Consider the following 230,048-nt stretch of genomic DNA (forward strand, 5'->3'; position numbering starts at 1 on the left):
GAACGCGGGCGCGTGGTCGTCGACCGCGGCGCCGCAGCCCGGGGCGACGATCTCGCGCAGGGCCGAGGAGGCCGAGACCACCACCGGCGTCCCCGAGGCCAGCGCTTCCAGCGCGGCCAGCCCGAAGGTCTCGTGCGGGCCCGGCGCCAGCGACACGTCCGCGCTGGCCAGCAGCCGCGCGAGCTCCGTCCGCCCGGACAGGAAGCCCAGGAAGGTCACCGGCAGCCCGCGGGCCCGGCGTTCCAGCGCGCGCCGCCGCGGTCCGTCGCCGGCGATCACCAGCCGGACCCGCAGGCCCGAATCGGCCAGCTCGGCGACGGTGTCGACGCTGCGCTCCACGTGCTTCTCCGGCGACAGCCGTCCACAGTGGACCAGCAACGCCTCGTCCCGGCCGGCCAGGGAGAGCCGCCAGCCCTCGTCCCGCCTCGACGGTGCGAACGTGGCCAGGTCGACCCCCAGCGGGACGCGCCGGACGTTCGGCACCGCGATCCGGTCGAACTCCGCGCGGGCGAACGCCGTGGTGCAGACCACCGTGTCGTAGCCGGCCGCCATCCGGCGGTTGGCGGCGTCCGCGACCGCGCGCGCGATCGGCCCGGGCAGCAGGAACTGCTCCAGCAGCCGGTCGAGCCGTTCGTGCGAGATGACCGTGCTGGGCACGCCGTGGCGGCGGGCCCAGACCCCCATCCCCCGCAGCGTCAACCGGTCCGAGACCTCCAGCCGGTCCGGCCGCAGCCGGCGCAGCACGGCCCGGACCCGGTGCGGGTCCACCGCCCGGTAGCCACCGGTGCCGGGGATCCGCGGCGCGGGCAGCGAGTACCGGGAAACCCCGGTGGGCAGCCGCTCGACCGAGTACCGCGGGCCCGGCACGACCAGCGTGACCCGGTGCCCGCCGGCCACGTAGCCCGCGCCGAGGTGGTGCAGCGCGGTGCGCAGGCCGCCGGAGCGCGGTCCGTAGAAGTTCGCGAGCTGGACGATGTGCACGCCGCTCAGGCCGCGCGCGCGACTCGGCCCCGCACCTGTTCGTAGTGCCCGACGAGCTCGTGGCAGACCGCGGGCCAGGTGCGGCCCAGCACCACCTTCCGCGCCTTCTCCCCCAGCCGCACCCGCAGCGCCGGGTCACGCAGGGCGTTGACCTTCTCCACCAGCGCGGGCCCGAATTCGGCCCGATCGGCGGGCAGCAGGTAACCCGTGCGGCCGGGCAGCACCAGATCCTTCGGGCCGCCCGCGGCGGGCGCGAGCACCGGCCGCCCGGACGCCATCGCCTCCTGCACCGCCTGGCAGAACGTCTCGTGCGGTCCAGTGTGGACGAACACGTCGAGGCTGGCGTACGCGGCCGAAAGCTCTTCGCCGTACTTCGCGCCGAGGAACGCCGCACGAGGCAAGCGCTCACGCAGCGCAGGCAGCTCCGGACCGTCACCGACCACGACCAGCCGCACCCCCGGCACGTCGGCCAGCGCGATCAGCCGGTCGACCTCCTTCTCCGGCGCGAGCCGCCCGACGAAGCCGACCAGCAGCTCGCCGTTCGGGGCCAGCTCGGCGCGGAGCACGGGGTCGGCGTGCGCGGGCGAGAACCGCTCGATGTCCACGCCGCGGGCCCACTGGTGCACCCGGGGCACGCCGTGCCGCCGCAGTTGCTCGGCGGCGTCGGAGGAGGGCGCGAGCGTCCGGTCGGCCCGCGAGTGCACGCGGCGGACCCAGCGCCAGGCCGCGCGGGCGCCGATGCCGAAGCCGTACGCGGCGGCGAACCCGGCGATGTCGGTCTGGTAGACGGCGACGGTCGGCACCCTCAGCCGTCTCGCCGCGGCCAGCCCGCGGGCACCGACCACGAACGGCGACGCCAGGTGCACCACGTCCGGCCCGAAGCCGGCCAGCGCGGTCAGCACCGTGCGCGTCGGCAGCCCGATCGGCAGCGAGTGCACGCCGGGCACGTCGAAGGCGGGGATGCGGACGACCGGGGCGCCGCGGTAGGACTCCGGGCCCGGCCCGGGCGCCACCACGAGCACTTCGTGGGCACGGTCGGCCAGGTGCTCGACCACCCGCAGCACGGAGTTCGTCACGCCGTTCACCTGGGGCAGGAAACTTTCGGTGACTATGGCGACTCGCACCCGGCCACTGTCGCACCGGCGCGCGCGGGCCGGGCCAATCCCGCGTGACGCGCGAGCCAACGGTGTCCGAACACTGGCGGCACCGCCGCGCCGTCGGCAGATCGGACACCACATGTCATCTCAAGGTCGTGCTCCGTAAACCAGCGCCGCCCAGACTAAGCAGGCATGACCCTCTTGTCCTCCAGGCCGTCGCAGCCCGTGGAGCCGGGGCTGCTCTCGAGGGCGCTCGAGGTGGCCGGCCGGCTGGCCAACGACGCCACCGACGTGATCACCGCGACCGCCGGCCGAGGCGCCCGGCCTTCGACCCTGGACTCCCCCTTCGACTGGGTCACCGACACCGACCGCATCCTCGAACGCCACACCCGCCGGGTGCTGACCGCCGAGTTCCCCGGGATCCCGGTGGTCGGCCACGAGTTCGGCGCCGACCACGGCGCGGACGTGGCCGAGTACCGCTGGGTCGTCGACTCCGTGGACGGCACCGCCAACTACGTGGCCGGGGTGCCGTGGTGCGCCTACAGCCTGGCCCTGGTCGACGCGTCCGGACCGGTGGTCGGCGTGGTCGCCGACCCGTACCGCGCGCAGATCTACGCCGCCGCCCGCGGCCGGGGCGCCCGCGCGAACGGCAAGCCGATCCACCTGGCCGAACGCTGCGTGACCGCGGGCGCGATCGTCTGCACCGAGCTGGCCCGCAAGGGCCCCTGGCCGGGCATGGGCGGCTTCATCGAACGCGCGGCGGCCGCGCACGCCGGGGTGCGGGTGCTGGGCTCGGCGGCGCTGTCGATCGCGCAGGTGGCGCTGGGCCACGCGGCCGCGGCGGTGCTGCACAGCTACCACGAGTGGGACGTCGCGGGCTCGGTCGCGCTGGCCATCGAAGCGGGCGCCGTGGTGCTGGACCGGCACGGCGAGGACACGGCGCTGCCGACCGACGGCCTGCTGGTGGCCGCCCCGGGCGTCGCCGACGAGGTCCTCGGCTGGTGGCAGGAGACCGCGACGGTGGCCTGAGGCGGCCGGGGCCGGGCGGCGGCGCTCCCGGGCCCCGGCCGGGTTCGGTCGGGTTCGATCGACCGGCCGCGGTGCGGGCCCGGGTCAGGAAAGCGGCAGTGCGGCCGGCTCCGGGGCCGGGCGGGCGGCCCGGTCGCGCTTGATCAGCCGGCGCAGCCACCACAGCAGCGGCCCGGCGATCAGCCAGGTGAACAGGACGGTCGTGCCCAGCGGCAGCAGGGTCAGCGTGGCCGAGCGGCCGGCCACCCGGGCCAGGTCCGGGTCGGTCGCGTCGTACTCGATCAGCACGAGCTGGCCCGCGGACAGGCCGGACGGGTAGAGCACGCCGTTGGGCGGGCTGTGCACGATGCCGTCGGGGGTGCCGTACTGGATGATCGTGCGGTCGAAGGCGACCGACTCGACCGTGGCGTTGGCCGTGCCGAGGTGGGCTTCGATCGAGTCGTCGTTGCGGATCGCCGCGAACAGCAGGCTCACGCACATCACCGTGAGCAACGACGCGACCGCGAGAACGGCGGGCCACCCGATGCGCCTCGCCCGCACGCTTCTAGCCGTCACGGCGGTGAGTTTAGCCCCCAGGGGTGGCCGCACCGGGGTTCACCGGCGCGGCCACCCGCGGGTCAGGGCCGGCCGGCCGCGGCCAGCGACTGGTGGTTGGCCTGGATCTGGTCGTAGGCCTTCGGCTTGACCTGCGCGATCTTGCTCGCGAAGGACTTCGGCGCGGTCCCGTTCGGCCCGGTCGCCGGCTTGCCCTTGGTGAACAGCCAGGTCTGGAAGAACTCCCGCAGCGGCTGGCCCGAGACCTGCTCGGCCACGGCCTCGAACTCCGGGATCACGCCGCTCTTCCCGCCCTTGAGCACCTGCCAGCGCTTCAGCGTCGCGAAGAACGCGTCGTCACCGACAGTGGTGCGCAGGGCCTGCAGCGCCATCGCGCCCCGGTCGTAGACCGCCGCGTCGAACTGGTTCGCCTCGCCCGGGTCGCCCGGCAGGACCTGCCAGAACGGGGCGTCGGCCGGGTGGGTGTCGTACGCGTACTGCGCCAGCTCGGCCGTGGTGCCCTCGCCCTCGTGCTCGGCCCAGAGGTACTCGGCGTAGGAGGCGAAGCCCTCGTTCAGCCAGATGTCGCTCCACTTGCCGAGCGAGACGTTGTCGCCGAACCACTGGTGGGCGTTCTCGTGCGCGATCAGCGTGGTGTTGGCGCCCGCCAGGAAGTTCTTCAGGCCGTAGGTGGGCCGCGTCTGGTTCTCCAGCGAGAAGCTGATCCCGCTGGTCACCACGCCGCCCTCGGCCTCGAACGGGAACGGGCCGAACTGCGTGGCCAGGAACGCGTCGACCTCCGGCGTCCGCTCGACGCTGGCCTTGGCGGCGTACAGCGAGTCGCCGAGGTCCGAGCCGTAGGCGGTGATGAACGGCTTGCCCTCCGGCGTGGTCGACTGGTTCACCTCGTACGGGCCGATCACCAGCGAGGTCAGGTAGGTGGCCTGCGGTTTCGTGCTGCGCCAGTTCCAGCGCGTCCAGCCGGCGCGGCTCTGCGACTTGCGCACCAGGTTGCCGTTCGACACCACGGCGTTGCCGTCCGGTGCCTCGACCGACACGTCGTAGGTCGCCTTGTCGGTGGGGTGGTCGTTGGACGGGAACCACCAGGCGGCGCTCTGCGGCTCGTCGACCCCGAGCGCGCCGAAGGAACCCTTCTTCCACGCGTTGAGCGTGCCGATCTTCGCCGTGGACGGCGTGTCGGAGTAGGCCACGACCACGGTGGTGGTCTGCCCCTTGGCCAGCGGCACCGCCGGGGTGACGACCAGTTCGCCGTCGCCGCCGGAGTTGGTGAACTGCGCGGGCCGGTTGCCGACCAGCACGCTGGAGGCCTTGAGCGCGAAGTCCAGGTCGAACCGCGAGAGGTCCTGGGTGGCGGTGAGCAGCAGCGTGGTCGTGCCGGACAGCACGTCGGTGGCCGGCTGGTAGCTGAGCCGGATGTCGTAGTGCAGCACGTCGGTCCCGCCGTTGCCGGCGTTCGGGTAGTACGGGTCGCCGACGCCGGGGGCGCCCGGCGCGGGAGCCGCGCCCGCGACGTTGGCCAGCAGCACCGACGCCATTCCGGCGGCGAGCACACCGAGGCCGGCGCGAATTCTGACACGCATGTGATTCCTCCCAAAGGTGATCAGCGCGCTCGAACGTAGCCAGCTCGCGAAGCCCGAGATACAGCCGAAGGAAGGTTTCTTACCCGCTGGGAACCGCTCGGGGCCGGGGAATTTCCGGACGGACCGGGGAGTTGCCCGGCGGATTCCCACCGGGTGAGCCGGACGACCGGGCGGCCGGGCGACCACTGAAGCAACCGGCCGGCCCGGTCCACCCGCCGCGCCGCGGTCAGGCGGTCAGGCGGTCAGGCGGTCAGGCGGTCGGGCGGTCAGGCCGAACGCACCGCCGCCGCCACCGCCGCGCGGAGGCGGCCGTGCAGTTCGCGGTGCCGGGTCCGGTCGACGCGGACCTCGACCACCCGCAGCCCCGGCGCCGGCTTCAGCGCGGCGCGGAACTCGGTCATCGTCTCGGCGATGACGTGCGGCACGCGGTAGCCCGCGCACAACGCGCCCAGGTCGGCGCCGTGCGGGGTGCCGAACACCCGCTCGAAGCTCGCGCTGTACTCGGGCGCGCCCTGCTCCAGCAGCGAGAAGATGCCGCCGCCGTCGTCGTTGAGCACCACGAAGGTCAGGTCCGGGCGTTGCTCGGCCGGCCCGGTGAGCAGGCCGTTCGAGTCGTGCAGGAAGGTCAGGTCGCCCACCAGCGCGTACGACGGCGCGCGGTGCACCATGGCCGCGCCGATGGCCGTGGACACGGTGCCGTCGATGCCCGCGACCCCGCGGTTGCGGTGCACCAGCACGTCCGGGCGCAGCCGTCCGGCCAGCGCGACGTCCCGCGTCGGGTTGGACGAGCCGACCACCAGCAGCGCGCCGTCGGGCAGCGAGTCCACCAGCTCGGTCGCCACCCGCAGTCCGCTGGGCCACGGCTCGGCCGCCAGCGCCTCGGTGACGGCGCCGGCCGCGGCCGCGTCGGCGCGCTGCCAGCTCGCCAGCCACTCCGGGTCGGCCGGTTTCGTCGGCTCGGCGAACCACTGGCCGACCTGCCGCACGTTGTGCGCGGGCGCGGGCCAGTCGGAGTCCGGGCGGACCAGCAGCACCTCGACCGCCGGATCGGACAGCACCCGCTGGACCTGCCGGAACACCGTCGGACGGCCGAGGCAGAGCACCTGCTCCGGCCGGTGCTTGGCGATGAACTCCTCGACCCCCAGCAGCCACGCGCCGGCCGGGATCGCGGTCGAGCCGGACAGGCCGAGGCCGCCGGTCTCCGACACCACGGGCCAGCCGTGCTGCTCGGCCCACTCGCTGGCCGCCTGCACGCCGGTGTCGCAGGCGATCACCAGCCCGTGCCGCGCCGAGGGCACCACGGACGAGGGCAGGGCGCCGAAGTCGGGCAGCTCGGTCCAGCGCTCGCCGCCGGGGCGGCCTTCGAGTGACTCGTACCACTCCTGGTCGTCGAGGTCGGGCACCAGCGGGTCGCGGAACGGGATGTTCAGGTGCACCGGCCCGCAGCGCCACTCGCCGTACGCGGCGTTCCAGGCCCGGCAGATCTGGCTGCGCCAGTACGAGTTCTGGCCGGCCCGGCGCTCGGCCACGGCCAGCTCGTCGAAGTAACGCACGGCGTTGCCGTAGAGCTGGTACTGGTCGATCACCTGGCTCGCGCCGGCCGCGCGCAGTTCCGGCGGCCGGTCGGCGGTCAGCACGACCAGCGGCACACCGGCGCGGTCGGCCTCCAGCACGGCGGGGTGGAAGTTCGCCGCCGCGGTGCCGGAGGTGCACACCACGGCCGCGGGCCGCCCGGTGCGCGCGGCGATGCCGAGGGCGAGGAAGGCGGCGCCGCGCTCGTCGATGCGGACGTGCAGCCGCAGCCGCCCGGCCGCGGCCGCGTCGTACAGCGCGATCGACAGCGGCGCGTTGCGCGAGCCGGGGCAGAGGACCACGTGGGAGACGGTGTTGCGGACGAGCTCGTCCACGATCACCCGGGCCTGCGCGGTGGACGGGTTCACCGGCACGCCCCGGAGGCGTCCAGCCCCGCCGACGTACTTACTTCCGCGGAGGCGGCGTCCAGCCCCGTCGACGTATTTACTTCCGCGGAGGCGGCGTCCAGCACAGCAGAAGTGTCCACAGGTCCTATTCTCCCAAACGTGGATGACGCCCGAGTTTCCGAGCTGTTCGATCCGGCCGCGTGGACCGAGGTCGACGGTTTCGACTTCACCGACATCACCTACCACCGCTCCACTGAAAGCCGCTCCGGCAAACGGGTGGTCCGGGTCGCGTTCGACCGCCCCGAGGTCCGCAACGCCTTCCGGCCGCACACCGTCGACGAGCTCTACCGCGCCCTGGACCACGCGCGGATGAGCCCGGACGTCGGCTGTGTCCTGCTCACCGGGAACGGACCCTCGCCCAAGGACGGCGGGTGGGCCTTCTGCTCCGGTGGTGACCAGCGTATTCGCGGAAGGTCCGGGTATCAGTACGCGAGCGGGGAGACCTCCGACACGGTCGACCCGGCGCGGGCCGGGCGGCTGCACATCCTCGAGGTGCAGCGGCTGATCCGGTTCATGCCGAAGCCGGTCGTCGCCGTGGTGCCGGGCTGGGCCGCGGGCGGCGGGCACTCGCTGCACGTGGTGTGCGATCTCACCCTGGCCTCGGCCGAGCACGCGCGGTTCAAGCAGACCGACGCCGACGTCGGCTCGTTCGACGGCGGGTTCGGCTCGGCCTACCTCGCGCGCCAGGTCGGGCAGAAGTTCGCCCGCGAGATCTTCTTCCTGGGCCGCGAGTACAGCGCCGAGCAGATGCAGGCGATGGGCGCGGTGAACGCCGTGGTGCCGCACGCCGGGCTGGAGGCCGAGGCGCTGGAGTGGGGCTGGGCGATCCTCGGCAAGTCGCCGACCGCGCAGCGAATGCTGAAGTACGCCTTCAACGCGATCGACGACGGACTGGTCGGCCAGCAGCTCTTCGCCGGGGAGACCACTCGGCTGGCCTACATGCAGGATGAGGCGGTGGAGGGCCGCGACGCGTTCCTGCAGAAGCGCGAACCGGACTGGTCCGGCTACCCGTACTACTACTGACCCCTCGGTGAGGGGTCAGCCGGCTGGAGGTTTCGCTCGTGCGCGTGGTGTGGCTCGACGGGAGCGCGGACGCGGTCGCCGCCCTGGACGCGGCGGTGGCCGAGGCGCTGGACGGTGGCGAGGCGGTGCTGCCGCTGAACGCCGCCGACCCGTCGGCGTCCGCGCTGCTCGCCGGTATGGCCCCCGAAACGCCGGTGGAACCGGGGACGGCGGTGGTGATCGCCACCTCCGGCTCCACCGGGGCGCCGAAGGGCGTGCTGCTCTCGCCGTCCGCGCTGACCGCCTCGGCCCGGGCCACGCACGACCGGCTCGGCGGGCCCGGCCGCTGGCTGCTCGCCACGCCCGCGCACTACATCGGCGGGCTGCAGGTGCTCGTCCGCGCCCGGCTGGCCGGCCGGCGGGCCGCGTACCTCGTCGGCGAGGGCTTCCGTCCGGACGATTTCGCCGCGTCCGCCGCGCCGGTGCTCGCTTCCTCGGGACCGGCCTACACGGCGCTGGTCCCGACCCAGCTCGTCCGCTTGCTCGACGACGGCGGCGCGGGCCTCGAAGCGGCGCGAGCCTTCGACGCGATCATCCTGGGCGCGGCGGCGACGTCGCCGAAGCTGCGTACGCGAGCGGCTGAGGCGGGCGTCTCGATCGTGCCCGCGTACGGCATGAGCGAGACCGCCAGCGGCTGCGTGTACGACGGCGTCCCCCTGGACGGCGTCCGGGTGGAGCTCGACCCCGAGGACCGCGTCCGCATCTCGGGTGCCGTGCTGGCCCACGGCTACCGGCTCGCCCCCGGGCTGACCGCCGAATCGTTCGGCGACGGCTGGTTCCGCACCTCCGACCGCGGCCGGATCCACCCCGACGGCCGGGTCGAGGTGCTGGGCCGCGCGGACGACGTGATCAACACCGGCGGCGTGAAGGTTTCCGCCGCCGCCGTGGAGCGGGTGCTCGGCGGCCAGGCCGGGGTCCGGGACGCCTGCGTGGTCGGCCTCCCGGACCCGGAGTGGGGTGAGGCGGTGGTCGCGCTGGTCGTCGCCGACGGCGTGGCCGACGGCCCCGGCCTGCGCGCCGCCGTCCGCGCGGAACTGGGCCCGGCGGCCACGCCGAAGCGCCTGGAGTTCACCGCGGAGCTGCCCTTGCGCGGCCCCGGCAAGGTCGACCGCGGCGCGGTCAAGGCCCTCCTCACGTCCTGATCCGGCCCGGGGGTCGTTGACAGGGCGCCGGTGCTCGCGTTTGGCTGGCCGGCATGACGAGATGGACGAAAGCGGTGGTCGCCACCGTCGGGGTGGTGCTGGGCCTGGTGGTCGCCGCGGGAGCCGCTTCGGCCGACGACGACCCGTCGAGCGGAACCCTCACCTGGCAGTTCGGCGCGGGTTATTGACCGGTGGATGATCGTCGTGGAGTTGAATGACGTCCATGGCGACGATGAGTGAATGGATCGAAGGCGCCCGCCCGCGGACGCTGCCCAACGCGATCGCCCCCGTGGTCGCCGGGGTGGGGGCCGCGATCGCCCTGGACGCGTTCTCGTGGTGGCGTTCGCTGCTCGCGCTGCTGGTGGCGCTGTCGCTGATCATCGGGGTGAACTTCTCCAACGACTACTCCGACGGCGTCCGGGGCACCGACGAGCACCGCGTCGGACCGCTGCGGCTGGTCGGCTCCGGCACCGCCGACCCGAAGGCCGTGCTCCGCGCCGCGCTGGGCTGTCTCGGCCTGGCCGGGGGGCTGGGCCTGGTGCTGGTGGCGCTCACCGGCCACTGGTGGCTGCTCGTCGTGGGCGCGCTCTGCATCCTCGGCGCCTGGTTCTACACCGGCGGCAAGAAGCCCTACGGCTACTACGGCCTCGGTGAGCTCGCCGTCTTCGTCTTCTTCGGCCTGGCGGCGGTGCTCGGCACCACGTACGTGCAGGCGGGCCGCGTCAGCTGGGCCGCGCTGGGCTGCGCCGTCGCCGTCGGCTGCTTCTCCATGGGCGTGCTCACGGCCAACAACCTGCGCGACATCCCGACCGACCTCGAGTCGGGCAAGCGCACCCTCGCCACCCGTCTCGGCGACCGGGGCACGCGTCGGATGTACCTGACGCTGATCACCGTGCCGTACGTGATCACCGTGCTGCTCGGCCTCGGGCACCCGCTGACGCTGATCGCGCTGGTCACCGCGCCGATGCTGCTCAAGTCGGTCAAGGCGGTCGGCGGCGGGCAGCACGGCCGGGCCCTCATCCCGGCCCTGCGCGACACCGGGCTGGCCATGCTGGCCTGGTCGGTGCTGACCGCCGTCGCGCTGAGCGTCTGAGCCCGGCCCGGGCCCGCACCAGCCGGGCCGGGCCTAGCCGGTGAACTTGCCGCTGCGCAGGAACTCGTCGAACTTCGCCCGGTACGGCGCGATGTCCAGGTCCTGCTCGGCCAGCCACTCGTCGGAGTAGTACGTGTTGGCGTAGCGCTCGCCGCCGTCGCACAGCAGCGTGACGACCGAGCCGGCCTGCCCGTCGGCGATCATCCGGGAGATGAGCAGGAAGGCGCCGTAGAGGTTGGTGCCGGTCGAGCCGCCCGCCCAGTGCCCGGTGTGCTCGCGCAGCAGCCGGATCGCGGCGAGTGAGCCCGCGTCGGGGACCTGGAACATCTCGTCGATCACCCCGGGCACGAACGAGGGCTCCACCCGCGGCCGCCCGATGCCTTCGATCCGCGAGGGCAGACCCGTCGCGTGGTCCAGCGCCCCGGTTTCCCAGGCCCCGAAGAACGACGAATTCTCCGGGTCCACCACGCCGATCTTGGTGGTGTGCCGCTTGTAGCGGACGTACCGGCCGAAGGTCGCGCTCGTGCCGCCCGTGCCCGCGCCGACGACGATCCAGCTCGGCACCGGGTGCCGCTCGGCCCGCATCTGCGCGTACACCGACTCGGCGATGTTGTTGTTGCCGCGCCAGTCCGTCGCGCGCTCGGCGTAGCTGAACTGGTCGAGGTAGTGCCCGCCGCACTCCGCGGCCAGGCGCTCGGCCTCGGGGTACATGTCCGGCGCTCGGTCGACGTAGTGGCACTCACCGCCGTAGAACTCGATGAGCGCGATCTTCTCCTTGCTCGTCCGCCGCGGCACCACGGTCACGAACCGCAGGCCCAGCATCCGGGCGAAGTAGGCCTCCGAGACGGCGGTGGAGCCGCTGGAGGCCTCGATCAGCACGGTGTTCTGGCCGATCTGGCCGTTGACCAGCCCGTACAGCAGCAACGACCGCGCCAGCCGGTGCTTGAGCGAGCCGGTGGGGTGGACCGACTCGTCCTTGAGGTAGAGGTCGACCCCCCACTCCGGCGGCAGCGGGAAGACGTGCAGGTGCGTGTCGGCGCTGCGGTTCGCGTCGGCCTCGATGATCCGGACGGCCTCACGCACCCAGGCCCGGCTGTGCAGCTTGCTCACGCGCCCACCTCGCCGGAGGCCGGACGCGCGCGGTCGAGGGAGCGGCTCGCGAACCCGTTCATGCGGCGCGGTGCCCGGGCTCGCCGTCCGCGGGAACGTCGCCGCGCAACTGCGCGCGCAGGGCGGCGCGGGCACGGGCGCGGGACTCGTTGCGCTTGGCCAGCCCGGCGGTCACGCGCGCGTTGAGCGAGCGGAAGACCAGCAGTCCCACCGGCAGGCCCACGACGAGCCCGATCAGCAGCGAGACCAGCAGCGGCACCCCGATCAGCGACAGCACCCAGGCGACCACCGCCACCAGCGCGAAGCGCGCGAGGAGGTAGATCGTCAGGTCACGAGGCAGATGATCAGCACGTTCCTGCGTTTCGCTCACATCGAAGCAGGCTACGCCCCCGGCGCGGTCTCCTCGTCCAGGCCCGCGTTGTTCGGCCGGCTCTCGAACCGGGTCGAGAGCACCACGGTGGTGTTGGTGCGCCCGACTCCGGGGATGCGGCGCAGCCGGCCGAGCGTGTGCTCCAGCTCGTCCACCGTCGGCACCCGCACCTTGACCACGAACGCCTCGTCGCCGGCCACCGCGTAGCAGCTCTCCACCTCGGCCAGCTCCCCGAGCGCGGCGGCGACGTCCTGGTCGGTGGCGGTGTCGGTGGGGTGGATGCCCACCAGCGCGGTGACGCCGAGGCCGACCGTGCTCGGGTCGACCGTGGCGTGGTAGCCGGTGATCACCCCCGCCGCTTCGAGCTTGCCCACGCGTTCGTGCACCGACGAGGCGGACAACCCCACGGACCGGCCCAGGTCGGCGTAGGTGGCCCGGCCGTTGACCCGCAACGCCGCGATGATCTTTCGGTCCAGCTGATCCACCGGCCCATTATGCTGCGCCGCCCGCCCGGGCCCCCGCCGCGGTAAAGCCCGGGGTGTCTCGTGCGTCACAGACGCGGCTCCACGCCCCCTGCGCACCGAGGCACCTTTGGTCCGTCTTTACCTTTTCGCGCGGACTGCGAACCGAAAAACCGCAGGTCGAAGGCATGAGGAGAGCTTCGGAGTTCGCTGAATCAAACCCGAGGTTATGTCCCTTTTGCACTTTAAGGGCTCTTTACTCAGGGACAACCGTTCGAGTACCCGACGGGTGAAGTGCCACGATTGCCGTGTTGACTTACCCGGCGCGGCGGGCGAAGAGCCCGATGCCTCCGGTATAGCAGGCAGGTCGTTAAGGAGGCGGAAAATGACCGCGACCATGGGCGGAAGGCTGCTCACCCCCGGTGAGGTGGCCGCTCTGTTCCGAGTGGACCCGAAGACGGTCACCCGGTGGGCCACGGCGGGACGGATCGGCTCGATCCGCACCCCGGGTGGGCACCGCCGGTTCCGCGAGTCCGAGGTGAACGAGCTGCTGGCCGAGCTCACCACCGACGCGAGCGAACCGGCCCGCAAGATCTGAACGACCACGGCGGAAGGGTCGTGAGTGGTAGACGGTGCCCCCGGGCACCGGCTACCGGTCACGACCCTTCGTCGCTTCCGGCCGCACCGTCACACCCGGGCTTCACCCCGGTTTTCGAAATTGGGGTTAACCTGGGGCCCGGTACGGCCTTGCGACGGAAGGACCCGGGCATGATTCCTCTGCTCGCAGCGGTGGGCGCGATCACCATCGCCGTTCTGTTGTGGCGGGTCTTGGGGGCGCAACGCATCGGCGTGCCCCAGCGCCGTCCCACCCTGGCCCCGGACGACGACCCGGACTTCCTGCGCCGACTCGGCGAACAGCAGCGCAAACGCCCCACCGACGAAGACGAGGTCTGAGTTCCCGGGGTCTAACCCCGATCCTCCGGCCACCACAGCCGAAGGCGGCCCCGGCCGGCCCGGTGGCCGACCGGGGTCATCGCCGGTCGGCGACCCGTCCCGGCTCAGCGGTACTGCTGCCCGCCGAACCCGTCCGCCACCGTCGCCGCCAGCTCCAGCAACGACAGCCGCGTTCCGCCGCCCAGGCGTTCCAGCTCGATCTCCGCGCCCTCTTCCAGGTGCGGGTCGAACGGCACCCGGCACACCGCCCGGACCTTCGCCCCGAAGTGGGCCGAAAGCTTGTCCAGGTCGACCGAGCTGCCCTTCGGGCGCACCGAGTTGATCACGACCACCGAGCGCTTCACCAGCTCGCCGTAGCCGTGGGCCTCGAGCCAGTCGAGGGTGGCCGAGGCGCTGCGGGCGCCGTCCACCGAGCCGGACGAGACGACCACCAGGGCGTCCGCGGCGTCCAGGACGCCCTTCATCGCCGAGTGCATCAGGCCGGTGCCGCAGTCGGTGAGCACGATGTTGTAGAAGTGCTCCAGCAGGTTGACCGTGCGCCGGTAGTCGTCCTCCGAGAAGGCTTCCGAGACGGCCGGGTCCTGCTCGCTGGCCAGGATCTCCAACCGGCTCGAACCCTGTGAGGTGTACGAGCGCACGTCGCTGTAACGCGTGATCTTCCCGGCGTCGCGCAGGAGGTGGCGCACCGTCGCGGTGGTCTCGATGGCGATCTTCTGCGACAGCGTGCCGCGGTCCGGGTTCGCGTCCACCGCCACCACGCGGTCGCCCCGCAGGGAGGCGAAGGTCGAGCCCAGCGTGGTCGTGGTCGTGGTCTTGCCGACCCCGCCCTTGAGGCTCAGCATCGCGATCTTGTAGCACCCGCGCAGCGGCTGGTTGACCCGGGCGATCAGCTCGCGGCGACGCCGGTCGGCCGGGCTCTCCCCCGGGTTCACCAGCTTGCCGGTGCCCAGGTAGACCGCTTTGCGCCAGCCCGACTGCGGCGGCCGCTTCACCTGCTTCACCAGGTGCGCGGTGGACAGGTCGTCCGGCCCGTTCCCGCCCGGGCGACCCGGCTGCGGCAATCCGGGACCCGGCTGCGCCCCCGCGGGGGGAGCCCCGGGAACGGCACCCGCCGCGGGGGCGGGCGGCCCCTGCGGACACCCCGCGTACGGCGCCTGAGGCTGCTGAGGCTGCAACGGCGGCAGGTTCTGGTCGTACGGCCCGGGCCGGTACCCCGGCTGCGCCGCGGGCTGCTGCGGCGTCGCGTGCGGCCCCGAGTTCGGGTTCGGCGAGGCGACCACCTGCGTGGGCTGCACGTCGAACGCCCCCGAGCCCGGGTGCGGCGCCGAATCCGTGCGGTCCTCCGAGAAGATCTCGGCCGCGGGTTCGTGGACCTGCTCGGCCTGCTCGGACTGCCCGGACTGCCCGGGGGCAGCCTCTTCACTGGGTCCGGTCACCGGTGAAAACCTCCCGCGTACGCCGACTAAGACTGCCCCCAGTGTCGACGTTAGTCGCCGCTACCGCAGCGAAACGCGCGGACCCCCGCTCAATTGACCCCGGCGTAGGAGTGCAGTCCGGCGGTGACCAGGTTCACGAAGAACAGGTTGAAGATCGTCACGGCGAAGCCGAGCACGTTGATCACCGCCGCGCGCCGGCCGCGCCAGCCCGCCGTGGCCCGTGAGTGCAGGTAGGCGGCGTAGACGACCCAGGCGATGAAGGCGACCGTCTCCTTGGGGTCCCAGCCCCAGAACCGGCCCCAGGCCGCCTCCGCCCACACCGCGCCGCACAGCACGCCGAAGGTGAACACGGGGAAGGCGATGATCGTGGCGCGGTAGGCGATCCGGTCGAGCACGTCGGCGGCCGGCAGCTTCGGGCCGAACTTCGGGAACCGCCGCGGGTTGTCGTCGTGGGCCGTGCGGAACAGGTAGAGCACGCTGGCCACACCCGGCACCAGGAACACCCCGGAGCCGATGATCGCGGCCGAGACGTGGATGTAGAGCCAGTACGACTGCAACGCGGGCACCACCGGCGCCGCCACCGTGTAGAGCAGCGTGCCGTTGACGAACATCAGGATCACGACGGGCAGCAGCAGGAACCCGGTGAGGTGGCGGACCGGGAACTTCCGGATCACCACCAGCCAGGCGACCACGGTCACGAAGGTGACCGTCATGCCGTACTCGTACATGTTGCCCCACGGCGCGCGGTGCACGGCCAACCCGCGCAGCACGATGGCCGTGAGCTGGAGCAGGGCGCCCAGCACCAGCAGCGACGCGCCCATGCGGCCGATCCGCTCGGCGCGGCCGATCTCGCGCGGGGCCTCCGGCGCGGCCGGCTCGTCGGCGTCCTCGATCACCGGGGCACCCGCGCCGACCAGCGAACGCTGCGCGCTGCGCTCGGCGGCCCGGCGGCCCTTGGCCCCGAAGGCCTGTTCGAACAGCGAGAAGCACAGCGCGAGCACGTAGATCGCCACCGTGGTGGTGTACAACCAGTCGCTGTACTGCGACAGAGTCTCGTTGACCTGCATGCCTCAGCTGCCCTTCCTGCCCGTGACCAGCCGTTCGCTGATCCGCTGGAACTCCTCGCCGTACCCGGCCTGGTCGGTGCGGGCCAGCCCGGCGACCTCGATGACCGTACCCGGCTCACCCGCCCCGCCCGGCCGCACCCGGACCCACACCCGGCGCCGCTTGACCAGCAGCGATCCGCCCAGCCCGGCGAACATGACGATGGCGAAGGCGAGCACGTAGACCTGCGTCGGGTCGTGCGAGACCTGGAGGTTGACCCAGGTCCCCACGCCGTCGAAGCGCACGCGGGTGCCGTCGTCGAGCTTGATCTCCTGGCCCACGGCCAGGTTCTGCCGCGCGACCCGCTTGAGCCGTCCGTCGGCCACCCGCGAGGAGTCCACTTCGAACACCGACTGGCCGCGGCCCGCGTCGAGGCCGAGGTCGCCGCGCAGCACGTCGACGGCGACCATCGGGTGGTTCAGCTGCGGCGCGGTGGAGGTGAGCACCCCGCCGTGGATGAACGAGGTCGGCGCCAGCACCCCGGTCACCGCGAGCTGGCGGGTGCGGCGCTGGGCCTCGTCGGTGATGCCCGGCTGGTCGAACTTCGTCGCGCCCTGGGACAGCATGGTGCTCGACTCGGTCGGCCGCCACTGGGTGTCCTGCGTGCGGGTCCGGCCGTCCGGGAAGGTGATGGTGAACTTCGGCGAATACCCGTTGCCCAGCAGGTAGACGCGGTCGCCGACGATCCGCAGCGGGTCGTTGACCTGCAGGTCGTACGGCCGCCAGGTGTTGCTCCGCAGATCGTCGCCCGCCTGGTACTGCACGTTCGAGTGGTAGTAGTCGGCCTCGCCGCTCGGGGTGTAGCGCGCGGTGAAGTCGTTCACCTTGACGCAGAACGGGTCGAGGTCGGTGCCGTCGATGCGCAGCCCGGCTTCGAACGAGTCGTAGTTGTAGATGCCGGAGTTGCAGAACTGGCTGCCGTCGGCCTGGACGATGACCTGGCCCTCGTAGCTGTAGAGCTTGCCGAGCGCGAAGAAGATGATCAGCCCGAGCATCCCGAAGTGGAACAGCAGGTTTCCGGTTTCCCGCAGGTAGCCGCGCTCGGCCGAGACGCTGAACCCGCCGTCCGGCTCTGCGCGCTCGACCCGGCGCCAGCCGGAGAGCTGCTTGCGGACGTCCTCGCGGACGGCCTCGGGCTTGCGGGCGGTGCGCGCGATGCGGTGGTGCGGCATGCGCGCGAGGTTCTTCGGGGTCAGCACCGGCCGGGCGCGCATCTGCCGGAGGTAGTCGAAGCTGCGCGGGGTGAGGCAGCCGATCAGCGAGATCATCAGCAGGAGGTAGATCGCCGAGAACCAGACGCTGGAGTAGACGTCGAAGAACTCCAGCTTGTCCAGCAGCGAGCCCCACCAGCCGTGGGCCGAGATGTAGTCCTCGACCTTGCCGACGTTGAGCCGCCGTTGCGGCAGCAGCGCGCCGGGCAGCGCGGCCAGCGCGAGCAGGAACAGCAGCACCAGCGCCGTGCGCATGGAGGTCAGGCCGCGCCAGGTGTTGCGCAGGAAGGCGAGCACCTGTTTCCCGGCCGAGGGCCGGTACGGGCGCTGGGGGCCGGCGGGTGGGGCTTCGACGGGGGGCACGGTGGTCACAGTGGCAGCTCGAGGTCGGAGGCGAAGGAGTTGCGGAGCCAGCCCATGACCTCGCCCCAGGCCCCGGTGATCAGGAGCAGGCCGACGACCATGAGCAGGGCCCCGCCGACCAGCTGCACCCGGCGGCCGTTGCGGCGGAGCCAGTCGGTGGCGCGCACGGCCCAGCGGGCGCCGAGCGCGATCAGCAGGAACGGCAGGCCGAGCCCGACGCAGTAGACGAGCACCAGCAGGTACCCGCGGACCGCCGCGCCGCCGGTCGCGCTGGCCAGGCTGGTCACGGCCGAGAGGGTCGGGCCGATGCACGGCGTCCAGCCGAGTCCGAACACCGCGCCCAGCACCGGCGCGCCCCAGAGCCCGCCACCCGGCACGCGGTGCGAGCGGACCTCCCGCTGCAGCCCGGGGATCCAGCCGAGGAAGACCAGCGCCATCGCGATGGTCAGCACTCCGCCGAGGCGCTGGAGCAGGTCCTGGTTGATGAGCAGGGTGTCGGCGAGCCAGACCAGCGTACCCAGCGTCGCGACGAAGACCACGGTGAACCCGAGCACGAACAGGCCCGCCGCGCCGAGCACGGCGTAACGGCCCTTCTTGCGTTCCTCGTCGGCGCGCACGGCGGGGGCGTCGGCACCGACCAGCGCCGCCAGGTACGCCAGGTACCCGGGCACGAGCGGCACCACGCAGGGCGAGGCGAACGAGATCGCGCCCGCCACCAGCGCCACCCCCGCGGCGAGCAGCAGCGGTCCGGAGATCGCCAGCTCGGACACGGAGTTCACGGTGTTGAGAGTAGGCAGTGAGCTTCCCGTGAGCTGGGCGGGGCCGGTTCACAGGACGTTGGCCACCCCCGGACGGGACCTAAGTCCCGGCGGCGGTGAACTGCGCTTTCCGGATCCCGCGGTTACTTCTCGGCCAGCAGCCGCCGCACCGTGGGCATCAGGTCGGCGGCCAGCACGGTGCGCAGGAACACCGCGGCGACGCGGTGGCGCCGGTCCAGCACGATCGTCGACGGGATGAGGTTGCGCGGGTACCCGGCCAGCTGGAGCAGCACCCGCCCGGACGGGTCCCAGATGGACGGGTAGGTGATCTGCCGGTCCCGCACGAAGTCCTGGGCGGCCTGGCGCGAAGGGTCGCGCACGTCGAGGCCGATCAGGTTCGCGCCCAGCGGCTGCATCTGCTTGCTGGCGGTCTCCAGCTCGGGCGCCTCGGAGCGGCACGGGCCGCACCACTGGCCCCACAGGTTGATCACCACGGGCCGGCCCGGGAAGTCGTCGAGCGAGAGCTGCTTGCCCTCGTTCATCAGGTCGTCGCCGGCCAGGGTCGGCGCCTGCTGCCGCTGGGCGTCGGGGTAGGTGATGTCGATCTGACCGCCCGGCGAGACGAAGCTGAACGTCCCGCCGGTGACCACCGCGTCCTTGCCCGTCGAGCAGCCCGCCAGCAGCAGCGCGGAGGCCAGCAGCAGGGCGGGCGCCCGCCTTCTCATGCCCCCGTCACCTTCGGGTCGGTGGCGCCGGCCGGCTCGCTGTAGACGATCTCCACCAGCTCCTCCCCGTCGAAGACCAGGCTGGTCAGCGAGGCCAGCGAGCACTGGCGCTGCCGCGGGTCGTGCCACAGGCGCTTGCCTTCGAGGAACCGCCGCAACGTCCAGATCGGCAGCTGGTGCGAAACGCACAGCGCCTCGCGGCCCTCCGCCGCGTCGCGCGCGCGGTGGACCGCGCCGAGCATCCGGTGCGCGATCTCGGCGTACGGCTCGCCCCAGGACGGCCGGAACGGGTTGATCAGGTGCGGCCAGGCCGTCGGCTGCCGCAGCGCCCCGTCGCCGACGGCCACGCGCTGGCCCTCGAAGACGTTGCCCGCCTCGATCAGCTCGTGGTCGGTGGCGATGTCGAGCCGGTGCGCGGCGGCGATCGGCGCGGCGGTCTCCTGCGCGCGCTGCAGCGGCGACGCGACGACGTAGGCCAGGTCGTGGCCGGCCACGGCCTCTGCGACGGTCAGCGCTTGGCGCTGCCCGCGCTCGGAAAGCCGGAAGTTCGGCAGCCGGCCGTAGAGGATCTTGTCCGGGTTGTGCACTTCGCCGTGCCGCAGCACGTGGACGACCGTGGTCACGGCTGCACCGCCTCGGCCGCCGCGCGGGCCGCGGCCGGGAGCGCCGCTTCGATGACGCCGAACGCTTCGTCGTCCATCGCCGCGTTCACGAACCACGCCTCGTACGCGCTGGGCGGGGCGTACACGCCTCCGTCGAGCAGCGCGTGGAAGAAGCCGGGGAAGCGCCAGGTCTCGGTGGCCTGCGCGCCCGGGTAGTCGCGCACCGGCGCGTCGGCGAAGAACACGCTGACCAGGTTGCCGGCGTACTGCACAACGTGCTTGACGCCCGCTTCGGTCAGCGCCGAGTCGAAGAGCCCACCGAGCCGCTTCGCGTTGCCGTCGAGCTTCGCGTACACGGCTTCGTCCGCCAGGCGCAGCGTGGTGAGCCCGGCCGCCACGGCCACGGGGTTCCCGGACAGCGTCCCGGCCTGGTAGACGGGGCCGATGGGGGCGAGCTTGGCCATCACGTCGGCGCGGCCGCCGAACGCCGCGGCGGGCAGCCCGCCGGACATCACCTTGCCGAAGGTGTACAGGTCGCCGGCCACTCCTTCGAGGCCGTACCAGCCCGCGCGCGAGACGCGGAAGCCGGTCATCACCTCGTCCATGATCAGCAGGGCGCCGTGCTCGCGGGTGATTTCGCGCAGTCCGGCGTTGAACCCGGCGTCCGGGGCGATCGCGCCCATGTTGCCCGCGGCGGCCTCGGTGATCACCGCGGCGATCTGCCCCTCGTTCTCCACAAAGGACTTCCGGACCGCTTCGAGGTCGTTGTACGGCAGCACCAGCGTGTCCGCGGCCTGCGCCCCGGTGACCCCGGGCGAGGTCGGCAGCCCGAGCGTGGCGACGCCGGAGCCGGCCTCGGCCAGCAGCGCGTCGACGTGACCGTGGTAACAGCCGGCGAACTTCACGATCTTCGGGCGCCCGGTGAACCCGCGCGCGAGCCGGATGGCGCTCATCGTCGCCTCGGTGCCGGAGTTCACCAGCCGCACCTGCTCGACCGGCTCGACCCGGCCGATGATCTCCTCGGCCAGCTCGACCTCGCCGATGGTCGGCGTGCCGAAGGAGAGCCCGTCGGCGGCGGCCGCGCGCGCGGCCTCGACCACCTGCGGGTGGGCGTGCCCGAGGATCATCGGGCCCCAGGAGGAGACGAGGTCGACGTAGCGGTTGCCGTCGGCATCCCACAGGTGGGGGCCGTCGCCGCGGACCATGAAGCGCGGGGTCCCGCCGACCGAGTTGAAGGCCCGCACCGGCGAGTTCACCCCGCCCGGGACGGCCGCCTTGGCGCGTTCGAACCAAACCTTGGACTGCTCGGTGCCAGTGCTCACCGCCCCAGTCTCGCAAATCCGGTGCTCATGACCGGGCGGGGGCCGGGGTGGCCCCCTAGGATGGCCGCATCGTGCAGCGGCACCGAGGAGGAGAAGTGACCGCGCCCACCCAACGGCGTAACCCCTGGCTCGTCCTGCTGGTGTTCCTCGGGATGGTCGCCGTGGTCGCCCTGGTCGCCGCGCTGGCCGCGACCTCGGCCACCGAGGTCTACGGCCGGCTGGCCCAGCCGTCCTGGGCCGCTCCCCCGAGCCTGTTCGGTCCGGTGTGGACGGTGCTGTACCTGGTGATCGCGATCGCCGGCTGGGTGTACTGGCGCACCGACGGCGAGACGCAGGGCTTCGCCGCCTACGGCATCGGCCTGCTGCTCAACCTGCTCTGGACCCCGCTGTTCTTCGCCGGCGGCTCCAGCCGCCTGGCCCTGGTCGACCTGATCCTGCTGGACTTCACCGTGGTGATGACCATCGGCCTGTTCTACCGCCGCTCGAAGCTGGGCGCGCTGCTGCTGGTGCCGTACTTCTTCTGGCTCTGCTACGCCACCGCGCTCAACGTCGCGATCGTGGCGCTGAACGACGTCCGCTAGCGCGCGGGCTGCTGCACGATCGTCTGGGCGGTCACCGTGCCGTCGGCGCCCGCGCGGCCCTGCACGGTCACCGTCGCGCCCGGTTCGAGGTCGCCCAGCCGGCCCGGCCGGGTCAGGCCGACCGTGGTGGAGTCCGAAGTGGACACCTTGACGTCGTTTCCCTGCGCGGTTTTCAGCGTCACGGTGGTGCCGTCGACCTTCTCCACGGTGCCGACCGTGCCGCGGCCGGCCGCGCCCCGCCCGCCGCCCGCCCCGGTGCCGGTCCCAGCGCCTGGCCCGGAGTCGGCGCCCGAGCCGCCACCGAAGCCGCGCGCGCCGCCGGCCGCGGCCCGAGCGGCCCCGCCGCCGGAGGACGAGCCGAACGCCGCGTGCGTCCAGGCGCCGCCGGCGAAGGACAGCGCGACCACCAGCACCCCGGCCAGGATCAGCGTGAGCCGGCCGAACGGCTTGGCGATCCGCTTCATCTCCTGGTCCAGGTCACCGTCGACGGCCGGGGTCGCCACGATCTCTTCGGGCGTGAGCTCCGCCGTGGACCCGGCGGCGTCGGGGGGTGGCGGTGCGGGCTGGGTGGCCGAAGACATGCTGGAGGCTCCTATTCGTGCCGGAGGGCGTCGATGGGGCGCAGGCGCGAGGCCCGGTTCGCCGGGAAACTGCCGAAGAAGAGGCCGATCAGCGCCGACACGGCGAAGGCGAGCACGATCGACGAGGGCACCACCACGGGGCTGATCCCCGCGAAGCTGAACTGGCTGCCGACCACGCCGATCACCACCCCCAGCAGCCCGCCGAACAGGCTCAGCATGGTCGCCTCGGCGAGGAACTGGCCCAGGATGGCCGAGCGCGGCGCCCCGATCGCCTTGCGGATGCCGATCTCACGGATCCGCTCGGTCACCGTGACCAGCATGATGTTGGTGACGCCGATGCCGCCGACCAGCAGTGAGATCGCGGCGACCGCGCCGAGCAGCACGGTGAACGTCTCGGTGGCCGAGGTCCGGGTCGCGAGCAACTGCTCGGAGTTCTGGATCTGGTAGTCCGGCTCGGCGCCGGGCCGGACGCCGTGGCGCGCGTCGAGGATCGCGGTGATCTCGGCCTGCGCCAGCGAGACCGAGTCGGCCGAGCCGGCCTGCACCACGATCTGGCTCAGGCTGCCGTAGCCCGCCAGCGAGTTCTGCACCGCGCTGATCGGCGCGACGGCCACGTCGTCGGCGTTCTGCAGCCCGGTACTGCCCTTGGCCTGCAGCACCCCGACCACGGTGAACTGGATGCTGCCCAGCAGCACGTTCTTCCCGACCGGCTCGGCCGAACCGAAGATCGACTGCGCGGCGCTCGGCCCGAGCACCACCACCTTGCGGGCCTGGGTGACGTCGTCGGAGGTGAACAGCGCCCCGTCGGCCACGGCCCGGTTCGTGGTGGTGAAGTAGGCCGGCTCGGTGCCGGTGACGCTGGAGAGGTCGTAGGAGGTCTGCCCGTAGGTCGCGGTCGCCGTGGTGGTCACGACCGGCGAAGCGGCCTTCACGTCGGGCGCACCCACCGGGTCGACGAGCGCGTGAGCGTCCTGCACGGTGAGCAGCCGGGCCTCGCTGCCCTGACCGCCCCCACGGACGGGTGACACGTTGACCACGTCGGTGCCGAGGCCCTGGATGCTGGCCGCGATCGCCGCCGAAGCCCCGTTGCCCACAGCCACCAGCAGGATCACCGAAGCGACGCCGATCGTGAGGCCGAGGGTGGTCAGCGTGGAGCGCAGTTTGTTGGCGGTCAGGCCGCGCACGGCGAACCGCAGCACCTCGAACGCGTTCACGCGAGCGCCCCGGCGCTGCGGCGGACCTCGTCCGAGACGATCAGCCCGTCGCTGACCCGCACCACGCGGTGGGCGTGCGCGGCGACCTCGTCCTCGTGGGTGATCACCACGATGGTGCGGCCCTGGGCGTTGATCCGGTCGAACACCCCGAGCACGTCCTCGGTGCTGGCCCGGTCGAGGTTGCCGGTGGGCTCGTCGGCGAGCAGCAGCGCGGGCCCGGTGACCAGCGCCCGCGCCACGGCGACCCGCTGCTGCTGGCCACCGGACAACTCGTTCGGCCGGTGCTTCGCGCGATCGGAGAGCCCCACCAGCTCCAGCGCGGCGAGCGCCCGGCGGCGGCGTGGTCCGCGCGGAAGTCCACTGTAGATCAGAGGTAGTTCTACATTGGACAATGCACTGGTCCGCGGCACCAGGTTGAACGACTGGAAGATGAAACCGATCTTTCGGTTGCGCAGCAAGGCGAGCTGGCGTTCGTTGAGGTCGGCGACGCTGAACCCGTCGAGCCGGTAGCCACCCGAGCTGGGCGTGTCGAGACAGCCGAGCACGTTCAGCAGGGTGGACTTGCCGGAGCCGGACGCGCCCATGATGGCCACGTACTCCCCCGGCTGGACCAGCAGGTCGACCCCGCGCAGCGCGGGCACCGCCGTCTCACCGGAACCGTAGGTCTTGCGCAGCCCGGAAACCGCGATCACGGGCCTCATCCGCGTCCCCGAGCCCCACCGGTTCCGCCGAACCCGCCGGTGCCACCGAAGCCCCCGGGGCCGCCGAAGCCCCCGGGGCCGCCCCGCTGGCCGGTCGTTCCGGTGGTGGCGGTGGGTGAAGCGGCGGTCAGCACCACGCTGTCCCCCTCTTCGAGCCCGGACTTGATCTCCACAGTGGACTCGCCACGCACGCCGATCTGCACCTGGCGTTGCGCGTCCTGCCCGTTCCGCAGCACCGTGACGACGCTGCCGGAGCCGGTCGTGGTCACGGCGGCGGCGGGCACGCTGAGCACGTCGTCGGCCTCGGCGACGGTGACCACCACACTGGCCGACTGGCCGGGCCGCAGTCCGTCCGGCGGGCTGGCCAGCGAGAGCCGCGCGCCGTAGGAAACCACGCTGCCGCTGGTGGTCGGGGTGAGGTCGACCGAGGTCACGGTGGCCTGCACCGGCTGGTCCGGCGTCGCGTTCAGGGTCACGGTGGCCTTCTGGCCGGCCTTGACCTTGCTGACGTCGATCTCGGCGACCGAGGTGTCGACCACCAGGTTGCTCATGTCCGTGATGTCGATGAAACCGGTGCTCGACGACGAAGAAGAGGTGGTCGAGCCGGACTGCTTGTCACCGCCGGAGCCGGTCTGGGTCCCGGAGGACTGCCCGCTGCCCGAGGAGCCGCTGCCCGCCGGCTGGCCGACGACGCCGTTGACCGCGGTGACGGTGCCGGCGCCGGGCGCGGTCAGCACGGTGGCGTCGACCGCGGCCTGCGCGGTGTCCACGTCGAGCTGGGCCTGGTCCACCTTGGCCTGCAGTGCGGCCACGGTGTTCTGGCTGCCCTGGCTGCCCTGACTGGATTGGCTGGATTGGCTCTGGCCCGGGCCGCCGGAGGTGGACGTGGTCGCCGGGGCGTCTTCGCCGGTGGTGAGGCTGTCCTCGGCCACGACGAGGTTGGCCTTCGCGACCTGGAGCTGCTTGTCCGCCTGGGTGGCGTCGAGGGTGGCGAGCCGCTGGCCGGCGCTCACCACTTCGCCGACCTTCACGTCGATCGCGGTGACCTTGCCGGAGGTGGCGAAGTTCGCCGCGCCGGTGTAGTCACTGGCCACCGTGCCGGCGGCCGAAACGGTCTGCGTGACGTTCGCCCGCCGCACCGGGGTGGTCCGGCTCTGCGCCTGCGCGGTGGCGCCCGTGGGCGTGAACGCCTGGTAGATCCCGAAAGCGGCGCCGCCGAGCAGGACCACCAGCACACCGTTGATCACCCAGGTCCGGGTACTCGTCATGCCGGGAAACACTGGTGCCGCTGCTTAGCAGCCAGCTGTTGGTGACCTGTGGGCGAGCTGTGTATCGGCCGCTTCGAGTTGCGGGATCAGGCTTTCTTCCGGCGGCGGCGGGCACGCAGCGCGAGCAGGAGCTGACGAACCGCGTCCACCACCAGCACGGCGGACACCGTGCCGACCCCGAGCGCGGCCGCGAGCTGCCCGCCGAACACCCGTTGCGAGGCCAGCCGGACGCTGTCCCCGGCCGTGGTGACGACCGTGATCACGCCCGCCTGCCACAGCGCGAACGCCGCCCACAGCAGCAGCGCGGCCACCACCACTTCGCCGAGCGCGACGAACGCGCGCCACGGCTGGTTGAGCCACGCGGGCGCTTCCGGCTCCTCGGGCGGCCAGAGCTCTCGGCCGGTCGGCTGGGGTAGGTCGATCACGCGTCCAAGCCTCTCACGACTCGCCGGTGTCCACCCCGGTTGGCGCGGTTGTCAACCCTCACGAGTCCTTCTCCGGCCGGTTGAGCGCGGCCAGTTCGGCCAGCGCGGCCCGCAGGGCCTCGACGTCACGGGCCCAGGCCAGCACCACCGTGCCGTCGTCGAGCTTCACGGGCAGCTCGTCGTACTTGCGCGGCACCGTCCAGCCGCCGCCGAGCACCCGCGCGCCGACCGGCGGGCCGACGTCGGTCACCTCGGCGATGCGGGCCGCCTCCAGCTGTTCGCGACCCTGGCGCAAGCCCGCGGTGGTCACCTCCAGCGAAAGGAACCGCCGCCGCGCGTACACCCACGGCAGGGTCAGCGCGACCAGCGCGATCCCGACCAGGATCCACGCCACGGTGTGCACCGGCCCACCCGTGGCCAGTTCGGCCACCGCGCCCAGGACCGCGAACAGCGGCCCCCAGACCAGCGCGAGCCAGCCGACGCCCACCTCCGCGTAGAGAGTCCGGCTCACGCCCCCACCTCCGCTCACGGGAGCTTCTTGCCGACCTTCGGGAAGTACTCGGCCACGCTCGGCAGGTACATCAGCACCAGCGCGATCAGCAGCACGAACGCTGCGATGAGGGTGAAGAAGTTGTAGAAGATGACGATCTGGAACAGCACGCAGACGATGGCCAGCCCGGTCAGCACCGACCGCGCCGACCGCGTGCCCTCCCGCGCCTTCCACGCGAACAGCCCCAGCAGCACCGCGAACACCACCGCACCGATCAGCAGCAGCCACACCAGCGTGGTGGTCCCCGACGCGATCTGCTCCGGCGCCACCTTCGCTCCGGTGCCCTGCTGGTTCTGCTTGATCAGCTCGGTGATCAGCTGGTCCTTGATCAGCAGGGTGTACGCCTGCCCGACGATGACCACGACCCCGGCCGCGATCCACAGCCAGAACGACACCTTGACCGGTTTGGGCGGATCGACCACGGGCGCGCTCTGCCCGGGCAGGATCGGATCGGGTGACCGCCCCTTGACCCGAAGCCGGTCGGAGGTGAGTCCGGGGGTCTCGGCCGCCCGACCGGACCCAGCAGCGGCGGCACTGGGCTCGGCCACACCTCGGGTCTCGCCCGCCGTGCTGGACTCGGCCACACCGCCGGGCCTGGCCACACTGTCGAGTTCGGCCACACCGCCGGGCTCGGCCACCGCGCGGGTCTCGCCCGCCGCGCTGGACTCGGCCACACCGCTGGGCCCGGCCACCCTGTCGAGTTCGGCCACACCGGCGGGCTCGGCCTCCTGACCGCGCTTGGCCGCGCTACCGGCCCCGACCACACCGGCGGACTCGGCTTCGCTGCCCGGTTCGGCGGCGCCACCGGGCGCGCCACCGGCCACGGCCCGGCCCGGTTCGGGCCCGTCGCCGGGCTGGGCCGGTGCGGGGTTCGGGTCGGGGTGCGACCCGGGAAGCCCGTCGGGCCTGGCGGTGTCTTCGTCCTTCTTGGCCACCCGGGAACTCTAGCCCAGCCTGCGACGCAGGTCAGCCGCGTGGTCCGGCTGGACCCGGGGGCTCAGTCGAGCCAGGCGGCGGCCTCGGCGGCCCAGTAGGTGAGGATCAGGTCGGCGCCCGCGCGGCGGATGGAGGTGAGCACCTCGAGCACCGTGCGCTCGCGCTCCAGCCAGCCGTTCGCGGCAGCCGCCTCGACCATCGCGTACTCGCCCGAGATGTTGTACGCCGCCACGGGAACCGGCGAGATGTCGGCCGCCGCCTTGATCACGTCCAAATAGGACAGAGCCGGCTTGACCATGACCATGTCCGCACCCTCGGCCAGGTCCAGCTCGATCTCCCGCAGGGCTTCGCGCGCGTTGCCGAGGTCCTGCTGGTAGGTCTTGCGGTCGCCCTTGAGCTGGGAGTCCACGGCCTCGCGGAACGGCCCGTAGAACGCGCTCGCGTACTTCGCCGAGTACGCGAGGATCGCGGCGTCGGTGTGGCCCACTTCGTCGAGCGCGCGGCGGATGACTCCGACCTGCCCGTCCATCATCCCGCTGGGCCCGAGCACGTGCGCGCCCGCTTCGTACTGCGCGACGGCCATCTCCGCGTACAACCGCAGCGTGGCGTCGTTGTCCACGGCGCCGTCCGCGTCGAGCACACCGCAGTGGCCGTGGTCGGTGAACTCGTCGAGGCAGGTGTCGGCCATCAGCACGGTGGAGTCGCCGAGTTCGGCGCGCAGATCGCGCAGGGCGACGTTGAGGATGCCGTTCTCGTCCACCGCGCCGCTGCCCTCGGGGTCGCGCTCGGCGGGGATGCCGAACAGCATGAGCCCGCCCACCCCGGCGTTGACGGCGTCGACCGCCGCCTTGCGCAGGGTGTCGCGCGTGTGCTGCACCACGCCGGGCATGCTCGCGATCGCGCGCGGCTCGTCGAGGCCCTCGACCACGAACATGGGGAGGATGAGCTGACGCGGGCGAAGCGTCGTTTCACCGACCAGCCTGCGCATGGCCGGCGTGGTACGGAGCCTGCGGGGTCGATGCTCGGGGAACACGCGCTCCACGGTACTCCGGCTGCTCCACGCCGGTTTCCCGTGGCCCCGACCCGTCCCCGCTCGTCGCCCGCGTGCTCGCGACGGCCCACCCGGGCACGAAACGGCGGTGGTCCCGCAACGCGCCGGAGGCCCCTTCCCGCAACGGGGAAGGGGCCTCCGGCCGGTACTGCGAAGAGCGTCAGCTGCGGCGGGCTCGCTTGGCCTTGCGCGGCGGGGGCAGGGCGCCCTCCGCGCGGAGCCGGGCGGCGTGCTCGGCCAGCGCGTCGACCAGGTGGGGGACGTCGGCCCGCTCGGGCTGGACGTCGACCCGCAGCCCGAACTCCACGGCGGTCTCCGCGGTCTTCGGGCCGATGCACGCGACCAGCGTGCGGGTGTGCGGCTTGCCGGCGATGCCGACGAGGTTGCGCACGGTCGAGGACGAGGTGAAGCAGACCGCGTCGAAACCGCCGGTCTTGATCATCTCGCGGGTGTCGGCCGGCGGCGGGGCGGCCCGGACGGTCCGGTACGCCGTCACGTCGTCGATCTCCCAGCCGCGGTCGCGCAGACCGGCCGACAGGGTTTCGGTGGCGATGTCGGCGCGCGGCAGCAGCACGCGGTCCACCGGGTCGAGCACGTCGTCGTACGGCGGGAACTCGGCCAGCAGGCCCTCGCTCGACTGCTCGCCCTCGGGCACCAGCTCGGGGATGATGCCGAACGAGCGCACCTTCTCCGCCGTCGACTGGCCGACGCAGGCGATCTTCACGCCCGAGAAGGCCCGCGCGTCGAGGCCGAACTCCTCGAACTTCTCCCACACCGCGCGCACCGCGTTGGTGGAGGTGAACACGATCCACTGGTAACGGCCGTCCACCAGTCCCTTCACCGAGCGCTCCATCTGCGCCGGGCTGCGGGGCGGCTCGACCGAGATGGTCGGCACCTCGTGCGAGGTCGCGCCGTGGCCGCGCAGGCGCTCGGCCATCTCGCCGGCCTGCTCCTTGGTGCGCGGCACCAGGACCTTCCAGCCGTACAGCGCGCGCGACTCCCACCAGGAGAGCTTCGACCGCTGGCCGGCGGCCTGGCCGACGGTCACGATCAGCGGGCCGACCAGCTCACCGGCGTCGTTCGCGAGCGAGCTCAGCGTGGTGTCGAGCGTGCGCTGGGTGTTGATGGTGCCGTTCGCGGTGACGGCGACCGGGGTGCTGGAGGCCAGCCCCTTCTCGGTCAGCCGGCTGGCGGCCTCGGCCAGGTGCTGCGAGGTCGCGTGCAGCACCAGCGGGCCGGGGACCACGGCGAGCGCGCCCCAGTCCACCTCGCCGCGGACGTCGACCTCGGTGTGCGTGCCGCCGAGGGCGACCCCCGCGTACGCCGGTACCGCGGCGCCGGGCGAAACGCCCGGGACGACGTCGAACACGGCGGAGGTGCGGGCCACGGCCTGCACCTCGGCCACGACGGCGGCGCTGGTCAGCGGGTCGCCGGCGACCAGGCGCAGCGCGAGCCGGCCGGCCTTGGCCTCGGCGGTCAGGTCCTTGGCGACGTCGGCGGCCTCGCCGACGGCGGGCCGCACCTCGGCGCCCGGGGCGGTGAGCGCGAGCACGCCGGCCGGTACGTCGGGGTCGGTCACCACGACCTCGGCCTTGGCGAGCAGCTCCTGGGCCCGGACGGTGAGCAGTCCGGCGTCACCGGGGCCCGAGCCCACGAAGGCGACACGCCCGGTGGTCTTGCGAGCGGGGGTCATCTCTGGCGTTTCTCCTCTTGCCGAAAAGGCCGGAAGCAAGCCGGCCGGAAGCAGTGACGGACCGACGTCGACTGCTTGCTTCCGGCCGGTTTGGGGTCTACCGGCACTGCGGGCGGCCGGGTGCGTCGTCGGCCGCGGGTGGGTGGTGCTGGTCGTGCGGGGTCAGTGACGCGGCGGGCGTCACTGGGCGGGACCGGACAAGGCGCCGGCCCCCAGGTCGAGCAGCTCGGCGGCCAGCGTCCGGCCCAGTTGCTCGGCTTCACCGCGGTCGGCCAGTGCGATGGCGCGCACCATGTCGACCGCTCCGTTCTCGCCCTCGGCGGCCGCGGTGCCGCGCAGCGAGATGCGTTCCACGACCGCGCCCTCGGAGTCGAGGTCCTCGACGATCTCGGCCAGCGCACCCACCGGTGAGCTGCACCCCGCCTCGAGCGCGGCCAGCATGGCCCGTTCGGCCGTCACCGCGGCCCGCGTGCCTTCGTCGTCCAGAGTGGACGCGAGCAGGTGCTCCACGTCCACGTCGGCGGTCCGGCACTCCACCGCCAGCGCCCCCTGCGCGGGGGCGGGCAGCATCTGGATCGGGTCGAGGGTCTCGGTGATCGCCCCGGCCTGGCCGATCCGGTCCAGTCCGGCACGCGCCAGCACCACGGCGTCGAGCTCTCCGTCGGTCACCTTGCGCATGCGGGTGTCGATATTGCCTCGGATCGGCACGATTTCCAAACCGAGGCCCAGTGCGCGCAGCTGAGCGGTGCGTCGCAGCGAGCCCGTGCCCACCCTCGCGCCCGGCGGCAGCTCGCCCAGGGTGAGGCCGTCACGCGCGATCAATGCGTCGCGCGGGTCGGCGCGCAGCGGGATGGCGGCGACCACCAGGCCGGCCTCCGGCGTCGTCGGCAGATCCTTCAGCGAGTGCACGACGACGTCGATTTCCCGGCGGTGCAGGGCTTCCCGCAGCGAGGAGGTGAACACGCCCACGCCGATCTGCGGGATCGGCTTGTCCGAGCGGTCCCCCGGGGTGCTGATCGGAACGACCTCGACCTCGGCCCCGGTCGCGCGGATGGCGTCGGCGACGGTCCCGGTCTGCGCGAGGGCCAGCCTGCTGCCCCGCGTGCCGATGCGGATGACTCTGCTCACGTACTACTTCTTTTCGTTCTCGGGCGTCGCGGTGGGACTCGCCACGGCCGCGGGGGCCTGGGGGTCGAGGCAGAACAGCTCACGCAGCGCGTTGGCGTAGTCGGTGTCGGCCGTCTCGGCGGCCAGCTGCTTGACCCGCACGGTCGGTGCGTGCAGCAGCTTGTCGACCACACGGCGGACCGTGCGGCCGAGTTCTTCGCGGACCCCGGGGTCGAGCTCGGGCAGCCGGTGGTCCAGGCGGAGCAGCTCCGCGTCCACCACCTCGGCCGCGCGGCGGCGCAGCGCGGTGACGGTGGGGGTGACCTCGGCCCGGCGCTGGCCGGCGAGGTAGTCGCGCACCTCGTCCAGCACGACGCCGTCGGCCTTGGCCTTCTGCCGCTCCGAGGTCGGGGCGCCGGCTTCGCGCATGCGGCGCTGGACCGTCTCCAGGTCGACGACGGTGACGTCGGCCAGGTGCGCGACCTCGGGGTCGACGTCCTTCGGCAGGCCCAGGTCGCACACGACCAGCGGTCGGCCCGCGCGGCCGGGCACGTGCCCGGGGGCCAAGACGGCGGCCTGCGCACCGGTGCAGCACACCACGACGTCGGCCTCGGCCACCGCCGCGGAGAGCTCCGCCAGCGGCACCCACCCGGCGGGCACGCCCTGCTCGGTGACGTTCGACGCCAGCCGCGCGGCCTTCGACCCGGTGCGGTTGGCCACGGTGATCCGGCCGATGCCCGCCTTGCGCAGGTGCGAAGCGGTGAGCGCGCCCATCGAGCCCGCGCCCACGATCAGCGCGTGCTTCCCGGCCAGCCCGCCCGCCGCGGCCAGCGCCTCGGACACGACGGAGGCGCCCAGCTTGTCCAGGCCGGTCTCCGAGTGCACCCGCTTGCCCACGCGCAGGGTGGTCTGGATCAGCTCGTGCAGCGTGCGGCCGACGGTGCCGGCCTCACGCGCGGTGGCGTAGGCCGCGCGGACCTGGCCGAGGATCTGCGTCTCGCCGACCACCATCGAGTCCAGGCCCGAGGTGACGGAGAACAGGTGCTCCACCGCCGCGCCCGCGTAGTGCACGTACAGGCTGTCGTACAGCTCCGCCGGCTCCATGCCGGCCTGGCGGGCCAGCACGCCGGAAACGTCGTTGACGCCACCGTGGAAGGTCTCGACCACCGCGTAGACCTCGATGCGGTTGCACGTCGACACCAGCAGGGCTTCGCTGACGTGCTCGGCCTGCTGCAGTTCGTGCAGCAGCTTCACCACCTCGCCGGCGGGCACGGCGGCCCGCTCGAGCGTGCTCAGCTCCGCGCTGCGATGGGAGAGCCCGACCGCCAACACGCTCATATCAGCGCACCACCATTCCGTGGCCGCCGCCGGCGGCCTCGCGTCCGTTACCCGTGCCGTTCCCTGTGCCGTTTCCATTGTCGACCGGCCGCCCGGGGCCGGGTAACCCGGCTTTTCCCTGGTTTTCGCGTGCGGCCTCGGCGTCGTCGGCGCGGCGGGCCACGTGGAAGGAGAGGATCTGCAGCTCGACCGCCAGGTCGACCTTGCGGACCTCGATGTGCGCCGGCACCTGCAGCACCACCGGCGCGAAGTTGAGGATGCACTGGACCCCGCCCGCGACCAGCCGGTCGCACACCGACTGCGCGGCGGTCGGCGGGGTGGCGATGATGCCGATCGAGATCTGGCGCTCGGCGCACACCCGGGGGATGTCCTCGAGGTGCGAGACCGGGAGGCCCCCCACGGGCACCCCGACCAGGTCCGGGTCCAGGTCGAACAGCGCCTCGACCGGGAAGCCCCGGCCGGGGAAGCCGCCGTAGTTGGCCAGCGCGTGGCCCAGGTTGCCGATACCGACCACGGCGACCTTGTGCTGCCGGGTCAGGCCGAGGATGCGCTCGATCTGGCTGACCAGCACCCGCACCTCGTAGCCGACGCCGCGGGTGCCGTAGGAGCCCAGGTAGGAGAGGTCTTTGCGCAGTTTCGCGGAATTGACCCCGGCGGCCGCGGAAAGCGTTTCGCTGGCGACGGTGGTCAGGCCCTGCTCGGCCATCCCGGACAGCACCCGCAGGTAGACCGCGAGCCGGGCCACCGCGGCTTCGGGGATCGACTTCACCCGGACCACGGTGTCCTCGCCGCCCACGGCGGGTACGGCGGGCATCTCGGCGGTGGGAGCGTTGTCGGCGTCGGGGGTGCGGCCGGGGCCGGCGGCGGGACGGCGGGCACCGGTGCGGCCGTTCCCGGAGCGAGGGCCGGAGCCGTTGCCCGCGACGCGGGGACCGTCGGGGGTCCTGCCGTTCCCAGGACCACCGCCGTTCCCAGGACCACCGCCGTTCCCAGGACCACCGCCGTTCCCAGCAGCGCTGCCGTTCCCGGCGGCGTGGCCGGTCGGGGTGGCGTGGCCGGTCGGGGTGGCGGCCGGATCGGCACCGTCGCGCCTACCCCGCTCTGTCACCACGCTGGCCACTCCTCGTCGGCTGCTCTGCTCGTCGGCTGCTCGGCCTGGCACCGCGGGCACAGGCCTGCGGCCCGCAGTGATCAAACCCTTGACCCCACGGCTCGAGTCCGGTTCGATGTTCCGGTCTACGCGGGGACGACCTCCCCACGGTAGTCCACTTGTGAACGCACGCACAAAGTCACTGGTCACCGACATGACGAGGGGCACATTCCCCGCGACGGGCGGTCGCCGGGCACCCGTGGACCGATCGGGCCGGGCCGGGGCGGTCAGTCAGTGGGCGTCGAGCGAGACCGAGTGCCAGCCGGACGCGCCGTCCGGCACCGGGTCGGCGATCCGGTCGGTCTGCGTGTACCCCGACTGGTCGGTCGCGCGGACGGTCACCGAGTGCGTGCCCGCGGGCACGTCCACCTCGGCCCACCACATCCGCCAGGTGTCCTTGTTCACCTCGGCCGACAGCACCGCCGGGCGCCACGGGCCCTGGTCGACGCGGACCTCGACGTCGGCGATGCCGATGTGCTGCGCCCACGCCGTGCCCGCGACCCGGACCTTGCCCGCGGACACCGAGGCGAAGCCGCTGGGGGTGTCGATCCGCGACTCCGTCTTGATCGGCGCCTGCTCGGCCCAACCGCGCTTCAGCCAGTACGACTGGCGCGCGTCCCACTTCGCGAACTCCAGGTCGGTGACCCACTTCGTCGCCGACACGTAGCCGTACAGACCGGGGATCACCACCCGGGCCGGGAAGCCGTGCTCGACCGGCAGCGGCTCCCCGTTCATGCCGATGGCCAGCATGGCGCCGCGCTTCGGGTCGAGGGCCACGCTCGCCGGGGTGCTGCAGGTGAAACCGTCCGCGCTGGTCGCGTACATCTGCTCCGCGCCCGGGCGCACCCCGGCCCGGTCGAGCAGGTCGACCAGGTCGACGCCGATGAACCGGGCCGTCGAGATCAGGTCGCCGCCCACCTCGTTGGACACGCAGGTCAGGGTGATCTCGCGCTCCACCAGCGGGCGGTTGCGGATGTCGGCGTAGGTGAAGGTGACCTCCTCGTCGACCAGCCCGTGGATCTTCAGGCTCCAATCCTCGGTGCGCACCTGCGGCACCACGAACGCCGTGTCGATCCGGTAGAAGTCCGCGTTCGGCGTGATGAACGGCGGTGAGCCGAGCTTCCGGAAGTCCGCGTCCGCCGGCAGCGGCGGAAGCTTGCGGGCCGGGACCAGCGGGCCGACCGCGGCGCGCGAGGCTTCGGCGTCACCGGCGCCGGAGATCACCTGCCCGGCCACGGCCGCGAACCCCGCACCGGCCGCGACGCCGGCCCCGCGGACCAGCACCTGGCGTCGAGTCGGGCCCCGGGGCGGGCGGGTCTCGCCGACCACCGGCGGCAGCGCGTACCGGTGCAGCCAGCCGAACACCGTGATCGACGCCACCAGCGCCGCGACCGGGGCCAGCAGCGCGAGCTGCCCGACGTCCGTGCGCTCGTAGACCGCGGCGACCCCGGCGACGCCGAGCAGCCCCACCAGCACCTGCCCGGCGAGCGGCTTGCGCCGCGACAGCCGGCCCGCCAGCACCGCGAACAGCACCAGCACCACGGCCAGGCCGATCTTCAGCACGGTCTTGTCCGCCGTGCCCAGCGTCTGCTCCGCCCACACCACCACCGGGTGCGGGCTGTGCGCGATGACGAAGTCCGCGACCGCCACGAACGGCGAAGCGTTGTAGCCGACGAAGCCGGCGATCAGATGGCCCACGCCCAACGCCGTGACCAGGGCGGTCAGCCCGATCACCGTGGCCACCGGCAGGCTCAGCCGCCGGGGCCGCGGGGGCTGCACCGGGGCCGGGGTTTCCTTCAACGCGCTCACCCCACCATTTTCGGCGGGTCGCGGCACCCGTGTGGCCCAGAACTCTTACGGCTTGGTTACCGGCGCGGTCCCGCGAGGGCCCGGCGGAACCGGTCCTCCTCGACCCGCCAGTAGCCGTGCTCGGCCCCGTCGATGAGGATCACCGGCACCTGGTCGCCGTATTCGGCGCGCCACTCCGGATCGCTGTCGACGTCCGCGACCGCCCACTCCACGCCCAGCTCGCCGCAGATCCGCGCGACGTCCGCCTCGGCCACCTCGCACAGGTGGCAGCCGGCCCGGGTCATCACGGTCACCTGGTGCATCACCGGAGTCTAGGCCCCGCGCGGTCCGCCGGATTCAGCGCAGCTTGAGCCGCCGCAGCTTCCCGGTGGCCGAGTGCGGCAGCGCCTCGGCGAACTCCACCGCATGCGGCACCTTGTACCCGGCCAGGTGCGCCGAGCACTGGTCCACCACCTGCTGCTCGGACAGCGAAGCCCCCGGCGCCGGCACGACCACGGCCTTCACCGCCTCACCGCTGCGCTCGTCCACCACCCCGACCACGGCGACCTCGGCCACCTCCGGCAGCAGGGAGACGACCTCCTCGACCTCGTGCGGGAAGACGTTGAAGCCGTTGACGATGATCAGGTCGTTGGCCCGGTCGACCAGGTGCAGGTCGCCGTCGGAGTCGAGGTAGCCGACGTCACCGGTGCGGAACCAGCCCGCTTCGTCCGGGCCGTGGTGGCCGTCGGGCCAGTAACCGGAGAACAGGTTCGCGCCGCGGATGGAGACCAGACCGGTCTCACCGGCCACCTCGAACACGTCGGCGGCGTCCTCGGGGTCGAGCGGGACGTCGGCGGGCGTGCCGTCGCTGTCGACCAGCCGCAGCTCGACGCCGGGCAGCGGACGGCCGACCGAACCGGGCTTCGGGTAGCCGGTGACCAGTGTCGAGGTGACCACGGGCGCGCACTCGGTGAGGCCGTAGCCCTCGAAGACGTCGAGCCCGGTCGCCTCGCGGATCGCGGTCAGCACCCGCGGGTGCAGGGGCGCGGCGCCGGAGCTCATCCGCCGCACGGTGGCGAGCCCGCGCTTGAGCTCGTCCGGGCCCAGCGCGGCGAATTCGGTGTAGATGGTGGGCACGCCGGCGATGGCGCTCACGCGGTGCCCGGCGCAGTCGTCCAGCGTGCGCTGCGGCTCGAAGCGCTCGGACAGCACCAGGGTGGCGCCGGCCGACGTGGCCTGCAGCAGGCCGGGGCCGAGGCCGTAGACGTGGAAGAGCGGGATGGTGACCAGCACCCGGTCGCCGTGCACGGGCACGCCTTCCACCGCCGAGAGCTGCTCCAGGTTGGCCAGCAGCGCGCGGTGCGAAAGCATCACGCCCCGCGGCGGCCCGGTGGTCCCGGAGGTGTAGGAGATGACGGCGACTTCCTCGCCCGTCCGCTCCGGACCGACGGGGCCGTCCCCGGTGCCACCGCGCGGAGTGAGACCGGTCACGCCTTCGGGCAGTTCGTCGTCGTTGTCGCGCCGCACGACGAACCGCGCGCCGCAGTGCTCCAGCAACTGCCGCAACTCGGGTTCCGGGGCCTGCGGGGAGACCGGCACGGCGATCGCGCCCGCCCTCAGCACGGCGTACAGGGCGACCGCGAAATCCGCCGACGTCGGCAGCCGCACCGAGACCCGGTCACCCGGCTCGGCCCCGGCCTCGGCCAGCCGACGGGCCAGTGCGTGGGCCGCCTGGTCGAGCTGCTGCCAGGTGAGCGTGGCGCCCGTCCCCGTCTCGATGACCGCGGTCTCGCCGGCCCACCGCTCAGCCGCCCGCGTGAGCAGCTGCGCGACCCCGTTCTGGTTGGTCACCCGTGGACCCCTCTCGTCCCGTTGCGCTTTCGTCATCTTGTCACCCGTAATGGGGACCCGGCGCGATCGTCGCACCTCCGGCGACGGCGAACCCCTACCTACTTCGCGGTAACTACACGTATGCTGCAGGGCGTCGCCGGGTGGCGTTGATCACGGCCGGGTGACGCGAGAGAGGGAGTCGTCGTGACGAACTTGCTGGTCCACGGGGTCGTGGCACACGCGAGGCGGCACGCTCCGGCTCGTTCGGGGCCGGGGGGCGCTGCTCACCCGGCCGGTCCGCCGAAGGCCGCCGGAACCGCCGGAGGTGCTGCCCGATGACGTTGCCCACCACCGCTGCGCGCGGGCCCGTGACCGCCTTCACCGAACGCGTGTTCGGCCGCCCACCCGCCGTCCCGCTGACCCGCCCGGCCGAAGGGCCGGACCCGGCCGAAGTGGCCAAGGCCGAAGCCTGGGAGCTCGTGCGGTCCGCGCAGGAGGGCGACACCTCGGCGTTCGGCCAGTTGTACGACCGGTACGTCGACGTCGTGTACCGCTACGCCCTGTTCCGCCTCGGCGACCGCGACCTGGCCGAAGACGTGACCAGCGAGACCTTCCTGCGGGCGCTGCGGCGGATCACCTCGGTCAGCTACCAGGGCCGGGACGTGGGGGCCTGGTTCGTCACGATCGCCCGCAACCTGATCCTCGACCACGTGAAGTCCAGCCGGTTCCGGCTCGAGGTGGTGACCGGCGAGGTGACCGAGCCAGGCGGAACGGCGGGCGCGACCGTCGGCCCGGCGGTCCAGGCCGGTCCGGAACAGCAGGCCATCGCCGGCGCCACGCGCACCGAGTTGCTGCGCTGCGTCGCCGAGCTGGGCGAAGACCAGCGCGAGTGCATCGTGCTGCGGTTCCTCCAGGGGCTGTCGGTCGCGGAGACGGCCAAGGTGATGCGCCGCAACGAAGGCGCGATCAAGGCCCTGCAGCACCGCGCGGTCCGCCGTCTGGCCCAGCTCCTGCCCTCCGGTCTGCGCTGACTTCTTTCACACCCTGATGCGGTGCGTAACTTCCGGCCGTTCTTAATCGTTTCTCCACGCAGACCGGCGTCAGGGCCGGCCGGCGTGGGAGACGGAGCAGCACCGTGGGCGTGCCCGGGCGGTTTTCGCGGGAACGGAACGAGGTCGAGCGGTTCGACCGCGCGCTCGAACCCTTCCCGGTGGCCCGCGACGGCGAGTTCGCGGACGAGCTGACCGTGGTCGCCGTGCTGCGCGAACTGGGCCGGGCCGGCGCACCCGACCCGGCCACCCGCGAGCGCATCCACGCGGAGATCGCAGGACGGCTCGGGCAGCCCGTCGTCCGGCGCCGGTGGCGGCCCCGGGCGCCCGACCTCGTGGCCGCGGGCATCGCGCTGGTGCTGGGCCTGGCCGGGCTGACGCTGCTGCTGTCGAAGAACGCCGTGCCGGGCAGCGCGCTCTACGAGGTCAAGCGGGCCGGTGAGGCGACCTCGCTCGTCCTCACCTTCGGCGAAGAGGCCCAGGGCCGGAAGCACCTGGAGTTCGCGGCCGGGCGGGTGGCCGAGCTGGGCCGGATGACCGACGCCTCCCCCGCCGCGTACCGCACGGCGCTCGACGACTTCGGCGCCGACGTCCGCGCCGGTGCCACCCAGCTCACCGCGACCGCCACCGGCGGCGGCGACCACGGGCAGCTCGCGGGGCTGAAGGCGTGGGCGCACGACCAGTCCGGCCGGCTGGCCGCCGAGCAGGCGCGGGTCCCGCTGGACCTGACCGCCGTGCGCGGGCTGCTCACCCGGGTCCAGGAGCGCACGACGGCACTCGGTTCACGGCTCGACTGCTACGAGATCACCACGGGCCGCTCCGACGAGCTGGGCCTGCTCCCGGCCCGGGGCGAGTGCCGCCGGCAGCCCTCGTCCGCCGCCAGCACCCCGGGGCCGGCCCCCTCCCCGGTGGCGCCCCCGGCCACGGAGACCGCGCCGCCGGCCACGGGCCCGTCTTCGCCGAGCGACCCGGACCTGGCCGTCCCGACCGCCCCGACGCCGAAGCCCACCGGCGGCACCGCGCCACCGCAGGTGTTCGCCCCGCCGATCCCGACCCCGATCACACCGACCTCACCGAGACTGCCAACGCCGACGTCATCGCCCCCGCCGCTGCTGTCGTTGCCGCCGCTGCTGCCGGGCCTGCCGCCGATCGTGATCGGCTGAGCCCCCGCTCGGTCAACCCCTGACCGAGGGCCTCGCCACACCTCGACCGGGTGAGTCCCCCGGTCGCTACCCTGTGCACAGGACCCGGCCACTTCCGGCCGCCGGGGCGTGCGGGCGAACGTGGAGGCGGTGTGCGTGTCAGCTTGGCGTGGCAAGGACAAGAGTCAGGAGCTCGAACGGCTCGCCACGCTGGCGGGCGAGGCTTCGGCCGAGGCCGCCACCACCACGGCGAACTCCCGCCCGGTGGTGCCGCCCGCCCCGCCGGACCTCACCGCGGCCGCCTTCTTCGACGTGGACAACACGATGATGATGGGCGCCTCGATCTTCTACTTCGCGCGCGGACTGGCCGCCCGCAAGTTCTTCACCTCCTCCGATCTGGCCGGCTTCGTCTGGCAGCAGGTGAAGTTCCGCCTCGGCGGGCGGGAGAACAAGGAGGACATCAAGTCCCACCGCGAGCGGGCACTGTCCTTTGTGGCCGGCCGCACGGTGGAGGAGCTGACCGCCATCAGCGAGGAGATCTACGACGAGCTGATGGCGGACAAGATTTGGTCCGGCACCCGCGCGCTGGCCCAGATGCACATCGACGCCGGCCAGCGCGTCTGGCTGGTCACCGCCACCCCGATCGAACTGGCGGCGATCATCTCCCGCCGCCTGGGCCTGACCGGGGCGCTGGGCACCGTCGCCGAGTCCAAGGACGGCGTGTACACCGGCCGCCTGGTCGGCGATCTGCTGCACGGCCGGGCGAAGGCCCACGCCGTCCGCGCGCTCGCCTCGCGCGAGGGCCTGAACCTCAGGCGCTGCTCGGCGTACTCGGACTCGCAGAACGACGTCCCGATGCTGTCGGTCGTCGGTACGGCCGTGGCGGTCAACCCGGACAGCGGACTCCGCGACGTCGCCCGCGCCCGTGGCTGGGAGATCCGCGACTTCCGCACCGGTCGCAAGGCCGCGAAGATCGGCGTCCCGTCGGTGCTGGGCGCCGGGGCGCTGGCGGGCGCGGTGGCGGCGGGGATGGCCTACCGGCGGCGCTGAGCGCCGCCGGCGCGGTCGATCGGCGAGCTCGGCCGCTCAGCCCCGGAAAACGCTCTTGCGCTGCGAAAGCCGCCGGTACAACGTCTGCTGGATCGACTCCCGCACCTGGTCGGTGACCGTGAAGACCAGCATCGGGTCGTCCACCGCGTCCGGCCCGTACTCGTCGGTGGGGATGGGCTCGCCGAACTCCATGGCCCACTTCGTCGGCAGCGGGACGGCGCCGAGCGGGCCCAGCAGGGGGAAGAACGGGGTCACCGGGAAGTACGGCAGCCCGAGCAGCCGGGCGAGGAGGCGGAGGTCGCCCAGCTTCGGGTAGGTCTCCTCCGCGCCCACCACCGACACCGGGATGATCGGCACGCCGGTGCGCATCGCGGCGGAGACGAAGCCGCCACGGCCGAAGCGCTGCAGCTTGTAGCGGGCGGAGAACGGCTTTCCGACGCCCTTGAACCCCTCCGGCCACACCCCCACCAGCTCGCCGCCGGTCAACAGGCGCTCGGCGTCGGCGTTGCAGGCCAGGGTCTGGCCCGCCTTGCGCGCGAAGGAACCCACCAGCGGCAGCTTGAACACCAGATCGGCGCCCAGCCCGCGCAGGTGGCGGCCACCGGTTTCGGCGTGCACGGCGACAGCGGTCATCAGCGCGTCGAGGGGCAAGGTGCCGGAGTGGTTCGACACCAGCAGCGCGCCGCCGGTCTTCGGCAGGTTCTCCACGCCGAACGTGTCGACCCGGAACCACTTCTCGTACAGCGCTCGCAGCGGCGGCAGCACCAGGGTGTCGGTCAGCTCGGCGTCGAAACCGAACTCGTCCACGCGGTAGTCGCCGGTCAGCCGGTGGCGCAGGAACCGCAACGCGCTCAGCACCGCTTCCGGCAGCGGCTCCTCCGGCGCGGCCACCGACGCAGAGGCCGCCGGGAACGCCACCACGGGGGCTTCGGCGCGGCGCTCCGGAGCCGGAACCGCTGCTGCTGCTGGACGCTCCTCGACCGGTTTCTCCCGGCCCGGAGCGTGCAGGGGGATCACCTGGGCCTCGGCACCGTTCACGGGGTGCGCCTCACTTTCCGCTCTCGCGCGGCTCATCGGCCCGCCTGCCCGGTCGCCGCGGCCACGAGCACCTTGCCGGCCAGACCGGCGAGCCGTCCGCCGTCGAGCACCGGGCGCAGGCCCCGGCCCGCGACGTAGTCGTCGAACGCTTCGCGGCTGGTCCAGCGCGGCGTGTAGCCGAACTCCTTCTTGAGCTTCGTGATGTCCACGACCCGGCCGAAGTTCAGCAGCCGGACCTGGTCGGCCGAGAAGTCGACCACCCGCGCCCCGCGCAGCACCTTGCCCACCGACGGCACCACGGCGCTCGGCATGGGCAGCCCGATCCGGCCCGCCCGGCGGATCGCCTGCGACAGCGTGAGCACCCCGTCCGAGGCCACGTTGAACACGCCGGGGTGGTCCTCCAGGGTCGAGAGCTCCAGCACCGACAACGCGTCCGAAGCGTGCGCCAGTTGCAGCCGCGCGTCGTAGCCGAAGACGGTGGGGATCACCGGCAGCGCGAAGTAGCGCGAGAGCACGGTGTCCACCTCGGGCCCGATGATGTTCGCGAACCGGCAGAGCGTGATCGTGATGTCGGGACGGCGCCGGGCCAGGCCGCGCACGTAGCCCTCCATCTCCACGGCGTCCTTCGCGTACCCGCTGGACGACGCCGGGATCAGCTCCGAGTCCTCGGTGAACACCGCCTGCGAACGCGCCCCGGCGCCGTAGACCGCGGCCGTGGACTTGACCACCAGCTTGCGCACCAGCGGCGAGCGCTGGCACGCGGCCAGCAGCCGCATGGTGCCGATGACGTTGACTTCCTTGACCGCCGCGCGACGGCTCGGCCCGGCCGGGTGCGCGGTGCACGAGGTGTGCACCACGGTGTCCACCTCGGCGCTGCTGATCACCTTGGCGATCAACGGGTTCCGGATGTCGGTGCGGACGAACTCGGCGCGCCCCATGCGCTGCAGCACCGCTTTGGCCGGCGGGGCGGTGTCCACGCCGATCACCCGCTCGAACTCGGGGTTGTTGCCGAGCCGGGCGAGCAGCTTTCCGCCCAGCTCGCCGGCGACCCCGGTGACCAGCACGATGTTCGACGGCATGAGACTCCCTGGAGGGGCGGCTGGGTGGTGGGAGCGGGACGCGTGAACCCGCACTCACTGGAGGCACCGCGCGGACGCACCGACCATGCTACCGGCCCCGAGGGGCACCCTGACCAGGTCTTACCTGCTGTTAACGCCGAACGCCCGGAATGGGGCGAACGCCTCACTCGGACGGAGGAAAGACGCGGTGAAAAACGGACGCGGCCCGTCCAGGGACTGGACGGGCCACGTCGGTTCAGGAGAGCGCGAGGCTCACTTGCCGGCCTTGCGACGCTGCACTCGCGTGCGGCGAAGCAGCTTGCGGTGCTTCTTCTTGGACATGCGCTTGCGGCGCTTCTTGATCACAGAGCCCATGGGCGCTCCTTAGGTCGTCGTCGGTCACGCTGCCCGGCGCAGCGTCCAACGGGTGGAGCGCACAGGCACGAGCGGTCTTCCAGGTTACCCGCGTGCTGACGCGGGTCGGTCGGCGGGCATGGCTAGCCCCGGCCCGGCGACCGATCAGCCCACGTCGAAATAGGCACCCTGCAGGTACTCGTGCACTGCCTTCTCGGGCACCCGGAACGACTTCCCGACGCGCACGGCGGGCAGCTCACCCGAGTGCACCAACCGGTAGACGGTCATCTTCGAGACCCGCATCAGCGTGGCCACCTCGGCGACGGTCAAAAACTGGACCTGCCCGACTGCGGGCAAATCCTCCTTCTTGTTCGGCGACATGTTTACCGCGTCCTTTGACACGTGTCGCGCCACGAGGCTTCCCCACCTGTGGTATCGACACGCACGTGCTCTTCATGAGAGTAGCGGGACAGGTGGGACCAGTGCGACGCGTGTCACCGGGATGGGCTCTCACCAGGCCCGTTAAGCCCACTCCGGGTGGGCTTAACGGGTCGTTTGCCCGATAAGGGCTTTTCGGCGAAACGGGCCGGGGATCGGGCCCGCCGCGGGGTCAGTGCTCGTCGTGCGCCCGGCCCAGCTCCTGGGACCGGTCCCGGGCCGCCTCGATCGCGTCGAGCAGGGCGGCGCGGACACCGTGCTTCTCCAGCTCGCGGATGGCGTTGATGGTCGTGCCGGCCGGCGAGGTGACGGCCTCGCGCAGCAGCGCCGGGTGCTCGTCGGACTCGGCCAGCATCTTGGCCGCCCCGACGGCCGACTGGATGATCAGCCGGCCCGCCAGCACCCGCGGCAGGCCGAGCAGGATGCCGGCGTCGATCATGGCCTCGACCAGGAAGAAGAAATACGCCGGACCGGAGCCGGACAGCGCCGTGACGGCGTCCTGCTGGCCTTCGGGCACCTCGACGACCTCGCCGACGTGGGCGAGCAGCTCCTCGACCGCGGCCAGGTGCCGGCCCGTGGCGTGCCGCCCGGCCGAGATCGCGCTCATGGCCTCGCCGACCAGCATCGGCGTGTTCGGCATGACCCGGACCACCGGCACGCCCTCGGCCAGGCGCCGCTCGTACAGCGAGGTCGGCAGTCCCGCGCACAGCGAGACCACCAGGGAAGACGATCCGAGCAGCGGCGCCAGCACGTCCAGCACCGGGTCGATGTCCTGCGGTTTGACCGCGACCACCAGCACGTCGGCCCGCTCGGCGGCCTCGGCGACGGTGACCGACCGCATTCCCGGGTACCGCTGCGTGAGCTCCTCGGCCCGCGCCGGGTAACGCTCCGTGAAGAGCAGGTCCCCGGGCGCGTGGCCCCCGTTCAGCAGCCCCGACAGCAGGGCCTCCCCGATCTTTCCGGCTCCCAGCACCGCGATCACAGTCATGGCGCCAGCGTGCCAAACCGCGGTCAGGGCCCCGGGGCCGGGGCGAGGGCGAGCTGACGGGTCTGGGTCACCAGCCGGCCCTGCGCGTCGACGACCGTGGCGTCGGAGTCGAACCAGGCCTCGTGCACCGAGCGGGACTCGACCAGCACCCGCAGCCAGCCCGGCGCCGGGCGCGTGCGCACCAGCGCGGTGAGCTGCACCGTCGGCGCCCAGCCCAGCCGGCCGAGGTTCGCCACCACCGGCGGGTTGATGTCACCGGCCAGCAGGGCGAAGTAGACGTCGGTCACCCCCTCGCGCGGCCGGGCCCACAGGCGCATCCGCGGCGGGTCGCCGGCGCGCCCGGCCAGGTAGCCCGCCGTCGCCGGGTCGATCCGGACCTCGCAGACCTTGGACAGGTGGAACCGGCCCTCCGAGGTCTCCGCGGTCAGCGGCAACGCACCGGCGGGCGGTTCGGCGGGCAGCGGCGGCAGGTCGGACCACTCCGCGCGCCGCATGGGCAGCCGCCCGGTGGTCACGCGCGCCTCCACGCAACTGCGGCCCCGCTGCTCCAGGCGGACCGCGACCACCGTCGCGCGGCGGCCGACCTTGCGGACCTCGGTGCGCAGCAGCACCGGCCCCAGCGCGGGCGCGTGCAGGAACTCGACGCTCACCGCCAGGGGCTCCGCGGTGGCCTCGTCCCGCTCGTGCAGAACGGCCGCGGCGGTCTTGGCCAGCAGCCCGACGAGGAAGCCGCCGTGGGGGTGGCCCGCGATCGACCAGTCCGCGCGCAGCGTCGCGGTGAAGGTGCCGTCACCGAGTGAGCGGACCGCCGTGGCGGCCTCGAACGCGGTCGTGGTGTCTTCGGCCCCGCTCACGGACGGCCGGCCACTGCGGGCCCGTTCGCGGGGCCCGGCCCGCCGGTTCCGGCAATGACGAAGTTCAACGATCGCAACGAGTTCACGGTCGGCACTTTACGTGTCCGCCGCCTGGTCGAGCATGCTCTCGGCGAGTTGTCCGCCCGGACAGCCGATCAAGGGGGGACGGCCCGGTCACTGCCCGAGGTGCAGACGGGCAAACAGCAGGGCCTCGGCGAGCGAGCGGGCCCGTTCGGCCTCCGCGGTGACGTGCCGGGTGTTGACCTCGAGCACGACCTGCCCGGTGAAACCGGTGCTGACCAGCCGTTCCACCAGTTCCGCGCAGGGCTGGCCGCCGCGGCCGGGGATCAGGTGCTCGTCCTTGGGCAGGCCGGTGCCGTCGGCGAGGTGGACGTGGCTGAGCCCCGCGCCCATCCGTTCGGCCAGCGCCAGCGCGTCCATGCCCGCGGCGGCGGTGTGGGAGAGGTCGAGGGTGTAGTGCCGGAAGCCGACGTCGGTCGGGTCGATCGAGGACCGGAAGGCCGAGACCCGCGCGCTCTTCGGACCCACGGGCGGGCGCACCTTGAACATGTTCTCCACGGCGATCTCGACCCCGCTGGTGTCCTCCAGCTCGCCCACCAGGTCGCCGAACGCGTCACCGTAGCGCCGCTGCCACCGGTACGGCGGGTGCACCACCACCGTGCGCGCCCCGAGCTCCACGGCGGCCTCCACCGACCTCCGCAGCCGCACCGCCGGGTCCGGCGACCACACCCGCTGGGTGATCAGCAGCGACGGGGAGTGCACGGAGAGCACGGGCATCCCGGTCCGGCGCGACCACCGCCGCACCTCGGGGACGTCCTGGCTGACCGGGTCGGCCCACACCATCACCTCGACGCCGTCGTACCCGAGTTCGGCGGCGAGCTCGAAGCCCGCCCCGGCTCGCAACGGCCACACCGAAGCGGTGCTCAACCCCACCGGCACGGGCTCCTCGGCTGCGCTCACACCGCCCATCCTGCCGTGCCCGCCGGGGCGGTGTCCTCCCGGCGGGCCCGTTCCCGTCCGGCGGGGCGGCCGGTCAGTGGGCGACGAGCAGCAGCGCCGCCGGGGACACCGTCACCACCAGTCCGACCAGCACCGCCAGCACCGTGGTCTGCAGGTCCTCGGCGCGGCGGATCTTCCGCACCACCCAGACCAGCACCACGATCACCAGCAGGGCGCCCACGAGGGCGGCCGGGGCGAGGTTGCTCCACAGCCAGTTGAAGCCGAGCCAGACCCCGGCGCCGCCGACCACGCCCAGCGCGAGCTGGCCGGCGAGGGTGAGCCACTGCTTGCCCGCCGAACCGGCCGGGACCGGCTCCTCCGCGGGCGCTTCGGCGGCGGCTTCCTCGTCTTCGTAGTCGTCCTCGTACTCGGCGGCCTGCTCGTAGCCGTAGTCGTCCCGTTCGAAGTCCGGGCCGTCGGCGTAGCCGGGCCGCTCGAACTCGCGCTCGTACTCGGACAGGTCGTCGTCGGCCGGGTGGTCGTCCTTGTGGCCGGGCGCGAACGGCATCGGCGGCGGATAACCCGAGGTCGGCGGGCCGGCGTCGTAGTCTCCGGCCGGCGCGTAGCCGTTGTCCTCGGCCGGGTAGCCGTCGTCGGCGTAATCGTCGTCGACGTAGTCCTCGTCGGCGTAGTCGTCATCGGCGTAACCGTCGCGCGGGCCGCCTTCGCCGGGGACCGCCGGCATGACGCCGATCTCGGTGTCCTCGAGCTGCTCGGCCTCACGGCGCTTGCGCCAGCCGGCCAGTCCGGCGGGCGGCGGCGCCGCGGGCCCACCCTGGGGCGCGGCGGCGGGCGGCTCGGACTCGAGCCGGTTGGCCACCGCGTCGAACTGCTCGGTGTGCGGCTCCTGCTTCGGCGCCGGACGGCGGGCCGGAGCCCGGCGCGGACGCTGCGGCGCGCCGGCCGGGAAGGCCCCGCTGGCCATCGTGCCGGGCACCGGGGGCAGATCGGGGATCTCGGCGTCGGGAGTGCCGTCGAGCCCGTCGAGCCGGGAGGCCAGCGAGCCGTTCGGCGGTGCGGACGGCGGCGGGCCGGGACGGCGGCGAATCGGCTGGACCTGCTCACGGGTCTCGTCGGCGACCAGCGGCGGCGGGGCCTGCGGCGGCGCGGCGGGCGGCGGCCCCGGCGGCGGCTGACGCGGGCCCCGGCCACGCGGCGGCACCGGCAGCGGCGCGGACTCCTGCGGGGGCCGGGCGAACTGCCCCGACTCCTGCGGCGGCGCGGGCGGGCGCACGAACTGGCCCGACTCCTGCGGGGGCCGGGCGAACTGGCCGGATTCCTGCGGCGGCGCGGGCGGGCGGGCGAACTGGCCCGACTCCGGTGACGGAGCGGGCGGACGCACGAACTGACCCGACTCCTGCGGCGGCGCCGGCGGGCGCACGAACGCGGAGTCCGGCTGGCCGTTCCCCGGACGGCCGGGCGGGGGCGCCGAAGGCCGCACCGGCGGCCCCGGCTCCGGCGGGACGGCGCGCGAAGAGGGCGGCGGGCCCTCCGGTCGGCGACGGCTGCCGGGAGCCCGCGAGGGCGGGGGCGGAGTGCCCCCGTCCGAGGCCACCCGGTCGATGATCGCCTGGGGCGCGGTGTCGCTGACGCCCGGGGCGCGCCGGGAGCCGGCCGGGGGGGCCGTCTCGGGAACTTCTTCGTCGTCCGCGGCCCGGCGCCTGCGCCGTCGCCCGCCGTCGACCTGCTGCCCGTGCTGGGCGAGCAGTTCGGCCACGGTCTTCTGGGGCTGGTCGCCGCCGGTCTGGTCCGTCATACCGTGCTGTCCAAAGCGCGCTCCGGGTTGCCTGCGACACGTGCCTGCGACCGGACGCAGACGGCGCCGCGCGCGCTGACCACCGTGCTGTGCATGTCCGTCACCTCTTCACCGTGCCTGTTGTCCGTCAACGAAGTCCAGTCCACTGCTGTCACCGGTCCTCCCCGTTCGCCGAAACACCGGTGAGGGCGGTCCCAGTGTCGTCCGCACCGGTGGAATGGTCCAGCCGCCGCAGGATGACACCCTCTCGCAGCGCCCACGGGCAGATCTCGAGTTCCTGCAGCGACAGGGCCCGCATGGCGGCCTGCGCCACCAGCGCCCCGGCCACGAGCTGGTGCGACCGGCTCGCGCTCACCCCCTCGAGGTGCGCCAGCTCGGCCGAGGGCATCCGGGAGATGAAGGCGATGAGCTGGCGCAACGCGGTGTCGGTGAGGGTACGGCGGACCCGGGGCCCGGCCGCCGAGGGGGCGGCGCCGGTGAGCCGGGCCAGCGATCGGAAGGTCTTGGAGGTGGCCACCACCCGGTCGGGTTCACCCCACTTGGTGACCTTCCGGGCCAGCGCGGACAGTTGCTCCTCCAGCCACGCCGAGGTCGCCACCACTTCGGACCGGGTGGGTGGGTCGTGCTGGAAGCGCGTGCGCGTGGTCCGCCCGGCGCCGAGCGGCAGCGATTCGGCCAGCACCGGCTCCTCGTCGCGCCCCATCGCGACCTCCAGCGAGCCGCCGCCGATGTCGAGCACCAGCAGCTGACCGGCCGACCACCCGAACCACCGCCGCACGGCGAGGAAGGTCAGCCGCGCCTCGTCCACCCCGGAGAGCACTTTGAGCTCGACCCCGGTCTCGTCGGCCACGCGGGTCAGCACCTTGGCCGAGTTCTTGGCCTCGCGCACGGCCGAGGTGGCGAAGGCCATGACCTCCTCGCACCCCAGCCGCAGCGCCGCCCCCTTGGCCGATTCGACGGCCCGGACCAGCTCGTCGGAGCCGGTCCGGCCGAGCTCCCCGGACCGGGTGATCTGCTCGGCCAGCCGCAGCACGGTCTTCTCCGAGTGCATGGGGGTCGGGTGGGCGCCCCGATGGGCGTCGACCACCAGCAAGTGGACGGTGTTGGAACCGACGTCGAGTACCCCTAGGCGCACGAGGAACCAGCGTACCGGTCCCACAGCCAGGTCTCAGAACTGTAACCAACACCACTCGGTCCGGGATCGACTCAGCGTGCCCGGACTGACGCGGTGCGTGAAACAGCTCCGCGCCCGGCGCGTCCGGTCGTGGGTGTCCGAGCCGGTGCCGGCCGCGGTGGACACCCGCGAACCACCGCTCAGGTCTCGAACTTGTACCCCAGCCCCCGCACCGTGACCAGGTGCCGGGGCGAACCCGGGTCCGGCTCGATCTTCGAGCGCAGCCGCTTCACGTGCACGTCCAGCGTCTTCGTGTCGCCGACGTAGTCCGCGCCCCAGACCCGGTCGATGAGCTGGCCGCGGGTGAGCACCCGGCCGACGTTGCGCAGCAGGTACTCCAGCAGGTCGAACTCCTTGAGCGGCAACGAGACCTCGTCACCGTCCACGGTGACCACGTGGCGTTCCACGTCCATCCGGACCGGGCCGGCCGAGAGGACCAGGGGGGCCAGCTCGCCGTCGGCGCCGGGCTCGCCGCCGCGGCGGAGGACGGCGCGGACGCGGGCGATCAGCTCGCGGGCCGAGTACGGCTTGGTCACGTAGTCGTCGGCGCCGAGCTCCAGGCCCACGACCTTGTCGATTTCGCTGTCGCGGGCGGTCACCATGATCACCGGGACCGCGGAGCGCTGGCGCAGCTGCTTGCAGACGTCGGTGCCGCTCATCCCGGGCAGCATCAGGTCGAGCAGGACGATGTCGGCACCGTTGCGGTCGAACTCCTCCAGCGCCTGCTGGCCGGTACCGGCGACGGCGGCGGTGAATCCCTCCTTGCGGAGCAAGAAGGCGAGCGGGTCGGCGAAGGACTCTTCGTCCTCGACAATGAGAACCCTCGTCACAGGTTTCCTCCTGGGTTTGGGCCGGAGACTTCCTGCCCGGTGGCCACGAGCCGGGGTGTCCGCTCGGGGTTCTTGTCCGGCCGCGCGGGCGCGGCCGGCGGGATCGGCTTGCCCGTGGCGCTGCGCTGCGGCTCGCCTTCGGGCTCCGGGCCCACGTGCGCGGGGATGCGCAGGGTGAACGTCGAACCGGTGCCCTGACGGCTCCACAGCCCGACCGAGCCGCCGTGGTTGGCCGCCACGTGCTTCACGATGGCCAGGCCCAGTCCGGTGCCGCCGGTGGCGCGGGAGCGTGCCTTGTCCGCGCGGTAGAACCGCTCGAACACGCGCTGCTGCTCGTCCTCGGCGATGCCGATACCGCGGTCGGTCACGGCGATCTCGACCATCCCGTCGGCCAGCCGCCGGGAGATGGACACCGGGCTGCCCGCCGGCGAGTACGCGACCGCGTTCTCCAGCAGGTTCGACAACGCGGTGACCAGCAGCGTGCGGTCGCCCTCGAAGAGCAGGCCGCTGCTCGGGTCGGTGGTGATGGTGATCTCCGCCGATTCGGCCGACAGCGTGGTCCGGCCCAGGGCCTCCCGGACCACCGCGTCGACTTCGACGACGTTGAGGTCCGGGAGCCGCTCCGCGCCCTGGAGCCGCGAGAGGGCGATCAGCTCGGTGACGAGCTGGCCGAGCCGGGTCGACTCGCGCAGGATCTTGCTGCCGAAGCGGCGCACCTCCTCGACGTCCTCGGCGGCGTCGAGCACGGCCTCGGTCAGCAGCGCGATCGCGCCGACCGGGGTCTTGAGCTCGTGGCTGACGTTGGCGACGAAGTCCCGCCGCACCGCCTCCAGCCGGATCGCCTCGGAGTGGTCCACGGCCTCGACCACGGTGAACCCGTCGCCCAGCGGCCGGACCTCGCCGAGCACGGCCTCCGGCTGGCGGCGGCCGCGGTTCTCCAGCGGCGAGAGGTCGACCTCCATCGGCTCGTCGGTCTCGACCACCTGCTCGGCGGCCTTGCGGGCCCGCGGATCGGCCTGGTTGACGCGCACCAGGCCCAGCTCGTAGGCGCGGGGGTTGTGCAGCACCATGTCGCCGAAGCGGTTCAGCACGAGGATGCCGCTGTTCGACGAACGGATGAGGCGCTCGAGCAGTTCGGCGACGGTCGGCCCGGTCGGCCGAGCCGCCTCCCGGCGGGCGCGAACCCGGGCCACCAGGAATCCGGCGACCGCGCCGACGACGAGTGCGCCGACGACCAGCAACAGGGCAACAGGCGTGGTCACGGGGGAATCGTAAGCATCCCGGTAGCCTTCCGGCCTAGTCCCGGAAGCCCCGTCGTGAGGCTCGTGACACCTGTGGGCGACATGTTCGCCCTGGGGTCAGGCCCTGTTCACCCGATCGAGACATTGGCCGCCGATTCCCCCGCGCCCGCGCCGCCGGGCTCAGCCGACCGTCAGCTCGGCCAGGTCCTGCTCGGTCAGCCGCAGCGCACCGGCCGCGACGTTCTGCTCGAGGTGCCCGACGTCACCCGTGCCCGGGATGGCGAGCACGTGCTCGCCCTGCGCGAGGGTCCACGCGAGCCGGATCTGCGCCGAGGTCGCGCCGTGGCGCTCGGCGACCTTGGCCACCTGCTCCTCGACCCCGTTCTGCCCGCTGGCCACGGCGAAGAACGGCACGAAGGCCACGCCGTGGGCCCCGCAGAGCCGCACCAGCTCGTCGTCCTCGCGGCGCGCGGTGAGGCCGTACTGGTTCTGCACGCAGACCACCGGCGCGATGGCCTGGGCTTCGGCCAGGTGCTCGGGGCCGACGTTGGATATGCCCAGCTCGCGGATCAACCCGGCGTCGCGCAGTTCGGACAGCGCGCCGAAGTGCTCGGAGATCGGGCCGGTGCCGCGCTCCAGCCCGCCGCCGATCCGGAGGTTGACCACGTCGATGTGGTCGCGGCCGAGCTGGCGCAGGTTTTCCTCGACCTGCCCGCGCAACTGGTCGGGCCGGGCGTGGACCCACTCGCCGGACGGGTCGCGGCCCGGGCCGACCTTCGTGGTCAGCACGAGATCGTCGCCGTACGGGGCGAGGGCGCTGTTGATCAGCTCGTTCGCCGAACGCAGCGGGCTGAAGTAGAACGCGGCGGTGTCGATGTGGTTCACCCCGAGCTCCACGGCCCGGCGGAGCACGGCGATGGAAGCGGCGCGGTCCCGGGAGACGGCGCCGCCGGGGTCGGCGGCCGGCAGGCGCATCGCGCCGAAGCCGATCCGGTTCACGGTCAGGGAGCCGAGCGGCCAGGTGCCAGCCGCGGCGGCGGGAAGTGCGGTCGGTGTCATGCCTCCAGCGTTGCCTCGGACCTTCGCCGCCGCCCGTTTTGGCAGGAAGCTGCCACCCCTCGGTGGGACCCCGGCCACCCGATGGCGGAGACTGGCGGACGTGACCAAGGTCGATGACGTGGTGACGGTGCGCGGGGAGCGCGAGCTGCTCGCGCGCGTCCAGCACCTGTTCGCCGCAGCCAAGGAAGTTTCGTGCGCCGCGAACGATCTGAGCACCTGGGCGGCCACCCACCCGACCCCGCTGCGGACCGACCACACCCCCGGCCGCAAGGCGCGCAAGATCTACCTGCCCCGGGTGCTGCTCGACCCCGCGAGCGCGGCGCACCTGCGTGAGATCACCCGCCTCGGCGCGCAGGTGCGCATCGCCGAGCAGGAGATCAACGAGACCATCCTGCTCGACCAGCGCGTCGCCATCCTCGCCGCGGAGACGACCCCGGACGGGCGCAGCTACACCGTGCTGAGCCGCCCCGACCTGGTCAACGGCATCAGCTCGCTGTTCGAAGTGGCCTGGCGCGCCGCCACGGACGTCGCCGTCTACGACCTGCGCTACGCCGAGCTGCGGCAGCTCACCCCGCAACTGCTGGACCTGCTCGCCTCGGGCTGCACGGACGAGTCAGCGGCCCGGACGATGAACGTCGGGCTGCGCACCTACCGCCGACGCGTGGCCGAGCTGATGGCCGCCCTCGGCGCGACCTCGCGCTTCCAGGCCGGCGCCCGGGCCCGGGAGGCCGGTCTCCTCTGACCGTCCCGCCGACCCGGCCGGCTGCTCCGGTCCGCGTGGGCTGGTGCGAGTGGGCCGGTGCGAGTGGGGTCGGTGCGCGGGAAGGGCCCAGGTGCCGGAGCGATTCGAACGGAATGGTCCACTGGGATGAATCGCCTGGCCCACCGGATCGAACCACCCGGACCGGCTCGACCCGATCCGGCCGGGCCCGTCCGACCCGACCTCGAAGATCCGGAGCCGCACCCGCGATGACCCAGCCCCCCGGCGGCCGCTGCCTCCGCCCGCACCCGAGCACCCGCTTGGCCAGAACCACCGTGGCCAAGACCGCCGTGGTCAGGACCACCGCAGTCAGGACCACCGCAGTCAGAACCGCCGTGGCTCGGTCGGCGGCAATCGTGGCCGTCGCGGTGCCGGGACTGGTGGGTTGCGGCGGCCCCTCGGACCCGCCGCCCAGTGCTCCGGTCACCCCGGCGAGCCCGGCCCAGCCGAACCTCGCATTCGTCGACACCCAGGCGACCACCGAGGCCGCGGCCGGGGTCAAGAAGGCGGTCGAGACGGTCTTCAGCTACGACTCCGCCCAGGCCGCCGCCGTCGCCGAGAACGAGCAGCAGTACCTCACCGGCGCGGCGCGAGGCGAATTCGACCAGACCTTCGCCCAGGTCAAGACCAGCCCGGTGCGGACGAAGACCCAGGTGCTCGACTCCGGCGTACTCGAGCTGTCCGGCGCCGGCGCGAAGGTGCTGGTCGTGGCCGGGCAGCAGAGCACCGGGCCGGGCGGGCAGCAGAACTCCGCCACCGCGATCATGCTGCTCACCGCGACCCGCGCGAACGGGAACTGGCTGCTGTCCCAGATCCAGGTCTCGCCCCGGGCGGACGCCGAGCCGTCCGGGGCCCCGGCGAGCCCCTCGGCGACGGCGCGCGACACGGCGCTCGCGGCGGCGCGTCGAGCCGCCGCCGTCCTGCTCACGGTCGACGCCGCGAAAGCCGATTCCGTGTTCGACGCCTACGAGTCCGTGGCCACCGACCCGCTGCTCTCCCAGTTCCGCGAGACTCGCGCGCACACCGTCGACGGGATGAAGCAGAGCGGGGCGAAGGCTTCGCTCGACCCGGAGTCCGTCGCCGCCGTCACCTCGCTGAGTGCCGACGGCACCCGGGCGGAGGTGCTGCTCGGCGGGCTCGTCAACACCCAGCAGCAGGGCGGTGAGGAGCAGCGTCAGATCCCCGCGCGGCTGACCGTGGTCCGCCAGGGCACCGCCTGGAAGGTCTCCGGCCTCGACACCGTGACGCCCGGCTCGTAGCCGCTCGAACCGGAAAGAGGGGCCGTCCGGCCGATTCCGGCGGGAAGACCCCTCTCGAGGAGCGTGAAACGGCTCAGCGGCCCTGATTGGCGACCGCCGCGGCGGCCTCCTCGGCCGCTTCCGGGTCCAGGTAGAGCCCGCCCGGCTTGACCGGCTTCAGCTCGTCGGTCAGGTCGTAGCGCAGCGGGATGCCGGTCGGGATGTTCAGCGCCGCGATGTCGGCGTCGGAGATGCCGTCGAGGTGCTTGACCAGCGCGCGCAGCGAGTTGCCGTGCGCGGCGACCAGCACGTTCTTCCCGGCGCGCAGGTCCGGCACGATCGCCGACTCCCAGTACGGCAGCAGGCGGGCGACGACGTCCTTCAGGCACTCGGTCAGCGGGGCCGTGTCGCCGAGGTCGGCGTACCGCGGGTCGCCGGCCTGGCTGAATTCGTCGGCCGGGTCGATCGCCGGCGGCGGGGTGTCGTACGAGCGGCGCCAGAGCATGAACTGCTCCTCGCCGAACTCGTCCAGCGTCTGCTTCTTGTTCTTGCCCTGCAGGGCGCCGTAGTGGCGCTCGTTGAGCCGCCAGTCCCGCTTCACCGGGATCCAGTGGCGGTCGGCGGCGTCCAGCGCGATGTTCGAGGTGCTGATCGCGCGGCGCAGCAGCGAGGTGTGGACGACGTCCGGCAGCAACCCCGCCTCGGCGAGCAGCTGCCCGCCCTGGCGGGCTTCGCGTTCGCCCGTCTCCGAAAGCGGCACGTCCACCCAGCCGGTGAACAGGTTTTCCGCGTTCCACGTGCTCTGCCCGTGACGCAGCAGCACCAACGTCCCAAGTTCGGCCATGGGCACAGCCTGCCAGAACGGGCTGGAGACCGGGTTGGCGCGTCCGGTTGAGCGGCGCCCTACCCAGAGTATGTTACCCGAGAGTAACACTGTCACCCGTTGAGAACACTGCTCGTCAACTAGGGCGCGATCGGGTGCAACGCGCTGCACTCCGTTATCCCGCTGAGCAAAAATCACTCGAACGGACTAACCAGTAGTCTTGTGATTACAGGTGGACATCTGACAGGTTTGACGGGTCCCGCCCAGCCGGATCCACGCACTCCCCGGCTGACGGCGGGCCACGACCGCGGCTCGTCTCCCCCCCCTGCCGAGCCGCGGCCCGCCGGCCCCGTTGGCATCCCCCTCGTCACCGGGTCCATCGGCGGGAACTTCAGCGGAGCGGCTCGAGATCGCGACTCCCCCCTCCCTCGAGCCGCTCCGCCTTTCCCGGCCGGGCCCACCGGCCGGCGCCGCCCGGCTATTCGGCCGGCTTCGGCGCCCCACCGCCCAGCCGCGTTCGCCGCCGCTTCCGCAGCCAGCCGGTGAGCAGCCCGAGCGGCAACCCGATCAGCACGACGAACGGCAGCACCGCGCCGAGCCCGGTCAGCAGCCCGCCGGAGAACACCCCGAACGCGTCCCAGCCGCCGGCCAGCCCACCGAGGAACCCGCCGTTGCCGTCTCCGGCCGCGGTGGCAACGGTGTCGGCCTTCACCGACAGCACGACCGTCGCCATCGCGACGCTGCCGTCCAGGGCCTTCTTCTGCTGCTCGAGTGAGTCCAGCGTCGCCTCGCGCTCGGTCAGCTCACTCTCCAAGGAGGCGATCTCCGAGATCGAGGCCGCCTTCGCCAGCAACGCCCGGATCCGTTCGACGCTCGCGCGCTGCGTCGCCAGCCGGGCGTCGGTGTCCACGACCTGCGAAGTGACGTCCTGGGCGCTCAGCTCGCGCCGGGTGACGTCCCCCAGGGCGGCGAGCTGGTCGAGCACCCCGTCGAGCTTCTCGGCCGGTACCGCGAGGCTCAGCGTCGCCGAAGCGTCGACCGTGCTTTCCTGCCCCGTGTAACCACCGGCGCCGGCCGCGATCGCGCGCGCTCGCCCGACGACGTCGTCGAGCTTCGGGGTCTTCACGTCCAGCCGCGCGCTGCGGGCGAGCTTGCGATCGGTGGTCCCGGGCCGGGCCACCGATGGACCGGCGGCGCCCTTCGCGGTTCCAGGAGCGACCACACCTCGGCTCGGCGCGGCCCCGCCCGGATCGGCCGCCACCCCGCCACCGGCGCTCGACGGGGAGTCCCCGTCCGAACCGCACCCCGCGAGCACCAGCACCAGCCCGGTGCCGGCCACCGCCAGCGAACGTCTCCATCGGCTGCGCACCCGTCTCTCCCTCCCGTCGGCGGGAAGGGGACGGCGACGCGGTTCAGCGCCGTTGCACGCCGGTGGTCACGACTCGGTCAAGCCCGGTTCGTGCGGGGTGGCGGGCTCCACCAGGTGCTTGAACGCCTGCAGGTTCGCCAGCGACTCGCCGCGCGAGACCCGCCAGTCCCACTCGCGCTTGATCGAGGTGGCGAAGCCGATCTCCAGGATCGTGTTGAAGTCGCCGTCGGCGGCCTCCAGCACCTGGCCGAGGATCTTGTCCAGCTCGACCTCGGTCACCCCCTCCTGGCCGAATCGCCCGACCAGGTAGATGTCGCCCATGGAGTCCACTGTGTAGTGCACGCCGTACAGCCTCGCGTTGCGCTGCAACAGGAACCGGTAGACCGCCTCGTGCTCCTCGTCCGGACGGCGGCAGACGAACGCCTCCACGGAGAAGGCGTGGTCGCCCTCGACCAGCCAGCAGTTGGTCTGCAGCTTCTTGGTCCCGGGCAGGGTGACGAAGTACTTGCCCTCGCCGCGCCGGTCGTACTGCAGACCAGCGTCGTCCAAAGTGGACTTGATCGTGGCGTCCAGGCTCACACCGCCACCTCCGCGCGCAGTTCGAGGGCGCTGCGGAACGCCCTGGTGGCTTGAGCATAGATGTCCAGCAGCGAATCCGTGGTCCGGCTCCAGGAGAACCGCCGCGCGTGCTCGACCGCGTTCGCCGCCAGCTCCCGGCGCCGGTCCGGACGCAGTGCGAGCGCGGCCAGCGCGTCCGCCCACTCGACCGCGCCGTGCGAGGGCACCAGCAGCCCGGAGACCCCGTGCACCACGGCCACCGGCAGCCCGCCGACCTCGGCCGCCACCACCGGTGTCCCGCAGGCCTGCGCCTCCAGCGCGACCAGCCCGAACGACTCGTTGTAACTCGGCACCGCGACCAGGTCGGCCGCGCGGTAGACCTCCGCCAGCGCCGGCCCCGGCTGCGGTGGCAGGAACCGCACCTGGTCCTGAATGCCGAGCGAGACGGCCAGCTCACGCAGGGCCCGCGGCTGCTCCAGCCCGGTGCCCGAGGGCCCGCCGACCACCAGCACCACCAGCCGCGGGGCCAGTTCGGGCCGTTGGCGCAGCAGCTCGGCCGCCGCGTGCAGCAGCACGTCCGGCGCCTTCAGCGGCTGGATCCGGCCGGCGAACGCCAGCACCACGGCGTCCTGGGGCAGGCCGAGCGCCGTCCGCGCGAGCGACTGCGAGCCCGGGGTGAACCGTTCGAGGTCGACCCCCGGCGGCACGGCGTGCACCGCCTGCGGTGCGGCCCCGTACAGCTCGACCAGCTCACGCGCCTCCACCGGGGTGTTCGCCACCAAGCAGTCCGCCTCGGCGACCACCTGCTCCTCGCCCATCACGCGGGTCCGCGGCTCCGGCTTGTCCCCGCCGGCCAGCGCGGCGTTCTTGACCTTGGCCAGCGTGTGCGCGGTGTGCACCAGCGGCACCCCCCAGCGGTCGCGCGCGAGCCAGCCGACCTGGCCCGAGAGCCAGTAGTGCGAGTGGATCAGGTCGTAGTAACCCGGCTCGTGGAACGCCTCGGCGCGCAGCACCCCGGAGGTGAACGCGCACAACTGCGCCGGCAGCTCTTCGCGGCTCAGCGGCTCGAACGGACCGGCCTGCACGTGCCGCACGGTGACCCCCGGCGCCAGCTCGGCCAGCGGTGGCTGGTCGGAGGAGGTGGCCCGGGTGAACACCTCGACCTCGACGCCGCGGCGGGCCATCGCCTGGGCGGTCTGGCTGACGTACACGTTCATCCCGCCGGCGTCGCCCGTCCCGGGCTGTTCCAACGGCGAGGTGTGCACCGACAGCACCGCGATCCGGCGCGGCGCACCCCGATGTCCCTGCAGGGAGCTGGTCACCTGGTCACTACTTCCTGTACGGCTGGCTACTGGCCTGTTTCGCCGGCGAACTGCCGCAGCGCGGAGTTGAACTCCCCCGCGTCCTCCACGAACGGCAGATGCCCGGCGTCAACGAACCAACGCTGAACCGCCCCCGGAATCTTCCCGGCCGCGTAGTCCGCCGCCGAAGGGTCCACCACGCCATCGGCCGTTCCGTGCAGCACCAGGGCCGGTTTGTCCACCGCTTGGAGTACCGCGGCGCTGTCCACGTCCCGCTTGAACAGGGCGGCGCGCACGGCGGGCGGCACGGCCAGCGCGGCGCCGAGCAAGGCTTGGGCGTAGGTGCCGGGCACCTGGCCGGCGGCCAGGCCGCGGGTGAACCCGACCAGCGCGGGCACGGCCACCGCGGGGTCGTCCGACAGCGCGGCGGGCAGGGCCGCCCGCATCACGGGGCCGATCCGCCCGCCCGGCCGGCCGCGGCCGATCTCCGTGATCGCGCCGGTCAGCACGATCCCGCTCAGCCGGGCGGAACCGTGCACCCGCAGGTAGTCGGTGAGCACCAGTCCGCCGTAGGACCAGCCGACCAGGATCGCACCGGGACCGGCGAAGTCGAGCACGGCGGCCACGTCGTCGGCCCACTGGCGCGGGTCGTCGTAGCCCGCGGACGGCACGTCGGACGCGCCATGGCCTCGCAGGTCCATCGCGACCAGGCGGAACCGCTCGGTCAGCGCCGGGTCCGCGAACTGCGCGGCCCAGGACCGGGACGACTGCGCCCAGCCGTGCACGAAGACCAGCGGGCGCGAGTTCTGGGCACCTTCGACGCGCAGCGCGATGCGCACCCCGCTGGTGCCGACGACTTCGGTGTTCACGCCTTACTTGTTAGCAGACAAACCCTTCCAGGTGGGCCAGTCGTAGAACCAGTCTTTGACGTCGGAGCTGGTCGGGCTCGGCAGCCGCGAGCCGGTGACCTCCACCGGGTCGCCGACCAGGGCCGAGTCGTAGAAGTCCTTGGCGTCCGCGTCGAGCAGGTTGACGCAGCCGTGGGAGTTGTTGGTCTTGCCGATGGCCGCGGCGTTGTCCTGGTTCTCGTGGATGTACTCGCCGTGGTTGGAGATCCGGCAGGCCCACTTCTTGTTGACGTTGGTGTAGCCGTAGCGCGCGTTGTCGAACCGCGCGGTCGGCTCCTTCGACATCACGATGAAGGTGCCGTTCGGGGTGTTGCGGTCCACGTCGCTGTCCAGGCCGTTGCTGCACGGGTAGCTCTTGTGCTCGGAGCCGCCGCGGTAGACCTTCATCACGTGGTCCGGGGTGTTGACCTTGACCACCTGGTTGCGGCCGATCTTGAACTTCGTGGTGACGTCGGACCGGCCGTAGGCCCCGTTGCCGAGGTCGACGCCGTAGAGGTTGGCCTCGACGCTGACCGTGGTGTTCTCCGGCCAGTACTCCTTGGGCCGCCAGTCGACCTGCGAGGCCGAGATCCAGCCCCAGGAGCCCTCGACGTCGGAGTCCGTGGTCACCTTCAGCGCCTTTTCGACGGCCGCCCGGTCCTTCGGCGGCCCGTCCGGGAACTTCACGCTGATCGGCATCGCGACGCCGACGTGCGCGTTGTCCGCCGGGTTCAGCGTGGCGCGCAGCTTCTTGGCCGGCGCGATGGTCTGGAACGAGCCCTTGAGCTCGGCCGGGCGGTTGTCGGTGCCGGTCGCCTTGGCCGCGTAGGTGTAGGTCTTGCCGTACCCGAGCTGCTCGGAGCTGGTCCAGCTGAGCCCGTCCGCGGCCAGGTCGCCCTTGACGGCCTCGCCCTCGGGGTTGGTCACCGCCACCTCGGTGAGCTTGCCTTCGGTCACCTTGACCACCACCGGCTCGCGCACGTTCGCGTCCTTGGCGTCGACGGCCGGGGTGGCGGTGATCTTCGCCACCGGCGCGACCGGCTCGCCCCCGTCCTCACCGCTGCCGCCCTGGGGCAGCGCGGTGCCGTCGTTGCTGCCCGAGCACGCCGCGACCAAGGCCGCCGCCCCCGCCGCGAGCGCCGCCTTGAACACCGAGCGCCGTTCGATCACCGTGAAACCTCCCGTTACCCCCGCCCCGGCCGATGCTTCCACGCTGATCAGCGCCGGGGAGCGATTCGACGTTACTCGCAGGCGGGAACTTCACCCGCTTTGGCCTTGTCGACAAGACGCTTTGGCGTCTGGCCGGGTTGTCGTTCAGGTCGCATTTGACTGTCCTCGAGCAGCAACCGGGTCAAAGCGAGCAGCCGATCAACAGCGGTTCGGGGTGCAACGTGACGCCGAAGCGCGCCTCGACGCCGTCTCGGACTTCGCCGGCCAGGGCGAGCAGATCGGCTGTCGTGGCGCCGCCGCGGTTCGTGAGGGCGAGCGTGTGCTTGGTCGACAGCGAAACGCGCCCGCCCGGTCCGGGGTGGCCCTTCCCGAAGCCCGCGCGCTCGATCAACCAGGCGGCGGACAGCTTGGCGCCCCCTTCGGCCGGGTACTGCGGAATCGCGACGTCCGCACCCACCGCTTCGCCGATGCGCGCCAGCACCGCCTCGACGTCCGCGGACGCCACGATCGGATTGGTGAAGAACGAGCCCGCGCTCCAGGTGTCGTGGTCGGCCGGGTCGAGCACCATGCCCTTGCCCCGGCGCAAGCCGAGGACGGTCTCCCGCGCGGTTGCGGCGGGGACCTTCGCCCCGATCTCGACCCCCAGGGTGCGGGCCAGCTCGGCGTAGCGGACGGGCGCGGAGCGGCCCTCGGGGTCGACCCGGAACCGGACGCTCAGCACCACGCCGGCGTCGGTGCCCTTCAGCACGCTGGTGCGGTAGGCGAAGCCCAGCTCGCCGGCTTCGACCGTGCGGACCTCGCGCGCGGCGCGGTCGTAGAGCTCCAGCGAGACGAGGGATTCGGCCACCTCGCAGCCGTACGCACCGACGTTCTGGATCGGGGTCGCGCCGACCGAGCCGGGGATGCCGGACAGGCATTCGAGCCCGCCGAGACCCGCGCCGACCAGCCCGGCCACGAACTCGTCCCAGCCCTGCCCGGCCGCCACCTCGACCACGTCGCCGTCACGGGTCCAGCCGGTGTTCGCGACCTGCACGAGCGTGCCCGCGAAACCCTCGTCGGCCACGACCAGGTTCGAGCCGCCGCCGAGCAGCAGCACCGGCTCTCCGGCGGCATCGGCCGCCCGGACGGCGGCGACGAGGTCTTCGCCGGTTTCGGCCCGCACGAACCGGCGGGCGGGGCCGCCGAGCCGCAGCGTCGTGTACTCGGCGAGGCGGGGCGGAGCGGCGGGGGCGGCGGTGTTCACGCTGGCCAAGGGTACTTGTGCGGGGCTCGGCCGGTTCCGGCCGTCCGGAACGCGCACGGGCTGTCGGGGGTGGCCGGTACTGTCCGACCCATGGGATCCCGGATCGAGCACCGTGCTGAGTTCTCCGCCGGACTCGCGGCCGTCGTGGCCGCGGTGTCGGGCGAGAAGGCCCTGCTCGCGCGCCTCCAGGAGCTCGGCGGGGACGACGCCGAGCTCCTCTCGTACACCGCCGAGGGCGACGTCGTGCGGTTCGAACTGCGGCAGGGCATCAAGGCGGCCAAGCTGCCGCAGGCCGTGCGCACCCTGCACAAGGGCGACCTGATCGTCCGGCGCGGGGAGAACTGGCGGCGCTCCGGCGACGGTTACATCGGCGGCATCGAGGTGAACGTCAGCGGGGTGCCCGGCGAGATCGCCGCACGGACCTCGCTGTCGACCTCGGGCGAGCGGGTGACCCAGCGCACCGACGGTGAGGTGACGGTCCGCATCCCGCTGTTCGGCGGCAAGATCGAGAGCGCGGTGGCGGACCAGGTGACCACCCTGCTGCGGCGCGAGGCCGAGTTCACCGCCCGCTGGCTGGCCGAGCACGCGTGAACCGTGAGGTCCCCCCGGCCTCGGCAACCGGCGGTTCGGTGGGCCGGACCGTCCGAGACACCGAGCCGAAGCCGGTGGGCCCCTCGAACCGAAGCCCCAAGCCGAACCCAGCGGGCGACCCCACCTCGGGCACCCAACCCCAGCCGATCGATGACCCGCGCCGAGGCACCAAGCCCGCTCCCGCAGTCCACCCCGCTCGCGGCACCACACCGAACCCGGCAGGCACCCCCACCCGCAACACCAAGCCCAGCCCGGCCGATGACCCACGCCGAAGCACCAAACCCGACCCCGCAAGCCATCCCGCTCGCGGCACCACACCCCACCCGGCACGCACCACCACCACCCGCAACACCAGAACCAGCCCGGCAAGCGCCCCCACCCGCAACACCAAGCCCAGCCCGATCGATGACCCCCGCCGAAGCACCAAACCCGACCCCACAAGCCACCCCGCTCGCGGCACCACACCGAACCCGGCAGGCACCCCCACCCGCAACACCAGAACCAGCCCGGTGGGCGCCCCCACCCGCGGCACCACCAACCCGAACCGGCTGCGGCGGGTCGACCGCTGGCTGGCCCGGGACCCGGCCGTCGGCCGGCTCCTGCGCCGGACGGTGGACCCGCTGGTGGTCGACCTCGGTTACGGTGCCTCGCCGGTCACCACCGTCGAGCTGGCCCGGTGGCTGACCCGGGTGCGGTCCGGCGTCCGGGTGCTCGGGCTGGAGCTGGACCCGGAACGCGTCGCCCGCGCCCGCCCCGCCGCTGACCCGCCCCGACTGGACTTCCGCCGCGGCGGCTTCGAACTGGCCGGCACGCGCCCGGTGCTGGTGCGCGCGTTCAACGTGCTGCGCCAGTACGACGAGGCCGAGGTGGCCGGCGCGTGGGCGCTGATGCTGGCCGGCATGCCCGCGGACGGGATGCTCGTGGAAGGCACCTGCGACGAGATCGGCCGGCTGTCCACGTGGGTGACGGTCACCGCGGCCGGCCCGGTGTCACTGACCCTCTCGGTGCGCCTGGCCGAACTGGACCGGCCGTCCACTGTGGCCGAAAGGTTGCCCAAGATCCTGATCCACCGCAACATTCCCGGCGAACGCATCCACGAACTCTTGTCCACTATGGATTCCTGCTGGGCTGCGGCCGCGCCGCAGCGCTCGTTCGGCGCCCGCGCGCGCTGGACCGAGACGGTCCAGCGGCTCGCCGCCCGAGGCTGGCCCCTGCTCGGCCGCCCGGGGGCCGGGGAGCTGACCGTACCGTGGGCCGCCGTCGCCCCGCGGTGACCACCAGGACGGCACCGAAATCGCCCTGAGCCGGCCCCGACCTCGGAGTGACCCGACGTCACCGACCACGGCGGAAGACCGGCATCCGGGTAGGAAACCCACGTGTTCACCGGCCGAACGCCGTTCCGTCACCCCCCGTCGACCTGTGGTGATCACGATGAGCGGGTGGAACTGCTGGAGCACGTCACCGAGCTGCTGCGCGGCGCGCTCGGCTCGCCGTGGCTGTGGGTGATCGTGTTCGCCGTGGCCGGGTTGGACGCGCTGCTGCCGTTCATGCCGAGCGAGACCACGGTGGTGCTCGTCGCCGTGCTGCTCGGGCCGGATCCGCGGTGGCTGGCCACGCTGGCCGCCGTCGCGACGGCCGGGGCGTGGGCCGGGGATTGCCTGGCCTATTCGGTCGGGCGGGCGGCGGGGCCGCGGGCCCTGGCCCGGCTGCAGCGGGGACCGTCCGGGCGGCAGCGCTACGAGTGGGCCCGCGCACAGGTGCGGCGGCAGGCGCCGTTGCTGATCGTCGCCGCGCGGTACCTGCCCGGTGGGCGCGTGGCCAGCGCGCTGGCCTGCGGCAGCCTCGGCTACCCGCCGCACCGGTTCGTGCCGCTGGACGCCGCGGGCGCCGCGCTCTGGGCCTGCTACAGCGTGCTGATCGGGCTGGCCGGCGGCGCTGCCTTCGCGGACGAGCCGGTCAAGGGCCTGCTGCTGTCGTTCGCGCTGGGGCTGCTGCTGGTCACCCTGATCGAGTCGGGACGGCGGCTCCGGCTGCACGCGCTACGTTCGGCCCATGGACCCACGGAGCCCGCGGCGGACGCTCGACCGGCTGGAGACCATCGACATCCACGGCGACCGGCTGAAGGCGGCGGCGCTGGCGGCGGGACCGGCGGCCCCGGTCCGGAACTGTCCGAACCGGACGGTCCACGAGCTGGTGACCCATCTGGCCCGGGTGCTCTCCTCCGGCATCGCTGCGAGCACCGGCCGGGTGGCTGAGCAGTCGCCCCCCGCGGACTGGACGGATCTGCTCGGTTACTGGGACGGCCAGCGGCTCGCCGCGCGCGAGGCCCTCCGGCGTCCGGCCGAAAGCCCGGTCCGCTCGCCGTTCCCCCGCGGCGGTGCCACGCTCACCACGGGTGAGCTGGTCCGGCGGCTGGCGCACGAACTGGCGATCCGCCGGCTGGACGTGGAGAGCGCCCTGCCCGAGCCGCCACCGACGCGCTACACCACTGCGTTCGCCCTCGACGGGGTGGACGAGTTCCTCACCTTCGTGCTGCCCCGGCGCGAACCGTTGCCCGGCCGCGAAAGGATCGTCCGCGTCGAGACCGAGGGACGCTCTTGGACGGTCGCGCTCCCCGAAGGCGAGCCGACCGGCGATGCCCGCCCGGACGTCACGCTCAGCGGCCCGGCCGACGACGTCTACCGAGCCCTCTGGGGCCGCCCGCACCACGCCCGCACCACCGGCGAAGGCACCCTTCTGGAGCCCCTCGCGTCGCCCTGACCAGCACCGGCGAGAATGGGCGGCGTGCCTGATCCCCAGCGTTACGTCCTGACCTTCGGCTGCCCCGACCGCACCGGCATCATCGCCCGCATTTCGGGGTTCCTGGCCGAGCACGGCGGGATGATCGTCGAAGCGGCCTACCACACCGATCCGGACACGGGCTGGTTCTTCACCCGTCAGGTGGTCCGCGCCGACTCCCTGCCGTTCGACGCGGCGGGGCTGCGGGAGCGGTTCGAGACGGTGGCCTCGGAGCTGTCGGCCGAGTCCAGCTGGGCCGTGCGGGACACCGGAGGGAGGCCGCGCGCGGTCGTGCTGGTTTCGAAGGCCGGGCACTGCCTGTACGACCTGCTGGGCCGCGTCGCCTCCGGTGAGCTGGACGTCGACATCGCTGCGGTGATCGGCAACCACACGTCACTCGCGGACATCACCCGCGCGCACGGCATCCCGTTCCACCACGTGCCGTTCCCCTCCGGGGACCCCGAAGGCAAGGCGCAAGCGTTTGCGCAGGTACGGGAGCTGGTCGAGGCGCACGATCCACAGGCCGTGGTGCTGGCCCGGTTCATGCAGGTGCTGCCGGCCGCACTGTGCACGGCGTGGGCCGGGCGGGCGATCAACATCCACCACAGCTTCCTGCCCTCGTTCGCCGGCGCGAAGCCGTACCACCAGGCCCACACCCGGGGCGTCAAACTGGTCGGCGCCACCTGCCACTACGTGACGGCCGACCTCGACGCCGGGCCGATCATCGAGCAGGACGTGATTCGGGTCGACCACGGCGACTCGGTGGCGGACATGGTGCGCAAGGGCCGGGACATCGAAAAGGTGACCCTGGCCCGCGGCCTCCGCTGGCATCTCGAAGGCCGCGTCCTGGTCCACGGCAACCGCACGGTGGTGTTCTAAAACGGGGGTGTTCGCGACCGGCGGCGTTCTGAAACGGCGGCGTTCTGATGGTGGGCGGTTCTGAAACGGCGGTGCTTCACAGCGCTGAAGTTCTGAAGCAGTGCCGTTTCAGAACGGCGCCGCAGGGCTGGTGAGTGGCGAGACCGAACGGCACCGCCACTCACCAGCGAGTCAGGCGCTGATGGTGGCGACGTCGATCACGAAGCGGTAGCGGACATCGCTGCCCTCGACTCGGGCGTACGCGTCGTTGACCTGGTCGGCGTCGATCTTCTCGATCTCGGCGCCGAGGCCGTGCTCGGCGCAGAAGTCCAGCATCTTCTGCGTCTCGTCGATGCCGCCGATCATCGAACCGGCCAGCACCTTGTTGCCGGCGAGCAGCGAGAAGGCGTTGTACTCGAGGGCCTGCGGCGGGGCACCGACGTTCACCATCGCGCCGCCGACGCGCAGCATGCCGAGGTAGGCGTCGATCGGGAGCTTGGCCGAGACGGTGTTGAGGATGATGTCGAAGCGGCCCTTGAGGACCTCGAAGGTCGACTCGTCACCGGTCGCGAAGTAATCTTTCGCGCCGAGTTTGAGCCCGTCCTCCTGCTTCTTCAGGCTCTGGCTGAGCACCGTGACCTCGGCCCCCATGGCCGCGGCGATCTTGACCGCCATGTGCCCGAGCCCGCCGAGACCGACCACGGCCACCTTCTTGCCCGGACCGGCGCCCCAGTGGTGCAGCGGCGAGTAGGTGGTGATGCCCGCGCACAGCAGCGGGGCGGCGACGTCCAGCTCGATCCCCTCCGGGATCCGGCAGACGAACGCGTCCTTCACCACGATCTGCTGGCTGTAGCCCCCGTAGGTCTTCTCACCGTCGAAGCCGGTGCTGTTGTAGGTCTGGACGTTGCCCTTCACGCAGAACTGCTCGGTGCCGTCCTGGCAGTAGTCGCACTCGCCGCACGAGTCGACCATGCAGCCGACGCCGACCCGGTCGCCGACCTGGTACTTCGTCACGCCGGAGCCGACCGCGGCGACCACGCCGGCGATCTCGTGCCCGGGGACCATCGGGAAGGTGCCCGGGCCCCACTCCGACTTGGCCTGGTGGAGGTCGCTGTGGCAGATGCCCGCGAACGCGATGTCGATCAGCACGTCGTCCGGGCGCAGGTCCCGGCGCTCGATCGTCGTCGGCTCGAGCGGGGCGCCCGGGCTCGGAGCGGCGATGGCGGGCGTGGTCGTGGTCATGAAACCCTCCAGACGATCTCGGGCCGCCGCCCGAGGTTCAGATGTAAGACTGCTCTCACATGACTATAGTAAGAGCTCCCTTACATATGCGCGAGGGTGATTGGATGTGATCCACCACATGGGCGGCAAGTACCACCACGGCGACCTGCGCGACGAACTCGTCCGGGTGTCGGTGGAGCTGATCGCGGAGCTGGGCATGGACGGCTTCTCGGTGTCCCAGGTGGCGAAACGCGCGAACGTCTCGCCCGCCGCGCCGTACCGGCACTTCCCGGACCGGGCCGCTCTGCTGGCCGCGGTCGCGTGCACCACGGCCTGCGGGCTGCGCGAGCAGGCGGAGGCGGCCGTCGCCGAGGCCGGTCCCGACCCGGTGGCCCAGCTGGCCGCCGCGTCCGGCGCGTACACGGCTTTCCTGATCAACCGCCGCATCGGCTTCCAGGCGGTCTTCGCCGAAGGTCTGGAAGACCCGAAGTACACCGAGCTGCACGAGCACCGGCGCGCGCTGATCGACACGTACCTGCGGCTGTGCCTGGCCGTCTGCCCGTACCCGCCGGCCGCGCTGGAGCTGATGGAACAGCTCAACGCCCAGGCCCACGGCTACGGCGAGTTCTTCCTCAACGGCGTCTACCGCCGGATGAACTACACCGCCGCCCAGGTCACCGCGAAATCCACCACCTCGGCCCGCATCGTGATCGACGCCCACGTCGACGGGCAAGGACCGGCCCAGCCGTGAACCCCCGGCCCGCCCCCGCGCGGTCCTGAACCCCCGGCGACACCCCGAGCCCACCCACCGCCGATCACACGGCGGCGAGCCCGCCCGGGGGGCGCTTCGGCCGAGCCTTCAGAGGCGGACCAGCATCTTGCCGGTGTTGGCCCCGCCCAGCAGGCCGAGGAACGCCTCGGGCGCGTTGCGGATGCCGTCGACGAACGTCTCCGAGTACTTGATCTCGCCCGAAGCCACCAGCGGCGCCACCTCGGCGACGAACTGCTCGCGCAGACCCCAGTGGTCGATCACCAGCAGGCCGCGGATGGTCAGCCGCTTGGCGATGATCTGCGGCAGGTTGCGCGGCGCCGGAGTCGGCTCGGTGGCGTTGTAGACCGAGATCATCCCGCAGACCGCGATGCGCCCGTGCACGTTCATCGAAGCGATGGCGGCCTCGAGGTGTTCGCCGCCGACGTTGTCGAAGTAGACGTCGAGGCCCTCGGGCGCGGCCTCGGCCAGCTGCTTGGCGACGGGGCCGTCCTTGTAGTTGAACGCGGCGTCGAAGCCCAGCTCTTCGGTGAGGTACCGGACCTTCTCGGCCGAACCGGCGCTGCCGATCACCCGCTTGGCGCCCTTCAGCTTGGCCAGCTGCCCGACCAGGGAGCCGACCGCACCCGCGGCGCCGGAGACGAACACCGTGTCGCCCGCCTTGAACTCCGCGCTCTCCAGCAGGCCCGCGTACGCGGTGAGGCCCGGCATGCCGAGCACGCCGAGGTAGGTCGAAAGCGGCGCCGCCGAGGCGTCCACCTTCACGCTCCGAGCCGCGTCGAGCACGGCGTGGGTGCGCCAGCCCGCCTGGTGCAGCACGTGGTCACCGGGTTCGAAGCCGTCCACAGTGGACTCGACCACCTCGCCGAGCGCACCGCCGGACATGACCTCGCCCACCGCGAACGGCGGCGCGTACGACTTCACGTCGTTCATCCGGCCGCGCATGGCCGGGTCGACGCTCATGAACAGGTTGCGCACCAGGATCTGCCCCTCGCCGGGCGCGGGGATCTCGGTGTCGAGGATCTCGAAGTTGTCCTGCGTCGGGACGCCGTGCGGACGGGAGGCGAGCCGGATCTCCGTGGCCTGGGTCGGTGCGTTCACCGCTGAACTCCGTTTCGTGGGACTGAGTTTCGTGGACTGAGTCGACCGGGGCGAGCGCCCCGTATATCCCGGCCCAACGAGGCAACCGGGGCGATCATTCCGATTCAGCGGGCACCTGTGGTGCGGGCTACACGATCTCCTCGAGCTTGCCGAGCACACCGTCGTAGATCTTCTTCAGCCCGCCCGGCGCGAAGGTCTTCTCGAAGAAGCCACCGATGCCGCCGGCGCCGTCCCAGCTCGTCTCGATGCGCACCAGCGAGTGCTCGCCCGCGGAGGTGACCGTCCAGGTGGTGACCATGCTGGAGTTCGCGTCCGTCTCGACCAGGGTGCCCGGGGACGGCTGGCTCACGGTCGCGGCCACGTCCCGCACCCGCTTGGCGGTCGCCTGCAGCTTCCAGCTCGCCTCGGTACCGGCGCCGTGGCCGCCCGCGGTCACCTCGTAGTCGCGGTAGTGCTCGGTGAGCAGCTTCGGCCGGGTCTCGGCGTAGTCGGCGACCAGTTCGCGAACCCTGTCCACCGGCGCGTCGATCGTGCGCTCCGCGGTGGCCGTGACCTTTCCCATCTCGCTCCTCAGCTCGGCTCGTTTTCCGCCGTCGCTACCTTCGCACACACAGCGAACGGGCCGCCCGGGAGAACCCCGGGCGGCCCGTTCGAGCTGCGATCGCGCCTCAGGCGAGGCCCTGCTGCTTCAGCCAGTCCTTCGCCACGTCCGCAGCCACTTCACCGTCGGAATCCACGCGCTTGTTCAGCTCGCGCATGCCTTCGGTGGTCAGCTTCGCGCTGACGGCGTTGACCGCCGCCGCGAAGTCGGGCCCACGCTCGTCGAGCACCTTCTTGTTCACCGCGGGCACCACGTTCTCGGTGGGCACGATGGTGAGATCGTCCTTCAGGGCCACGTACTGCGGGTCGCCGACCAGCGGGCTGACCGAGTCGACCGGGATCACCGTGACCGCGCCGGAGTTGAGCTGCTGCACGCGCGGCCCGGCCTCCTGCACGGTCTGGAACGTGGCGTTGGTCAGCTTGTACACCTGGGTGAAGCCCTGGAAGCACGGCAGCCGCTTCTCGCACTCCGGCGGACCAGCCATGACGACCTTGTCGAGCTTCTTCAGGTCGCTGATGCCGGTCAGACCCTTGGACTTGGCCAGGTCGGCCTTCACGATGTAGGTGTTCTTGTCCTCGGCGGCCGCGTAGTTCAGCAGCGAGATGCCGGACGGCTGGAACAGCTTGGCCAGCTGCTCGTGCTCGCCCGCGGCGTCCTTCACCGCGTCCTGGCCGAAGCCGGTGGTGATGCCCGCGCCCTGGTACTCCGGCAGGAACTGCAGCTCGCCGGACTTCAGCGAGGGGTAGATCAGCTCCCGCGAGCCCAGGTTCAGCTTGCGGGTGACCGGGTAGCCCTTGGCCTCCAGCGCGCTCGCGTAGATCTCGGCCAGGATCTGGCTGTCGGTGAAGTTGAACGAGGCGACGACGATCGGCGCGCCGCCCTTGCTCGGGGCGGCGGGCTGGTCGGAGCCCCCGCTGCCACCACCGCAGGCGGTCAGGCCGAAGGCGGCGACCGCCACCAGTGCCGCCGCTCGGATGTTCCGGGTCCAGCCCACGTCCCACACTCCTCTTTCCACGAACAGTGGAGTGGACCTTAACCGTGAGCCACGACAGAAACCACGGATGGGGATTCAAGCGCCACCGAATCTCAACAATCGGAATCCGGCTCCCCGAACGGGGTAAGGTCGGGCGGTGCATGCACCCTCGGTGACCCCGCTGCTCGCCGAGAGCAGCCGGCCGATCTTCGAATGGCGGTGGGTGGAGCGCAACTCCGACGCCATCGTCCAGCGGCTCGGCGAGCACATCGCCCTGACCGCGACCGCGCTCGGCGTCGGGCTGGTCCTCTCGCTGGCCCTGTCCACGCTGTGCCTGCGCTACCGCTGGTTCTACCCCCTGGTGCTGGGCGCGGCCGGGGCGCTGTACGTGATCCCGAGCCTCGGGGCGTTCGCGCTGCTGGTGCCGTTCTTCGGGCTTTCGTTCACCACGGCGGTGATCCCGCTGGCCACGTACACGCTGCTGATCCTGATCCGCAACATCGTCACCGGAGTCCAGCAGGTGCCCACCGAAGTCCGTGAGGCGGCGATCGGCCTGGGCTTCACCCGGCAGCGGCTGCTCTGGCAGGTCGAGCTGCCGCTGGCGCTGCCGGTGGTGATCGCGGGCCTGCGGGTGGCCGCGGTGACCACGATCGGCCTGGTCACGGTCACCTCGCTGCTCGGCATGGGCGGCCTCGGCTACTTCATCCGCGCCGGCATCCAGACCACCACCCCGAACCCGAGCCCGATCATCGTCGGCATCGTGCTGTCGGTGGTGCTCGCGGTGGCCGTCGACCTGCTGCTCTGGCTGGGTGAGCGGGCGCTCGCCCCGTGGGCGCGGAAGGTGCGGGCCCGATGAACGTCTTCACGCAGCTGGGCCAGTGGCTGTCCGATCCGCAGCGGTGGAGCTGGACCGACCCGGCGGGCATCCCCCACCGGACGGTCGAGCACCTCTGGTTCTCCGTGCTGTCCCTGCTGATCGCGGCCGTGCTGACCATCCCGGTGGCGGTGTGGCTCGCGCACCACCGCCGCGGCGCGTTCCTGGCCGGCAGCGCCGTGAACATCGGGCGCGCGATCCCGAGCTTCGGGCTGATCATCCTGTTCTGGTTCCTGGCCAGCCGGTGGGGCGCCGACACGAACTTCTGGCCGCTGCTGCTGGCGCTGGTCGGACTGGCCCTGCCCCCGCTGTTCACCAACACCTACGCCGGTGTCGTCCAGCTCGAGCCGGAAATCGTGGACGCGGCGCGCGGCACCGGTTACCGCGAGTGGCAGATCATGCTGAAGCTGGAGCTGCCCCTGGCCTCGCCGGTGATCGTGGCCGGCGCGCGCGTGGCGTTCCTGCAGCTCGTGGCCACCGTCGCGATCGGCGCCATCGTCAACGACGGCGGCGGCCTCGGCCGGTACATCGTGGACGGTTTCGCCGAAGGCGCGCAGGGCTACGGCGAGATCTTCGGCGGCGGCATCGCGGTGATCATCCTGGCGCTGGTGTGCGAAGGCGTCTTCTCGCTGCTGACCAAGTGGGCCACGCCGAAGGGCCTGGCCCTGCAGAACGCCCGCCGCGACTCCTGAGGTCCGGGCGGGGCTTCAGCCGATCTCGCCCGGGTCGTCGAAGCCGGCCTCCCGGCACGCGGCCACCAGCCGGTCGACGTCCGGGCCCAGCGGCCGGTCCACCAGCACCGGCGGGACGGTCGCGGCGATCCAGCGGTACGCCCCGGCCAGTCCGGGCGCGCCGTCACCGTCGGCCAGGTGCCGGGCCTGCGCCCCGGCGATCAGCTCGCACGCGGTGATGGCGAACAGGTGCCCGATCGCCGTCTCCAGCTCGGCCCCGGCCGCCCAGGCGAAGGCCTGCACGTCCTCCTGGCCCGCCGACGTGTCGAGCGAGCCGACCGTGGCGGGCGCGGCCAGGCGGCGCAGCGAATGCAGCTCCCCCACCGCGCGCTTGTGCAGCGGCGTCAGCCCGGCCTGCGGCCCCGGGTCCACCGCCAGCTGGGCCGGCAGCCCGCTGAACTGCGGGTCCAGCAGCCGGTGCGTCCGCTGCACCGCGATCTCGCCGACGTGCACGAGCGCGGCCTTCACCGCGTCCATCCGCAGCCCGAGGTCGGCCGCGTGGTAGCCGGTGGTCGGCACGAAGGCACCGTCCACGAACGACGGTGAGTCACCCGGGGTCGCCCACGATTCGCCGAGGGTGGCCTTCAATTCGGCGTTCACCTGGTCCAGGAAACCGATCACCCGTGGGCCCACGCGCACGGACACCGGCGCCTGCACCAGTCCCGGCCGCACGGCCGCGCCCCGGGTCAGCCGCTGCACGTCCGTGAGCACCGCCGTGGTGTGCGGGTTCGGCACCCGGTAGCCGTACACCTCGCGTGGCGCGCCCAGCACGTCCACGGCGATCGCCGCGCACAGCGTCTGGAGGTCGACCATCCGGTGCACGGACCCGCTGGTCGTCCAGGCGTACGCCTCGGCCAGCGGTGAGCCCTGGATCAGGCTCGCGCCTTCCTTCGGGCCCAGCTCGAACGGCTCCACCCCCCGACGGCGCAGCGCCTCGGCCGCGGGTACCACGGCGCCGTCCTCCAGCACCGAACCGAGGCCGAGGAAGGTCTGGAAGGCGTGCGCCAGCGGGATGATCTCGCCGGCACTGCCCAGCCCGCCCTTCGGCACGGCCGGGGTGAAGCCGTCGTTGAGCCGGTCGGCCAGGAAGGAGACCAGCTCGGCGCTCACCGCCGGCTCCGGGCGCAGGAAGCTGTGCAGACGCGTGAGCAGCAACGCGCGCGTCAGCTCCGGCGAAAGCCACGGCGGCCCGCCGACCGCCCGGCCCACCAGCAGGTTCCGCTGGTGCTCGGCCTGCTGCGCGGCAGACAGCCGCACGCCCGCCAGCCGGCCCATGCCGGTGTTCACGCCGTAGACCGGGCCCTCGGCGGCGTCCAGCGCGGCCAGCATCGCCGCCCGGTTCGCGCGAACCGACGCCAGCAGCCCCGGGTCCAGCTCGATCCACCCGGGTTCCCCGCGGACCACGTCCCCGGGCTCGCGGACGATCACCGGTACGGCAGCATCGTGCCGGCGTCGGCCGCCTCGGCCCGCCGCAGGATCATGTGGGCCACCGCGACGTCCGTTGTGGACAGTCCACGGTGCCAGAACAGGATCCGCTCGTCGTCGGACTCCCGGCCGGGCTTGGTGCCCGCCACGATGTCGCCGATCTCCGCGTGCACTCCATCCTCGGTCAGCAGGCCCGCGTTCAACTGCGGGCGCAGCGCGCCGAACCGGGGGTTGCCGGACTGCGATTCACGCCAGTTGTCGACCACGAGCTTGTCGACGGCGTCGAGCAGGTCCAGCTCCAGCGCGCTGATCGTGCCGTACGGGACCAGGAAGCAGCCCGGTCGAAGGAACTCCTTGCGCACCAACGCTTCCGGTTCGGTCAGCCGGGATGCCTCCACCAGCACATCGGCCCCGTCGAGGGTCGAGGCAGCGTCGTCGCAGACGCGGATTTCCTTGCCCAGCTCCTCCGAGAGCCGGCGGCCGAAGTCCGCACGGGACTCGGGCCGTCTGCTGGTCACGCGGATCTCGTCGAAGTCGAAGATCGAATCCAGCAGCACGACGTTCCACCAGGCCGTGCCCCGCGCGCCGACGTGGCCGAGCACCTTCGAACCGGGCCGCGCCAGGTGCTTCGCGCCCACGGCGGTCATCGCGCCGGTGCGGGCCTCGGTGATCATGGTGCCGTCGACGATCGCGCGCGGCATGCCCGTCTCCGGGTCGAACAGCAGGATCAGCGCCATCTCGCTGGGCAGCCCGCGCTCGAAGTTGCCGACGAAGTCGCCGACCACCTTCACCCCGCTGACCTGCTTCGCCGACAGGTGGCCGCGCAGGATGTTGAAGTGCCCCTTGCCGCCGTTGTCCGGCACGAGGTGCGTGCGCGGCTCGAAGACGACAGCACCGCGCCCGTGGTCGGCCAGCACGTCCTCGACCGCGCCGACGATGTCCGCGTGGGTGACGCCGAGCGCGTCGATGTCCGCGCCGGTCAGGTACCGCAGCCAGACCGAGGTCACCGGCCGAGGCCCTCGACGACCTCGGCGTTCGGCAGCGCCGCGAGCGTGGCCCCGGAGACCAGCAGCTTGCTACCGCGGATCCCGCTGCCGATCACCAGCTCCGGTGCGGCGGCGACCGCGGCGTCGACCAGGATCGGCCACCCGGCGGGCAGCCCGACCGGCGTGATCCCGCCGTACTCCATGCCGGTGAGCGACACGGCCTCGTCCATCGGCGCGAACGACGCCTTGCGCACGTCGAGGCGGCGCTTGATCACCCCGTTGACGTCGGCCCGGGTGGTGGCGAGCACTATCGCGGCGGCGAAGCGGACCTCACCGGCGCGCTTGCCGGCGACGACCACGCAGTTCGCGGACGCTTCGAGCGGAGAGCCGTAGGCCTCGCAGAACGCGGCGGTGTCGGCCAGTCCGGGATCGATCTCCGCGACCCCGACGCCTTCGAGCGCGACCAGCGCTTCGGCGACGGGTTCGGCGAGCAGCTCGGTGCGGGTGTGCGCGGGAACGACGGTGAGGGTCCCGGCGATGTTCCAGGTGGTCACCCCGGCCACGCTACTGCTTCACCAGTTGCGGTTGCCGCGCTGGACCTCGTTCAGCCGCGGCCGCACGTCGACCAGGTAGACCAGCACGGCGGCCATCGCGGGCACCCAGAAGATGAACCCGGCGTCCTGGATCTCGAACAGCACCAACGCGAGCGTGGCCCCGAAGGTGATGAGCGCCCAGATCGGCTTGGTCCGGCGATCGGCGGCCGGGTAGGCGTCGGATCGCTGGAACAACGCGTGGACGAAGGCGAAGAGCCCGACCAAGGCACTGCCCCAGTGGATGACCTCCAGGACCCATACGGCAACCAGCACGATTTCCACCTTACGGCAGCCCACCCGGACCATTCGGGCCCCGGCACTCCTCACGGGGCCCCGGGGCCGGATGGGGACACGAGCGGGCCAGGTCCGGTGAGGCCGGACCTGGCCCGCTCGTGGTGGTGCTCTCCGGTTTTCGGTGCGGCCGGTGGATCTCCGACCGGCCGCGGCTCGCCGAGCCGAGCCGGGGTTCCGGCTGCCGGCGTGATCGACCGCGGAGGTGCTTACTTCTCGGTCTTCGGCGCGGCCGGCTTCTTGGCCGCCGCAGCCGTGCTGGTGCCGCTGTCGGTGGCCGCGGGGCGGCGCACGACCGGGCTGGTGGTCTTCGGCGCCGTGCGGTTGGCGGCCTTGCGGGTGGCCGAGCGGGTCTCGTGGGCGAGCTCGCCACCCAGCTCCTCGACGGCGTCCGCGGTCTGGCCGGCGACCTCGGTCACCTTGCGGGCGGCCTTCTCACCGGCCGAACGGGTGCGCTTGGTCACCTTGGCCAGCACGCCGTCGACCCGCTCGCGGGTCTCGCCGGTCAGCTCGTCCACGCGCTCCTGCGCGGTGGACAGCGCGTCCTCAAGCTGCTCGATGGCCTTCTTGACCTGCGGCTGCGCCGAGATCTTGTCCCAGGCCTGCTCACCGGACTCGGCCAGCTTGTTGTACAGCTTCAGCGCGGCCTCGGTGTACTCGTCGATGACCTTGCGCAGCTCGGCCGGGTCCAGCTTCTCGCGGAGGCCCTCGACGTCGGTCGGGATCTCCTCGAGGTTCTTGCGGGCGGTCTCGCTGCCCCTGGTCACGTTCTCGCGGGCCTTGGCGACGGCGTCCACCACGGCCTGGCCGGCCAGGTTGCCGGCGCCGAGCGCGGCGAGCAGCGGGGTGCGGACCTGCTCGAGAGCGTTGTCGACGGCCTTGCGGACGTCTTTGGTGGTGGGCGTGGTCATACCGGCTCCTCCGTGCTGTCTTCGGTGGTGGTCTGGGTGGTCGGCGTCGGCGTGGCCGACGTCCGGGTGGCTGGGCGGGCCGCGGCGTTCTCGCGCCGGAAGGACTCGTAGACGTCGAGCAGGACCTGCTTCTGCCGTTCGGTCAGCTCGGCGTCGGCTCGGATCGAGTCGCCCACCGGGCCGCCCGTCGGCAGGTCGAGGATTCCCGCCTGCACGTAGAGCGCCTCGGCCGAGATGCGCAGGCCCTTGGCGATCTGCTGCAGGATCTCCGCGCTGGGCTTGCGGACCCCGCGCTCGATCTGGCTCAGGTACGGATTGGACACCCCGGCGAGCTTCGACAGCTGCCGCAGCGAGATCTTCGCGCTGCTGCGCTGCTGGCGGATGTACTCGCCGATGTCGGAAGCGAGGTCCGCGACCTTCTCCATCGGGCCCTGGGCTCCTCCGGGTTCGGTCATCCGGTCACCTCCTCACGACCCCTCCGACCCTACGCGCCAGTGCTAGCTGTTGCAAGCACCCTGCTTGCAACTATCGGGTGTGTTGCCCCTCACCCGGCTACGGTGGAGGCCATGGGCACGAAACGGCTGCGCCGTCAGCTGGTCAAGCAGCTGGTCGAACAGGACGTGCTGCGCGACGTCCACTGGATCGAGGCCTTCCGCGCGGTGCCGCGGCACGTGTTCCTGCCGCGCTTCTTCCGGCCGTCCGACGAAGGCTGGACCGCGATGGACGCGGACGATCCCGGCTGGCTGGAGCTGGTCTACTCACCGGAAGTGCTGGTCACGCAGCTGGACGACGACCCGTCACGCTGGGAGGAGGCCCGCCGCCACCCGGTCCCGGGAAAGCCGAGCAGCTCCTCGAGCATGCCCGCGATCATGGCGATCATGCTCGAGGAGCTGCAGGTGCGCGACGGTCAGCGGGTGCTGGAGATCGGCACCGGCACGGGCTACAACGCGGCCCTGCTGAGCCACCGCTGCGGCTCCGACCAGGTGTCCACTGTGGACATCGACGAGGGCTTGGTCACCACCGCGCGCGAGCACCTGCGGGCGGCCGGCTACGAGCCGTCCTGCGCGGTGGGCGACGGCGCGCTCGGTTTTCCGGCGGGTGAGCCGTTCGACCGGGTGCTGGGCACGGCGTCGGTCTCGGCGGTCCCGCCGGCCTGGCTGGAGCAGACCGTGCCGGGCGGGCTGGTGGTGACGACGTTGAACCGGCCGCTGGGCGCGGGCCTGGTGCGCCTGGTCGCGGGCGAAGGCGCGACCGGCACCGGCCGCGTGCTGGCCCAGGACGGCCGGTTCATGCCGCTGCGCGCCCACCGGCTGGCCGAGCCCGCCCCGTTGCCGGAAGCGGACGAGTCGGACTGGCGCCCCACCACGCTGCCGATGGCGGCGCTGGTGAAGCCGAAGCACAAGTTCGAGTTCTTCGCCTCGCTGGAACTGCCGGACGTGCACCCGGTCCGCGAACAGCCGTCGTCCGGCACCTCGGTGGTCCTGACCCGCGCCGACCCGGGCCCGATGGCCCTGACCCACCCCGACGGCTCGTGGGTCCGCTGCCGCAGGGCGGGCGACGCGTACGAGGTCGCCCAGGGTGGTCCGCGCGAGCTGTGGGACCTGGCCGAACGCGCGTACGTGCTGTGGAAGTCCTTGGGCAAGCCCGAGCGGGACCGCTTCGGCCTCACCGTGACGGGCTCGCACCAGGAGTTCTGGCTGGACGAGCCGGACGGCCTGCGGTGGCCGCTGGTGTGAGGCCACCGCGAACCCACTTCTCGACGTGGTCGACGGTGTCGGTGAGCGAGACGCCGGTGGTGTCGAAGTGGGGGACCTGCCCGCGGATGTAGTCGGAGAAGCCGAGCATCTCGTCGATCCGCGCCTCATCCCACTCCCGCCACACGGGTCGCGCCCGCAACCTCCGCCGGAGCACCGAAGCGTCAGCGACCAGCGCGAGGTAGTGGATGTCGGAGAAGAACACCCGCTCCGGCAGGCTCTCCAGCTCCGCCGGCGCAACGGTGCCGCACAGCACGACGGGCCGCCCGCTCTGGTGCACCATCGCCGCCATCCGCAACCAGGCCGCGCGGAACACCGGATGCCCAGGCACGTCGTCCTGCAACGCACCGGTCCACAGGACGTCCTGCTCCAGCACCACCACCTCACCCCCCATCCGCCCCACCAACCCCGGCCCGACGGTCGACTTACCCGCCCCACTCGGCCCCGTGAGCGCGAACAACGGCAACCGGCGAAACGTCCGGCGGTACCCACACGGCCCACAGCACAAGACCGAGCCCTCGACGAAAGGCCACTCGGCGCGGTCCCCGCAGGCGGGGCAGATTCTCAGGTCCAGGACCACTTCGGGAATCCCTTTCGGCTTTGGCCGGGGCTCAGGCTTGCGAGCTCGGCCGACTGGGGCCGGTTGACTGGGCTTGGGCAGGGGCTCAGGCGTACGGGCTCGGCCGACTTGGGCCGGTTGGCTGGGCTGGGCTTGGGCCGGTTGGCTGGGCTTGGGTCGGTTGGCCGGGTTGGCCTGAGGTTGACCGGCTCGGCTTGATTCACCTGGCTCGACTCAACTCCCTCGGCCCGACTCGGCCCGGCCCGTCTCGACCCGGCTCGACTTGGCCGCGGCCGTCGCCGGTCGGCCGGTCGGCCCGGCGCGGCCGGGTCGACTTGGCTCGGCTCACTCAGCTCGGCCCACTTGGCCCGGCCCGGCCCTGCTGGGCCGCGGCCAGCGCGGGTCGCCGGTCCGGTCGGATCGAGTCGGTTTGGCTCACTCAACTCACTTGACTCGGCTGCAGTCGGCTCGGGCCGGGCCGACTCAGCTCGGCTCGGTTGGCTTGAGTTGGCTTGGCTCACTCGACTCGGCTCACTTGGCTCGGCTCGGCTCGGCTCGGCTTGGCTGCGGTCGGGTCGGGCCGACTCAGCTCGGTTGGCAGGCCGACCGGACGCTCGCGCCCTCCTCCGACGCCGCCGAGCAACTGCGGCGGCACGGCGTGCTCCGCGTGCACCAGTGGGCTTGAGTTGGCTCGGCTCGGCGGCTCAACGCGGTCGACTTGCTCACCTCGGCCGACTAGCCGAACCTGCCGAGTTGGTCAATCCACCGGCACGGCTCGGCTATCCCACCCGGCTTGGGATGACCAGTTCGGCTCAGCGGGCTTGGCCCCGCCCGGCCGGTTCGACCCAGCCGCAGCCGTTCAGCCCCGCCCGGCCAGTTCGACCTAGCCCCACCGATTCGCCCTGCCCCCGCTGTTCGGTCGTCTCCGACCGTTCGGCCCAGCCGCGTTGACTCAGTCGCCGCGACTCGCGCGGACGATCCGGCTCAGCCCAGCCAGCTTGGCTTGCGCCCATCCAACCCGACCACGCCTCCCGCTTCGGGCACCAAACCCGGACGCGGGCCGGCTCAGTCGAAGAGGTTTTCGAGGAAGCTGCGCTTGCGGCGACCACCGTGGCCACCACCGCCGTACGGCCGCGGGGAGTCGGAGTAGCCCTGGCCGCCATACGGCCGGGGCGAATCCGAGTACCCGCGATGAGGCCGCGGGGAGTCGGCATAACCGCCCCCGCGATACGGCCGCGGCGAGTCCGGCCGGCCATGGGGACCGGGCGCCCCGTACGGGGGCGGCTGCTGCCGACCGTAATAGGAACTCTCGGCCCCGACGATCTGCTCCAGCTCACCTCGGTCGAGGAAGATGCCGCGGCAGCCGTCGCACTGGTCGATGTGGATGCCGCTCTTGTCGACAGTCCGCATCTGATTCTGACACTTCGGACAAATCACACATCAGAGCTTACGCATTTTTCGCTGCCCGCGTCAGCAGGCACATAGACAGAACGGGTGGCCGGCCGGATCGGCATACACGCGGAAGGTCTCGGCCGAGTCGTCGAGCAGCATTGCGTTCAGGCTCAGCGCGCGCTCGTGCGCCGCTTCGAGGTCGGTGACGTCCAGATCGAGGTGCGCCTGCTGCGGCTCCTCCGAAGACGGCCACCCAGGGGCGCGGTAGTTGTCCACAAGCTGGAACTCGAGACGGGGGCCGCCCTGTGGATTGATCAGGGTGACCCAGCCGTCTTTGACCTCGGGCTCGTTCCAGTCGAGCAGGGCGCGGTAAAAGTCGGCGAGGGCAACCGGATCGGGGCAGTCGAAGCACACGCTGCCGAACGTCGGTATCGCTCCCATTGCATCCACAGCCTTTCCATGGGGTAACCAGCGTAGCGATTATGAAAGTTAGCGACCCGGTTCGCAACCGGCATTCCCCGTACACTGGTTGCGTGCACCCCGATGCTTCCCTGGTGGTCGCCTTCCTCAACACCGTCGACGTCGAGCGGAATGAGGACCGGCTGGACGACCCGGAGCAGTGGCGCCGCTGGTCCGCCGAGCACGACCTCGGCCCCGGCGATCCGGCTGACGCCCGCGCGGCGCGCGACGCCCTCCGCGCCGCCATCGGCGATCCCGGCTTGCCACCCCGCCCGTTGGACGCCCCACTTCACTTCACCCTGACTGCTGACGGCCCGACGCTGGCGACCCCCGACGCCATCTCCGCGATCCTGGCCGCCGTCACCCGCCTCACCATCCGCGGAGACTGGGTTCGCCTGAAGATCTGCCCCGCGGACGACTGCCTGTGGGCCTTCTACGACGAGTCCCGCAACCGCTCCCGCACCTGGTGCTCCATGAGGGCCTGCGGCAACCGCGAGAAGGCTCGCGCCTGGCGAGCCCGCGCCGCGGGTGGGCACCCTCAGCACCCTGTGGACAACTAGTGCACAGGCACCACATGTGCACGTGCAGACGCACTGGATCCCCACAACTTGTGGACACCCATTAGGCCATCAACGTGAAAAACTGTGGATAACCCGGGGGATAACTCAGCTTCCTGTGGACAACTGGATTGGGTGTCCCCCGGGTGTGGTATAGCGGCGTGCTCCTGCTTTCTCCCGCTCCACCTGGGGATAGCTCCCTGTGGACGAGTCGCCCACACCCGATCGGGAACGCCGCGATGGTGTGGACAAGCCCGGCCGACCGTGGATCATCAGACCTGGCCGCAGCTCGGACAGATTCGAACTACCGCGGGCCGGGAAGGGTGGGCGGGACCGAGGGGCCCGACCGCCCGATCACGATCGGGCGGCTACGACGGGATGGTCTCGGAACCCGCTCGCAGGGCAAGCGAAGAGGTATGGGGGCACACCGCAGGGCAGGTCAGCCGCCACTCGGCAGACGTCACTCAGCAGCCGACGGAAGACACCCATCGCGAAGCAGCCGATAGGGGACAGCAGCCGTTGCGAAGCAGCCGACGGGAGACAACCAGTCGCGAGACGGCCGACGGAAGGCAGCAGCCGCCGCGAGTCGACCGACAGGAGACAGCAGCCGTCGCGAAGCAGTCGCCTGGAGAGCAGGCCGCGAGTCGACCGACAGGAGACAGCAGCCGTCACTCGGCGGTCGCAGCTAAGCAGCCCAGCGGAAACAGCAGCCGTCAGTCGGCAGACGTCGCGAAGCAGCCGTCGCTAGGCCGCCGGGAACCAGCAATTAGGAGGCGGTCGTCAGTCGGCGGCAGTCGACAGGCGGTCGTCGGTAAGCAACAAGTCAGTAGCAGTCAGTCAACAGCACTCAGGAGGCAGCCGACAGGAAACAGAAGCCAGGGCGCGGCCGTCAGGGCACAACCGTCGGTCGGCTCGAAACCCGATTCCGGGAAACCGAGCCGGGCCTCAGAACAGAATCTGGGCCACCGCATAGATGACCAAGCCGGCCAGTGCCCCCACCACGGTGCCGTTGATGCGGATGAACTGCAGGTCCCGGCCGACCTGCAGTTCGATCTTGCGCGAGGTCTCCTCCGCGTCCCATCGCTCCACCGTGTCCGTGATGATCGTGGTGATCTCCTCCGAGTAATTCGCCACCAGGTACACCGCCGCGCCCTCGACCCAGCCGTCGACCTTGGTGGACAGCGACTCGTCGGTGATCAGGCGGGAGCCCAGGGATTCCAGGCCCGCGCGGACCCGGCGGCGCAGTTCGCTGGAGGGGTCCTCCGCGGCGTTGAGCAGCATCTCCTTGGCCGTGGCCCAGGCCGAGCCGATCAGTTTCTGCACCTCGGCGTGGGTGACGATCTGGCTCTTGACCTGCTCGGCGCGCTCCATCGTCTGCGGGTCGGTCTGGAGGTCCTGCGCGAACTCGCCCAGGAACTTGTCCAGCGCGAGCCGCATGGGGTGGTTGATGTCGGTCTTCACCGCCCAGGTGAAGGACAGGACTTCGCCGTAGACCTTGTCCGCCAGCATCTCGTCGACGAACTTCGGGGACCAGCTCGGGGCGCGGTCGGAGACCACGCGCAGCATCGTGTCGTGGTTGTCGCGGACCCATTCGTAGCCGCGGTCGCACATCAGGTCCACCAGCTTGTGGTGGGCGCCGTCCTCGAAGACGCCGGCCAGGATCTTGCCCAGCGGCGGGCCCCAGGGGCGGTCGACCACGCGCTTGACCACGGCCTGCTCCATGATCGCCTGCACGTCCTCGTCCCGCAGGACAGTGACGGCGCCGCGGACGACCGTGGCCAGTTCGGAGGTCACGCGCTCCGCGTTCGCCGGCTGGGAGAGCCAGCCGCCGAGGCGGCGGGCGATCTCGACGCGCTTGAGCTTGTCGCGGATGACGTCCTCGGCGAGGAAGTTCGAGCCCACGAACTCGCCCAGGCTGTGGCCGAGCTGGTCCTTCTTGTTCGGGATGATCGCCGTGTGCGGGATCCGCAGGCCCAGCGGGTGCCGGAACAGCGCCGTGACGGCGAACCAGTCGGCCAGCGCGCCGACCATGCCCGCCTCGGCGGCCGCGCGGACGTAGCCGGTCCAGGCCGGCCAGCCCGCCGATCCGGCCCAGCTCGTGAGGAGGAAAACGACCGTCGCGCCGAGCAGAAAAGCCAGCGCGACCAGCTTCATCCGGCGCAGCGCCCGCCGTTTCTGCGCTTCCCCGGCGGCGCCGCCGGGCGGGTCGGCCGGGGTGAGGTTGGCTGGCGTTGGTTGCTCCACGACACCATTGTCCGTGAGGATGCCTTCCCGTGCGCGAACCAGCTCTCGTCCCTCGCCTCCGCCCGTTCACCGCGACCGTCTTCGCGGAGATGACGGCACTAGCCGTGAAGCACGACGCCGTGAACCTCGGACAGGGCTTTCCCGACACCGACGGGCCCGCCGGAATGCTCGACGCGGCGAAGAACGCCCTGTTCGGCGGGGCCAACCAGTACCCGCCCGGCCCCGGACGGCCCGAACTGCGCGCGGCGATCGCCCGGCACCGGCGGCGGTACGGCACCGAGTACGACCCGGACACCGAGATCCTGGTCACCGCGGGCGCCACCGAGGCCATCGCGGCCACGCTCATCGCGCTGGCCGAGCGCGGCGACGAGGTGGTGGTGGTCGAGCCGTACTACGACTCGTACGCCGCGGCGGTCGCCATGGCCGGAGCCGAGCGGCGGGTGGTCGGCCTCGTCCGGAACGACGGCGGGCGGCTGGAGTTGGACCTCGACGCCCTGCGCGCCGCCATCACCCCCCGCACCCGCGCGGTGCTGCTCAACTCCCCGCACAACCCGACCGGCACGGTGTTCACGCGCGCGCAACTGGAGGCCGTCGCCGGGCTGTGCGTGGAGCACGACCTGATCGCGATCACCGACGAGGTCTACGAGCACCTGGTCTTCGACGGCGCCGAGCACGTCCCGCTGGCCACGCTGCCGGGCATGCGCGAACGCACGGTGTCGATCTCCAGCGCCGGCAAGACGTTCAACTGCACCGGCTGGAAGATCGGCTGGATCTGCTCGACCCCGGAGCTGGTCGCGGCCGTGAAGGCGGCGAAGCAGTTCATCACGTTCGTCTCGGGCGGGCCGCTGCAGCCGGCGGTGGCCTACGCGCTGGACCACGAGCTGGAGTGGGTCGAGAGCCTGCGTACGAGCCTGCAGGACAAGCGTGACCGGCTCTCCGCGGGCCTGGCGGAAGCCGGTTTCGAGGTGCGGCCGAGCGAGGGCACGTACTTCGTCTGCGCCGACGTCCGGCCGCTCGGCTTCACCGACGCCGCCGAGCTGGCTTGGGCGCTGCCGGAGCGGGCCGGGGTCGCCGCCGTCCCGGTGAAGGTCTTCACCGATCACCCGGACGAGTGGAAACACCTGCTGCGCTTCGCGTTCTGCAAACGCAACGAAGTCATCGACGAGGCCGTCCGGCGGCTGCGGTCACTCGTCTGATCACTTCGGTTTCCGGATTCCGGGCCGTCCTCTTAGTACGGTTGCAGACGTCGCCGAAGCGCACACCCTGCGTTGATCATGCGATACCCTGGGTGGCTGTCCGGCTCGAAACATCAGGTCACCCGCCGGTGGGGAGGGCGATCCGAGGGGCCCGGATGGTCCTGACGCGGACGTCCGGGTGCACGCACGGTGACCACGGTCGGCCGTTCGGACACCGGAGCCGGTAGGGCTGTTCCGCCGTACGGGGTGGATCGAACGCGGCAGAGATGAAACACTCGCGAGCGGTGCTAGAAAGAGTGCAGCCCCGGGGTACCTGCGACCTGACCGGAAGAGAACCCCAGCAAGATCAGCTTCGTGCGGAGACCGCACGAGCTTCAGGCGCGGACGGTGGTGGTGGCGTGAACGGCACGATTCCCGTGCATTCCGCTGTACCGCCGCGCGCCTTCGGCCCGGCGACCGGTTCCGGCGTTCTCGCGCCCGTGATGGACTCAAGCGCTCTCGCCCCAGCGACCGCTGCTCTCGCGCCCCTGATGGCGGGCGGCCCTGGTTCGGGGACCTGCACTGGGGTCAAGGCCCGCCGCCCTAGGGCGTGGGCCGGTCCACTGGCCCGGCCGACCGCGCGGATCGCGCTGGCGGGCGGGCTGGCTCTGGCCGGATGGCTGCTCGGGGCGGTGCTCGCGAACGCCAGTGCGTCGGCCGACGAGCTGAACGGCACCGGCTCCGCCTCCGGCGACACCGTGGCCACGGCTCCCGCACACACCGACGACCACACCAGCGATGGCGCCCCGGATTCCTCCCGGCACCGTCGAACCGGGACGAGCGATTCGGCCGCGCCGGGCGACCACGAAGCGACCAGCCCGAGCTCGACGCCCACTTCCCATTCGAGCAGGCCCAGCCGCGACACCTCGGCCCAGACGGCGCCCAGCACCGGCCAGACCCGCCCGACCAGCTCGGACGCGAGTTCGACGGACAGTTCCGCCACCGGCGCTGACCTGAGCACCGGCAAGACCAGCAGCGACGCGAGCACCAGCGACACGGCGAACGCGGACAGCCCGGGCACCACCAGCGCTGCCACGAACGCCGAAAACCAAGCCACCTCCGGCGCTGCCCTGAGCGCCGAGAGCCAGGCCACCTCTGGCGCTGCCCTGAGCACTGAGAGCCAGGCCACCACCAGCGCCGTCATGGCCACTACCAGTGCTCCTGCCACTACCAGCACTCCCGCCGCCACCAGCACCCCCGCCGGCAGCAGCGCCGCCGTCCAGCCGTCGATGGCCCTTCAGGCGGCGCAGCCGAGGCCATCGCGCCCGGGGCTGCTCGGTGGTTTCGTGGGTGGCCTGGTCGGCGGTCTGGCCGACATCGTGGACACCACGCTCGGCACCGCGCTGCACTCCGTCACCGGGGTGCTCGGCCCGGTGGGCACCACCGGGCCGACCGACTTGCCGTCCACCGCACCGGAGGACGGGGACGACCCGTCGTCGCTGCCGATCGACGGGGTGCTCGGTCCGGTGTTCTCCGACGGTTCCGCCAGCGGGGGCGTCACCGCGACCGTGCCGACGCTGATCGGTGCCGTCGTCGCGCCGCCGGGTGAAGTTGCGGGCGCGCCCGTCCCGGTGGTTCCGGCGGCCGTGGCCGAGGCGCCCACCACCGCCAACCCCGGCGCGCACGGCCGCGGGCTCACCCAGCTCCAGCTACCCACACGGGTCACCACCCACCCCGGCACCCCGGCTCCACCGCAGCACGACTCCGACACCCACGCGGGTTACGGGGGCGGCGGCAGTGGCGGCGGCGGTGGGGGGCTCCCGGCCACGCCCAGTGCGCCGATGGCCCCGACCACCACCGCGAGCCCAGGGCACGACCACTCCGGCGGCGCGCGGCACACCGTGGCCGTCTCCGGCGACAGCTCCACCACCACTCAGCTCAGGCTGATCGGGGTCAGCCGCGACCACGAGGTCGACGGCGCCGGGCGGGAAGCCGCCCTCCCCACCACCTCCCCGGACTGACCGCTACCCGGTCCTCCGGGGAGAGCCGCGTCCAAAACAAGATCAACTTCTTGTCCGCGCGCCCGTTTCGGCTGCGCCACGCCTCCCCTGCGCACGAATCCGCTGAAGCGAACCACCCGCTGATACCAAGCGATCCAGGGGCAGCTCCATGCACACCTTCCTGCTTCCCGACCGGCCGACCGCGCCCGGCCGGATCGGGTCCTGGTCCCGGCGCCGCACTGCCCCTGCGGCGCCGGGACCCACAACGGGCGTGCTCCGGAGGTTCTCGCTCACCGCGCCGAGCGTGAACCTGCGCCAACCGAAGCCCGCCTGAGCCGTAGGCGTTTCCCGGCACGTCGAGGGGCTGTGCCGAGAAGCCGCCACGGTGCCCGCTCCGTTCCACGGAGCGGGTGACGAACAGCCGGTGCGCCGGATGCGACCGCCACCCTCCCTGGAGTGGCCGGACCATCCGGTGCACCGGCTGTTTATAGTCGAACCCCCTACGCGACCGGCACGTTCACCGCCGGCACCCCCTCCAGTCCGCGCACCGAGGCGGCCGCCGCGCTCAGCCGCCGGACGGCCTCGAACAACTGGTCCGGCGGCAGCCCGAACGGCACCCGCAGCCACCGCTCCAGCCCGCCGTGCGCCCCGAACCGCGAGCCCGGCGCCAGCTGGACGCCGTGGCTGGCCGCGGAGACCGCCAGCCGGGTGCTCATCGGCTCCGGCAGCCGGCACCACAGCGACAGCCCGCCGGGCGGAACCTCGAACGTCCACTCCGGGCAGTACCACTTCAGCGCTCCGACCAGCGCGTCCCGGTGCCCCCTGAACTCCTCCCGGCGCCGCGCCAGCGCCTCGTAGCCCGCCGGCTCCAGCAGCGAAGCCAGCACCAGCTGTTCGAAGATCGGCGCGCCCAGGTCCACCGCGAACCGCGAGGAGCCCATCCGGTCGACCAGGTCCGCCGACGCCCGGATCCAGCCCAGCCGCAGGCCACCCCAGTGGGACTTCCCGGCCGAGCCGATCGACAACGCCAGGTCACCGGCGAACGCGGCCAGCGGCGGGGGCCCGTCGAGCGGATCGCCCTCGTAGTCCAGCTCCACCAGCGATTCGTCCACCACCACCGGGGTCCGCGAGCGGGCCAGCAGGCCGCCGAGCCGTTCGCGGCCCTCCGCGTCGAGGCGCAGCCCGGTGGGGTTCTGGAAGTCGACCACCAGGTAGCCCAGCCGCGGGGCCGCCTGGCGCAGCGCGGCCTCGATCCCGGACAGGTCCCAGCCCCGCGCCGGGTCGAGCGCCACCGGCACGGGCAGGGCGTGGGCGGCGCGGATGGCGTCGAGCGAGTTGGGGTAGGTCGGCTGCTCGACCAGCACCCGGTCACCCGGCCCGAGCAGCATCCGCAGGCAGAGCACGAACGCCGAGTAGGCGCCGCCGGTCACCACCACCTGCTCCGGCGAAGTCGGCAGGCCGCGCGCGCGGTAGCGCTCGGCGATCCGTTCGCGCAGTAGCGGCAGGCCGCCGGTGAGGTAGCCGTTCCCGGTGATGTGCCCGGTCAGCCCGCGCCGCGCTTCGTCGACCGCGGACATCAGTCCGGGCAGCGCGGCCGGAGCCGCGCGGGCCAGGTCGAGCAGACCTTCCCCGGACGGCAGCACCCGTTCCGGGCCGCGGCTTCCCGTGCCGGCGACCCACGAGCCGGCGCCCCGGCGGCTGGCGACCAGGCCGTCCGCACGCAGCCGGTCGAGGGCGGCGCCGATCAGCGTGCGGCTGACCGCCAGCGCTTCGGCCAGCTCCCGCTCCGCGGGCAGGCGGGTGCCGATCGGGAGCTGGCCGTCGAGCACCTGCAATTCGACGGCCGCGGCGAGATCGGCGGCGCCCTGGCGTGATCCGCGGCGGCGCCACTCCCCCAGCAGTACGGCCAATCTTTCCCCGGAAATGCGGCTGCCGAGCGGGATGCGGGATTCCATAAGACCAATTATCCGTGATTGGCCATGGTTTACCAGACCAGTTGTCCCCGATAGTGCAGAAGTGGCTACTACCGATCTCAGTCCGCTCAGCCTGCGCCGGGCCCCCTTGCTCCGCGGTCTGCAGCTACTCGCCGGGCTTTCGCTCTACGGCACCAGCATGGCGATGATCACCCGCGCCGGCCTCGGCCTCGACCCGTGGGACGTGCTCAACGACGGGCTCACGAAGATCACCGGGCTGAGCTTCGGCACGGTCACCGCCATCGCCTCCGTGGCCGTGCTGCTGATCTGGATCCCGCTACGCCAGCGTCCCGGCCTCGGCACGGTCGCGAACGTGCTGGTCATCTCCGTGACCGTCGACGCCGTCCGCGCCGTGCTGCCCGACCAGCACGCGCTTGGCCGGCAGATCGTCCTGCTGGCCGGTGGCGTGGTCTTCAACGCCGTGGCGACCGCCGTCTACGTCGGCACCCGGCTCGGCCCCGGCCCGCGTGACGGCCTGATGACCGGGCTCACCGCCCGCACCGGCCGGTCGGTCCGCGTGGTCCGCACGGCGATCGAGGTGACCGTGCTGGCCGCCGGCTGGCTGCTCGGCGGCAGTGTCGGCGTCGGCACCGTGCTCTACGCCGTCTCGATCGGGCCCCTCACCCATGCGCTCCTGCCGCTCGTCACCTGGCGGACGGGCCACCGCCAGCAGGAACAGCATCAGCCCGCCGCACCCTGACCCACCGCCCGCCGGAGGGCCGCGTAGTCGACGCCGCGCGCGGCCAGCAGCTCGGCGACCGCGCCCTTCTGCTGCACCAGCGCGAGCAGCATGTGCTCCTGGCCCAGGTGCTTGTCGCCGAGCTTCACCGCCTCGCGCAGGCTCAGCTCCAGCGTCTTCTTGGCCTCACCGGTGAACGGGATGTGGCCGCGCCGCCCCCGCCGGCCGGTGTCCGCCAGCGCACCGGGCCCGTGGGTCCGCTCGACCCGCTCGACGATCTGCTCGACGTCGATGCCGAACTCCGTGAGCGCCTCGACCTCGGCGTCGCTGATGCCGCCGCGGCGCCGGACGCGCTCCAGCTCGGCCAGCACCTCTTCCAGCGACACACCCAGCTGGTCCAGCAGCCGCCGGGCCTCACCGTGGTCCACCCGGGCCAGGCCCGTGAACACATCCCGCGGCGCGATCTCCCGCGCGCCCTGCTCCCGCGCCGCGAGCTGGGCCTCGACCACGGCCGTCCGCGCGTCGGCGGTGAATCGTTCGAACATCAGTTCCTCCCGTGCTTCTTGTGCACCGCCTGCCGGCTGACCCCCAGCTCGGCCGCGATGTCCTGCCAGGACCAGCCGTGCCCCCGCGCGCTGCGGACCTGCACGGCCTCGAGTTGCTCCACCAGCCGACGGAGCGCCGCGACCGCCCGGAGCCCCACGCGGGGATCGCGGTCGCCGGCCCGTGCGGCCAGGTCTGTTGCTTCCGTCATGGTGTCAATCTAGGTTGACATCGGACCTCTTGTCAACCTCGGTTGACATCAGGGCCCGGATTACAGTCGGTCGATGCCCGAGATCGCGATCGCCGAGCGGGCGGGGGTCGGCGCGGACGGCCTGCCCCGGCCCACCGAAGACCACGTCGCCGTGCTGGACGACGCCGTGCTGCTGCTGGACGGCGCCACCTCGCCGAGCCCGGACCTGCCACCCGGCGGCTGGTACGCGGACCTGCTGGTGCGGGAGCTGGCGGGAGAGCTGCGCACCCGGCCTGCGGCCGATCTGGGTGACGCGCTGGCCTCGGCCATCGCCGGTGTCGCGGCGGCGCAGGGGCTGGCGCCGGGGCACTCGCCGTCGAGCACCGTCTCGATCCTGCGCTGGGACGCCGACCGGGTGGAGGCCCTGGTGCTGGCCGACAGCCCGGTCGTCGCGTTCGGACGGTTCGGCACCGACGTCGTCTCCGACGGCCGGTTGCTCGCCCTGCGCGAGGACGGACTGCTGCAGACCGGCGCCGACGTGCGCCGCCGGCGCAACACCGAGGGCGGCTTCTGGGTCGCGGAGGCCGATCCGGCCGCGGCCGGGAAAGCCGTGCGCCGGGTCTGGCCGCGCGCGGAGATCGACGCGGTGCTGCTGGCCACCGATGGCGTCTCCATCGGGGTCGACGAATACCACCTGTTCGGCTGGCCGGACGTGCTGCGGCTGGCCCGCGCGGACGGGCCGGACGCGGTGCTGGACGCCGTCCGCACGGCGGAGAAGCAGGACCCCATGGGCGAACGCTGGCCACGCCCGAAGCGGCACGACGACCAGGCACTGGTCCTCGTGGAGTTCAACCCCAGCCCGGACCAGGGGTTGTTTTCAGGGTTTTCCCGGATCACGCCGACGACCCGGCCCGCAACGCTGGGCGCATGGGGAATTCACGGGGGCTCCGGATCTGGCGGCTGACCGCGCTCGCGGCGATCACCTGGGGCATGTTCACGATCACCGCCCTGCACGTGATCAGCTCGCGCGATCCGGTGTACGACACCTTGTCCAGCTACACCATCACCGACCGCGGCCAGGGGCTGCTCGGCGCGAGCGTGCTCTCGCTGGCCGTCGGCTCGCTCGCCGTGCTCGGCGCGCTGCTGGCGGCGGGCGTGCCGCTGCCGCGGACCACTCGGGTGCTGCTCACGGCCTGGTCGCTCGGCCTGGCCACGGCCGCGGTGTTCCCGGCCAGCTATCCGCAGAACCCGAATCCGCTGAGCGGCGACATCCACCTGTACTCGTGCCTGGTGGCGTTCACCAGCCTGCCGGGCGCGGCCCTCACCCTGCTCGATCCGCTGCGCGACAGCCCGCACCGCCAGGCCGTGGTGCGCTGGCTACGTCTGGGCCTGGGTGTGCTGGCGCTGTTCGGGCTGAGCTTCTTGTTCGTGCGCCTGGACGAAGCGGGGGTCGCGCCGTTCCACCGGCTCGCGGACGCGCTGCCGATCGGGGTGACGCAGCGCCTGATGCTGGTCGCGGACGTGCTCCTGCTGCTGGGCCTGGTCCGCATCGCGGTCTGGACGCACGCGGCCCGCGCGGTGGCTTCGGAAGAGAGCGCCGTCGTGATCGAGCCGACGCGGTGAAGGGCCTCACCGAAGCCAGCGGGGCGACGCCCGCTCGCCCCCGGACCGGGAACTGAGCACGACCGGTCACCGGCGGCGAGGCCGGCTCACTCCTGCATGGCTTCGGCGAATTCCGGTGCGTAGCCGTAGAGCCCGGGCAGCCCGCCGGTGTGCACGAAGACCACCGTCTCGTCCGGGTCGAAGCGGCCGGCCGCCGACCACTCCACCAGGGCGGCCGCGACCTTGCCCGTGTAGACCGGGTCCAGGACCACGCCCTCGGTGCGGCCGAACAACCGCAGCGCGCCCCAGGTCTCCGGGGCCGGGAGGCCGTAGCCCTCGCCGAGGGTGGAATCGCTCATCCACACGTGGTCCAGCGAAGGGGTGCTGACGCCGAGCAGTTGGGCGGCCGCGGTGACCAGGTGGGTCAGGTTTTCCGTGCTCTCGCCCAGCGGATGGCTCACGCACGCGAAGTCCGCGCCCAGCGAGCCCAGCACCGCCGTGCCGAGCGCCAGTCCCGCCGCGGTGCCGCCGCTCGCGTGCGGGGCGACGATGCGGGCGCGGTCGATGCCCGAGGCCGACAACTGGTGGGCCAGCTCGCGGGTGGCGTCCAGGTAGCCCAGCGCGCCGAGCGCGTCCGAGCCGCCGACCGGGATGGTCGCGACCTTCCGGCCCTGCGCGACGGCCTCGGCCACCAGCTCGTCGTACCGGCGCCCGGTCTCCTCCTCGTCGGCGCACACGTGCACGCGGGCACCGAACAGCAGGTCGAGCGGGATGTTGCCGGAGCGCTCGTACGCTTCGCCCGAGCGCGGGACCGTCGCGGTTAGCACCAGCTCGCACCGCAGGCCGAGGCGGGCGCAGGCGGCGGCGGTCTGACGGCCGTGGTTGGTCTGCAACGCGCCGAAGGTGATCACGGTGTCGGCGCCCGAGGCCAGGGCCGCGCCGAGGTGGAAATCGAGCTTGCGCAGTTTGTTGCCGCCGACGCCGAGCGGGTGCACGTCGTCGCGCTTGAGCAGCAGGTGCGGCAGGCCCAGGGCCTCCCCGAGCCGCGGGGCCGGCACCAGCGGCGTCGGCCAGCCGCCCAGTCCGGCCCGGGGAAACACTTCGAGAGCGGGAAACCGGTCGAAGTCGAACGTCATCGATCCTCCGTGGGGCTGGGCGGGGCTGGGTTAACCGTAACCGTTTCCGGTCACTGCCACGGTTCGCGACCGGCTGCCAGCCCGGTGCCAGCCGGTTGTGCGGGCGGTGACAGCGGCCGTCGCCAGTCTGGGCTCGTAGCCGGAGAAACCCCGAAGGAGTTCACCATGTCCTCTGCGTCCACAGTGTCCACCGTCACCATCATCGGCGCCGGCCTGGCCGGGCTCACCCTCGCCCGGGTCCTGCACCGGGCCGGCATCCCCGCCGAGGTCTACGAGGCCGAGCCGTCCGCCACCGCCCGGGCCCAGGGCGGGATGCTCGACATCCACGACTACAACGGCCAGCACGCCATCGAAGCGGCCGGCCTCACCGAGCAGTTCCGCGAGCTGATCCTCCAGGGCCGCCAGGCGATGCGGATCCTCGCCCCGGACGGATCCGTCCTGCTGGAGAAGGGCGACGACGGCACCGGCGGCCGGCCCGAGGTGCAGCGCGGCGAGCTGCGGCAGCTACTGCTCGACTCGCTGCCGGAAGGCACCGTGCGCTGGGGCCGCAAGGTCGGCGGGGTGCGGGCCCTCGGCGGGGGCCGGCACGAGGTCACCTTCGCCGACGGCACCACCATGGTCACCGAGCTGCTGGTCGGGGCCGACGGCGCCTGGTCGCGCGTCCGGCCGCTGCTGTCCGGCGCCGTGCCCGAGTACACCGGCGAAACGCTGATCGAAACCTGGCTGTACGACGCCGACGAGCGCCACCCGGTGGCCGCGAAGACGGTCGGCGGCGGGTCCATGGTCGCGGGCCAGGGCGACCGGGCGATCAACGCCCACCGGGAGCGGGGCTCGACCCTGCACACCTACGTGATCATGACCCGGTCCCTGGACTGGTTCGAGGCGATCGACCTCGCCGACGGCGCAGCGGCCGCCGCCCGGATCGCGGCCGAGTTCGACGGCTGGGCCCCGGAGCTGACCGCGTTGATCACCGAAGCCGACACCGCGCCGGTCCTGCGGCCCGCCTTCAGCCTGCCCACCGGGCACCGGTGGGACGGGACGGCCGGTGTGACCCTGATCGGCGACGCCGCCCACCTCGCGGCCCCGGACGGGGAGGGCGCCAACAACGCGATGGTCGACGGCGCCGAGCTCGGCCAGGCCCTGGCCGCGCACCCCGGTGACGTCGAAGCCGCGCTGGCCGAGTTCGAGGAGGCGATGTTCTTCCGCGCCGCCCACCCGTCCGACGGCAGCGAGTTCATCGAGCACCTCTTCGGCGAGAACCCGCCGCAGGAAATGCTCGACCTGTTCTTCGGCGCCGACCCGGAGAAGCAGCGTTCCTGAACCGGCCCTGGTAACGTTCGTTCGAACGAACGAGAACCGGGAGCAGCCGATGACCGTCAGCCCCGAAACCACCGCGTTCGCCGGCCTGGCCGCCCAGGCCGGCGCGCTCGCGAACGGCGCCGTCACCTCCGTGCAGCTCACCACCGCCGCGCTGGAGCGGGCGAACGCGAGCCAGCCGGTGCTCAACGCGTTCCGCCGGATCCGCGACGAGGCCGCGCTCGCCGATGCCGCGGAGGCCGACCGCCGGCTCGCCGGCGGCGAGACGTCCCCGCTGCTGGGCGTGCCCTTCGCGATCAAGGACGACGTGGACCTGGCCGGTCTGCCGACGGCGTTCGGCTGCCCCGGCGACTTCCCGGTCGCCACCACCGACGCGACGGCGGTGGCCCGGCTCCGACGGGCCGGCGCGGTGATCGTGGGCAAGACGAACACGCCCGAGCTGGGCCAATGGCCGTTCACGGAGGGACCGGCGTTCGGCGCGACGCGCAATCCGTGGCAGCCCGGCCACACCCCCGGCGGCTCCTCCGGCGGTTCGGCCGCGGCCGTCGCCGCCGGGATCGTGGCGGGCGCGCTCGGCTCCGACGGCGCGGGCTCCGTGCGCATCCCGGCCGCCTGGACCGGGCTGGTCGGGATCAAGCCCCAGCGCGGCCGGATCCCGACCGACGGCGAGCTGTTCCACGGGCTGACCGTGCTCGGCCCGCTGGCCCGCACGGTGGGTGACGCCGCGCTGATCCTCGACGTCACCGCGGGCAGCGGCACCGCGTTCCGGGCCGCCGCCCGCCGGGAGCCGGGGCGGCTGCGGATCGGCCTGTCCACCAGAATCCCCTTCACCGCAACGAAAACCCGCCTCGACCCGGTGGTCGAGGCCGCCGTGCGCGAGACCGCCGGGAAGCTCGCCGCGCTGGGCCACGAGATCGTCGAGGTGGAGCCGGACTACGGACTGGTCGGCCTCACCTTCCTGCCGCGCTCGCTGACCGGCGTGCGCGACTGGGCCCGTCGCGTCCCCGCGGCGGCCGCGCTCGACCCGCGCACCCGCAGCAACGCCCAGCAGGGCCGGCTGCTGGGCGGTTCGGCGCTGAAGCTCGCACGCGCAGTGGAGCCCGCGCTGCACCGCCGGATCGGCTCGGCGTTCGGCCGCGTCGACGTGCTGCTCACCCCGACCACCGCGACCCCGCCGCCCGCGGTCGGCACGTTCGACGGGCTGACCGGCTGGCGCACCGACCAGGCGATGATCGCCGCCTGCCCCTACGCTTGGCCGTGGAACGTGCTGGGCTGGCCCGGGGTCAACGTCCCGGCCGGGCCGACCGCGGACGGTCTGCCGCTCGGCGCGCAGCTGCTCGGCCCCTCGCACGCCGAAGAGCGGCTGATTTCCGTTGCCGCGCAACTGGAAGAGGTCGAACGGTGGCAGGACCGGCAACCCGCGACGGTGTGGTGAGCACCCGTGACTCGATCTTGCACGCGACGCTGAAGGTGGTCGGCGAGGTCGGCGTCGGCGGTCTGACCAACCGGCGGATCGTGGCCGCTGCCGGTGTCTCGCTCGGCACCCTGACCTACCACTTCCCCAGCCAGACCGAGCTGCTGCGCGAGGCCATGCTGCGGTTCGCCGAGGAGGAGACCGCGAAGCTCTCGGCGATCGTCGAAACCCACCGCGGCGACGGCCTCAGCGTCGAGCAGGGGGCCGCCGTGGTCGAGCAGGTCATCGAGCAACTCCCCTTCGGCACGGACGAGCTGGCGCCCCACGAGCTGTACCTCCAGGCCGCGCGCGATCCCGGTCTGCGCGAAGCCTCTTCGCGCTGCTTCGCCGCGTACGACGAACTGGCCACGGTGATCCTGCGCGCGCTCGGCGTCGCGGAACCGGAGCGGCTGGCCGGCCCGGTCGTCGCGCTGATCGCCGGACTTCAGCTACGCCGGTTCTCCACCGGGGCCGACGTCCCGGCGGCCGAGCCGCTGATGATGCTGCTGCGCGGCGCGTGACGTGGCGCCGCCGGTGGCGAAGGGGACCGCCGCGTGGCGGTACTTCGGGGACTTCCGCGACGTGCTCCTCGCCGGTCAGGTGCTGGTGCTGCAGGTCGCGCACCCCGTGGTCGCGGCGGGCGTGCGCGACCACTCGGCCTACACCGAGGACCCGTGGACCCGGCTGATGCGCACCGGCGCCTCCCTGTCGATCTACGTCTACGGCGGCGCGGCCGGTGCCCGCGTCGAGGCCGCCCGGCTGCGGGAGCTGCACCGGGCGTTCACCGGGGTGGCCGGCGGGCGCCGGTACAGCGCGCTCGACCCGGGCGCTTACGCCTGGGTGCACGCGACTCTGGTGATGGCTCCGGTCGACGCGCAACGGTTCTTCGGCCGCCCACTGTCCACATCGGAGCTTAACGAGTACTACGCGCAGATGACCGGGATCGGCCGCATCCTCGGCGTTCGCGAGCGGGACCTGCCACCGGACTGGACCGCGTTCGAGGAGTACTACGCGGGGATGGTGGCGGACTTCGGTCCGAACGAAACCATCACCACGCTGCTGGACACCATCCACACGGTGGGCAAACCGGCCCGGTGGCTGCCGGACCGGTGGTGGCCGCCGTTGCAGCGGTACCAGGCCCGGGCCCAGCTCTTCCTCCTGCGGGCCACGCTGCCGCCGGAGTTCCGCGCCCGTCTTGGTCTACAGTGGACAAGACGGGACCAGCTCCGGTTCGCGCGCTTCGCCCGCCTGACGAGGTTTTCCGGCGCACTCGTGCCACCACCGCTGCGCACCGCGCACATGCGCTGGGTCGGGAAGCTCAACGTCTGGCTCCGCGACCACCCCTGGGCCTATCGGTTCCTGACCTGAACCCGCGCGTAGTGCGCCCGCGCCTTCGCCCGGTTCCCGCAGCGCGCCATCGAGCACCATTGCCGAGTCCGGCGCGGGGAGGTGTCGCAGAACCGCAGGCCGCAGTCCTCGGCCGAGCAGATCCGGACCGGGGCTTCGGAAGGGGCCAGGTCGACGGCGTCCGCGGCGATGGCCCCGAGCGCCGACGCCACCCCGTCCGGCGGGACCGAGACTTCGCGGAGCAGGACGCCGCCGTCCACCACCAGACGCGCCGGGGGCGGGGACGCCGCCAACTGGTTGACGATCGCCGCGTCGGCCTCGTCCGGCGGCTGGGTGAGCAGCCGGTCGACGGCCTCGCGCAGACGTATCGCCGTGGCCAGGTCTTCGCTGGTCACGACGTCGACGGCGAAGCCCGCCAGCCGCAGCCATTCGGCCAGCGCCTCCGGCGACGTCAGCAACTCCACGCCCTCGGCGAGGTGCCGCGAGCGAAGCGTGTTGACGAGGTCGAGGCACCGCCGCCCGCCGTCGAAGGTCCAGTCCATGCCGAGATTCTAACTGTTGCCGACGGTTAGATCAGCGGTTACCTTCTAACCTCATGAGCCAGTTAGATTCAGCCGTGGCCCGGGTCGGCGACCTCCGGATGCACTACCGGCGCGGCGGCGAGGGGCCGCCGGTCTTCCTGCTCCACGGCTGGCCGCAGACCTCGCACTGCTGGCACCGCGTGGCCGGACCGCTGACCGAGACGCACACGGTGATCGCACCCGACCTCCGTGGTTACGGCCGCACCGACAAACCCCGCGGGGGCTACGACAAGCGCACGATGGCCGCCGACCTCGCCGCGCTGGCCGAGCAGCTCGGCTTCGGGAAGGTGGCCGTCGTCGGGCACGACCGGGGTGGGCGGGTCGGGCACCGCTGGGCGCTGGACCGCCCCGACCAGGTCGAACGCCTGGCCGTGCTGGACATCGCGCCGACCCGCGAGATGTGGCGGCGGCTCGACCGCGAGGTGGCAAGCGGCTACTGGCACTGGCTCTTCCACCTGCAGCCCGACCTGCCGGAGCTGCTGGCGGGCCAGAACGTGGCCGCCTACCTCGGCTACTTCTTCGAGCGCTGGACCTTCCAGCGTCAGGGCCTCGCCGCCGAGGACGTCGCCGAGTACGTCCGTGCCTTCTCCGCCCCCGGCGCCCTGCGCGCGGGCTTCGACGACTACCGCGCGTCCTTCCCGGACGACGCGGACCTCGACGACGCCGATTTCGCCGCCGGCCGCCGCGTCACCCAGCCCCTGCTCGCCCTCTGGGGCCAGGACGGACTGCTCGGCCAGCTCCCGACGCTGGACATCTGGCGCGAGTACGGCGAGCGGGTGACCGGCGCCGGACTGGCCGATTGCGGCCACTTCCTGCCCGAGGAGCAGCCGGAAGCCGTGCTCGCCCACCTGCGCGAGTTCCTCGGCGCCTGAGGCTTTACCTCACCCGTTTCGGTAGCGGCGCTGCCCGGGCGGCCGTGCGCAGGGCCGACCGCGCTCGGCGGGACCGCGCGGCTTCGACAAGACGGGTGTCCTTCTGATCCTCGTGGGAGACCGTGTACGCGCTGGTTCTGGCGGTCTTACTCTGAGTCAAGAGACACTCACCCTATCGGGTGACACTTGGTGAAGAGTCCACGACGGGCCGACTTCAGCCGGCCGTCGGCAGGTCGAACTGCCCGGCCTTCACCGCCACCAGGAAGGCCGCCCACTCCCCCGAGTCGAACACGAACACCGGGCTCGGGGTGAGCTTGGTGTCGCGGACGCCGACCAGGCCCTCGCGACCCAGGTTGACCTCCACGCAGTTGCCGCCGTTGGGCTCGCTGGCGAACGACTTCTCCCAGGCGGCGTCCTCGAACAGAGACTTCGCGGTGTTCGGGTCGTAATCCGGGGGCGACGGATAATCCGCCATGAGTCGTACCTCCGAGTCTTCGACCGGGTCGGGTGGTCCTCAGGCCCGTCCCCGGCTTCTTTCTGTCACTACGGAGCAAACCGCAGGGCCAAGCGGGTGATCAACTCGGCCCAGCCTCGACATGAAGATTATTCCAGGAGTAGGATTAATCTTACCGATCGGGGCGTTGGTGGTGGGTGAATGGCTTGCCGCATTCGATCCACCTCATCAATCCACCGGCGACCGGGTGCCCACCCGGTGCGGGGGTGAAGGTACCCCGCGCTGACCTCGGGCAGTGGCGCCGGCGGAGGGTGCCGCCCCGTTCCGACCGGCGCTGACAGGTGCCGGTGCCCGTTACCCGAACTGGGGGTGTGATCCCATGGCCGTCCGGCTCACCACGCTCTTTCGCCGTGAGGACGAACACACTCGCGTCCGGCGTGGGATCGGTCACGAACTGCGCAGCCGCTTCGGTCGCAGCCTGATCCAGGCACCGCTGCGCACGCCCATGCGATGGGACACCGAAGTCGATCTGCCCACGCCGCGCCAGCCGGACCTGGTCCGCGCGACGCGACCGCTCGAAACGAGGGTCGACCTGGCCCCGCTGCTGCACGGCCTGGGCTCGTCCCGGGTCTGAAGTTCCCCGCTCCCACCGCACAACGCGCCCCGGGCCACCAGCCCGGGGCGCATCCGTGTCTCCGGCGGACGCCCACCCGGGCCCCGCGGCGGCGGTCCGTCACCGGCAGAGCAGCGGTACGGCAGCACCAGCGGCGATCCTCCCTGGCGGCACCCCGGCCTCGCCAAGGGCGGCCATCCTTGCTGACCGCACCCCCAGCGGCGGCCCTTCACGGCAGTACTACAGCCGCGGCCCCACCGGGCGGCAACCCCAGCCCCACCGGCGGCGCCCCCGAAGTCAGGGCTTCCGGCCCAGCGCGCCGATGCTGCCGGCGAACGACGGGTCCTCGGCCATCCGCGCGGTCGCTTTGGACTCGAACTCCTCGGGGTGCCACTGCGGCAGCCAGACCAGGCCCGGCTCCACCAGCTCGAGCCCGGCGAAGAACTCGCTGAACTCCGCGCGCGTGCGCAGGTGGAACGGGGTGCTGGACTCCTTGTACTGCTCCTTGATCCGGTCCCGGCTCTCCCCGTCGGGGGCCAGCACGCCCTCGCCGGTCAGGTGCGAGGACAGGAAGTACGAGCCCGAGGGCAGCAGCGACAGGTACTTCTGCACGATCTCGGCCGTGGGTTCGTCCGGGCCGAGGAAGTACAGGACGCCGACCATGATCAGCCCGATCGGCCGCTTCGGGTCCAGCACGCCGGTGTCGAGGGCCCGCGGCCAGATCTCCGCCGGGTGGCGCAGGTCGCCCTGGATCACCGCGTGCCGGTCGGCGACGCCCTCGCGCTCCAGCAGGATCTGCGAATGCGCGACGGCGACCGGCTCGTTGTCGACGTACACGCACCGGGCGTGGGGGTTCACCGACGCGGCGATCTCGTGCACGTTCCCGACCGTCGGGACGCCGGAGCCGAGGTCGAGGAACTGGTCGATGCCGTTGCGCGCCAGGTACTGCACCCCCCGGCCGAGGAACTCCCGCCCGACCCGGGCGATGTTCTTGACCATCGGGAACGTCTTGACCGCCCGCTCCCCGAACTCGCGGTCGATCGCCCAGTTCGCATTGCCGCCGAGGAACCAGTCGTAGATGCGCGCCGCGTTGGGCCGTTCGAGGTCGACACCCTCGGGGGCTTCGGGGTCCGGTACCGCTGTCATCTGCTGTTCTCCGTTTCACCCGGGGCGCCGATCGGGTCCAGTCTGCCCACCGCTCCCCGAACCGGTGACAGCCGGGGCGCGGAAAAGGGTGCGGCAGATCACGCAGGGCCCGCTACCTTGCCGGGAATGCGCTTTCTGTTCACTTTCGCCGGCGGCCGTGGTCACTTCGACCCGATGGCGCCGATCGCGCGGGCCCTGGCGGCGGCCGGGCACACCGTGGCCGTCGCAGCGGCCGGACGTGAGGTCCCGGCGGTCGAACGGGCCGGGTTCCCCGCGTTCGCCACGAGCCCCGCGCCCGAGGCGGACCCGGGCGCGCCGGTCCGGAAGCCGATGCCGCCCGTCGACCCGGCGCGGGACGACTGGGAGATGACGGAGCTGTTCGCCCGCCGCGGCGGGCGGGAGCGCGCGGGCGCCCTGCTGGAGATCGCCCGGGACTGGCGGCCGGACCTCGTGGTGCGGGACGAGGCGGACTTCGGCTCCGCGATCGCGGCCGAACGGCTCGGCCTGCCCCGAGTGACGGTGCTCGTACTGGCGGCCGGCACTTTCCCGCGCCGTGAGCTCCTCGCCGAACCGTGGCGGGAGCTGCGTGCCGAGCACGGCCTGGCGCCGGACCCGGCGCTGGCCCGGCTCGACGGCGACCTCGTGCTGTCGTCCTTCCCGCCGGGCTTCCGCGACCCCGGCTCGGCCTTCCTGTTCCGCACCGGCCCGCCGCCGGTCCCGAGCCGGGCGCACGAGCCGCCGGGCGTCTACTTCACCCTCGGCACGAACTTCAACCTCGAATCCGGCGACCTGTTCGAGCGCGGGATCACCGGGCTGGCCCAGCTCGACGCGCGGGTGACGGTCACCGTCGGCGCCGAGATCGACCCGGCCGTTTTCGGACCGCAGCCGGACCACGTCCGCGTGGAGCGGTTCGTGCCCCAGGCCGAACTGCTCCCGGACACCGACCTCGTCGTCTCGCACGGCGGCTCCGGCGGCCTGATGGGCGCGTTCTCGCACGGCCTGCCGTCGCTGGTGTTCCCGCTGGGCGCCGACCAGCCGAGCAACGCCCGGCGCGGCGCCGAACTCGGGGTCACGAGGGCCCTCGACCCGCAACGGGCCGGCCCGGGTGAGATCCGCGACGCGGCGGCCGAGCTGCTGGGCTCCCCCCGCGACGCCGTGCTCGAACTCCAGGCGCAGATCGCCGCCATGCCCGGACCGGAAGCGACCGTGGCCGTGCTGGAGGGGCTGGCGCTTACATCTGCGCCCGGTAGCCCTCGGCCAGCTCCTTGAGGAACAACCGGGTCTCCTGCCGCTCCAGCGCGGCCCCGCGCAGGCGGTCCCAGGAGTCGACGAAGATGTTGAAGTCCTTGACGTCGTCGAGGTACAGCCCGCCGGCCGAGTGCTCGATGTAGACGAAGTCCCGGGTGCGGTCCGGGAAGCGCATGATCGTGAAGTCGTTGGGCACGGCCGCGAGCCGGGCCCCGAACGGCAGCACGTGCACGTACACCCGCGGATGCCGGTCGAGCGCGAGCAGGTGTTCGACCTGGTCCAGCATCACCGCGGGCGCGGAGCCGCCGGGGGCCCGCCGCAGCGCGCCCTCGCTGATGATGAACCGGTAGTAGGGCGGCTGCTGCTGCTCGAACACGGCCTTGCGGTCGAGCCGGTTGCGCACCAGCGCCGTGACGTCGGTGGCGCCCGCCTCGGTGAACTGCTTGAGCATGTAGTGCTCGGACTGCAGCGGCCCCGGGATGCGCTCACCGTGCCAGGTGAGGATCTCCGCGGCGGCCGGCTCCAGGTCGGTGAAGGTCCGGAACCAGTGCGGCACCACGGACCGGTAACCCGACCAGTGGCCGCGCTGCCCGGCGGCGGCCCGCGCCAGGTTCATCAGGGTGTCGGCCTCTTCGCCGTTGATCCCGAACGCGTTCAGCATGGAGCGCACATCGCCGAGCTTCACCCCGACCGCACCGGACTCGATCTTGTTGACCTTGCCCTGGGTGCAGCCGAGCACCTCGGCGACCTGCTGCTGGGTCATCCGCGCGGCGTTGCGGGCATGCCGGAGCTCGTTCCCGAGCTGCTTCCGGCGCGAGGTGACGGTGCTCGCCATCAGCCTTGCTCTCCCGGACCTCTTCCATCGCCGGGCGTGGCCCTGGAGCCCCGCCGGCGCGCGAACGTTCGAACCACCCAGTTCGGTGCTTCCCGTGCTTCCCGTGTTCGGACCACTGGGGTTCGATGATGACAGTGCGCAGCGTTCCAGGAAATGACCGGAAACGCCAGTCACCCCCGGTCGCCGGGCGCCGCACCCGCCCGGACCAGCGGACGGGCGGCGGTCCCGGCCACCGCGTTGGGCCGAATAGGGCATAGTCGACCGCATGATCGATCGCTCCCCCGGCGCGGCCGGTGTCGAACGACTGGCCGAAGGCGCGTTCGGCTACGTGCAGCCGGACGGCTCCTGGTTCATCAACAACTGCGGCTTCCTCGACGCGGGTGGCCACACCGTCCTGATCGACACCTGCTCCACCGAGCGGCGCACGCGCGCGCTGCTGGAGACGGTCACCGCGGCCACCGGCCCGGTCACCACCCTGGTCAACACCCACCACCACGGCGACCACACCAACGGTAACTACCTGGTCGAGGGCGCCACCCTGCTCGGTCAGCGCAAGACCCGCGAGGTGATGCTGGCCGAGGGCATCCGGCGGTTCGAGGGCGTCTTCGAGGGCAACGACTGGGGCCACTTGGAGCTGCGCGCACCGGAGGTCGTGTTCGAAGACCGGCTGACCGTGTACGCCGGCGAGACCCGCGTCGAGCTGATCCACCCCGGGCACGCCGCGCACACCACCAACGACGTGCTCGTCTGGCTGCCCGAGCAGCGGGTGCTCTACGCCGGGGACCTGGTGTTCAACGGCGGCAGCCCGTTCGCGCTGATGGGCTCGGTCGCGGGCTGGCGCGCCGCCCTCGACGTGCTCCGCGAGCTGGAGCCGGCCGTGATCCTGCCCGGCCACGGCCCGGCCTGCGGGCCGGAGGTGGTGGACACCGTCGACGCGTACCTCGGCTTCGTGCAGGACACGGCCGAGCGCGGCCGGGCGGCCGGGCTTTCGCCGCTGGAGCTGGCCAAGGAGACCGACCTCGGCGAGTTCGCGGAGCTGTCCGAGCCGGAGCGGCTGGCGGGCAACCTGCACCGCGCGTACGCCGAGCTGGACGGCGCGGAGTGGGGCGCACCGATCGACCTGATCGCGGCCGTCACCGACATGATCGCCTACAACGGGGCGCCGATCCGCTGCTTCTCCTGAAGCGGCCCGATCATTCCCGCCGGACCCGTGAGGGTTCTCGCAGGGCCAAGGGGCGCCGGCGCGGACTAGGGTCGGAATCCGGGAAGAGACTTCGGAAAGGGTTCGGATGAGCAAGAAGGCGAGCATCGGGGTCACCGGCCTGGCGGTCATGGGCCGCAACCTGGCCAGGAACCTCGCCCGGCACGGGCACACCGTCGCCCTGCACAACCGCTCGGAGGAGCGCACCCGCTCGCTCGTGGAGCAGTTCGGCGACGAGGGTGAGTTCATCCCCGCGTACTCCGCGCAGGAGTTCGTCGACGCCCTCGAACGGCCGCGGCAGATCGTGATCATGGTCAAGGCGGGCGGCCCCACCGACGCGGTGATCGAGGAGTTCGCGCCGCTTCTGGAGCCGGGCGACGTGATCGTCGACGCCGGCAACGCGCACTTCGCCGACACCCGCCGCCGTGAGAAGGCGCTGCGCGAGCAGGGCCTGCACTTCGTCGGCACCGGCGTCTCCGGCGGCGAGGAGGGCGCGCTCCACGGGCCGAGCATCATGCCCGGTGGCTCGAAGGAGTCCTACCAGTCGCTCGGCCCGCTGTTCGAGGACATCTCGGCGAAGGTCGACGGCGAGCCCTGCTGCACCCACATCGGCGCGGACGGCGCGGGCCACTTCGTGAAGATGGTGCACAACGGCATCGAGTACGCCGACATGCAGCTGATCGCCGAATCGTTCGACCTGCTGCGCGGGGCCGCGGGCTACGCGCCGGCCGAGATCGCCGACGTGTTCCAGACCTGGAACACCGGCCGCCTCGACTCCTACCTGATCGAGATCACCGCCGACGTGCTCAAGCACGAGGACGGCAGCACCGGCAAGCCGTTCGTCGACGTGGTCGAGGACGCGGCGGAGCAGAAGGGCACCGGTCGCTGGACCGTCCAGATCGGACTCGACCTCGGCGTGCCGATCAGCGGGATCGCCGAAGCCGTGTTCGCCCGTTCGCTCTCGGGCTCGAAGTCGCTGCGCTCCGCCGCCCGCGGCCTCGGCGGGCCCGCGCGCACGCCGCTGACCGGCGCCGCGCTGGACACCTTCGCCGACGACGTCGAGCAGGCGCTGTACGCGTCCAAGGTGGTCGCGTACGCCCAGGGCTTCAACCAGATCCAGGCGGGCGCGAGCGAGTACGACTGGGACATCGACCTCGGCCGGGTGGCCTCCATCTGGCGTGGTGGCTGCATCATCCGGGCCAAGTTCCTCAACGACATCACCGCGGCTTACGCCGAAGAGCCGGGCCTGCCGACCCTGCTCACCTCCGGCGGCTTCCGCCAGGCCGTCGAGGACGCCCAGGACTCCTGGCGCTCGGTCATCTCCACCGCGGTCAAGCTCGGCATCCCCACGCCGGGCTTCTCCACCGCACTGGCCTACTACGACGGACTGCGCGCCGACCGCCTGCCGGCCGCACTGGTTCAGGGCCAGCGTGACTACTTCGGCGCGCACACCTACCGCCGGGTGGACCGGGACGGCTCGTTCCACACGGCCTGGGCCACCGACGACCGGACCGAGTCCCCGGCCTGACCCCTCCGCTTCGCCCGTGAAGGTCTCCCTGCCCACGTCGAACGGGATGGGGAGACCTTCACGGTGTTCCGGGCCAGGATGTCCCGGGGTGGCGGCCCCGGTCGACGAAGTGGCCGGTCGGGTGGTCGGCCAGCTCACCGAGGCAGACCGCGTCGTGGTCCTGATCGGACTCGCACCGGCCGTCCGGCTCCGCGTCGGCGACGGCACCGAAAACCGTCCTTGCCGCTACTGGTCCCGATCCCTCGCTTTCGCCGCCCTCGCGACGACCGGCTCGGTCGCGCAGGGCCCCGGGGTGCCCGCCTCGGATCCGTGGGTCCGACTCTGCTGCCGCCGTCCACCGTCGCCGCCGTGGCGACGTCCGCTCGCTCACCGGCCGGCCCGGACTTTCACCGCCCGTGGTCCTCATTCTCGCCACCACGACCGGCCGGGGCCGGCCCGGCGACGGCCGAGACCCGGATCTCGACCCGCATGCCCGGCGCGCCCAGGCCCGCGACGCCGATCTGGGTCCAGATGGGTGCGCGGTCGCCCATACGCCTGCGGAACTGCTCGACCATCACGCCGGTGTGCTCTTCGCCGATGGCGCCGGCCGCGAGGTGGAACGAGTCCACGGAGACCACGTCGGCCCAGGTGGCGCCGGCCGTGGCGAGGGTGCGCTCGACGTTGTCGAAGGCCCGGACGATCTCGTCTTCGAGCGCTTCGGGGAACACGGTGTGGTCGTCCCATCCACCCTGTCCGGAGATCTCCACGCGGTCGCCGATCCGCACCGCCTGGCTGTAGTGCAGAGCTTCGAGGTGGCGCGGCCCGTAGCCGGGAGTGACGAAGAACTGCGGCATGGCGTTCCCTTCCATTGACTTCACGCTTGAAGTGAAAGGTAGCACGATTTACTTCAAACATGAAGTCATCCAGGCACCGGGTAGGGTTCGGCCATGGCGACCAGCGACGCGCCCCGATGGCTGAGCCCGGCCGAGAAGGAAGCCTGGACCGGGCTGGTTTCGCTCGTCCTGCTGCTGCCCGGGCGGCTCGAAGCGCCACTGCAGCAGGAATCCGGCCTGACGTTGTTCGAATACCTGACGCTCAGCCACATCTCGGAGGCGCCGGAGCGCCGGCTGCGCATGAGCGAACTCGCCTACCTCGCCAACGGCTCCCTGTCCCGGCTGTCCAATGTGGTCAAACGCTTCGAACAACGCGCCTGGGTGGAGCGCTCCCCCGACCCGGACGACGGCCGGTACACACTGGTCACCCTGACCGACGCCGGGTTCACCGTGGTCCAGGCCGCCGCCCCGGTGCACCTGGACAGCGTCCGCCAGGTGCTCGACCCCCTCACCGCGGCCGACCAGCAGGCGCTGGCCCGCATCGCCGCGAAGCTGCGGGTGCGTCCGGCGGACCTGACCCAGGGTGCGTCCGGCAGGAGTTCCGGCTGATGACCGAAGGGGCTCATCGACCGGGTATCGGCGCGGGACCGCCGGCCGCCGAGGCCGATCTCGGTGGGCCGCTCGCCCGCCGGCGGCTCGCACACCCCCGCGCCCCCGCTGCTCCGAGCGGGAATCAAGCCGCGGTGCGCGACTTCACGTGGGCTTTCAGGTCGAACGCGCTGGCCTTGAGATCCACATAGGACGGACGCTGCTCGGCCGTGAACAGCCGCCGGGCGGCGATGTGGTCGGCCGGCCGGTTCACCGACTCGACCGCGATCAGCACGCCCTCGCGGAAGGACAGCACCGAGAACTTGCCCTCGGCGACGTCCCCGGTGACCACGGTCTGGTCGGCGTCGGCCAAGATGCCGACGATCTGCAGCTTGGCCGCGGCCTGGTCGGTCCAGAACCACGGCAGGCTGTCGTACGGCGCGGAGCCGCCGGTGATCGAGGCGGCCACGCAACGAGCCTGGTCCACGGCGTTCTGCACGGACTCCAGCCGGGTCGCGGCGCCGGCCTGGACGCACGGGAAGTTGGCGCAGTCGCCGATCGCGAAGATCTTCGGGTCTTCGGTGCGCAGGTGCTCGTCCACGACCACGCCGTTGGTCACGGCCAGCCCGGCCGCCTCGGCCAGCCCGGTGTCCGGCACCACGCCCACGGCCACCACCACCAGGTCGGCGGGCAGCCGCCGGCCGTCGGACAGCTCCACCGACTCGACCCGGCCCCCGCCGTGCAGCGCGGTGACGCCGGTGCCGAGCAGCACGGTGTGCCCGGCGTCGCGGTGCAGCCGGGCGAAGAACTCCGAGATCTCGGGCGAGGCCACGCGGGCCAGCAGCCGGTCCTGCGCCTCGACCACCGTCACCGGCCGCCCGGCGTGCGAGGCGAACTCCAGCCCGATGAACCCGCCGCCGATGACCACCACGTTCCGGGCGCCCGCCAGCTCACCGCGCAGCCGGTCCGCGTCCGCGCGGGTGCGGAGCATGAGCACCCCGTCGAGGTCCGTGCCGGGCACGGGCAGCGTCCGGTTGCGCGCGCCGGTGGCCAGCACCAGGTGGTCGTAGGTGAGCCTGCCCCCGTCTTCGAGCACCACCTGCGCCGCGTCCCGGTCGAGCGAACCCACGCGGCCGGCCACGAGCTGGATGTCCTTCTCGGCGAAGAAGTCCTCCGGTCGCAGCCGCAGCGCCTCGTCGCCCGCCGTGCCCTTCAGGTACGCCTTCGACAGCGGCGGCCGCTGGTACGGCACCCCCGGCTCGTCCCCGACCAGGACCACCCGGCCGGCGAACCCCTTGTCACGCAAGGACGCCACGGCCTGGAAGCCACTCTGCCCGCCCCCGACCACCAGCACGGTCTCGGATCCGGTACCCACGGTGCTCATCGCTGCTCCTCCGCCAAGCGCAGGACCAGGCCGCCGGTCGCCGGTAGCGGACCCGACCGCCTGCCGGTGGCCTCTCGCGGGCTGGCCCTGCGGTCCACCTTCTCCCCTTCATCTGAGCACAACGGCCCAAGATCGTCGAGGCGCCCGGCGTCCGGAGCCGCCGTGAGGACGCCCACCGGCCGGTCGGCGGGATCTGCGTTGCCGTGACCCGGCCTACCGCCCGAGCACTTCGAGGGTGTGAAGCGCCATCTGCCGCTCGCCTTCGGCGTTGGGGTGCACCGGCGCGAGGCTGCCGACCGGGATGACCGGCTCGACCCAGCGGGTGCCGACCGGCCGGCAGGCGTCGTGGCCGCGGGCGATGCCCGAGAAGTCGACGAAGGTGGCGCCGGTCGCGTCGGCGGCTCGCTCGATCGCGTCGTCCAGCGTGGCCTGCAGGTCACGCAGGTAGGCCACGTCGCCGGACGCGATGGGCAGCACCGGGAAGCAACCGGGGCCGTCCGGCAGGATCCCGAGGTAGTCACCGATGGCGATCCGCGCGTTCGGGGCCTTCTCCTTCACCGTGGTGAGAGCGCTGACGAGGTTCGGGTAGGTCTTCGTCCGGACCGTGTCGGCGAAGGAGTCGCCGTAGGCCGCCTGGCACGGATTCCCCTGCCCGCCGGTGGAGATCGCCGCCGCCCCGCAGGAGAGGAGGGCCGAGCCGAAGGTGTTGTTGTCGTTCCCGCCGATGGTCATGGTGACCAGGCCGGTGGCCGGGGACAGCGCGTCGGCCTGGGCCGGCACCACGGGGGACTGCGAGCGGGTGAAGTCCTGGGTCGCGGCACCCCCGCAGGAGACGTCCCGGAGGTGGTAACCCCGGGTCTCGGCGATCACGTGGGCCCAGTTCCGCGCGGACTGCAGGCAGGTCAGGCTGATGCCGGGGGCCACCGGCAGGATCCCGGAGCCCGCGCTGTAGCTGTCGCCCAGGTTCACGTAGTTCAGCGGCGCGGCCGAGCCGGCCGTGGCCCCGGCGGTGAGCAGGGCGGCGGCCGCGGCCGCGACGGAGAGGAATCGGACAAGGCTGGACGGGCGCATCGGCGGTCCCCTTCGACGGGCCGGACTCGGGTCTCGAGCCATCATCGCCCACCCGGGCCGGGCCGAACAGGGCACAGCGCCCGGGACTCCGCCGCGCGCAGCACCAAGCCGGCTCTCGCGGCCGGCCCGGCATCAGCAGAACAGAAGGCCCAGCAGACACGGAGGGGGCGGCTTGGGGGTGGAGGAGTGCGCCGGAGGCGTCGGCCGCTGCGGCTCGGAGGAAGTCGTCGGCTCCGACGACGACGGGTGGCCCGCGGAAGTCGTGGGATCGCTGTGCCGCGACGGGGCCGAGTCGTGCGCCGACGGGCTGTCGGCCGGCGCGTCGCCCCGCGGGTTGAGCGGGTCGAGGACCGAGGTGACGTCGGAGGAGCGCGGTACGTCGGAGGTTTCGCCACTCGAAGACTGGTGGCCCTCGCCGCCACTGGTGCCGCCGATGGTGGGCGGGTTGCTCTCGCTGACCCCGCCCGCACCCCCGGTGCGGTCCGGCATCTCGATCACCTTCATCTCGGTGACGCGGGCGGCCTCGTCGTTCGCCGTCGTCCCGAAGCCCACGAGAACAGCCGCGGCGCCGCAGCCGACCACCACGGCGAGCATCACGGCGACCATGCGCCAGCGTGATCTCGACGGGGGCGGCACGCGCTCGCCCCAGCCTTCGCGCACCAGCAACTCGGCGACCGAAACCTCGTCGTTCACCAGCGGACCTTTCACCAGAGTGAGCCATTCTTACCGTAAACGGCCACCGAACGGGTGAAGACTGACAGAAATTCCTACACAGCGTGGGCCACCCTACCGGGTGAGAGTCACAGTGCTTTCACAGCTGCCGTTGGTCAGAATCCCAGTATGACCAGCCAGCCTGGACCCATGCTGCTGCGCGAGCCCCAGCCGGCCCCCGAGCCCCGGCGTTGGTCCTTCTGGTTCCAGTGGGTGCCCACCCCGCGCCGCACCCCGTTCACTTTCGGCTACCTGGTGGTCCTGCTCGGCACCACGCTCCTGCTGCGCTTCGCCGATCCGGTGCTGACCGAGAAGCTGCTGCTGCTCTCCAGCACCGACGCGCACAACCTGTGGCGCCGCCCGCTGGTCTCGCTGCTGAGCAGCGCGCTGTGGCTGGCCAACGGCGGCTGGCTCACCTACGCCGGCATCTTCGCCGTCTTCGTCGCACCGCTCGAACGCCGGTTCGGCGCGGCTCGCACGGCCATGGTGTTCTTCAGCGGTCACGTGCTGGCCACGCTCGTCACCGAACTGCCGGTGATGGCGCTGATCAGCGGCGGGTTCCTGCCGGCCTCGGCGGGCCGCTGGCTCGACATCGGCGTCAGCTACGGCTTCTTCACCACGGCGGGCGCGCTCGTGTTCCTGCTGCGCGGCCGGCTGCGGATCGCCGCGCTGGTGGCCCTGGAGCTGTTCATCACGTTCGTCTACGTCACCGAGGAACCGGGCAGCCTGGAGTCGATCGTGACCGTGCTCGGCCATCTCTGCGCGGCGCACTTCGGCCTGTTCTTCTGGGGCCACCGGTTTCGCCGGCGCCGCCCGTCCGCCCCGCCGCTCGTCCCGGACGTGGCCGGGCCCCCGCTGGCCGGGGTCGGCGCGCAATTGTGAGGTCGATTCACAAAATACGCCTGACCACGGAAAGTTCGTCTCATCTGTGGCGTGTACAGCGAGATCCCCGGGTGGTCTAATCGACTGGCCACACGCCGACACGGGGGGACCGGGACGTTCATGGAGGCCGACGCCGCGGACGAGCCGGCGGGTGAAACCGGAGCCACGACGCTGCGGGCGCGGCTGGCCGGGCTCGCCGCGGAAGGCGAGACCGGCGTGCTCTTCTCCTTCGACGCCACCGATTCCACCCTCACCTGGCTGCCCGGCCTCGACGCCCTGCTCGGCCTGCCCGGAGCCCCTGGCCAGCGCCTGTGCGAACAACTGCTCGCCCTGCTCCGCCCGCTGACCACGAATCTGCGCACCGTGCTGCCCGGCCGGGACTTCGAGCTGGAGCAGTCGCTGGAGACCGCCGGTGGGCCGCCGCGGCGGATCCGGCTGCGGACGCGCACCGTCGGCGAACGCTCCCGGACCACCGGCCTGCTGGGCGTGGTGTCCGCGGTGCCGGACGAGCCGGAGCCGGCCGATCGGTACCGCACGCTGGTGGAACTGAGCCCGGACGCGATCTGCGTGTACGAGGGCGGGCTGCTCCGGTACCTGAACCGCGCGGCGCTCGACCTGATCGGCGCGGCCTCGTCCGCGGAGGTCCTCGGCCGCCCGTACACCGACTTCCTCGCCGAAGGCTCGGCCGGGCGCCTGGCCGATGGCGCGCTGGCGCTCACCGAGCCGGGCGCTGGGACCGGGCCGGTGGAGGCCGTGCTGAAACGCGTCGACGGCAGCAAGCTCGCCGTCGAGACGGTCACCGTGCGGACCGGCGAGCGGGACGCGCCGTCGTACCAGGTGGTGGTCCGCGACGTGAGCGGCCGCCGGGCCGAGGCCGACGCGTTGCGCGCGCAGGCCGCGCTGGTGACCCACGTCAGCGACGCCATCATCACCACCACCGGCACCGGGCTCGTGACCAGCTGGAACCCGGCCGCCGAATCCGTGTACGGCTGGTCCGCGGCCGAGGCCACCGGGCGGGCCGCGGCCGAGCTGGTGGGCGCCGGGCTGGATCCCGAAGTGGTGCTGCGGGCGGGTGGGGTGGTCGAGCAAGCTCACCGAAACCGCACCGGATCCCCCCTTTCGATCCGGGTTTCCGCAGCCGAGATGAACGACGGCTACGTTCTCGTCTGTGCCGACGAGACCGCCCGCCGTCGGGCGGAGCAGCGCTACCGCACCGTGGTCGGCGCCCTCGACGAGGGCGTGATGGTGATGGGCCCGACCGGGCGGCTCGAATCGGCCAACCCGGCGGCCAGCCGGATCCTCGGCCTGCCCCCGGCCGAGCTGATCGGCGTGCCGAGCACCGCCCTCGTCCTGTTCGACGAGGACGGTACGCAGATCCCGGACCAGGAGCTGCCCTCCGTGCGCACCCGGCGCACCGGCCTCACCCAGAACGGCCGGGTCGCGCGCTGGCGCCGTCCCGACGGTCGCGACGTCTGGCTCTCGGTGACCTCCCGCCTGCTCGACCCGGAGGCCGCGGCGGGCGCGACGGCCGTGGTCTCCTTCACCGACATCACCGAGCGCCGATCGATCAGCGCGCGCCTCGCCTACGACGCCACCCACGACCCGTTGACCCGGCTGGCCAACCGGACGCTGGTGCTCGACCGGCTGGACCGGCGCGCCCCCGGCCGGCCCTCCACCGTGCTGTTCCTCGACCTGGACAAGTTCAAGGTCATCAACGACTCCCTCGGCCACTCGTTCGGCGACCAGGTGCTGCGGGTCATCGGCGAGCGGCTGAGCCGGGCCGCGGGCGCCGAGGACGTGGTGGGCCGCTTCGGCGGTGACGAGTTCGTGGTCGTCACGCGGGCGGCGACCGACGAGGGCGAGGCGCGGGCGCTGGCCGGGCACGTGCGCGCGGTGCTGGCCGAGCCGATCGAGGTGCGCGGCCGCCAGCTCCACCTCGGCGCGAGCATCGGCGTGGTCCTGGTCGGCCCGGACGACCAGCGCAGCGCCGAAGACCTGCTGCGCGACGCGGATGTCGCCATGTACCAAGCGAAATCCCTCGGCGGCGGCCGGTTCGAGCTGTTCGACGTCGCGCTGCGCGAGCGCATGCAGCGGCGGCTGCGGCTGGAGCAGGACCTGCGCGACGCCGTCCACAATGGACAACTGTGGCCCGCGTACCAGCCGGTGGTGGACCTGAAGACCGGCGAGGTGGTGGCGGTCGAGGCCCTGCTGCGCTGGACCCACCCGAAGCACGGCGAGATCTCCCCGGTGGAGTTCATCCCGCTCGCTGAGGAGAGCGAGCTGATCAACGTGGTCGGCAAGTTCGTGCTGCGGGGCGCCGCCCGGGACCTGGCGCGGCTGCGGGCCGAGCGCGGGCTCGACCTGAACCTGAAGGTCAACCTCTCCGTCCGCCAGCTCGACGACCCCGGGCTGGTGCCCGCGGTGCGCGACGTGCTCGCCACCACGGGCCTGCCGCCCGGCTCGTTGTGCCTGGAGATCACCGAAAGCGCGCTGATGCGGGACGAGGCCGCGGGCGCCGAAGTGCTCGCTTCCCTGCGCGGGCTCGGTGTCCTGCTGGCCATCGACGACTTCGGCACCGGCTACTCGTCGCTGGCCCAGCTGCGCCGGCTGACCCTGGACACGCTCAAGATCGACCGCTCGTTCATCACCGGCATCGCCGAATCCCGCGACGCGTCGGCGATCGTCACGAGCATCATCGCGATGGCGCACGCGGTGGACCTGACCGTGGTCGCCGAAGGCGTCGAGACCGTCGAGCAGCTGGCGCTGCTGCGTGAGCTGGACTGCGACCAGGCCCAGGGCTACCACCTGGGCCGTCCGGTTTCGGCCGCGGACCTGTTCGGCTGATCCGGCTCGCGGGACAGCGACCGTCCCGCAGCAGCATCGCCGGGCGGATCGGCCTGCTCCTGGCCCTCGCCCGCACCCTCCGGTCCGCCGGGGTCGAGGTCGTCCGACGGGCGCCCGATCCGGACTTTACGAACTTTTTTCCAGATTTGACCGGGGAACGACCTAACATCCGAAAGATGGAACCGATCTACGACCGCCGCGGCCGGATCTGCGCCTGGCTCGACGAAGACGCCTTGCGTGACCTCGGCGGCCGGGTCACGGGCTGGCTGCACTCGGGCAACGTCGTGAGCCGGGGCTCCGTGCACAAGGGCTGGTACCGCGCAGGCACCTTCCGCGACCACGCCGGCGCCGTCGTCGCGTGGACCGAGGCTTCGCACAGCGCACCCGCGAAGCCACCCCACGAGCCGATGCCGATCAACCCGGTAAAGGCCGTGCGCCCGACGAAGCCGGCCATGCCCCGCGGACCACTGAGACCGGTCGACGCCTCGACGTGGTCGGCGCTGACCTGGGCCGCCTATGTGAAATGAGCACGTTTCAGAACAGTCGTGGCCGTTCTCAGCGTCGCTGGCTTCGTCGCGAACGCGCGGTCCTGCTTGGGTAGGCGCCGATCAGTACGTGCTACCGCTTCCCGGCGTCCCCATCCCGCGAGCGGCCAAGCTCGGCCGAGGACAAGAAGCTGTTGATCGCCTTCCAGATGGAGTCGTGCGGCGCGTCGTGTTCCTCGAGGTTTCCCAGCGCGTCGAGCGCCTCGATGACCAGTCGCAGGCGGGCACGCTCGTCCGCGTGCGCCCGCCAGTAGCTCTGGGGTTTTTGAGGACTGCCTCGAACAGGTCACCGGGGTAGAAATCGCCCTCGGCCAGGGGGTTGCCTTCGAGCTTGGTGAGTGCCAACGGAGTAAGTACCTCGACACCTTCTTGCTGACCGAGCAGCAAGCGCAGATCCTCGACGTCCAGAGTGCCGATCGGCCTGCGACGAAGGGCGTGTGCAGTGGCGACGAGCCGTGTGGCGTCGGCCGGTGGATCGCCCCAGTAACTGTCTTCGATCTGCTCCAGAGACAACGATTCACGACGATGGGAGGCGGTCACAACCATGTTCGCCTGGGTGCCCTCAGACAGTGTCATCATGCGGTACCAAATCTTTGCATTTGCACGTACCCAAGACTCTCCTGAGCAAGCCACCCGGCGCCGGACCTCATGAGTGCCGGCTTCGTCGGGGGCCGATCGGACTTGTTCTCGGCCTCGAGCGCCCTCTCCCAGTTCTTGATCAGGGCCACCCGGTCGTGGGATGACTGCATACGCAGGTCCTTCAAGCGGAGTGTCACCGGGCAAACAAAAACCCCTGATCCGCGAGCACTTTCGCAGATCAGGGGGGTGAAAAGTGGCCAGGGCCGGGGTCGAACCGGCGACCTTCCGCTTTTCAGGCGGACGCTCGTACCAACTGAGCTACCTGGCCGCGAACGCCGGCCAAGAGCCGAACGATCTTGCGACCCTGACGGGACTCGAACCCGCGACCTTCGCCGTGACAGGGCGACGCGCTAACCAACTGCGCCACAGGGCCTTGCATACTTCTTGTCTTGCCTACTGCTGTACTGACGGTGAAGCGTACTCCCAACGGGATTCGAACCCGCGTTGCCGCCTTGAAAGGGCGGAGTCCTAGGCCACTGAACGATGGGAGCCCGGTTCGGTTTCGGCGAACCGACCGACCGCGCTCTCAGGTTCCCCCGGGAGCGATTACCAGCATAGGACACCCGGAATCGGCCGTGCACCGGGGGGTTCGTTAACCCCTGGCCAAGCCCGGGACCTGCGACGACGCCGGGCGGAAGCGTCGGACGGGACCCTCGGCCGGACACCACGCCGCTCGCCCCACCGGAGGCATCCAGGCCCGAAGCCCGGAGCCGGCACCGGGACCGACCCGAAAGAGGCGGCGTAGGTCGGCAAGGGTTCCGGTCGAGCGGGGTCAGTGCTGGACCGGGGCCTGGCCGCCTTCGTCCAGCGACAGGCCGAGCATGTCCAGCAACTGGGCGCAGTCCTCGACCCCGAGCGCCCCGTTGGCGACCGCGAGCCGGGCTCGGCGCACTTGGTCGTTGGACACGCGCTGGGTGTCGGTCGACCCGCGCTGCGCCGGCACTCCGCCGGGCAGTGTCGTGCTTCCCCCATCGGCACCTTCGTACCGAAGGAGGAACTGTCGAACTTCCACAGACCCGCTCATGGCTCCTCCGCCCGGTTCACAACAACTGGCCGCGAGGCTAACCAGCACCGGGCGGAACCCACAGCCCCCCGGAGAGTGAACCTGACGCCACTCTCCGCGCAACCCTGCGCAATCGCCGAACACATTCACGAGTTCGTGAATGTGAACCGAGCAACGGTTTTCTCGCACTTCCCCTCGCCGAAGTCCGGAACTCGTGCAACAATCGATGCGCTGACACACCCCCGGTCAGCGCCTGTGGAGATCCCCTCCGACCCCCGCGTTCCTCCCCCTGGCGCGGGGGTCTCTCCATTTCCACGGCTCTTTCGCCGGCTACCGGGTGATCCGCTGAGCGGCACAGCAAGTCAACCCCCTGTCACGGAATGGTGTTTACCTTCTGGGCTGTTCAGGTGATCGAATAGGCTTAACGAGCGAGAAAAATGTCTGTGTCGTGGCTCACAGTGGTTTGCTTGCCGAGACCTAACCGTTATCGTGTCGGGGTGCCTCTTCCCTCCCTCGGCCGCCTCGGCAGCCGTACGAACCTGAAGGCCGTCTCCCCCGGGCGGCACCGCAACGCCGTCAAGGTGTCCGACGGCGAAGTCGTCGAGGACAAGGAGCTCACCAGCTACCTCGCCGCACTGGCGCCCGACGCCGACGCCGACCCCGGCAGCACCGGGTCCGGCAAGCGCTTCGGCGAGGCGCAGGTGTTCCAGCTGCGCATGAACCTCATCGCCAGCCAGCAGCTCAAGGACATCGCGCACGAGCGGGACATCTCCCCGCAGGCGCTGGCCCAGGAATGGATCCTGGAGCGCCTCTCCTGGGAGGGCCAGGCCGCGTCCGCGCAGGACCGCCGCCACTCCGACGCGATGACCGACGAGTACCACTTCGCGGTCGAGTCCTTCGACGAACCCTTCGCCGGCCGCCGCTGACCGCGATCGTCTCCCGAGCCCCCGGCGAAGTACGCCGGGGGCTTTTCCTTGATCGGCAACGGAATCGTTGCGTCGGGCGCAACGCCACCGGACGCCCGGATGGCGGAATCGGCCCCCCGCACGATCCCGCACGGTTTGCCCGCAGCCTCCGCGGTTCGACGTCCACGCCGGACCGGTGCGACCGAACCCCGGCAGCGGCGCCGAAAGCCGGACACGAGAAAGGGCCCCGGCGATTCCCATCGCCGGGGCCCTTCACTCAGGCCTGAGAAAACGCGCGGGCCTGACTCAGATCGCGCGGACCTTCTGGGCCTGCGGGCCCTTCTGTCCCTGGCCGACCTCGAACTCCACTCGCTGGTTCTCTTCGAGGGTGCGGAAACCGCGGCCCTCGATCTCCGAGTAGTGTACGAACACGTCGCCTTCGCCGCCGTCCTGCGCGATGAAGCCGAAGCCCTTCTCCGCGTTGAACCACTTCACAGTGCCTTGCGCCACCGCTGTACTCCTCGTAACAGTTCCGCTTCGAATGCCGCCCGAGACGGCACCCGAGGCCGTCCCGGGCGGTTCCAACGAGTCGAGCGAAGAGCTGGTTGGGCCCCACGGCTCGCGTCAGAAGTTCCGCGAGTGTGAAGCCACGAACACGCAAAACGACGGCCTGCGAGCAGAGTACCGGGATCTGGCCAAATCTGAACCCCGTGATCGACCCCGGGAGTTCCCGGATCCGCACGTCACCGGAACGTCGTATCGCCGCCTACGGAGCGCTGTCAGTCCCCCCGGATACCTTGGACCCGATGGACCCATTCCGGTCAGCTCGATCACCGTGCGGAGCCGAAAGCGCCCTCAGGGTCGATTTTGCGGGCATATATGTGACCCTAGTCACTACACTTTCGATCAACGTTCGGACCTTGCGGTACGTCTGGCTTAGTGGGGAAACCAGGGGCGAACGGGGACGATTGTGACATTCGGAGACATGACGCGACGCCGGGCCGGCGTCGCGGTGCTGGGGCTGGTCGCGGCGCTGACGCTCGGGGCGTGCAGCAGCGATCCGACGGTGAGCGCGAGCGGGGCTTCGGGCGGCGGGCCCACCCAGGCGCCGCCGCCGTCGGCGAAACCGGCGGCGGTCACGACCTCCCCCGCGGCCGGGGCGAAGGACGTGGCGCCGGGCAGCCCGATCACGGTGACCGTCGCGGACGGCACGATCTCCTCGGTCACGCTGACCAACCCCGAGGGCAAGCAGGTGCAGGGCCAGCCCTCGGCGGACAAGAAGAGCTGGGCCACCACCGAGGAGCTCGGCTACGACAAGACCTACACCTGGGCCGGGCAGGCGGCCGGGGCCGACGGCCGGCCGATCCGGATCAGCGGCTCCTTCACCACCGTCAAACCGCGGCGGCAGATGGCGGGCAGCCTGAACGTCGGCGACGGGCAGACCTACGGCATCGCGATGCCGATCGCGCTGACCTTCCCGGGCCAGGTCACCGACAAGGCTTCGGTGGAGAAGGCACTGTCGGTGGAGACCACGCCGAAGACCGAGGGCTCCTGGGCCTGGCTCGACGGTGACACCTCCGTGCACTGGCGGCCGAAGGAGTACTTCAAGCCGAACACCACGGTGAAGGTCAACGCCAAGATCTACGGCATCGACCTGGGCGGCGGCACCTACGGGCGCCAGGACCTCTCGTCCAGCTTCACCATCGGGCGCTCGCAGATCGTCAAGGGCAACACCCAGGAGCACCGCATGCAGGTGATCCGCGACGGCCAGCAGGTCGAGGACTTCCCGGTGAGCTACGGCCTCGACTCCGACCCGGGCCGGGTCACCCACAGCGGCACCCACGTGGTCATGTCGAAGCACGCGACGTACTCGATGAACAACCCGAAGTACCACTACTCGGACGTCAACGTGCCCTGGGCGGTGCGGATCTCCAACAACGGCGAGTTCATCCACGGTCTGGCCGGCACGATCTCCCAGCAGGGCAAGCGGAACGTCTCGCACGGCTGCCTGAACCTCTCGCCGGCCAACGCGAAGATCTACTACGACAGCGTCCTGCCGGGCGACCCGGTGGAGATCAGCGGCAGCACCCAGCAACTGGGCCCGAAGGACGGCGACTACAACGACTGGACCTACGACTGGGCGGCCTGGAGCAAGCTCTCCGCCCTCGCGAGCTGAACCTCGGAGCAGGAAGGGACGGCCGGGAAGCCAGGTGCTTCCCGGCCGTTCGCGTTCGGTGGCGGAGACGGCCGGGAAATCCGATGCAACCCGCCGGCCCGGCGACCGCATGACTCGAGGAGAGCGGCGCTGCCGGACGGAAGCGGCGCCCGTAACCGAGGAGATGTCTTGCGTATTCGCTTCGCTTTGAGCCTGGGTGCCCTCTTGCTCGCCGGTGGCGCCGTCACCGGTGGGGCCCTCGCGTCCGCGACCCCATCCGCGTCCGCGACCCCGTCCGCAACCCCGCCCGGGTCCGCGACCCCGCAGCCGAGCGCCACGCCGTCCTCGGTGCCGGCGGACCCGGGCCAGACCACACCGAGCCAGACCACGCCGAGTCCGACGCCGACCGCCGCCCCGGGCCGGCCGCGGGCCGCGCGCGTGCCCACCGCCATCCCGGCCGGCCCGACCGGCGACCTGCGCCTCCCGGCGATCCGGGGCTGACCACCAGGTGACTTCGCGCTCCCGTCCGACGTCCGGGCCGGGCTCGCCGTGGGACGGCGAGTTCGCCCGGTACTTCGACGAGCGCGCGCACAGCCTGCGGGCCACCGCGCACCTGCTCTGCGGGGACTGGCACCGGGCCGAAGACCTCACCCAGGCCGCGCTGCTCAAGCTCTACCTGGCGTGGCCACGGCTGTCCCGGCACGACGCGCTGGACGCCTACGCCCGCAAGGTCGTGCTGCGCACCTTCCTCGCCGAGAACCGGCGGAGCCGCTGGAAGCGGGAGCGCCTGACCGGCGAACCACCCGAGGTCCCGGCCGTCGACGCCGCGACCGAACACGACCAGCTCGTGCGCCGGGCCCTCGGGGTGCTGGCACCGAGGCAACGCGCCGTGCTGGTGCTGCGGTACTTCGAAGACCTGTCCGTCGAGGAGACGGCGGCGGCGCTGGGCTGTAGCACCGGCACGGTGAAGAGCCAGGCTTCCCGGGGCCTGAGCACGCTGCGGCAACGGCTCGGCCCGCAGTTGTGCCCCTGGACGTTCGACGGCACGGGAGGGAGGTGAGGAGATGGATCCCGAAGACGACGTGCGCCTGCTGTTCTCCCAGGTCACGGACGGGCCACCGATGCGGCTGGCCGCTTCCGAGGTGATCGGGCGCGGCGGCCGCGTCCGGCGGCGGCGCAAGCGCTGGGCCGTCGCCGGCAGCTCCGCGGCGACCGCGGCCGTCCTGGTGCTGGCCGGACTCGCGGTCGGCCACCAGTCCGGGTCCCGGGCTCCCGTCGAGCCCGCCCGGCCGGGGCTGTCCACCGTCGTTCCCACCCCTTCGCCCACCTCGGCGCCGAGCGCGGTGCCCCCGGCCCAGTCCTCGTCCGACCCGGGCACGCCGCCCCACCGCCCGACCCCCACCGGCTCGCAGCGGGGCGCCCAGCCGAGCCGGTCCCCGCGCTCGGTGCCGAACCCGGGTGTCCCGGCTCCGCCGTCCGCCTCGATACCGCCGGACGCCTCTTCAAGCACCCGTCCCACCGCCACCAGTCGCTGATGATGTACCGCTGACCTGGCGAAACCCGCTCCTACCGGGTCTCGCCGCTTCTGGCCAGCCGTGTGACCGACATCACTCGAATTCGGTGGCTTCTCCCCGAAATATCCGGGCGGTGGGTGACGATGTACCGGGCGAGGGGCCGGTACGGCTCCCGAAACCCCTAGCTCGGCCGGCGCGGTCCACCGGCCCTGGAACCCGAGGAGGAAGCACTCATGGTGTTCGCCGCACTGATGCTCGAAACCGTAGTCGCCCTGGTGATCGCCGGTGGCCTGGCCGCTTGGTCGCGCAAGCGCTTCCTCACCCGGGCCGAGGTCGCCGAGGCCCGCTGAGGCGCGCGTCCCGCCGGGCCCTCGACCGAAGACTGCCCCCGTCCACTGTGGACGGGGGCAGTTTTCGTTCCGTGGAGGGAGGATCAGCGTGTCGCGCCGGCCAGGGTGCCGCCGGTGCCCGCGGTGTCGATCTCCTCGATCGGCACCTGCGAGGTCTCCGGGATCTTGATGATCGGGACGATCGCGATCAGCGCGGCGGCGATCAGGTAGTACGCCGGCCAGTCGTTGTTGCCCGTGCTCTTGATCAACGCCGTCACGACCACCCCGCAGGTGCCGCCGAACAGCGAGGTGGAGATGTTGTAGCCGATCGCGAACGAGCCGTAGCGCACCCGGGTCGGGAACATCGCCGGGAAGGTCGAGCCGATCACCGCGAGCATCAGCACCAGCAGCAGCGCGACGATCAGGAAGCCCACGACCAGCCACAGGATGCTGCCCGACTGCATCAGCTTGATCGACGGCCAGCTCAGCACGATGAACCCGATGGCCGCGGTGAGCAGCAGCGGTTTCCGCCCGATCCGGTCGGACAGCGCGCCCAGCGGCAGGATGATCGCCATCTGCACGACCTCCACCCCGATGATGATCAGCGTCGAGGTGTTGTCGTTGATCTTCAACGTGTCCGTGAAGTACGTCGGCATGGTGGTCAGCAGCATGTAGTCCGCGATGTTCAGCAGCAGCACGATGCCGATCAGGTTCATCACCATCCGCCAGTTGCGGGTGAAGATCTCCTTCAGCGGGGCCTTGACCGGCTTGTTCCCGGACGCCTCCAGCCGGCGGAACTCCGGCGTGTCCTCCAGCTTCGACCGCAGGTAGAGCCCGACCAGGCCGAGCGGCAGCGCGACGAAGAACGGGATCCGCCAGCCCCAGGACTCGACCTGGTCCGCGGACAGCGAAAGCGTCACCGCGAGCACCACGATGTTGCCCAGCACGTAGCCGGCCAGCGTGCCCAGCTCCAGGAAGCTACCGAAGAAGCCCCGGCGCTTGGTCGGCGCGTACTCGGCGATGAAGGTGGCCGCGCCGCCGTACTCGCCGCCGGTGGAGAAGCCCTGGATCAGCCTCAGCAGCAGGATGGCGATCGGCGCGCCGAGGCCGATGCTGTACGAGCCCGCGTACGTCGGCAGGCAGCCGACCAGGAAGGTGCAGCCCGACATCAGCAGGATGGTGATCGCCAGCACCTTCTGGCGGCCCAGCTTGTCCCCCAGCGGGCCGAAGAAGGCCCCGCCGAACGGCCGGACGATGAACCCGACCGCGACCAGCGCCAGCGATTTCAGCACCGCGTTCCCCTCGCCGGGGAAGAACACCGTGCCGATCGCGGTCGCGATGGCACCCGAGGTGAAGACGCCGTAGTCGTACCATTCGGTCGCGTTGCCCATCGCGGACGCGAGAACCGCCCGCCGGACCGTTCTCTCGTCGACGGGTGGTGTGTTCGCCGTTGCCCCGCTCATGCCCGCGAAGACCTCCTCGTGCCCGTCCGACCCATTCCGGTGGAACTCATCGGCCCAGTCTTGCCCCGGCGGGATGGCCCGGCAGGGCGAATCGGAAATTTTCTACCGTCCGGAATTTTCCGACTACTGTGCGCCGAAGGGAAGCGGCGCGGCCGTTCAGGGCGCGTGTCCGGGACTGCCCGCCGCGGGTTAACGTCAGGCCATGAGTCGTGTTTCCGCACCGTGGCCCCCGGTGGACGTCGAGCCGCCCGCCGTGCACCCGAAGGCCCCCGCCCCCGGCACCGCGCTCGGCATCCACTACGACGAGTGCTTCGGCTGCGGCGACGGGATCGACGCGGGCCTGCACCTGCGGTCGCGGATCGGCGAGTCACGGACGGTGTACTCGGAGTTCGTCGTCACCGCCGCGCACCAGGGCGCACCCGGGCTGGCCCACGGCGGGCTGCTGGCCTGCGCGTTCGACGAGGCCCTGGGCTCCGCGGTGGGCAACCTGCTCCGGCGCCCGGCCGTCACCGGCAAGCTCGAGACGGACTTCCGCCGCCCGGTGCCGGTCGGCTCGACGCTGTTCATCGAGGCCCGGCTGGACGGCACCGCGGGCCGCAAGATCTACGCCAGCGCGGACGGCCGCCTCGACGCGCCGGACGGGCCCGTCGCCGTCTCCGCGCGCGCCCTGTTCGTCGCCGTGCCCGTCGAGCACTTCAGCACCCACGGCGACCCGGCGGCCCTGAAGAAGCTCGCGGACGCGGCGAAGAAGACCGAGCGGGCCGCCGAGTGGGAGATCAACCCCTGACCTGCGCGTGAGCCCGACGGCTCAGGTGAGGGTGCGCGGGCGGATCGCGTTCGCGCGGTCCACCAGCTCGACGCGGTCCGCCGTGGACCCGGCCAGGCGGGCCAACGTGCGGTAACAGCGCTCCAGGCCGAAGCGCACGTCACGCTCCTCCAGCTCGCAGCCCAGCACCTTCGACGATCCCGACGAAGCCGGCCGGCCCGGCGCGCGAAGCCACTCGTACGCGGCTTCGAGCACCTCCGCGGTCAGGCGGGTGCGCCGTTCCGCGTCGAGGTTCAGCCGCTCCAGCCGGCTCGACGCGTCGACCAGGTCGGTCTCGGACACCCGGCCCGGCTCGGCACCGTTGCCCTGCACGCGGGACTTGATCTTGATCGCGGCGACCTGCGCGTCGACGTAGTGCGTGGACGTCGGGGGCACGGCCTCCAGCACCTCCACCGCACTCGCCCGGGCGCCCTGCGCCAGGTAGACGCGGGCGAGGCCGAAGGCCGCACTCACGTACGTCCGGTCCGTCCGCCACACCAGCTCGTAGAACCGCGCGGCGCCGAAGTAGTCGCCCACGCCTTCCGCGCTGACGGCCAGCGCCAGCTTCGGCGCGATCTCACCGGGCAGGTCGTCGTAGACGGAGTCGAACGCGACGTGCGCGACGCGCGGCCGTCCACCGGCCAGCTCGATCAGGCCGCGGTACCAGTCGATGCGCCAGTCGTGGGGGAAGCCGTGGCGGATGGCCAGGTACTGCGCGGCCTGCAACTGCCGCTGCGCCTCCACGAACTCGCCCAGCTCGATCCGCGCGCGCACGATCCGCAGCCGCACCTCGATGGACTCGCGCGGCGCGGTCGCCAGCGCCTCGATGGCCTCACGCGGGTCGAGCGCCGTGGTCGTGGCGAGCACCCCGGCGGCCGGGTCGTCCGTGTCGACCTGCGGGATCGGCAGACCGGCGACCACCTCGGCCGCGTCCGGCAGCGGCACGCTCGCACCGGTCTCCGGCACCACCAGGTGCACGCCGAAGGTCCGGCTCTCCGGCCCGAACACCGTGGACGCGGCCGGGCGCGGCTTGTTCGTGCCGAGCGCCATGATCTCGCGCAGCACCCCGGTCAGCTGGTCGGCCATGTCCTCGGCGGCGATGAAGCGGCGGTCCGGGTCCGCGTGCGTCGCGCGCTTGAGGAACCGGTAGTACGAGCCGAACAGCGCGAACAGCGGCACCGCGTCCGGGCCGGGGATCGAGGACTTGTACTTCGTGGTGTAGCCGGCGAATTCGAAGCTCAGCACCGCGAGCGTGCGGCCGACGGTGTAGAGGTCCGAGGAGATCGACGCACCCTGCTTGGCCAGTTCGGGCGCGCTGTAGCCGGTGGTGAAGAACAGCGGGCTCTCGTAGTCGTCGATGCGGCGGACGGCGCCGAGGTCGATCAGCTTGAGCTGCTCGTGGGTCTGGATCACGTTGTCGGGCTTGAGGTCGCAGTAGAGCAGGCCCTGGCCGTGCAGGTAGCCGAGCGCGGGCAGGATCTCCAGCCCGTACGCGATGACCTGGCCGATCGGCAGCGGGTCGGGGCGCTTGCTCTCCCGGTGGTGCTGCAGGGCGAGCTGCCGCAGCGACTGGCCGCCGACGTACTCCATCACGATGTAGCCGACCGAGTTGCCGGTCTGCCGGTCCGGGTGCTGCACGAAGTTGTGGATCTTGACGATGTTCGGGTGCTCGACCTCGGCCAGGAACCGCTGCTCGTTCGCCGCGGCGGCCATGGCCGTGGCGTCCCCGGTGTCGATCAGGCCCTTGAGCACGACCCAGCGGTCGCTCACGTTGTGGTCCTGGGCCAGGTAGATCCAGCCGAGGCCGCCGTAGGCGAGCGCGCCGAGCACCTCGTACTGGCCGCCGACCAGCTCGTTGGGCCGCAGCTTCGGCAGGAAGGAGAACGGCGTGCCGCACTTCTCGCAGGTGCCCTCGGGCGCGGCGGGCTGATCGCCGGTGGCCCGGCCGACCTTGGCCCCGCAGTTGCTGCAGTACCGCTTCTCCTCCGAGACGACCGGATCCGGGAGCACCGCCGTCGACGGGTCCCGGTAGGGCACGGGCGGGACGTCGATGAGCCCGGCGCCGAGCCGCCCCCGCCGCGACCGGCGGGACCCGCGGGTCCCGGTGCGCCGCGAGGTGCCGGGGAACGAGCCGGTGCCCCCGGTGCTGCCGCTGCCGGTGCCCGTCCCGGTGCCGACGCTGCGCGACCCGGTGCCGTGCCCCTCGCTGTCCTGCTGCGGGAGGACGCTGTCGGTCCCGGGGTTCGGCAACGACTCCCCGTCCCCGGGCGCGACCCGCGGCGCCGGCGGCATGATGCTCTGCGTCGCGGGCGCCGGATTGGCCAGCACGCTGGTCGGCATCGGCGCCGCCGGATCCACCGCCGCCACCGGCTGCTGCGACTGCGGCAGGATCACCGGGGACAGGTCGCCCGGCGGCCGCGTCGGGTCTTCCGCCCCGGCCACGGCCGGGCCCCGCTGCTGAGCGGGGCGGTGGGGCTGGGCGGGCTCGGACGGGCTCGGCTGGTTCTGACTCGGCTGGTTCTGCTGGCCGGACTGGCCTTGGCCGGGCTGGTTCTGTTTCTGGTTTGGCTGGTTCTGCTGGCCGGATTGGTTCTGGCTCGGCTGTCCGGACTGGTTCTGGCCGGGCTGGCTGAGGTGACCGGGCTGAGCGGGTTGACCGGACGGGCCGGACTGGCTCGGCTGGCTCCCGGACAGCGGTCGGCTCGGCGAGGCGCCCTGACCCGCCGACCCGGACTGGCCCAGTTCGATCGCCGGTGGCTGGGCCGGTCCACGACCGGTGCCGGGCGACTGGCCCGCGGCGGGACCCTGGTTCGGGCGGGCGTTCTGGCCTGGGCCCGGCCCGCCCTGACCCGGCGTGTGCTGGCCGGGTGCGCCTTGGCCCGGCGGCCGCTGCCGTCCGGTCCGGGTCTGCGGCGGGTGGCCCTGCGACTGGGACGGCGGCGACTGCGGATGCGCCGGGTACGGCTGGCTCTGCGAGGACGACTGCTGAGCGAACGACGGCCCCGGCTGCGGAGACCGGCTCCAGGGCGCCTGCCCCGGCTGCCACTGCACCGCCCCGCCCGGCTGCGGCCGGCCTTGACCCCCCTGCGACCCGGCGCCACCCTGCGGCTGACCCGGCCCGCCCGGCTGGCCCTGTGTTCCCGGCTGGCTCTGTGTCCCCGGCTGAATCTGTGTTCCCGGCTGGCCCGGCCCACCCTGCGGCGGCTGGCCCGGCCCGCCCGACGGCGCCGGAGCCTGCGACTGGCCCGGCACCGGCTGGCCCTGTGGCGGCGGCCCGCCCTGCGGCCCCGGTCCGGAACCACCCGGTCCGGAACCACCCGGTCCGGAACCACCCGGTCCGGAACCACCCGGTCCGGAACCACCGGGGACAGAACCACCCGGTCCGGCGGCCCCGGACTGGCCCTGGCCACCCGTTCCGGCGCCGCCCGGCCGCTGGACCACTCCGTGGAACAGCGTCGGTGAGTCCGGGAACGACGGATCCGGGCCCTGCGGGCGCCTCGAGGCAGACGGTTCCGGGGTGGCCCAGTGCACCGGGGGCGGCGGCGTCCAGGAGGGCGGCTGCGCGGGCGAAGCCGGTGATGCCGACGATGACGGTTCGGCGTCCCCGCTCTCGTCCGGCGCGGCGTGCCGAGGACGGCGCGGCTCCTCCGACACAACTACCTCCCGAGATCCCCCGCGGCAAAGTCCGTCGGTGATCCTAGTCTGGTGGGCCGCCTCGAGGCGGTCACACCGCCATTACCGGTACTGCGGCGAAGGGGGCTGCGCGGGGCCCAAGCGGCTGCCGACCCAGTTCTGGTAGCTCGCCGCCCAGGCGCCGCTGCTGCGGACCTGATCCAGCACGCCGTTGACGAACCGGACCATGTCCTCCTGGTCCTTGGGCACGCCGATGCCGTAGTTCTCCTGCGTCAGCGGGTCCCCGACGACCTTCACCGTCGGGTCCTGGGCGGCCATGCCGGCCAGGATGGTGTCGTCGGTCGAGACCGCCGCGACCTGGCCCTGCTGGAGCATGACCAGGCAGTCCGACCAGTTGTCCACCGAGACGGCCACCGGTTTGGCCGGGTCGGTCGCGATCTTCGTCAGCGACGTCGACTTCTTGGTCGCGCACACCTTCTTGCCCGAGAAATCGGCCAGTGAGGTGGCGTTCGAGGTCTTGGGCACCAGGATCTTCTGCCCGGCCACGTAGTACACCGAGGAGAACTGCACCTGCTTCCTGCGGTCGCAGGTGATGCTGTACGTCCGGACCACCACGTCCACCTGGTGGTCCACCAGCACCTGCTCGCGCTGCAACGAAGGGATCGCGCGGAACTGCACGTGCCCCTCGGCCTGACCGAAGATCGCGGCCGCGATCTGGTTGACCATGTCGATGTCGAAGCCCTCGAGGTTGCCCGACTTGGGGTTGCGGAAGCCGAACAGGTAGGTGGTCTGGTCCACACCGGCGATGAGCTTCCCGCGGCCCCGGATCGCCGCCATCGTCGTGCCGGTGCCGATGGTCGTGCCCGAAGTCGGGGCGAGGCTCTTCAACGGGTCGCAGCTGGTGTCGGTGTCGCCGCCGGCGCTGTCGTCGGGGCCGCCGACGTTCGCGGGCTGCGGCCAGGCCGCGTCACTCACCGGAGCCAGGTCCACCGGCGTCGCCGGGCTCCCGCAGGCCGTGGCCAGCACCGCCACCGCCGCCAGCACGGCCGTCCGGACGAAGTGACGCGACCTCATCACCGGTACTCCCTCAGTCTCTCCCTGACCCCGACGGTCACGCCCGCCGCGGCGAGCACCGCGAGGATGCCGACCCCGGGCGCGAGCGCGGTCAGCGCGCGGCCACCGCCCTGGGTGTCGTCGAGGAACTCCTGCCGGCAGACGTTGATCGCGTCCTGCAGGTTGGCGTCGAGACGCTGGAAAGCCGCGGCCGCGCTGTCCTTGCTCTGGCTGGTGGCGAAGTCGACGGCTTCCTGGTACTGCCCGTTGTCGTCGAGCTTGCGCACCTGGAGGTGGGCCCTCGACCAGTCCCGCGCGGCCTGCTCGGCCGCCTCGATCTTCTGCTGTCCCGGCGTGCCGACGGCGAGGCTGCGCGCCTTGCCGAGCAGCCCGCTCTTGCCGTCCTGGCCCACGAGCTGGTCGGCGAGCTTGATGAACTGCTGCTCGTAGGCCGAACCGTCGCCGCGCGCGACGAGCGTGAGGGTTTCGTCGGCCCGCGCCTGCAGCGCGGCGATGCGGGCCCGCACCAGCACGTCCACCTGGGAGGTGCCGTCGGTCTGCCCGCTCGCGACGAGCGTGCCCTGGATCACCAGCGCGACCGCGCCCCACAGCAGCGTCAGCACCACGGCCCCGGTCGCCACCAGCAGGCCGATGTTGATCACGCGGTTGGTACGCCGGGTCAGGTAGACCTGCGTGAAGACCAGCGCCGCGATCAGCACCAGGATCAGCGCCACGGCGGCCCACGGGAAGCTGGTGCTGTTGTCCTGCTCTTCGGCGAGCTTGGTGGTGTCGGCCGTGTAGAGCGCCTGCGCGGCCGGGAGGATCGTCGTGCGCATCAGCTGCGAAGCCTCGCGCAGGTACGAAGCGCCCGCGGGATAGCCGAGCCGGTTGTTCACGCGCGCGGTTTCGACGATCCCGGTGTAGACGGGGATCTTCTGGTTCAGCGTGTCGACCTGCTTCGCCGCGTCGCCCACGTCGGCGGTGTCCGAAGCCGCCTTGGACAGGGCCGAACCGGCCTCCGCGATGTCCTGCTCGTACTTCTTGCGCAGGGCGGGCGGCTCGGTGCCGACCGAGAGGAACGCGCTCGCCGCCGTCGCGTCCGCGTCCGAGAGCGAGCGGAACACCTGCTGCGACGCCACGGCCAGTGGCTCGCGGTGGTCGATCAGCCCGCTGATGGTGTCGTCCTTGTTCTGCGCGGACAGCGTGGCGACCAGGCCGGCCACCAGCGAGAGCAGCACCAGGCCCACGGCGATCACGGACAGCCGGCCGGGGGTGGTCGCGGCCGACTCCCGCACCGCGCGCACCGCCTGGCCCGGCAGCTCCAGCAGGCCGGCGACGCCGCTGCGGCCCTCCGGTTCGTCCGGTGAGGGAGTCCCCGCCCCCGGCGAACCCGCTGCCGCGTCCGGCCGCGCCACAGTGCTGGTCATCCCCGTTCCTCCCCGTACGCCACCCGGTGAAGGTAGCCGGTCACCCGGAGGGCGGCCCAGCTCACCCGTCAGGTGTCACCAGCACGTGATCTCCGGTGGCGGCCCGCCCGCCGCGCCCGAGCGCAGGACCAGGACCTCGAGGTTGTCCGCGAACCGGTAGGGCCGGCCGACGACGATTCCGCCGACGATCCGGCGCAGCCGTGAAATCTCCGCCCGCACCGTGCCCGCGCGGCCCGCGTCGCCGAACAGAGCCAGCGAAAGCTGCGAAGCGGTGCGGCCGTTTCGATGGGAAGCCAAGACGTACAACAGTTCCGCGTGCCGTGGCGACACCCGGCAGGTCCACTCGCCGGAAGCGCCGCCCACCGTCAGCACCGGTTCGCCGGGGACGCGCACATCGAGCTCGACCCGCGCCGGCGGTGCTTCCTCCTGGTCCACCAACCGGATCAGCCAGCCGCCGGGCAATGGCTCCAGCAGGCACGAACCGTAGGCGGGCAACCAGGTCCGCCCGGGCTTGGCCGTGCGCGGCAGCAGGACGCGGTCCGCCGGCGCCAGACCGGCCGCGGCGGCGATCCAGCCGTGCGCGTCCGTCACGAGCGCGCGCCCGGAGACCTTCGCCAGGGCCGTCACGGCGAAGCCGCGCAACCGTTGCAGCTCACCGAGATGCTCGGTCCGCAGCTGTGCTTCCGCCAACCGGGCGACGGCGTCGACGAGCGCGAGGGTGTTCGGGTGCACCGTGGCGGCGGGTCCGGAGAGGTCGACGGCGCCGAGCAGGCGGCCGTCACGCGGGTCGCGGAGCGGCGCGGCGGCGCAGGTCCAGTCGTGCTGGGCGCGAGCGTAGTGCTCGGCGGAGTAGACCTGGACCGAACGGCGCGCGACCAGCGCCGTGCCGGGCGCGTTGGTGCCGACGGACCGCTCCTGGAGGTCGATCCCTTCGACGAAGCCGATCCCGTCCGCACGCCGGCGGACCGGAACACTGCCGTCGCGCCACAGCAGGTGCCCGCCGTCGTCGACCACGACCATGATGTGCCCGGCCTGCTCGGCCAGGCTGATCAGTCCGCCGCGCAGCATCGGCAGCAACGGGGCCAGCCCGCTCTCCCGCCGCCGCTGCTCCACCTCCTCCGGGCCGAGCACGACGCTGGGCGCGCCCTGGTCCGGGTCGACGCCGAGGCGGCGCATCCGTTGCCAGGACGCGCCGATCACCGGCCGGGGGTGGCTGGGCAGAGCCGCACCGGCCACCGCGGCCTCGTGCAGGCGGGCGAGGACCCGAGCGTGCCGGCGGGGGTCCGCCCCGGCCGGCAGAGCTGCCTCGAGGTGCACCTGGTCCAACCACCGCTCCTAGTCCACTGGCCGCTTCCCGCCCTGTGGCCAGTGTGCCCGGACCCGCTCGGTGACCGGAAGTTACCGTGGCTTCGACGATCATCGCACCGGGTTTCCCCTGGTGCGGGGCGCCCTGGAGCCGGTTCCGCCGCGGCGCTCCGGCCCGCGTCAGGAGTTGCTGCGCAACAGCCCGAGCCGGGCCGCTTCGGCCATCACCGAGCGCACGTCCACGCACCACGGCCCGTCGGACCGCAACTCCACGTATGCGCTCTCGCCGTGCTTCAGCTCCATCTCCCGCTCGCCGTCCACGGCGATCACGCCGCCGGCCGCCGCGAGATCCACCCGCACGCCCGGACGCAGCACGCCCCAGCCACGCACGCCGACCGATTTGACCAGGCCCGGCGCGATCGGCGCGCGGACGACGTGCGGCGTGACGTCGACGGGACCGAGCTTGAGGGCCACCCCGTCCGGGCTGGAGCGCGGGCTGGGGCACAGCTGGCCCGCGATGCTGGAGAGGCCGATGCCGTCGGGTTCGGCGAAGACGCAGTACAGCTCGGTCAGCGCGGCCGGGTCCCAGAGCGCCCGCGCGCCGACGTGCCGGCTCATCGTCACGGCCACGTCGACCAGCGCGATCTCCCGGCGCGCCTTGGTGACCACTTCGAGCTTGCCGACCCGGCTCGTGACCAGGTCGGCGTCCACCTGCCCGGTCGCGAGCAGCCCGGCCGCCAGCCCGGCGACGGTGGCCTCGCGCATCTGCGGGAACGCGTTGTTGGTGCCCGTGGACAGCGCGAGCAGCGGCACGTCACCGCAGGCCCGCGCGGCGACCCGGGCGGTCCCGTCGCCGCCGAGGCAGACGATCACCCCGGCCCCCGCGTCGACCATGCGGCGCACGGCGTTCGCGGTGTCCTGCGCGGTTCCGGTGATCGGGTCGCGGTCGCAGAACTCGACGTCCGGCCACTGCCCGCCCCGCCCGAGCGCGAGCATCACGGCGGCGGAGATGCCGCCGAGGTCCGTGGACACCAGCGCGCGCCCGACCCCGGCCACGGCGAACGCGGCCAGCAGCCGCTGGACCATGTTGGCCTTCTCGGCCGTCGGGAAGACCGACGCGTGGGCGACCAGCCGCCGAATGTCGCGTCCCGATGCCGGGTTCGCGACGATGCCCGCCACGGCTGCGCCCACCACACCTGCTCCCGTCGTCCGGCTCGTGCCGGTTCAGCAGACCCTGTGCGGCAGTGTGAGGGAAGGGTTGCAGCAGGTTGCACCCCGGGCTCTCACCCGGACGGCCCAGCGTCCGGTGTGGACGCGCGGCCCGGCCGGTTTCACCGACGGTGAGGACGGCGGCGGCTCAGGACACGGCGGCGGCGGAACCCTCGAAGCGGTAACCCGCTTCCTCCACCGCGGCCCGCACGGCGGCCTCGGCCAGGACCTCGCCGCTCGTCACGGTGACCCGGCCGGTCTCGACCACCACGGCGACATCCGCGACGCCGGGCAGCGCGGCCAGCTCCTCGGTGACCGACTGTGCACAGTGGCCACAGGACATTCCGGAGACGAGGTACCCGTTCGCGATCATGAGACGCAGCTTACGAGATCCCGGTACCCCCACGATCGAGTGACAGGTCCTAGGCCAAAAGGCAGAATACCGTTACGCCGCAAGGAGATCTGCGGACCGGGCCCACCCCGGCCGGCGCAACGCGAAAGGGGCCGCCACCCGCAACGGGTGACGGCCCCTCCTCGAAGTACGTGGGTCAGATAACGCTGACCGACGTGGCCTGCGGACCCTTCGCGCCCTGGCCGATCTCGAACTCGACGCGCGCGTTCTCCTCGAGGGAACGGAAGCCGTTGCCCTGGATCTCGCTGTAGTGCACGAAGACGTCGCCGCCACCGTTGTCGGGGGTGATGAAGCCGAACCCCTTCTCGGAGTTGAACCACTTCACAGTGCCCTGAGTCATCAAAAATCTCCATACATAACACAAAAAAACAGGAAGCCACATCAGCATCCCGGGTCGGCACGGGAACGGTTTGCTTCCTCGATGAGGAGACACCACGCCCGCTGAGTTCTGCGAGCGTGACTCATCACGAACACAAAATCGAGACCGGGCAAAGTAAAGCACGACCAGACCCGGGCGGACAACCCGCCTCGCCGCAACCGAGGGCAGTGCTATTCGCCACATCCGGCTACTCGCCACACCCAGGAATTCGCCGCACCCGGCCGTCTGACCCCCGGCCCACCGCACCGCCCACTCTGGACCGCCGCCCGGCCGAACCGGCGCTGGGCCGAGGTTTTCCCGCTGAACTCACCCGGTCAGGGGCTTTCCAGGCCGGGTTCTCGGGCCGGGGTTCGCCACGCTGGGTTCTAGGGCCAGGATTTCCTGGGCTGAGGTTCGCCGCGCCGGGTTCTCGGGCCGGGGCTCATTGCCCTGGGTTCTCGGGCCAGGATTTCCCGGGTCGGGTTCACCGCGCTGGGTTCTCGGGCTGGTTCTACCGAGTTGGGATTTCCCGGGCCGAAAGAAGTTCTCAGGCTGAGGTAGGCGAACGGAGTCGTTCGCCGACCGCCCCTTAGAACCCAGTTCTTCGGGTCCGGGGTTCCTCCGGCCCGGCGCCTTGAGCGGCCCGGCACTCTGCACGGCCCGGCGCCTCGAAACCGGCTCCAGGGCCCGGATCCTTTTCGCCGTCAGCGGAATCCGACCACGACACCGTCGGCCGCGATACCCCTACTCGGACCGCAGCACGACCCCAGCCGGGACGGCGCCGTTCACCGCGCCGTCCCACCAGGACTCGCCGACAGGAATTCCAGCCGACGGGGATTCCCAGCCAGCGGGAACTCCAGCCGGGCGCGGATCTTCCGGCCACGGCCAGGACGGAACTGGGACGGAACCAGGACCGGAGCGGCCCCGGGTCAGCGTGAACCGGCTCGGGTTCGCTACTCCCCGCTGGCCGGCCGCAGGTCGGCGCTGCCGCCGAACGGCGAACGCCAGCTCGGGCCCTCGTCCGCGGACACGACAGCCACGTCGTGCGCCTCCGCGCTGGCGCTGAACAGCACCGGCCGGACACCGGAGACCACACCGGCTTCGTCACGCAGGTGGTTCTTCTCGGTCATATCGAAACTCCCCTCGTTCCCGACCCGCACTCGGGCGGGGCGATGACCGTGATGATGCCATCGGGCACCGACAGAATCCGGTGCTCCCGCCTGGATCGGCCAGGACCACAACAATCACAGAGTAGAAGCTCCAGGCGGGCCCGCGCTGATCTCGAGCACAACCGCGAACCGCCGGAACACCGCCAGGTTACCGGAGCCGCCCGGCATCGGCCACCGAACTCCTCCGGCGTTTCCCCCTACCCACCGAAAGAACCCTCACGGCCCCGACGGCGGGCGGGCGGCGCCGAGCAGGCCGCTGAGCCGGACGTCCGGGGTCACCACGTCCGGGTCGGTCCGCACGTCGATCACGCACGGCCGCTGGCGCACCAGCGCGCTGGCGATGATGGGTTCCAGCTCCTCCCGGTCGTCCACCGTGTACCCGGCCGCGCCGAGGCCACGCGCCCAGGAGGCGAAATCGGTCAACGGGATGGTCACCCCGGAGAGCCGCCCGTGGCTGCGGGCCTGGTGCATCGCGAGCGGGCCGTGCAGCCCGTTCTGGAACACCACCACCATCACCGGCGCGCGGTAGCGCACGGCGGTCTCGATCTCCTGCCCGGTCATCAGCGTGCCGGCGTCGCCGACCATGGCGACGACGCTGCGGCGCGGCTCCGCCAGCTTGGCCGCCACCGCCGCGGGCACGGCGTACCCCATCGCCGCGTTGCTGGGCCCGAGCTGGCTGCGCGGCGCGGTGAAGCACCAGTAGCGGTGCATGAACTGCGCGAAGTTGCCCGCGTCACTGGTCACGATGGTGTCCTCGGGCGCCAGCTTGCGCAGCGCGCGGACCACGTCCACGGGGTGGACGCGGGTGTTCCCGCTGGTGTCCGGGGGGGTCATGAAGGTGTGCACGGCCGCGTTGGCCGCCGAAGCCCGGCGGGTGCGCGGGGTGGCGGCCGCGCGCAGTTCGCGCAGGAACGGCTCCACCTCCGCGTCGACCCGGAAGGTCAGTCCGCGGCGGCGCTGGGCCTCGATGCCGGTGCCGACCAGCACCAGCGTCTGCTGCGCGGTCGGGTAGCGGTAGCCCTGGGTGGTGACCTGGTCGAGCTGGGTGCCGAGCGCGAGCACCACGTCCGCGCGCTCCAGCGCGTCGAGCTGGCGCGCCGGGATGCCGAGCCCGAGGTGCCCGGCGTAGCGCTCGTGGGTCTCCGGGAACGCGTCCTGCCTGCGGAAAGCGTTGTAGACGGGCAGCGAGAGCTCGTCCGCGACGGCGATCAGCTCGTCCCGCGCCGAGCGCGCCCGGCCGCCGACGATCACCACCGGGTAGCGGGCCTCGTCGACCAGCCCGGCCACGGCTTCGGCCGAGCGGCCCAGCGTCCCGACCGCGGGCGGGCGCACGGTCGCGACCGGTTTGGCCGAGTCGTAGGGCACCCCCCAGGCGTCGCTGGGCACGCCGATCACCACCGGCCCCGGCCGTCCTTCGCGCGAGCGGGTCAGGGCCTCGGCCAGCAGGCCCGGCACCCCGTCCGGGTCCTCGGCGCGCACGCACCACTTGGCGATCGGCTCGAACATCGCGGTCAGGTCCGAGGTCGGCAGCTCACCGGCGCCGACCGGGTCCAGCGGCGGCGTCTCCAGCAGCACGACCACCGGGGTCTCGTCCTGGAAGGCCGTCTGGACGCCGATGACCAGCCCGGCCGCCCCCGGTCCGCGGCCGGCCAGCAGCACGGCGGGGCGTTCGGTGAGCTTGCCCTCGGCTTCGGCCATGAAGGCCGCGCCGGAGTCGTGCCGGGCCGCGACCAGGGTGATCTCGCGCTCGCGCTGCACCACGTCGAGCAACGGCAGGAACGAATGGCCGACCACGGCGTACACCCGGCGCACGCGTGCCTCGATCAGGATGCGCACGGCCGTCTGGGCGACGGTCGCCCCTGCTTGGTATCTAATGGGGAGAGCTTAAGGCGGCACCGTTCACCGTAGTCAAGCGATCTTCCTCGAATGACCGGGAGAATCGGCTGAATGTCCGCTTTGACCGCCCCCGGCAGGGAAGCGAGGACCGAGTCTTGACCTCACCCGAACACGAAACCGTCTTCACCTACGGCGCCCCGGCGTTGAAGTACGGCACCGGCGCCAGCGAGGAGATCGGCTACGACCTCACGACGTACGGCGCCCGGCGCGTGCTCGTCGTGACCGACCCGGTGGTCGCGGCCACGGGCTGGCCGGAGCGGATCGCGGCGGGGATCGCCGGTCACGGCATCGAGGCCGAGGTCTTCGACGGCGTCCACGTCGAGCCCACCGACGTCAGCCTGCGCAACGCCGTCGACTTCGCCCGCGGCTCGGGCCCGTACGACGCGTTCGTCGCGGTCGGCGGCGGCTCCAGCATCGACACGGCGAAGGCCGCGAACCTGCTGACCAGCAACGACGGCGAGCTGATGGACTACGTCAACGCGCCGGTCGGGGGCGGCCGGGCGCCCACCCGTCCGCTGAAGCCGCTGGTCGCGGTGCCGACCACCACCGGCACCGGCTCGGAGAGCACCACCGTGTGCGTGCTGGACGTGCTTTCGATGCGGGTGAAGAGCGGGATCAGCCACCTGCGGCTGCGTCCGACCCTGGCCGTCGTCGACCCGCTGCTGACGGTGTCGCAGCCCGCCGGGGTGACGGCCGCGAGCGGCATGGACATCCTGTGCCACGCCGCGGAGAGCTACACCGCCAAGGCGTACACGGACTTCGCCCGCAAACGCCCCGAAGAGCGCGTGCCCTACTGCGGGGCGAACCCGCTGGCCGACATGTTCGCGGAGAAATCGCTGGAACTGCTGTCGTGGGCGCTGCCCGCGGCCGTCCGCGACGGCTCGGATCTGAAGGCGCGCGAAGCGATGGCGCTCGCCGCGACGTTCGCCGGGCTGGGCTTCGGCAACGCCGGGGTGCACATCCCGCACGCCAACGCCTACCCCATCGCGGGCCAGGTCCGTGACTTCCACCCCGAGGGCTACCCCGGCGACGAAGCCCTGGTGCCGCACGGCATGGCGGTCTCGCTGACCGCGCCGGCGGCGTTCCGCTTCACCTTCGACGCGGCGCCCGAACGGCACCTGCGCGTGGCCCGCCTGCTCGCCCCGGACTTCGAGCCGAGCGGGGATCCGGCCGGCCACCTGCCCGCGGTGCTGGTCACCCTGATGCGCGAGATCGGCATCCCGGCGGGCATCGGCGCGGTCGGCTATTCGGAGTCCGATGTAGACTCATTGGTCTCGGGAACCACCAAACAGCAACGACTTCTGGCGAACGCCCCGCGCGAAGCCACGGAGGAAGACCTGTCGGCGATCCTGCGCTCCTCGGTCTCGCTGTGGTGAGCGGCTACCCGCACTGGCAGACGGTTCCGTTGCGCTGGAAGGACAACGACGTCTACGGGCACGTGAACAACGTCGTGCACTACTCCCTGATGGACACGGTGATCAACACCTGGCTGATCACCCGCGGCGGCCTGGACATCAGCGCGGGCGAGGTGATCGGGCTCTGCGTGGAATCGCACTGCGCGTACCACGCTTCGGTCTCCTTCCCGGAGTCCCTGCGGATCGGCCTGCGCGTGGCGCACCTCGGCCGGTCGAGCGTGCGGTACGAGATCGGCATGTATTCGGACTCGGCGGTCGACCTGCTGGTCGCGGAGGGCCACTTCGTGCACGTGTTCGTCGACCGCGGATCCCGGCGGCCGGTCGAGGTGACGGGAAAGCTGCGGGAAGCGCTGGCGGAGCTGACCGTCGCGGGCGGCTGAGGCGCGACGGTCGTCCGCGGCCGAAGTCCCTGTGCGTCCACCCGGGTGAGCGCCGGCGCCCCGATGTCCACTGACCGCAACCAGCACCCGCGAAACCGGTAATCCACCTGGCCCAGTGCGTTGGGCCAATGGTCTGAACTTCTCCCGCGGCAGCAACCTCCGTCGATAACCTGGCTGCTCACCGCCCGAGCGAGGGAGCTTCATGACCACGGCACGCCACGCGCCGGACATCCTTTCCCCCGAATTCGCCGCCGACCCGTACGCCGCGTACGACATCATGCTCGAGGACGAGCCGCTGATCTGGCACGAAGGCATGCAGAGCTACATCGTTTCCCGTTACGACGACGTGGCCAGGGCGTTCCGCGAACCGGTCTTCACCACCGACAACTACGGCTGGCAACTGGAGCCCGCGCACGGTCGCACCATCCTGCAGATGAGCGGGCGCGAGCACTCCATCCGGCGCGCGCTGGTCGTCCCCGCCTTCCGCGGCAACGAGCTGGAGCGGAAGTTCCGGCCCGTGATCGAGCGCAACTCGCAGCGGCTGATCGACGGGTTCCGCCACCGGGGACGGGCCGACTTGGTCCAGGACTACGCGCGGCACTTCCCGATCAACGTGATCGTCGACATGCTGGGTCTGGACCAGAGCGACCACGAGCGCTTCCAGGTCTGGTACACCGCGATCATCGGGTTCCTCGGAAATCTCGGGCAGGACCCCGAAGTCGCCGCGGCCGGGGTGCGCACCCGCGAGGAGCTCTCCGCCTACCTGCTGCCGATCATCCGGCAGCGGCGGGAAAACCTGGGTGACGACCTGCTGTCCACGCTCTGCTCGGCCGAGGTCGACGGCACCTCGATGAGCGACGAGGACATCAAAGCGTTCTGCAGCCTGCTGCTCGCGGCCGGCGGTGAGACGACCGACAAGGCCATCGCCAGCCTGTTCCGGAACCTGCTCGCGCACCCCGACCAGCTCGAAGCGGTCCGCAACGACCACGGGCTGATCCCCAAGGCCTTCGCCGAGACGCTGCGGCACACGCCGCCGGTGCACATGATCATGCGCCAGCCGGCCGAGGACATCGAGATCGCCGGGCAGCCGATTCCCGCGGGCAGCACCGTGACCTGCCTGATCGGTGCGGCCAACCGCGACCCGCGGCGGTTCTCGAACCCGGAGTCGTTCGACCTCTTCCGCGAGGACCTGCCGACCGAGACGGCGTTCTCCGCGGCGGCGAGCCACCTGTCCTTCGCGCTGGGACGGCACTTCTGCGTCGGCGCGCTGCTGGCCAAGACGGAGATCGAGGTCGGGGTGGCGCAGTTGCTCGACGCCATGCCCGACCTCCGGCTCGACGAGGGCGCCGAGACGGCCGAACGTGGCGTGTTCACCCGCGGCCCCGCCGCACTGCCGGTCCGGTTCACCGCCAACTGAACGACCGGTGGGGGTTCAGCCCGGCACCCACCGGACTGAACCCCCGCAAGCCTTACCAGCTCCCGGAAAACGAGCCTTCCGGGCTGGCCACGTAGGTCGGGGTGAAGGTCACCGGCAGCGATTCCAGACCCCGCATCCACATCGACGGACGCCACACCAGGTGCTCCACCGGCACCGACAGCGAGAGGTCGGGCAGCCGGTCCAGCAGCACCTCGACGGTGGTCCGGGCGATCACCTCGGCGACCTCGGGCGCGGGGTGCGGGCAGCCGTGCTCGCCGTGCCCGAACGACATGTGCGCGTGGTTGCCCAGCGCGCCGCCGGCCAGGTCCGGGCGCACGTGCGGATCGGCGTTCGCGGCGGCCAGCCCGAGCACCACCAGGTCGCCCGCGCGGACGCGGCGGCCACCGAGCTGGGTGTCGCGCGTGGCGAAGCGGCCGATGAAGTTCTGCGTCGGGGTGTCGTGCCAGAGCACCTCGTTGAGGGCTTCGCCGACGCTGCCGCGCCCGCCCGAGAGCGTCATCGCGAACCGGTCGTCGGTCAGCATCAGCCGGATCGTGTTGCCGATCCAGTTGGCCGTCGGCTGCTGCGCCGCGGCCGTGACCACCAGCAGGTCCTGGATGATCTCCGCGTCCGAGAGCTGCGCCGGGTGCTGCATCATGTGCGAGGGCACGTCCGAGCCGGGCTGCTGGTGCTTGCCCGCCAGCAGCCGTCCCATCGCCTCCTGCACCCGTCCGTAGGCCGGGATCGCGTCCGGGCCGACGTCCAGCGAGATCGCGACGTCCCGCACCAGCGCCGGGGTGTCCGCCTCCGGCATCCCGTACATCTTGGCGATCGCGAGCAGCGGGATCTGCATGGCGAACTGCGCGATCAGGTCGGCCTCGCCGCTGCCGGCGAAGGTGTCGATCAGCCGGTCCGCGATCCGCTCGCAGTGCGAGCGCAGGTCGAACTGGTCCACCGCCGAAAGCGCGTCGCCGATCGCGCCCGCGCGGCGGCGGTGCTCCAGCGCCTCGGTGAACATGACCGACGGGTTGTAGGCGACGTAGGGCAGCAGCGGCCAGTCCGCGGGCACGTTGTCCCACTGGTTCCAGCGCCGGGTGTCGCGCTGGTAGAGCAGGTTGTCGCTGGTCACCTGGTGGATCTCGCGGTAGCCGATGACCAGCCAGGCGGGCACGTCGCCGTCGAGCAGCACCGGGGCGACCCCGCCGTGCTGCTGCCGGATCTTCGCGTACAGGGCCGCCGGGTCCTCCTGGAACTGCGCCCCGTACAGCTGCACGAAGTCCTCCGTGGACGCCAGGTCGGCCACGGCGCTCGGCTGGAAGCTGCTGCTGGACTGAAAATCGGTCACGGCTGGTTCTCCCGGGCGGTGGACAGCGAGTAGAGGTGGTCGACGAGCGCGATCAGCACGTTCTTGGCGGAGTCGCGGCGGCGGGCGTCGCAGTCGATCAGCGGCACGTCGGCGGAGAGGTCCAGTGCGCCGCGGACTTCGTCGAGGCCGTGGGTCGGGGGCTCGAAGTTGTTGCGCGCCACGATGAACGGCGTCCCGTGGTGCTCCAGCCGGTCGATCGCGTACCAGGAGTCCTCGAGCCGGCGGGTGTCCACCAGCACCACGGCGCCGAGCGTGCCGGAGAACAGCCGGTCCCAGAGGAACCAGAACCGCTCCTGGCCGGGCGCGCCGAACAGGTACAGCACCATCCGCTCGTCGAGGCTGATCCGGCCGAAGTCGAAGGCGACCGTGGTCGTGGTCTTCGCCTGCCGGGCCCCGGGGTGGTCGATGCCGATGCCGGCCTGCGTCATCGTCTCTTCGGTGCTCAGCGGCCGGATCTCGCTGACCGAGCGGACCATGGTGGTCTTGCCGACCCCGAACCCGCCGACGACCACGATCTTGAGCCCTTCCGCCGCCGTGGCGGCCAGCGGGGTGCGGCTCGTGCGTTCAGAGGTTGCGGAGTCCAACGAGCACCTTCTTGAGGAATTCGGAGTCGGGGATGGAAGCGCTCGTCGTGGCCGAGGACGGGTGCCGGGCCGAGACGCGGCCGCTGTCGAGCAGGTCCGTGAGCAGGATCTTGACCACGCTCACCGGCAGCGCGAGCTCGGAGGAGATCTCCACCACCGAGGTCGGGCGCTCGGCGATCCGCAGGATCCGCACGTGCTCGGACTGCATCCCGGCCGACGGCGCGGACTCGGTCACGATCAGCGTGACCAGGTCCAGTTCGACGTCGTCGACGCGGCTGCGGCCCCCGGTGACCGTGTACAGCCGGTCCGGGTCCTCCTCCTCGACTGCGCGGCGAATCATGCCGTCGGGCCGGCCGGGGCGTACCGGGGCGCGGCGGTGAGGAAGGCGCCGATCTGCTCGACCAGCTCGTCCATGTTGTGCCCGACCAGGCCGACGTCGGCGTCCTCGGCGGCGATCACCGCGAGGTGCGAGCCGATGCCGGCCTCGACGATGAACAGGATCCCGCCGTGGAACTCGGTCATCGAGTTGCGCACGCCGCCACTGCCGTCGCCGAACTCCGCGGACGCGCCGTGCGAGAGGGCCTGCACCCCGGCGGCGATCGCGGCCAGCTGGTCGGCCTTGTCCACGGTGAGCCCGGCGGTGTGGCAGAGCTTGAGACCGTCCTTGGACAGCACCAGCGCGTGCACCGCGCCGTGGGTGTTGCCGACGAGGTTCTCCAGCAGCCATTCGAGGTTCGGGTTCTGGGCGTTCATCGGGAATCCGGGGGCGGCGCCGGGCGGCTCCTGCCCCCTCACTCCAATCTGGGGGGTCCGGTTCGGCAGCGGGGCGGGCATCAGTCCTGGTCCTCCGCGGCGGTCGGCTCCGGCGAGCCGGAGGCGGCCTTGCGGGTGCGGGCCTGCTGGAAGGCGCCGAACCGGGCGCCGCTGTCCCCGCCGGCGCGCGACTGCCGCGGTCCGGGCGAGGGCGAGACCGGCGGCCGTGACGAGGCCGCCAGGGTCTGGCCCCGCGGGCGTTTCGGCAGCGCGGCGGGCTCGCTCGGCATCGGCTCGGCCGGCATCGGCTCCACGGGTGACTCCTCCGGCCAGGCGCGGCTCGTCCCGGCCGCCACCAGCGCTTCGCGCCGCGGCGCGGGCTCGGGCAGCGGCTCCGGCCGCGGCTGGGTGATCAGGTGGTTGGGGATGCGCATGACCACACCGATGCCGCCGCGGGACGAGGGGCGGAAGAACACGTGCAGCTGGTGCTTGCGGCCGAGCTGGCCGACCACGGCCAGGCCGAGCCGGGTGCCCGAGAGCGAGGTCAGGTCCAGCGGCTCGTGCAACGCCACCGCCTTCTCGGCCCGGACCAGGGCCTGCGGCTTCATGCCGAGGCCGCCGTCTTCGATGGTGATCACGGCGCCGTTGTGCAGGTCCTCGACGTAGACGTGGACCTCCTCCGACGGCGCGGAGAACTTGGTCGCGTTGTCCATCAGCTCGGCCAGCGCGTGCATCACGTCCTCGGCCGCGTAGCCGGCGATGGCCGAGCCGCTGGTGGAGTGGACGCGCACCCGCTGGTACGCCCCGATCCGGCCCATCGCGCCGCGCAGGATGCTCTCCATCCGGATCGGCTTGGCCCAGCGGCGCCCGGACCGGGCCCCGGTGAGCACCGCGATCGAGTCGGCGAGCCGCCCGGCCTGGGCCGTGCTGTGGTCGACCTTCAGCACGTCGCCGAGCATGTTCTCGGCGCAGTGGTTCTCGATCTCCCGCAGGTCGGCCAGGATGCTGGTGGTCAGCGCCTGCACCCGGCCGGCGGCGTTCGCGCAGGCCGCGGTGGCCGCCGCCCGGCGCCGTTCCCCGGCCGCGACCTCCTCCACGAGCATCCGCACGATCCGCTCGTGGGTCTCCGGCCCGGGCCGCGGCATCGAGCCGAACACGGTGGCGGCGGTCGCGCCGTCGCGCAGCCGGGCCACGACCGCGGGCATGGTCTGGTCCACCAGGCGCGACAGTTCGGCGTCGGCCGCTTCGGTCCTGGCTTCGGCGGCCCGCGTCCGCTCCTCGGCCTCGCGGACCCGTTCCTCGGCCTGCGTGACGCGGCCGGTGCCCCGGGTCGCGAGGAAGACGGCGACGCACAGCAGCAGCCAGGTCACCCCGCCCGCGATCGCGACCAGCACCTGCACCGGACCGGGCACCGCGAGCGTCACCCACACCCAGAGCGCACCGACGACCACCGCCGTCACCGGTACCGCGAGGGCGGCCGGGGCGGCGGTCCCGCGCGGCTGCGCGTGGCGTGCGGGCAGTAGTTCCGACATGGCTTCAAGTCCTCGCGTCCGGTTGGTGGGGAGACAGTACCCGGGTGGGGCGACGCCGGGTTGGCGCCGGCGGCGGCTCGGGAAGGCGCGCTCCCGGCTCAAGTTTCGGCTCTCGATCCGGCACAGGTCGTACTCGCTGCTCCCAGGTCTCGGTGACGGGACCAGGATATTAGCGCCACCGGCCACCCCCCGGCGAACAGCACCACCACCCGGCGAGCCGCAGGCCCGCCACTTCACCACCGATAATTACGTTGTGCGACAACGGGTTCGACCCGCAGTCGCCGGATCTCACCGCGGTTCGGCCCCGAGTTCCCCCCGAACAGAGCAATGTGGTCACCGGCTTGGTCGCACGCGCTGCGACCGGCCGTGACCGAGGTGCCGGATCCGCCACCCGGAAAGGGAAAAGCCCGCCGCACCGCCGGTGAGGCGGTGCGACGGGCTCGGGCCCGGGGGCCGGATCAGCTCTTGTTGGTGCCCGGGGTGAGGACCGTGTCGATGACGAACACGGTGGCGTTCTTGGTGGGGATGTTGCCGCAGAGGACCTTGGCGCCGTTGACGGTCATGTTGTCGCCGGAGCCCTCGACCTTCACGGGGCCGCCCGCGGTGTTGAGCGAGTCGACCGAGCCGGCGGCGGACAGGCCCTTGGCGTCGTAGCGCTTGCCCAGGACGTGGTACTGCAGGATCGGGGCCAGCGCGGCCTTGTCGCCGGCGAGCTCCTTGAACTTCGCGTCACCCAGCTTGTCGAACGCCGCGTCGGCCGGCGCGAAGACGGTGATCGCGGGCTGGCTGTTGAGCGTGTCGACCAGGTCGGCGGCCTTCACCGCGGCGACCAGCTTGGTCAGCAGCGGGTTGGTCGAGGCGGCCGAGGCGACCGGCTGCGGGCCCATCGAGTCGAGCGAGCCGGCGGCGTTGCCCTGGGGCAGCTTCGAGCAGGCCGGGCCGAACACGTCGGCGTTGGTGGTCACGCCACCGGAAGCACCGGAGTCGGCCGAAGACGACGGAGCCGCCATCGAGGAGGACGGGGCCGGCGCGCTGCTGTTGCTGGACGAGCCGCTGTCGGAGCCACCGCCACAGGCCGAAAGGGCGAGAGCGGTAACAGCAGTGACACCGATACCGGCGATACGCAGGGACTTCACGGGAGTTTCTCCGTTCACAGTGGACAGTCTGGGTGGTTCGAAGGGCTGGGGAGATCGCAGCTTTTCCGACTCCGCGGTGTTCTCTTGACAGGCATTCGACCCTGCCGCCGAAACGGATTGGTCAGGTTTTCTCCCACTTTCGGGTGACCCGACCCCTAAGGGGTCGGGAGCCTCCCCACCAGCCGTTTCGCTCCGCGCGACGCCGTCCCGGCTACCATCGAAGGCCGATGGGACGCGGAGGGACGGGATGAGCGAGGACGGGCCGGACCGGAACTGGTCGGCGGACGAGAAGTCGGCCTACCGCCGGCTCGTGCGCGCCCACCACCCCGACTTCGGCGGCGACCCGGAGACCTTCGCCGCCGAAGTGGCGCGGTTCCACGCCCGCCGGTCGGCCCCGCAGGAGGAGATCATCACCTTCGTCACCAAGCGCAAGGGTCTGGGCCGCCTCGTGGACGCGGTCTCGACGCACCACCGCAGGCGCCGCCGCCCGCCGCGGGTGCGCTGAAGCCCCTCAGACGATGCGAGCGGTGCCGGTCTTCGTGGAGAACCGGAATTCCAGCGTCACCGGCAGATCGTCCAGGTCGAGGGACTCGCGCAGGCGCGGCAGCACGGTCGATTCCAGTTCACGGCGGATGCTCGGCAGATCGCCGTCCTGGTCGACGCTCAGGACCGCCGCCAGGCGCGGGGCCGAGCGGGGGCCGGCCAGCGTGGCGTGGGCGTCGTGGACGCCGGGGCAGGCGGCGAGCTCCGCGACGAACGGCTCGACGGCCGTGTTCGCGGCCAGCTTCGTCGTGCCTTCGTCCGGGTTCCGCTCGAAGCGCCAGTCCTGCGTCCGCGGTTTGTGCGTGAGCTGGGCGGCGAGCCACCGCAGGGTCAGCAGCCCGATCACCACCGCCGCCGCGGCCACCACGTACAGCACCCAGGTCGGCGGGAGGTCCGTGCCCGGGACCAGCGGCGAATCCGGGCGCAGCAGCGTGAGCTTCCGGAAGTGCGTCAGCACGACGAAGGCCCCGGCGGCCAGCAGCACCACGCCGAGCACCACGAGCAGTCCGCGGTTGAGCCGGGCCGGGCGGTTCAGATCGGTCACGACGTGCTCCCGGAGGTCTTGAGCCGCACCTTCACGGCCGGCGGGGTGACGGGGTCGATCTGGCCGACCCGCTGCTCCACAGCGGTGCGCACGGCCTCGGCCAGTCCATCGGTGTTGGTGCGCGCCGTGGTCACCACGGCCTTCACCCGGCGGCCACCGAGCTTGACCTTCGCCCCGCTCACACCCTCCACAGAGGACGCGGCGGTGCGCAGGGTGGACCGGTAGCTGCGCCGCGAGGCCCCGGAGTCGAGGTCACCGCGCAGCGGGAGCACGGTCGCCTTCCCGGGCAGCACCGCGGCGAGCAGCAGGATCAGCCCGAGCAGCGCGGCCACCCCGCCGGCGATGCCCGGGATCGGGTCGGTCCAGTGCCGGTCGTGCAGCCAGCCGGTGACCGCCGCGTAGCTGATCCACGGCTTCTCGCCGATGATGAGCTGGATCGAGACGGCCGCGGCGAACACGCAGACGGCCAGGATCACCAGTGCGGTCAGCGTGGCCGGCACGCTGCGCCGGGGTCGGCGTTTCACAGCACCCTCCTGGGTTCGGCGGCGGCGGTGTGCAGCGCGGTCACGGTGATGTCCACGCGGGACACGGCGAGCCCGGTCAGCTCGGTGATCCGGCTCCGCAGGTGCTCGCGGGCGGCTTCCGTGGTCTTCGCCACCGACCGCGGGTAGCTGATGGACAGCCGCACGTCGAGGGTCACGGTGTCGTCGTGCACCTGGGCGGTCACCTTGGCCGACCGGTCCAGGTCCTCGCCGCCGACGGCGACGCCCAGCATCCGCGTCGCGGAGCCGCCGACGCCGTCGAGCTCGGTCACCGCCTGCGTGGCGATGCGCTCCACCGTGCGATCGCTGATCACGAGCTCGCCGCGGTCGTCGACCGTGCGCGCGGCGGGCAGGGTCGTGGTGGTCACGGGTCAGCCCCTGTCGCGGCCGGTCAGCTGGGACAGGTCGAGCTTGCCGTCGAGGAAGCGGCCGACCAGCAGGCCGAGCGCCCCCAGAACCAGCACGAGCAGGAAGGCGCCGAAGCCGCCGAACGCGGCGGCGAGGCCGAGCGCGAGGCCGGTCAGCAGCCCCAGTTGGGTCGAGTTCACGACTTGTTCTCCTCAAGGATGGTGGACCGAAGCGAAACGGCGGAGGCGGCCGGAGCAGCGGTGCCGGTGGGGTCACCGGGGACGGTGGGGTCGTCCGGGTCGGCGAGGTCACCGACCCAGACGTCCACGGGTCGCCCGAGGGGGCCGAGCGCTGTGCGGACCTCGTCCCCGAGCCGGGGCAGCGCGGCGGTGTCCCGGGCGACGACGCCGATGGTGACCACGTCGTCGCGGATCCGGACCCCGCGCACGCGGCGGCCGGGCAGGTAGGTCGAGATCTCGCCGAACCGCCCGCCGTGCAGTCCGGCGACGCCCGGCAGGGTCAGCACGATCGCGGCGAGCCGCTCGGCATCCACCAGGATGCCGGTGCTCACTGAACGCGGCCGGTGGACGAGGAGGACTCGTCGGAGTCGTCGCCCTCACCCGGGATGTGCACGTCGGAGACGTTGATGTTGACCTCGACGACCTCGAGGCCGGTCATCTGCTCCACCGCGCCGATCACGTTGCGGCGGACCGAACGGGACAGGTCGGCGATGGAGACGCCGTACTCGACCAGGATCTGCAGGTCGACCGCGGCCTGCTTCTCGCCGACCTCGACCGAAACGCCCTGGCCGGCCGAGGCGGAGGCGCCCGGGATGCGCTCGCGGATGGCGCTGAACGCGCGGGCCGCGCCGCCCCCCAGGTCGTAGACGCCGGGGACCTCGCGCGTCGCCAGCCCGGCGACCTTCTGCACGACGGTGTCGGCGATGGTCGTGGTGCCGTGCGAAGAGCTCAGCGCACCGGTCCCCGCCTTGTCCATCTCACCAGCGGAAATCGTGCTCTTCGTGGCCGTGTCGCTCATGGTGTCTCCTCGGTTCGGTCGAGCTGGTCGGCGGGGGCCGCAAGGGTTTCCCCCGCACCGGATAGACCCAGGACCGCCGTGAACGTCACGACCCGATCGTGTGGTTCAGGTCTCGTTCCACCGGGGAATCCACCACGGAAGGGTCGACAGTGGAGCCCATCGCGCCGGGAACGGGCGGCACGGCCGCGTGAATAGACTGCCCCGATGACCGAGCTGGAAATCATCACGGAGAAGTCCGACCCCGCGGTGCAGCGGATCCTCGACGTCACCAAGCCGTCGCGGTCCAGCATCAAGACGACACTGATCGAGGACGCCGAGCCGCTCCTGCAGGGCCTCGGCGCGGGGCTGGGGTTCATCGAGGTGTACGGGAGCGAGGGCACCCCGGTGCCGGCGGAGCTGCTGGCCGCCTGCGCCGAGCGGGGCGTCCCGGTCCGGCTGATGGACAGCACCGTGGTCAACCACCTGTTCAAGGGCGAGCGGAAGCCGAAGATCTTCGGCATCGCCCGCGTCCCCCGGCCCGCCGGTTTCGAGGACGTGAAGCAGCGGACCGGCGACGTGGTGGTGCTCGACGGCGTGAAGATCGTCGGCAACATCGGCGCCATCGTGCGGACCTCGTTCGCCCTCGGCGCCGCGGGCCTCGTGCTGGTCGACAGCGATCTGGGCAGCATCGCCGACCGCCGGCTGATCCGGGCCAGCCGCGGTTACGTGTTCTCCCTGCCGATCGTGCTCGCCACCCGCGAAGAGGCGATCGCGCACCTCCGCGACAGCGAACTGCCCTTGATCGTCTTCGACGCGGACGGCGAGCTGACCGTCGACGAACTCGGCCACCGGGAGGACCGCCTGGCCCTGCTCTTCGGCAGCGAGAAGACCGGCACCTCCGACGGCTTCCGAGGCATCCCCGCCACCTCGGTGTCGATCCCGATGATCAGCTCGGCCGAGTCGTTGAACGTTTCGGTGTCGGCCGGTATCGCCTTGCACGAGCGGAGCCGCCGCAACGTGCGTGGCGCTTAGGGCGTGTCCTCGATGCCGGCCGACGAATCCGCTCGTTCCGGCCGGTTGCCCGCCGATCGGCCCGAATGCGACGGCTCATCGGCCGATCCCCGGGGCCGCCGGGGGTGAATAGCTTCGGTCCACTCGTTCCCAGGCGGAGGTGGACCGTTGTCGAAGCAGTTCGGCCGGACTCAGGTGCGGGTCGGCATCGCCGCGCTCGTCGTGGTGGTGGGCCTGATCGCCGCGTTCGCCCTCAACCGCGGTTCCGACCGCACCGACTGGCGCTCCGGGTGCGGCTCGGCCCCCACCACAGCGGCGGACGAGCACCCGGCCGCCATCGCCGACGCCCGGAAAGCTCTGCTGGCCAAGGGGAACGACCCCCGGTTGGAGCTGGTGGTCGTCGACCTGGGCTCGTGCGCGGTTCAGGTGAGCTGGAGGGCCGATCAGCCCCAGCCCACCGCGTCCGTGGTGAAACTGCTCATCGCGCTCGACCTGATGGACCGGGCCGGAGTGCCCTCCGGCAGCGAGGCGACCGCCGTGCGCGCCATGCTCTCGGCCAGCGACGACGGCGTCGCCAGCCGCCTGTGGACCCACGACGGCGGACCGGCGATCGTCCGGCGCCAGGCCGGGAAGCTGGGGCTCACGCACACTTCCCCGCCGCGGGAAGCCGGCCAGTGGGGTTCCACCACGATGTCGCCCACCGACGTCGTCACGGTCTACCGGCACATCACCGCGGGCCTGACCGAGGACCGGCGCGAGTTCCTGACCGAGGCGATGGAGAGCACCCCGGAGAACGCCGCCGACGGGTTCGACCAGCACTTCGGCATCCCGCGCGCGTTCCCGGGCGCGGACTGGGCGGTGAAGCAGGGCTGGGGCAGCTCGGACGACCGGCGCGTGCTCAACACCACGGGCCTGGTCCGGGCCGGTTCCCGCACCTTCGCCGTCGCGGTGATGGCCACCTGGAACCTGAACATGGACTGGACCACCGCGGGCACGGCGCTCACCACCGCCACCGCCGCGTTGAAGAGCGGGCTGACCGCCCCGGCCGACCACGGCTTCCTGCGGTGACGCGAGGTCAGTGCCCGCGAGCGAGGTGCTGTGCGATGTCGTCTACGAACGCGGCGGCGGGGCCGTCCGGGAGCCTCCGAGCGTAGGTCTTCACCGGACCCAGCAACGATTCCTGCTTTCGGCCGGCCGGCCGAAAGCGAAGTAGTGGTTCCCGTCCACGCCGTCGGCCCCTCAGTAACCGAGGTTGACGTGAGCGCGGTGGTGCTCGCCCCGCTCGATCAGGTCGACGAACCCGAGGGCGTAGTCCTCGGCCGAGATCGCACCGCCGCCGGCGTCGACCGAGACCTCGCCGCCGAGCCGGTAGCGGCCGAGCCGCGCGCCGGGCACGTGCGCACCGAACCCGAGAGCCGGGCTGACGAAGACCCAGTCGAGGCTTCCGGAGGTGGCCGGGAGGTCTTCGAGGACGAGCGCCGCCCCGGCGAGGACCTCTTCGTGCAGTTCCGCGGGCACGTGGCTGAGATCGGTGACGAACCGATCGGCCCCCAGCGCGGGACGCAGCGAAGAGGCGCCGCCGACGACGTAGAGGGTGGCACCCGCGGCGTCGGCCAGGCGTGCGATGGTGCGGTTGACCTCGCGGAAGACGCCGGCCAGCGGTCCGCGCGGGGCGAGTGCGGCCACCACGGCCTCCGCGCCCTCGATGACCGAGGCCAGCGTGGTTTCGTCGCTCGCGTCGCCCTGGACGTAGGCCACGCCCGCGACCGGCGCTTCGGGCTGCGATCGGCTCAACGCGGTCACCTGGTGACCGCGCGCCGCGGCCTCCGCGACGATGGCCGAACCGGCGTAGCCGGTGCCGCCGATGACGGTGATCCGAGACATGGAACGTCCTCCTTCGGAAACCTCGGGCACCGGGCGGTGCCCCTTGGTTACCGTAGGAGTGTCACTCTCTCATGGGAAGTAGGCACTTCGAGGTAAGTGGCCCGGCGGCCGGGTGCGTTCCCGGCCGCCGGCTCCCTCCGTAGCTCAGGGGTGGTAGATCTCCTTGACCGTGGCGATCTGGTCGGCGCCGTTCACGCTGATCTGCGCGAGCGTCGGGTTGCCGTCCTTCAGCTGCTGGAGCAGGTGGGCCTGGTCGCACGGCCCGTTGCCCAGGCCCTGGTCGTCGATGGTGACCGAATCAGTCGGGCACAGGGTGGCCGCGCTGAGCACCTGGCCGCCCGGCTGCAGCGGGAGCCGGTAGGTCCGGCCGTCGACCGGCACGTACTGGGCGTCGTCCGGGCCACCCGGACGGCGGGTGACCAATTGGAAACGGGCCATCCGCACCCCGGCGTCGTATCCGGTGAACTGCACCGACTGCGTGGAGTTCGGGAACTTGCGAACCGGAGCCGAGCCACCGGCCGGCCGGGTCTCCAATTGCAGGGAATTGTCCGGCGTACCGCAGACCACCGCGCCCTTGAGCCCCTCCTCGCCCGCCTGCCGGGCACAGGTCCAGTCCCCCTGGATGTCGAGCACCCGCTCGCCCGGCCCTTCGGCCTGCGTCGGCAGCTTCTGGTAGTACTCGGTGATCACGTTGTACGCCACGGTGCAGCCCGGCTTGGCACCATCGCTGGAGGCGACGGCGATCAGGTCCATCTTCGGCCGCCCGGGCGCCCCGACCGGCCCGCCGTACCGACTGCAGTTGACGTCCCCGTTCCCCGCCGCACCGGAACCACCGGCCCCAGCCCCGGCCCCGCCGGAAGCCGCCCCACCGTCGGGCACCTGCTCGACCGCCGCCGTCTCCGCCACGTTCTTCACCGGAGAACTGCTTCCCGCCACACTGTTCCCACTACAGGCGGAAACCAGTGCGACAGCGGCAACCGCCCCACCAACCATGGCCGCTTTGAACGTCTTCTTCGTGGTGAATTCCATTTCGGTGCCCCTCTCGCGTAATTTTTTGAAGCTTTGTCCAGAAGACGCCGGAACGGGAATCGGGTTGTGCCGAATGACCGATGCGGACCAGGGTTGCCCGAAAGAACAATTCATGAGCACCCGACGCAACCCGCCAGCGCGGTGCGCCAGATATGAGAGCTATGCCCGAACCTGTTCGCCGCCGCCCCCGCGCCGAGGCGCTGACGCCGACCACCGCCACAGGACGGAGCCCGAACCGCAACTACGCACCAGGGCGCACGGGGCCGGACGACCTCCCGCTAAACTCTCCCCGCGGGCCGCTAGCTCAGTTGGTAGAGCAGAGGACTTTTAATCCTCGGGTCCAGGGTTCGAGCCCCTGGCGGCCCACCAGTTCATGCAGCTCAAGCCACCTTTCTTGCTGAGCTCGGCGAGGTGGCTTCGACTGGCGAAAACTCCGGGCGAGGTGGCTTCCGGGTTGACTCCGACCGTCCGAGATGTCCGGTTGACCTCGGTGCAATCAGGCGCGGAGGCAGTTCCGGGTGTTCTCCGCTACCGACCAGGCGCCCCGGCTGAGCGCCGGGATACCGCTCGTTCCGCCCACGCCAGGGTCCGGCCGTCCAGGCGCCGTCGCCGAAACACGGCCGGGGTCACCGCGCTGACGCTGCGACGGATCGCGTAACTGCCACCCGGCACCCGGGGTCTCGGACGTGGGTCACTGGTGGTAGGCGCTGGGGTCGCAGGTGTGGATGGCGGTGGGGTCGGCGAGGAGGCGGTAGTTGTAGGAGGCGCAGTCGGCGAACGGGGCGATGCTGATGGTGGTGGGGGAACGCCGGAGGGTGCCGCGGGAAGGGCCGTCGGAGCCGATCGCGGCGCGGTGCACCATCCACTCGATGTCCATGGCGTCGGTGGCGAGGTAGCGCATGACCGCTTCGTTGTCGTGGTGCTGGCCGAGGTAGCGGCGGGCGATCGTGGCGCGGACGACGCGCAGGGGCAGCGGCAGCCGCCGGTCGGGTGGTGCGCTCAGTCCGCCGGCTTGGTAGAGGAGCCGGGTGACGCCGGTGCGCCGCATGGCCGGGACGAGTTGCTGGACGAAGGTGGTGTTGATCGTGTGGGTTCGTTGTGCTTGTGCGTCGCCGAGCAGGCACACGACGGCGGTGGCGCCGCGGACGAGGCGGTCGAGGCGGCGGGGGTCGGGCGGGTCGGTGATGGATCCCTGGTGGATCTCCAGGTGGGGGTGGCCGTCGGTCAGCGTCCCGGGTGCGCGAGCCAGTACCCGGACCCGGTGGCCGTGGTGCAGGGCCAGGGAGGTGAAGTGCCGTCCGGTTCGGCCGGTGGCACCGAAGACGAGAAAAGTCTGCTGCGCTTCCACTGCGGGTGTCCTTGTCGGTGGGCGGCCGTCGAGGGGGTGGTGAGCGTTCGCCGCGTCCGGGTGCGCGCGGGCGTGCTTCACAGGGTGACGACGAGTTTGGTGGCGGAGACGCCTCGGCGCAGCCGGTGCAGCGCCGGGGGGATGTGGTCCAGGCCGTGCCCGGTCACCGTCGCCGGCGGGGCGGCCCGGTAGCTTCCCGCGGCGAGCGCGGCGGGCAGGAACTCGGTGTAGACCGCGGGTCCGACCTCGTTGTCCTTGAGGCTGCTGCCCCAGACCGTGCTGACCCGGACGCCGAGGCGGCGGGCCCGGCGAGCCCGCCAGGTGGTCAGCGGACCGGGTTGGACCGACGCGACCCGGCGACCGTCATAGCGACCGTCACTGGGACCGCTGTCGTGGCGGGCCCGGGTGGTGACCGCGATGGCCGGACGCAGGCTACCGGCTCCGATGGCGAGGCTCCCGGCCAGTGGACTGGCGCCGATCCGGTCGAGCACGTCGGTGACGACGGCCGGGCTGTGGCGGTCGATGACCTCGGCCGCGCCCAGCGAGCGGAGGTAGTCGGCGTTGCGGGGTGAGGCGGTGGCCAGGACCCGGTAGCCGGCGTGGCAGGCCAGCTGAACGGCGTTGCTGCCGACACTGGTGGAGCCGCCCCACACGATCACCGTCGGGCGGGCTCCCCCGGCTTCGGCACCGGACGCGGTGCCGGTGGTGGTGGGAAGGGGCAGGTCGAGGTGGTCACGCTGGAACATTCCCGTCGCCGCGGTGGACAAGGCCAGGGGCAGCACGGCGGCGTGCTCGAAGGGCAGGGTGTCGGGCACCGGCGAGACCAAGTGCTCCATCAGCACGACGTAGCGCTGGAAGGCTCCTTCGGCGGGACGGTTGCGGGAGCGCTCCACACCGACAGCGTGGCCGAGGACGCGGTCACCGGGCCGTAAACGGGTGACCCCGTCCCCGACCTCGGCGATCTCGCCGGCGACGTCGTTGCCGATCACGGCGGGAAAGGCCAGCCAGGGCAGGATCACGCGGTAGAGCAGGCCGTGGAGTGCGTCGACGGGGTTCATCGCCACCGCCCGCACCCGCACCACGACCTCACCCGGGCCGGGAGCCGTATACGGGGCCGGCCCGACGTGCAGGCGACCTCCCGGCCGCGGTAGCCACAACGCGATGTTCGGCTCACGATCCGGGCCGGTGCCGTGGGGGGTGATGGGCTTCACCGGTACCGCCTTGTCCGTGCTGGTTTTGCGGGTGCTGATCGTGGTGAGCGAGCGCGGCGGAGGGCCGGGCTGCCGCGTTTTCCCTGGGTTGTCCCGGTGGGCATCGGGGTGCTGCTGCTCAGGCCCTGCTGACGGCGGAGTTCGGCGTGGAGACCACCGGGGCTTTCGGGAAGCGGCCGGGTCCGTGGCGCAGGACGAGGGTGGTGGCGCCCGCTACAGCGAGTACGAGTCCGGTGAGCGTGGCCAGAGTGGTGGAGTCGGGGGCGAGCAGGGGCTGGGCGCGCAGGGCCTGCCAGGTCAGCAGACCGGTCAGGCCGAGCCAGCCGCCGGCGGCGACGGTGACCAGGCGGGCCTGGACGCTTTCGGAGGCCAGCGGGCGCCAGCGGCGGCCCGCGGCTTTGAGGGCCAGCGCGAGCAGGGGCAGCCCTTGCAGGGCGTGCAGGCCGACGAAGTGACCGATGCGCAGGTCGCCGCCGGTGGTGGACCAGCCCAGCAGTGGCAGCCCGGGGCCACCGTCGGCGACCCCGACCGCGTGGCCGCCAAGGACGGGCACGCCGTGGGCGGGGGCTGCGGCCAGTTGCGCGGCGGTGGGCACGACCATGAGGAACGCCACCGACATACCGGCCAGCGCGACCAGCAGACCCAGTCCGAGGGCGCGGTGCAGCGGGGCGGGCAGGGTCCTCTCCCGCAGCAGCAACCCGGCCAGGACCGCGGTGAGCAGCCACGCGACGATCGCGCCGGCCCCCATGACCTGGGCGATGACGGTGTCGGCCGGGGTGGAGAAGTTGAAGTGGCTGGCCCGGCCGCGCACCACCTGCGTCAGGATCAGGGCCATCTCCACCGACATCGCCACCGCGATGGCCGTGGCGGCCCCACCGGCGACCCGGCGGCCCCGGCGGCGCACCAGCGGGACCAGCAGGGCGATCGTGCCCAGGTACAGGGCCAGGCTGACGGAGAACTTGAACGGCTTCTCCCAGATCGGCTGCCCGCCCAGCGACCGCGGGTCGGCCAGCAGGCCCGCCACCGTGACCGGGATCAGCGCGGCGAACCCGGCAGCAGCCCGCAGAGCCGGACGATGGGCGGAGCGGCGTACCACCCGCCACGAGTGGATAACGGTATTAACCATAAGTGGATAGTAAGATTGTCCATCTGGAAGTGCAACAGGCGAGAACGAGGAGGGCCGGGTGCGGGTCGGAGAGTTGAGCCGGAGCAGCGGCGTCAGCGTGTCGATGATCAAGTACTACCTGCGGGAGGGACTGCTACCGGCCGGCGAGCGGGCCGGCGCTCCCAACCAGGCCGAGTACGGGGCCGCGCACGTGCGACGACTGCGGCTGCTCCGGGCGCTGACCGAGGAGGGAGAACTGCCGGCCACCGCGATCAAGCAGGTGCTCGCCGCGGTGGACGAGCACCGGCCCTTGCCCGAAGCCCTCGGGATCGCCCAGGACGCCGTGGTCGCCGCACCCGACCTCGAGGACGACGACCGACCGGCCGAAACGTTCGTCGCCGGGTTCGTGGCCCGGCGCGGGTGGCGGATCGACCCGGACAACCCCGGCTACCGCAGTGCCACCCGCATCCTCACCACCGCCCACCGGCTCGGATTCACCGCGCTGGCCGGTCTGCTGGACACCTACGCCGACGCGGCCTACACCATCGCCGCCGCCGAGATCACCGCTTTCATCGGCGTCGGCCCCGGCTCCGGCGACGGGCTGGAAACGGCGTCGGCAGCCGATACCGGTCACCGCCACCCGGGCCGGCCGCGCGAGGTCAGTCGTGAACAGGACCTGGAATCCGCCGTCACCGGCATCGTCCTGGGCGAGAAGATGCTCTCCGCGCTGCGCACCATGGCCCACCAGCACATCACGCTGCAACGACTCAAACCCCTCCCCGCCGGGCCCGCATCCGGCGACTCCGCCGCCCCGCCGCCCTGATGTGCATCCCGCCGCTCGCGGTAGGGCCCGATCACGACAGCGGTAGCGGCATACGGTGAGGCACATCGGCGGGGAGCTGACGAGGGCCGCTCCCGGTACCCGAGCCCGCCGGGCCGAAGACCACAGCTGGCCGGCTTCACCGGGAGCACTAGGCCGACCGGAACGGCGAAGTGGCGGCCGAGCGGCCACGAATCCTTGCGGGCCAGCTGTTCGGGTACCGGTGAGCGCCGGTTGCTCAGCGTGGGGCGCGGAGCCCAGCTCACTGGCCAGCAGGTAAGCGTTGGTGGTGCCGGTGCTGAACGGGCCGGCGCATCAGGCGGTGTCACCGAGCAGCGCGATCCGCCCGTGGCGCCAGGCGGAGAGGCGGACCTGGGTGATCTGGTCGAGGCAGAGCGGAGCCTCGTCGAGGGCGACGAGGATCTGCGGGGCTTTCCCACCGGCAAGCGTGCGGCGGAGAAGTTCAAGACCACCCTCGAACGCATCGTCGAAGTTCACGGAGGAGATCGAGGGCGGCGATCTCGGCGACCAGGCAGTGACCTGGTCCTACGAAGCTGCTCTCATCAAGGCTTACGTCGCTTTCGAGCACTTGATGCTCGACTGCATCGTGAGCACGATCAACAACGACACCAGCACCATCTCAGCCCGAACCGGCATTGCCTTTCTCCAGCACCTCACCGACGAGGTCTACGCATACCTCGTCACCGGCGGGGGCTTCTTCGACTTCAAGGGGCGAGACGGGCGTGACGACCCTGAGGGGTTCCGTCGCCCTTGCGGGCGACGGCTTCGCCGTTCAGTTCGCGGGGGGAATCCGTATCCCTGCGAGTCCCTTCCGGGCGCTGACCTGGAGCCGTGTGGTCGTCGCTGCGTGCGTGTTTGCTCGGTGCCGGTCGTACTGCCAAGCGAACACGCGAAAACAGCTGGAGAGCAGGTGGCTCGATCAAGCGATCGTGTTGCCGGGCGGGTTCGAGGCTTCGGAGGTAAGGGTAAGGCGCGGCGCCGCGCTCGAGTAGATCCGGACGCGGCCCCAGTCGCCGTCGATTTCGTAGTGGTTGTCGTGGTGCTGGAGGCTGTCGATGTTGCCTAGGTCTTCTTCGCCGGTGGCGTCGCGGGAAGTGTGGGATGACCGTGTGATCCATTCGATCTTGGTGGCGTCGGTGATGGTCAGCACGGCTTCGGTGTAGCAGTGGGCTTCGTCCGGTCGCGGCGCGTGGTAGCGCGGGTGTGACGGGGTCAGTACGGCTTCCAGTCGGAAAGACAGGGAGGTGGGTGTCTCGTCGATGGCGAGGACGAAGCTGTCTTCGAGGTAGACATCTGCGAGGTCGGGAAAGTCGGTGTAGTTCGTCATGTGCTCAGTGGTCCCAGGTGATCGGCGTGTGGTTTCCCAGGCTTCTCCTGGTGACCGGGTTGCCTTGCGGGTCGATGCGGACCCCGTCATCGTTGCGGAGTTCGACGTGGGGGTTTTCGCTGCCCGGGGTGCGGCCGCTGCCCTCCTTGAGGGTCATCCGGATGATGCCGTTGTCATCGACGTACTTCGCCGGGCCGTTCGGTGTCTGCTGCTTCGTCCATCCTTTGGACTCGGCGTAGCGGGTCAGATCGGATGCCTTCGGTGGCGTGCCCTGGTCGAAGTACTCGTGCAGGGCCACCTTCACGGGCGGTAGTCTCGGCGCGGCCGGGTCGGGTTTTTCTGCTGCGCGGGTGCCTTTGAGCAGCTTGCCGGCTGCGCCGCCGATGAGCAGTCCGCCCACGATTTGGCCAGTGGCTCGGCCCGGGTGATCAGCCCAGTCGTCCCAGGCGAGGAGCTTCTTGCCGAAGTCCACCGGATGGGTGACGTTGTTCCACGCCGCCGAGGCGATATCGGTCAGGCCCTCGTGATCGGGATTGCCCGGGTCGCCGATGGCGTAGACGAGGTTCCACGCACCTTCGCCGAACCCCTCGAACGCGCTCCAGGCGCCTTCGCCGAAGTCGGCGAAGAAGCCGCCGACGTCGTCGAGCCAATCTGAAGACGCGGGCGCGCCGCCGGCCTCGTCGGAGATGATCTCCGCCGTCCTGTCTCCGGCTTCGGTGAGCTGCAGGCGGGCGCGATTGAGCGTGTCGCGCGCCGCTTGCCGACCGGCCTCACCGGGATCGGAGAACGGCGCGACGGTCACCCTGGTGGCGTCACCGTTGGCGGTGTGCTGCTGGTTCTGGGTGTCGGCGTCGGTGATGGCGCGGTCATGGCGGGCCTTCGCGTCCGCCGTTGCGGCCTGGCCTCGGTCCCACAGCCGGATGGCGTCGCCGGCCTGGCCTTGCGCCCAGCGCAGGGTCTGCGCGTACCCGTCGAGTGCTTCGGCGACCGCGTCGAAGGAGTCGGAGGCGGCCAGCCACTTGGCAGGTTCGTAGCTGAACTTGTCGTGAAACTTGGCCGCGGCCGGACCGGACCACGAGCCGGTGTCGATTCGGCGGAGGCTGTCCCCGGCCTGTCCGGTTCCCCGGGACCGGGCGTGCAGCACCCGGGCGTTCCCCTCGATCGCGGCCGGATCGCCGGGGACCAGGGCGCGCGGATCGGCGGTCTCACCGAGTTCGGCCATCAGTCACCGATCGCCGCGGTGCCGGGATCCGCGGGCAGGTGCTGTGCGGCCGCCTCGTCGATCCCCCGGTAGGCGTCAGCGGCATGGGTGAGGCAATCGCCGATCACACCGGCGTCGTCGGTCAGCGTGTTCAGCCCAGTGCTCCACCGCGCGCAGAAGTCCGCGAGAGCGCTGTGCACGCCGGCATGACCATAGAGTTCGGCATCGCCGCACAGGCCGCGCAACGCGAACGTCTCCTGGTCATGGACACTCTGATTAATTCCCTTGCCCGCGTTGTCCAATACGTCGACGTCGACGTCGAACCCTGGCCCGTTCACACTCACTCGGCGCCCTCCTCGCGCGTGACGTCGACCTCGGTGGTGGGCATGGCCTGCCCGGTGCGATTTTGCTCGGCTCGTCGCCGTATCGCGGTGAGCGCCTGCGGTGGCACCATCCGGTTCAGGATCGGCAGCCGATGCTCGTCATTCGGATCGAGCATCACACCGATACCGATCGGCAGCTGTCCGAAAAGATCGGCGCCAGTGGTCGTAAAGAAGACGCAATCTCCGAAGTGCGCGGCGAGCCGCTGCGGCGTGGAGAACACGAACGTCCACCGGCCACGGCCGACGACGTCGACTGTCTCGACACCAGGGCGAACAGGTCGCCTCCCGTAGACCGCCGCCTGAGCGAACACCGGATCGAACTCGTGAAGACCCCGCCGACCAGACACCACCTCCTGGGCGCATCTGGCCACAACGGGCTCACTTTCTGCTTCCGCACCTCCCCTTTTCATGGCTATGAGTTTACTGCCTGCTGCAAACAGTGACATCGTGGTGAGCGGTGAGTCGGGCGCCGCCACGACCACGATCTGCACGGGCCTGTCCTATGCGGTCGCCGTCGCTGATCAGCCCTGCATCACCCTCGACAGCGCCCGGGCCCGCCTCCACCAAGCCCGGCAGTCGCCGGCCAACTGACCGTGGAACGGGGAGCTTGGTGATCTTCGAGCAAGTCCGCAGGATCACGTGTGGCCGGCTGTGCGGCCGCAGCGTGGACATCACAATCGGCGGCTGTGAATGAATTGGCCAGCACCGAGGCCACGCTCGCGCCGAGATGAACGGACCCGAGATTGACCTTGGACCCGCCGGCCTCCGCACGCTTGTCTTTGTCCCGTTCGGTTAAGGCGGGCACGGTCGGCCATCAAACCCCTGCGCGAATCAAACCCGCGGACTTTCAATTCTCGGGTCCGAGGTTCGAACCCCTGGTGGCTCACCATTTTTCGCAGTTCGAGCCATCTTTCCTGTTAAGCTGGGTGAGGTGGTCTCGACTGGTGATGTGGCGTCAGGTGTCCGGGTGAGGTCGCTTAGGGACCGGCTCTCACCACTGCGAGTCCGAGCTGCCCGGTAAGTGTCAGTACAGCAGGAAGTGTCAGTACAGTCAGGCTGGAGCCGTTGGATCCCCAGTCGATTGCATCGACAGGTGCCCGTTCCGGCCCACGATCAGGACGCGGCTGGATGAGCAAGTCCGGGGTGCCGTCTTCGGGGCGATTCTCGGCTCCCTGCCCCCACGATCCAGACAAGCGGTCAATAGCCGATCCAACGCTGGATTGGGCCGGTCTTGGCCGATCAGCCCCATGAGACCGATGAGATCGCGTATTCACCTGCCGCAGGCGCAGGGCCGGAACCAGTGGGGATCTCCCCCTCCAGGTTGACGGCGCCGGCGAGGTGCTCCTCGACGGGGCCCTCCACCGGCTACCGGCGGATCTGACGTGGCCGGGTTCCCGGCGAACACGACGGCGAGCCTCCGACGGGGGCTATCTTGTCCTGAAGCCGGCCGCCTGGCGGCATCCGGAGTGGAGGGTCGACGCAGCGTGAAGAAGGAAATGATCATCTGGATCTACGCCGGCGTGCTCTTGGCCGTCGCGATCATCATGTTCTACCTCGTCTTCACCTCCTCCAACCCGGTGCCCATCATGATCGTGGCGGCTGTCGTGGCAACCGGCCTGATGATCCAGGTGCTGCGGGTGTCCAGACGACCACGCTGACCGTCACCCTCCCGACAAACCAGCGCGCTCGGACACAGCGTGAACGGCGTCGACCGGGCCGGACCCAACTAGGTGCGATCCTCGCGCGCACCGTCCTGCAGGGCCAGTACGAGGTCGAGCTGAAAATGGATCGCGACCCGGCCGATCCGTCCGTCCATTGAGGGCACTGCCTGCTCAGGGCTGGAGCTGGCGGTCGAACCAGGCGCGGGTGCGGCGCAGGACGTTGAGCTGATGGTCGCGTTCGCGGATCGAGTGGCCCTCGCGGGGGTAGATGACGAACTCGTGCTCGACGCTGACGTGGCGCAGGGCCCGGTGGAAGTATATGGCCTGGCCGAGGGGGACGTTGGTGTCATCGGCGCCGTGCAGGATCAGGACCGGGGTGCGGACGCGGCTGGCGAAGGAGACCGGGCTGAGGGCGTCATGCGGGTGCGGGCCGGTGTCTTCCCAGCCAGTGCTGCCGCCGAGCGTGGCCTCGAACTGGCCGTTCTCCCCGGCCGCGGCGAGCATGCCCCAGTCGGTGACGCCAGCGTAGACCAGCGCGGCGCGGAACCGGTCGGTCTGCTCGATCGCCTAGGCGGCCAGGAACTCACCGTGACTCCCGCCGGCGATGCCTAGCCGATCAGGGTCAGCGATGCCCTCGGCGACGAGCATGTCGATACCGGTCAGGATGTCGGTCCGCTCCTCCCGGCCGACCCGGCCCGCGACAGTTGCCGCGAACTCGTGGCCGTGCCCCTGGCTGCCGCGCGGGTTGGGCAGGAACATCGCGTAACCGGCGGTGGCCAGCCACTGTGCGCTGGGGAACCAGAACAGCGGGAGACGGTCGGCGTGCCGGTCGTAGGGACCGCCGTGCGCGAGCGTGATGAGCGGGAACGGGCCGCCCGAAGCGGATTTCCCGGCCGGCAGTATGAGCAGACCATCCAAGGTCGAGGTTGTCGACGGCGCGGTAGTTCAGTGGCTGCTGGGTGCCGACGGCGATGCTGTCCAGTTCGGGGCGGGTGTTGGTGAGCTTCCGCAGCGGCCAGGCCGGCGCCGAGGCCGGTCATCACCGCAGTCATGGCGATTTCCAAGTCGGCCTGCGCCGGCTTGGCCGCGGCCCGGCCGGTGTGCAGCTGGGCGTCGGTGCGGCGGGCGGGGTCGAGCGCGGTGACCGTGTCCCGGCGGACCTGCGCGGTCGAGTAGGCCACACCCGGCGCGGCCGCGCCGGCGTCGGCAGCTGCCCTCGATGCCTTGCGGGATCGGCCCAGTTCCAGTCCGGTCAACGGGGCAATCGACTCCGGCCGCGACGCGATGATCACCTGAACCACGCCAAAATGATCAACTACCGACCCGGCCAGCCCGACATCGAGCAACTCGTTCCGCCGGCAAGCTAACGAGGGAAAATCCACCGTGCCCGGGCCGGGCACGATGACTTTCCGCTCCCTTTTGGCGCGGTACGATGCATCGGGGTGCGCATCGTCCGTAAGGCTGTGGAGTCCAGCGACAAGCTGGGCCGGCGCCGGTAATTCGTCGAACGCACGATGACGTGGCGATTCCGCTATCACCGGTTGGCCATTCGACATGAACGTCACGCCAATCACCTCTGCGCGTTCCTGATCTTGGGTGCTGCCCTGAACTGCTTCAAACGAATCAGCAAACCTGCCACGGGAGACATGGTTTTGGCGAAGAGCCGTTACTGCGGCACGCCGCGGGCCAGCTGATACTGCTGGCTGGCCCGCGGTGGATCCTGGCGTCGCGACTGCGATGGACGAGCGGCAGTCTGGGTCAGCAGAGTTTCCCGATGTAGCGGGCGTAGCGCACGATAAGCGCGGGACCCAGATGGGTCGATCCCGGGCCGACGCACACGTTCTTGTCGAGTTCCCCCACCCGGTCCTCGCGAATGAGGATGTGTGATCCGTCGCTCGTGCAGTGGTTGTAGTAGGCCTCGATACCGTCTATGGAGTAGCCGCAGGGGTGCGCGACTCTCGGTGACGCCGTCGCTTCGCCGGAGACGGCAGAGCTGATCAACGCAGCAGTGGCCAGAACCGCAGCCCCGGTCGCTGCGCGCGTGCACCGATGCACCATCGTTTGCCTCATCATTTCCCTCCATCAGGCATTCATCGTTGAATACCGCATTTGGTCGTCAGGTCAGATCGCCGGTGTGCTGTTCCGCCATGGACAGATGGCGGGTGACGACGCCCGGCCACGGGAGCCAAGCCGTTCAGGTCCGAGGGCGATGCTTACCGGAACTGCGCACCGACGCGCGTGGCGTTCCCTGCCCCCGAGGGACAGGTTGCCGAGGTCAGCGTGCCGAAAGGATCCCAGTCCCCGTACCGGTAGCTGCCGTTCTGGCACTGAACCACGGCTCGGAACTGCGTGGTGCCGGCAGGTCCGCTGAAGCAGCGGACGAGGCCTGTCGCGCCGCTCAAAGTCGCTTCGCACTCAGGGGCCTTACTGACTGCGGCGCTGGCTGCCCCCTCCAGTGCAACTCGTGTGGTACTCGCGGCAGCTGGCGTAGCCATCGCCACCATCGCGCCAGTGACGATGATTCCGGCCTGAACCATCCGTCGGTTGATTCGCATCAGCACTCCTTCTCTCAGCAATGCCCCGGTCGATCCGGGAACCGTTCAGTGGGCTTTCCTCAGCGGTGGAGTCAATCGCCGAGTCCGTTCGTGATCCAACTTCCTACAACGCCGCCGACGCATCCGAGGGTGGCAGCGGGGATTACGCCGGGGGCGCTGACCACCCCGGACAGAGACCCGATGGCGCCGGCGGCTGCGCCGGCGAGGCAAGCCTTTGAGGTGTCGGCCTTCAGGCCGGTGGGGTCGATCCGGTTGACCGGATTGCCGCCGACGTAGGCGTATCGGCTCGCCATGTCGGGCGACAGGACCAGGCTGATGGGGTCGAGGGCGGTCCAGTTGCCGGTGGCCGGGTCGTGCCACCGTATTCCGTGCCTGAGCCAGCCTGTGGTCTCGTCCAGCAGCCCCTGTGCGTAGCGAAAGGGATTGGCTGCCGACACTGTGCCGGTGGCGGTGAGTTGCTTTCCGGCGGGGTCGTAAGTATAAGAGGCCGTCACTGCACCGCTGCTGTCGATCAGGGTGACGGGGCTGCTCTGGTTGTCCAGCGCGTAGTAGTGGGTGGTGCCATCAGGTCTCTGAAGGACGAGCGGCACACCGGCCGGGTCTGTTTCGATGTAGCTGGTCTGACCGTTCTCGGTGAACGACTGGAGCATCGGGACGCCGGTGGTGTCGTTGCGTCCGTAGACGTAGCCGGTCGTGTCCGCCCCGGTGGTGATGGAGACGAGCTCGTTCTGGTCGCCGTCCGCCCAGGTGTAGGTGCTCGAGGACGAGCCTTCGGTGTGGGTGCTCATCTGCCCGGCGGCGTTGTAGGCGAAGGTGCCCTGGGCCGGGTCGGTGGTGCGGTTGCCGGCGGCGTCGTGGCTGTAACCGGTGCTCGAGATCTGATTGCCCGCGTTGTAGGTCAGGGTCTGCGTGGTGGTCCCGTCGACCTTCGCGGTCAGCCGGTTGCCGGCCTTGTCGTAGGTGTAGGCGTAGTCGTGGCCGCCGTAGTTCGAGACCGCGGTGAGCCGGTTGGCGGTGTCGTAGCTGTAGAGCGACACCGCGCCGTTGAGGTTGTCGCTCGACCACTTGATCAGGCCGGTGTCGGTGCCGGCCGACGCCGACGGGCAGGATTGCCCGGTGACGCGGGGCGAGTAGCAGAACCCGGTGTCGAACGTCTTGGTCGCGTCGTTGGACGCTCGTGCGGTCCAGGTGCGCGAGATCCGGCCGCTCTTGTCGAAGGTGGTTTTCGTGTGAGCGGCGAAGGTGGTGTGGGCGGAGTTGGTGTCGAACCAGGTGTCGGTGCGCTTGCCGTCGTCGTCGTAGGCGAAGGCGGTTTTCTGCCCGTTCGGGATGGTCATCTCGGTGATCTGATTCGCCGCGTCGTAGCCGTAGGTGGTGGCGCCGTGGGCGTCGGTCTTCGACGTCAGGTTTCCGGTCTTGTCGTAGCCGTAGGACAAGGTGCCGCCGCCGGAGGTCGCGGTGCGCGAGGAGAGCCGGTTTTGCGCGTCGTAGGCGGAGGTCGTGGTGCCGGAGGCGTCGGCGCGGGTGAGGGCATTGCCAGCACCGTCGTAGGTGAACGCCACGTCGGGGGTGCCGTCGGAGTACTGGATCGTCTTGACCCGGTCGGCGCGGTCGTAGGCGTAGATCGTGCGCAGACCGCGGCCGTCGCGGACAGCGTGCAGGCGCCCGAACCCGTCGTAGGAAATGGTGACCGGCGCGAGAGCCGAGCCGGCGGCCGGGGTGACGCCGGTGACCTGGTGGTCGGTGTCTGCGGTGTAGTCGGTGAGGTTGCCGCGTGGGTCGGTGGCGGAGTTCAGGGTGCCATCGGAGTTGTAGTCGACCTTGGACGTTGCCGTTGCGGCGGTGTTGGCCGAACTGAGGGGGTTGCCGGCGCCGTCGTAGGTGAACAGCTTGGCGTTGCCCTGACCGTCGGTGCCGCCGGACGGCAGGTATCTGGCCGCGCCGGTGTTGGAGTAAGCCGCGGTCGCCTTCGCCCCGGCCGGCGCGGTGACACCGGTCAGCGACTCGCCGGCGTTCACGTCCGGGTCGTGCCCGAAGGTGGTGACACCACCGGTACCGCTGGTCGAGGTCGCGATGTCGGTGAACGGGCTGTAGGTCGTGGCGCGGCCCCGGCCCAGTGGGTCGGCCACGGACGTCACCAGTTCCTGGGCGTTGAGGAAGTAGTCGGTTTGTGGCCCGTTGGAGGGGGTGGCCTCGGTGTTGTTCGGGCTCGCGACCAGCGTCTCCCCGGCCGAGTAGTAGGTGAACCGGGTCGCCGCGCCGCCGTCCGGGTTCTCTTGGGTCACCTTTCTGACGCGGTGGGAGGTGTCGTATTGGATCGCGGTCTGCTTGCCGGCTCCGTTGGTGATGGTGGTCAGGTCACCGGTGGTCGCGTCGTACCCGAACTGCGTGCTCTTCGACGTCGGGTCGGTGATCTTGGTCAGCTTGCCCGCGGTGTAGGTGTAGGAGACGCTGCGCGCGGTGCCGTCGTCGCCGGTCTGGCTGATCGTGGCCAGGGAACCCGACCAGGTGAGGTTCGCGGTCCGGGCCCCGGCGCCGCCGCGGGTGGAGGTGACCTGGGTCAGCTTGCCGGAGGTGTAGGTGAAGGTGGAGGCCTGGGTGTTGCGGTCTTTGATCGACACCAGGCGGCCGGTCGAGTCGAACGTCGATACGGCGTTGGTGTCGTGGTCGGTGATCGTCCAGCCCGATGCGGTCTTGACCATGGTGACCTTGAACCCGGCAGGCGCCTGGTACGCCGTCCCGCCGGCGGGTTGGAACAGGCCTTCGCGACCTTCGGGAGCGAGGTAGAGCACAGAGTTGTCCGAGTTGAGGATCACCTTGGTGTCCTGGCCGACCCGCATCGCCCAGCCGGCGCCCGCTGATCCGTCCGGCAGCGCCGCGCCCGGACCGAGGCGCAGGCTGTTGTAGGTCAGGCCCAGTTGAAGATCCCCCTGGATGCCGGGCAGAGCCAGGTCGGAGGAGGTGAGCAGCAGGTTGCCGGTGCCGACGTCGACTGATGCGGACACCTTGTCGGAGATCGGGAAGGGGATCCTGGTCGCCGAAGGGCGGGGCCCGGTCAGGACCGGGGTCAGCGCGGTGGTGGTGCCGGCTTCGGCCGGCGTCGTGGCCAGCGCGCCGCCGGACAGCAACACCGCCGTGGTCGCGACCGCGACGACCGGGTGATGGCAGGACAGTCTCCGTGTGGGCAAGCTGACTCCTCGTCGTCAGGGATTCGGCTTCCCCGCTGGCTCGGGCCGGGGAAGGTAGTGCTTGTGCCGTAGGTCCACGACTGGGTGACCGGAACGGTGATCGTCCCGGCCGATGTTCGACCCCCATATCGAAATCGCCTTCCGCAGGACCGCTTTGTCCTGTTCCCGGCGACATCTACGATGGACCGGCGATCATGTGGTTTCCTGGCGGGAAACCTGCAAAGCGCTGGTAGGGGGGCGGAATGCTGCGTTTGCTGGGCGAGGTGGCCGTGGTCTCCGAGGGGCAGCGGCTGGACCTCGGACCTCCACGGCAGCGGTGCGTGCTGGCAGTGCTTGCCCTTGACGCCGGGCGGGTGGTGCCCATCGAGCGGCTCATCGACCGGGTGTGGGGAGACGAGACACCCCGGCGCGGTCGGGAGACCGTGCACAGCTACGTCTCCCGGCTACGGCGTGCACTCGCGGACGCGCGAGGAGTGGACTTGCTGCGTCGCGCGGGCGGGTACGTCCTGATGGCCGGACCGGAGATCGATCTGCTGATGTTCCGCGACCTGTGCGCTCGAGCCCGCGCCGACGAGTCGGTGGCGGTGACCGCGTTCACCGAGGCGCTGGCATTGTGGCGAGGCGAAGCGCTGACCGGCTTGACCGGAGAGTGGGCGCACGCAGAACGCGACAGATTGACCCAGGAGCGCCTGGCGGCCGAGCACGATCTGGTCGATGCACGGCTGCGCGCCGGTCACGGCGAGGGTCTGGTTGCCGGACTGTCCTCACTGGCCGCCCGCCACCCGTTGGACGAGCGGGTAGCGGGCCAGTACCTGCTGGCCCTGCACCAGGCCGGACGAACCTCCGACGCCCTGCAGCACTACCAGCGGACTCGCACCACGCTGGCCGGGGAACTGGGTGCCGATCCCGGCGTGGCCCTCCAATCCCTGCACCAGCGGGTACTGACCGGTGACCCGGCTCTCGCCCCGAGCCCAGCACTCGGAAGCGGGGTGCTCGTCAGCTCGCCGGCGCAGCGGGTCGTGCCCCGGCAGTTGCCGGCCGCACCCGCGCACTTCATCGGACGCAATGCCGAACTGGACCGCCTCGACGCGGCGATGAACACGGCAGGCGCCCCCGGCACGGTGATCATCTCGGCCATCGCCGGCGCGGGCGGCGTCGGCAAGACCTGGCTCGCGCTGCACTGGGCCCACTCCCGCGCCGGCCGATTCCCCGACGGGCAGTTGTTCGTGGACCTGCGTGGCTTCAGTCCCGAAGATCAGCCGATACAGCCGGCCGCGGCCGTGCGCGGCTTTCTCGACGCGCTGGGGGTGGAGGTCAGCCGCATCCCGGCCGACCTCCACGCTCAGGCCGCGCTGTATCGCAGCCTGGTCGCCCACCGGCGGATGCTGATCGTGCTCGACAACGCCATCGACACCGCGCACATCACAGCACTCCTGCCGGGCAGCGCGTCCTGCACCGCGGTGGTGACCAGCCGCAACCGGCTGCCCGGCCTCGTCACGGCGCACGGGGCGCAACACCTGCCGCTGGACATCCTCGACGACACCGAAGCCCGTGCACTGCTCACCGCCCGGCTGGGCGCACCACGCGTCGAAGCGGAGCCCACCGCAATCGATGATCTGGTGCGGTTGTGCGGCGGGTTCCCCCTGGCCCTGAGCATCGTCGCCGGCCGCGCCCATACCGCCCCGCGCTCCAGCCTGGCCGCCATCGCCGCCGAGCTACGCGAAGGCGGGCTCGACGCGCTGGACGAAGGCGAGCCGGCAGCAAGCCTGCCCGCGGTGCTGTCCTCCTCCTACCGTGCGCTGCCCGACGAGCAGGCCTTGCTGCTCGGACTGCTGGCCATCGCTCCCGGACCCGATATCGCCCTGCCCGCAGCCTCGTCGCTGGCCGGGAAGCCGCGCGAGCGGACCAGGATGGTGCTGCGCGGGCTGGAGCAGGCGTCGTTGATCAGCCGGGACGCCACCGGCCGCTACCGCCTGCACGACCTGATCCGCCGCTACGCCGCTGACGTCGCGTATCACGACCTGACCGACGAGACGCGGGACGAGGCACTGCAGCGGGTTGTCGAGTTCTACTTGCGCACCGCCGACGCCGCCGACCAGCTCCTGCACCCGGACCGCCTGGACCTCCGGATCACCTCACCGGAGCCCGGCAGCCAGCCTCAACCGCTGGATGACAAGCCCGCCGCCATGGCGTGGTTCGCCACCGAGCACCTGTGCCTGCTGTCTGCGCAGCGCACCGCCGCCGACCTGGGGCGCGACGACGCCACCTGGCAACTGGCCTGGGTTTTGTCCACCTTCCACCAGCTACGCGGGCTCCGCCACGACCAGCTCGCCACGTGGCGAGCCGCCCTGGCCGCGAACGAAAACCAGCCCGACCCCACCCCCCGCCTCCTCGGTCACGGCTACCTCGGCCTCACCCACGCCGACCTGGGCGAGCACGAAGAAGCGGCCGAGCACCTGCGTCGGGCAGTCTCCCTGGCCGAACAGCACAACGACAAGGCCGCCCTGGCCCACACCCACCGGCTGTTCGCCCGAGCGTGCGAACTGCGCGGCGACGACCAGCGGGCACTGGAGCACTCTGCGCTGGCCCTGAACCTGTACCGCACTCTCGACAACTTGGAGCACGAGGCAGCAGCGCTCAACAGCGTCGGCTGGTTCGCCGCCCGGATCGGCAACCACGATCAAGCCCGGGAACACTGCCTGGCCGCACTAGAGCTCTACCGCAAGACCGACGCACCCTACGGCGAGTCAGGCGTCCTGGACAGCCTCGGCTACATCGCCCACCTCAGGGGCCGGCACCACGAAGCCATCGGCCACTACCAGGAAGCACTCGCCCTGCAAAGACAGCTCGACTATCCGTACGGACTGGCGGAAACCCTTGCCGCACTGGGCCAACCCTACGTCGAACTCGGCCGGTACGGCGAGGCGCGCCAAGCGTGGCAGGAGGCGCTGGAACTGTACCGCCAACAGGACCGCGCCGAAGAAGCCCAGCGCATCCAGGCGCAACTCGAAGCACTCGACCAGGACACCGACGACTCACAGATCTCCTGACCTCAATCGTTTCTTCACCGCAGGATCTCCAACCACGTGGTTCCCGCCTCGCACAGTGGGGCCTGGAAATCGGCAGTGGCCGTAGCCGGGCTTACGCTTGTAAGCCCACCCGCACCCGACCCAGTTTGCGAGGGCGGCACACTGCACCGTTCCCCACCCTCATCCTTGCCCTGGACTTGAGTCCGGCCGGGGCAAACACCTGGGCAGAGCTCGACACGATATTCAAGGCGATTGCAACTCCGAGATAGCTCGATTCCGCCGCACCACCATTCACGACTAGGTGATCCAGACCGGATCGCAGAATGCGCTCGCCCAGCGAGTACCACATTCGCATCCGCCCACCAACCTTTACGCGCCAGCCTCCGTCCCACTCGGCCAGACGATAATGCCCGCTATCGAACCCTGCGCGAGAGAGGAAAAGCCCCAGGTCGACGGCCGCCAGGCTGGTAACTGTAAAACGAGTGTGTGACCCCGATTAAGGAACCGCACCTAATGGCCGACATGATGTCGGCCATAGAGAACACTGAAGACTCAAAGCCCAAGACTCGACTGGAAGAGCGGCTCGTGCCTCAACTGGTGAGCCATTCGGAGACTGGCGGTGTAGCTGATCAGCGACGGCGGTATGCCAGTGCAGCTTGACCAAATAATTGACAGAGTCCGCACTCGACGGCGAGATCACATACCACCTCGGTTATGACACCCCCCGGCCGGCCGCGGAACCCGGCAACCCCGCAACGGCACCTTCGCCGGAGCTGACCATGTCGGGCCAGGAACGATTGGCCTTACTCGCCGCCGTGACGCCGTCAGCACAGTCGCTACGCCGACCTGCCCGATAGCGCCGAACTGGCTGGTTCTGATGACGCGGAGCGCTGATTTTGGATTGGCCCATAGCGCAGGCTCGGCCATCTCATTCGCGAAACGGTAATAGCAGACCGCATGGTGTTTGATCACCAGGATCCAGCCACGCTGCCGGTGTCTCCGGATCCGGACCACCGTGATGACGGCGAACATTGGGCAATCAGCCCGCCGAGAAAACCCGTCACGAGTGTCGCGATCGCGTAGGGGCGGACTGGCTGACGGCGAAGCTCCTCGCGCATCAGCTCGTCGAAGAGGGCCAGGTCGTGTTGTTGCGCTGCCGTGGTTCCTTCTCGGATTAACCCTGCGGACATGCCCACCGAAACTCTTCGAGTTCCTCTTCCGTATGCAACGGCCGTGCTGCGCAGTGGACGCTCAGGAGAGCTCGCTTTCGAATTCAGATAGCCATGACCAGTCACCGGGGCGTGCCGTCAGCCGCTCAAAACTTCCTTCAGCGCGGAGCGCAAATCGGTCGACTCAGCTCGGACCCCTTCTTAACCGCCCAGTCCCACCCCCGACATGATTACTGTCCAGGGCTCGCCTTCTTGGGCCATCCGCTCGTCGTCGGCCTTGACGAGCGTGGTGATGCCAGCGCGCGCAAGCCTGGTCATGAGGTTTTCGATGTTCAACAGACGTCCTCTCAGTATCCGCGCAGGGCAGCCGCGATGTACTCTACGCTGGCCGCACTCAAACCTCTGATACGGGCCATTCCGGCCATTCGGTTTCGCCGCGGGCCCCGCCGCCGCAGACCCGCCAAGCTGCACGCGGAAAAGGCCTGCAATCAAGCAGAACTCCGCTACCGGGTGCGCGCCCGGGGCATCGCCGTCCGGATCGCCCGCAAAGGCATCGAGACCAGCAAGAAAATCGGCAAACACCGATGAGTGATCGAACGCCCTCTTGTGCCTGGCTTTTCGGCTACCGCCGACTCGACATCCGATGCGAACGCAAAGCCAACCACTTCAGCGTTTTCCTCACCCTTGCCTGCTACAAAAAACTTCGCACAGCAGCCACATGAGACACTCGCTTAGATGAAGAGCATTTTATCGGTGACTTGCAGTTCAGGAGTCACCTTCAGTGTGATCGTCCCTCCCAGGGAGTCCGTTTCAAAATCGGCTTCGATTGATATATTGTCTCCTTCTCTGCGAAACCTAATGAAAACCGCACCTTCCCGAAACAGGTCAATAAGAACCCGACCGCCTGATTTCCCGATAATCCTTATCGATCCCTCGACCACGTCATAAGAGAATCTGACCGAATTTTCTTCGTTGCCATCGAGATCAAGTACTTGCACGGTGGAGCCCGACTCGGGCGCCACCGGCTCCACTCCGATGATCTCAAGCACCTCTAGCGCACTCGGCACCACGAGCTCACGAAACGTCATGACCTACCTTTCGTTACTTTAGATTCCTAAGGATAGCAGACAAGAACAGATATGTTCCGTCGGGCATTACCTACCAGGTATCTTCAGCGCTACGCACGCCGCAAGGTCCGTAGAGTACAGAATACGCAAAGCCGAAGTCACCATACTGATTGGTATACGTATGATCGAATCCGCGAGCCGCAGCAGTCCGGGTTTCTTCGGCAACACAGGCTCACATCTCGGGCGTATCCTTGATTCCGATCTATCATGTTTTGCAGGGCGCGTGGAGTGTTGTGGTTGTCGGCCTTGATGTCTACATTAGAAAGATAGTCGAGTTTGCGCGGGTCGATCACACAGTCGACGTTGTGAAAAAGTACAGCGTCCACTTTGGAGCCGACGAAGTATGTGTGGAGCTCGGCCACCGTGAGGTTGCAGACCTTGATTTGCTCGTCGTGTTCACGAATATCTGAATGGACAACAGCGTCGCCGGTCGGCGTTCGCATGCGGTCTCCACGCCGGAGATCCTTTGCTTCGACCCATCCACCCAGATTCTGAATCCAGGACGGGTGGTTCGACGTGGCTTGGATTCGTGTTGTCGAGGCTCCCGCTTTCACCACGACGTCGACGATGTTCTTGCGCCCTTCGCCGGTGATCAGCCGGGTGACGGACTCGGGGACCGGCCGGCCGTCGTGCGCACCCGCCGCCAGCACCTGGTCACCGACTAGGATGTTCTTGATCGGTTTCGTCCCGCCTCCTGCGAGGAGTACCGGGGTGTCGCCGGTGAAACTGTTCGGTGCGCACGCGGTGAAAGGTTTGCCGAATTCGTTGAGGAAGTTCGGTCCTGAGGCCCACTGCTCGACCAGTTCATTCTCGAGGAGACCGCCGAATCGCGCGCTGACGAGCGCATCTCCGGTTGCGATGGCCATCCACGAGGTGAAGGCTGTTCCCTCGGGGATGATCGACGCGGCCAGGAGCCCGCAGGGTTCGAACGCCGCACACAGTGAGCCGGCGAGCAGGGCGGTTTCCGTGGTCGCCACCGCGCCGTAGATCGCGCCGAGTTCATTGAGTGCCTGAGCCGCCGCTGTGAAGGCCAGGTCAGTGGCGAAGGTGGGACTCGTCTCGGCAGCAAAGCACTGTTGCCGGAACCCACGCCCCATGTTTTCGGTGTGCCGGCCGAGCCAGTCGTTACTCAGGATGCGCATCGCCTTGTCGGCGTCGGACATCTGCGCGAACTGGATCCATTCGTCGTACGTTGACGACCGCGGCGTGAGCGACGGAGCCCAAACGGAGACATCGCAATCAGGACACACGGCAAATAGTTCACTATTTTCCCAGGTCAGCGCAATGGCGATCTGGCCTGCCATGACGATTCCCGCGGATTCAGCATCCCAGGGCTCGGTTTTTCGAGTCGGCCGCTGGCCCGCACGGTGCGGCACTGCCCGCCACACGCCGACAGCGGAGCGGGATCTGGGACCTGCGCATGCAGCCTGGCTCTCCGAACAGGGAGTTACCGATCCTCTCCGCGGCCTGGCGTCGAGCGCTCGGATAGAGCGAGACGTAGTAGTCCGCAGTGAAGGACATCGAGGCGTGTGAAATCGTTCCCGGCCGCCAACGACAGAGATGCCGCGCCATGCCGGAGGTCATGCAGCCGGATCGGGGGAAGGCTCGTATATTGCTCGAGCAACTCCTTGAACTCGTGGCTGAACAGACCGAGACGGCAGGGCGCTCCCGTCGGGGTGGTGAACAGGTACCGGTCTCCTCCTGGCCCGGAGGGGACCTCCTTCTGCGCCTTCAGATACCGACGCAACAAACCGGTGGTGACATGATCGAGAGCGACGGCGCGCGTGCTGTGCCGGCTCTTCGGCTTGCCGTCGCCGTCCACCTGCTCACCGGGGTCGGGCCTGCCGATCACTGACAACTCGTGGTGGCGTAGATCCACGTCGACCTCCCGCAGCGCCGCGGCCTCGCTGCGACGCAAGTCGGTCACGGCCACCAGGTGGTAGTACACGTAGCGTCGGTGCCCGCCCGCCAGTGCGCGACCCGCTCCTCGGTCCACACCTGTGGTCGCGGCCCCACCGCTTCGGGAAGATTGATCTCCCGGCCTTTCGCCGGATTGTGAGCCAAGAGCCCTTGCCCCACGGCGGCCGTCAGCGCGGAACTCAACGTCGCACGGACCCTCTTCACCGTCGACGGCGCCAACCGCCCGTGCCGGGACCCACACCCAGCCGCGATCGCGGTGAACGCCTTCCGCACGTCACTCACGCGCAGTGTCACCAACGACAAACCACCAAGCTGCGGGATCAAATAGTCAACGACATGCTGCCGGTAGTGACAGAGCGTGCTGGGGCGCAGGCCGCTGTTGCCTACCCAACACTCCAACCAGTAACCGGTCGTTAGCCCGATCCCCTCAGCGTTCGCCGAGACCTGGTCGCGGGCGGCCTTCGCGGCCTCCTCCGAGGCATAGTCACCGCGCCGCATCCGGGAACGAGTCCCGTTCACAGCGGGTAATCCTTCGACGACGAACCACCACGACCCATGCCCCGGCTCGCTCAACTGGCCACAACGCGCACCCAACTGCCTCCCCGTGACTGGGCACCGACAACCACGCCGCCTGAACACACCCTTCGACGCCATATCGCACCTCTCGATCAGTTCGGACAGGACCAACTGTGAGCGCGCCCGAACCGGACCGCATGTGGGAGCACTGTCAGTGGGCACCCTCCGATCGCCGGGACATCAGAGACATTGCGATCCGCGGTCCGGGCTCCGTCTATGCGTCATCGGCAGACGTCGGGGGCCATTATGGCGCCGAGACCGGCTCGCGCAACCTTCCTGGTCGCACCCGGCGGGCCACACCGTTCGTCCTTCCCAGAACGATCGGTCTTCAACAGATCCGAGGTGATCCACGCTGAGCGATGTCATCCACCTTGGGCGCAGCAAGCCCTCCTCATCTGCCACGATTATTCTCCGCCGCACCGGCTGCCGTCACACGACATCCGTACTCCGTTACGACCTTGAGGACCGGACGCTCTTCATGTATTGCCCGGTGTAACCAACCCGCCGAACGAACTCGTCCGCCGAAAAGTGAGGTACCTCGTCGCGACCGTCGATCTGTAAACGGGCAGCCCACTACGGGATCGGTAGATAAGGACTCGTCGGGGGGTGGCTGGTGATGTGCAGTGTGTCGCGGGCTCGGGTAGCCGCAACGAAAAGGAGAGAGCGGTCCCGTCGGTCGCGGCGAGCGGCACTGATCGGGTCAACCGCTGGGCCAACCCGCTTCGGGATAATGCCATTGGTGACGGCGACCAGAATGACGCGCTCGTATTCCAGTCCTTTCATACGGTGCATGGTGCCCACATGAATGTCCCCGTCACCTTTGGGTCCGTCCTTTGTCAGTTCGGCGCAGCTAATGCCTGCGCTCGTGAGAGCATTGACGATCTGGACGACTCGGTCGTGGTCGGCCGCGCAGACGGCGACAGTGCCATTCGGACTAGCGATCTCGGCGCGCCAGGTGGTCACTGTGGTCACCAGGCCGGCCAGCTCGTCTTGCCACGTCGGATAACGGATGATCTCCGGAACCGGGCCGCCTAGGACCGAGCGGTAGCCGTCGATGGTGTCGGTGCCGTCGTCGAGGTTGTCGTAGGCGGCCGCGGCCGGCGCGACGATCTGGATGGCCGTGGCCAGGATCTGTTTCGTGGAACGGTAACTGAGGGTCAGCCGGGTCGACCGGCCACGGATGTTGACGCCGAGTGCGCCGAGTGCGACCTGGTGCTGGTAGATCCGCTGGTAGGTGTCGCCGGCGATGAACAGGTCGTTCTGACCGGGAGCCACCATGGCCCGCAGCATGGTCCAGTGCGCGGCGCGCAGGTCCTGCGCCTCGTCGATGACTGCGTGCCGGTAGCGGTGCCGCAGGTGGCGGGTGCCCGCGCTGTCGTCAGCGACGGCGTCAGCAGGGCCGGGAACACCGGTGCGCGCGGCGACCTTGGTGGCGCGGTCGAGTTCAAGACGGGCGGCGCGATCGGCGAACTGGCCCCAGGTTTCCACCCCGTCGGTGTCCAACCGGACGGTGAACTGCTCGATTACTTTCCAGGCCGCGGCCCGGTCGAGTCGAGTCAGTGCCTGGCCCCGGCCTGCTCGGCGGGCTTCGAAATAGTCCTTCCGGCTGGTCAACGCCTGACCGAGGATCACCTGGTCCCATTCCTCGAATAGAAACCGGGCATGGAAGCGGCGTTCGTCCAGCTCGGCGAGTAGCGCAGCGAGCCGGTCCGTCGCGGCGGCGTCGCTGATCCGGCGTTTGCGACTGCCGCCGCTCTCGGTGACGACCCGGGCGGAGAGCTGGTCGATATTGACGATTTCCACACGGTCCAGCTGGCCGGGTTCGAGCAGCGAAGCCAACCTGGCTGCAAGGTCAGCAGTGAGGTTCTTGGTGAACGTGGTGAGGAGAATCGGCTTGTCCGTCCCCGGCAGCAACGACTCGACCAGGTGCTTGACCCGGTGCAGCGCGACGACCGTCTTGCCAGTGCCCGGTCCGCCGGACACCCGCGCTGGGCCGTTGTAGGTGCGCCGGGCCGCCTTGGCCTGGGTGGGGTGCAGGAAGATTTTCCAAGCCCGGAAGTCGCCTTCCTCCAGGGCCGCGGCGATCAAGTCGTCGGCCGTGGTGACTGCTGTGCGGGCGAGCGCGGCCGGCAGGTCGTCGGCGTATCCGTCGGTCAGCTCGACCGCCACCTCGGCGGTGATCTCGCGGCGAACATCATCGACGCTCATGCCGGCGGCAAGTCCGTAGAGCACGTCGGCGGACAACGTTGGCGCGCCGGCGACCAGCCGGTCGAGTTCGTCGCTGCCGGTCACAGCGAGCGCCAGGTCAATCAGTGGCTCGCTGACGCCGAGCTCGTGCAGGTCCACGGCACTGACCCCGGCAAGGAGTGGCGCCGCCGTTGCCTCTTCCGTGGTGTCTGGTGGTGGCGAGCCGGCGTCCGCCGGTTCTGGCTCGACCAGAGTGAGGGTGATGCCTGCCTTGCGCAGCGTGCTGTCCCCGACGACGGAGAGGTCGGCGAACTCGATTTCGCCGGTGATGCGGTTGACCGCGACGGTCAGTTCCTCGTAGACGTCCTTGCGGTGGCGGACTGCGATCACCAGCCAGTTCGCCACGCCCTGCGCGTCGACGCCGAGTTTGGCGAGCAACACTCGGTAGGAGTCATTGAGCTTCGCGCGGTGGATCCGGCCGTTGCCCTTCAACGGCTTGAGGTCCAGGCTGGGGTGGTCCGGGTTCTGCCGGAACAGGTGGCTGAAGTCGTAGAAGCGGGCCTTTTCCTTCCGGTCCAGCCGATAGATCTCGGCGTCGGCCTTGTGGTGGATGCTCAGCCGGGCGGTCATCGAACTCCTCCTGCGTCGGGGATGAGGTCAAGCACCGCGGCCAGTTCAGCCGGCGAGTCCGCGATGGTGCGTACGGTCCAGCCTTCGGCGTCGTAGACGGAGAGCCGGTGCGTCGCCTCGCTGCCCTCATCGTCGAGGACGATCCCGAGCCGCTGTCCCGGCCAGGCAAAGTCGACCTGCCAGCGACCGGCGCCGAGTTCGAACCCGTACACCGGGGCGGCCTTGCCCAGGCCCGCCAATTGGTGGGCCAGCGCGGTCAGCGCCGAACGCGGCTCGTCTTCGTCCAGCAATTCCAGAATCTCCGTCCAGGCTGGGTCTTGCGGTTCCGTGGCCGGTGCCTCCGCCGCGGCGTCTACGGGGGCCTCGCCGCACACTGCGAGCGCGTCGACGGGGTAGCTTGGCGCGCTGCTGCCAGCGAGCGCGACCCCGTCCCCGCCGGAGAACGCGAGGAACTGGATCAAGTTCGACCAGTAGAGCCATGCTCGCCAGCGGGTTTTGTGGGCTGCGGTATCGAGTGCGTCAGGGGCGTCGTCCAGTATGGCGATCGCGCTCCACCGCAGCTGACGCACCGCCGTGCCGGCACGGCTGTCAAGCACATACCGCAGGGACAAGCCGTTATTGTCCCGCGCGCGCAGCACAGTGAATCCGCCTAATTGGCTCGTCGGCGCAGCGAACGTCTTCCCGGCCAACTCGACGCGCAAAGCCGCGCCGACCCCGGCCGGATCGGTGTCGACAGCAACCGGGTCCGGCGCGGTCGTCAGCCCGGCGACCAGCGCGGCCGCCCGCCGCGCCCATGCCGCCTTGTCGGGGTCACGCAGGTAGGCCAGCAGCGTCTCGACGGGGTTGGTGAACACGGTGGCAGCCAGATCCGCCCGGGCACCGCCCAGATCTTCGTGGACCTCGCGTGCCTTTTCCTGACCGCTGCCCGGATAGGGCGGCCACACGGGTTTCGCATCGGTGACCTCGCGGGTGAACAAGTCGATGTCGGCCCACGTCAAGCCGAACACCACGTGCCCCTCGCCGCGCAATCGGGCGCGGACGGCCGCGTCGGCGGCGATCCGGTTGTGCTCACGACTCGCGTGGAAGCGGTGACCGTCGAGGTAGACGGTGACGGTGCGTGGCGGACCGTCGATCCGCTCGAAGGTGAAGTCGGTACGGGTCCGGTCGTGGTGGCGTTGCGCAGTGAACCGCCAGCGCACGACGTCCGCCTGGCCGGTGAAGCGCAGGGCTGCGCTGGCGCGACTGTCCTCGTCAAGCGCCACAGTCGCGTCGTCTGCCACCCGGGTGCGCAGCGCGGCCAGGAACCGGGCCTCCAAATCGGATTCGACCTGCTTGTCCAGCCCGATGAGACCGGTGCTGGCGAGGTTCGTGATCTGCCAGTTGTCGGCTACGGTGTCGCCGTTGTCGTCGACAGTGCCGAGCAGGTCCGCCAATATCTCCAGCGCCTCGTGCCGGGAGACGATGTCCTGGTAGCGCTCCTCGGTGTAGCGGTGCAGGCAACGGTGACAGGCACGACGCCCTTCCTCTCGGCACAGGCAGGACAGCAGGACACGGCGGGCGGCACGCAGGGTGTCCCGGAACTTCTCCGGATCAGTCAGCCGGTGTAGATAGCCGGTGCCGCCGGGCAACCGGTCGAACACCACCAGGTAGTGCCGCCGGGTGCCGGTCGGGCTGTCCGGCACCACCGCAAAGGTGGTATCCAGGTGCTGAGGGTCGCCGCCGAAGTGCCGGTCGATCCCCAGCCGCAATGCGGCCCGGAACGAGTACACCTTCTCCGCGACCAGCACGGTCGCCGCCGGCAGCAGGATCCGCAACGCCTCCGTACGCAGCTCGTGGGCCAGCAGCACCGGTCGTTGCGGAACGTCGGCCACCTGCTTCCCGCGCCTCAGCGGACACCACGGTTGGTGGTGCTTGACTTCGGGGCGCCGCGCGGCCGAGGAACCGATGCCATCGAGCGGGTGGTCGAAAACCGGCTTGCCGTCCGCGGCTGCAGCGCCACAGGCCGAGCAGACGTGGAACGGCGAGAGTCGCACGGTCTGCCCGGCGAGGTCGTCCTGCGGGTGCCGGTCGAACCGGGCCGGGCCGACGTTGATCCGGCGAATCACCGCGGTGCGGCAGAAGTCGACACCGAAGGTTTCGCTGTGGTGCCGCCAGGACGTGTTCGGCCGGATTTCTTCGGCCGGGATGTCAACGGCGTCGATCACGGTGTAGTAGCGCTGCTGACGTTCGTCCTTCTCGTCACCGATCCGTGCGTCGTCGCGCTTGTCGCGGGAAGTGACCACTAGCGGCTGGATGACGTCGTGCAGGCACGAGCCGTCGTCGGCGATGCGGGAGCTGTGACAGGCCGGGCAGGCCGAGCGGTCGTCGGCCGCGTTCTCGGTGCGCACGTACCCGCAGTCCTGGCAGAACCGCCACTGGCGCACCGAGCCCGGCGCGGGCTCGATCCCGGTGATCTCGTGCTGGTAACCGTTGACGTAGAAGGTGTTTCCGGGTGCCAGCTCGGAGAGCGCATAACGTTGCGGGCGCTCGTAGCTGCGCAGCTTGGCTTGGAAGGACTTTCCGGCCGGTGTTTCCTCGGACCAGTACAACGTCGCGTTGAGCGTGGTCGTCGCGTCCAACAGGGCGTAGTTGGGCAACAACCCCAGCGCGCACAACGCCTCCTGCGCCGGCGTGGTGCCCAGGTCGGCCAGCCGCCTCCCGATCGTGCGCCGCTCCGCGTCCAGCTCGGCCTTGAGATCGGCGGCCTCCGGGTCACTCTCGTGCAGTTCGTCGCGGGTCTCGTTGATCATCCGCAGCCGGGACCGCAGCAGGGTCTCCCCGGCTCGCCATTCACCCTCTGCCCGTTCGACTGCGCCGCGCAGCCCGGCCGTGGCGAAGTGGCGGAGGTCGGTGCGCGAGTCCGCGTTGATCTGCTCCTCCCCGTCCTGAGGTGGGAACAATGCGAGAAATCGTTCGACCAGCGCGTCGCCGTCGGCGAACGCGGCGTCGATGAGATCGGGCAGGTATCCAGCATCGCCGAACAACGCGGGCGCCTGGGCGGGCAGTGCCCGCAGCGTCACGCCGTCGGGCCGGATCATCCTGCCGTGCGCGGCCAGGTCGAGCAGGTGTGCGAGGTACTGGCGGCGCAAGATCTCGATGGCGGACAGGTGCGCGCCGGGCGGCAGGATCTGCCCGGCGATCATCTCCTTCGGCTGGTCGAGGAAGTACAGGTCGCGGCGGCTGCGGTCGGGAATGGTCAGCAGATACGCGTTGCCGGTGCGGCGGCCGGCCCGCCCGACCTGCTGCGCGTAGTTGGCTGGCCGCCGGGGTAGCGCGGCCAGCACTACCGCGGACAGGTCGCCGACGTCGATGCCGAGTTCAAGGGTCGGCGTGCAGGACAGCACGTTCGGGCTGTCGAACGCGTCGCTCTTGAACGCTTCCTCCACCTTCTCGCGTTCCGCACGGGTGAGCATTCCGGTGTGTTCGGCGGTGATCACCTGGTAGGTGCCGGCTTCACGGTAGAGCCGACGGTAGTAGTCGTTTCGGAAATCCCGTTCCCGGTGGTGCGAGCCGAACGTCTCTCGCCGGTCGCCCGCCGCGAGCTCGCCGTCGCACCGGTAGGCCGGGCACGGCTGGGCGTGCCACTGTGCCAGCAGGACCGGGTGCACAGTCTGTTCCCAGAAACACCGCGGGCAGCGCACGAACGCGGTGTTCACGTCCTCGTCGGTGAGCCGCTGGACGGAGATGTTGCCCGGTTGCAGACCGTAGATGAGCGCCGAACCATCCTTCGGCGTACCGACCGAAAGCAGACCGGCGGCGGTGAGTTCCGGCAGCAGCGCCTGCCAGAACGCCGGCACCGCGACCCGGGGCAGGGCCAGGCAGCGTTGTACCCAGCGTTCGTACCAGCTCAGCCGGCCAGTAGCAACGTCGAACTCGCTGCGGTCCTTCGGCGCGGCGAGCAGGAACCGGGGCGCAGCGACGCCACGGGGGAACGCACGCATCCCGGCCGGGCGCCCACCCCACACCGGGTACCGGCTGGTGCCGGCTTCTCGCAGGTAGCCGGCCAGCCACTGGTGGCTCACCGCGCCCCGGGTACGCAGCCGTTCAAGGAACACCCGCACCAGCGCCAGATATCGAGAATCGTCCACGGTGGAGGGTTCGAGCTGATCGGCGGCTGCTGTCTCGTGCGCGGCCTTGACCAGCGCCACGACCGCGGCCGGGTCCGGGATATGCACGAGCGCGGCCGCGGTGCGGGTCAGTTCGAGCGTGCGGCCGTTGCGGGAACGGAACCCGAACTCCGACATTGCGTCGAAAGCGAGCCGCTGCCCGATCAGTTCCCAGGTTGGACGGTCCCCGCGCCCCCGTCCGGCCAGCAGCCTGCGCACACCGCGCAGGTCGTGCAGGTCGGCCGGGACGACAGCGGCGAGGGTCGCGGGGTCGCTCGTCGCCGCGATCACCGACGCCATCAGCTCGTTCAGTGCGATCGGCGTATCCTCAGCCAGGTATCGGTTCAGCAGCGCGCGGAGCGAGAAGGTGAAGGAGCGGGAGGCGACGAACCCAGCCCGGTGGGCCGCGTCTTGGACCGAGTCGTTGAACATCAACGCCTTGTCCTCATGCTGTTCGACGTCGAGTTCACCGCCAGTGAACAGCTGGGTGATCGCGGCCGCGGCGAGCGCGGCAGGCCCGGTACCGAGGTAGCGAATCGCGTTGTGTTCCTCGCAGGCGGGGCACCAGTCGTGCTCGGCCGCCGTGTTGGCCGTTTTGCCCAGGTGCGCCAGCACGAACGCAGAGTCCCTTGTGGACAGTTCCGGGTCGCCGGCCGCGGTGTAATCCGTGCCGGAAGGGAGTCGCAGCCGGCTGGCATCAGTGTCGAGGATCTGCACCGAGCCGGTATCGCGCCCGGCCTTGGCCTCCGCGTCGGTGGCCGCGATCAGGTTCCGCACCCGGACCTTGTCGCGGCTGGTGGACGCGCGGCGGATGACGATACTGTCCAGCTCGACCCGGCGATCGTCGCTTTCCGGCGAGAACACCGCCCACCCGGACCGCCCGCAAGCCCGGCAGTAGATCGCGGGCAAGAACACGGTCGCGGCGCCACTCGCGGTCATCGTCGTCGTCGGCGCGTGGTCCGCGGCCAAGTGCGCGGCACCAGGAGCGTCCCAGTGAAACTCCGCGCGCGGCCAGGCCAGCACGCCCCGCATCAGCCTCGCTACCGACCGCACCCATTGGTGCACTTCGACGTGCACAAAGGGCCGCTCCCCGACTGGTGTCGCAACTCGGGCCACCGACAGCAGGGCGACAAACCGGGCCAGCGCCGTCGCCGCTACCTCGGGCTGCTGAGCGACGGCGCGGGACCACGAAGTCGCTCGTACCCGCCACATCACGTTCAGCAGTTCGGCACTGGTCCGTACGGCCCCATCGCTCGCGTGCAGCACCGCGGCGGTCAAAGGATGCTGCTTCAGCGTCTCCCCGAGCGTGACCGGGTCGAGGTCACGGCTACCGGTGACCGCGAAAGCCAGTTCGGCCAACGCGGTTTCGCCGCGCGCCGGGTCGGGCAACGCGGCCAGTTCTTCCGGGGTGGGCTGCGGCAGCGCAGGATCGAACCCGGCTGGCGGCAGGAACTCGTCGACGCTCTGCCGGTGCTCGCCGAGCACGGCGTCGGCGTCGAACGCCCGGCCGAACACCACCGACGCCGAGCGCCGGACGTCGGCGCGCGCGTCGTCGTCGGCCGCGCCGAGGGTGGCCGACGTCGCGACCGGGCAGATCCGGCCGAGCGGGCGCTCCGGCTCGGTGACGCCGAGGGTTGCAGCCAGCCGGCGCAGCAGCATCGCGACGTCGGTGCCCTGCGCGCCGTCGTAGGTGTGGAACTCGTCGACGACGACGAATCGTGGATCGGCGTCGGCCCACAGTGGCACGTCTCGCTCGCGTTGCAGCAGCAGATCCAGCATCTTGTAGTTGGTGATCAGCAGGTCCGGCGGGGTGGCCCACATGTCGGCGCGGCGGGTGTCGACCCGCTCGTACGGTTCGGCGGTGGCCGGGCGTTCCCCGATGTAGAGCCCGGCACGGACCCGGTGCAGGCCGGGGTCGGCCAGCAGCAGCCGGTTGATCCGGTCGGCCTGGTCGGTGGCCAGCGCATTCATCGGGTACAGCAGGACGGCCTTGATTCCGGCCCGGCCAGCGGCCCGTTCCCGCGCGCAGTGGTCGAGTACCGGGTAGAGGAACGCCTCGGTCTTCCCGGAGCCGGTGCCGGTGGTCAGCACCGTCGGCAGCGGCTCCCGGCCGTCCTTCGTGGACAGCCGGGCGAATGCGGCGGCCTGGTGCGCATACGGCGTCCAGCCGGCTTTAGGCCGCCAGTCCAGGAGGTCTTCCCAACCTGGCGCGGCCGGCGTGAACGGAGTGCGGACCCGCAGGAACGGGCCGCGGAACATGCCGGTCGTCTCGTTGCCGAGGAACTCGTGCAACGCGGCCCGCGCGCCTTCGTCGGCGAGCGCGTAGGTGGTGGACAGGTACTGCAGCAGGCTTTCCTTGAGTTCGCGTGCTTGCACTGTCGGCCTCATGCGCCGGACACCTCCTGCTCTTCGGCCAACCTCTCCTGGAACGCCGCGTGGGCGGCTCGCAGCTCGGCCTCCCGGTCGACCTTGTGCATCGGGGCGACGTAGCGCTCCGGTGGTGGCACGCGCTCCGGGTCGGCAAGGTGCTCCTGCAGTTGCTTCCACGACTCCTTGCCCTGCCGCTGGCCGTGGGTTCGGGCGTTGCCGGCCAGCTTCGAACCGGCCGCGTCGAAGTAGGTGGCCGCCTCGAACTTCCGCAGCACCGGGAACCGGCCGCGGTAGGCCGCAATCAGCGTGTCGACGTCCATCCCAAGCCACACGGCGACCAGCGCGTCGATTTCGACCAGCGCGCTCCGTCGGGCCTGTTCCGTCCTCAGTGGAGTGTTGTATATCCACTTTGGACTTACGTCCTGCAAGGGGGTCAGGCCCGGCCAACGAACCGCCCAGCCGTCGTCACGCCAGGCGGGGTCGTACCCCTCGCGCCACAGCCGCCGGTACTCCGTGGTCAGGCAGTTCAGCCGCAACGTCCGCAGCAGCAGCGCCGAGGCCAGCGGATGCCCGGCTTGGGGCGCCAGCAACGCCTTTGCACTCCCGGGCCGAAGATCGGACAGGTTGGTGATGCGGATGAAGTACTCCAGCGGAATGGCGGCGAAGAATCCCGCGACCAGGCACGTTTGGATCTTCTCCGCCAAAGCGAGGGTGTGCACGTTGTCGACGTGTGCGGCCCCAGGCGGGATGAGCGCACCGAACAGGACTCGCTCAGTATCAGGAGCGATCTGACGACGCCACGCGAGCCGGGAGAATGTGGTATATCGGCGCTGGGCCCGACGGGTCAGAACCGCGTCCACTGCGCTCGGGGTCACCTCGTCTTCCGCGATGCCCAACGCTCTGGCTACCTCGATGCGGGCCCGTACGAGGGCGCGGTCGCTTCCGCGTAGGTCGGCCAGTGCCTGATGGTCGAGCCAGCGGTCCTGTGCAGCGAGATACTGTGGTGTCCGGCCCGGTACGCGCACATATTCGGTGTCCGGCACGAAGTCGTCGGGCAGCCTGGCCAGGTCAGCCCCATGCGGATCGTTGGAGTTCGCGTCGTGTCGTTTGAACGCCGGGGTCGCCACACCGAGCTGAATGCCTTTGAGCACGACCCGCCGCCAGCTCTCCGGCTGGTATTCGCTGCCCGTCGTCGAGTCCACGCGGTTGTACTCGATGAGGCCGTCCTTCTTCGACCCACTTTCGTGGTATCCGCTGCTGATCCGCGGGGACTGCATGCCGAGCCGGTACGGGTAGTTCGCCAGTGCTTCAATGGCGGGCAGTTCGGCCGTGCTGACGGGGAAAAGCAACCTGGTTTCGTCCAGCGGCTGGTCCTCCCCACCGAGCAGATGCCGCCAGGTGGCCAGCAGTTCGGGTTCGATCTCGATCACCCGGGCCGGATGCGGCCGTTCGTCGAGCTTGCCGGCGGCGGTGCGGTACTCGGGCAGCTCCTTCGCGTCGTCTGCCTCCCTGGAATGCCGCAACGCGTCCGTCGACACCAGCCAGGACAGGTGGTCGAACGCGATGTCCCGCGCCGGACCGTAGATGTGCACTCCGAAGTGGCTGCTCTCGCCGACCGGTTTGGGGAAGAACCGGTGGTTCACATTCACGAAGTCGCCGTGGACACGAAGGCGATGGTAGGCGGCAGCACGGAGCCTGCCTTCCTTCTCCCCGACGAAGTGCGTATCCGGGTGGATCATGCCCGCTGTGCCGGTGGCGGCAGCGTGCGCCCAGATCTGTGCCATGAACGCCCGGTACAGGTCCGGCTGAGTGCCGGTGAGCAGCGGATACACCTGCGGTGAGCCGAACAACGCGACCTGTGCGGTGACGGCGACCGACTCGCGCAGCACGTAGTCGCGCGCTGCCGGATCTTCGAGTAGCTTCGTCCGGTTGGTGTTCTTGTCCGCTGTGGACGGCTTCTCGGTCAGCTCCCACCACGGGTCGTACTCGGCCAGCACCGCGGCCTCGTTCCACCGGGGCCGCACCCACGGCGGGTTGCCCACCTGCAGGTCGAAGCCGCCGCCGGTGGCGAAGACGAGCGCGAACTCGAGTTCCCAGTGCAGAAAACCGTGCTCGCCGGCCAGGTCCCGGACGGTGTGCAACCACGGGAATCGGGCCTCCGGGTCGCCCCGGTACATGCCCATCTGGCCGGGTAACGAATCCTCGTAGTTCTTGAGCTGCTCGAGGTCGGGGATCTCGCGGAACAACGAGCCGTCCGGGACGTCCTGGGTGCCGAGCATCGCCTCCAGGAAGTCGAGCCAGTCGTCCAGGTTCGCCAGCGGAACATGACGGCGCACCTGTTTCGCCTGCTCGGGTTTCCTCGCCGGTTTGACCTCGATGGTGTGCACCGAACCGAACTCGTCGTCGACCATGTCCTGCTGTCCGACCGTGGGGAACAGCTCGCCCTGCCGGATGATCCTCGGCCCGGGATCGACTGTGCCGAGGAGGTCGGCGAGATCGGGTTCCGGCTCGGGCTCCGCGTACGCCGGGTCGGTACCGTCCAGGAGGGCAGCGCCGTCGACCGGCCAGAACCACAGCGCGCACCAGGCGTCCAGCACTGTCCGCAGCCGCCAGTACGGCGTGTCCGCCGCGTCGAACAGGTCCGCGAGGACCTTCTCTTTCGGTGTTGGGTCGGCGGGGCGGCGCAGGAACGCGAACGCTGGATCGGATGGGTCCGCGCCCCAGACGTCGATCCGGCGGGCGATCGCCTCTTCCGACAGCTCCATCCGTTTCTCCACGAGTGCCCACAGGAATTCGACACGGCGCGCAGCATCCCGGAGCCGGGTGAACTGGGTGCGTTTGGCCCTCGACTTCTTCGGCGCCCTGACCACGGCCCGGCGCCAAGCCCGCAGTCGTTTGACGTCCTCCCCGGCCAGCTTCTTCGCCTCATCCGAGCCCGTCGCCGCACCCCACCCGGGGCTGGGCAACAGGAACTGGTGCACCGCGTCGTCGGGCAACGACGGCCGGCTGCCACCATCGAGAAACGGCAACGGGTCCGGGCCGAGCGAATCCTTGTCCCGTGCCCACTCGCCCGCCTGGACGTCGTCGCCCGAGTACACCGCGCGGCGCGCCCCGATCAAGGAGTTGCCGCGCCGCAGGTGCAGGCCGAACCACGGCGCCCGCATGCCTGGGTGCATGGTGTTGAGCCATAGTGACACCTCAGCGAGCTCCACACCGGTGGCGTTGAGGTCGACGCCGTAAGCGTTGTGCAACGCGATGTACGCCTTGACCTTCTGTTTCTCGGCCAGCGCCCGCTCAGTAGGCACCGATACGCCGAGCTCTTCCTGCCGACGGCGCAGGTACTCCTCGGCGACCTGGTTGATCGCCTCGTTAAGGAACGCCCCCGAACCCAGCGCCGGCTCGCAGATCTTCAGCGACAACAGGCGGGCGGCGGGCGTGTCCTCGTCCATCAGGTGGCGCAACGCCAGCTCGACCGTGACTTTGGTCAGCGACTCCGGCGTGTAATAGGACGCGGTGGTCTCGCGTTCCCGGCCGGCGAGCCGGTAGACGAACGTACCGGGCGAGTACCGCTTCACCCCGCGCCGTCCGCGTGCCTCGTCGTGCTCGTCATAGTGCACCAGCGTCTCCGCCGGGTAGTCGCTCTGCCGGTGCGCCGGGATCAGCCAGGAACCGGCCTCCGGCTTGCCCTTCTTCGCCACTTCGCACAGCTCTTCGGCGGCGATGACACCGGTGTAGGACATCAGCCCCTCGTACACCGCGCCGAGCTGGTTGATGCCGAGGTTGCGGTACGAGATGAACCCGCCACGCCCGCCACGCCGGTCCGCGCGTTTCATCGTCAGTAGCCGCAGCACCTCGTGCAGGGCCGTGTTGCGCGGCCGCACGTCCAGTTCCCGGCCGTGGTGGGCGTGCATGCCGATCAGCGTGATCGCGTCCCGGTCGAACAGTTCGCTGCGCAGCGGCTCGAACCGCAGGCCGCGATCCTCGCTCCGGCGGTTGTCCTTGGCCTGGACGGTAGCCGCGTCGTCGCCGGGCAGCACGTCGTCAGGTTCGCTGCCGTACGGCCGGTGCCCGCTGTTGACCTTGGTGAACAGCAGGTCCAGAGAGGCGTACAGGTGATACCCGTGCTTGGCCTCCTCCTCGACCAGCACTTCATCGCGGGCCACCAGTTCCCGCAGTCGCGCCATTGAGTAGCCGGCCTCGTAGCTGCCGTCGTCGGCGGGCAAAATGCGCAGCTCCGGCCGTGACTCGGCATACAGCAAGAACAGAACGCGGTAGAGGTAACGCAGGGTCTCGCGCGTCAGCTGCCGGGCGAACGGGACCTTGCCCTCGATCTCCGCCGGCGTCACCCCAGCCGCGCGCAGCCGGTCGAGGACCTCGTTCGCGAGGATCTCGACCGAGCGCTGCAATCCGGCCCGCAGGTCCCGGTTCACCCCGACCGAGTTGTTCGTCGACGCGCCGAGTAGTTCGTCCAAGCCGATCTCGGTACCGTCTCCGGCGCTGGTGAGCATCCCATGGGAGAACAACGCGGCGATCGTCGCCAGCTCGCCGCCCTGGCGGGTGTCGTTGCGTTCCAGCGCGAGATCCAGGTTCGCGGCCAGGAACCGGCCCTCTGACCACGTCTTCCGGTCAGCCAGCACGATGACGCCCCCGCACAGCAGAAGCACGAACCGAGGCCGCGGGCCACCCTGCTCGCCGAGGTCGCAGCCGAATAACCACGCCGCGAGCCGTTGACCGGATTCGTACCGTTCGGACGCGCTGAGCGCCACGGGGCACAGCAGAAGCCCGGCGCCGGTGTCGGCGACCGCGTCATCGACCGTCTTCGTCCAGCCGCAGTCCAACGCCACGATCCCGGCGCCGTGCCAAGCCACCGGGATTTTGTGGTCTCGGCCCGAACGGTGCACCGTCAGCTCGCCCGGCTCATCGGAAAAACCGAGGGCGACCAGGACTTTCCGGTGCCAGGCCGTCAGCCTCTCAGCCAGCTCCCGATCGGGCTTGGGCGCGGCGGCGTCCAGGTCAGTCGCGTCGGCGAAGAACTCCCGGGCCTCGGACGTGAAGTAACCGCCGCGCAGCGCACGTACACGCTGGCGCGGTGTCGTCCGTTCATCGTGGGGGTCCTTCTCGATGAGCGTCCACTCCGCCAGTGGCCGCTTCTTCAGCGCGTCGGGCAGCTCTTCGGCGAAGTAGTGCGCGGCGAGGTATTCGCCCCGGTTGGTGATCGAATCGAACACGACGCTCACTGGTGTCCCCCTTCGACGTGCAGCGGGTCGAGCACCGCAAGCAGCCGCAGCATCGGCGCACCTTCGGTTTTCATGGCGGCGACCAGTTCTTCCTGCCGGCGGGCGGTCCGATCGATTCGAGCCTTCGACCCGGCGGTGTTCGCGATGTCCAAGGCCAGCTGTTCCCAGCGATCCGCCCGTGCCTCAGCCGGCGCCAACGCGGCTTCCACACGCTCCGCGTACTCGTGCTCCCGCTCGGCCAAGCAGCCGCGCGCGGCGTCGATCGCGGCAGGCACCAGGTCCTGGAGCGATGCCAGGTCCGGGGCGGTTCGGCCTGGCATGGCCGGCGACACCCCGCAGGCGGCCAGGAACTCCGCGTCCATCGCCACCACCCGGGGCCGTTCGGGCAGGCCGGTCACGGCCATCCACTCGACCACCGTCGGCCTCCCGAGCGCGTTGGCGTAGCTGCCCTGCACCAGGAATACCGGCCCGGCCAGATCGGCTAGCAACCGCGCGTCTATCGCCGCCGCGCGCGCCGGATCGGGCACAAAGGCCAGTACGAACGCCTCGTCGTGGCGGGCCGCCGCGAGCGCCTTGTCAGTCACCCAGTCCAGCACCGGGTGGACATCGGTGATGTAACCGACATTGGGCCACTGCGTGCCGCTCGTCTCCCGGGCCGCGATGAGCCGCTTCTCTGCGAGGCCCCTGTTAAAGGTGACGCGCAGCCGGCCCGGCACACCGGCGCCGGGCAGGATGCCCTGCTCGTCGAGATAGGACTTCGGGAGCGCCTTGAGCCGGTGGAGCAAGTCGGCAGGCGGCTCGAACGCGATGGTGCCGTCCGCATCACGGCGCAACGCCAGTTCGTCCTCCGGCCCGGTCGGGCAGATCTGGCGCAACGCCTCCTCGAAGTAGTCCTTCGTGGCGGCGAATACCGTCGGTACCCGCGCCGTCGCCACCTCGGCGATTTTCGGCGACGCACCGACGTTGCCGAGCATGCTTGCAAGGAAGTCGCCATTCTCCTGCCGGGATGCCGCTAACGATCGCTCGACGCTGCGGCCCGCGATCAGGTCCTTGACCAGCCGGTTCTCCTCATCCCGCGGCCGGCAGAGCCCGGTGACGGCCTCCGCGGTGCCCTCGATACGGTGCGCCTCAGCCTCCCGGACCAGCAGCTTCGCGCCGACCAGCCGATCGTCCAACGACAACGGGGTGCCGTGCTCGTCGGTGCGCCATTTGACGTCGCTGGTCAGGATCAGCGCGCGGAATTCCGGCGGGATCCGCTGCCCATACCGGTCGATCCGGCCGTTGCGCTGCTCGATGCGGATCAGCGACCACGGCAGGTCGTAGTGGATCAGCTGCGCGCACTCCTGGTGCAGGTTCACCCCTTCGGAAGCGATGTCGCCGGTGAACAGGAGCCGCACCGGGTCTGTGCGCAGCCCGAACGCCTCCACGATGCGCTTCTGTTCGTCATCGGTACTCGCGTCACCGTGCATCACTGCCACCGCACCGCTGTAGGCGAGCCACGGCTTGACCTTTTCCGCTTTACCCGTTTTGCGGAACCCGAGTTTGTCCGGCACGGTCTCGGCCAGCCAGCGCAAGGTGGGGATACGTTCGGAGAACACCACCACCCGGGTCGATGAGCCGGGTCCAACGCCGAGCTCAGCCAGTACCGCCACCAGCGCAGCGAGCTTCGCAGAGTCGTCGTCGGTGATCGCTTCAGCCAGCATCCGCAGGTCGACTAACGCGCGCCGCTCGGTTTCCCGAGCCGCCTTTTCGACTGTGGACATCCTGGTGGCGATGGTTGCCAGGAGCGCCCGGTGCGAGGAGAGGAATGACTTGAGGAGCTGGTAACCAATCAGTGGCTCGGCCACCGCGGGCGCATCGTCACCGGGCAGCCAGCGCGCGGCCAGTTCGGCGAACACCGCACGCTCCCGCACCGAAGCGGATACCGGCACCGGCGTGGACGGCCCACGGTCGGCCCATTCCCCGCGCAGACCGTCCCGTACTTCAGGTGCGGTCTTGGTCCGCCGGATGAACAGGTGTTCGAGGTCCTTCGGGTCATAGTCGGCGAGGTCGGCAATCGCGGCATCGTCCAACAGGCTGATCAGCTCGGCGAAGGACCGGGCGTCCCCGTTGTGCGGGGTGGCCGAAGCCAGAATCAGCGCGTCTGTCCGAGCGGCCAGCAGCCGGGCCAGGTCGTTGTTCTGGGTCCCGCGGTTGATCAGGTTGTGTGACTCGTCGATGACCACCACGTCCCAGTCGGTGCTGGCCAGGTGTTGTTTGTAACTTTCGCCTTTCAGCGTGTCGACCGAAATGATCACTCGTTTGAAGTAGGCGAACGGGTTTCGGCCTGCTGGGATGTCCTGCTGAATGCGCTGGATGCCGGTCGTGTCGAGCCGGACCAGGGGCAGCGCGAACCGGGTCCACAGCTCGCGCTGGAATTGTTCGAGCACGTGAGCGGGCGAAACCACGAGAATACGTTCACCGCGGCCCCGGCGGATCAGTTCGGCGAGCAGGATGCCGATTTCCAGAGTTTTGCCGAGTCCGACGACGTCCGCGATAAGCACGCGCGGCCGCAGGTTGCGCAGAGACAACGCCAGCTCGGCCGGCCGCAGCTGGTGGGTCTGAAAATCCATCAGAAACCCACCGGCCAGCGCGAGCCCGTGTTCAGTCTGGGGCAACGCGGTCTTGCGCAGCACCGCTTCGAGGTACAGCCGGGCCCGGCGGTGATTCGGTGAGTCGTCGGCTACCAGCCGAGTTCGTTTCGGGTCGAGCACCTCGATTTGCCCGGCACCCTCGATGTCCTCATAGAACACCGCGTCCGTGCCCCGTACGAACGGCGACACCCCGGTCACCTCGAGCATCCACCCGTCACTGGTGATACCGACCTTGCGCACCAACCACTGCTCGTCCCGCACCCGCACCTGCGCACCAGGCGCATACCGCGCTGGCCGCTCGCCGCTCACACCGGCCGCCTTGACGAACTCGACCACAATGGCAACTGCCTCCCGTACTGCTCCCGTAACCGATTTGCGACTCGCAACCGTGCCGCTACCCGCCCGGCCGAAACCGGCGTCGCCGGCTCCGGCTCGGGAGGCGGGACTAGAGCGCCGCCCAGGCCGACCGGGCGATCAAGCCCACCAATGTCCGCCGGGAGCTCGACGAACTTCGCCGCAAGCCCGGCCAGCCGCGCGTCCAGCGACGATGAGCGGCTGGGCGCCTCCGCCACCTCTCGGAACGTCTCCGCCACCAGCATGCGACGCACGTCCCGTACCGTGGTCCCGGCCGCGGTGAGCAACTCGACGTAGGTCGCCAACACGGCCTCCAACGACGGTCGATCGTCCGGATCATGAGCGAGCAACGACCCGACCAGCGGTACCAGCGCGGCCGGTAAGCCGTCAAGCTCCGGCGGCGCCGCACGGTCGCAGATCCGGTTCAGCGTCACGGCGCCGTCGTTGCCGTACGGCAGGTTCCCGGTCGCCGCGTACAGCAATACTGCGCCCAGCGCATGCAGGTCCGTCTTCGTGGTGACTGTCGAAACCCCATCCACCTGCTCCGGGGCCATGTAGCAAAGCGTGCCGAGAAATCGGCCCCCCGAAGAAATGCTTTCCCCCAGGCGCTCGACGAACGCGCCGAGTCCGAAGTCGATCAGCACCGGTCCACGATCGGCGAGGATGATGTTCTGCGGTTTCATGTCCCGATGCACCAGTCCCGCGCCGTGCACCCCCCGCAACCCGTCGACGAGCACCACCCCGAGACCGACCACCAGCGGCGCCGGCAACGGACCGTGCTCAGCCACGAAATCTCGCAGGGTCGCGCCAGCGACATACTCCATCGCCAGCCATGGCTCGTCGGCGAACGAATCGGCCCCGAGGACTCGCGGGACCTGGCTGGTCCCGATTACCGTTCGGGCGATCAACGCCTCCCGCTCGAACCGCCTCCGGGTCTCCACGTCTATCCGGTCCTGCCGGATCACCTTCACCGCGACTGGCTCACCGGCCTCCGACCAGGCGAGATAGACGCGTCCCATGCCGCCGCGACCAAGCTCTCGCTCCACCGCGTACCGACCGATCGTCGCGGGCACTTGATCCATGGCTATTCAACGCCCCCATACCCCGCCGGTTCTTCTACTGGCCAACCCACTCCGTGGCCACCATATCTAAGAGCAGTCCGGCGATACCGCCATCATCACCTGTCTCCTCTTGCCGCTCCCTCGCTCAACCGCCGGCAGGCTGGTGTCGTCGCGCTTCCGCCGATTGTTACGTCAGGCTGCCATCAGCTGCGGAACGCGTTGATCTGCTGCCAGATGGTGTCGTGTGGCGCGTCGTGGTCGTCGAGTTTGCCGAGGGCCTCGACTTCGCCGATCACTGCTGACGTGCGGCTTCGTTGGTCGGGGTGCTGCTGCCAGTACGCCTGCGGAACCTTCAGGACCGCCACGAGCAGATCGCCGGGGTAGAAGTCGCCCTCGGCGAGTGGGTTCTGTTCGAGGTGGGTGAGCGCGACGGGGACCAGCACTTCGACGCTCTCTTGCTGGAGCAGCAGGACGCGGAGGTCTTCAGTGTCCATGGCACCGACGGCCTTGTGGCGGAGCTCGTAGACGGTCTTGACCAGCCGGGTTGCCTCGGCCGGCGGTTTGCCCCAGGGGCGGTCTTCGATTTGCTCGAGGGTGAGCGAAACGTCGACGTCCGGATTGGTCCCCATGGCTCCTCGTGTCAGCTGTCGTGCAGGTCAGTCGTGTAGGTAAGGCTGTTATCCGCGTGGTACCCACTGCTCACTGTAGTCGAGCAGCCGGCTCGCCTCGGACAGTTCGGCCTCGATGACGGGACGATCTTCGGGCGCCAGCCGGGAGTCGCCGAGCTGGCGTTTCAACCGGTTGATCTGGTTCGTGAGACCCGCCTGGGCCTCTCTGACTTCGATGACGTGGTCCCAGGGGGTGCCGTCGCCCTTGCGGGCGACGACTTCACCGTTCAGTTCACGACGGGCCCCGTCGAGATCCTTGTCCGTGAGATGTTCCTTGAGCCGGTCCGTCTTGGTGGGTTTGGTTGGGTTGGCGCGTGGCTTGACGGGTTCGACGTGGTCGTCGGTCATGGCGTGCCGGGTGAGATCGCCGACGGCGCCGGCAGTCATTGCCCCGCCGGCGACGATGCCGGCCGCCGAGACGACGTTCAGTGGCACACCGACGATGGCGCCGACGCCAGTGGCGTCGAGCAGGATCCCGGCGTCTTCGCCCGTTGAGCTGATCATGGTCAGTGCGATGCCGCCGACTGCAGTGGCGGTGTCGACTGGGTGGTTGAGCATCGCGTTGCCGAACGAAGCGAGGCTGTTCGCCGCGTGTGTGCCGAGGTCGGCGAGGAAGTTGTCGGCGCCGTCCAGCCAGCTGGGGCTTTGCGGTGCTGCGTCTGCCTCAGCGTCGAGCATGCCGGCGATGGAGTCTCCGGCCTCGGACAGTTGGGCCCGGGCCCGGTTGAGCGTGTCCCGGGCGGATTGCCGTCCGGCTTCCCTTGGATCGTTGATCTGTGGTGGAGGCTGGTTGTTCACCTGGGCTTCGGCTGCAACGGCGTCGTGGCGGGCTTCGACCTGTTGGGTGACTGCTTGGGCGTTGTCCCACTGGGCGATGGCCTCACCGGCCTGCGCTTGGGCCCAGCGCAGCGTTCGCGCGTAGTCGGTCAGCAGTGACCCGCCTCGATGGAGGGAGTCGGCCACGTCGAACCACTTGTTCGGTTCGTAGCTGAACTTGTCGTGGAATGCGCGGGCGGCTGGGCCTTCCCATGCTCCGGTGCCGATGGCTTTGAGTCCGTCGGCGGCTTGACCGGCAAGGCCGCCACGGGCCTCGAGCACTCGGGCGTTTTCCTCGATCGCTTCGGGCTTGCCCGGGACAAGAGCAGCCGGGTCGTTGGTGTCGCCGAGTTCAGCCATCATCCACCGGCCCCAGACCTGGGTCGGTGGTGAGCGAACCGGCGGCGGCGGAGTCGGTCGCCCGGTACACGGCAGCTGCCTTGGTGAGCACGTCGCTGATCGCGTCCGCGTCATCGGTCAGGGTGTCGATGCCGTCGCCCTAGCGGACGCAGAAATTCATCAACGAGTCGTGGATGCCGTCATGCCCATACAAGCTCGTGTCGCCGCACAATCCACGCAGGTCGAAGCTCGACTGGTCCGTCACGCTTGTCTTGATGCCGTTCGCGGCTTCCTCAACTTTGCCGACGTCGACGTGAAACCCAGGACCATCCACTACTGAAACCATCTCCCTCGAACACGTTCAGTACTCAATCGAGCGTGGAGGATCCGATCCCCGGCGGCAAGCAGCCGGACTGTCATGAGCACAGCAGAGAGAACGGAGACATAACGGAGCCCAGACCGGCCGTTCACAACCACAAACATGATCTTGAAGTTGCCGAAATCGCAGGTAGAGGCCCTGAAATCGGAGATTGCTTCAAGACGGCCGCGATTGAACCCGTGGGCTTTTAATCCGCGGGCCTGGAGTTCGAACCCCTTGCGGCCCACCAGTTTTCGCAGTTCACAGCGGTTTTGCAGTTGCATCGTTAGGTGGGCATAGCGGGTGGCCAGGTATCCGATCGGAGACAGGTGCGAACCGGTCTCGCGGCCGTGACCACGAGGTGGTCCAGGTGGTTGGACGCAGTGCTGTCGCTCAGTCCGGGTCTATGCAGCGTGGACGCGGTCACACCAGTTGCGAAGCCGACGAGCGGGTAGGGAATCGCAGGGTCAGGCAGCGCCTCGGGCCTGACGCCGAGCTGCGGCACTCGGCCGGGCTGAGGGAGGTTCGGAACGCGCGGGCCGCGACCGCGGAGTTGATCTTCGTCAGAGACCAGTGGAACCCGCGGCCGCGAGCCAGCACCGCGCCAACGAGGACGACCGTGGTCACCTGTCGACGTCGGTGGTCCTCGTCGAGCTGATCTGCACGGTCACGCACAGTGGGACGAGGGCGCGTTCGCGGAATCTCGTGCGGCTGCCGCCCCGGTAGCGGTTGCCGGGGCGGCAGGCACGGTTGAGTGGTGACTTGAGTTCGGGTGGGGTTGGGCCGGGGTTATCGGGGTGTTTCGGGGGCGGCGGTGTGGTGGGTGCCCGGCCGGGGCAGGAGGAACATCAGGGCCCACATGGTCAGCAGGCCGCCGGCGACGTAGGGCAGGGCGCCGGCGAAAGAGTGGGCGACGTCGGTGCCGCGGGCGGTGGCTTGGGGGTCGTGGGTGAAGAAGACCACTCCGGAGAAGACCGTTCCCAGGGCCATACCGAGGTAGATGGCGGTGTTGAACAGCCCGGAGGCCGAGCCGGCGTGGGCTTCGGGGACGCGGCTGAGGCTGAGGTCGGTCAGCGGGGCGCTGGTCAGGCCGATCCCGATACCGAGGGCCACGGCCGGCCCGGTCATGGCCGTCATCGACAGCTCCGCCCCGCGGCTGGTGACCAGCAGGGCGAACACGGCCACCGACAGCGCCGCGAGCAGCGCACCGGCCTGCGGCACCCGGCGCCGGTGGCGGGTGAGGAACAGGGCGGACAGCCACGCCCCGGTGATCTCGGCGAGCGCGAACAGCGCGAACACGATCGCCGCCCGGGCCGGGCTCAGCCCCAGCCCGTGCTGCAGGTACAACGTCCAGCACAGGATGAGCAGACCGGAGAGCAGACCGAGCACGAGCTGGGCGGCCAGTCCCGCGGAGAACACCCGCTGGGTGAACAGGGCCGGCTCGATCAGCGCCGATCCATACGCGCGGGCCCTCATCCGCTGCTGGATCACCAGGCCGGCCAGGGTGGCTGTGCCTGCGGCCAGCGCGGTGAAGGACCACCAGGGCCAGTGGCGGGCCGGGCCCTCGCTGAGCGGGTAGGCGATCAGCAGCAGACCGAGCGCGGACAGCGCGATGCCCGCCGGATCCGGCCGCAGCGCCCGGTCCGCCCGGGTTTCGGGCAGAACCCGGCGGCCGAGCAGAGCGATCGCGATGCCCAGCGGCAGGTTGATCAGGAAGATGGGACGCCAGCCCAGACCGAGCAGGTCGGCCTGGGTGAGCAGGCCACCCAGGACCGGCCCGATCACGGCACCGGCGGAAATGACCGTCCCGTAGAGGCTGAAGGCGCGGGCACGGGCGGGACCGGAGCCGGCGAAGGTGACGTGCAGGGTGGCCAGCACCTGCGGCACCATCATCGCGGCCCCTGCGGCCTGCACCACCCGGACGGCGATGAGCATCGCCGGGCCGGTGGCCAGCGCGCACAGCAGCGAGGCGCCGGTGAACCCGCTCGTGCCGAGCAGGAACAGGCGCCTGCGTCCGTAGAGGTCACCCAGACGGCCGCCGGTGATCATCCCGACGGCGAAGACGAGGGCGTAGGCGGCGTGGATCCACAGCAGCTCCGCCGCCGAGGCACCGGTATCGGCCTGGATGGCGGGCAGGGCGGTGTCGATCACCGAGCTGTCCAATGTGGACATCAGTTCACCGGCCAGCACCACGGCCAGCAGCAGCCTTCGGCCACGGCGGCGGAATCGATCGTCGGACGCCCGGCCGTGAGCGGACGGGGAAGAAGAAGAGGTGCCGGAAGACACGAGGGAAGGTCCTGTTCTGCGCGAGGAGAGAGACGGGCAGACCGGGGACCGCGCCGGCTCCCCCTTCAAGGACAGGAGAAGCTCACGGAGCCCAGGCCATCAGCATTCGCCGTCGGCGCAGCACAAGGATGCCCTCGTCTGCGGGTGCAGTGAGAGCACATGTAGCTGCGGGAGACGGCTACTGGGCCTGGGAAATAAGTCATCACCTCGAACGCGGAGCACACGCCCGTCAGGGCGGCAGGAACCAGCCCAGCGTACCCGGCGGCCCGCGGGCGGCGGAACGGATTTGCCGTCGGCGCACTGATCACCTGGCCGGTTCGACCACTGGACCCGTGGTCGAGGGTTGCGCTCCGCAGACCCCGGCTCCCACGCCGAACGGACGGCTGCTCGGCCACGACTCGGCCCCACCGGCCGTTCCGGTTATCGCCCGGATCACCCGTGCGACATAGGGTGGAGCCATGACCGAAGAGATCGACTTCGACGCGATGAACCGCCAGGTGATCGCCGACTTCCGGGCGAACGGCGGCGAGCCCGGCGGGATGACCGAGGGCTCGCCCATGGTGCTCGTGCACCACGTCGGCGCCAAATCGGGGGCCGAGCGGATCGCGCCACTGGTGCCCTACGTGGACGGTGACCGCCTCTACATCTTCGCCAGCAAGGGCGGCAGCCCCGGGAACCCGGCCTGGTACCACAACCTCCTCGCCCACCCCGACACCAAGGTCGAGTACCGCACCGAGACCTTCCCCGTGCACGTGCGGGTGCTCTCCGGCCAGGAACGCGACGACATCTACGCCAAGCAGGTCGCCGTGCAGCCCCAGTTCGGCGATTACCAGCGCAACACCGATCGGATCATCCCCGTCCTCGAACTGGAACGCACCGGCCGCTGAGCCACCGGGCGCCGGACGGCGGGCTCGTTCGCGGCGACGTACCCGGCGTGGTCGGAGTAGCCCCCCGAAACGAACCCGAACGCCGCTCGGCCGAGGTCGATCGGGGTGCGCACTCTATGGGTATTCGCCCTCACATTAATTAACTAACTTTGTTAGTGACTTATCTAGTAGTGTTCCCTTCATGGAACCTTCTGCTCGCGGTGCCCACCGCCCCGCCGTCCCGGCCACCTCGGGACCGGGCCCTGCTGCGGGGCGGTGGCCGCCGGAGTCTCCCGGAGTGGGCGAGGCGGTGATGGAGCGCCTGCAGGAGGTGGGGGTGCTCACGCGGGTGATCGAGCAGCGGGTGAGCGGGGCGCTGCGGATCAACGCCCGGGATCTGGCCGCGATGGAGCACCTGGTCACCGAGGGTCCGCTGACGGCCAAGGACCTCGCGGACCGGTTGCGGGTGTCGACCGCGGCGAGCACGCACATCGTGGATCGGCTGGAGAAGGCCGGGCACGTCGTGCGCCGCCCGCACGCCAGCGATCGCCGCAAGGTTCTGGTCGAGCCGGTCGCGGAGTCGATGACCCGGATGTTCGGGCTGCTGCACCCGCTGCTGAGCGGGGTGGCCGAGCTCGTCGCGGCGCTGAGCCCCGGCGACCGGGACGTGGTCGAGGATTTTTTGACCGGAGTCGTGCAGATCTACACCGACTCGGCGGATTCCCTGAACCAGGACTGACCGCCCCGAATCACCCGCCCGGCTGGGCGGTGCCCGTGCGCGCCCGCGGGGCCCGTAACTGCTTGCCCCATGAGGAAGTGGGAGGGAAAGAACATGTCCGAAGCGGGAAAGCGGAGCTCGCCGTCGAGGGTGTGGTGGCTGCTGGCCGCCGTGCTCGTCGTCGAGCTGATGGATCTGCTCGACTCCACCATCGTCAACGTGGCGGGGCCGTCGCTGGAACGGTCCCTGGGCGCGAGCCCGGTGGGCCTGCAGTGGGTGATCGGTGGTTACGCCCTGACCCTCGGCGCCGGGCTCGTGCTCGGCGGGCGCCTGGGTGACCGGTTCGGCCGGCGGCCGGTGTTCCTGGGCGGCCTGCTGGCCTTCACCCTGTCCTCCCTGCTGTGCGCGATCGCCCCGAGCATCGGCCTGCTGATCACGTTCCGGCTGGTCCAGGGCGTGGCCGGGGCGATGATGCTGCCCCAGGGACTGGGCATCCTGCGCGACAACCTCCGGCCGCGGCAGCTCACCAAAGCCCTCGCGGTGTTCGGTCCGGTCCTGGGCCTCGGGGGCGTCCTGGGTCCGGTGCTGGGTGGTGCGCTCATCGACGGGGACCTGTCCGGCCTGGGCTGGCGGCTGGTGTTCCTGGTCAACGTCCCGGTCGGGCTGGTCGCGGTGGCCCTGGCCTGGCGGCTGGTGCCCCGCGGGCACGGCACCGCGGGGCTGCGGGTCGATGTGACCGGAGCCGTGCTCGTCGCCGCGGCGTCGGCGTTGCTGGTGCTGCCGCTCAACGAGGGACAGTCCTCGGGCTGGCCGCTGTGGACGTGGCTGTCCTTGTCGGCCGCGGCGCTGGGTTACGCGGGATTCGCGCTGTGGCAGCGGCGCACGCTGAGCCGGGGCCGCACCCCGCTGATCACCCCGACCCTGTTCGGCAAGTCCGCGTTCACCGTCGGGCTGGTCGCGGTCGCGCTGTTCTTCGGCGGGCTCATCGGTACCCAGCTGGTGCTGACGTTCTTCCTGCAGCTCGGCCAGGGCTACACCGCCGGGCAGGCCGGGCTGGGGAACCTCCCGGTCGCGCTGGGCACCGCCGTCGGCGGCGGGATCAGCGGCGGACTGCTCGCCGCGAAACTGGGCCGCACCGTGCTGCAGGCCGGGGCCCTCGTCCAGCTCGCGGGGGTCGCGTGGCTGTGGTCGACCCTGGCCGAAGACGGCGCGTTCACGATCTGGCGGACCGTGCCCGGCAGCGCGGTGGCCGGTATCGGCGCGGGCATCGTGATCGCCGCGGTGTTCAACACCGTCCTCGGCGCCGTGGACGACGACGAGGTCGGCTCCGCCTCCGGTGTCCTGTCCGCGGTGCAGTCGATCGGCGGCTCGGTCGGCGTCGCGGTGTTCAGCACCGTGTTCTTCGCCGGCGCGAGCACCGGTGCGGTCACCGACAGCTTCCGGGACGCGCTCGTGGTCCAGGCCATCGTGATCGGGCTGTTCCTGCTCATCTCGCCCCTGTTCCCCCGCCGCGCCCGCCCCGACGACAGCGACGCCGACGACAGCGCTGTCGACGGTGCCGCCGAGGGCTCCGGTATGGCCAGGACCGGCGGGCCCCGGGAGACGGGTGCGGCCCCGTCCGTCACCGGCCATTCCCACTGAGCCCGGCACCCTTCTCGTGAGGAGAACCCCATGAACCGCACCGTTCTCATCTCCGGGGCCGGTATCGCCGGCCCGGCCCTGGCCCACTGGCTGCACCACCACGGCCTGACCGCAACCGTCGTCGAACGCGCGCCGGCTCCGCGCCTGGGCGGTCAGACGGTCGACCTGCGCGGCGCCGGCCGCACCGTCATCGAACGCATGGGCCTGGAACCGGCCGCCCGCGACCGCATCACCCACGAGGAGGGATTGCACTTCGTCGACCGCCGCGACCGCGCCCGGGCATCCTTCCCCAGCACCGGGTTCGGCGGCGAGGGGTTCGTCGCCGAACTGGAACTGCTGCGCGGTGAGCTCGCCGACCTGCTCCACCAGCACACCCGCGAGAACACTCCCTACGTCTTCGGTGACGAGATCACCGGGCTGAGCGACACCGGCGACGGTGTGGACGTCACCTTCCGCCACAGCCGGGACCGGCGATTCGACCTCGTCGTCCTCGCCGACGGCCTGCGCTCCCACACCCGCGACCTGGTCTTCGCCGATCTCGCCCGAAGCCGCTCCTTCGGCCTCTACACCGCCTACTTCACCATCCCCCGCACCGGCTCCGACGGCCGCTGGGCCCGCTGGTACAATGCCCCCGGCCGCCGCGTCGTGCTCCTGCGTCCCGACAACCACGGCACCACCCGCGCCAGCCTCTCCTTCCTGCACCCGCAACCCGGCCTGGACCGGCTGCCGGTCGCGGCCCAGCACGACTTCCTGCGCCGTCACTACGCCGACGCCGGCTGGGAAACCCCCCGCGTGCTCGACGCCATGGACGGCACCGACGACTTCTACTTCGAGTCAGTCGGGCAGATGCGCCTGCAGCACTGGTCCCGCGGCCGGATCGCCGCGGTCGGTGACGCCGCCTACTGCGCCTCTCCCCTCAGCGGCATGGGAACCAGCCTCGCCCTCGTCGGTGCTTACGTCCTGGCCGGCGAACTGGCCCGGCACCACCACCACCGCGACGCCTTCCACGCCTACGAAACCACCATGCGGCCCTACGTCGCCCGAGCGCAGAAGGTCCCCTGGATCGCGCCCCGGCTGGCCGCACCGAAAACCCGCACCGGCATCGCACTCCTGAACACCGTCGCCGGGCTCGGCGCCCGCCTCGCCTCCCGTCCCGTCGTCAGCCGGCTCGCCGGCCGCATCACCAGCCCACCCGCCGACTCCATCGCCCTGCCCACCTACCCCGGCCCGGCCCGGGACCCACTCGCGTAGGTCCGGCGTCGCGGGGTCCGGCGTTTCACTTCAGTGACTGGGCCAGGATGGTCTGGACCAGAGCGTGGCCGGCGTCGGGGATCGGGTCGTTGTCGATGTTGCCGACCACCGAGTTGGCGATGGTGGTGAGGTCGTCTTCGGTGAAGCCGTGTTCGAGCAGGCCCGCGCGGACGCCGACGGCGGTCATCAGCCTGGTCAGCGCGGCGTCCACGTCGGTGTCGCCGAGCAGGGTGCCGATGCGGTCCAGGGCCGGTGCCGCGTGGGGGTGGGCGTGGCTGAGCCAGGCCGGGTAGACCGCGGCCAGGCCGCGGCCGTGGGAGATGTGGAGGCGGGAGACCGAACCCATGGCCTGCTGGACCCGGTGGGGCAGGCAGGTGCTCGCGTTGGCCACGCTGAAACCGCCGTACAGCGCGGCCAGGGCCATGGCGTCGAGCACCGGTTCGGAGTGGTTGCCCGCGACCAGGCTCGGCAGGGACTCGCCGAGGATGCCCAGGGCCTGCTCGCAGTAGAGGCGGGTGATCGGTGACGCTTTGCGCGCCACGTAACCCTCGATGGCGTGGGCCAGGGCGTCGAAGCCGCTCTCGGCCGCGACCGCCGGGGGGAGGGTGCGCAGCAGGTCCGGGTCGATCAGGGCGATCCGGGGGAACAGGTCGTCCCCCCGGATCCCCGCCTTGAGGGCTCGCGCGGTGTCGGTGATGATCGCGCCCCTGGTCACCTCCGCGCCGCTGCCCGCCGTGGTGGGCACCGCGACGACCGGTACCGGGTCGCCGGACGGCTCGAGGGTGCGGCCGACCAGGGGGCCGCTCGGTCCGTGGCGCAGGCCGACCGCCACGGCTTTGGCGGCGTCGATCGCGCTGCCCCCGCCGAGGCCGACGATCACGGTGCACCCGGCGGCCTCGGCCCGCGCGGCGGCGGCGTCGACTTCCGAGGACTTCGGATCGGCGGAGACCTGGTCGAAGACGGTCGCCCGCACCCCAGCGTGGTCGAGAGTGGACAGTGCGACGTCGAGGAAACCGTTACGCCGAGCTGAGTTTCGGCCACACACGACCAGCGCGTTTCGGCCCAGCGGGGCGGTACGGGTGCCGAGCTCGGCGAGCCGGCCCCGGCCGAAGTGCACCGCGGTCGGCACCTGGAGGTCGAGTCTCACGGTGTCGGGGTCCTCTCGATCGTTCGGGTGCGGCGCAACGCGTCGAAGACGGCGCAGGTGCCGTCGGCCAGGTAGTGCAGGGCGGACCCACCGCCGGTGGAACTGGGGCCCGCCCACGGGAGTTCCGCCACGGTGTCGCCGCCGAGGAGCAGCGCGTCCACCCCCGGGTCGGCGAACGCCGCCAGCAGGGGCGTCACGGCCGTGGTGAACCCGTCGGTGTAGCGGCTCGGGGTGCCCGCGACCAACGCCCGGCCGCCGAGGGCGCGGAGCCGGGCCAGGCGCTCGTGCGCCCACGGCGCCAGCTCGAAGTCGACGACGGCGGCGTCGTCCGGCACCCCGTCCACGTCCACCGTGGCCGGACGCCCGTCGCCGCGACGCACGATCACCCGGTCCGGGACGTGCAGTTCGGCCCGTCCGTCCGCGAGCACCGACCGCGCCGCGTCGGCGCAGCGCTCCGGCTCCGGCCCGAGCGCGGAGCGGCCGATCGGGTGGCCGAGGGCGCGCAAAAGGGTGTTCAGCACGACGCCGCCGGGGATCAGCAGATCGTAGGCCCGATCGAGCCCGGTGAGGCCGACCAGGGTCTTCTCCGGCTTGACGCCACCGAGCACGGCGACCGAGTAGCGGCCGGGGTCGCGGCCCGCCCAGGGGTCGAGGGCGCGGGCCTCGGTGACCAGGTTGTCCGCGGCGCAGCCGGGCAGGAAGTCCAGGATGGCGGCGTTGGACGCGTGCGCGCGGTGCGCCTTGGCGAAGCCGCCGACGGCCACGGCTGCCCCGAGCCGGGCGAAACGGCGGGCCAGCGCGGGATCGCCGCGTTCTTCGCCCGCGTGCTCGCGGGTGTTGCCGAACAGCACGATCTCGCCGTCGCGCAGCTCGTCGGCGCGGGCCACCGCGTCATCGGTGGCATTGGCCGGGTGGTAGCCGACGGGACGGCCGAGCGCGCGGGCGAGGTGGCTCGCGACGTGTCCCAGCCCGAGGGCCGTGCCGTCGCGGTGACTGCCCTGGTGCGACAGCAACGCCACCCGGGCGCCCGCGTCGCAGAGCCGCCGCAGATCCGGCACCTCGCAGTCGATCCGCCCGGCCGGACGCAGATCGGGGCCGACGTTGAACCCGGCCGAGTACACCCACCGCTGCCCCGGCCGGAGGTCCTGCCGGGACAGCAGGGGTGGCTCAGCACGCATAGTCGCGCAGTCCCCGGTCCTGCGGCAGGCCGAGCATCACGTTGAGGTTCTGGATGGCCGCCCAAGGGCGTCGTGGTCACCCACCACGGTCTGGCGCACGTCCTGCGGCACGCGGCGGCGACGTTCGGGTTCACCTCGGCCGACTCGGTGCTGGCCAACGCTTCGATCGCATTCGACTTCGCCGTGCTGGAGCTGTTGCTGCCGTTGAGCACCGGCGCCACCCTGCACCTGCCCCCGCGGTCGGCCTCGCGCGACCCCGACGGGCTGACCGGGGCGCTCGAGCGGTGGGGCAGCACCCACCTGATGGGCACCCCGTCGATGTTCGCGGCGATGCTGGACGGCGGCTGGGCCCCCCGGCCCGGGCTGACGCTGATCGCGGGGGGCGAGGTGCTGCCCCCGGAGCTGGCGCGGCTGCTCGTGGCCGACCGCGCGGTGTGGAACATCTACGGCCCCACCGAGGTCACCATCTACACCACCTGCGAACGGGTCGAGGACCCCGACGACGTCACCATCGGCCGGGCCGTGACCGGGACCACCCTGACCGTGGTCGACGGCGACGACCGGCCGGCCGGTCCGGGAGAAGCCGGTGAGCTGGTCGTCGCGGGCCCCGGGGTGGCGCTGGGCTACCTCAACCGGCCCGAGCTGACCGCCGCCCGCTTCCGGCCGCTGCCGGACGCCCCCGGCACGCCCACCTACCGCACCGGCGACCGGGTGCGGTCCAGGCCGGACGGGCGGTTCGACTACCTCGGCCGCATCGACCGCCAGGTCAAGATCCGCGGTTTCCGGGTGGAGCCGGACGGCATCGAGGCCGTGCTGCGCGCGGACCCCGCGGTGTGGGAGGCCGCCGTCGTGGTGGCCGAGGGCCCCGGCGGGCCCGTGCTCGTCGGCCACGTCGTGCTCCGCGATCGTGAGTCCACTGTGGAATCCCTGCGAGCGCGGGTCTCGGCCCGCCTGCCCGCGCACGAGGTCCCGCACCACCTCCTCGTCGCCGAAAGCCTGCCGCGCAACACCAACGGCAAGATCGACCGCGCGGCGCTGAGCACCCGGCCCGTCGCCGAGCCCGCCCGCGACGACACGGACCTGCTGGTGAGCATCTTCGGCGAGGTCCTCGGCCACGGCGCCCCGGGCCAGGACGACGACTTCTTCACCAGCGGCGGGGACAGCCTCTCCGCGCTGCGCGTCATCGGCCGGGCGAAGGCAGCGGGCCTGAGGCTGAGCGTGCGCGACCTCTACGACAACCCCACCGCCGCCTCGCTGGGACGACGGATCGCCGGCACCACCGGGCCGGACGCCGCGCCGGCCCCACCCACCGCCGTCCGGGTGCTCCCGTCGCAGGGCTGGTTCTTCGACCTCGGCGTGCCGGAACCCGGCCACTTCGCCGAGCCGGTCGCGCTCACCGCGCGGGAGCGGATCGACGCAGCCGGGCTGAACCGCGCGTTGCGGCGGCTGTGCGAACGGCACCCGGCCCTGTCCGCCCGCTTCACCGAGGACGCGGTATACCCGTCCGACTCCGGATTTCCCTCGTACCACCACGATTTCGGGCCCGAAAGCGCGCGCTTCGGGCCGGCCCTCGACGAGCTGTACCGCACGCTCGACATCACCCGGGGCCCCCTCTGCCTCGCCGCGACGTTCTCCGGACCGGAGGAGGACACCCTGGTGCTGGTCCTGCACCACCTGGCCGTGGACGGCATCGGCGTGCCGATCCTCGTGCAGGACCTCGACACGCTCTACCGGGGCGGTTCGCCCGCCCCCGCGCCGATTTCGGCCTTCGGACACTCGGCGAAGCTGACCGCGTTCGCGGACACCCCCCGGGCGCGCCAGGCCGGTCGGGAGTGGCTGGCGCTGCCCTGGCGGGAGATCACCGAACTGCCCACCCTGGCGGCGCCCACCGGCCTCACCCAGGCGGACATGACCTCCTCGCGCCTCGACCTCGACCGGCTGACCGGCGAGCGGCTGCTGGCCCTGTCCGGATCCTCCCCGGTCCGGCTGGAGGAAGTGATCCTCGCGGGCGTCGCCGAGGCCGCCGCGCTCCTGGGCCCCGGCCCGACGGTGTCGATCGACGTCTTCCGCCACGGCCGCTGGCCCTACCCGGAGCACGACGCGAGCACCACGGTCGGCTGGCTCGCGGGCGTCGTCCCGCACGTCCTGACCGCCACGGCCGAACCCGGGCCGCGGAGCCGGCTCATGGCGTTGCGGGCGCAGATCCGGCACCTGCGCACGGTGGAGCACGCCTGGGGGCCGCTGCGCCACAGCTCCTCCGACCCCGCCGTTCGCGAACGGTTCGCCGCGCTCCCCCGCCCCCAGCTGTACCTGCACTTCCGCGGCCGGGGGATGACCGAGCTACCCGGGCTGAGCGCCTTCACCCCGGCCGACCTCGCACTCGGCACACCGCACACCCCGCTGGCCCCGCCGTTCCGCCCGGTGGAGATCCGCTTCGGCGTGGATCGGGACACCATCACCTCGCACTGGCGCCACCCCCGCCACGTCGTGGCCGCCACCGTCATCGACAAGCTTTCCGCGGGCGCGGCGGCCGCCATCGCCGCCTTCGCCCGCAGCGCCGGTGAACTCTGACGGTCCGGGTGCTGCGGCCCGCCTCCGAGGTCACTCGGATCGCGCGGGGCGATGGTGCGACGAAGGCTCGAGGTACTGCGAGTAGTCGGGCAGGTCGATGTCGCGGGCGAAGCGGTCGACGAGCCTCATCAGCGGCGTGAACAGGGCGGCCGTGGAGAACAGCCGGTTGCGCGCGGCGATGCCGAGCCGGGTGGTGGGGGCTAGGAGCCGGCCGGCGTTGACCCCGCGGGCGACCTTGGCGTAGCCGTGCATCAGGGTGTCGTAGCGGGCGTAGGCGAGGGTGTGCTCGCCCTCGGCCCGGAGCAGTTCCCCGGCCAGGACGTAGGCGCCGACGATGGCCAGGCCGGTGCCGAACCCGCCCAGGGTGTTGCCGTAGGCCGCGTCGCCGACCAGGGCGATGCGCCCGCTGGTGTAGCGGTTCACGGTGACCCGGGTGATCGCGTCGAGGTAGAACTCCCCGGCGTCGGGGAGCCCGGCCAGCAACTGCGGGATCTTCCACCCGCCGCCGCGGTAGGCCGCGGCGAGCAGGGTCTTCTGCTGGTCGACGTCGTCGCGGTCGTAGGTCAGCGGGGCGGAGGCGAAGACGAAGAAGGCCGGGGCCTTCGGCCCGCCGGTCGCGGCCATCCGGCCCGGTTCGCTGTACATCTCGTCGCCGCCGCCGATTTCGACGTCGGCGAGCGCGTAGTAGTAGCCCAGGTGCCGCACGTGGTCCGCTTCCGGGCCGAACGCCAGGCCCCGCACCTTCGAGTGGATCCCGTCCGCCCCGATGACCAGGTCGAACGAGCGCCGGGCGGCGTGGCGGAAGGTCACCTCGACCCCGGTGGCGGTCTCGGCGAGTGCGGTGATCGTGTCGCCGAAGAGGTATTCGCAGGTCGACGCGGTGCGCTGGTGGATGATGCGGGCCAGGTCCCCGCGCGGGACGGCGATCTCCCCGCCGCTGAACTCGCCCGGGACGGTGGCGATGACGCGACCGGCGGCGTCGACGATGACGCCGTCCTCGGAATCGGCCTGGGCGGCGCGCACGTCGTCGAGGATGCCCATCCGGTGCAGCACGCTGCGGTGGGTGGCGCCTTTGAAGTCGACCGCCTGCCCGCCCGGACGGATCTCGGCGGCCTTCTCCACCACGGTGACGTCGTAGCCGTAGCGGTGCAGCCAGAAGGCCAGGGCGGGCCCGGCGATGCTCGCTCCGGAGATCAGGGCGGTGCGGTTTCCCCGTTCGGCGCTCATTTCGTGGCCTGCGCGTCCGCGCCGAAGAAGTCGATCTTGTCTTGGGCGGTGGTCCGGTGGGCGACCGTAGTGGCGGGCGGGACGGCTTCGGGCATGGTGAACTCCTCGGTTGCGGGCCGGCCGGGTCTCCGGTCGGCCTCGGGGCGGGTGCGCGAAAGCAGCCCGGGACGGCGTCGGCCACGGACGGCGGTCATGGGGTCCGGTCGAAGTGGTCGACCGGGGTGGGCTACAGCGCCGGGGCGGTGTGGTCCGGGACGGTGTGGTCCGGGCGGGTGTGCGCGATGATCTGGTGGAAGTGCCGGTCGAGGTCGTCGAGCACGGCGGCGGCCTGGGGAACGAGTTCGTCGGCCACGACGTCGGGCGGGGTCGCGGCGAGGACGCCGTGGCCGGTGCGGTCGGTGATGAGCTGGAACACCGAGACCAGCGCGGCCGCGTGCGCCCGCGCGACCGCCGGGGGCACGGCCGGGCAGGTCGCGACGATCGCCGCCGCGGCGGCGACGGCCTGCTCCTCGTACATCTGCAGACCGGCCTGGCGCAGGACCGCGCTGCTCGCGTACAGCGCCGGGAACTGGCCCCGGGCCTCCTCGAGCACCGCACCGCGGTGCCGCTCGATGTCCACGTGCACCAGCTCGCGCAACGCGTGCGCCGGACTCGTCCCGGCCGGGCGGACGGTGATGGCCCGCACGAGCCGCTCCCGGAACTCCTCGGCCCGGTCGAGCACGAAGTCCGGCTTGACCGGGAAGTAGTTGTAGACCGTCTGGCCCGAGACCTCGGCTGCCGCGGCTACGTCGGCGACCGACACCCCCTCGTACCCGTGCTCGGCGAACAGCAGCGCGGCGGTGTCGGCGATGTGCTGACGCGTCTGGGCCTTCTTGCGCTCCCGCAGGCCCGGTGTCCGTGGCATGAACCCACCGTAGGCGCAAAGTTTGTCTACGTCAAAATTTTGCTCATCTCAAATATGAGTGACGGTGCGGCCGAGTCCGGCCGCGATCCGGGTCGCGGCCCGCCACGCGAGCGCGACCGTGGTGAGCGTGGGGTTCGACGCGGTCGCGGTCGGGATCACGCCATTGCCGCCGACGTACAGGTTTCGCACGCCCCAGACCTTCAGGTCGGGGTCGCACACCGAACGCCCGTCGTCGGTCGCTCCCATGCGGACGGTGCCCTGGTAGTGCAGCGACGCGCCGCCGGCCGCCAAGGCGGGCTCTTCGGCGAAGGTGCCGACCAGCTCCGCGCTCCGGTGGGAGAGACCGCGCATGGCCTCGATCGTTTCCAGGTCGCGGGCGGTGTGCGAGTAGCGGATGGACATGCGCGGCAGGCCGTAGTGATCGGTCTCGGTCTCGCTGAACTCGACGGCGTCGCTGCACTGCAGGTCCTTCGCGCCGTACCAGGTGACGACGCCGAGGCGGCCGTCGATGCGCCCCCCGGCGCCGAACCCGTACGGCGAGTTCGCGATCGACATCACGCCGCCCTGGATGGGCCGGTCGTCGGAAAAGGGGATCAGGACGTAGCCGAGGCCCTCGACCCCGGGCGCCCCATCGCCCACGAAAGCGTCGTCGAGGTGGACGAAGGACACCATCTGCAGGTGGTCGTTGAGGTAGCGGCCCAGCGCGGGCGGGCGTACGCCCGAGGCGAACAGGACCTGCGGGGTGCGCAGACCGTCGGCGCAGACCACGACCCGGCGGGCCCGGACCACCGACACCTCCCCCGTTCTCCGGTCCTGCAGCTCGGCCCCGATCGCCACACCGTTTTCGACGATGACCCGGCGCGCCAACGTTTCCGCGCGCAGTTCGAAGCCGGGGGTGGTCTCTTCGAGTTCGCCGAGGATCGAGCCGGTACCCGAGAAGCGCAGTTCGGCGCCGTCCCACCGGGCAGCGATCGGCATGAAGCCCACCGGCGGCCGGCCCGGACCCTCGAACGCCTCGGCCATCGTCTTGCGCAGCGCCCCGGCGACGCCCTGGTCGCTGCCGAAAACCGTCACGCCGAGCAGGGCCTCCGCGTGGTCGAGCGCGGCGTCGAGTTCTCCGGCCGCGATGAAGGGGACGCGTTCGGACTGCTGCGGGCGCGGGCATCCCCCGGCCCAGTGCACCCCCATCCCGCCGACCCCGCTCGCCATACTGGCGGCCGGCAGCCCCACCTCACCGTCGGCGAGCACGGGCCGCGGGTCCACGAAGAACAGGCCGGGCGGCACGACCGGCCGGAACTGCATCGACGGGTCGGCGCTGCCGGCCGGCGCCGTCGACCGCTCGATCCCGGCGTCCGGACCCTGGGTCAGCCGCTCCGCGGTCCGCCGGTCGGCCCGCGACAGGTTGTGCGTGTGCTCGCCACGCCGTCCCGGCAGCCGCGGACCGACCTCGGCCATGAGGATCCGCGCCCCCGGCACCGCGTCGCCGATCGTCCGGGCGTAGGTCGCGCCGGCCGGGCCACTGCCCACGATGACGACGTCGACGTCAGGAGTTGCAGTCATCTCAGGAAGCCCTTCGCTCACTCTGCCCGCACATCGCGCGTGACGTCGACGTTCGACGCCTCGGCTTCGACGCCGGCCGGCTCCGTGCGAGAGACGCCTCAGCCGGTGTTCAGGCTCCGGCGGTCGCGGACCGCGATTCGGCCACGCTCATCACGTATTCGCCGTAGCTCGACTTCCCGAGCTTCTCCCCCAGCGCGTGGCAGTGGGCGGCGTCGATGTAGCCCATGCGCAGGGCGATCTCCTCGACGCAGGCGACGCGGACACCCGTGCGGTCCTCGATCACGCGCACGAACTGGCCGGCCTCCAGCAGCGAGTCGTGGGTGCCGGTGTCCAGCCAGGCGAAACCCCGGCCGAGGTCGACCATCCGCGCGCGGCGCTGCCGCAGGTACCGGTGGTTGACGTCGGTGAGCTCCAGCTCGCCGCGCGCGGACGGCCGCAACGAGGCGGCGATGTCGAGCACGTCGTTGTCGTAGAAGTACAGTCCGGTGACCACCCGGTCCGACCGGGGCCGGGCCGGTTTTTCCTCCAGGGAGAGCAGGCGTCCTGCCGCGTCGACCTCGACCACGCCGTAGCGGTGCGCGTCCTCCACCCGGTGGCCGAACAGGACGCATCCGTCCAAATCGGACTTGGCCTGTTCGAGCACGCCGGAGAAACCCGGTCCGTGGAACAGGTTGTCGCCCAGGATCAGCGCGACCTGGTCGTCGCCGACGAAGCGGCGGCCGATGACGAACGCTTCGGCCGGTCCGTTCGGCCGGTCCTGGAGCGCGTACTCGATGTTCAGCCCGAGCTGGTCCCCGGCGCCGAGCAGCCGGCGGAAGCCGGGGAGGTCCTCGGGCGGGGAGATCACCAGTATTTCGGTGATGCCCGCGAGCATCAGCACCGAGAGCGGGTAGTAGATCATCGGCTTGTCGTACACGGGAAGCAACTGTTTCGACGTCACCTGGGTGATCGGGTGCAGTCTCGAGCCGGTGCCGCCGGCGAGAATGATGCCTTTCACGGTCTCTCCCAACCTGGGGCGCGGATCCACGGCGGGCCCACTGTGCCAACGGCCCGTGGAAGATGGCTCAAACCCCGTCCGAGCCGAGTGCGAGCGCCCCCGGAGCGGGCGGTGGTCCACTCGCCGGACCGGCCTCGGGGTTACCGGAGAGCTTCACCGCCCCGGGTCGGTGGCCCCGGGGCCGATCAGAGCCGTCAGCGCGCCGAGGGTCTGGTGCCGCAGCACCGCCGTGGGGGTGAGCGGGATCCCCGCGCCGGTGGCCAGCTCCGCGACCCGGACCGCCAGCAGCGAAGTGCCGCCGAGGTCGAAGAAGTTGTCCGCCTCGGCCACTTCGTCGAGCTCCAGCAGGAACCGCCAGATCCCCGCCAGCCGTTCACCCCGCGGGCCCTCGAACGCCGGCGCGGCCAGCGCCCGGCGGTCGAGCTTGCCCCGGCGGTTGACGGGCAGCGCGGTGGCGGCGCGGATCACGGCGGGCACGCAGTACGGGGGCACCGCGCCGGCGAGGTACCCGCGGAGCTCGGCCGCCGGGGGTGGTGGCCCGGCCGGGACGAAGGTCGCGACGAGACGGACGTCGCCGGCCGGGTCGGTCTCGGCCGTGACGACGGCCTGGGCCACGGCCGGGTGCCCGGCCAGCGCGATCTCGACCTCGGCGGGCTCGACCCGGTACCCGCGGATCTTGACCTGGTCGTCGAGCCGGCCGGCGAACACGAGATCGCCCGACGGCAGCCGGCGTCCGGCGTCACCGGTGCGGTAACCGCCGTCGGTGAAGCGCTCGGCGGTCAGGTCGGGACGGCCGAGGTACCCGCGGGCGAGGCCGGTGCCGCCCAGCCAGATTTCGCCGGTGGCGCCGTCCGGGACCGGTTCACCGGCGGCGTCGAGCAGCCGGATCTCGGTGCCGTCGATCGGCTTCCCGATCGGCACCGGCGTGTCCGGCCAACGCCGCGCGCGGGCCGCGTCGATCGCGAACACGCAGCGGCCGACCACTCCCTCGGTCGGACCGTAGTGGTTGTACAGCAAGGCATCCGGTGCGACCCCGGCCCAGGACCGCAGGAGATCGGGCGGGAGGGCTTCACCGCCGATGACGTAGGCGGCACTGCGCAACCGCCGTCCGGCGGCCTCGGGCAGCAGGAGGCGCAGGTGCGTCGGCGTGAGCCGGACGAAGCCGTGCGGACGCTCCATCGCGGACAGCAGTTCCTCGGGACCGGCGTCTTCCGGCAGCAGGGTGATCGACTCACCTCGGACGAGCGGGACGAACAGGCTGGTGAAGGAGAAGTCGAACGACAGCGGCGAATGCAGGATGCTCCCGGCCGCCGCGCGCGGAAGCGTGCGCGCGGCCCAGCCGACGTAGTTGGTGAGCCCGGCGTGCTCGACCTCGACGCCCTTGGGTTTCCCGGTCGAGCCCGAGGTGTACAGGACGTACGCCAGGTCGCGCGGATCGGGAAAGGACGGCATAGGCCCGGTGGGGACCGCGGACCCGAGCGGCAGCACCGGCACCCCGGCCGCCGGTGGGGGGCCGGTGGCCGCCAGCACGGCGACGGCGCCGGAGTCTTCGACCTGGTGCGCGATCCGGGCCTCGGGCAGGGTGACGTCGATCGGGACGAAGGCGCCGCCGGACCGCAGCACGGCCAGTATCCCGATCAGCGCTTCGATGCCGCGGGGTGCGCGAACCGCGACGCACCGGCCCGGTTCCACCTCCAGCGTCGCGGCGAGCGCGTCGACCCGGTCCACGAGTTCGCCGTAACTCACCCGGGTGCCCCGGCAGTCCAGCGCGAGCGCGCCGGGCGCCTCCTTCGCGCGGTCCGCGATCTGCTCGATCACCGTGGCGGGCACGAGAGCTCCTCGGACACCACGCCGGCCAGCTCCGACCAGGCCCCGTTCGGGAAGAGCTGCCGGGCGCGGACGCCGGCCAGCCGCAGCGGCCTCGTCGTCTCGCGCTGCCAGTCCGTCCACCGCGCCGGCGTGGCCGCCAGGTCCTCCTCGGTGGCCACGACGGTGACCGGCACCGGCAACGGCGGCTCGCTCTCGTACACGTAGGACCGGCTGAGCGCGAGGTCGGCGAGCACCGGTGGCGCGAGCGCGGCGAGCAGGTCCGGATCGCCCAGAATCCGCGGATCGGTGACGCCGTTGGCGGCGAGCTCGGTGCGGACGTCGCCGATCGGGCGGGGTTCGGTCAGCCGGCCGGGCGCTTCGCAGGAAGCGACCACGAGCCGTCCGGGCAGTTTCCCGCCGTGCCGCCGCAGCTCGCGCACGAGCTCGAACGCGAGCAGCCCGCCCGAGCAATGTCCGAACAGGACGGTCGGCCGGTCGGGCAGGGTGCGCAGGTCCCGCGCGAGGCTCGAAACCGCCGCCGCCGCGTCGGCGGGCGGAGGGTCGTCGAGCCGGCTTTCGCGGCCGGGCCAGCGCACGGCCAGCAGTTCGGTGTCCGGGGGCACCAGGTTCCGCCACTCGCGGAACGGCCCGGCCCCGCCCCCCGCCCACGGCAGGCAGACCAGCCGGGCCCGCGGCTGCGCCGGCCGCGTCCAGTGCGCGATGCTCCTACCGGGCATGGGGGCTTCCCTCCTGACGGTTTCCGGAAAACGGGGGTGGACGCCGTCCGCGGCTCAGTGCGCGGCCGCGCCGGCACCGAGGTCGCGCAGGTGCAGCCGCGCGGTCCACGCCGTGGCGAGCCGCCTCGCCGCACCGGCGCTCAGCACGTCCGTGCGGTACCGCAGCTCGGCGTGGCCCTCGGGCTCGGGCCAGATCCCCAGCGCGACGTCGTGCCACGTCCGCGCCGAGCTCAGCCGCTCCCGGCCCGTGCACCGCACTCCGGGGAGGTCGAGCGTCGCCACGGCGTAGACGTGGAACTCGAAAGTGGCCTGCAGCAACGGAGAACGAGACCCACCGGCCGGCGGCTGGTAGAAGGCGCCGATCGGCATCGGCGGGGAGGCGAGGGCGGCCCGCAGCCGCTCCGCCGCGGTCTCGACCAGTTCGCCGGCCGGCGCGCCGGCGTCCGGGAACCGCACGGCCGCCGCCCACGGGAAGCAGCCGATCACGTTCTCGACCTCGGGCACCGAGCGGCCGGCCACCGGCACGTTGACCAGGACGTCACGGGCTCCGGTGACGTCGTGCAGCGCGCCGGCGTAGGCGGCCAGCAGCTCCGCGGCGGTGGCGCCCGGGCCGCCGGGCCGGGGCACCGGGAGGGTGTCCGCCGGACCGACCTCGGCCCGGTCGTCGCCGAACGGCAGGGCCGTGGCCCCGGCCAACTGCTCCCGCCAGTAGCGCCGCGCCCCGCGGAGCTCGGCCGCCTGGCGGCTTTCCTGGGCGGCGACGGCGCGGTAGTACGAGGTCGGCGGCCGCTGGTCGGGCGGCTCCCCGGCGGCCAGCGCGGTGTAGGCGGTGGCCAGGTCCCGCAGCAGGATCTGCTCCGACCAGCCGTCGTAGGCGGTGTGGTGCACCGAGATCGCGAGCAGGAAGCGGCGGTCGCCGAGCTCGGTGAGCCGGGCCCGGATCGGAATTTCTTCCGCCAGGGCGAAATCCCGGAGCAGGAACCGGCGGGCTTGCGCGGGCTTGCCGGTCCCGACGGTGCACACCGGGCCCACCGAACCGGGCGGGTCCACCACCGGCCGCGGACCGTCGAGGATGCGCGTGCGCAACGCGTCGTGCCAGGACGTGACGACGTCGAGGGCGCCGGCCAGCGCGCCGGCGTCGAGGGCGCCCTCCAGCCAGTACAGCCGGCGCAGCAGGTGGGCGTCTTCGCGCGGGTCGTCCAACGCGACCCGGTAGGCCATGAACTGGCTCAGGGGCAGCCCGTGGTCCCACCGGCCTTCGACGGCCCCGGCCGGTTCCCGCACGGGCAGGTCGTCGACGACCGCCGCGATCGCCGCCGGCGTCTGCGCGCGCAGCACCCGGGCCGGCGGGAGGTCGACGTCGTGGCGCACCGAAAGCCGGTTGGCCAGCTTGATCGCGAAGAGCGAGGTCGCGCCGAGGTCGAACAGGTTGTCACCGGGGGCGACCGGCTCGCCGAGCAACGACGACGCCACCTCGAGCACGGACGCGAGCGCCGATCGCTTCGCGTGGTCCTTCCCCACGGATCCCTCCCGGTCAACCGGTAACGGTGCAAGTCGCGAGCAGGTTAAGCGGAAACGGTGGAGTCTGGGTCGACCGCAGGTGGGCCTACCGTGCGACCGCGGGCGTCGTCCGGTCGAAGGACCCGGGTAGTCGATCGTTAGCACCTCGCCCGGACCGGACGCCCCCGGACAGGATCGAACTCGTCCGCATCGCCGAGCTTCCCGGAGGGGAACCACCTCATGTCCACTCGCAGCTTCACGATCGGCGCGAAGGCGGTCGTGGCCGCCGGCTTCGCCCTGACCCTCGCCTGCTCCGGGACCGCCCCGGCCTCGGCCGCCGCCCCGGCGCTGACCGCGAGCCCGAGCAGCGGCCTCACCGACGGGCAGGTCGTGGCCGTGTCCGGGACCGGCTACGCGGCCGGCTCCACGATCGTCCTGCTGGAGTGCGACGCCGCCCAGCCGGCCGGCCGGGCGTGCGACAAGGCGGACCTCGTCGGAACCGTCGCCGGCGCCGACGGCACGCTGGCCGCGAAGCTCACCGTCCACCGGGCGTTCCAGGCGGTCGACCTGAGCACCGGCGCGGCCGGGGCCACTGTGGACTGCGCGACCGCGCACTGCGTGATCGCTTCCGCCGACACCAGCGACACCGGCACCGCGGGCGCCGGCGTCTCGATCACGTTCGGCTGACCCGCCCGTGAGCCCGGTGCCGGTCACGCGCCCTCCCTCCCCCAGCCGGCCGTGACCGGCACCTTCCCGAAAATGGTTCAGACCGCCAAGGAGGAGGCCAGGTGGGCCGCCATCTCGTTGGGCGTCGGCAGCCGCCGCATCGCGTCGCGCACGCTCGCGGTCGCCGCCGCGCAGTCCGGGTCGCCGAGCATCCGGGCGGCCTTCTCGCGCAGGACCTCGTCGGTCGCGTCCGAGGGCAGCACGAACTCGCCACAGCCGTTCTGCGCCAGGAGTTCGGCGTTGAGCGCGGTGTCGGTCATCTGGGGCACCAGCAGCTGCGGGGTGCCGGAGGCCAACGCGGTCATCACCGTACCGAGCCCGGCGTGCGAGATCACCAGGTCGCACCGCGGCAGCAGGGCGTTGAACGGGACCCCGGACACCACCCGGACGTTGGCGGGCAGCTCGCCGAGCAGGTCGGCGTCCGCGGCGGTCACCGCGGCGACGACTTCGACGTCGAGACCGGCGACCGCGCGGACCACCTGGCCGGTCACCACCATCTTGCGGTCGAACCGGCCCGAGGACGTCCCCCAGGAGACGCAGACGCGCCGGCGCGGACTCGGCTGGTGGAGCCAGTCCGGCAGCACGCCGGGACCGTTGTACGGCACGTACTGCATCGAGAGGCGGGAGCCCGGCGACGCGATCTGGAGCTGCGGCGGGCAGGGGTCGACGCTGACGGCAGCGAGCGACGGGACCTGGTCGAGCCCCCAGTGCGCCCGCACCTCGGCGAGCGCCTCGGCCTCGAATTCGCGGAACAGCCCGGCGTAGTCGATGCCCCAGGTGTGCCGGACGGCGGGCACGCCCAGCCGGTCGGCCACCATCGGGCCCGCGTAGGTCCAGGCCTCGTACACCACCACGTCCGGCCGCCAGCGCCGGGCGAAGTCCAGCAGGCCGTCCATCATCGTCCAGCAGGCCGCCACGCCGAGCCGGCAGTTGAGGGCGCCGTGGCGGCGCATCTCCCGCCAGTGCGGCGGATTCACGCCTTCGGCGTCGGCGAGCCGGCGCAGGAAGCCGCCCATCATCGCGCCGGCGTCCACGCTTTCGCCCACCGCGGCGGCGGGCAGGCCCGAGCGCCGCACGGTACCGGTGAGCCCCGGCTGGGTGGCGACGACGACCTCGTGCCCCTGCGCCCGCAGCGACCAGGCCAGTGGCACCAGCGGGAAGTAGAGGGTGTTCCAGTTCCACGTCGTGATCAGCACGCGCACGCGACGTTCATCCTCCGATCCCGGCCACCGACAGTGCTCCGAGCGTCGGCGGGGCCGCTCGAACCGGCGTCCAGAACGGGTGGCGCGCGGTTGCCGTCCCGTTCGGGGCCGGGGCAGCATGATCCCCACCCGCACGTCCGGCCGATCCAGTGAATTCCACCCAGGGAATTCCCCGAAGAAGGAGTGCACCATGAGCAATCCCCGGCGCGAGGACACCACCCCCGCCAAGCGCTTCCCCGCGGCCGCCGTCCTCGGCTCCGCGATGCCCCTCGCCCTGGTCTGGGTGGTGCTCTACCTGACCGGCGCGGTCGACTCGGGCGCGCTGGTCGGCATCGCGATCGCGATCGTCGTGCTGGTGCTGTTCATCTGGGTGACCGCGAGCATCCGGCTGCGGCGCGGCCGCTGACCGGACCGCCGGCCGGTGGCGTGGTCACCGGCCGGGAAACGGTCACAGGCAAGCGAAAGAGACGAGATCGAGCTCCGGCAGCGGCGGTGCGTCCTTGGTGACGAACCGCTTCAGGTAGGCCCAGCCGTCCGTGCCGCCCGAGCCCAGGCTGTCGGGCAGGTACTTGCGCGCGAAGCCGTAGTGCCGACCCCGCCAGACCAGCAGCGCACGCTCGGCCACCGCGCACAGCTCGTCCAGCTCGGGACGGCCCAGCGCGGCCACCACCCGGCGCAGCGGCTGCACCTCGACGTGCGGTCCGCCGCTCAGGCCCGACAGGTGCGGGAAGCGCGCGAAGATCTCCGCCCGGCGCGGATCGTGACCGTGCACCACCAGTTCCATCAGGTGGTAGTTCAGGGACTGCACGGCACTGGCGTCGCCGGTCTCGGCACGGAAGGACAGGAACCGCTCCGGCGTGAGCGTCGTCAGCACCTCGAAGATGCCGTTGAGCAGGTCGGCGAACCGGCCGAGCTGGCGCAGCCGGAACGCCGAACCGGCCGGCCGGGCGAGCCGCCGGACCAGGAAGAACACCAGCTCGCAGGCCTGCACCGAACGCAGGAACACGTGCTCCTCGTGTTGGTCGGACTGCGGGAAGCCCGAGCAGCCGAGCAGCAGGGACGCGCGCGCGTCGTCCACGGGCAGCTCGCGCACGCGGCTCCGCGGGGTCGCGGGGAGATCGCCGATCCGCGCGGTCAGCCCGGTCAGCAGCTCGACCCGCTCGGCCAGGTACGGCAGCCGCGGCAGGGCCCGGCGCTCCAGTTCCAGCAGGTCGGCCACCGTGAGGTGCAGCGCCACGGCCGCGGCCGCCACCGGGTCGGGCGCGTCCGCCAGGAACCACTCGTGCACGTGGAGGCTGGTGTAGCGGTAGTACTCCGGGATCACCCGCGGGCTGAACGGCCGCGTCAGCAGCCGCAGCGGCAGGTTCTCCCCGGTCGGCTCGGCCGCGGCTTCCTCGTGCAGCCGCCCGAAAGCCTCCCGCTCGGCGCCGGTGAGCGCGAACCGCCCGGCCCGGCGCTGGGCCGCGGCGATGTCCGCGCAGACCCCGGTGAAGGCGGTCATCACGCCCGGCCCAGGACGAGGTGCTTGTCACGGCGGCCGCGCCGGACCTCGCAGTCGCGGAAGCCGGCCGCGGTCAGCAGCCCGACGTACTCCGCGGCGGTGCGGTGCCGGCCTTCGGTTTCGAGGTGCATGGAGAGGTTCATCGCCGCGGTGGCGAGCGGGCCGATCCCGTCTTCGTCGAACAACCGCTCCATCACCAGCACGATCCCGCCCGGACGGCACGCGCGACGGGCGGCGGCCAGCAGTTCGGCGCACGTCTCGTCGGCCCAGTCGGACAGGATGTAGCCGAAGGCGATCCGGTCCCCCTCGGGCAGGCGGTCGCGGAAGAAGTCCCCGGGCGCGAAAGCGAGGCGCCGGCCGAGGTCGAAGCGTTCGCGGGTGCGGGCGAGGGCCGGGCCGACCGCCGGCAGGTCGAACACCGTCGCGGTCAGGGCCGGCGCGGCCCGCAGCGCGGCCACGGTGAACGGCCCGCTCGCCCCGCCGACGTCGACCAGGTGCGTCGCGGTGTCCAGTTCGGACAGTGCGGCCAGCTCGGCCGAGACCCCGTGGCTGAGGTCCCACATGGCCTGCAGGAACCGCTCGGTCGCCGCTTCGTCGTGGTAGAGCCCGTCGAACGGCCGGGTGCCGGCCGGCTTGCCCCGTTCGAGGAAGCCGGCCACCTCGGACATCCGCCCGGCCGTGCTCCCGGTCAGGTGGGTGACGAACCCGCCCAGGTACCCCTCGGCCCCGGAGTCGAGGTAAGGCCGCAGATCGGCGGGCACCTCCCAGCCCTCCGCCGTGGAGTCGAGCAGGCCCGCCCCGCCGAGCACCACGAGGACCCGGTGCAGGGTCTCCCGGTCGAGACCCAGCCGGTCGGCGACCACAGTGGACGGTGCGGGCGCGGGCAGCAGCGCGTCGAACACACCGTGGGCGCAGGCCAGTTGCACCGCGTGCGTGACGTATAGCCCGTAGACCGCACGTTCGAGCCGTTCGGGGAACACGGGTTCGACCTCCTGGTCGGCGGGGCGGCTGAGGGTGCGGGACGGCGGATCGCGCGGGTCAGCAGAGGGCGCGCATGCAGGCCAGCAGGCTGCGGGCCTCGACGTTGAGGTAGCCGCTGTGCGGGATGAGCGCCGAGAGCTGCGCCAGGCTGGCCCAGCGGAAGCCCGGCGGGGTCGCGGCGAACCGGACGTCGTCGGCGACCTCCACGATCCGGTACCGGTTTTCGGCCCGGTAGAACCGGCCGCCCTCCTCGGAGAGGACGACGTCGTACTTGACGTCCTGGCCCCGCGCCGTGCGCACGTGGTCCAGGAACGCGGGCCGCCGTTCCGGGACCAGGTGCAGGTAGTTGTCCGGCATGCACTGCACGGTCGGGCCCAGTTCGACGACGTCGGGGGTGCCCGCCTCGACCCTGGTCTGCAGCAGCACTTCCAGGTACCCCCGGGCGCGGCTGGCCAGGAAGCCGACCAGACCCGTGCCGCACGGCGCGATGAGCGGCTGGGTCCAGCTGCGGACCTCGCGGCCGGTGGCCGTGACCGACATCGCGACGACCTCGAAGTAGCGGCCCTCCTCGTGGGCGATCGCCCGCTCGCCCCGGTGCCAGCGGCCGACCTCCCGCAGGGGCGCGAGCTTCGCGGTGAGTTCGCAGGCACCCTTGGCCTGGTTGAGCCAGTTCTGGAGGCCGGCCGGTTCGGGGTCCTGCCGGAAGGAGGCGATGACCGCCGGGCCCAGCTCGTCTTCGCGCCGCTCGGGCGGCCGCGCGGTGGCGTTCATCGGCAGGCAGGCCAGCACGGTGCGGCTGTCCATGTTGACCATGTTGTCCTGCCGCAGCAGTTCGTGGACCTGGCCGAGGGTGAACCACCGGAACCCTTCGTGCAGCGGCACGTCCTCGGTGATCTCGACGATGATGTTGCGGTTGCGCTTGCGGAAGAACCGGCCACCCTGCTCCGAGTGCAGCACGTCGACGAGCACGGTGCCGCGGCCGGTTTCGGTGAAGTGCTCGAGGTACTTGGTCGCCGCGCCGCCGTGCAAGCGCAGGAAGTTGCTGCGGGTGGCCTGGACGGTCGGGGAAAGCTGGATCACGTTGACGTTGCCCGGCTCCATCTTCGCCTGCATCAGCAGGCAGAGCACCCCGTCGATCTCCTTGACCAGGATGCCCAGCACCCCGACCTCCGGCTGGTGGATGATCGGCTGCGTCCACGACGGCACCACCCCGGCGGGATCGTGCACGTCGAGCCCGCGGATGGTGAAGAAGCCGCCGGAGCGGTGGCCGAGGTCGCCGGTCCCCGGGTCGAACGACCAGCCGTCCAGCTCGGCGAACGGGATGGCCTCGGTCGTGTAGCTGCCGCGCGCGGCCCGCTCGGCGAACCAGGCGGTGACTCCATCCTGCCCGCCGAGGGTCGGCGTGCTGAGCGTGGCCGCCGATTCCAGGAACCGGTCCAGCATGTCCCGCGGAACGAGAGTGGAGGGAGAAGTCACCACCGGTGCACCTTCCTTCGAAAGGAGTTCGGGTGCCCACACTCACCGGGACTACTCGAATCACCCTCGAAGACCGGGCGTGGCCAAGGCCCTGGGGGCTCAGCCGGGGAAGAGCCCGCGCTCCATCGCCACGGTGACCGCCGCCGTGCGATCGCCCACGTCGAGCTTGGCGAACATCCGCACCAGGTGCGTCTTCACCGTGGTCTCGCTGATGTGCAGCTCCCGGCCGATGTCCGCGTTGGTCAGCCCCCGGGCCACCAGCCGCAGCACCTGGGTTTCGCGCGGGGTCAGCAGTTCCGGCTCGGCCGGCACCGGGGCGGGGCTGCGCAGGTGGTTCACCAGCTTCGCGACGATCGCCGGCGACAGCACGGTCTCGCCGCCCGCCGCGGCGCGGATCGCCGCCGCCAGCTCCTCGGGGGTCGCGTCCTTGAGCAGGTAGCCCGAAGCACCCGCCTCGACCGCGTGCACGATGTTCTGGTCGGTGTCGTAGGTCGTGAGGATGAGCACGCGGCAGCCCGGCACCTCGGCCACGATCCGCGCGGTCGCCGCGACCCCGTCCAGCTCGGGCATCCGCAGGTCCATCAGCACGACGTCCGGCCGGAGCCCGGCGGCCACCGCGACGGCCTCGGCCCCGTCGGCCGCCTCGCCGACGACGTCGAAGTCCGCCTCCAGCGCGAGCAGCCCGGCCAGTCCCGCGCGGACCACCGGGTGGTCGTCGGCGAGCACGATCCGGATGCTCAACAGGTCACCTCGATCGTGATGGTCGTGCCCGCACCGGGCGTGCTGGACACCGTCATCATGCCGGAGACCTGCTCGACCCGGGCGCGCATCCCGGCCAGGCCGAAGCCCGCGACGCCGCCGGTGACGAAGCCGCGGCCGTTGTCGGAGACCTCCAGCTGCACCGACCGGGCCTGGTAGCGCACCCGCACGCGCACCCGTGAGGCCCGGGCGTGCTTGCGCACGTTGGCCAGTGCCTCCTGCACCGCGCGCAGCAGCACCACCTGGACGTCCGTCGACGGCGCCCGCGGCTCCCCGAGCACCTCGGCCGTCGCTTCGATGTCCAGCTCCTGCGCCAGCCGGGCGACCACCTTGCCGATGGCCGCGTCGAGCGGGGACGCGCTCAGCCCGGCGGGCCCGGAGGCGCTGATCACGGCGCGCACCTCGGCCAGGTTTTCCGTCGCCGTCCGCTGCGCCAGCGCGAGCCGTTCGCGGGCCCGCTGCGGGTCGGCCGGGATGGCCGCGTCGGCCGCGCGGATCAGCATCAGCAGGCTGGTCAGGCCCTGCCCGACGGTGTCGTGGATCTCCTGCGCGAGCCGGTAGCGTTCGGACTGCACGCCCGCCTCGTGGTAGGACTCGGTCAGCTCGCCCCGGACGTTCTCCAGCTCGGCGATCAGCTCGCCGCGCCGCCGGTTCTCGGTGAGCAGCTGGGTCACGAAGAACCCGACGAGCAGCGCGAACAGCCACATCGTCGCGGTCTGCACGGCGACGTCGGACACCGCGCCCGGCGTCCAGCCGCGCTGGGCCAGGATCAGCGAGTCACTGGCCAGGGTGACGGCGAGGCAGGCCCACACCGCGATCCGGATGGGCTCCAGCAGGGCGAACGCGGCCGGCAGGAGCACGTACAACGCGATCGACATCAGCCCGTCGACCGCCACCATCCCCAGCGTTCCGGCGAAGGCCAGCGCGAGGAAGAGCCAGCCGTACCCGGCCGGCGCCGTGCCGCCCAGCGCGGGCGCGCCCACGACCAGGTAGGCGAACGCGATGAGCGCCACCACCAGGTAGATGATCCAGGGATCGCGCTCGTAGGCGGCGAGCACGACGAGCACGACCCCCATCAGCGCGAAGGACGCGTGCCACCCCAGCAGGATGCGCAGCAGCCAGCCCTGGCCGCTGGCGTCCTTCTCCGCCGAAGTCACCGGAGCCTTCACCCGTCGTCGCGGCCCTTCCAGCGGAACGTCGTCAGGCACAGCGCCAACCCAAGCACGCCGTACCCGGCGAGCACCAGCGCGACCCGCCCGTGGGCCCAGGACATCCCGGGTTCGTACTGCTGGAAGGCGTCCGGCAGGAAGACCGAGCGCATGCCCTGGCAGAGCCACTTGAGCGGGAACACCGCGGCGATCTTCTGCAGCAGGTCCGGCAGCTGGTTGAACGGGATGAACACCCCGGAGATGAACTGCAGGGTGATCACCGGCAGGAACACCATCGCCCCCGCGCTCGCGGCCGGCACCACGCTCGAATAGGCGAGCCCGAGCAGCGTGCACGCGATGATGCCGAGCACGTAGACCCACAGGAACGTCAGCCAGTGCGCCGCGTCGGACGGCAGGTGCAGTCCGAAGAAGAGGGTGCCGATCCCGAGCAGCACCACCGCCTGGCCGAGGCTGGACACCAGCACGACCGCGATCTTGCCCGCGAAGTAGGCGCTGCGCGGCATCGGCGTCGCGCGCAGCCGCTTCAGCGTGCCGTTCGCGCGCTCGCCCGCCACCTGGAGCACCATGCTCTGGAACGAGGTCGACAGGATGCCGACCCCGAGCATCCCGGTGACGTAGATCTGCTGGGCGTCCACGCCGGTGTCCCCGATCCGGCCCCGGAAGATGCTGGCCAGCAGCACCAGCATGATCACCGGCAGGGCGAAGGTGAAGACCACCTGGCCCTTCTCGCGGAAGAACTGCTTGATCTCCAGCGAGCCGCGCGCCAGCCCGATCCGCCACACGGGCACCGGGAGCCGGATCGTGCGGTCCGCGGTCTTGGTCAGCTCACTCACCGGTCGCTCCGATCATGGTCAGGTAAACGTCCTCGAGGGTCGGCCGCCGCACGGCGAGGCCGGGGATGTCGTCGCCGAACCGCGCGGCCAGCTCCAGCACGGTCCGCGTCGGGTTCGGGCTCTCCACCTGGTGCGGGCCCTCGTCGTCGGTCCAGGAGACGACGGCCTTGAGCAGGTGCCGCCCGCCCAGCCGCGCCGGAGTGTCGACGTCCACGAGCCCGCCCCGGCTCAGCACGCCGACCCGGTCGGCCAGGTGCTCGGCCTCGTCCAGGTAGTGCGTGGTCAGCAGGACCGTGGTGCCCGCTTCGCGCAGGCTCGCCACCAGGTCCCAGAACTGCCGCCGAACCTCGGGGTCGAACCCGGTGGTCGGCTCGTCGAGGAAGAGCAGCTCCGGGCGGCCGACCAGGCCGAGCGCCACGTCGAGGCGCCGCCGCTGGCCGCCGGAGAGCTGCACGGCCCGCTTGCTCTCGTGGCCGCTCAGCCCGACCGCGTCGATCAGCTCCGCCGGCCGCCGCGCGTCCGGGTAGAACGAGGCGAAGTGCGTGAGCACCTCGCGCACCGTCAGCTGCGCGTAGTCCTGCGAGTCCTGGAGGACGACCCCGACCCGGGTCCGCCAGGCCAGGCTCGCCTTCCCGGGGTCCTCGCCGAGCACGTCGACCTCCCCGGAGTCCCGGGTGCGGAAGCCCTCCAGGATCTCGGTCAGCGTCGTCTTGCCCGCGCCGTTCGGCCCGAGCAGCGCGAAGATCTCGCCCTGTTCGACTTCGAGGTCCGCGACGTCGAGCGCCACGGTGTCCCGGTACTTCTTCTGCAGGCCGCGCGCCCTGATCACGGTGTCCTTCAGCATGGGCGCCAGGCTAGCCAGCCCGCGGACCGGGCAGCGAGGTGCGAACGATCGATCCGCGGCGTCGTCCGTTCGAAGGACGAGTCCCCCGCGTGAGCCGCATTGGACGCGCCTTCGAGTTCGCCCCCCGACGATCCGGGCTGGGCCGACCCGGACCGAGAGGAGCACCGGTGGAGATCATCGGACGCGGTTTCATGGCCAAGAACCTGCGGGAACACGGCATCCACCAGCCGCGCACGGTCATCCTCGCCACCGGCGTCGCGACCACGACCGTGACCTCGCAGGACGACTACGGCAAGGACGCGCTGGGGCTGTACGACACCCTCCGCCGCTGCCGCCGCACCGGTGAGCGGCTGGTGTACCTGTCGACGGCGTCGGGCGCGATGTACGGCGCGGCCGACTGCCCGACCCGCGAGGACGACGTGGTCTTCCCCCCGCTCGCCTACGGCCGGCACAAGCTGGCCATGGAGGCGGTGGTCGCCCGTTCCGGAGTGGAGCACCTGATCCTGCGGATGACCAACCTGGTCGGCCACAACCAGCGCGCCCACCAGCTGCTGCCGGCGCTGGTCGCCCAGGTGCGGTCGGGCCGGGTGCGCGTCTACGAGCGGGCGCACCGCGACCTGCTCGACGTCGAGCACGCGATCTCCATGATCGACATCCTGCTGACCCGCCGGGTGTGCGGCCAGGTCGTCAACCTCGGCTCCGGGGTGGCGGTGCCGATCGACGACATCATCGGGCACATCGAAAGCCGGCTCGGCCGGACCGTCGAACGCGAGTACTGCCCGCAGCCGCCGCGCACGACCTCGGCCGCGCCGGTCTCGCTCGCGAAGCTGACCCGGCTGATCCCCGACGTGGTGACCCGCTTCGGCCTCGGCCCGACGTACTACCAGCGGGTCCTCGACCGCTACCTGACGGCACCGGTCCTGACCTGAAGGGGCCCGGCCCACCCCGAAGGGGGCTTCCCGCCCATCCGGCGCGGGAAGTCCCCTTCGGTGCCGTCAGGTCACCAGTGCGGGGCGCGCGGCATCCACCGCGGGATGCCCCCTTCGGCGTTCCGGCCCTTTTCGAGGAACGCGATGTTGTGGTAGACGTGCAGGCCGACCAGCCCCGCTTCGGTGGCCGACGGTTCGCCGGCCCCGTCGCGCTCCTGGTGGTGCAGGTCGTCCAGCAGCGTCTTCAGCAGCCCGAGCATCGTCGTGGACGTCCCGAAGTCGCGGTCGTCCCCGCCGTACCCGGGCAGGTACGAGGTCCACAGGTCCTCGATCACGTAGAAGCCCCCGGTGCGCACGTGCGGGAACAACGCCCGGAACGAGGTGAGCACGTGCTCGTTGATGTGGCTCCCGTCGTCGATCACGATGTCGAACGGGCCGTGTTCCTTGGCCAGCGCGTCGAGCTGGGCCGGGTCGTTCTGGTCCCCGCGCACCACGGTCAGCCGCGGTCCGGAGAACCGGGACTTGTCGAAGTAGTCGAGGCCGAACACCGAGGCCCGCGGGAAGTAGCGGCGCCACATCTTCAGCGAACCACCCCCGGACGCCTCGTCGTCGTAGCCGCCGACCCCGATTTCCAGCAGCCGCAGCGGTTCCTCGCGCAGCGGCGCGAAGTGCCGCTCGTAGTGCTGGGTGAACCAGTGCGTCTGGCCCCACTTGTCCGAGCCGTACCGGACGGCCAGTGCCCCCAGGTCCGGCGCCCGCGCCGAGAGCGCCGCGGTGAGGGTGGCCGAAGCGGCGGCGATGGAGGGCTGGCGCTCGCGGGGCGGGAAGTGGGTGTCCAGCGCGGTCGCCAGTTCGTAGGCGCGGGCGGGCGACGAGCGCCCGCGCGAAGGACCCCACAGCTCGGCGACCAGCTCCTCGGCCTCGTAGCGCAGCCGGACGTCGCGGCCGGGGTGCCGTCCCGGCCGCACGCGCACCGGCTCGCCGGCCCGCAGCACCCACGTGTGTTCGGAAACCTCCGGTCCGTCCGAGATGGACAGTCCGATGTGGATTTCGAACGGGTTCGCGGGCGGGTCGAGCCGCAGCTCCCACTCGGCCACCGCGAGCTCGGCGACCCGGGCGAGACCGAGCTCGTCCAGCGCCGCGCGGATCTCCTCCGGACGGCCGCTCGCGGCCCGGACCAGGGATTCGATGTCAGGGGTCACAGTTGTCCCTCCAGTGCACGCACGACCTGCGTCACGTGCTCGATGAGCCGGGTGGCGAGGCCGCGGGCCCGCTCCTCGCCGATCGCGTCGGTCCGGTACCGCAGCACCCCGCCGACGGCCGGGTGCGGCCACAGTTCCAAGGTGATCTCCGGCAGCGCGTTGCGCGGCGGCACGCGGACCAGTTCGGCCCGCGCGTCGCCGAACCGCACCGCCGCCGGGGGCATCTCCTCCTGCAGCAGGTAGGCCTGCAACAGCGGATGCCGCTGGTGGCCCTCGGGAATCGCCGGCATCACCGCGGCCAGCGGCACCAGCGGGGGCCGCATCACCTCCTGCAACTGCCGCGCGGCCGCCGCGGCCAGCTCGGCCGGGTCGTCGATCCCGGCGGGCGGGCGCATCGGCACCATGCTCGCGAGGCACCCGATGACGTCGCCGGCCTCCTCGGTGAACCGCCCGGTGGTCGGCAGCGCGACCGCCGGTGACGGCTCGCCGGTCAGCTCCCGCAGGAGCAGCACGTAGGCCGCGTAGAAGAGGGCCATCACGGTGCCGCCGACCGCGGCGGCGGCCCGGCCGACCGCCGGCAGCAGCACCTCGTCGATGTCGAGGCCGACCTCGGCCGCCGGTCCGCCCCACGGCCGGGGGCCGGGCAGCGGGAAGCGCAGTTGCGGCGCGTCGGCCATGGCCGTCTGCTTGGTGTAGACCGCGACCGGGTACCGGTCGCGGTACTGCTCCCACTGCTCGGCCGAAACCCGGTAGTAGCTGGCCGGCCACTGCGCCAGGCCCGGCCGCCCGGCGCGGAAGGCGTCGTAGGCGCGGACCAGGTCCGCGGCGAAGACCTGTCCGGACCAGCCGTCGAACGAGATGTGGTGGATCCCCACGGCGAGCACCGATTCGGTCGCGGACACCGGGTAGTACGCGGCCCGGATGGGGAAGTCGGCCCCCAGGTCGAACGGGCGCATCACCCAGGCACACGCGTCGCGGACCGCGTCCGCCGTCGTGGCCGCCGGGCGGTCGGTCAACAGCCCGGCCAAGTCGGCGGCCGGGTGGATCCGCACCTTCGGCGTCCGGCCGCCCTCGGCGAACCGGGCCCGCAGCACCTCGTGCCGGGCGACGACGTGGTCGAGCGCGCGGGCGAGCGCGTCCCGGTCGACGGCGCCGCGCACCCGGTAGATCACCGGCACGACGGCTTCCTCGAGGTGGCCGGCCTGCTTCTGGGCGTGCCAGAACTCGGCGACGGTGAACGGGACGTGACCCGGCTCGTACGCGGTCTCCGGTCCGGGGTCGTGGTGGCCGGCCGCCCCGGGCTCCAGGTCCGGCGCCGTGGCCACGGCCGCGGCGATGGCCCGCGGGGTGCGCGCGGCGAGGATGCCGGGCACCGCGACCAGCCGGCCGAACCGCGCGCCGATCCGCGTGGAGATGCGGATCGCGGTGAGCGAGGTGGCGCCCCGGCCGAAGATGTCGTCGTCGACGCCCACCCGGTAGCCGAGCACCTCGGAGGCGACCTCCCGCAGGGTGGCTTCGAGGCCCTCGCCGTCTTCGGCGGAGGGCACGGACGGCACGGCGCCCGCACCCGCCGCTTCGGCGAGCGCTCGCTGGTCGAGCTTGCCGTTGGGCAGCCGGGGGAACTCCGCCACGGCGAGGACGACGTCGGGGACGAAGCCGGCGGGCAGGACCGCGGCGACGGCCTTGCGCACCAGCTCGGGCGGCACGCCTTCGCCGAGGTAGAACGCGGCCAGGCTGGTCTTCACCGCTCCGTCGAACGGCAGCGCCACCACCACGCCCGCGGAGACCCCGGGTGCCGCCTCGATGATCCGCTCGACCTCCTCGGCTTCGATCCGGACCCCGCGGACCTTGAGCTGCCGGTCGCGACGGCCGACGAACACCAGTTGGCCCGCTTCGTCGAGCCGCGCCAGGTCGCCGGTGAAGTACGCGCGGCGGGGCACCCCGTCCAAGGCCAGCGTGGCGAACCGCTTCGCCGTCTCGGCTTCGTCGCCGACGTACCCGAAGCACACGCCGTCGCCGACCGTCACGATCTCGCCGGTCTGCCCGGCCGGGACGATCCGGCGGTCCTCGTCGAGCAGGTACACCGAGGTGTTCACCGACGGGGTGCCGATCGGAACCTGGTCGCCGAAGTCCGGGTCCGCGGTGGACCACGCGGTGGTGCTCACCGTATTCTCCACCGGCCCGTAGGCGTTGACCACCCGCAGACCGGGATGCGCGCGCAGGCACCGCTTCACGTGCGCGGCCGAAGCCCGCTCGCCGCCGACGAACAGCACCCGCGCGCCGGCGAAGCACTCGACGTCGTCGTCCACCAGCGCGTTGAACAGCGTCGACGCCATCGCGATGAGCGTCACGCCCTCGCCGATCCGCGCGCGCACCTGCGGGCCGCTCAGGTGGCCGCTGTCGTGGAGCACGACGGTGCCGCCCTTGATCAACGGCACCCAGAGCTCGAACGCGAACACGTCCCACGCCGGGTTCGCCTGCTGGAGCGAGACGATCCGGCCGTCGTGCCCGTGCCGCCGGTCGAGGGCGGTGCGGGCGATCCCGCTGTGCGGCGCGAGCGCGGCCTTCGGCACTCCGGTGCTGCCCGAGGTCAGGAACACGCAGAACGGCGTCGCGCCGTCGAGTCCGTGCGCGGGCACCGGTGCCCCGCCCGGCCGGGCATTTATGTCCAGTGTGGACACACCGGCGAACGGCTCGTGGCTCAGCAGCAGCTTCGCCCCGGTCCGCTCGATCAGCTGCCGCACCCGGTCCAGCGGCCAGTCCGGGGGCGCGCAGGCGTAGGCGGCACCGGTGCGCAGCACGCCGAGCAGCACCGCGACCAGGCGCGGGGTGCGGGGGGCCCGGACCGCCACGATGTCCCCCGGGCCGACCCCGGCCGCCGCCAGCGCCGAGGCCGCCTCCGCGGCATCCGCGACGAGCTCGGCGTAGGTCACTTCGGTTCCGGCCCACCGCAGCGCCACCGCTTCACCGCAGCGCTCGGCGGTCCGCGCGACCAGCTCTTCGATGCGCGCGCCGCCGGGGTACTGCTCCCGGGGACCGTGCAGCACGGACAGCGTCTCTGTGGTCATCAGTTCCTCCTTGGCGGCCATCCTCGGCCCCCGGCCTCAAGCGGCGGTCGACGTCGCTTCGCGCAGCACCAGCCGGGCGGCGATCTGGTTCGGGGTGGGCAGCTCGTGCAGTTCGGCCGAGAGCTTCCGGGTGCCCTCGTCCAGGGAACCGGCCAGGACGGCGGCCACTCTCCCGGTCAGGAGCTCCTCGAAACCGTCGCCGGGGAGGACGAAATCGGCCGCACCGGCCGCGGCGAGCTGACGGGCGTTGAGGATCAGGTCCGCGCGCTGGGGCACGACGACCTGGGGCACCCCGGCGGCGACCGCCGTCAGGAGCGTGCCGAGGCCGCCCTGGGAGACCACCGCGTCGCAGGTCGGCAGCAGCGCGTGGAACGGCAGTCCCCGCACCACCCGCACGTTCGGCGCGACCGCCTTGATCCGGTCCCCTTCGGCCGCCGGCACCGCGGCCAGCACCTCGGCCCCGAGCCCGGCGAGGGCTTCGACGACCCGGCCGGTGACCACGAGCTCCTGGTCGAACCGGCCGTTCGACACGCCCCAGGTGACGCAGATCCGCGGGCCGCGCCGCGGTTCGGTCAGCCAGCCGGGCAGCTTCCCGGGACCGTTGTAGGGCACGTACCGCATCGGCAGCCGGTGCACCTCGGGCACCCCGGGGACCGGCCCGCCCGCCGTTACCTGCACGCTCGGCGGGCACGGGTCGACGGTGGCCGCGCCCAGCGGCTCCACCCCCGGCAGGTCCCACCGGGCGCACAGCTCCGCCAGTGCTTCGTCCTCGAACTCGCGGGTGAGGCAGGCGTAGTCGATCCCCC

210 protein-coding genes, 4 tRNA genes and 3 pseudogenes (2 of these 217 only partly in view) are annotated in these 230,048 nt (G+C 71.4%); 67 read left to right on the top strand and 150 right to left on the bottom strand.

Translation table 11 applies throughout. The annotated features are described in order from the left end of the window. Positions 1–981, bottom strand: partial view of a glycosyltransferase gene (locus tag NYF13_RS02935; protein WP_315653942.1) — the 5' portion only. The gene continues 123 nt to the left of window position 1, outside the view; only the first 981 of its 1,104 coding nucleotides appear in the window; the start codon lies at positions 979–981; its stop codon lies off the left edge, out of view. A 5-nt stretch (positions 982–986) separates the two neighbouring features. Next, positions 987–2,105, bottom strand: coding sequence for a glycosyltransferase family 1 protein (locus tag NYF13_RS02940; RefSeq protein WP_315653945.1), 1,119 nt, complete (start codon positions 2,103–2,105; stop codon positions 987–989). 165 nt (positions 2,106–2,270) lie between these two features. On the opposite strand from NYF13_RS02940, the gene NYF13_RS02945 reads away from it, so the two are divergent. Continuing rightward, positions 2,271–3,107 carry an inositol monophosphatase gene (locus NYF13_RS02945; RefSeq protein ID WP_315653947.1) on the top strand — a complete coding sequence of 279 codons (837 nt, stop codon included), beginning with the start codon at positions 2,271–2,273 and terminating at the stop codon, positions 3,105–3,107. 84 nt (positions 3,108–3,191) lie between these two features. Here NYF13_RS02945 and NYF13_RS02950 read toward each other — a convergent pair whose 3' ends face one another. From NYF13_RS02950 to menD, 3 genes are all read right to left on the bottom strand, one after another. Further along, complete coding sequence (locus tag NYF13_RS02950) at positions 3,192–3,662, bottom strand: DUF3592 domain-containing protein (protein ID WP_315653948.1); 471 nt, start codon at positions 3,660–3,662, stop codon at positions 3,192–3,194. A 62-nt stretch (positions 3,663–3,724) separates the two neighbouring features. Beyond that, positions 3,725–5,242: a M1 family metallopeptidase gene (locus NYF13_RS02955; protein WP_315653949.1), complete on the bottom strand. Its 1,518-nt coding sequence runs from the start codon at positions 5,240–5,242 to the stop codon at positions 3,725–3,727. Positions 5,243–5,508: 266 nt separating this feature from the next. Then, positions 5,509–7,182: a 2-succinyl-5-enolpyruvyl-6-hydroxy-3-cyclohexene-1-carboxylic-acid synthase gene (menD, locus tag NYF13_RS02960; protein WP_315653950.1), complete on the bottom strand. Its 1,674-nt coding sequence runs from the start codon at positions 7,180–7,182 to the stop codon at positions 5,509–5,511. A gap of 138 nt (positions 7,183–7,320) precedes the next feature. On the opposite strand from menD, the gene NYF13_RS02965 reads away from it, so the two are divergent. From NYF13_RS02965 to NYF13_RS02980, 4 genes are read left to right on the top strand one after another with little or no spacing between them, the layout of a single operon-like run. Then, the gene (locus tag NYF13_RS02965) at positions 7,321–8,244 is read left to right on the top strand and encodes a 1,4-dihydroxy-2-naphthoyl-CoA synthase (RefSeq protein WP_315653951.1); all 924 of its coding nucleotides are present in this window, start codon (positions 7,321–7,323) and stop codon (positions 8,242–8,244) included. A gap of 38 nt (positions 8,245–8,282) precedes the next feature. Next, the gene (gene menE / locus NYF13_RS02970) at positions 8,283–9,425 is read left to right on the top strand and encodes an o-succinylbenzoate--CoA ligase (protein ID WP_315653953.1); all 1,143 of its coding nucleotides are present in this window, start codon (positions 8,283–8,285) and stop codon (positions 9,423–9,425) included. Positions 9,426–9,478: 53 nt separating this feature from the next. Continuing rightward, complete coding sequence (locus NYF13_RS02975) at positions 9,479–9,613, top strand: hypothetical protein (protein WP_315653955.1); 135 nt, start codon at positions 9,479–9,481, stop codon at positions 9,611–9,613. A gap of 35 nt (positions 9,614–9,648) precedes the next feature. Beyond that, positions 9,649–10,518 (top strand): 1,4-dihydroxy-2-naphthoate polyprenyltransferase, encoded by an 870-nt coding sequence (locus NYF13_RS02980; protein ID WP_315653957.1) that lies wholly within the window; start codon positions 9,649–9,651, stop codon positions 10,516–10,518. A gap of 33 nt (positions 10,519–10,551) precedes the next feature. On the opposite strand, the gene NYF13_RS02985 is transcribed toward NYF13_RS02980, so the two are convergent. The 3 genes from NYF13_RS02985 to NYF13_RS02995 are packed head-to-tail and all read right to left on the bottom strand — an operon-like array spanning position 10,552 to position 12,483. After that, on the bottom strand, positions 10,552–11,628 hold the full coding sequence (locus NYF13_RS02985) for a PLP-dependent cysteine synthase family protein (protein WP_315653959.1): 1,077 nt from the start codon (positions 11,626–11,628) through the stop codon (positions 10,552–10,554). Positions 11,629–11,686: 58 nt separating this feature from the next. Then, a complete protein-coding gene (locus NYF13_RS02990; protein ID WP_315653962.1) occupies positions 11,687–11,998 on the bottom strand; it encodes a DUF4229 domain-containing protein in 312 nt (103 codons plus the stop codon). A gap of 11 nt (positions 11,999–12,009) precedes the next feature. Beyond that, complete coding sequence (locus NYF13_RS02995) at positions 12,010–12,483, bottom strand: Lrp/AsnC family transcriptional regulator (protein WP_315653964.1); 474 nt, start codon at positions 12,481–12,483, stop codon at positions 12,010–12,012. A gap of 361 nt (positions 12,484–12,844) precedes the next feature. Here NYF13_RS02995 and NYF13_RS03000 point away from each other — a divergent pair, with 361 nt between their 5' ends. Further along, the gene (locus NYF13_RS03000) at positions 12,845–13,057 is read left to right on the top strand and encodes a BldC family transcriptional regulator (protein WP_315653966.1); all 213 of its coding nucleotides are present in this window, start codon (positions 12,845–12,847) and stop codon (positions 13,055–13,057) included. Positions 13,058–13,227: 170 nt separating this feature from the next. Then, positions 13,228–13,413, top strand: a complete 186-nt coding sequence (locus NYF13_RS03005; protein WP_315653967.1) for a hypothetical protein — start codon at positions 13,228–13,230, stop codon at positions 13,411–13,413. Positions 13,414–13,517: 104 nt separating this feature from the next. On the opposite strand, the gene NYF13_RS03010 is transcribed toward NYF13_RS03005, so the two are convergent. The 7 genes from NYF13_RS03010 to hemL all read right to left on the bottom strand — a co-directional run bounded on the left by NYF13_RS03010 (position 13,518) and on the right by hemL (position 20,934). Beyond that, positions 13,518–14,849, bottom strand: coding sequence for a MinD/ParA family protein (locus tag NYF13_RS03010; RefSeq protein ID WP_315653969.1), 1,332 nt, complete (start codon positions 14,847–14,849; stop codon positions 13,518–13,520). 89 nt (positions 14,850–14,938) lie between these two features. Further along, on the bottom strand, positions 14,939–15,916 hold the full coding sequence (gene ccsB, locus NYF13_RS03015) for a c-type cytochrome biogenesis protein CcsB (protein WP_315653970.1): 978 nt from the start codon (positions 15,914–15,916) through the stop codon (positions 14,939–14,941). Between the two features lie 3 nt (positions 15,917–15,919). Next, the gene (locus tag NYF13_RS03020; RefSeq protein ID WP_315657173.1) at positions 15,920–17,527 is read right to left on the bottom strand and encodes a cytochrome c biogenesis protein ResB; all 1,608 of its coding nucleotides are present in this window, start codon (positions 17,525–17,527) and stop codon (positions 15,920–15,922) included. A 5-nt stretch (positions 17,528–17,532) separates the two neighbouring features. Then, on the bottom strand, positions 17,533–18,306 hold the full coding sequence (locus tag NYF13_RS03025; RefSeq protein WP_315653971.1) for a cytochrome c biogenesis CcdA family protein: 774 nt from the start codon (positions 18,304–18,306) through the stop codon (positions 17,533–17,535). Between the two features lie 122 nt (positions 18,307–18,428). Next, complete coding sequence (locus NYF13_RS03030; RefSeq protein ID WP_315653972.1) at positions 18,429–19,010, bottom strand: TlpA disulfide reductase family protein; 582 nt, start codon at positions 19,008–19,010, stop codon at positions 18,429–18,431. Beyond that, positions 19,007–19,633 carry a histidine phosphatase family protein gene (locus tag NYF13_RS03035; protein ID WP_315653973.1) on the bottom strand — a complete coding sequence of 209 codons (627 nt, stop codon included), beginning with the start codon at positions 19,631–19,633 and terminating at the stop codon, positions 19,007–19,009. The genes NYF13_RS03030 and NYF13_RS03035 overlap by 4 nt, the downstream gene beginning before the upstream one ends. After that, entirely contained in the window at positions 19,630–20,934 is a 1,305-nt protein-coding gene (gene hemL, locus NYF13_RS03040; protein WP_315653974.1) for a glutamate-1-semialdehyde 2,1-aminomutase, read from the bottom strand. Before hemL ends, NYF13_RS03035 begins: the two co-directional genes overlap by 4 nt. A 152-nt stretch (positions 20,935–21,086) precedes the next feature. Between hemL and NYF13_RS03045 the strand changes: the two genes are divergently transcribed. Continuing rightward, complete coding sequence (locus NYF13_RS03045; RefSeq protein ID WP_315657175.1) at positions 21,087–21,515, top strand: TspO/MBR family protein; 429 nt, start codon at positions 21,087–21,089, stop codon at positions 21,513–21,515. On the opposite strand, the gene NYF13_RS03050 is transcribed toward NYF13_RS03045, so the two are convergent. From NYF13_RS03050 to NYF13_RS03120, 15 genes are all read right to left on the bottom strand, one after another. Beyond that, entirely contained in the window at positions 21,512–22,096 is a 585-nt protein-coding gene (locus tag NYF13_RS03050) for a DUF5666 domain-containing protein (protein WP_315653975.1), read from the bottom strand. The two genes, NYF13_RS03045 and NYF13_RS03050, sit on opposite strands and share 4 nt — an antisense overlap. Before the next feature lie 11 nt (positions 22,097–22,107). Beyond that, complete coding sequence (locus tag NYF13_RS03055) at positions 22,108–23,310, bottom strand: ABC transporter permease (protein ID WP_315653976.1); 1,203 nt, start codon at positions 23,308–23,310, stop codon at positions 22,108–22,110. Next, positions 23,307–24,011 carry an ABC transporter ATP-binding protein gene (locus tag NYF13_RS03060; protein WP_315653978.1) on the bottom strand — a complete coding sequence of 235 codons (705 nt, stop codon included), beginning with the start codon at positions 24,009–24,011 and terminating at the stop codon, positions 23,307–23,309. The genes NYF13_RS03055 and NYF13_RS03060 overlap by 4 nt, the downstream gene beginning before the upstream one ends. Then, positions 24,008–25,279 carry an efflux RND transporter periplasmic adaptor subunit gene (locus tag NYF13_RS03065; protein ID WP_315653979.1) on the bottom strand — a complete coding sequence of 424 codons (1,272 nt, stop codon included), beginning with the start codon at positions 25,277–25,279 and terminating at the stop codon, positions 24,008–24,010. The genes NYF13_RS03060 and NYF13_RS03065 overlap by 4 nt, the downstream gene beginning before the upstream one ends. Before the next feature lie 86 nt (positions 25,280–25,365). Then, the gene (locus NYF13_RS03070) at positions 25,366–25,704 is read right to left on the bottom strand and encodes a hypothetical protein (RefSeq protein WP_315653980.1); all 339 of its coding nucleotides are present in this window, start codon (positions 25,702–25,704) and stop codon (positions 25,366–25,368) included. 58 nt (positions 25,705–25,762) lie between these two features. Next, a complete protein-coding gene (locus tag NYF13_RS03075; protein ID WP_315653982.1) occupies positions 25,763–26,215 on the bottom strand; it encodes a hypothetical protein in 453 nt (150 codons plus the stop codon). A 14-nt stretch (positions 26,216–26,229) separates the two neighbouring features. After that, on the bottom strand, positions 26,230–27,189 hold the full coding sequence (locus NYF13_RS03080) for a hypothetical protein (RefSeq protein WP_315653983.1): 960 nt from the start codon (positions 27,187–27,189) through the stop codon (positions 26,230–26,232). 62 nt (positions 27,190–27,251) lie between these two features. Then, entirely contained in the window at positions 27,252–28,223 is a 972-nt protein-coding gene (gene hemB, locus NYF13_RS03085; protein WP_315653984.1) for a porphobilinogen synthase, read from the bottom strand. A 178-nt stretch (positions 28,224–28,401) separates the two neighbouring features. Continuing rightward, positions 28,402–29,934 carry a bifunctional uroporphyrinogen-III C-methyltransferase/uroporphyrinogen-III synthase gene (locus NYF13_RS03090; protein WP_315653986.1) on the bottom strand — a complete coding sequence of 511 codons (1,533 nt, stop codon included), beginning with the start codon at positions 29,932–29,934 and terminating at the stop codon, positions 28,402–28,404. Positions 29,935–30,114: 180 nt separating this feature from the next. Then, positions 30,115–31,062, bottom strand: coding sequence for a hydroxymethylbilane synthase (hemC, locus tag NYF13_RS03095; RefSeq protein ID WP_315653987.1), 948 nt, complete (start codon positions 31,060–31,062; stop codon positions 30,115–30,117). 3 nt (positions 31,063–31,065) lie between these two features. Continuing rightward, on the bottom strand, positions 31,066–32,379 hold the full coding sequence (locus NYF13_RS03100; protein ID WP_315653988.1) for a glutamyl-tRNA reductase: 1,314 nt from the start codon (positions 32,377–32,379) through the stop codon (positions 31,066–31,068). A gap of 1 nt (position 32,380) precedes the next feature. Beyond that, positions 32,381–33,193, bottom strand: coding sequence for a redox-sensing transcriptional repressor Rex (locus tag NYF13_RS03105; RefSeq protein WP_315653990.1), 813 nt, complete (start codon positions 33,191–33,193; stop codon positions 32,381–32,383). Positions 33,194–33,760: 567 nt separating this feature from the next. Continuing rightward, positions 33,761–35,338: a molybdopterin-dependent oxidoreductase gene (locus NYF13_RS03110; protein WP_315653992.1), complete on the bottom strand. Its 1,578-nt coding sequence runs from the start codon at positions 35,336–35,338 to the stop codon at positions 33,761–33,763. 56 nt (positions 35,339–35,394) lie between these two features. Next, positions 35,395–35,640, bottom strand: a complete 246-nt coding sequence (locus NYF13_RS03115) for a glutaredoxin family protein (protein ID WP_315653993.1) — start codon at positions 35,638–35,640, stop codon at positions 35,395–35,397. Between the two features lie 34 nt (positions 35,641–35,674). Next, positions 35,675–37,204 carry an AMP-binding protein gene (locus NYF13_RS03120; RefSeq protein WP_315653994.1) on the bottom strand — a complete coding sequence of 510 codons (1,530 nt, stop codon included), beginning with the start codon at positions 37,202–37,204 and terminating at the stop codon, positions 35,675–35,677. Between the two features lie 278 nt (positions 37,205–37,482). Between NYF13_RS03120 and NYF13_RS03125 the strand changes: the two genes are divergently transcribed. From NYF13_RS03125 to NYF13_RS03135, 3 genes are all read left to right on the top strand, one after another. After that, entirely contained in the window at positions 37,483–38,178 is a 696-nt protein-coding gene (locus NYF13_RS03125) for a sigma-70 family RNA polymerase sigma factor (protein WP_315653995.1), read from the top strand. A gap of 104 nt (positions 38,179–38,282) precedes the next feature. Then, positions 38,283–39,359 (top strand): DUF5667 domain-containing protein, encoded by a 1,077-nt coding sequence (locus NYF13_RS03130; RefSeq protein ID WP_315653997.1) that lies wholly within the window; start codon positions 38,283–38,285, stop codon positions 39,357–39,359. Positions 39,360–39,479: 120 nt separating this feature from the next. Continuing rightward, positions 39,480–40,388 (top strand): HAD-IB family hydrolase, encoded by a 909-nt coding sequence (locus tag NYF13_RS03135; protein ID WP_315657177.1) that lies wholly within the window; start codon positions 39,480–39,482, stop codon positions 40,386–40,388. A gap of 36 nt (positions 40,389–40,424) precedes the next feature. Here NYF13_RS03135 and NYF13_RS03140 read toward each other — a convergent pair whose 3' ends face one another. From NYF13_RS03140 to NYF13_RS03195, 12 genes are all read right to left on the bottom strand, one after another. Then, entirely contained in the window at positions 40,425–41,462 is a 1,038-nt protein-coding gene (locus tag NYF13_RS03140) for a lysophospholipid acyltransferase family protein (RefSeq protein WP_315653998.1), read from the bottom strand. Beyond that, a complete protein-coding gene (locus NYF13_RS03145; RefSeq protein ID WP_315653999.1) occupies positions 41,459–42,505 on the bottom strand; it encodes an NAD-dependent epimerase/dehydratase family protein in 1,047 nt (348 codons plus the stop codon). Before NYF13_RS03145 ends, NYF13_RS03140 begins: the two co-directional genes overlap by 4 nt. A gap of 252 nt (positions 42,506–42,757) precedes the next feature. Next, a complete protein-coding gene (locus NYF13_RS03150) occupies positions 42,758–42,859 on the bottom strand; it encodes a 30S ribosomal protein bS22 (protein ID WP_007030867.1) in 102 nt (33 codons plus the stop codon). Positions 42,860–43,003: 144 nt separating this feature from the next. Further along, on the bottom strand, positions 43,004–43,219 hold the full coding sequence (locus tag NYF13_RS03155) for a helix-turn-helix domain-containing protein (RefSeq protein ID WP_037353555.1): 216 nt from the start codon (positions 43,217–43,219) through the stop codon (positions 43,004–43,006). A gap of 229 nt (positions 43,220–43,448) precedes the next feature. Continuing rightward, positions 43,449–44,264 (bottom strand): pyrroline-5-carboxylate reductase, encoded by an 816-nt coding sequence (gene proC, locus NYF13_RS03160; RefSeq protein ID WP_315654004.1) that lies wholly within the window; start codon positions 44,262–44,264, stop codon positions 43,449–43,451. A 23-nt stretch (positions 44,265–44,287) separates the two neighbouring features. After that, a complete protein-coding gene (locus NYF13_RS03165) occupies positions 44,288–45,118 on the bottom strand; it encodes a thioesterase family protein (protein WP_315654006.1) in 831 nt (276 codons plus the stop codon). 174 nt (positions 45,119–45,292) lie between these two features. Next, positions 45,293–46,099 carry a sugar phosphate isomerase/epimerase family protein gene (locus NYF13_RS03170; RefSeq protein ID WP_315654008.1) on the bottom strand — a complete coding sequence of 269 codons (807 nt, stop codon included), beginning with the start codon at positions 46,097–46,099 and terminating at the stop codon, positions 45,293–45,295. Between the two features lie 73 nt (positions 46,100–46,172). Further along, positions 46,173–47,894, bottom strand: a complete 1,722-nt coding sequence (locus NYF13_RS03175) for a hypothetical protein (protein ID WP_315654010.1) — start codon at positions 47,892–47,894, stop codon at positions 46,173–46,175. Positions 47,895–48,045: 151 nt separating this feature from the next. Next, complete coding sequence (locus NYF13_RS03180) at positions 48,046–49,029, bottom strand: Ppx/GppA phosphatase family protein (RefSeq protein WP_315654011.1); 984 nt, start codon at positions 49,027–49,029, stop codon at positions 48,046–48,048. Positions 49,030–49,208: 179 nt separating this feature from the next. After that, the gene (locus NYF13_RS03185; protein WP_315654012.1) at positions 49,209–49,898 is read right to left on the bottom strand and encodes a response regulator transcription factor; all 690 of its coding nucleotides are present in this window, start codon (positions 49,896–49,898) and stop codon (positions 49,209–49,211) included. Then, complete coding sequence (locus NYF13_RS03190) at positions 49,895–51,160, bottom strand: ATP-binding protein (RefSeq protein WP_315654013.1); 1,266 nt, start codon at positions 51,158–51,160, stop codon at positions 49,895–49,897. The genes NYF13_RS03185 and NYF13_RS03190 overlap by 4 nt, the downstream gene beginning before the upstream one ends. A gap of 159 nt (positions 51,161–51,319) precedes the next feature. Beyond that, on the bottom strand, positions 51,320–52,198 hold the full coding sequence (locus tag NYF13_RS03195; RefSeq protein WP_315654014.1) for an aldo/keto reductase: 879 nt from the start codon (positions 52,196–52,198) through the stop codon (positions 51,320–51,322). A 100-nt stretch (positions 52,199–52,298) separates the two neighbouring features. Here NYF13_RS03195 and NYF13_RS03200 point away from each other — a divergent pair, with 100 nt between their 5' ends. Both NYF13_RS03200 and NYF13_RS03205 read left to right on the top strand, forming a co-directional pair. Further along, a complete protein-coding gene (locus NYF13_RS03200; protein ID WP_315654015.1) occupies positions 52,299–52,940 on the top strand; it encodes a DNA-binding response regulator in 642 nt (213 codons plus the stop codon). Between the two features lie 386 nt (positions 52,941–53,326). Further along, entirely contained in the window at positions 53,327–54,217 is an 891-nt protein-coding gene (locus tag NYF13_RS03205; RefSeq protein ID WP_315654016.1) for a hypothetical protein, read from the top strand. Positions 54,218–54,290: 73 nt separating this feature from the next. Here the strand turns inward: NYF13_RS03205 and NYF13_RS03210 are convergent, their stop codons facing one another. The 7 genes from NYF13_RS03210 to NYF13_RS03240 form a co-directional block, all read right to left on the bottom strand. After that, the gene (locus NYF13_RS03210) at positions 54,291–55,040 is read right to left on the bottom strand and encodes a phosphoglyceromutase (protein ID WP_315654017.1); all 750 of its coding nucleotides are present in this window, start codon (positions 55,038–55,040) and stop codon (positions 54,291–54,293) included. Between the two features lie 457 nt (positions 55,041–55,497). After that, positions 55,498–56,388 carry a DUF4349 domain-containing protein gene (locus tag NYF13_RS03215; RefSeq protein WP_315654019.1) on the bottom strand — a complete coding sequence of 297 codons (891 nt, stop codon included), beginning with the start codon at positions 56,386–56,388 and terminating at the stop codon, positions 55,498–55,500. Positions 56,389–56,454: 66 nt separating this feature from the next. Continuing rightward, positions 56,455–56,967: a YbjN domain-containing protein gene (locus NYF13_RS03220; protein WP_315654021.1), complete on the bottom strand. Its 513-nt coding sequence runs from the start codon at positions 56,965–56,967 to the stop codon at positions 56,455–56,457. Beyond that, entirely contained in the window at positions 56,964–58,268 is a 1,305-nt protein-coding gene (gene mshA / locus NYF13_RS03225) for a D-inositol-3-phosphate glycosyltransferase (protein ID WP_315654023.1), read from the bottom strand. The genes NYF13_RS03220 and mshA overlap by 4 nt, the downstream gene beginning before the upstream one ends. Before the next feature lie 26 nt (positions 58,269–58,294). Further along, positions 58,295–59,116 (bottom strand): alpha/beta hydrolase, encoded by an 822-nt coding sequence (locus NYF13_RS03230; protein ID WP_315654025.1) that lies wholly within the window; start codon positions 59,114–59,116, stop codon positions 58,295–58,297. Positions 59,117–59,119: 3 nt separating this feature from the next. Continuing rightward, complete coding sequence (locus NYF13_RS03235) at positions 59,120–60,304, bottom strand: Ig-like domain-containing protein (RefSeq protein WP_315654027.1); 1,185 nt, start codon at positions 60,302–60,304, stop codon at positions 59,120–59,122. A 181-nt stretch (positions 60,305–60,485) separates the two neighbouring features. Continuing rightward, positions 60,486–61,547, bottom strand: coding sequence for a UDP-N-acetylmuramate dehydrogenase (locus tag NYF13_RS03240; protein WP_315654029.1), 1,062 nt, complete (start codon positions 61,545–61,547; stop codon positions 60,486–60,488). Between the two features lie 90 nt (positions 61,548–61,637). Here NYF13_RS03240 and NYF13_RS03245 point away from each other — a divergent pair, with 90 nt between their 5' ends. The 5 genes and pseudogenes from NYF13_RS03245 to purU all read left to right on the top strand — a co-directional run bounded on the left by NYF13_RS03245 (position 61,638) and on the right by purU (position 65,795). After that, positions 61,638–62,138 (top strand): DUF2505 domain-containing protein, encoded by a 501-nt coding sequence (locus tag NYF13_RS03245; RefSeq protein WP_315654030.1) that lies wholly within the window; start codon positions 61,638–61,640, stop codon positions 62,136–62,138. Positions 62,139–62,647: 509 nt separating this feature from the next. Then, positions 62,648–63,412 (top strand): class I SAM-dependent methyltransferase, encoded by a 765-nt coding sequence (locus NYF13_RS03250; RefSeq protein WP_315654031.1) that lies wholly within the window; start codon positions 62,648–62,650, stop codon positions 63,410–63,412. Positions 63,413–63,577: 165 nt separating this feature from the next. Continuing rightward, on the top strand, positions 63,578–64,393 hold the full coding sequence (locus NYF13_RS03255; RefSeq protein WP_315654032.1) for a VTT domain-containing protein: 816 nt from the start codon (positions 63,578–63,580) through the stop codon (positions 64,391–64,393). After that, positions 64,311–64,898, top strand: a pseudogene (locus tag NYF13_RS36660) (hypothetical protein); the annotation flags it as partial. The gene NYF13_RS03255 and the pseudogene NYF13_RS36660, both read left to right, overlap by 83 nt. A gap of 15 nt (positions 64,899–64,913) precedes the next feature. Next, positions 64,914–65,795: a formyltetrahydrofolate deformylase gene (gene purU / locus NYF13_RS03270; RefSeq protein WP_315654033.1), complete on the top strand. Its 882-nt coding sequence runs from the start codon at positions 64,914–64,916 to the stop codon at positions 65,793–65,795. Between the two features lie 171 nt (positions 65,796–65,966). Here the strand turns inward: purU and NYF13_RS03275 are convergent, their stop codons facing one another. After that, positions 65,967–67,016, bottom strand: a complete 1,050-nt coding sequence (locus NYF13_RS03275; protein WP_315654034.1) for an NAD(P)-dependent alcohol dehydrogenase — start codon at positions 67,014–67,016, stop codon at positions 65,967–65,969. A gap of 106 nt (positions 67,017–67,122) precedes the next feature. Here NYF13_RS03275 and NYF13_RS03280 point away from each other — a divergent pair, with 106 nt between their 5' ends. Beyond that, positions 67,123–67,746, top strand: coding sequence for a TetR/AcrR family transcriptional regulator (locus NYF13_RS03280; protein WP_315654035.1), 624 nt, complete (start codon positions 67,123–67,125; stop codon positions 67,744–67,746). A gap of 108 nt (positions 67,747–67,854) precedes the next feature. On the opposite strand, the gene NYF13_RS03285 is transcribed toward NYF13_RS03280, so the two are convergent. From NYF13_RS03285 to NYF13_RS03295, 3 genes are all read right to left on the bottom strand, one after another. Further along, positions 67,855–68,865, bottom strand: coding sequence for an NADP-dependent oxidoreductase (locus NYF13_RS03285; protein WP_315654036.1), 1,011 nt, complete (start codon positions 68,863–68,865; stop codon positions 67,855–67,857). A 127-nt stretch (positions 68,866–68,992) separates the two neighbouring features. Then, on the bottom strand, positions 68,993–69,427 hold the full coding sequence (locus tag NYF13_RS03290) for an SRPBCC family protein (protein WP_315654037.1): 435 nt from the start codon (positions 69,425–69,427) through the stop codon (positions 68,993–68,995). 106 nt (positions 69,428–69,533) lie between these two features. After that, positions 69,534–70,460, bottom strand: a complete 927-nt coding sequence (locus NYF13_RS03295; RefSeq protein WP_315654038.1) for an ABC transporter substrate-binding protein — start codon at positions 70,458–70,460, stop codon at positions 69,534–69,536. 136 nt (positions 70,461–70,596) lie between these two features. Here NYF13_RS03295 and NYF13_RS03300 point away from each other — a divergent pair, with 136 nt between their 5' ends. Next, entirely contained in the window at positions 70,597–71,295 is a 699-nt protein-coding gene (locus NYF13_RS03300) for an ABC transporter permease (RefSeq protein ID WP_315654039.1), read from the top strand. Further along, entirely contained in the window at positions 71,292–72,005 is a 714-nt protein-coding gene (locus tag NYF13_RS03305; RefSeq protein WP_315654041.1) for an ABC transporter permease, read from the top strand. Before NYF13_RS03300 ends, NYF13_RS03305 begins: the two co-directional genes overlap by 4 nt. A gap of 15 nt (positions 72,006–72,020) precedes the next feature. On the opposite strand, the gene NYF13_RS03310 is transcribed toward NYF13_RS03305, so the two are convergent. The 6 genes from NYF13_RS03310 to NYF13_RS03335 all read right to left on the bottom strand — a co-directional run bounded on the left by NYF13_RS03310 (position 72,021) and on the right by NYF13_RS03335 (position 76,675). Then, positions 72,021–73,469 carry an aromatic amino acid lyase gene (locus tag NYF13_RS03310; RefSeq protein ID WP_396287224.1) on the bottom strand — a complete coding sequence of 483 codons (1,449 nt, stop codon included), beginning with the start codon at positions 73,467–73,469 and terminating at the stop codon, positions 72,021–72,023. Beyond that, complete coding sequence (locus NYF13_RS03315) at positions 73,469–74,476, bottom strand: ornithine cyclodeaminase family protein (RefSeq protein ID WP_315654044.1); 1,008 nt, start codon at positions 74,474–74,476, stop codon at positions 73,469–73,471. Before NYF13_RS03315 ends, NYF13_RS03310 begins: the two co-directional genes overlap by 1 nt. Further along, the gene (locus tag NYF13_RS03320; RefSeq protein WP_315654045.1) at positions 74,473–75,009 is read right to left on the bottom strand and encodes a YbaK/EbsC family protein; all 537 of its coding nucleotides are present in this window, start codon (positions 75,007–75,009) and stop codon (positions 74,473–74,475) included. The genes NYF13_RS03315 and NYF13_RS03320 overlap by 4 nt, the downstream gene beginning before the upstream one ends. Before the next feature lie 18 nt (positions 75,010–75,027). Next, complete coding sequence (locus tag NYF13_RS03325; RefSeq protein WP_315654046.1) at positions 75,028–75,321, bottom strand: DUF2516 family protein; 294 nt, start codon at positions 75,319–75,321, stop codon at positions 75,028–75,030. A gap of 227 nt (positions 75,322–75,548) precedes the next feature. After that, positions 75,549–76,250, bottom strand: coding sequence for a hypothetical protein (locus NYF13_RS03330; RefSeq protein ID WP_315654047.1), 702 nt, complete (start codon positions 76,248–76,250; stop codon positions 75,549–75,551). Further along, complete coding sequence (locus NYF13_RS03335) at positions 76,247–76,675, bottom strand: helix-turn-helix transcriptional regulator (RefSeq protein ID WP_315657180.1); 429 nt, start codon at positions 76,673–76,675, stop codon at positions 76,247–76,249. The genes NYF13_RS03330 and NYF13_RS03335 overlap by 4 nt, the downstream gene beginning before the upstream one ends. 141 nt (positions 76,676–76,816) lie before the next feature. Here NYF13_RS03335 and NYF13_RS03340 point away from each other — a divergent pair, with 141 nt between their 5' ends. After that, a complete protein-coding gene (locus NYF13_RS03340; RefSeq protein WP_315654048.1) occupies positions 76,817–77,986 on the top strand; it encodes a methyltransferase domain-containing protein in 1,170 nt (389 codons plus the stop codon). Here the strand turns inward: NYF13_RS03340 and NYF13_RS03345 are convergent. The 3 genes from NYF13_RS03345 to NYF13_RS03355 all read right to left on the bottom strand — a co-directional run bounded on the left by NYF13_RS03345 (position 77,916) and on the right by NYF13_RS03355 (position 80,396). Next, positions 77,916–78,584 carry an AAA family ATPase gene (locus NYF13_RS03345; RefSeq protein ID WP_315654050.1) on the bottom strand — a complete coding sequence of 223 codons (669 nt, stop codon included), beginning with the start codon at positions 78,582–78,584 and terminating at the stop codon, positions 77,916–77,918. The two genes, NYF13_RS03340 and NYF13_RS03345, sit on opposite strands and share 71 nt — an antisense overlap. A gap of 1,044 nt (positions 78,585–79,628) precedes the next feature. Next, positions 79,629–80,000, bottom strand: coding sequence for a zf-TFIIB domain-containing protein (locus NYF13_RS03350; protein WP_315654051.1), 372 nt, complete (start codon positions 79,998–80,000; stop codon positions 79,629–79,631). A 33-nt stretch (positions 80,001–80,033) separates the two neighbouring features. Then, the gene (locus NYF13_RS03355) at positions 80,034–80,396 is read right to left on the bottom strand and encodes a VOC family protein (RefSeq protein WP_315657182.1); all 363 of its coding nucleotides are present in this window, start codon (positions 80,394–80,396) and stop codon (positions 80,034–80,036) included. 92 nt (positions 80,397–80,488) lie between these two features. Here NYF13_RS03355 and NYF13_RS03360 point away from each other — a divergent pair, with 92 nt between their 5' ends. Beyond that, a complete protein-coding gene (locus tag NYF13_RS03360; protein ID WP_315654052.1) occupies positions 80,489–80,974 on the top strand; it encodes a CGNR zinc finger domain-containing protein in 486 nt (161 codons plus the stop codon). Between the two features lie 942 nt (positions 80,975–81,916). Here NYF13_RS03360 and NYF13_RS03365 read toward each other — a convergent pair. Continuing rightward, complete coding sequence (locus tag NYF13_RS03365) at positions 81,917–83,215, bottom strand: DUF445 family protein (RefSeq protein WP_315654053.1); 1,299 nt, start codon at positions 83,213–83,215, stop codon at positions 81,917–81,919. Positions 83,216–83,244: 29 nt separating this feature from the next. On the opposite strand from NYF13_RS03365, the gene NYF13_RS03370 reads away from it, so the two are divergent. Next, on the top strand, positions 83,245–84,411 hold the full coding sequence (locus NYF13_RS03370) for a pyridoxal phosphate-dependent aminotransferase (RefSeq protein WP_315654054.1): 1,167 nt from the start codon (positions 83,245–83,247) through the stop codon (positions 84,409–84,411). A gap of 346 nt (positions 84,412–84,757) precedes the next feature. Here the strand turns inward: NYF13_RS03370 and NYF13_RS03375 are convergent, their stop codons facing one another. Continuing rightward, positions 84,758–85,594, bottom strand: a complete 837-nt coding sequence (locus tag NYF13_RS03375) for a hypothetical protein (protein WP_315654055.1) — start codon at positions 85,592–85,594, stop codon at positions 84,758–84,760. Between NYF13_RS03375 and NYF13_RS03380 the strand changes: the two genes are divergently transcribed. Beyond that, the gene (locus tag NYF13_RS03380) at positions 85,593–86,411 is read left to right on the top strand and encodes a hypothetical protein (protein WP_315654056.1); all 819 of its coding nucleotides are present in this window, start codon (positions 85,593–85,595) and stop codon (positions 86,409–86,411) included. The two genes, NYF13_RS03375 and NYF13_RS03380, sit on opposite strands and share 2 nt — an antisense overlap. Before the next feature lie 479 nt (positions 86,412–86,890). Here the strand turns inward: NYF13_RS03380 and NYF13_RS03385 are convergent, their stop codons facing one another. Further along, a complete protein-coding gene (locus NYF13_RS03385) occupies positions 86,891–88,345 on the bottom strand; it encodes a PLP-dependent aminotransferase family protein (protein ID WP_315654057.1) in 1,455 nt (484 codons plus the stop codon). Positions 88,346–88,406: 61 nt separating this feature from the next. Here NYF13_RS03385 and NYF13_RS03390 point away from each other — a divergent pair, with 61 nt between their 5' ends. Then, entirely contained in the window at positions 88,407–89,063 is a 657-nt protein-coding gene (locus tag NYF13_RS03390) for a hypothetical protein (RefSeq protein WP_315654058.1), read from the top strand. On the opposite strand, the gene NYF13_RS03395 is transcribed toward NYF13_RS03390, so the two are convergent. Beyond that, on the bottom strand, positions 89,045–89,587 hold the full coding sequence (locus tag NYF13_RS03395) for a Clp protease N-terminal domain-containing protein (RefSeq protein ID WP_315654059.1): 543 nt from the start codon (positions 89,585–89,587) through the stop codon (positions 89,045–89,047). The genes NYF13_RS03390 and NYF13_RS03395 overlap by 19 nt on opposite strands. Beyond that, a complete protein-coding gene (locus NYF13_RS03400) occupies positions 89,587–89,796 on the bottom strand; it encodes an HTH domain-containing protein (RefSeq protein WP_315654060.1) in 210 nt (69 codons plus the stop codon). The genes NYF13_RS03395 and NYF13_RS03400 overlap by 1 nt, the downstream gene beginning before the upstream one ends. A 73-nt stretch (positions 89,797–89,869) precedes the next feature. On the opposite strand from NYF13_RS03400, the gene NYF13_RS03405 reads away from it, so the two are divergent. Then, positions 89,870–90,739 carry a hypothetical protein gene (locus NYF13_RS03405; RefSeq protein ID WP_315654062.1) on the top strand — a complete coding sequence of 290 codons (870 nt, stop codon included), beginning with the start codon at positions 89,870–89,872 and terminating at the stop codon, positions 90,737–90,739. Then, complete coding sequence (locus NYF13_RS03410; protein WP_315654064.1) at positions 90,703–91,398, top strand: DUF998 domain-containing protein; 696 nt, start codon at positions 90,703–90,705, stop codon at positions 91,396–91,398. Before NYF13_RS03405 ends, NYF13_RS03410 begins: the two co-directional genes overlap by 37 nt. An 86-nt stretch (positions 91,399–91,484) precedes the next feature. On the opposite strand, the gene NYF13_RS03415 is transcribed toward NYF13_RS03410, so the two are convergent. Then, positions 91,485–92,513 carry a D-cysteine desulfhydrase family protein gene (locus NYF13_RS03415; protein WP_315654066.1) on the bottom strand — a complete coding sequence of 343 codons (1,029 nt, stop codon included), beginning with the start codon at positions 92,511–92,513 and terminating at the stop codon, positions 91,485–91,487. A 165-nt stretch (positions 92,514–92,678) separates the two neighbouring features. Here NYF13_RS03415 and NYF13_RS03420 point away from each other — a divergent pair, with 165 nt between their 5' ends. From NYF13_RS03420 to NYF13_RS03435, 4 genes are read left to right on the top strand one after another with little or no spacing between them, the layout of a single operon-like run. After that, the gene (locus NYF13_RS03420; protein WP_315654067.1) at positions 92,679–93,833 is read left to right on the top strand and encodes an NAD(P)/FAD-dependent oxidoreductase; all 1,155 of its coding nucleotides are present in this window, start codon (positions 92,679–92,681) and stop codon (positions 93,831–93,833) included. A gap of 49 nt (positions 93,834–93,882) precedes the next feature. Continuing rightward, entirely contained in the window at positions 93,883–95,265 is a 1,383-nt protein-coding gene (locus tag NYF13_RS03425) for an amidase (protein ID WP_315654069.1), read from the top strand. Continuing rightward, a complete protein-coding gene (locus tag NYF13_RS03430; RefSeq protein WP_315654070.1) occupies positions 95,232–95,804 on the top strand; it encodes a TetR family transcriptional regulator in 573 nt (190 codons plus the stop codon). Before NYF13_RS03425 ends, NYF13_RS03430 begins: the two co-directional genes overlap by 34 nt. 1 nt (position 95,805) lies before the next feature. After that, positions 95,806–96,651, top strand: coding sequence for an oxygenase MpaB family protein (locus NYF13_RS03435; protein ID WP_315654071.1), 846 nt, complete (start codon positions 95,806–95,808; stop codon positions 96,649–96,651). Here NYF13_RS03435 and NYF13_RS03440 read toward each other — a convergent pair. Continuing rightward, entirely contained in the window at positions 96,633–97,172 is a 540-nt protein-coding gene (locus NYF13_RS03440) for an ABATE domain-containing protein (protein WP_315654073.1), read from the bottom strand. The two genes, NYF13_RS03435 and NYF13_RS03440, sit on opposite strands and share 19 nt — an antisense overlap. Before the next feature lie 53 nt (positions 97,173–97,225). On the opposite strand from NYF13_RS03440, the gene NYF13_RS03445 reads away from it, so the two are divergent. Further along, complete coding sequence (locus NYF13_RS03445; protein ID WP_315654074.1) at positions 97,226–98,083, top strand: alpha/beta hydrolase; 858 nt, start codon at positions 97,226–97,228, stop codon at positions 98,081–98,083. A 214-nt stretch (positions 98,084–98,297) separates the two neighbouring features. Here NYF13_RS03445 and NYF13_RS03450 read toward each other — a convergent pair whose 3' ends face one another. Then, positions 98,298–98,558 (bottom strand): DUF397 domain-containing protein, encoded by a 261-nt coding sequence (locus NYF13_RS03450; protein ID WP_315654075.1) that lies wholly within the window; start codon positions 98,556–98,558, stop codon positions 98,298–98,300. 358 nt (positions 98,559–98,916) lie between these two features. Here NYF13_RS03450 and NYF13_RS03455 point away from each other — a divergent pair, with 358 nt between their 5' ends. Beyond that, positions 98,917–99,171, top strand: coding sequence for a hypothetical protein (locus NYF13_RS03455; RefSeq protein WP_315654076.1), 255 nt, complete (start codon positions 98,917–98,919; stop codon positions 99,169–99,171). A gap of 276 nt (positions 99,172–99,447) precedes the next feature. On the opposite strand, the gene NYF13_RS03460 is transcribed toward NYF13_RS03455, so the two are convergent. Next, positions 99,448–100,296, bottom strand: a complete 849-nt coding sequence (locus NYF13_RS03460; RefSeq protein WP_315654077.1) for an SAM-dependent methyltransferase — start codon at positions 100,294–100,296, stop codon at positions 99,448–99,450. Positions 100,297–100,422: 126 nt separating this feature from the next. On the opposite strand from NYF13_RS03460, the gene NYF13_RS03465 reads away from it, so the two are divergent. Continuing rightward, the gene (locus NYF13_RS03465; RefSeq protein ID WP_315654078.1) at positions 100,423–101,565 is read left to right on the top strand and encodes a glycosyltransferase; all 1,143 of its coding nucleotides are present in this window, start codon (positions 100,423–100,425) and stop codon (positions 101,563–101,565) included. Here the strand turns inward: NYF13_RS03465 and NYF13_RS03470 are convergent. Then, a complete protein-coding gene (locus tag NYF13_RS03470) occupies positions 101,528–102,379 on the bottom strand; it encodes a helix-turn-helix transcriptional regulator (protein WP_315654079.1) in 852 nt (283 codons plus the stop codon). The genes NYF13_RS03465 and NYF13_RS03470 overlap by 38 nt on opposite strands. A gap of 265 nt (positions 102,380–102,644) precedes the next feature. On the opposite strand from NYF13_RS03470, the gene NYF13_RS03475 reads away from it, so the two are divergent. Next, positions 102,645–103,562: an MBL fold metallo-hydrolase gene (locus NYF13_RS03475; protein ID WP_315654080.1), complete on the top strand. Its 918-nt coding sequence runs from the start codon at positions 102,645–102,647 to the stop codon at positions 103,560–103,562. 106 nt (positions 103,563–103,668) lie between these two features. Further along, positions 103,669–105,108: an NADP-dependent phosphogluconate dehydrogenase gene (gene gndA, locus NYF13_RS03480; protein ID WP_315654081.1), complete on the top strand. Its 1,440-nt coding sequence runs from the start codon at positions 103,669–103,671 to the stop codon at positions 105,106–105,108. A 386-nt stretch (positions 105,109–105,494) separates the two neighbouring features. Here gndA and NYF13_RS03485 read toward each other — a convergent pair whose 3' ends face one another. Further along, entirely contained in the window at positions 105,495–105,956 is a 462-nt protein-coding gene (locus tag NYF13_RS03485) for a Rid family hydrolase (protein WP_315657184.1), read from the bottom strand. A 78-nt stretch (positions 105,957–106,034) separates the two neighbouring features. Here NYF13_RS03485 and NYF13_RS03490 point away from each other — a divergent pair, with 78 nt between their 5' ends. After that, on the top strand, positions 106,035–106,529 hold the full coding sequence (locus NYF13_RS03490; protein WP_315654082.1) for a MarR family transcriptional regulator: 495 nt from the start codon (positions 106,035–106,037) through the stop codon (positions 106,527–106,529). Positions 106,530–106,653: 124 nt separating this feature from the next. On the opposite strand, the gene NYF13_RS03495 is transcribed toward NYF13_RS03490, so the two are convergent. The 3 genes from NYF13_RS03495 to NYF13_RS03505 form a co-directional block, all read right to left on the bottom strand. After that, positions 106,654–107,892 (bottom strand): FAD-dependent oxidoreductase, encoded by a 1,239-nt coding sequence (locus tag NYF13_RS03495; RefSeq protein WP_315654083.1) that lies wholly within the window; start codon positions 107,890–107,892, stop codon positions 106,654–106,656. Between the two features lie 213 nt (positions 107,893–108,105). Next, entirely contained in the window at positions 108,106–108,963 is an 858-nt protein-coding gene (locus NYF13_RS03500; protein WP_315654084.1) for an SGNH/GDSL hydrolase family protein, read from the bottom strand. A gap of 132 nt (positions 108,964–109,095) precedes the next feature. Continuing rightward, positions 109,096–109,656: a hypothetical protein gene (locus NYF13_RS03505; protein ID WP_315654085.1), complete on the bottom strand. Its 561-nt coding sequence runs from the start codon at positions 109,654–109,656 to the stop codon at positions 109,096–109,098. Between the two features lie 147 nt (positions 109,657–109,803). Between NYF13_RS03505 and NYF13_RS03510 the strand changes: the two genes are divergently transcribed. From NYF13_RS03510 to NYF13_RS03520, 3 genes are all read left to right on the top strand, one after another. After that, entirely contained in the window at positions 109,804–110,556 is a 753-nt protein-coding gene (locus NYF13_RS03510) for a rhomboid-like protein (RefSeq protein WP_315654087.1), read from the top strand. 120 nt (positions 110,557–110,676) lie between these two features. Continuing rightward, positions 110,677–113,400 (top strand): EAL domain-containing protein, encoded by a 2,724-nt coding sequence (locus tag NYF13_RS03515; RefSeq protein WP_315654088.1) that lies wholly within the window; start codon positions 110,677–110,679, stop codon positions 113,398–113,400. A gap of 176 nt (positions 113,401–113,576) precedes the next feature. After that, entirely contained in the window at positions 113,577–113,927 is a 351-nt protein-coding gene (locus NYF13_RS03520; RefSeq protein WP_315654089.1) for a 4-fold beta flower protein, read from the top strand. A gap of 81 nt (positions 113,928–114,008) precedes the next feature. On the opposite strand, the gene NYF13_RS03525 is transcribed toward NYF13_RS03520, so the two are convergent. From NYF13_RS03525 to NYF13_RS03545, 5 genes are all read right to left on the bottom strand, one after another. Then, the gene (locus tag NYF13_RS03525; RefSeq protein WP_315654090.1) at positions 114,009–114,524 is read right to left on the bottom strand and encodes a contact-dependent growth inhibition system immunity protein; all 516 of its coding nucleotides are present in this window, start codon (positions 114,522–114,524) and stop codon (positions 114,009–114,011) included. Positions 114,525–114,778: 254 nt separating this feature from the next. Beyond that, a tRNA-Phe gene (locus tag NYF13_RS03530) sits at positions 114,779–114,852 on the bottom strand. Positions 114,853–114,883: 31 nt separating this feature from the next. Continuing rightward, positions 114,884–114,957 (bottom strand) — tRNA-Asp (locus NYF13_RS03535). A gap of 45 nt (positions 114,958–115,002) precedes the next feature. Beyond that, positions 115,003–115,075: transfer RNA gene (locus NYF13_RS03540), tRNA-Glu, on the bottom strand. Positions 115,076–115,356: 281 nt separating this feature from the next. After that, complete coding sequence (locus tag NYF13_RS03545) at positions 115,357–115,608, bottom strand: hypothetical protein (protein WP_315654091.1); 252 nt, start codon at positions 115,606–115,608, stop codon at positions 115,357–115,359. Between the two features lie 476 nt (positions 115,609–116,084). Here NYF13_RS03545 and NYF13_RS03550 point away from each other — a divergent pair, with 476 nt between their 5' ends. Beyond that, on the top strand, positions 116,085–116,513 hold the full coding sequence (locus NYF13_RS03550; RefSeq protein WP_315654093.1) for a hypothetical protein: 429 nt from the start codon (positions 116,085–116,087) through the stop codon (positions 116,511–116,513). Positions 116,514–116,798: 285 nt separating this feature from the next. On the opposite strand, the gene NYF13_RS03555 is transcribed toward NYF13_RS03550, so the two are convergent. Next, entirely contained in the window at positions 116,799–117,002 is a 204-nt protein-coding gene (locus tag NYF13_RS03555) for a cold-shock protein (protein ID WP_003097368.1), read from the bottom strand. Positions 117,003–117,477: 475 nt separating this feature from the next. Between NYF13_RS03555 and NYF13_RS03560 the strand changes: the two genes are divergently transcribed. From NYF13_RS03560 to NYF13_RS03575, 4 genes are all read left to right on the top strand, one after another. Then, on the top strand, positions 117,478–118,668 hold the full coding sequence (locus NYF13_RS03560; protein ID WP_315654110.1) for an Ig-like domain-containing protein: 1,191 nt from the start codon (positions 117,478–117,480) through the stop codon (positions 118,666–118,668). Positions 118,669–118,836: 168 nt separating this feature from the next. Continuing rightward, the gene (locus tag NYF13_RS03565) at positions 118,837–119,148 is read left to right on the top strand and encodes a hypothetical protein (RefSeq protein WP_315654112.1); all 312 of its coding nucleotides are present in this window, start codon (positions 118,837–118,839) and stop codon (positions 119,146–119,148) included. A gap of 7 nt (positions 119,149–119,155) precedes the next feature. Beyond that, positions 119,156–119,707, top strand: a complete 552-nt coding sequence (locus tag NYF13_RS03570) for a SigE family RNA polymerase sigma factor (protein ID WP_315654114.1) — start codon at positions 119,156–119,158, stop codon at positions 119,705–119,707. A gap of 4 nt (positions 119,708–119,711) precedes the next feature. Then, entirely contained in the window at positions 119,712–120,182 is a 471-nt protein-coding gene (locus tag NYF13_RS03575; RefSeq protein WP_315654116.1) for a hypothetical protein, read from the top strand. 412 nt (positions 120,183–120,594) lie between these two features. On the opposite strand, the gene NYF13_RS03580 is transcribed toward NYF13_RS03575, so the two are convergent. Continuing rightward, positions 120,595–121,953 carry an MFS transporter gene (locus tag NYF13_RS03580; protein ID WP_315654118.1) on the bottom strand — a complete coding sequence of 453 codons (1,359 nt, stop codon included), beginning with the start codon at positions 121,951–121,953 and terminating at the stop codon, positions 120,595–120,597. A 202-nt stretch (positions 121,954–122,155) separates the two neighbouring features. Here NYF13_RS03580 and NYF13_RS03585 point away from each other — a divergent pair, with 202 nt between their 5' ends. Continuing rightward, positions 122,156–122,740, top strand: a complete 585-nt coding sequence (locus NYF13_RS03585; protein WP_315654120.1) for a PaaI family thioesterase — start codon at positions 122,156–122,158, stop codon at positions 122,738–122,740. A gap of 21 nt (positions 122,741–122,761) precedes the next feature. Here the strand turns inward: NYF13_RS03585 and NYF13_RS03590 are convergent, their stop codons facing one another. From NYF13_RS03590 to NYF13_RS03630, 9 genes are all read right to left on the bottom strand, one after another. Next, positions 122,762–125,098 (bottom strand): tetratricopeptide repeat protein, encoded by a 2,337-nt coding sequence (locus tag NYF13_RS03590; RefSeq protein WP_315657185.1) that lies wholly within the window; start codon positions 125,096–125,098, stop codon positions 122,762–122,764. Positions 125,099–126,493: 1,395 nt separating this feature from the next. Beyond that, positions 126,494–127,465, bottom strand: a complete 972-nt coding sequence (locus NYF13_RS03595; protein WP_315654122.1) for a glutamate ABC transporter substrate-binding protein — start codon at positions 127,463–127,465, stop codon at positions 126,494–126,496. Next, positions 127,465–128,871 (bottom strand): hypothetical protein, encoded by a 1,407-nt coding sequence (locus NYF13_RS03600; protein ID WP_315654123.1) that lies wholly within the window; start codon positions 128,869–128,871, stop codon positions 127,465–127,467. The genes NYF13_RS03595 and NYF13_RS03600 overlap by 1 nt, the downstream gene beginning before the upstream one ends. 75 nt (positions 128,872–128,946) lie before the next feature. Beyond that, positions 128,947–130,197: a GAF domain-containing protein gene (locus tag NYF13_RS03605; protein ID WP_315654125.1), complete on the bottom strand. Its 1,251-nt coding sequence runs from the start codon at positions 130,195–130,197 to the stop codon at positions 128,947–128,949. Between the two features lie 159 nt (positions 130,198–130,356). Beyond that, positions 130,357–131,367, bottom strand: coding sequence for an NAD(+)/NADH kinase (locus NYF13_RS03610; protein WP_315654126.1), 1,011 nt, complete (start codon positions 131,365–131,367; stop codon positions 130,357–130,359). Between the two features lie 166 nt (positions 131,368–131,533). After that, positions 131,534–131,758 (bottom strand): heavy-metal-associated domain-containing protein, encoded by a 225-nt coding sequence (locus tag NYF13_RS03615; RefSeq protein WP_315654127.1) that lies wholly within the window; start codon positions 131,756–131,758, stop codon positions 131,534–131,536. Between the two features lie 175 nt (positions 131,759–131,933). Further along, entirely contained in the window at positions 131,934–132,137 is a 204-nt protein-coding gene (locus NYF13_RS03620; RefSeq protein ID WP_315654129.1) for a cold-shock protein, read from the bottom strand. A 971-nt stretch (positions 132,138–133,108) separates the two neighbouring features. Then, complete coding sequence (locus NYF13_RS03625) at positions 133,109–133,285, bottom strand: hypothetical protein (protein WP_315654131.1); 177 nt, start codon at positions 133,283–133,285, stop codon at positions 133,109–133,111. Between the two features lie 255 nt (positions 133,286–133,540). Continuing rightward, complete coding sequence (locus NYF13_RS03630) at positions 133,541–135,199, bottom strand: thiamine pyrophosphate-dependent enzyme (protein ID WP_315657187.1); 1,659 nt, start codon at positions 135,197–135,199, stop codon at positions 133,541–133,543. Positions 135,200–135,315: 116 nt separating this feature from the next. Here NYF13_RS03630 and NYF13_RS03635 point away from each other — a divergent pair, with 116 nt between their 5' ends. The 3 genes from NYF13_RS03635 to NYF13_RS03645 all read left to right on the top strand — a co-directional run bounded on the left by NYF13_RS03635 (position 135,316) and on the right by NYF13_RS03645 (position 138,432). Further along, positions 135,316–136,596, top strand: coding sequence for a hydroxyacid-oxoacid transhydrogenase (locus NYF13_RS03635; protein WP_315654132.1), 1,281 nt, complete (start codon positions 135,316–135,318; stop codon positions 136,594–136,596). Continuing rightward, positions 136,590–137,015 carry an acyl-CoA thioesterase gene (locus NYF13_RS03640; protein ID WP_396286486.1) on the top strand — a complete coding sequence of 142 codons (426 nt, stop codon included), beginning with the start codon at positions 136,590–136,592 and terminating at the stop codon, positions 137,013–137,015. Before NYF13_RS03635 ends, NYF13_RS03640 begins: the two co-directional genes overlap by 7 nt. A gap of 202 nt (positions 137,016–137,217) precedes the next feature. Further along, complete coding sequence (locus NYF13_RS03645) at positions 137,218–138,432, top strand: cytochrome P450 (RefSeq protein ID WP_315654136.1); 1,215 nt, start codon at positions 137,218–137,220, stop codon at positions 138,430–138,432. Positions 138,433–138,484: 52 nt separating this feature from the next. Here the strand turns inward: NYF13_RS03645 and NYF13_RS03650 are convergent, their stop codons facing one another. The 6 genes from NYF13_RS03650 to NYF13_RS03675 all read right to left on the bottom strand — a co-directional run bounded on the left by NYF13_RS03650 (position 138,485) and on the right by NYF13_RS03675 (position 143,803). Then, on the bottom strand, positions 138,485–139,735 hold the full coding sequence (locus tag NYF13_RS03650; protein ID WP_315657188.1) for a cytochrome P450: 1,251 nt from the start codon (positions 139,733–139,735) through the stop codon (positions 138,485–138,487). A 38-nt stretch (positions 139,736–139,773) separates the two neighbouring features. Further along, positions 139,774–140,310 carry an ATP/GTP-binding protein gene (locus NYF13_RS03655; RefSeq protein WP_315657190.1) on the bottom strand — a complete coding sequence of 179 codons (537 nt, stop codon included), beginning with the start codon at positions 140,308–140,310 and terminating at the stop codon, positions 139,774–139,776. A 52-nt stretch (positions 140,311–140,362) separates the two neighbouring features. Then, positions 140,363–140,722, bottom strand: coding sequence for a DUF742 domain-containing protein (locus NYF13_RS03660; protein ID WP_315654137.1), 360 nt, complete (start codon positions 140,720–140,722; stop codon positions 140,363–140,365). Next, positions 140,719–141,135, bottom strand: a complete 417-nt coding sequence (locus NYF13_RS03665; protein ID WP_315654139.1) for a roadblock/LC7 domain-containing protein — start codon at positions 141,133–141,135, stop codon at positions 140,719–140,721. Before NYF13_RS03665 ends, NYF13_RS03660 begins: the two co-directional genes overlap by 4 nt. A gap of 80 nt (positions 141,136–141,215) precedes the next feature. Beyond that, positions 141,216–142,667 carry an ATP-binding protein gene (locus tag NYF13_RS03670; protein WP_315654141.1) on the bottom strand — a complete coding sequence of 484 codons (1,452 nt, stop codon included), beginning with the start codon at positions 142,665–142,667 and terminating at the stop codon, positions 141,216–141,218. Between the two features lie 458 nt (positions 142,668–143,125). Next, positions 143,126–143,803 (bottom strand): fasciclin domain-containing protein, encoded by a 678-nt coding sequence (locus NYF13_RS03675; RefSeq protein ID WP_315654143.1) that lies wholly within the window; start codon positions 143,801–143,803, stop codon positions 143,126–143,128. A 247-nt stretch (positions 143,804–144,050) separates the two neighbouring features. Between NYF13_RS03675 and NYF13_RS03680 the strand changes: the two genes are divergently transcribed. Further along, on the top strand, positions 144,051–144,308 hold the full coding sequence (locus NYF13_RS03680) for a hypothetical protein (RefSeq protein WP_315654145.1): 258 nt from the start codon (positions 144,051–144,053) through the stop codon (positions 144,306–144,308). Between the two features lie 6 nt (positions 144,309–144,314). Here the strand turns inward: NYF13_RS03680 and NYF13_RS03685 are convergent, their stop codons facing one another. From NYF13_RS03685 to NYF13_RS03710, 6 genes are read right to left on the bottom strand one after another with little or no spacing between them, the layout of a single operon-like run. Next, positions 144,315–144,890 carry an alkaline shock response membrane anchor protein AmaP gene (locus tag NYF13_RS03685; RefSeq protein ID WP_315654147.1) on the bottom strand — a complete coding sequence of 192 codons (576 nt, stop codon included), beginning with the start codon at positions 144,888–144,890 and terminating at the stop codon, positions 144,315–144,317. Next, positions 144,887–145,414, bottom strand: coding sequence for a DUF6286 domain-containing protein (locus NYF13_RS03690; RefSeq protein WP_315654149.1), 528 nt, complete (start codon positions 145,412–145,414; stop codon positions 144,887–144,889). The genes NYF13_RS03685 and NYF13_RS03690 overlap by 4 nt, the downstream gene beginning before the upstream one ends. Then, positions 145,411–145,800, bottom strand: coding sequence for an Asp23/Gls24 family envelope stress response protein (locus tag NYF13_RS03695; protein ID WP_315654150.1), 390 nt, complete (start codon positions 145,798–145,800; stop codon positions 145,411–145,413). Before NYF13_RS03695 ends, NYF13_RS03690 begins: the two co-directional genes overlap by 4 nt. A gap of 3 nt (positions 145,801–145,803) precedes the next feature. After that, entirely contained in the window at positions 145,804–145,980 is a 177-nt protein-coding gene (locus NYF13_RS03700) for a hypothetical protein (protein WP_315654151.1), read from the bottom strand. Continuing rightward, a complete protein-coding gene (locus NYF13_RS03705) occupies positions 145,977–146,351 on the bottom strand; it encodes a hypothetical protein (RefSeq protein ID WP_315654153.1) in 375 nt (124 codons plus the stop codon). Before NYF13_RS03705 ends, NYF13_RS03700 begins: the two co-directional genes overlap by 4 nt. After that, positions 146,348–146,818 carry an Asp23/Gls24 family envelope stress response protein gene (locus NYF13_RS03710; protein ID WP_315654155.1) on the bottom strand — a complete coding sequence of 157 codons (471 nt, stop codon included), beginning with the start codon at positions 146,816–146,818 and terminating at the stop codon, positions 146,348–146,350. Before NYF13_RS03710 ends, NYF13_RS03705 begins: the two co-directional genes overlap by 4 nt. 204 nt (positions 146,819–147,022) lie before the next feature. Between NYF13_RS03710 and nshR the strand changes: the two genes are divergently transcribed. Then, positions 147,023–147,829: an NshR/TsnR family 23S rRNA methyltransferase gene (gene nshR / locus NYF13_RS03715; protein ID WP_315654157.1), complete on the top strand. Its 807-nt coding sequence runs from the start codon at positions 147,023–147,025 to the stop codon at positions 147,827–147,829. Positions 147,830–147,976: 147 nt separating this feature from the next. Next, entirely contained in the window at positions 147,977–148,876 is a 900-nt protein-coding gene (locus NYF13_RS03720) for a serine hydrolase (RefSeq protein WP_315654159.1), read from the top strand. Positions 148,877–149,047: 171 nt separating this feature from the next. Here NYF13_RS03720 and NYF13_RS03725 read toward each other — a convergent pair whose 3' ends face one another. Together NYF13_RS03725 and NYF13_RS03730 are read right to left on the bottom strand one after the other, a co-directional pair. Continuing rightward, positions 149,048–149,692 (bottom strand): NAD(P)H-binding protein, encoded by a 645-nt coding sequence (locus NYF13_RS03725; protein ID WP_315654160.1) that lies wholly within the window; start codon positions 149,690–149,692, stop codon positions 149,048–149,050. A 144-nt stretch (positions 149,693–149,836) separates the two neighbouring features. Further along, complete coding sequence (locus tag NYF13_RS03730; protein ID WP_315654161.1) at positions 149,837–150,721, bottom strand: hypothetical protein; 885 nt, start codon at positions 150,719–150,721, stop codon at positions 149,837–149,839. Positions 150,722–151,014: 293 nt separating this feature from the next. Here NYF13_RS03730 and NYF13_RS03735 point away from each other — a divergent pair. Next, positions 151,015–151,090, top strand: a tRNA-Lys gene (locus NYF13_RS03735). 322 nt (positions 151,091–151,412) lie between these two features. On the opposite strand, the gene NYF13_RS03740 is transcribed toward NYF13_RS03735, so the two are convergent. The 3 genes from NYF13_RS03740 to NYF13_RS03750 form a co-directional block, all read right to left on the bottom strand. After that, complete coding sequence (locus NYF13_RS03740; protein ID WP_315654162.1) at positions 151,413–152,069, bottom strand: NAD(P)H-binding protein; 657 nt, start codon at positions 152,067–152,069, stop codon at positions 151,413–151,415. 77 nt (positions 152,070–152,146) lie between these two features. Next, entirely contained in the window at positions 152,147–153,280 is a 1,134-nt protein-coding gene (locus NYF13_RS03745) for a zinc-binding alcohol dehydrogenase family protein (RefSeq protein WP_315654163.1), read from the bottom strand. A 118-nt stretch (positions 153,281–153,398) separates the two neighbouring features. Further along, positions 153,399–154,406, bottom strand: coding sequence for a hypothetical protein (locus NYF13_RS03750; protein WP_315654164.1), 1,008 nt, complete (start codon positions 154,404–154,406; stop codon positions 153,399–153,401). A 58-nt stretch (positions 154,407–154,464) separates the two neighbouring features. On the opposite strand from NYF13_RS03750, the gene NYF13_RS03755 reads away from it, so the two are divergent. Further along, complete coding sequence (locus NYF13_RS03755; RefSeq protein ID WP_315654166.1) at positions 154,465–155,208, top strand: MerR family transcriptional regulator; 744 nt, start codon at positions 154,465–154,467, stop codon at positions 155,206–155,208. Between the two features lie 312 nt (positions 155,209–155,520). Here the strand turns inward: NYF13_RS03755 and NYF13_RS03760 are convergent, their stop codons facing one another. The 5 genes from NYF13_RS03760 to NYF13_RS03780 form a co-directional block, all read right to left on the bottom strand. Then, positions 155,521–155,703, bottom strand: coding sequence for a hypothetical protein (locus tag NYF13_RS03760; RefSeq protein ID WP_315654167.1), 183 nt, complete (start codon positions 155,701–155,703; stop codon positions 155,521–155,523). Positions 155,704–156,145: 442 nt separating this feature from the next. Then, positions 156,146–156,553 carry a hypothetical protein gene (locus NYF13_RS03765; protein ID WP_315654169.1) on the bottom strand — a complete coding sequence of 136 codons (408 nt, stop codon included), beginning with the start codon at positions 156,551–156,553 and terminating at the stop codon, positions 156,146–156,148. Positions 156,554–156,557: 4 nt separating this feature from the next. Beyond that, positions 156,558–157,775 (bottom strand): WXG100 family type VII secretion target, encoded by a 1,218-nt coding sequence (locus NYF13_RS03770; protein ID WP_396286495.1) that lies wholly within the window; start codon positions 157,773–157,775, stop codon positions 156,558–156,560. Next, positions 157,775–158,098 (bottom strand): hypothetical protein, encoded by a 324-nt coding sequence (locus tag NYF13_RS03775; protein ID WP_315654171.1) that lies wholly within the window; start codon positions 158,096–158,098, stop codon positions 157,775–157,777. The genes NYF13_RS03770 and NYF13_RS03775 overlap by 1 nt, the downstream gene beginning before the upstream one ends. Further along, entirely contained in the window at positions 158,095–158,628 is a 534-nt protein-coding gene (locus tag NYF13_RS03780; RefSeq protein WP_315654172.1) for a hypothetical protein, read from the bottom strand. The genes NYF13_RS03775 and NYF13_RS03780 overlap by 4 nt, the downstream gene beginning before the upstream one ends. 993 nt (positions 158,629–159,621) lie before the next feature. Here NYF13_RS03780 and NYF13_RS03785 point away from each other — a divergent pair. Further along, entirely contained in the window at positions 159,622–159,795 is a 174-nt protein-coding gene (locus tag NYF13_RS03785) for a hypothetical protein (protein WP_315654174.1), read from the top strand. Between the two features lie 174 nt (positions 159,796–159,969). Here the strand turns inward: NYF13_RS03785 and NYF13_RS03790 are convergent. After that, positions 159,970–160,557 (bottom strand): annotated as a pseudogene (locus tag NYF13_RS03790) (prolyl oligopeptidase family serine peptidase). A 291-nt stretch (positions 160,558–160,848) separates the two neighbouring features. On the opposite strand from NYF13_RS03790, the gene NYF13_RS03795 reads away from it, so the two are divergent. Further along, positions 160,849–160,974 carry a hypothetical protein gene (locus tag NYF13_RS03795; RefSeq protein WP_315654175.1) on the top strand — a complete coding sequence of 42 codons (126 nt, stop codon included), beginning with the start codon at positions 160,849–160,851 and terminating at the stop codon, positions 160,972–160,974. A 582-nt stretch (positions 160,975–161,556) separates the two neighbouring features. Here NYF13_RS03795 and NYF13_RS03800 read toward each other — a convergent pair. Next, positions 161,557–161,868 carry a DUF6355 family natural product biosynthesis protein gene (locus NYF13_RS03800; protein WP_315654176.1) on the bottom strand — a complete coding sequence of 104 codons (312 nt, stop codon included), beginning with the start codon at positions 161,866–161,868 and terminating at the stop codon, positions 161,557–161,559. A 556-nt stretch (positions 161,869–162,424) separates the two neighbouring features. Further along, positions 162,425–165,541 (bottom strand): RHS repeat-associated core domain-containing protein, encoded by a 3,117-nt coding sequence (locus NYF13_RS03805; RefSeq protein ID WP_315654177.1) that lies wholly within the window; start codon positions 165,539–165,541, stop codon positions 162,425–162,427. Between the two features lie 242 nt (positions 165,542–165,783). Between NYF13_RS03805 and NYF13_RS03810 the strand changes: the two genes are divergently transcribed. Next, the gene (locus NYF13_RS03810) at positions 165,784–168,591 is read left to right on the top strand and encodes a BTAD domain-containing putative transcriptional regulator (RefSeq protein WP_315654178.1); all 2,808 of its coding nucleotides are present in this window, start codon (positions 165,784–165,786) and stop codon (positions 168,589–168,591) included. Positions 168,592–169,940: 1,349 nt separating this feature from the next. Here the strand turns inward: NYF13_RS03810 and NYF13_RS03815 are convergent. Then, positions 169,941–170,075, bottom strand: coding sequence for a hypothetical protein (locus tag NYF13_RS03815; RefSeq protein WP_315657352.1), 135 nt, complete (start codon positions 170,073–170,075; stop codon positions 169,941–169,943). A gap of 27 nt (positions 170,076–170,102) precedes the next feature. Here NYF13_RS03815 and NYF13_RS03820 point away from each other — a divergent pair. After that, positions 170,103–170,461: pseudogene (locus tag NYF13_RS03820) on the top strand (IS5/IS1182 family transposase); the annotation flags it as partial. Between the two features lie 9 nt (positions 170,462–170,470). Here NYF13_RS03820 and NYF13_RS03825 read toward each other — a convergent pair. The 11 genes from NYF13_RS03825 to NYF13_RS03875 form a co-directional block, all read right to left on the bottom strand. Beyond that, complete coding sequence (locus tag NYF13_RS03825) at positions 170,471–170,827, bottom strand: hypothetical protein (protein WP_315654179.1); 357 nt, start codon at positions 170,825–170,827, stop codon at positions 170,471–170,473. A gap of 137 nt (positions 170,828–170,964) precedes the next feature. Continuing rightward, positions 170,965–172,170: a polymorphic toxin-type HINT domain-containing protein gene (locus NYF13_RS03830; RefSeq protein WP_315654180.1), complete on the bottom strand. Its 1,206-nt coding sequence runs from the start codon at positions 172,168–172,170 to the stop codon at positions 170,965–170,967. A 143-nt stretch (positions 172,171–172,313) separates the two neighbouring features. Beyond that, positions 172,314–172,814: a tyrosine-type recombinase/integrase gene (locus NYF13_RS03835; RefSeq protein ID WP_315654181.1), complete on the bottom strand. Its 501-nt coding sequence runs from the start codon at positions 172,812–172,814 to the stop codon at positions 172,314–172,316. Between the two features lie 1,121 nt (positions 172,815–173,935). Then, positions 173,936–176,179, bottom strand: a complete 2,244-nt coding sequence (locus tag NYF13_RS03840) for a UvrD-helicase domain-containing protein (RefSeq protein ID WP_315654183.1) — start codon at positions 176,177–176,179, stop codon at positions 173,936–173,938. Beyond that, positions 176,176–182,712, bottom strand: coding sequence for a DEAD/DEAH box helicase (locus NYF13_RS03845; protein WP_315654185.1), 6,537 nt, complete (start codon positions 182,710–182,712; stop codon positions 176,176–176,178). Before NYF13_RS03845 ends, NYF13_RS03840 begins: the two co-directional genes overlap by 4 nt. Beyond that, positions 182,709–187,931, bottom strand: a complete 5,223-nt coding sequence (locus tag NYF13_RS03850; protein ID WP_315654187.1) for a class I SAM-dependent DNA methyltransferase — start codon at positions 187,929–187,931, stop codon at positions 182,709–182,711. The genes NYF13_RS03845 and NYF13_RS03850 overlap by 4 nt, the downstream gene beginning before the upstream one ends. Then, on the bottom strand, positions 187,928–190,900 hold the full coding sequence (locus tag NYF13_RS03855; RefSeq protein WP_315654189.1) for a DEAD/DEAH box helicase: 2,973 nt from the start codon (positions 190,898–190,900) through the stop codon (positions 187,928–187,930). The genes NYF13_RS03850 and NYF13_RS03855 overlap by 4 nt, the downstream gene beginning before the upstream one ends. After that, on the bottom strand, positions 190,870–191,991 hold the full coding sequence (locus NYF13_RS03860; RefSeq protein ID WP_315654190.1) for a serine/threonine-protein kinase: 1,122 nt from the start codon (positions 191,989–191,991) through the stop codon (positions 190,870–190,872). Before NYF13_RS03860 ends, NYF13_RS03855 begins: the two co-directional genes overlap by 31 nt. Before the next feature lie 191 nt (positions 191,992–192,182). After that, positions 192,183–192,608 carry a contact-dependent growth inhibition system immunity protein gene (locus NYF13_RS03865; RefSeq protein WP_315654192.1) on the bottom strand — a complete coding sequence of 142 codons (426 nt, stop codon included), beginning with the start codon at positions 192,606–192,608 and terminating at the stop codon, positions 192,183–192,185. A gap of 48 nt (positions 192,609–192,656) precedes the next feature. Then, positions 192,657–193,823, bottom strand: a complete 1,167-nt coding sequence (locus NYF13_RS03870) for a putative T7SS-secreted protein (RefSeq protein ID WP_315654193.1) — start codon at positions 193,821–193,823, stop codon at positions 192,657–192,659. A gap of 1,126 nt (positions 193,824–194,949) precedes the next feature. Then, positions 194,950–196,446, bottom strand: a complete 1,497-nt coding sequence (locus tag NYF13_RS03875; protein WP_315654195.1) for an MFS transporter — start codon at positions 196,444–196,446, stop codon at positions 194,950–194,952. Positions 196,447–196,904: 458 nt separating this feature from the next. Here NYF13_RS03875 and NYF13_RS03880 point away from each other — a divergent pair, with 458 nt between their 5' ends. From NYF13_RS03880 to NYF13_RS03895, 4 genes are all read left to right on the top strand, one after another. After that, positions 196,905–197,333, top strand: coding sequence for a nitroreductase family deazaflavin-dependent oxidoreductase (locus NYF13_RS03880; RefSeq protein ID WP_315654196.1), 429 nt, complete (start codon positions 196,905–196,907; stop codon positions 197,331–197,333). A 277-nt stretch (positions 197,334–197,610) separates the two neighbouring features. After that, positions 197,611–198,051, top strand: a complete 441-nt coding sequence (locus tag NYF13_RS03885; RefSeq protein ID WP_315654197.1) for a MarR family transcriptional regulator — start codon at positions 197,611–197,613, stop codon at positions 198,049–198,051. A gap of 93 nt (positions 198,052–198,144) precedes the next feature. Then, on the top strand, positions 198,145–199,671 hold the full coding sequence (locus tag NYF13_RS03890) for an MFS transporter (RefSeq protein ID WP_315654199.1): 1,527 nt from the start codon (positions 198,145–198,147) through the stop codon (positions 199,669–199,671). A gap of 30 nt (positions 199,672–199,701) precedes the next feature. Next, entirely contained in the window at positions 199,702–200,922 is a 1,221-nt protein-coding gene (locus tag NYF13_RS03895; protein ID WP_315654200.1) for an FAD-dependent monooxygenase, read from the top strand. Between the two features lie 25 nt (positions 200,923–200,947). Here NYF13_RS03895 and NYF13_RS03900 read toward each other — a convergent pair whose 3' ends face one another. Both NYF13_RS03900 and pgk read right to left on the bottom strand, forming a co-directional pair. Beyond that, complete coding sequence (locus NYF13_RS03900) at positions 200,948–202,069, bottom strand: iron-containing alcohol dehydrogenase (RefSeq protein ID WP_315654201.1); 1,122 nt, start codon at positions 202,067–202,069, stop codon at positions 200,948–200,950. After that, the gene (gene pgk, locus NYF13_RS03905; RefSeq protein ID WP_315654202.1) at positions 202,066–203,247 is read right to left on the bottom strand and encodes a phosphoglycerate kinase; all 1,182 of its coding nucleotides are present in this window, start codon (positions 203,245–203,247) and stop codon (positions 202,066–202,068) included. The genes NYF13_RS03900 and pgk overlap by 4 nt, the downstream gene beginning before the upstream one ends. A 72-nt stretch (positions 203,248–203,319) precedes the next feature. Here pgk and NYF13_RS03910 point away from each other — a divergent pair, with 72 nt between their 5' ends. Beyond that, on the top strand, positions 203,320–205,818 hold the full coding sequence (locus NYF13_RS03910; RefSeq protein WP_315654203.1) for an AMP-binding protein: 2,499 nt from the start codon (positions 203,320–203,322) through the stop codon (positions 205,816–205,818). A gap of 30 nt (positions 205,819–205,848) precedes the next feature. Here the strand turns inward: NYF13_RS03910 and NYF13_RS03915 are convergent, their stop codons facing one another. The 8 genes from NYF13_RS03915 to NYF13_RS03950 form a co-directional block, all read right to left on the bottom strand. Continuing rightward, a complete protein-coding gene (locus NYF13_RS03915; protein WP_315654204.1) occupies positions 205,849–207,045 on the bottom strand; it encodes an FAD-dependent monooxygenase in 1,197 nt (398 codons plus the stop codon). Continuing rightward, positions 207,042–207,239 carry a hypothetical protein gene (locus tag NYF13_RS03920; RefSeq protein WP_315654205.1) on the bottom strand — a complete coding sequence of 66 codons (198 nt, stop codon included), beginning with the start codon at positions 207,237–207,239 and terminating at the stop codon, positions 207,042–207,044. The genes NYF13_RS03915 and NYF13_RS03920 overlap by 4 nt, the downstream gene beginning before the upstream one ends. Positions 207,240–207,271: 32 nt before the next feature. After that, entirely contained in the window at positions 207,272–207,949 is a 678-nt protein-coding gene (locus NYF13_RS03925; protein ID WP_315654206.1) for a TetR family transcriptional regulator, read from the bottom strand. Between the two features lie 48 nt (positions 207,950–207,997). Next, positions 207,998–209,509: a GMC oxidoreductase gene (locus tag NYF13_RS03930; protein ID WP_315654207.1), complete on the bottom strand. Its 1,512-nt coding sequence runs from the start codon at positions 209,507–209,509 to the stop codon at positions 207,998–208,000. Between the two features lie 109 nt (positions 209,510–209,618). Next, the gene (gene rfbA / locus NYF13_RS03935; protein WP_315654208.1) at positions 209,619–210,506 is read right to left on the bottom strand and encodes a glucose-1-phosphate thymidylyltransferase RfbA; all 888 of its coding nucleotides are present in this window, start codon (positions 210,504–210,506) and stop codon (positions 209,619–209,621) included. Positions 210,507–210,659: 153 nt separating this feature from the next. Next, a complete protein-coding gene (locus NYF13_RS03940; protein ID WP_315654209.1) occupies positions 210,660–212,336 on the bottom strand; it encodes a non-ribosomal peptide synthetase in 1,677 nt (558 codons plus the stop codon). Then, entirely contained in the window at positions 212,321–213,052 is a 732-nt protein-coding gene (locus tag NYF13_RS03945; RefSeq protein WP_315654210.1) for an alpha/beta fold hydrolase, read from the bottom strand. The genes NYF13_RS03940 and NYF13_RS03945 overlap by 16 nt, the downstream gene beginning before the upstream one ends. A gap of 54 nt (positions 213,053–213,106) precedes the next feature. Beyond that, positions 213,107–214,573 carry a condensation domain-containing protein gene (locus NYF13_RS03950; protein ID WP_315654211.1) on the bottom strand — a complete coding sequence of 489 codons (1,467 nt, stop codon included), beginning with the start codon at positions 214,571–214,573 and terminating at the stop codon, positions 213,107–213,109. Positions 214,574–214,792: 219 nt separating this feature from the next. Between NYF13_RS03950 and NYF13_RS03955 the strand changes: the two genes are divergently transcribed. Next, entirely contained in the window at positions 214,793–215,239 is a 447-nt protein-coding gene (locus NYF13_RS03955; RefSeq protein WP_315654213.1) for an enediyne antibiotic chromoprotein, read from the top strand. A 77-nt stretch (positions 215,240–215,316) separates the two neighbouring features. Here NYF13_RS03955 and NYF13_RS03960 read toward each other — a convergent pair whose 3' ends face one another. Next, positions 215,317–216,480 carry a nucleotide disphospho-sugar-binding domain-containing protein gene (locus NYF13_RS03960; RefSeq protein WP_315654214.1) on the bottom strand — a complete coding sequence of 388 codons (1,164 nt, stop codon included), beginning with the start codon at positions 216,478–216,480 and terminating at the stop codon, positions 215,317–215,319. A 190-nt stretch (positions 216,481–216,670) separates the two neighbouring features. On the opposite strand from NYF13_RS03960, the gene NYF13_RS03965 reads away from it, so the two are divergent. Next, the gene (locus tag NYF13_RS03965; RefSeq protein ID WP_315654216.1) at positions 216,671–216,886 is read left to right on the top strand and encodes a hypothetical protein; all 216 of its coding nucleotides are present in this window, start codon (positions 216,671–216,673) and stop codon (positions 216,884–216,886) included. A 42-nt stretch (positions 216,887–216,928) separates the two neighbouring features. On the opposite strand, the gene NYF13_RS03970 is transcribed toward NYF13_RS03965, so the two are convergent. The 7 genes from NYF13_RS03970 to NYF13_RS04000 form a co-directional block, all read right to left on the bottom strand. Further along, on the bottom strand, positions 216,929–217,981 hold the full coding sequence (locus tag NYF13_RS03970) for a hypothetical protein (protein ID WP_315654217.1): 1,053 nt from the start codon (positions 217,979–217,981) through the stop codon (positions 216,929–216,931). After that, on the bottom strand, positions 217,981–218,961 hold the full coding sequence (locus NYF13_RS03975; protein ID WP_315654219.1) for a methyltransferase: 981 nt from the start codon (positions 218,959–218,961) through the stop codon (positions 217,981–217,983). The genes NYF13_RS03970 and NYF13_RS03975 overlap by 1 nt, the downstream gene beginning before the upstream one ends. Positions 218,962–219,019: 58 nt before the next feature. After that, entirely contained in the window at positions 219,020–220,441 is a 1,422-nt protein-coding gene (locus NYF13_RS03980) for an NDP-hexose 2,3-dehydratase family protein (RefSeq protein ID WP_315654220.1), read from the bottom strand. A gap of 96 nt (positions 220,442–220,537) precedes the next feature. Next, positions 220,538–221,179 (bottom strand): response regulator transcription factor, encoded by a 642-nt coding sequence (locus NYF13_RS03985; protein ID WP_315654222.1) that lies wholly within the window; start codon positions 221,177–221,179, stop codon positions 220,538–220,540. After that, complete coding sequence (locus NYF13_RS03990; protein WP_315654223.1) at positions 221,176–222,354, bottom strand: sensor histidine kinase; 1,179 nt, start codon at positions 222,352–222,354, stop codon at positions 221,176–221,178. Before NYF13_RS03990 ends, NYF13_RS03985 begins: the two co-directional genes overlap by 4 nt. An 8-nt stretch (positions 222,355–222,362) precedes the next feature. Further along, on the bottom strand, positions 222,363–223,199 hold the full coding sequence (locus NYF13_RS03995) for an ABC transporter permease (RefSeq protein WP_315654224.1): 837 nt from the start codon (positions 223,197–223,199) through the stop codon (positions 222,363–222,365). Next, positions 223,192–224,043 carry an ABC transporter ATP-binding protein gene (locus NYF13_RS04000; RefSeq protein WP_315654226.1) on the bottom strand — a complete coding sequence of 284 codons (852 nt, stop codon included), beginning with the start codon at positions 224,041–224,043 and terminating at the stop codon, positions 223,192–223,194. Before NYF13_RS04000 ends, NYF13_RS03995 begins: the two co-directional genes overlap by 8 nt. Positions 224,044–224,210: 167 nt before the next feature. Here NYF13_RS04000 and NYF13_RS04005 point away from each other — a divergent pair, with 167 nt between their 5' ends. Further along, positions 224,211–224,972 carry an NAD-dependent epimerase/dehydratase family protein gene (locus NYF13_RS04005; protein WP_315654227.1) on the top strand — a complete coding sequence of 254 codons (762 nt, stop codon included), beginning with the start codon at positions 224,211–224,213 and terminating at the stop codon, positions 224,970–224,972. 71 nt (positions 224,973–225,043) lie between these two features. On the opposite strand, the gene NYF13_RS04010 is transcribed toward NYF13_RS04005, so the two are convergent. The 3 genes in view from NYF13_RS04010 to NYF13_RS04020 are tightly spaced (at most 36 nt apart) and all read right to left on the bottom strand, a layout consistent with a single transcriptional unit that may run on beyond the window. Further along, positions 225,044–226,174, bottom strand: a complete 1,131-nt coding sequence (locus NYF13_RS04010) for a class I SAM-dependent methyltransferase (RefSeq protein ID WP_315654228.1) — start codon at positions 226,172–226,174, stop codon at positions 225,044–225,046. After that, entirely contained in the window at positions 226,171–229,242 is a 3,072-nt protein-coding gene (locus NYF13_RS04015; protein ID WP_315654230.1) for an AMP-binding protein, read from the bottom strand. Before NYF13_RS04015 ends, NYF13_RS04010 begins: the two co-directional genes overlap by 4 nt. A gap of 36 nt (positions 229,243–229,278) precedes the next feature. Further along, a protein-coding gene (locus NYF13_RS04020; protein WP_315657192.1) for a nucleotide disphospho-sugar-binding domain-containing protein crosses the window boundary here: on the bottom strand, positions 229,279–230,048 show its 3' portion. 415 nt of this gene lie beyond the right edge of the window; only the last 770 of its 1,185 coding nucleotides appear in the window; the start codon falls outside the window, past its right edge — the gene reads right to left on this strand; its stop codon occupies positions 229,279–229,281.

It is taken from the genome of Amycolatopsis sp. PS_44_ISF1 (assembly GCF_032335455.1).
GTDB lineage: Bacteria > Actinomycetota > Actinomycetes > Mycobacteriales > Pseudonocardiaceae > Amycolatopsis.

Bases quoted from the DNA above. Each gene is read 5' to 3' on its own strand.
- NYF13_RS03290 (WP_315654037.1), bottom strand. From the start codon at position 69,427: ATGGGAAAGGTCACGGCCACCGCGGAGCGCACGATCGACGCGCCGGTG.
- NYF13_RS02975 (WP_315653955.1), top strand. From the start codon at position 9,479: ATGACGAGATGGACGAAAGCGGTGGTCGCCACCGTCGGGGTGGTGCTG.
- NYF13_RS03115 (WP_315653993.1), bottom strand. From the start codon at position 35,640: ATGCACCAGGTGACCGTGATGACCCGGGCCGGCTGCCACCTGTGCGAG.
- NYF13_RS02955 (WP_315653949.1), bottom strand. From the start codon at position 5,242: ATGCGTGTCAGAATTCGCGCCGGCCTCGGTGTGCTCGCCGCCGGAATG.
- NYF13_RS03500 (WP_315654084.1), bottom strand. From the start codon at position 108,963: ATGCGCCCGTCCAGCCTTGTCCGATTCCTCTCCGTCGCGGCCGCGGCC.
- NYF13_RS03795 (WP_315654175.1), top strand. From the start codon at position 160,849: ATGGCGATTTCCAAGTCGGCCTGCGCCGGCTTGGCCGCGGCCCGGCCG.
- NYF13_RS03765 (WP_315654169.1), bottom strand. From the start codon at position 156,553: ATGACGAACTACACCGACTTTCCCGACCTCGCAGATGTCTACCTCGAA.
- NYF13_RS03335 (WP_315657180.1), bottom strand. From the start codon at position 76,675: ATGGAGAAGGTCGCGGACCTCGCTTCCGACATCGGCGAGTACATCCGC.
- NYF13_RS03045 (WP_315657175.1), top strand. From the start codon at position 21,087: ATGGTCGCCGTGGTCGCCCTGGTCGCCGCGCTGGCCGCGACCTCGGCC.
- NYF13_RS03065 (WP_315653979.1), bottom strand. From the start codon at position 25,279: ATGACGAGTACCCGGACCTGGGTGATCAACGGTGTGCTGGTGGTCCTG.
- NYF13_RS03125 (WP_315653995.1), top strand. From the start codon at position 37,483: ATGACGTTGCCCACCACCGCTGCGCGCGGGCCCGTGACCGCCTTCACC.
- NYF13_RS03730 (WP_315654161.1), bottom strand. From the start codon at position 150,721: ATGGAATTCACCACGAAGAAGACGTTCAAAGCGGCCATGGTTGGTGGG.
- NYF13_RS03355 (WP_315657182.1), bottom strand. From the start codon at position 80,396: ATGGGAGCGATACCGACGTTCGGCAGCGTGTGCTTCGACTGCCCCGAT.
- NYF13_RS03150 (WP_007030867.1), bottom strand. From the start codon at position 42,859: ATGGGCTCTGTGATCAAGAAGCGCCGCAAGCGCATGTCCAAGAAGAAG.
- NYF13_RS03515 (WP_315654088.1), top strand. From the start codon at position 110,677: ATGGAGGCCGACGCCGCGGACGAGCCGGCGGGTGAAACCGGAGCCACG.
- NYF13_RS03880 (WP_315654196.1), top strand. From the start codon at position 196,905: ATGACCGAAGAGATCGACTTCGACGCGATGAACCGCCAGGTGATCGCC.
- NYF13_RS02945 (WP_315653947.1), top strand. From the start codon at position 2,271: ATGACCCTCTTGTCCTCCAGGCCGTCGCAGCCCGTGGAGCCGGGGCTG.
- NYF13_RS03865 (WP_315654192.1), bottom strand. From the start codon at position 192,608: ATGGGGACCAATCCGGACGTCGACGTTTCGCTCACCCTCGAGCAAATC.
- NYF13_RS03415 (WP_315654066.1), bottom strand. From the start codon at position 92,513: ATGACGTTCGACTTCGACCGGTTTCCCGCTCTCGAAGTGTTTCCCCGG.
- NYF13_RS03590 (WP_315657185.1), bottom strand. From the start codon at position 125,098: ATGCCGACCAGCGTGCTGGCCAATCCGGCGCCCGCGACGCAGAGCATC.
- NYF13_RS03770 (WP_396286495.1), bottom strand. From the start codon at position 157,775: ATGGCCGAACTCGGTGAGACCGCCGATCCGCGCGCCCTGGTCCCCGGC.
- NYF13_RS03450 (WP_315654075.1), bottom strand. From the start codon at position 98,558: ATGGCGGATTATCCGTCGCCCCCGGATTACGACCCGAACACCGCGAAG.
- NYF13_RS03405 (WP_315654062.1), top strand. From the start codon at position 89,870: ATGCCCGAGATCGCGATCGCCGAGCGGGCGGGGGTCGGCGCGGACGGC.
- NYF13_RS03670 (WP_315654141.1), bottom strand. From the start codon at position 142,667: ATGTCGGAACTACTGCCCGCACGCCACGCGCAGCCGCGCGGGACCGCC.
- NYF13_RS03100 (WP_315653988.1), bottom strand. From the start codon at position 32,379: ATGAGCGTGTTGGCGGTCGGGCTCTCCCATCGCAGCGCGGAGCTGAGC.
- pgk (WP_315654202.1), bottom strand. From the start codon at position 203,247: ATGCGTGCTGAGCCACCCCTGCTGTCCCGGCAGGACCTCCGGCCGGGG.
- NYF13_RS03620 (WP_315654129.1), bottom strand. From the start codon at position 132,137: ATGACTCAGGGCACTGTGAAGTGGTTCAACTCCGAGAAGGGGTTCGGC.
- NYF13_RS03475 (WP_315654080.1), top strand. From the start codon at position 102,645: ATGATCGATCGCTCCCCCGGCGCGGCCGGTGTCGAACGACTGGCCGAA.
- NYF13_RS03340 (WP_315654048.1), top strand. From the start codon at position 76,817: ATGGGCACGAAACGGCTGCGCCGTCAGCTGGTCAAGCAGCTGGTCGAA.
- NYF13_RS03210 (WP_315654017.1), bottom strand. From the start codon at position 55,040: ATGGCCGAACTTGGGACGTTGGTGCTGCTGCGTCACGGGCAGAGCACG.
- NYF13_RS03585 (WP_315654120.1), top strand. From the start codon at position 122,156: ATGAGTCGTGTTTCCGCACCGTGGCCCCCGGTGGACGTCGAGCCGCCC.
- NYF13_RS03330 (WP_315654047.1), bottom strand. From the start codon at position 76,250: ATGACCACGCCCACCACCAAAGACGTCCGCAAGGCCGTCGACAACGCT.
- NYF13_RS03305 (WP_315654041.1), top strand. From the start codon at position 71,292: ATGAACGTCTTCACGCAGCTGGGCCAGTGGCTGTCCGATCCGCAGCGG.
- NYF13_RS03680 (WP_315654145.1), top strand. From the start codon at position 144,051: ATGAGCGAGGACGGGCCGGACCGGAACTGGTCGGCGGACGAGAAGTCG.
- NYF13_RS03810 (WP_315654178.1), top strand. From the start codon at position 165,784: ATGCTGCGTTTGCTGGGCGAGGTGGCCGTGGTCTCCGAGGGGCAGCGG.
- purU (WP_315654033.1), top strand. From the start codon at position 64,914: ATGGGCGGCGTGCCTGATCCCCAGCGTTACGTCCTGACCTTCGGCTGC.
- NYF13_RS03060 (WP_315653978.1), bottom strand. From the start codon at position 24,011: ATGAGGCCCGTGATCGCGGTTTCCGGGCTGCGCAAGACCTACGGTTCC.
- NYF13_RS04000 (WP_315654226.1), bottom strand. From the start codon at position 224,043: ATGCTGAAGGACACCGTGATCAGGGCGCGCGGCCTGCAGAAGAAGTAC.
- NYF13_RS03460 (WP_315654077.1), bottom strand. From the start codon at position 100,296: ATGACAGCGGTACCGGACCCCGAAGCCCCCGAGGGTGTCGACCTCGAA.
- NYF13_RS03275 (WP_315654034.1), bottom strand. From the start codon at position 67,016: ATGACCACGACCACGCCCGCCATCGCCGCTCCGAGCCCGGGCGCCCCG.
- NYF13_RS03445 (WP_315654074.1), top strand. From the start codon at position 97,226: ATGAGCCAGTTAGATTCAGCCGTGGCCCGGGTCGGCGACCTCCGGATG.
- NYF13_RS03470 (WP_315654079.1), bottom strand. From the start codon at position 102,379: ATGGCGAGCACCGTCACCTCGCGCCGGAAGCAGCTCGGGAACGAGCTC.
- NYF13_RS03380 (WP_315654056.1), top strand. From the start codon at position 85,593: ATGGCCACTACCAGTGCTCCTGCCACTACCAGCACTCCCGCCGCCACC.
- NYF13_RS03155 (WP_037353555.1), bottom strand. From the start codon at position 43,219: ATGTCGCCGAACAAGAAGGAGGATTTGCCCGCAGTCGGGCAGGTCCAG.
- NYF13_RS03105 (WP_315653990.1), bottom strand. From the start codon at position 33,193: ATGCCCGCCGTACCCGCCGTGGGCGGCGAGGACACCGTGGTCCGGGTG.
- NYF13_RS03485 (WP_315657184.1), bottom strand. From the start codon at position 105,956: ATGGAAGGGAACGCCATGCCGCAGTTCTTCGTCACTCCCGGCTACGGG.
- NYF13_RS03945 (WP_315654210.1), bottom strand. From the start codon at position 213,052: ATGCCCGGTAGGAGCATCGCGCACTGGACGCGGCCGGCGCAGCCGCGG.
- NYF13_RS03870 (WP_315654193.1), bottom strand. From the start codon at position 193,823: ATGGCTGAACTCGGCGACACCAACGACCCGGCTGCTCTTGTCCCGGGC.
- NYF13_RS03825 (WP_315654179.1), bottom strand. From the start codon at position 170,827: ATGACGTTTCGTGAGCTCGTGGTGCCGAGTGCGCTAGAGGTGCTTGAG.
- NYF13_RS03970 (WP_315654217.1), bottom strand. From the start codon at position 217,981: ATGACCGCCTTCACCGGGGTCTGCGCGGACATCGCCGCGGCCCAGCGC.
- NYF13_RS03725 (WP_315654160.1), bottom strand. From the start codon at position 149,692: ATGTCTCGGATCACCGTCATCGGCGGCACCGGCTACGCCGGTTCGGCC.
- NYF13_RS03120 (WP_315653994.1), bottom strand. From the start codon at position 37,204: ATGACGAAAGCGCAACGGGACGAGAGGGGTCCACGGGTGACCAACCAG.
- NYF13_RS03195 (WP_315654014.1), bottom strand. From the start codon at position 52,198: ATGACACCGACCGCACTTCCCGCCGCCGCGGCTGGCACCTGGCCGCTC.
- NYF13_RS03965 (WP_315654216.1), top strand. From the start codon at position 216,671: ATGAGCAATCCCCGGCGCGAGGACACCACCCCCGCCAAGCGCTTCCCC.
- NYF13_RS03890 (WP_315654199.1), top strand. From the start codon at position 198,145: ATGTCCGAAGCGGGAAAGCGGAGCTCGCCGTCGAGGGTGTGGTGGCTG.
- gndA (WP_315654081.1), top strand. From the start codon at position 103,669: ATGAGCAAGAAGGCGAGCATCGGGGTCACCGGCCTGGCGGTCATGGGC.
- NYF13_RS03245 (WP_315654030.1), top strand. From the start codon at position 61,638: ATGGGATCCCGGATCGAGCACCGTGCTGAGTTCTCCGCCGGACTCGCG.
- ccsB (WP_315653970.1), bottom strand. From the start codon at position 15,916: ATGCAGGTCAACGAGACTCTGTCGCAGTACAGCGACTGGTTGTACACC.
- NYF13_RS03425 (WP_315654069.1), top strand. From the start codon at position 93,883: ATGACCGTCAGCCCCGAAACCACCGCGTTCGCCGGCCTGGCCGCCCAG.
- NYF13_RS03545 (WP_315654091.1), bottom strand. From the start codon at position 115,608: ATGAGCGGGTCTGTGGAAGTTCGACAGTTCCTCCTTCGGTACGAAGGT.
- NYF13_RS03455 (WP_315654076.1), top strand. From the start codon at position 98,917: ATGGCCGTCCGGCTCACCACGCTCTTTCGCCGTGAGGACGAACACACT.
- NYF13_RS03375 (WP_315654055.1), bottom strand. From the start codon at position 85,594: ATGACGGCGCTGGTGGTGGCCTGGCTCTCAGTGCTCAGGGCAGCGCCA.
- NYF13_RS03005 (WP_315653967.1), top strand. From the start codon at position 13,228: ATGATTCCTCTGCTCGCAGCGGTGGGCGCGATCACCATCGCCGTTCTG.
- NYF13_RS03615 (WP_315654127.1), bottom strand. From the start codon at position 131,758: ATGATCGCGAACGGGTACCTCGTCTCCGGAATGTCCTGTGGCCACTGT.
- NYF13_RS03090 (WP_315653986.1), bottom strand. From the start codon at position 29,934: ATGACCCCCGCTCGCAAGACCACCGGGCGTGTCGCCTTCGTGGGCTCG.
- NYF13_RS03175 (WP_315654010.1), bottom strand. From the start codon at position 47,894: ATGACGGACCAGACCGGCGGCGACCAGCCCCAGAAGACCGTGGCCGAA.
- NYF13_RS03915 (WP_315654204.1), bottom strand. From the start codon at position 207,045: ATGAGCGCCGAACGGGGAAACCGCACCGCCCTGATCTCCGGAGCGAGC.
- NYF13_RS03410 (WP_315654064.1), top strand. From the start codon at position 90,703: ATGGGGAATTCACGGGGGCTCCGGATCTGGCGGCTGACCGCGCTCGCG.
- NYF13_RS03600 (WP_315654123.1), bottom strand. From the start codon at position 128,871: ATGACCAGCACTGTGGCGCGGCCGGACGCGGCAGCGGGTTCGCCGGGG.
- NYF13_RS03145 (WP_315653999.1), bottom strand. From the start codon at position 42,505: ATGCCGTCGAACATCGTGCTGGTCACCGGGGTCGCCGGCGAGCTGGGC.
- NYF13_RS03395 (WP_315654059.1), bottom strand. From the start codon at position 89,587: ATGTTCGAACGATTCACCGCCGACGCGCGGACGGCCGTGGTCGAGGCC.
- nshR (WP_315654157.1), top strand. From the start codon at position 147,023: ATGACCGAGCTGGAAATCATCACGGAGAAGTCCGACCCCGCGGTGCAG.
- NYF13_RS03625 (WP_315654131.1), bottom strand. From the start codon at position 133,285: ATGACCGAGAAGAACCACCTGCGTGACGAAGCCGGTGTGGTCTCCGGT.
- NYF13_RS03490 (WP_315654082.1), top strand. From the start codon at position 106,035: ATGGCGACCAGCGACGCGCCCCGATGGCTGAGCCCGGCCGAGAAGGAA.
- NYF13_RS04015 (WP_315654230.1), bottom strand. From the start codon at position 229,242: ATGACCACAGAGACGCTGTCCGTGCTGCACGGTCCCCGGGAGCAGTAC.
- NYF13_RS03895 (WP_315654200.1), top strand. From the start codon at position 199,702: ATGAACCGCACCGTTCTCATCTCCGGGGCCGGTATCGCCGGCCCGGCC.
- NYF13_RS03750 (WP_315654164.1), bottom strand. From the start codon at position 154,406: ATGGTTAATACCGTTATCCACTCGTGGCGGGTGGTACGCCGCTCCGCC.
- NYF13_RS03420 (WP_315654067.1), top strand. From the start codon at position 92,679: ATGTCCTCTGCGTCCACAGTGTCCACCGTCACCATCATCGGCGCCGGC.
- NYF13_RS03510 (WP_315654087.1), top strand. From the start codon at position 109,804: ATGACCAGCCAGCCTGGACCCATGCTGCTGCGCGAGCCCCAGCCGGCC.
- NYF13_RS03800 (WP_315654176.1), bottom strand. From the start codon at position 161,868: ATGAGGCAAACGATGGTGCATCGGTGCACGCGCGCAGCGACCGGGGCT.
- NYF13_RS03385 (WP_315654057.1), bottom strand. From the start codon at position 88,345: ATGGAATCCCGCATCCCGCTCGGCAGCCGCATTTCCGGGGAAAGATTG.
- NYF13_RS03920 (WP_315654205.1), bottom strand. From the start codon at position 207,239: ATGACCGCCGTCCGTGGCCGACGCCGTCCCGGGCTGCTTTCGCGCACC.
- NYF13_RS03645 (WP_315654136.1), top strand. From the start codon at position 137,218: ATGACCACGGCACGCCACGCGCCGGACATCCTTTCCCCCGAATTCGCC.
- NYF13_RS03560 (WP_315654110.1), top strand. From the start codon at position 117,478: ATGACGCGACGCCGGGCCGGCGTCGCGGTGCTGGGGCTGGTCGCGGCG.
- NYF13_RS02980 (WP_315653957.1), top strand. From the start codon at position 9,649: ATGGCGACGATGAGTGAATGGATCGAAGGCGCCCGCCCGCGGACGCTG.
- NYF13_RS03710 (WP_315654155.1), bottom strand. From the start codon at position 146,818: ATGAGCGACACGGCCACGAAGAGCACGATTTCCGCTGGTGAGATGGAC.
- NYF13_RS03140 (WP_315653998.1), bottom strand. From the start codon at position 41,462: ATGAGCCGCGCGAGAGCGGAAAGTGAGGCGCACCCCGTGAACGGTGCC.
- NYF13_RS03595 (WP_315654122.1), bottom strand. From the start codon at position 127,465: ATGAGGTCGCGTCACTTCGTCCGGACGGCCGTGCTGGCGGCGGTGGCG.
- proC (WP_315654004.1), bottom strand. From the start codon at position 44,264: ATGACTGTGATCGCGGTGCTGGGAGCCGGAAAGATCGGGGAGGCCCTG.
- NYF13_RS03525 (WP_315654090.1), bottom strand. From the start codon at position 114,524: ATGATGACACTGTCTGAGGGCACCCAGGCGAACATGGTTGTGACCGCC.
- NYF13_RS03580 (WP_315654118.1), bottom strand. From the start codon at position 121,953: ATGAGCGGGGCAACGGCGAACACACCACCCGTCGACGAGAGAACGGTC.
- NYF13_RS03400 (WP_315654060.1), bottom strand. From the start codon at position 89,796: ATGACGGAAGCAACAGACCTGGCCGCACGGGCCGGCGACCGCGATCCC.
- NYF13_RS03000 (WP_315653966.1), top strand. From the start codon at position 12,845: ATGACCGCGACCATGGGCGGAAGGCTGCTCACCCCCGGTGAGGTGGCC.
- NYF13_RS03840 (WP_315654183.1), bottom strand. From the start codon at position 176,179: ATGACCGCCCGGCTGAGCATCCACCACAAGGCCGACGCCGAGATCTAT.
- NYF13_RS03955 (WP_315654213.1), top strand. From the start codon at position 214,793: ATGTCCACTCGCAGCTTCACGATCGGCGCGAAGGCGGTCGTGGCCGCC.
- NYF13_RS03520 (WP_315654089.1), top strand. From the start codon at position 113,577: ATGGAACCGATCTACGACCGCCGCGGCCGGATCTGCGCCTGGCTCGAC.
- NYF13_RS03440 (WP_315654073.1), bottom strand. From the start codon at position 97,172: ATGGACTGGACCTTCGACGGCGGGCGGCGGTGCCTCGACCTCGTCAAC.
- NYF13_RS03930 (WP_315654207.1), bottom strand. From the start codon at position 209,509: ATGACTGCAACTCCTGACGTCGACGTCGTCATCGTGGGCAGTGGCCCG.
- NYF13_RS03050 (WP_315653975.1), bottom strand. From the start codon at position 22,096: ATGTCTTCGGCCACCCAGCCCGCACCGCCACCCCCCGACGCCGCCGGG.
- NYF13_RS03830 (WP_315654180.1), bottom strand. From the start codon at position 172,170: ATGGCAGGCCAGATCGCCATTGCGCTGACCTGGGAAAATAGTGAACTA.
- NYF13_RS03845 (WP_315654185.1), bottom strand. From the start codon at position 182,712: ATGAGGCCGACAGTGCAAGCACGCGAACTCAAGGAAAGCCTGCTGCAG.
- NYF13_RS03465 (WP_315654078.1), top strand. From the start codon at position 100,423: ATGCGCTTTCTGTTCACTTTCGCCGGCGGCCGTGGTCACTTCGACCCG.
- NYF13_RS03575 (WP_315654116.1), top strand. From the start codon at position 119,712: ATGGATCCCGAAGACGACGTGCGCCTGCTGTTCTCCCAGGTCACGGAC.
- NYF13_RS03925 (WP_315654206.1), bottom strand. From the start codon at position 207,949: ATGCCACGGACACCGGGCCTGCGGGAGCGCAAGAAGGCCCAGACGCGT.
- NYF13_RS03495 (WP_315654083.1), bottom strand. From the start codon at position 107,892: ATGAGCACCGTGGGTACCGGATCCGAGACCGTGCTGGTGGTCGGGGGC.
- NYF13_RS03660 (WP_315654137.1), bottom strand. From the start codon at position 140,722: ATGATTCGCCGCGCAGTCGAGGAGGAGGACCCGGACCGGCTGTACACG.
- NYF13_RS03665 (WP_315654139.1), bottom strand. From the start codon at position 141,135: ATGAACGCCCAGAACCCGAACCTCGAATGGCTGCTGGAGAACCTCGTC.
- NYF13_RS03030 (WP_315653972.1), bottom strand. From the start codon at position 19,010: ATGAGAAGGCGGGCGCCCGCCCTGCTGCTGGCCTCCGCGCTGCTGCTG.